The 230686-nt window shown below is 44.2% G+C and carries 206 protein-coding genes, 10 tRNA genes, 8 rRNA genes, 1 pseudogene and 1 riboswitch (2 of these 226 only partly in view); of the genes and pseudogenes, 111 read left to right on the forward strand and 114 right to left on the reverse strand.

Translation table 11 applies throughout. The features are described 5' to 3' along the window. The 8 genes from Q7657_RS08490 to Q7657_RS08525 form a co-directional block, all read right to left on the reverse strand. Positions 1–1988: ribosomal RNA gene (locus Q7657_RS08490) — 23S ribosomal RNA — on the reverse strand (it extends 899 nt beyond the left edge of the window). Between the two features lie 308 nt (positions 1989–2296). Continuing rightward, positions 2297–2372 (reverse strand) — tRNA-Val (locus tag Q7657_RS08495). Positions 2373–2401: 29 nt separating this feature from the next. Continuing rightward, a tRNA-Lys gene (locus tag Q7657_RS08500) sits at positions 2402–2477 on the reverse strand. A gap of 2 nt (positions 2478–2479) precedes the next feature. After that, positions 2480–2555, reverse strand: a tRNA-Glu gene (locus Q7657_RS08505). A gap of 100 nt (positions 2556–2655) precedes the next feature. Further along, a 16S ribosomal RNA gene (locus tag Q7657_RS08510) occupies positions 2656–4202 on the reverse strand. Positions 4203–4579: 377 nt separating this feature from the next. Beyond that, positions 4580–4695, reverse strand: a 5S ribosomal RNA gene (gene rrf, locus Q7657_RS08515). An 86-nt stretch (positions 4696–4781) separates the two neighbouring features. Continuing rightward, positions 4782–7673: ribosomal RNA gene (locus Q7657_RS08520) — 23S ribosomal RNA — on the reverse strand. A gap of 347 nt (positions 7674–8020) precedes the next feature. Next, positions 8021–9567: ribosomal RNA gene (locus tag Q7657_RS08525) — 16S ribosomal RNA — on the reverse strand. Between the two features lie 389 nt (positions 9568–9956). Here Q7657_RS08525 and Q7657_RS08530 point away from each other — a divergent pair. Beyond that, complete coding sequence (locus Q7657_RS08530) at positions 9957–10505, forward strand: gamma carbonic anhydrase family protein (RefSeq protein WP_107167277.1); 549 nt, start codon at positions 9957–9959, stop codon at positions 10503–10505. A gap of 53 nt (positions 10506–10558) precedes the next feature. Here Q7657_RS08530 and Q7657_RS08535 read toward each other — a convergent pair whose 3' ends face one another. The 4 genes from Q7657_RS08535 to tsaC all read right to left on the reverse strand — a co-directional run bounded on the left by Q7657_RS08535 (position 10559) and on the right by tsaC (position 13183). After that, complete coding sequence (locus Q7657_RS08535; protein ID WP_107167278.1) at positions 10559–10822, reverse strand: DUF1488 family protein; 264 nt, start codon at positions 10820–10822, stop codon at positions 10559–10561. A 5-nt stretch (positions 10823–10827) separates the two neighbouring features. After that, positions 10828–11649 carry a shikimate dehydrogenase gene (gene aroE / locus Q7657_RS08540; RefSeq protein WP_107167279.1) on the reverse strand — a complete coding sequence of 274 codons (822 nt, stop codon included), beginning with the start codon at positions 11647–11649 and terminating at the stop codon, positions 10828–10830. 62 nt (positions 11650–11711) lie between these two features. Further along, positions 11712–12620, reverse strand: coding sequence for an oxygen-dependent coproporphyrinogen oxidase (hemF, locus tag Q7657_RS08545; protein WP_107167280.1), 909 nt, complete (start codon positions 12618–12620; stop codon positions 11712–11714). 5 nt (positions 12621–12625) lie between these two features. Continuing rightward, on the reverse strand, positions 12626–13183 hold the full coding sequence (gene tsaC, locus Q7657_RS08550; protein ID WP_107167281.1) for an L-threonylcarbamoyladenylate synthase type 1 TsaC: 558 nt from the start codon (positions 13181–13183) through the stop codon (positions 12626–12628). A gap of 194 nt (positions 13184–13377) precedes the next feature. Here tsaC and purE point away from each other — a divergent pair, with 194 nt between their 5' ends. Both purE and Q7657_RS08560 read left to right on the forward strand, forming a co-directional pair. Further along, a complete protein-coding gene (purE, locus tag Q7657_RS08555) occupies positions 13378–13866 on the forward strand; it encodes a 5-(carboxyamino)imidazole ribonucleotide mutase (protein WP_006647606.1) in 489 nt (162 codons plus the stop codon). Further along, a complete protein-coding gene (locus Q7657_RS08560) occupies positions 13866–14984 on the forward strand; it encodes a 5-(carboxyamino)imidazole ribonucleotide synthase (protein WP_107167282.1) in 1119 nt (372 codons plus the stop codon). Before purE ends, Q7657_RS08560 begins: the two co-directional genes overlap by 1 nt. A 55-nt stretch (positions 14985–15039) precedes the next feature. Here Q7657_RS08560 and Q7657_RS08565 read toward each other — a convergent pair whose 3' ends face one another. The 4 genes from Q7657_RS08565 to Q7657_RS08580 form a co-directional block, all read right to left on the reverse strand. Next, on the reverse strand, positions 15040–15615 hold the full coding sequence (locus Q7657_RS08565; RefSeq protein WP_107167283.1) for a DNA topoisomerase family protein: 576 nt from the start codon (positions 15613–15615) through the stop codon (positions 15040–15042). 64 nt (positions 15616–15679) lie between these two features. Next, complete coding sequence (locus Q7657_RS08570; protein ID WP_043129116.1) at positions 15680–16156, reverse strand: DUF494 family protein; 477 nt, start codon at positions 16154–16156, stop codon at positions 15680–15682. Next, a complete protein-coding gene (gene dprA / locus Q7657_RS08575) occupies positions 16153–17256 on the reverse strand; it encodes a DNA-processing protein DprA (protein WP_053986556.1) in 1104 nt (367 codons plus the stop codon). Before dprA ends, Q7657_RS08570 begins: the two co-directional genes overlap by 4 nt. A 6-nt stretch (positions 17257–17262) precedes the next feature. Next, positions 17263–18324, reverse strand: coding sequence for a LysM peptidoglycan-binding domain-containing protein (locus tag Q7657_RS08580; protein ID WP_107167284.1), 1062 nt, complete (start codon positions 18322–18324; stop codon positions 17263–17265). A gap of 357 nt (positions 18325–18681) precedes the next feature. On the opposite strand from Q7657_RS08580, the gene def reads away from it, so the two are divergent. The 5 genes from def (at position 18682) to Q7657_RS08605 (ending at position 24474) form a co-directional block, all read left to right on the forward strand. Further along, positions 18682–19191 (forward strand): peptide deformylase, encoded by a 510-nt coding sequence (gene def, locus Q7657_RS08585; RefSeq protein ID WP_107167285.1) that lies wholly within the window; start codon positions 18682–18684, stop codon positions 19189–19191. Between the two features lie 16 nt (positions 19192–19207). Further along, positions 19208–20152: a methionyl-tRNA formyltransferase gene (gene fmt / locus Q7657_RS08590; protein WP_107167286.1), complete on the forward strand. Its 945-nt coding sequence runs from the start codon at positions 19208–19210 to the stop codon at positions 20150–20152. 90 nt (positions 20153–20242) lie between these two features. Next, the gene (gene rsmB, locus Q7657_RS08595) at positions 20243–21523 is read left to right on the forward strand and encodes a 16S rRNA (cytosine(967)-C(5))-methyltransferase RsmB (protein ID WP_107167287.1); all 1281 of its coding nucleotides are present in this window, start codon (positions 20243–20245) and stop codon (positions 21521–21523) included. A 123-nt stretch (positions 21524–21646) separates the two neighbouring features. Then, entirely contained in the window at positions 21647–23023 is a 1377-nt protein-coding gene (trkA, locus tag Q7657_RS08600) for a Trk system potassium transporter TrkA (protein ID WP_008988352.1), read from the forward strand. A 5-nt stretch (positions 23024–23028) separates the two neighbouring features. Beyond that, complete coding sequence (locus Q7657_RS08605; protein WP_107167288.1) at positions 23029–24474, forward strand: TrkH family potassium uptake protein; 1446 nt, start codon at positions 23029–23031, stop codon at positions 24472–24474. Between the two features lie 62 nt (positions 24475–24536). Here the strand turns inward: Q7657_RS08605 and trhA are convergent, their stop codons facing one another. Both trhA and Q7657_RS08615 read right to left on the reverse strand, forming a co-directional pair. Then, entirely contained in the window at positions 24537–25199 is a 663-nt protein-coding gene (gene trhA / locus Q7657_RS08610) for a PAQR family membrane homeostasis protein TrhA (RefSeq protein WP_053986551.1), read from the reverse strand. 163 nt (positions 25200–25362) lie between these two features. Next, positions 25363–26043 carry a FadR/GntR family transcriptional regulator gene (locus Q7657_RS08615; RefSeq protein ID WP_008988349.1) on the reverse strand — a complete coding sequence of 227 codons (681 nt, stop codon included), beginning with the start codon at positions 26041–26043 and terminating at the stop codon, positions 25363–25365. A gap of 347 nt (positions 26044–26390) precedes the next feature. Here Q7657_RS08615 and Q7657_RS08620 point away from each other — a divergent pair, with 347 nt between their 5' ends. The 5 genes from Q7657_RS08620 (at position 26391) to Q7657_RS08640 (ending at position 30424) form a co-directional block, all read left to right on the forward strand. After that, on the forward strand, positions 26391–26591 hold the full coding sequence (locus Q7657_RS08620; protein WP_107167289.1) for a hypothetical protein: 201 nt from the start codon (positions 26391–26393) through the stop codon (positions 26589–26591). A 174-nt stretch (positions 26592–26765) separates the two neighbouring features. Next, a complete protein-coding gene (locus Q7657_RS08625) occupies positions 26766–27032 on the forward strand; it encodes a YihD family protein (RefSeq protein ID WP_053986548.1) in 267 nt (88 codons plus the stop codon). 191 nt (positions 27033–27223) lie between these two features. After that, positions 27224–28651 (forward strand): cytochrome c oxidase accessory protein CcoG, encoded by a 1428-nt coding sequence (gene ccoG, locus Q7657_RS08630; protein ID WP_107167290.1) that lies wholly within the window; start codon positions 27224–27226, stop codon positions 28649–28651. Positions 28652–28761: 110 nt separating this feature from the next. Continuing rightward, positions 28762–29748 (forward strand): serine/threonine protein kinase, encoded by a 987-nt coding sequence (locus tag Q7657_RS08635; RefSeq protein WP_107167291.1) that lies wholly within the window; start codon positions 28762–28764, stop codon positions 29746–29748. 73 nt (positions 29749–29821) lie between these two features. Beyond that, complete coding sequence (locus Q7657_RS08640) at positions 29822–30424, forward strand: thiol:disulfide interchange protein DsbA/DsbL (RefSeq protein WP_053986545.1); 603 nt, start codon at positions 29822–29824, stop codon at positions 30422–30424. 67 nt (positions 30425–30491) lie between these two features. Here Q7657_RS08640 and Q7657_RS08645 read toward each other — a convergent pair whose 3' ends face one another. Continuing rightward, complete coding sequence (locus Q7657_RS08645) at positions 30492–32018, reverse strand: YifB family Mg chelatase-like AAA ATPase (protein ID WP_107167316.1); 1527 nt, start codon at positions 32016–32018, stop codon at positions 30492–30494. 394 nt (positions 32019–32412) lie between these two features. On the opposite strand from Q7657_RS08645, the gene ilvG reads away from it, so the two are divergent. From ilvG to ilvA, 5 genes are all read left to right on the forward strand, one after another. Next, on the forward strand, positions 32413–34059 hold the full coding sequence (ilvG, locus tag Q7657_RS08650) for an acetolactate synthase 2 catalytic subunit (protein ID WP_053986544.1): 1647 nt from the start codon (positions 32413–32415) through the stop codon (positions 34057–34059). Continuing rightward, positions 34059–34307 (forward strand): acetolactate synthase 2 small subunit, encoded by a 249-nt coding sequence (gene ilvM / locus Q7657_RS08655; protein ID WP_008988341.1) that lies wholly within the window; start codon positions 34059–34061, stop codon positions 34305–34307. Before ilvG ends, ilvM begins: the two co-directional genes overlap by 1 nt. A gap of 21 nt (positions 34308–34328) precedes the next feature. Then, positions 34329–35261, forward strand: coding sequence for a branched-chain-amino-acid transaminase (ilvE, locus tag Q7657_RS08660; protein WP_107167292.1), 933 nt, complete (start codon positions 34329–34331; stop codon positions 35259–35261). 78 nt (positions 35262–35339) lie between these two features. Then, positions 35340–37181, forward strand: a complete 1842-nt coding sequence (ilvD, locus tag Q7657_RS08665) for a dihydroxy-acid dehydratase (RefSeq protein WP_107167293.1) — start codon at positions 35340–35342, stop codon at positions 37179–37181. Positions 37182–37186: 5 nt separating this feature from the next. Next, a complete protein-coding gene (ilvA, locus tag Q7657_RS08670) occupies positions 37187–38740 on the forward strand; it encodes a threonine ammonia-lyase, biosynthetic (protein WP_107167294.1) in 1554 nt (517 codons plus the stop codon). Between the two features lie 73 nt (positions 38741–38813). Here ilvA and Q7657_RS08675 read toward each other — a convergent pair whose 3' ends face one another. From Q7657_RS08675 to Q7657_RS08780, 22 genes are all read right to left on the reverse strand, one after another. Next, entirely contained in the window at positions 38814–39206 is a 393-nt protein-coding gene (locus tag Q7657_RS08675; protein WP_164488047.1) for a helix-turn-helix transcriptional regulator, read from the reverse strand. Between the two features lie 164 nt (positions 39207–39370). Next, complete coding sequence (locus Q7657_RS08680) at positions 39371–39748, reverse strand: helix-turn-helix transcriptional regulator (protein ID WP_053986540.1); 378 nt, start codon at positions 39746–39748, stop codon at positions 39371–39373. A gap of 245 nt (positions 39749–39993) precedes the next feature. Then, on the reverse strand, positions 39994–41826 hold the full coding sequence (glmS, locus tag Q7657_RS08685) for a glutamine--fructose-6-phosphate transaminase (isomerizing) (protein WP_107167295.1): 1833 nt from the start codon (positions 41824–41826) through the stop codon (positions 39994–39996). A 23-nt stretch (positions 41827–41849) separates the two neighbouring features. Beyond that, entirely contained in the window at positions 41850–42623 is a 774-nt protein-coding gene (locus tag Q7657_RS08690; RefSeq protein ID WP_008988334.1) for a DeoR/GlpR family DNA-binding transcription regulator, read from the reverse strand. Positions 42624–42851: 228 nt separating this feature from the next. Next, positions 42852–44210, reverse strand: coding sequence for a bifunctional UDP-N-acetylglucosamine diphosphorylase/glucosamine-1-phosphate N-acetyltransferase GlmU (gene glmU / locus Q7657_RS08695; protein WP_061014712.1), 1359 nt, complete (start codon positions 44208–44210; stop codon positions 42852–42854). Positions 44211–44459: 249 nt separating this feature from the next. Next, positions 44460–44882, reverse strand: a complete 423-nt coding sequence (locus Q7657_RS08700; RefSeq protein ID WP_008988332.1) for a F0F1 ATP synthase subunit epsilon — start codon at positions 44880–44882, stop codon at positions 44460–44462. Positions 44883–44899: 17 nt separating this feature from the next. Next, positions 44900–46306, reverse strand: a complete 1407-nt coding sequence (gene atpD, locus Q7657_RS08705) for a F0F1 ATP synthase subunit beta (protein ID WP_107167296.1) — start codon at positions 46304–46306, stop codon at positions 44900–44902. A gap of 32 nt (positions 46307–46338) precedes the next feature. Continuing rightward, positions 46339–47205 (reverse strand): F0F1 ATP synthase subunit gamma, encoded by an 867-nt coding sequence (gene atpG, locus Q7657_RS08710; RefSeq protein WP_008988330.1) that lies wholly within the window; start codon positions 47203–47205, stop codon positions 46339–46341. A 44-nt stretch (positions 47206–47249) separates the two neighbouring features. Continuing rightward, entirely contained in the window at positions 47250–48791 is a 1542-nt protein-coding gene (gene atpA, locus Q7657_RS08715; protein ID WP_008988329.1) for a F0F1 ATP synthase subunit alpha, read from the reverse strand. Between the two features lie 16 nt (positions 48792–48807). Further along, positions 48808–49341 (reverse strand): F0F1 ATP synthase subunit delta, encoded by a 534-nt coding sequence (gene atpH / locus Q7657_RS08720; protein ID WP_023933997.1) that lies wholly within the window; start codon positions 49339–49341, stop codon positions 48808–48810. Between the two features lie 16 nt (positions 49342–49357). Continuing rightward, the gene (gene atpF, locus Q7657_RS08725) at positions 49358–49828 is read right to left on the reverse strand and encodes a F0F1 ATP synthase subunit B (RefSeq protein WP_008988327.1); all 471 of its coding nucleotides are present in this window, start codon (positions 49826–49828) and stop codon (positions 49358–49360) included. A gap of 81 nt (positions 49829–49909) precedes the next feature. Further along, positions 49910–50167: a F0F1 ATP synthase subunit C gene (gene atpE, locus Q7657_RS08730; protein ID WP_005372317.1), complete on the reverse strand. Its 258-nt coding sequence runs from the start codon at positions 50165–50167 to the stop codon at positions 49910–49912. 64 nt (positions 50168–50231) lie between these two features. Further along, positions 50232–51035 (reverse strand): F0F1 ATP synthase subunit A, encoded by an 804-nt coding sequence (atpB, locus tag Q7657_RS08735; protein ID WP_008988326.1) that lies wholly within the window; start codon positions 51033–51035, stop codon positions 50232–50234. An 8-nt stretch (positions 51036–51043) separates the two neighbouring features. Further along, on the reverse strand, positions 51044–51433 hold the full coding sequence (locus Q7657_RS08740) for a F0F1 ATP synthase subunit I (protein ID WP_008988325.1): 390 nt from the start codon (positions 51431–51433) through the stop codon (positions 51044–51046). Between the two features lie 177 nt (positions 51434–51610). Then, positions 51611–52510, reverse strand: coding sequence for a ParB/RepB/Spo0J family partition protein (locus Q7657_RS08745; protein WP_107167297.1), 900 nt, complete (start codon positions 52508–52510; stop codon positions 51611–51613). 8 nt (positions 52511–52518) lie between these two features. Next, positions 52519–53316 carry a ParA family protein gene (locus tag Q7657_RS08750; RefSeq protein WP_053986533.1) on the reverse strand — a complete coding sequence of 266 codons (798 nt, stop codon included), beginning with the start codon at positions 53314–53316 and terminating at the stop codon, positions 52519–52521. A gap of 16 nt (positions 53317–53332) precedes the next feature. Next, complete coding sequence (gene rsmG, locus Q7657_RS08755; RefSeq protein ID WP_008988322.1) at positions 53333–53953, reverse strand: 16S rRNA (guanine(527)-N(7))-methyltransferase RsmG; 621 nt, start codon at positions 53951–53953, stop codon at positions 53333–53335. A gap of 10 nt (positions 53954–53963) precedes the next feature. Continuing rightward, on the reverse strand, positions 53964–55853 hold the full coding sequence (mnmG, locus tag Q7657_RS08760) for a tRNA uridine-5-carboxymethylaminomethyl(34) synthesis enzyme MnmG (RefSeq protein WP_107167298.1): 1890 nt from the start codon (positions 55851–55853) through the stop codon (positions 53964–53966). A 427-nt stretch (positions 55854–56280) separates the two neighbouring features. After that, positions 56281–56727 carry an FMN-binding protein MioC gene (mioC, locus tag Q7657_RS08765; protein WP_053986530.1) on the reverse strand — a complete coding sequence of 149 codons (447 nt, stop codon included), beginning with the start codon at positions 56725–56727 and terminating at the stop codon, positions 56281–56283. A gap of 375 nt (positions 56728–57102) precedes the next feature. Next, positions 57103–57864: a heme ABC transporter ATP-binding protein gene (locus Q7657_RS08770; RefSeq protein ID WP_107167299.1), complete on the reverse strand. Its 762-nt coding sequence runs from the start codon at positions 57862–57864 to the stop codon at positions 57103–57105. After that, positions 57861–58895, reverse strand: a complete 1035-nt coding sequence (locus Q7657_RS08775; RefSeq protein ID WP_107167300.1) for a FecCD family ABC transporter permease — start codon at positions 58893–58895, stop codon at positions 57861–57863. The genes Q7657_RS08770 and Q7657_RS08775 overlap by 4 nt, the downstream gene beginning before the upstream one ends. 4 nt (positions 58896–58899) lie before the next feature. Further along, entirely contained in the window at positions 58900–59781 is an 882-nt protein-coding gene (locus tag Q7657_RS08780) for an ABC transporter substrate-binding protein (RefSeq protein WP_258178298.1), read from the reverse strand. A 201-nt stretch (positions 59782–59982) separates the two neighbouring features. Between Q7657_RS08780 and Q7657_RS08785 the strand changes: the two genes are divergently transcribed. Beyond that, a complete protein-coding gene (locus Q7657_RS08785; protein ID WP_107167302.1) occupies positions 59983–60516 on the forward strand; it encodes a cobalamin adenosyltransferase family protein in 534 nt (177 codons plus the stop codon). Between the two features lie 81 nt (positions 60517–60597). Here Q7657_RS08785 and mnmE read toward each other — a convergent pair whose 3' ends face one another. The 6 genes and pseudogenes from mnmE to rpmH all read right to left on the reverse strand — a co-directional run bounded on the left by mnmE (position 60598) and on the right by rpmH (position 65262). After that, entirely contained in the window at positions 60598–61965 is a 1368-nt protein-coding gene (gene mnmE, locus Q7657_RS08790) for a tRNA uridine-5-carboxymethylaminomethyl(34) synthesis GTPase MnmE (protein WP_060990148.1), read from the reverse strand. 113 nt (positions 61966–62078) lie between these two features. Then, a pseudogene (yidC, locus tag Q7657_RS08795) lies at positions 62079–62744 on the reverse strand (membrane protein insertase YidC); the annotation flags it as partial. A 148-nt stretch (positions 62745–62892) separates the two neighbouring features. Beyond that, positions 62893–64527, reverse strand: a complete 1635-nt coding sequence (yidC, locus tag Q7657_RS08800) for a membrane protein insertase YidC (RefSeq protein WP_107167304.1) — start codon at positions 64525–64527, stop codon at positions 62893–62895. A gap of 2 nt (positions 64528–64529) precedes the next feature. Next, positions 64530–64787, reverse strand: a complete 258-nt coding sequence (gene yidD, locus Q7657_RS08805; protein WP_023933982.1) for a membrane protein insertion efficiency factor YidD — start codon at positions 64785–64787, stop codon at positions 64530–64532. After that, positions 64754–65110: a ribonuclease P protein component gene (rnpA, locus tag Q7657_RS08810; protein WP_080562911.1), complete on the reverse strand. Its 357-nt coding sequence runs from the start codon at positions 65108–65110 to the stop codon at positions 64754–64756. The genes yidD and rnpA overlap by 34 nt, the downstream gene beginning before the upstream one ends. Positions 65111–65124: 14 nt before the next feature. Next, positions 65125–65262 carry a 50S ribosomal protein L34 gene (rpmH, locus tag Q7657_RS08815; RefSeq protein ID WP_053986523.1) on the reverse strand — a complete coding sequence of 46 codons (138 nt, stop codon included), beginning with the start codon at positions 65260–65262 and terminating at the stop codon, positions 65125–65127. Positions 65263–66025: 763 nt separating this feature from the next. On the opposite strand from rpmH, the gene dnaA reads away from it, so the two are divergent. Genes dnaA through gyrB form a run of 4 tightly spaced genes read left to right on the forward strand, consistent with a single transcriptional unit; the run spans position 66026 to position 72071 of the window. Then, complete coding sequence (dnaA, locus tag Q7657_RS08820; protein WP_053986522.1) at positions 66026–67447, forward strand: chromosomal replication initiator protein DnaA; 1422 nt, start codon at positions 66026–66028, stop codon at positions 67445–67447. 1 nt (position 67448) lies between these two features. Beyond that, entirely contained in the window at positions 67449–68549 is a 1101-nt protein-coding gene (dnaN, locus tag Q7657_RS08825) for a DNA polymerase III subunit beta (protein WP_107167305.1), read from the forward strand. 2 nt (positions 68550–68551) lie between these two features. After that, positions 68552–69634, forward strand: coding sequence for a DNA replication/repair protein RecF (recF, locus tag Q7657_RS08830; protein WP_045064209.1), 1083 nt, complete (start codon positions 68552–68554; stop codon positions 69632–69634). Positions 69635–69653: 19 nt separating this feature from the next. Beyond that, positions 69654–72071, forward strand: a complete 2418-nt coding sequence (gyrB, locus tag Q7657_RS08835; protein WP_107167306.1) for a DNA topoisomerase (ATP-hydrolyzing) subunit B — start codon at positions 69654–69656, stop codon at positions 72069–72071. Between the two features lie 104 nt (positions 72072–72175). Here gyrB and Q7657_RS08840 read toward each other — a convergent pair whose 3' ends face one another. The 3 genes from Q7657_RS08840 to glyQ all read right to left on the reverse strand — a co-directional run bounded on the left by Q7657_RS08840 (position 72176) and on the right by glyQ (position 76692). Beyond that, the gene (locus tag Q7657_RS08840; RefSeq protein WP_107167307.1) at positions 72176–73423 is read right to left on the reverse strand and encodes a valine--pyruvate transaminase; all 1248 of its coding nucleotides are present in this window, start codon (positions 73421–73423) and stop codon (positions 72176–72178) included. A gap of 278 nt (positions 73424–73701) precedes the next feature. Further along, positions 73702–75771 carry a glycine--tRNA ligase subunit beta gene (gene glyS / locus Q7657_RS08845; RefSeq protein WP_107167308.1) on the reverse strand — a complete coding sequence of 690 codons (2070 nt, stop codon included), beginning with the start codon at positions 75769–75771 and terminating at the stop codon, positions 73702–73704. 9 nt (positions 75772–75780) lie between these two features. Beyond that, on the reverse strand, positions 75781–76692 hold the full coding sequence (gene glyQ, locus Q7657_RS08850; RefSeq protein ID WP_008988303.1) for a glycine--tRNA ligase subunit alpha: 912 nt from the start codon (positions 76690–76692) through the stop codon (positions 75781–75783). Between the two features lie 290 nt (positions 76693–76982). On the opposite strand from glyQ, the gene Q7657_RS08855 reads away from it, so the two are divergent. The 3 genes from Q7657_RS08855 (at position 76983) to Q7657_RS08865 (ending at position 78943) form a co-directional block, all read left to right on the forward strand. Then, positions 76983–77672: an OmpA family lipoprotein gene (locus Q7657_RS08855; protein WP_053986517.1), complete on the forward strand. Its 690-nt coding sequence runs from the start codon at positions 76983–76985 to the stop codon at positions 77670–77672. Between the two features lie 101 nt (positions 77673–77773). After that, positions 77774–77878: riboswitch (yybP-ykoY riboswitch) on the forward strand. Between the two features lie 88 nt (positions 77879–77966). Beyond that, the gene (locus Q7657_RS08860) at positions 77967–78524 is read left to right on the forward strand and encodes a TMEM165/GDT1 family protein (RefSeq protein ID WP_107167309.1); all 558 of its coding nucleotides are present in this window, start codon (positions 77967–77969) and stop codon (positions 78522–78524) included. 173 nt (positions 78525–78697) lie between these two features. Next, a complete protein-coding gene (locus Q7657_RS08865; protein ID WP_053986515.1) occupies positions 78698–78943 on the forward strand; it encodes a hypothetical protein in 246 nt (81 codons plus the stop codon). 83 nt (positions 78944–79026) lie between these two features. Here the strand turns inward: Q7657_RS08865 and tusA are convergent, their stop codons facing one another. Further along, positions 79027–79275, reverse strand: a complete 249-nt coding sequence (gene tusA, locus Q7657_RS08870; RefSeq protein WP_008988299.1) for a sulfurtransferase TusA — start codon at positions 79273–79275, stop codon at positions 79027–79029. 141 nt (positions 79276–79416) lie between these two features. On the opposite strand from tusA, the gene Q7657_RS08875 reads away from it, so the two are divergent. Next, positions 79417–79596 carry a hypothetical protein gene (locus tag Q7657_RS08875; protein ID WP_008988298.1) on the forward strand — a complete coding sequence of 60 codons (180 nt, stop codon included), beginning with the start codon at positions 79417–79419 and terminating at the stop codon, positions 79594–79596. Positions 79597–79714: 118 nt separating this feature from the next. Beyond that, entirely contained in the window at positions 79715–80659 is a 945-nt protein-coding gene (locus Q7657_RS08880) for a LysR family transcriptional regulator (RefSeq protein ID WP_107167310.1), read from the forward strand. A 57-nt stretch (positions 80660–80716) separates the two neighbouring features. On the opposite strand, the gene acuI is transcribed toward Q7657_RS08880, so the two are convergent. The 3 genes from acuI to fadB form a co-directional block, all read right to left on the reverse strand. Continuing rightward, complete coding sequence (gene acuI / locus Q7657_RS08885; RefSeq protein WP_008988296.1) at positions 80717–81697, reverse strand: acrylyl-CoA reductase (NADPH); 981 nt, start codon at positions 81695–81697, stop codon at positions 80717–80719. Between the two features lie 243 nt (positions 81698–81940). Beyond that, positions 81941–83107, reverse strand: coding sequence for an acetyl-CoA C-acyltransferase FadA (gene fadA, locus Q7657_RS08890; protein WP_498827382.1), 1167 nt, complete (start codon positions 83105–83107; stop codon positions 81941–81943). Between the two features lie 16 nt (positions 83108–83123). Further along, the gene (gene fadB / locus Q7657_RS08895) at positions 83124–85292 is read right to left on the reverse strand and encodes a fatty acid oxidation complex subunit alpha FadB (RefSeq protein ID WP_107167312.1); all 2169 of its coding nucleotides are present in this window, start codon (positions 85290–85292) and stop codon (positions 83124–83126) included. A 266-nt stretch (positions 85293–85558) separates the two neighbouring features. Between fadB and Q7657_RS08900 the strand changes: the two genes are divergently transcribed. The 8 genes from Q7657_RS08900 to Q7657_RS08935 all read left to right on the forward strand — a co-directional run bounded on the left by Q7657_RS08900 (position 85559) and on the right by Q7657_RS08935 (position 93951). Next, a complete protein-coding gene (locus Q7657_RS08900) occupies positions 85559–86179 on the forward strand; it encodes a YigZ family protein (protein ID WP_107167313.1) in 621 nt (206 codons plus the stop codon). Positions 86180–86216: 37 nt separating this feature from the next. Then, positions 86217–87674 carry a TrkH family potassium uptake protein gene (locus Q7657_RS08905; protein WP_107167314.1) on the forward strand — a complete coding sequence of 486 codons (1458 nt, stop codon included), beginning with the start codon at positions 86217–86219 and terminating at the stop codon, positions 87672–87674. Positions 87675–87684: 10 nt separating this feature from the next. After that, positions 87685–88221: a menaquinone-dependent protoporphyrinogen IX dehydrogenase gene (gene hemG, locus Q7657_RS08910; protein ID WP_107167315.1), complete on the forward strand. Its 537-nt coding sequence runs from the start codon at positions 87685–87687 to the stop codon at positions 88219–88221. 442 nt (positions 88222–88663) lie between these two features. Further along, positions 88664–90214 (forward strand): 16S ribosomal RNA (locus Q7657_RS08915). Positions 90215–90530: 316 nt separating this feature from the next. Next, positions 90531–93420 (forward strand): 23S ribosomal RNA (locus Q7657_RS08920). Between the two features lie 120 nt (positions 93421–93540). Further along, a 5S ribosomal RNA gene (gene rrf / locus Q7657_RS08925) occupies positions 93541–93656 on the forward strand. Positions 93657–93761: 105 nt separating this feature from the next. Beyond that, positions 93762–93838: transfer RNA gene (locus Q7657_RS08930), tRNA-Asp, on the forward strand. A 36-nt stretch (positions 93839–93874) separates the two neighbouring features. After that, positions 93875–93951 (forward strand) — tRNA-Trp (locus tag Q7657_RS08935). 234 nt (positions 93952–94185) lie between these two features. On the opposite strand, the gene Q7657_RS08940 is transcribed toward Q7657_RS08935, so the two are convergent. Then, entirely contained in the window at positions 94186–95391 is a 1206-nt protein-coding gene (locus Q7657_RS08940) for an NAD(P)-binding domain-containing protein (RefSeq protein ID WP_107166778.1), read from the reverse strand. Between the two features lie 32 nt (positions 95392–95423). After that, the gene (gene ilvY / locus Q7657_RS08945; protein ID WP_107166783.1) at positions 95424–96320 is read right to left on the reverse strand and encodes an HTH-type transcriptional activator IlvY; all 897 of its coding nucleotides are present in this window, start codon (positions 96318–96320) and stop codon (positions 95424–95426) included. 133 nt (positions 96321–96453) lie between these two features. Here ilvY and ilvC point away from each other — a divergent pair, with 133 nt between their 5' ends. After that, the gene (gene ilvC / locus Q7657_RS08950; protein ID WP_107166777.1) at positions 96454–97938 is read left to right on the forward strand and encodes a ketol-acid reductoisomerase; all 1485 of its coding nucleotides are present in this window, start codon (positions 96454–96456) and stop codon (positions 97936–97938) included. 68 nt (positions 97939–98006) lie between these two features. Here the strand turns inward: ilvC and ubiK are convergent, their stop codons facing one another. From ubiK to Q7657_RS08980, 6 genes are all read right to left on the reverse strand, one after another. Next, the gene (gene ubiK, locus Q7657_RS08955) at positions 98007–98276 is read right to left on the reverse strand and encodes a ubiquinone biosynthesis accessory factor UbiK (protein WP_008988286.1); all 270 of its coding nucleotides are present in this window, start codon (positions 98274–98276) and stop codon (positions 98007–98009) included. A 100-nt stretch (positions 98277–98376) separates the two neighbouring features. Next, entirely contained in the window at positions 98377–101454 is a 3078-nt protein-coding gene (locus Q7657_RS08960; RefSeq protein ID WP_053987369.1) for a multidrug efflux RND transporter permease subunit, read from the reverse strand. Positions 101455–101470: 16 nt separating this feature from the next. Next, positions 101471–102574 carry an efflux RND transporter periplasmic adaptor subunit gene (locus tag Q7657_RS08965; protein WP_107166776.1) on the reverse strand — a complete coding sequence of 368 codons (1104 nt, stop codon included), beginning with the start codon at positions 102572–102574 and terminating at the stop codon, positions 101471–101473. Positions 102575–102601: 27 nt separating this feature from the next. Then, the gene (locus Q7657_RS08970) at positions 102602–103213 is read right to left on the reverse strand and encodes a TetR/AcrR family transcriptional regulator (protein ID WP_107166775.1); all 612 of its coding nucleotides are present in this window, start codon (positions 103211–103213) and stop codon (positions 102602–102604) included. A 208-nt stretch (positions 103214–103421) separates the two neighbouring features. Then, on the reverse strand, positions 103422–106562 hold the full coding sequence (locus Q7657_RS08975) for an efflux RND transporter permease subunit (protein WP_107166774.1): 3141 nt from the start codon (positions 106560–106562) through the stop codon (positions 103422–103424). Between the two features lie 9 nt (positions 106563–106571). After that, positions 106572–107720, reverse strand: coding sequence for an efflux RND transporter periplasmic adaptor subunit (locus Q7657_RS08980; protein ID WP_107166773.1), 1149 nt, complete (start codon positions 107718–107720; stop codon positions 106572–106574). Positions 107721–108032: 312 nt separating this feature from the next. Here Q7657_RS08980 and rep point away from each other — a divergent pair, with 312 nt between their 5' ends. Next, positions 108033–110051, forward strand: a complete 2019-nt coding sequence (gene rep / locus Q7657_RS08985) for a DNA helicase Rep (protein WP_008988280.1) — start codon at positions 108033–108035, stop codon at positions 110049–110051. Positions 110052–110135: 84 nt separating this feature from the next. Here rep and Q7657_RS08990 read toward each other — a convergent pair whose 3' ends face one another. Then, a complete protein-coding gene (locus Q7657_RS08990; protein ID WP_053987374.1) occupies positions 110136–110543 on the reverse strand; it encodes a c-type cytochrome in 408 nt (135 codons plus the stop codon). A gap of 279 nt (positions 110544–110822) precedes the next feature. Between Q7657_RS08990 and Q7657_RS08995 the strand changes: the two genes are divergently transcribed. The 9 genes from Q7657_RS08995 to Q7657_RS09035 all read left to right on the forward strand — a co-directional run bounded on the left by Q7657_RS08995 (position 110823) and on the right by Q7657_RS09035 (position 117558). Continuing rightward, positions 110823–110899: transfer RNA gene (locus Q7657_RS08995), tRNA-Arg, on the forward strand. 42 nt (positions 110900–110941) lie between these two features. After that, positions 110942–111017: transfer RNA gene (locus Q7657_RS09000), tRNA-His, on the forward strand. A 73-nt stretch (positions 111018–111090) separates the two neighbouring features. Further along, a tRNA-Pro gene (locus tag Q7657_RS09005) sits at positions 111091–111167 on the forward strand. 9 nt (positions 111168–111176) lie between these two features. Continuing rightward, a tRNA-His gene (locus Q7657_RS09010) sits at positions 111177–111252 on the forward strand. 53 nt (positions 111253–111305) lie between these two features. After that, a tRNA-Pro gene (locus tag Q7657_RS09015) sits at positions 111306–111382 on the forward strand. Between the two features lie 848 nt (positions 111383–112230). After that, positions 112231–113949 (forward strand): dipeptide ABC transporter ATP-binding protein, encoded by a 1719-nt coding sequence (locus tag Q7657_RS09020; protein ID WP_053987525.1) that lies wholly within the window; start codon positions 112231–112233, stop codon positions 113947–113949. 54 nt (positions 113950–114003) lie between these two features. After that, positions 114004–115563, forward strand: coding sequence for an ABC transporter substrate-binding protein (locus Q7657_RS09025; RefSeq protein WP_107166772.1), 1560 nt, complete (start codon positions 114004–114006; stop codon positions 115561–115563). Between the two features lie 75 nt (positions 115564–115638). Then, positions 115639–116616 (forward strand): ABC transporter permease, encoded by a 978-nt coding sequence (locus Q7657_RS09030; protein ID WP_042117391.1) that lies wholly within the window; start codon positions 115639–115641, stop codon positions 116614–116616. Between the two features lie 3 nt (positions 116617–116619). Next, the gene (locus Q7657_RS09035) at positions 116620–117558 is read left to right on the forward strand and encodes an ABC transporter permease (RefSeq protein ID WP_008988274.1); all 939 of its coding nucleotides are present in this window, start codon (positions 116620–116622) and stop codon (positions 117556–117558) included. A gap of 60 nt (positions 117559–117618) precedes the next feature. Here Q7657_RS09035 and Q7657_RS09040 read toward each other — a convergent pair whose 3' ends face one another. Both Q7657_RS09040 and Q7657_RS09045 read right to left on the reverse strand, forming a co-directional pair. Continuing rightward, the gene (locus Q7657_RS09040; RefSeq protein WP_107166771.1) at positions 117619–119007 is read right to left on the reverse strand and encodes a hypothetical protein; all 1389 of its coding nucleotides are present in this window, start codon (positions 119005–119007) and stop codon (positions 117619–117621) included. Positions 119008–119282: 275 nt separating this feature from the next. After that, complete coding sequence (locus tag Q7657_RS09045; protein WP_498827383.1) at positions 119283–120653, reverse strand: YjiH family protein; 1371 nt, start codon at positions 120651–120653, stop codon at positions 119283–119285. Between the two features lie 458 nt (positions 120654–121111). On the opposite strand from Q7657_RS09045, the gene Q7657_RS09050 reads away from it, so the two are divergent. Beyond that, positions 121112–121699 carry a hypothetical protein gene (locus Q7657_RS09050; RefSeq protein WP_107166769.1) on the forward strand — a complete coding sequence of 196 codons (588 nt, stop codon included), beginning with the start codon at positions 121112–121114 and terminating at the stop codon, positions 121697–121699. Positions 121700–121772: 73 nt separating this feature from the next. Here the strand turns inward: Q7657_RS09050 and Q7657_RS09055 are convergent, their stop codons facing one another. After that, positions 121773–122438 (reverse strand): oligogalacturonate-specific porin KdgM family protein, encoded by a 666-nt coding sequence (locus Q7657_RS09055; RefSeq protein ID WP_008988269.1) that lies wholly within the window; start codon positions 122436–122438, stop codon positions 121773–121775. Positions 122439–122937: 499 nt separating this feature from the next. Between Q7657_RS09055 and Q7657_RS09060 the strand changes: the two genes are divergently transcribed. After that, a complete protein-coding gene (locus tag Q7657_RS09060) occupies positions 122938–123288 on the forward strand; it encodes a hypothetical protein (protein ID WP_053987379.1) in 351 nt (116 codons plus the stop codon). Between the two features lie 133 nt (positions 123289–123421). Here the strand turns inward: Q7657_RS09060 and Q7657_RS09065 are convergent, their stop codons facing one another. The 3 genes from Q7657_RS09065 to Q7657_RS09075 form a co-directional block, all read right to left on the reverse strand. Then, positions 123422–123763: a hypothetical protein gene (locus Q7657_RS09065; protein WP_498827384.1), complete on the reverse strand. Its 342-nt coding sequence runs from the start codon at positions 123761–123763 to the stop codon at positions 123422–123424. Positions 123764–123799: 36 nt separating this feature from the next. Further along, positions 123800–125155 carry a glutathione-disulfide reductase gene (gene gorA / locus Q7657_RS09070; protein WP_008988267.1) on the reverse strand — a complete coding sequence of 452 codons (1356 nt, stop codon included), beginning with the start codon at positions 125153–125155 and terminating at the stop codon, positions 123800–123802. A 196-nt stretch (positions 125156–125351) separates the two neighbouring features. Further along, entirely contained in the window at positions 125352–126191 is an 840-nt protein-coding gene (locus Q7657_RS09075) for a 23S rRNA (adenine(2030)-N(6))-methyltransferase RlmJ (protein WP_107166767.1), read from the reverse strand. 216 nt (positions 126192–126407) lie between these two features. Between Q7657_RS09075 and prlC the strand changes: the two genes are divergently transcribed. Together prlC and Q7657_RS09085 are read left to right on the forward strand one after the other, a co-directional pair. Beyond that, a complete protein-coding gene (gene prlC, locus Q7657_RS09080) occupies positions 126408–128450 on the forward strand; it encodes an oligopeptidase A (RefSeq protein ID WP_107166766.1) in 2043 nt (680 codons plus the stop codon). A 69-nt stretch (positions 128451–128519) separates the two neighbouring features. After that, positions 128520–129119 carry a type II secretion system protein gene (locus Q7657_RS09085; RefSeq protein WP_107166765.1) on the forward strand — a complete coding sequence of 200 codons (600 nt, stop codon included), beginning with the start codon at positions 128520–128522 and terminating at the stop codon, positions 129117–129119. A 74-nt stretch (positions 129120–129193) separates the two neighbouring features. On the opposite strand, the gene gppA is transcribed toward Q7657_RS09085, so the two are convergent. After that, on the reverse strand, positions 129194–130684 hold the full coding sequence (gppA, locus tag Q7657_RS09090; protein WP_107166782.1) for a guanosine-5'-triphosphate,3'-diphosphate diphosphatase: 1491 nt from the start codon (positions 130682–130684) through the stop codon (positions 129194–129196). A 21-nt stretch (positions 130685–130705) separates the two neighbouring features. Beyond that, entirely contained in the window at positions 130706–132016 is a 1311-nt protein-coding gene (rhlB, locus tag Q7657_RS09095) for an ATP-dependent RNA helicase RhlB (RefSeq protein WP_107166764.1), read from the reverse strand. A gap of 113 nt (positions 132017–132129) precedes the next feature. Between rhlB and trxA the strand changes: the two genes are divergently transcribed. From trxA to fre, 6 genes are all read left to right on the forward strand, one after another. Further along, positions 132130–132456: a thioredoxin TrxA gene (gene trxA / locus Q7657_RS09100; RefSeq protein ID WP_008988261.1), complete on the forward strand. Its 327-nt coding sequence runs from the start codon at positions 132130–132132 to the stop codon at positions 132454–132456. Between the two features lie 198 nt (positions 132457–132654). Beyond that, positions 132655–133920, forward strand: a complete 1266-nt coding sequence (rho, locus tag Q7657_RS09105; RefSeq protein ID WP_008988260.1) for a transcription termination factor Rho — start codon at positions 132655–132657, stop codon at positions 133918–133920. 126 nt (positions 133921–134046) lie between these two features. Continuing rightward, positions 134047–135060: a hypothetical protein gene (locus Q7657_RS09110; protein WP_107166763.1), complete on the forward strand. Its 1014-nt coding sequence runs from the start codon at positions 134047–134049 to the stop codon at positions 135058–135060. A 167-nt stretch (positions 135061–135227) separates the two neighbouring features. Continuing rightward, a complete protein-coding gene (ubiD, locus tag Q7657_RS09115; RefSeq protein WP_107166762.1) occupies positions 135228–137087 on the forward strand; it encodes a 4-hydroxy-3-polyprenylbenzoate decarboxylase in 1860 nt (619 codons plus the stop codon). A 73-nt stretch (positions 137088–137160) separates the two neighbouring features. Further along, complete coding sequence (locus Q7657_RS09120; RefSeq protein ID WP_181319886.1) at positions 137161–137427, forward strand: 2Fe-2S iron-sulfur cluster-binding protein; 267 nt, start codon at positions 137161–137163, stop codon at positions 137425–137427. Positions 137428–137436: 9 nt separating this feature from the next. Next, a complete protein-coding gene (fre, locus tag Q7657_RS09125) occupies positions 137437–138147 on the forward strand; it encodes an NAD(P)H-flavin reductase (protein ID WP_107166760.1) in 711 nt (236 codons plus the stop codon). Between the two features lie 63 nt (positions 138148–138210). On the opposite strand, the gene Q7657_RS09130 is transcribed toward fre, so the two are convergent. Both Q7657_RS09130 and Q7657_RS09135 read right to left on the reverse strand, forming a co-directional pair. Then, the gene (locus tag Q7657_RS09130) at positions 138211–139080 is read right to left on the reverse strand and encodes a carboxylate/amino acid/amine transporter (protein WP_107166759.1); all 870 of its coding nucleotides are present in this window, start codon (positions 139078–139080) and stop codon (positions 138211–138213) included. A gap of 136 nt (positions 139081–139216) precedes the next feature. Continuing rightward, positions 139217–139639, reverse strand: coding sequence for a universal stress protein (locus Q7657_RS09135; protein ID WP_045068248.1), 423 nt, complete (start codon positions 139637–139639; stop codon positions 139217–139219). A gap of 254 nt (positions 139640–139893) precedes the next feature. On the opposite strand from Q7657_RS09135, the gene ftnA reads away from it, so the two are divergent. The 4 genes from ftnA to Q7657_RS09155 all read left to right on the forward strand — a co-directional run bounded on the left by ftnA (position 139894) and on the right by Q7657_RS09155 (position 143404). Next, a complete protein-coding gene (gene ftnA, locus Q7657_RS09140) occupies positions 139894–140418 on the forward strand; it encodes a non-heme ferritin (RefSeq protein ID WP_045068246.1) in 525 nt (174 codons plus the stop codon). A gap of 72 nt (positions 140419–140490) precedes the next feature. Further along, positions 140491–140826, forward strand: a complete 336-nt coding sequence (uspB, locus tag Q7657_RS09145) for a universal stress protein UspB (RefSeq protein WP_053987395.1) — start codon at positions 140491–140493, stop codon at positions 140824–140826. Between the two features lie 150 nt (positions 140827–140976). After that, positions 140977–142086 carry a mechanosensitive ion channel family protein gene (locus Q7657_RS09150; RefSeq protein WP_107166758.1) on the forward strand — a complete coding sequence of 370 codons (1110 nt, stop codon included), beginning with the start codon at positions 140977–140979 and terminating at the stop codon, positions 142084–142086. Positions 142087–142216: 130 nt separating this feature from the next. Then, positions 142217–143404, forward strand: coding sequence for a BaiN/RdsA family NAD(P)/FAD-dependent oxidoreductase (locus Q7657_RS09155; protein WP_107166757.1), 1188 nt, complete (start codon positions 142217–142219; stop codon positions 143402–143404). Between the two features lie 194 nt (positions 143405–143598). Here the strand turns inward: Q7657_RS09155 and adiA are convergent, their stop codons facing one another. Both adiA and potE read right to left on the reverse strand, forming a co-directional pair. Beyond that, entirely contained in the window at positions 143599–145887 is a 2289-nt protein-coding gene (gene adiA / locus Q7657_RS09160) for an arginine decarboxylase (protein ID WP_107166756.1), read from the reverse strand. Positions 145888–146105: 218 nt separating this feature from the next. After that, entirely contained in the window at positions 146106–147428 is a 1323-nt protein-coding gene (gene potE / locus Q7657_RS09165) for a putrescine-ornithine antiporter (protein ID WP_107166755.1), read from the reverse strand. 755 nt (positions 147429–148183) lie between these two features. Here potE and Q7657_RS09170 point away from each other — a divergent pair. After that, positions 148184–148924: a type II secretion system protein gene (locus tag Q7657_RS09170; protein ID WP_107166754.1), complete on the forward strand. Its 741-nt coding sequence runs from the start codon at positions 148184–148186 to the stop codon at positions 148922–148924. A gap of 54 nt (positions 148925–148978) precedes the next feature. Here the strand turns inward: Q7657_RS09170 and Q7657_RS09175 are convergent, their stop codons facing one another. The 3 genes from Q7657_RS09175 to Q7657_RS09185 all read right to left on the reverse strand — a co-directional run bounded on the left by Q7657_RS09175 (position 148979) and on the right by Q7657_RS09185 (position 150647). After that, a complete protein-coding gene (locus Q7657_RS09175; protein ID WP_008988242.1) occupies positions 148979–149446 on the reverse strand; it encodes an outer membrane lipoprotein in 468 nt (155 codons plus the stop codon). 120 nt (positions 149447–149566) lie between these two features. Next, a complete protein-coding gene (locus tag Q7657_RS09180; protein ID WP_107166753.1) occupies positions 149567–150151 on the reverse strand; it encodes a tRNA-uridine aminocarboxypropyltransferase in 585 nt (194 codons plus the stop codon). Positions 150152–150224: 73 nt separating this feature from the next. Further along, positions 150225–150647, reverse strand: a complete 423-nt coding sequence (locus Q7657_RS09185; protein WP_107166752.1) for a COG3650 family protein — start codon at positions 150645–150647, stop codon at positions 150225–150227. 60 nt (positions 150648–150707) lie between these two features. Here Q7657_RS09185 and Q7657_RS09190 point away from each other — a divergent pair, with 60 nt between their 5' ends. Further along, complete coding sequence (locus tag Q7657_RS09190) at positions 150708–151166, forward strand: EVE domain-containing protein (protein WP_053987402.1); 459 nt, start codon at positions 150708–150710, stop codon at positions 151164–151166. Positions 151167–151233: 67 nt separating this feature from the next. Here the strand turns inward: Q7657_RS09190 and Q7657_RS09195 are convergent, their stop codons facing one another. Continuing rightward, positions 151234–152034, reverse strand: coding sequence for a Cof-type HAD-IIB family hydrolase (locus Q7657_RS09195; RefSeq protein ID WP_107166751.1), 801 nt, complete (start codon positions 152032–152034; stop codon positions 151234–151236). A 156-nt stretch (positions 152035–152190) separates the two neighbouring features. Continuing rightward, the gene (locus Q7657_RS09200; RefSeq protein WP_107166781.1) at positions 152191–153111 is read right to left on the reverse strand and encodes an alpha/beta fold hydrolase; all 921 of its coding nucleotides are present in this window, start codon (positions 153109–153111) and stop codon (positions 152191–152193) included. 262 nt (positions 153112–153373) lie between these two features. Here Q7657_RS09200 and rhtB point away from each other — a divergent pair, with 262 nt between their 5' ends. Both rhtB and Q7657_RS09210 read left to right on the forward strand, forming a co-directional pair. Continuing rightward, positions 153374–153991, forward strand: coding sequence for a homoserine/homoserine lactone efflux protein (gene rhtB, locus Q7657_RS09205; protein ID WP_053987404.1), 618 nt, complete (start codon positions 153374–153376; stop codon positions 153989–153991). Positions 153992–154020: 29 nt separating this feature from the next. After that, on the forward strand, positions 154021–155244 hold the full coding sequence (locus Q7657_RS09210) for an EAL and HDOD domain-containing protein (RefSeq protein ID WP_107166750.1): 1224 nt from the start codon (positions 154021–154023) through the stop codon (positions 155242–155244). Between the two features lie 148 nt (positions 155245–155392). Here Q7657_RS09210 and Q7657_RS09215 read toward each other — a convergent pair whose 3' ends face one another. From Q7657_RS09215 to Q7657_RS09230, 4 genes are all read right to left on the reverse strand, one after another. Beyond that, positions 155393–155869, reverse strand: a complete 477-nt coding sequence (locus tag Q7657_RS09215; protein WP_107166749.1) for a Dps family protein — start codon at positions 155867–155869, stop codon at positions 155393–155395. Positions 155870–156076: 207 nt separating this feature from the next. After that, positions 156077–156961 carry a patatin-like phospholipase family protein gene (locus Q7657_RS09220; protein ID WP_053987407.1) on the reverse strand — a complete coding sequence of 295 codons (885 nt, stop codon included), beginning with the start codon at positions 156959–156961 and terminating at the stop codon, positions 156077–156079. A gap of 101 nt (positions 156962–157062) precedes the next feature. Next, the gene (locus Q7657_RS09225; protein ID WP_107166748.1) at positions 157063–157920 is read right to left on the reverse strand and encodes a LysR family transcriptional regulator; all 858 of its coding nucleotides are present in this window, start codon (positions 157918–157920) and stop codon (positions 157063–157065) included. Between the two features lie 113 nt (positions 157921–158033). Then, positions 158034–159626, reverse strand: a complete 1593-nt coding sequence (locus Q7657_RS09230) for an AbgT family transporter (RefSeq protein ID WP_107166747.1) — start codon at positions 159624–159626, stop codon at positions 158034–158036. A gap of 364 nt (positions 159627–159990) precedes the next feature. Between Q7657_RS09230 and Q7657_RS09235 the strand changes: the two genes are divergently transcribed. Next, a complete protein-coding gene (locus Q7657_RS09235; RefSeq protein WP_053987410.1) occupies positions 159991–160713 on the forward strand; it encodes an SDR family oxidoreductase in 723 nt (240 codons plus the stop codon). A gap of 158 nt (positions 160714–160871) precedes the next feature. Then, positions 160872–161876, forward strand: a complete 1005-nt coding sequence (locus tag Q7657_RS09240) for an acyltransferase (RefSeq protein ID WP_107166746.1) — start codon at positions 160872–160874, stop codon at positions 161874–161876. A 44-nt stretch (positions 161877–161920) separates the two neighbouring features. On the opposite strand, the gene Q7657_RS09245 is transcribed toward Q7657_RS09240, so the two are convergent. Then, a complete protein-coding gene (locus Q7657_RS09245) occupies positions 161921–162253 on the reverse strand; it encodes a DUF2500 domain-containing protein (RefSeq protein WP_053987412.1) in 333 nt (110 codons plus the stop codon). Between the two features lie 190 nt (positions 162254–162443). On the opposite strand from Q7657_RS09245, the gene Q7657_RS09250 reads away from it, so the two are divergent. The 3 genes from Q7657_RS09250 to Q7657_RS09260 all read left to right on the forward strand — a co-directional run bounded on the left by Q7657_RS09250 (position 162444) and on the right by Q7657_RS09260 (position 164769). After that, positions 162444–162800, forward strand: a complete 357-nt coding sequence (locus Q7657_RS09250; RefSeq protein WP_053987413.1) for a hypothetical protein — start codon at positions 162444–162446, stop codon at positions 162798–162800. A gap of 1005 nt (positions 162801–163805) precedes the next feature. Continuing rightward, the gene (locus Q7657_RS09255; protein ID WP_107166744.1) at positions 163806–164426 is read left to right on the forward strand and encodes a lysoplasmalogenase; all 621 of its coding nucleotides are present in this window, start codon (positions 163806–163808) and stop codon (positions 164424–164426) included. Positions 164427–164451: 25 nt separating this feature from the next. Next, positions 164452–164769: a putative signal transducing protein gene (locus tag Q7657_RS09260; protein WP_107166743.1), complete on the forward strand. Its 318-nt coding sequence runs from the start codon at positions 164452–164454 to the stop codon at positions 164767–164769. A gap of 62 nt (positions 164770–164831) precedes the next feature. Here the strand turns inward: Q7657_RS09260 and Q7657_RS09265 are convergent, their stop codons facing one another. After that, the gene (locus tag Q7657_RS09265) at positions 164832–165098 is read right to left on the reverse strand and encodes a DUF1145 domain-containing protein (protein WP_107166742.1); all 267 of its coding nucleotides are present in this window, start codon (positions 165096–165098) and stop codon (positions 164832–164834) included. Continuing rightward, positions 165095–165700 carry a 16S rRNA (guanine(966)-N(2))-methyltransferase RsmD gene (gene rsmD, locus Q7657_RS09270; RefSeq protein ID WP_107166741.1) on the reverse strand — a complete coding sequence of 202 codons (606 nt, stop codon included), beginning with the start codon at positions 165698–165700 and terminating at the stop codon, positions 165095–165097. Before rsmD ends, Q7657_RS09265 begins: the two co-directional genes overlap by 4 nt. Before the next feature lie 84 nt (positions 165701–165784). Between rsmD and ftsY the strand changes: the two genes are divergently transcribed. From ftsY to glpG, 6 genes are all read left to right on the forward strand, one after another. Then, positions 165785–167161, forward strand: coding sequence for a signal recognition particle-docking protein FtsY (gene ftsY / locus Q7657_RS09275; RefSeq protein ID WP_107166740.1), 1377 nt, complete (start codon positions 165785–165787; stop codon positions 167159–167161). Between the two features lie 3 nt (positions 167162–167164). Then, complete coding sequence (gene ftsE / locus Q7657_RS09280; protein ID WP_107166739.1) at positions 167165–167833, forward strand: cell division ATP-binding protein FtsE; 669 nt, start codon at positions 167165–167167, stop codon at positions 167831–167833. After that, entirely contained in the window at positions 167823–168755 is a 933-nt protein-coding gene (gene ftsX, locus Q7657_RS09285) for a permease-like cell division protein FtsX (protein WP_107166738.1), read from the forward strand. The genes ftsE and ftsX overlap by 11 nt, the downstream gene beginning before the upstream one ends. Positions 168756–168942: 187 nt before the next feature. Further along, on the forward strand, positions 168943–169803 hold the full coding sequence (gene rpoH / locus Q7657_RS09290; protein WP_107166737.1) for an RNA polymerase sigma factor RpoH: 861 nt from the start codon (positions 168943–168945) through the stop codon (positions 169801–169803). A gap of 556 nt (positions 169804–170359) precedes the next feature. Beyond that, positions 170360–170686, forward strand: coding sequence for a thiosulfate sulfurtransferase GlpE (glpE, locus tag Q7657_RS09295; RefSeq protein WP_008988219.1), 327 nt, complete (start codon positions 170360–170362; stop codon positions 170684–170686). A gap of 80 nt (positions 170687–170766) precedes the next feature. Then, complete coding sequence (gene glpG, locus Q7657_RS09300; protein WP_107166736.1) at positions 170767–171609, forward strand: rhomboid family intramembrane serine protease GlpG; 843 nt, start codon at positions 170767–170769, stop codon at positions 171607–171609. Positions 171610–171666: 57 nt separating this feature from the next. Here the strand turns inward: glpG and Q7657_RS09305 are convergent, their stop codons facing one another. Then, a complete protein-coding gene (locus Q7657_RS09305; RefSeq protein ID WP_053987422.1) occupies positions 171667–172089 on the reverse strand; it encodes a flagellar basal body-associated protein FliL in 423 nt (140 codons plus the stop codon). 168 nt (positions 172090–172257) lie between these two features. Between Q7657_RS09305 and Q7657_RS09310 the strand changes: the two genes are divergently transcribed. Next, on the forward strand, positions 172258–172791 hold the full coding sequence (locus tag Q7657_RS09310) for a chorismate--pyruvate lyase family protein (protein WP_107166735.1): 534 nt from the start codon (positions 172258–172260) through the stop codon (positions 172789–172791). Between the two features lie 3 nt (positions 172792–172794). After that, positions 172795–173655, forward strand: a complete 861-nt coding sequence (ubiA, locus tag Q7657_RS09315; RefSeq protein WP_107166734.1) for a 4-hydroxybenzoate octaprenyltransferase — start codon at positions 172795–172797, stop codon at positions 173653–173655. 66 nt (positions 173656–173721) lie between these two features. Here the strand turns inward: ubiA and plsB are convergent, their stop codons facing one another. Beyond that, on the reverse strand, positions 173722–176181 hold the full coding sequence (gene plsB / locus Q7657_RS09320; protein WP_498827385.1) for a glycerol-3-phosphate 1-O-acyltransferase PlsB: 2460 nt from the start codon (positions 176179–176181) through the stop codon (positions 173722–173724). Positions 176182–176533: 352 nt separating this feature from the next. Here plsB and lexA point away from each other — a divergent pair, with 352 nt between their 5' ends. From lexA to Q7657_RS09350, 6 genes are all read left to right on the forward strand, one after another. Continuing rightward, entirely contained in the window at positions 176534–177154 is a 621-nt protein-coding gene (gene lexA, locus Q7657_RS09325) for a transcriptional repressor LexA (protein WP_008988213.1), read from the forward strand. A 141-nt stretch (positions 177155–177295) separates the two neighbouring features. Beyond that, complete coding sequence (locus Q7657_RS09330) at positions 177296–178093, forward strand: class I SAM-dependent methyltransferase (protein WP_107166732.1); 798 nt, start codon at positions 177296–177298, stop codon at positions 178091–178093. 353 nt (positions 178094–178446) lie between these two features. Then, positions 178447–179589: a cytochrome c oxidase subunit II gene (gene coxB, locus Q7657_RS09335; RefSeq protein WP_107166731.1), complete on the forward strand. Its 1143-nt coding sequence runs from the start codon at positions 178447–178449 to the stop codon at positions 179587–179589. A gap of 11 nt (positions 179590–179600) precedes the next feature. Continuing rightward, positions 179601–181223 carry a cytochrome c oxidase subunit I gene (gene ctaD, locus Q7657_RS09340; RefSeq protein WP_053987428.1) on the forward strand — a complete coding sequence of 541 codons (1623 nt, stop codon included), beginning with the start codon at positions 179601–179603 and terminating at the stop codon, positions 181221–181223. An 8-nt stretch (positions 181224–181231) separates the two neighbouring features. Next, positions 181232–181801 (forward strand): cytochrome c oxidase assembly protein, encoded by a 570-nt coding sequence (locus tag Q7657_RS09345; protein ID WP_107166730.1) that lies wholly within the window; start codon positions 181232–181234, stop codon positions 181799–181801. Next, positions 181785–182681 (forward strand): cytochrome c oxidase subunit 3, encoded by an 897-nt coding sequence (locus Q7657_RS09350; protein WP_053987429.1) that lies wholly within the window; start codon positions 181785–181787, stop codon positions 182679–182681. The genes Q7657_RS09345 and Q7657_RS09350 overlap by 17 nt, the downstream gene beginning before the upstream one ends. Positions 182682–182687: 6 nt before the next feature. Here Q7657_RS09350 and Q7657_RS09355 read toward each other — a convergent pair whose 3' ends face one another. Further along, positions 182688–182894: a DUF2909 domain-containing protein gene (locus tag Q7657_RS09355; protein WP_053987430.1), complete on the reverse strand. Its 207-nt coding sequence runs from the start codon at positions 182892–182894 to the stop codon at positions 182688–182690. 87 nt (positions 182895–182981) lie between these two features. Between Q7657_RS09355 and Q7657_RS09360 the strand changes: the two genes are divergently transcribed. The 6 genes from Q7657_RS09360 to Q7657_RS09385 all read left to right on the forward strand — a co-directional run bounded on the left by Q7657_RS09360 (position 182982) and on the right by Q7657_RS09385 (position 188159). Beyond that, complete coding sequence (locus Q7657_RS09360) at positions 182982–183662, forward strand: SURF1 family protein (protein WP_107166729.1); 681 nt, start codon at positions 182982–182984, stop codon at positions 183660–183662. After that, the gene (locus tag Q7657_RS09365; protein WP_107166728.1) at positions 183662–184201 is read left to right on the forward strand and encodes a redox-active disulfide-containing membrane protein; all 540 of its coding nucleotides are present in this window, start codon (positions 183662–183664) and stop codon (positions 184199–184201) included. The genes Q7657_RS09360 and Q7657_RS09365 overlap by 1 nt, the downstream gene beginning before the upstream one ends. Positions 184202–184227: 26 nt before the next feature. Next, positions 184228–185301 carry a COX15/CtaA family protein gene (locus Q7657_RS09370; RefSeq protein WP_107166727.1) on the forward strand — a complete coding sequence of 358 codons (1074 nt, stop codon included), beginning with the start codon at positions 184228–184230 and terminating at the stop codon, positions 185299–185301. Then, on the forward strand, positions 185294–186211 hold the full coding sequence (gene cyoE, locus Q7657_RS09375) for a heme o synthase (RefSeq protein ID WP_107166726.1): 918 nt from the start codon (positions 185294–185296) through the stop codon (positions 186209–186211). Before Q7657_RS09370 ends, cyoE begins: the two co-directional genes overlap by 8 nt. Before the next feature lie 112 nt (positions 186212–186323). Beyond that, positions 186324–187670, forward strand: a complete 1347-nt coding sequence (dinF, locus tag Q7657_RS09380; RefSeq protein WP_107166725.1) for an MATE family efflux transporter DinF — start codon at positions 186324–186326, stop codon at positions 187668–187670. Between the two features lie 105 nt (positions 187671–187775). Next, positions 187776–188159: a 3D domain-containing protein gene (locus tag Q7657_RS09385; protein WP_008988201.1), complete on the forward strand. Its 384-nt coding sequence runs from the start codon at positions 187776–187778 to the stop codon at positions 188157–188159. Positions 188160–188236: 77 nt separating this feature from the next. Here the strand turns inward: Q7657_RS09385 and nfuA are convergent, their stop codons facing one another. Together nfuA and Q7657_RS09395 are read right to left on the reverse strand one after the other, a co-directional pair. After that, positions 188237–188815, reverse strand: a complete 579-nt coding sequence (gene nfuA, locus Q7657_RS09390; RefSeq protein ID WP_107166724.1) for a Fe-S biogenesis protein NfuA — start codon at positions 188813–188815, stop codon at positions 188237–188239. Between the two features lie 143 nt (positions 188816–188958). After that, entirely contained in the window at positions 188959–189666 is a 708-nt protein-coding gene (locus tag Q7657_RS09395; protein ID WP_107166723.1) for a ComF family protein, read from the reverse strand. Positions 189667–189701: 35 nt separating this feature from the next. On the opposite strand from Q7657_RS09395, the gene bioH reads away from it, so the two are divergent. Together bioH and Q7657_RS09405 are read left to right on the forward strand one after the other, a co-directional pair. Next, positions 189702–190499: a pimeloyl-ACP methyl ester esterase BioH gene (gene bioH, locus Q7657_RS09400; protein ID WP_107166722.1), complete on the forward strand. Its 798-nt coding sequence runs from the start codon at positions 189702–189704 to the stop codon at positions 190497–190499. 46 nt (positions 190500–190545) lie between these two features. Then, a complete protein-coding gene (locus Q7657_RS09405) occupies positions 190546–191004 on the forward strand; it encodes an ATP-dependent Lon protease (protein ID WP_107166721.1) in 459 nt (152 codons plus the stop codon). A gap of 67 nt (positions 191005–191071) precedes the next feature. On the opposite strand, the gene Q7657_RS09410 is transcribed toward Q7657_RS09405, so the two are convergent. Continuing rightward, positions 191072–193390, reverse strand: coding sequence for a Tex family protein (locus Q7657_RS09410; RefSeq protein ID WP_053987439.1), 2319 nt, complete (start codon positions 193388–193390; stop codon positions 191072–191074). 167 nt (positions 193391–193557) lie between these two features. Beyond that, entirely contained in the window at positions 193558–194040 is a 483-nt protein-coding gene (greB, locus tag Q7657_RS09415; RefSeq protein WP_023933863.1) for a transcription elongation factor GreB, read from the reverse strand. A 364-nt stretch (positions 194041–194404) separates the two neighbouring features. Between greB and ompR the strand changes: the two genes are divergently transcribed. Both ompR and envZ read left to right on the forward strand, forming a co-directional pair. Continuing rightward, positions 194405–195124 (forward strand): osmolarity response regulator transcription factor OmpR, encoded by a 720-nt coding sequence (gene ompR, locus Q7657_RS09420; RefSeq protein WP_008988194.1) that lies wholly within the window; start codon positions 194405–194407, stop codon positions 195122–195124. A 3-nt stretch (positions 195125–195127) separates the two neighbouring features. Continuing rightward, positions 195128–196462 (forward strand): two-component system sensor histidine kinase EnvZ, encoded by a 1335-nt coding sequence (gene envZ, locus Q7657_RS09425; RefSeq protein WP_008988193.1) that lies wholly within the window; start codon positions 195128–195130, stop codon positions 196460–196462. Positions 196463–196532: 70 nt separating this feature from the next. Here the strand turns inward: envZ and recG are convergent, their stop codons facing one another. From recG to Q7657_RS09455, 6 genes are all read right to left on the reverse strand, one after another. Next, positions 196533–198614, reverse strand: a complete 2082-nt coding sequence (recG, locus tag Q7657_RS09430) for an ATP-dependent DNA helicase RecG (protein WP_107166720.1) — start codon at positions 198612–198614, stop codon at positions 196533–196535. Next, a complete protein-coding gene (gene trmH, locus Q7657_RS09435) occupies positions 198614–199339 on the reverse strand; it encodes a tRNA (guanosine(18)-2'-O)-methyltransferase TrmH (RefSeq protein ID WP_107166719.1) in 726 nt (241 codons plus the stop codon). Before trmH ends, recG begins: the two co-directional genes overlap by 1 nt. A 117-nt stretch (positions 199340–199456) precedes the next feature. After that, positions 199457–201559: a bifunctional GTP diphosphokinase/guanosine-3',5'-bis pyrophosphate 3'-pyrophosphohydrolase gene (spoT, locus tag Q7657_RS09440; RefSeq protein WP_107166718.1), complete on the reverse strand. Its 2103-nt coding sequence runs from the start codon at positions 201557–201559 to the stop codon at positions 199457–199459. Between the two features lie 17 nt (positions 201560–201576). Then, positions 201577–201852, reverse strand: coding sequence for a DNA-directed RNA polymerase subunit omega (rpoZ, locus tag Q7657_RS09445; RefSeq protein ID WP_005371960.1), 276 nt, complete (start codon positions 201850–201852; stop codon positions 201577–201579). 51 nt (positions 201853–201903) lie between these two features. Continuing rightward, on the reverse strand, positions 201904–202530 hold the full coding sequence (gmk, locus tag Q7657_RS09450) for a guanylate kinase (RefSeq protein ID WP_053987444.1): 627 nt from the start codon (positions 202528–202530) through the stop codon (positions 201904–201906). 203 nt (positions 202531–202733) lie between these two features. Continuing rightward, positions 202734–203597 carry a YicC/YloC family endoribonuclease gene (locus Q7657_RS09455; protein WP_008988188.1) on the reverse strand — a complete coding sequence of 288 codons (864 nt, stop codon included), beginning with the start codon at positions 203595–203597 and terminating at the stop codon, positions 202734–202736. A gap of 5 nt (positions 203598–203602) precedes the next feature. Between Q7657_RS09455 and Q7657_RS09460 the strand changes: the two genes are divergently transcribed. The 3 genes from Q7657_RS09460 (at position 203603) to pyrE (ending at position 205333) form a co-directional block, all read left to right on the forward strand. Further along, positions 203603–203776 carry a hypothetical protein gene (locus Q7657_RS09460; protein WP_155395145.1) on the forward strand — a complete coding sequence of 58 codons (174 nt, stop codon included), beginning with the start codon at positions 203603–203605 and terminating at the stop codon, positions 203774–203776. A 50-nt stretch (positions 203777–203826) separates the two neighbouring features. Continuing rightward, positions 203827–204543 carry a ribonuclease PH gene (gene rph, locus Q7657_RS09465; RefSeq protein ID WP_107166717.1) on the forward strand — a complete coding sequence of 239 codons (717 nt, stop codon included), beginning with the start codon at positions 203827–203829 and terminating at the stop codon, positions 204541–204543. A gap of 148 nt (positions 204544–204691) precedes the next feature. Continuing rightward, positions 204692–205333, forward strand: a complete 642-nt coding sequence (pyrE, locus tag Q7657_RS09470; RefSeq protein ID WP_053987445.1) for an orotate phosphoribosyltransferase — start codon at positions 204692–204694, stop codon at positions 205331–205333. Between the two features lie 70 nt (positions 205334–205403). On the opposite strand, the gene slmA is transcribed toward pyrE, so the two are convergent. From slmA to coaBC, 3 genes are all read right to left on the reverse strand, one after another. After that, positions 205404–205994 (reverse strand): nucleoid occlusion factor SlmA, encoded by a 591-nt coding sequence (slmA, locus tag Q7657_RS09475; RefSeq protein WP_053987446.1) that lies wholly within the window; start codon positions 205992–205994, stop codon positions 205404–205406. A gap of 234 nt (positions 205995–206228) precedes the next feature. Continuing rightward, positions 206229–206684: a dUTP diphosphatase gene (gene dut, locus Q7657_RS09480; protein WP_053987447.1), complete on the reverse strand. Its 456-nt coding sequence runs from the start codon at positions 206682–206684 to the stop codon at positions 206229–206231. A gap of 8 nt (positions 206685–206692) precedes the next feature. After that, positions 206693–207907, reverse strand: a complete 1215-nt coding sequence (coaBC, locus tag Q7657_RS09485; protein ID WP_107166716.1) for a bifunctional phosphopantothenoylcysteine decarboxylase/phosphopantothenate--cysteine ligase CoaBC — start codon at positions 207905–207907, stop codon at positions 206693–206695. Between the two features lie 234 nt (positions 207908–208141). Here coaBC and radC point away from each other — a divergent pair, with 234 nt between their 5' ends. The 6 genes from radC (at position 208142) to Q7657_RS09515 (ending at position 212067) form a co-directional block, all read left to right on the forward strand. Further along, positions 208142–208816 (forward strand): RadC family protein, encoded by a 675-nt coding sequence (radC, locus tag Q7657_RS09490; protein ID WP_060989446.1) that lies wholly within the window; start codon positions 208142–208144, stop codon positions 208814–208816. Positions 208817–208989: 173 nt separating this feature from the next. Next, on the forward strand, positions 208990–209226 hold the full coding sequence (gene rpmB / locus Q7657_RS09495; protein ID WP_005371944.1) for a 50S ribosomal protein L28: 237 nt from the start codon (positions 208990–208992) through the stop codon (positions 209224–209226). Between the two features lie 13 nt (positions 209227–209239). Beyond that, positions 209240–209407: a 50S ribosomal protein L33 gene (gene rpmG / locus Q7657_RS09500; RefSeq protein WP_005371942.1), complete on the forward strand. Its 168-nt coding sequence runs from the start codon at positions 209240–209242 to the stop codon at positions 209405–209407. 171 nt (positions 209408–209578) lie between these two features. After that, positions 209579–210097 carry a hypothetical protein gene (locus tag Q7657_RS09505; protein WP_107166715.1) on the forward strand — a complete coding sequence of 173 codons (519 nt, stop codon included), beginning with the start codon at positions 209579–209581 and terminating at the stop codon, positions 210095–210097. Positions 210098–210110: 13 nt separating this feature from the next. After that, positions 210111–210920, forward strand: coding sequence for a bifunctional DNA-formamidopyrimidine glycosylase/DNA-(apurinic or apyrimidinic site) lyase (gene mutM / locus Q7657_RS09510; protein WP_107166714.1), 810 nt, complete (start codon positions 210111–210113; stop codon positions 210918–210920). Positions 210921–211062: 142 nt separating this feature from the next. Then, positions 211063–212067, forward strand: a complete 1005-nt coding sequence (locus tag Q7657_RS09515; protein WP_107166713.1) for an NAD-dependent epimerase — start codon at positions 211063–211065, stop codon at positions 212065–212067. 33 nt (positions 212068–212100) lie between these two features. Here Q7657_RS09515 and coaD read toward each other — a convergent pair whose 3' ends face one another. Genes coaD through Q7657_RS09530 form a run of 3 tightly spaced genes read right to left on the reverse strand, consistent with a single transcriptional unit; the run spans position 212101 to position 214434 of the window. Further along, complete coding sequence (coaD, locus tag Q7657_RS09520) at positions 212101–212583, reverse strand: pantetheine-phosphate adenylyltransferase (RefSeq protein ID WP_060989450.1); 483 nt, start codon at positions 212581–212583, stop codon at positions 212101–212103. A gap of 8 nt (positions 212584–212591) precedes the next feature. Then, a complete protein-coding gene (locus Q7657_RS09525) occupies positions 212592–213368 on the reverse strand; it encodes a glycosyltransferase family 2 protein (RefSeq protein WP_107166712.1) in 777 nt (258 codons plus the stop codon). A 7-nt stretch (positions 213369–213375) separates the two neighbouring features. Further along, a complete protein-coding gene (locus Q7657_RS09530) occupies positions 213376–214434 on the reverse strand; it encodes a glycosyltransferase family 9 protein (protein WP_107166711.1) in 1059 nt (352 codons plus the stop codon). Positions 214435–214523: 89 nt separating this feature from the next. Here Q7657_RS09530 and Q7657_RS09535 point away from each other — a divergent pair, with 89 nt between their 5' ends. After that, positions 214524–215231, forward strand: a complete 708-nt coding sequence (locus tag Q7657_RS09535) for a 3-deoxy-D-manno-octulosonic acid kinase (protein ID WP_053987457.1) — start codon at positions 214524–214526, stop codon at positions 215229–215231. A 40-nt stretch (positions 215232–215271) separates the two neighbouring features. Here the strand turns inward: Q7657_RS09535 and waaA are convergent, their stop codons facing one another. Genes waaA through Q7657_RS09550 form a run of 3 tightly spaced genes read right to left on the reverse strand, consistent with a single transcriptional unit; the run spans position 215272 to position 218682 of the window. After that, a complete protein-coding gene (gene waaA / locus Q7657_RS09540) occupies positions 215272–216546 on the reverse strand; it encodes a lipid IV(A) 3-deoxy-D-manno-octulosonic acid transferase (RefSeq protein ID WP_107166710.1) in 1275 nt (424 codons plus the stop codon). Positions 216547–216552: 6 nt separating this feature from the next. After that, positions 216553–217584, reverse strand: a complete 1032-nt coding sequence (gene waaF, locus Q7657_RS09545) for a lipopolysaccharide heptosyltransferase II (protein WP_107166709.1) — start codon at positions 217582–217584, stop codon at positions 216553–216555. A 15-nt stretch (positions 217585–217599) separates the two neighbouring features. Further along, complete coding sequence (locus Q7657_RS09550; protein ID WP_107166708.1) at positions 217600–218682, reverse strand: glycosyltransferase family 4 protein; 1083 nt, start codon at positions 218680–218682, stop codon at positions 217600–217602. A 196-nt stretch (positions 218683–218878) separates the two neighbouring features. Between Q7657_RS09550 and Q7657_RS09555 the strand changes: the two genes are divergently transcribed. From Q7657_RS09555 to Q7657_RS09565, 3 genes are all read left to right on the forward strand, one after another. After that, positions 218879–219610 (forward strand): glycosyltransferase family 25 protein, encoded by a 732-nt coding sequence (locus Q7657_RS09555; RefSeq protein WP_107166707.1) that lies wholly within the window; start codon positions 218879–218881, stop codon positions 219608–219610. 97 nt (positions 219611–219707) lie between these two features. Then, positions 219708–220817 (forward strand): glycosyltransferase family 9 protein, encoded by a 1110-nt coding sequence (locus tag Q7657_RS09560; protein WP_107166706.1) that lies wholly within the window; start codon positions 219708–219710, stop codon positions 220815–220817. Next, positions 220814–221899 (forward strand): glycosyltransferase, encoded by a 1086-nt coding sequence (locus Q7657_RS09565; protein WP_107166705.1) that lies wholly within the window; start codon positions 220814–220816, stop codon positions 221897–221899. The genes Q7657_RS09560 and Q7657_RS09565 overlap by 4 nt, the downstream gene beginning before the upstream one ends. Here Q7657_RS09565 and Q7657_RS09570 read toward each other — a convergent pair. The 3 genes from Q7657_RS09570 to rfaD are packed head-to-tail and all read right to left on the reverse strand — an operon-like array spanning position 221896 to position 224987. Next, positions 221896–223095 carry an O-antigen ligase family protein gene (locus tag Q7657_RS09570; protein WP_181319884.1) on the reverse strand — a complete coding sequence of 400 codons (1200 nt, stop codon included), beginning with the start codon at positions 223093–223095 and terminating at the stop codon, positions 221896–221898. The two genes, Q7657_RS09565 and Q7657_RS09570, sit on opposite strands and share 4 nt — an antisense overlap. After that, on the reverse strand, positions 223085–224035 hold the full coding sequence (gene lpxM / locus Q7657_RS09575) for a lauroyl-Kdo(2)-lipid IV(A) myristoyltransferase (RefSeq protein WP_107166703.1): 951 nt from the start codon (positions 224033–224035) through the stop codon (positions 223085–223087). Before lpxM ends, Q7657_RS09570 begins: the two co-directional genes overlap by 11 nt. A 7-nt stretch (positions 224036–224042) precedes the next feature. Continuing rightward, on the reverse strand, positions 224043–224987 hold the full coding sequence (gene rfaD, locus Q7657_RS09580; protein WP_107166702.1) for an ADP-glyceromanno-heptose 6-epimerase: 945 nt from the start codon (positions 224985–224987) through the stop codon (positions 224043–224045). Between the two features lie 114 nt (positions 224988–225101). On the opposite strand from rfaD, the gene Q7657_RS09585 reads away from it, so the two are divergent. Beyond that, the gene (locus tag Q7657_RS09585) at positions 225102–225746 is read left to right on the forward strand and encodes a TetR/AcrR family transcriptional regulator (RefSeq protein ID WP_053987464.1); all 645 of its coding nucleotides are present in this window, start codon (positions 225102–225104) and stop codon (positions 225744–225746) included. A gap of 80 nt (positions 225747–225826) precedes the next feature. Here Q7657_RS09585 and envC read toward each other — a convergent pair whose 3' ends face one another. After that, complete coding sequence (gene envC, locus Q7657_RS09590) at positions 225827–227122, reverse strand: murein hydrolase activator EnvC (protein ID WP_181319883.1); 1296 nt, start codon at positions 227120–227122, stop codon at positions 225827–225829. Between the two features lie 8 nt (positions 227123–227130). After that, the gene (gene gpmM, locus Q7657_RS09595) at positions 227131–228672 is read right to left on the reverse strand and encodes a 2,3-bisphosphoglycerate-independent phosphoglycerate mutase (protein WP_107166701.1); all 1542 of its coding nucleotides are present in this window, start codon (positions 228670–228672) and stop codon (positions 227131–227133) included. A 418-nt stretch (positions 228673–229090) separates the two neighbouring features. Between gpmM and Q7657_RS09600 the strand changes: the two genes are divergently transcribed. The 3 genes from Q7657_RS09600 to gpsA form a co-directional block, all read left to right on the forward strand. Continuing rightward, complete coding sequence (locus Q7657_RS09600; protein WP_107166700.1) at positions 229091–229531, forward strand: rhodanese-like domain-containing protein; 441 nt, start codon at positions 229091–229093, stop codon at positions 229529–229531. Between the two features lie 121 nt (positions 229532–229652). After that, positions 229653–230114: a protein-export chaperone SecB gene (gene secB / locus Q7657_RS09605; RefSeq protein WP_053987468.1), complete on the forward strand. Its 462-nt coding sequence runs from the start codon at positions 229653–229655 to the stop codon at positions 230112–230114. A 17-nt stretch (positions 230115–230131) separates the two neighbouring features. After that, positions 230132–230686, forward strand: the 5' portion of a protein-coding gene (gpsA, locus tag Q7657_RS09610) for an NAD(P)H-dependent glycerol-3-phosphate dehydrogenase (RefSeq protein ID WP_008988162.1). 462 nt of this gene lie beyond the right edge of the window; only the first 555 of its 1017 coding nucleotides appear in the window; the start codon lies at positions 230132–230134; its stop codon lies off the right edge, out of view.

Raw genomic sequence — 230686 nt, forward strand, 5'->3', positions numbered from 1 at the left:
GTCTCGGGTGGAGACAGCGTGGCCATCATTACGCCATTCGTGCAGGTCGGAACTTACCCGACAAGGAATTTCGCTACCTTAGGACCGTTATAGTTACGGCCGCCGTTTACCGGGGCTTCGATCAAGAGCTTCGACCGAAGTCTAACCCCATCAATTAACCTTCCGGCACCGGGCAGGCGTCACACCGTATACGTCATCTTTCGATTTTGCACAGTGCTGTGTTTTTAATAAACAGTTGCAGCCACCTGGTATCTGCGACTCCCGACAGCTTAGAGAGCAAGTCTCATCACCGCTAGGAGCGTACCTTCTCCCGAAGTTACGGTACCATTTTGCCTAGTTCCTTCACCCGAGTTCTCTCAAGCGCCTTGGTATTCTCTACCTGATCACCTGTGTCGGTTTGGGGTACGATTCCTTATAATCTGAAGCTTAGAAGCTTTTCCCGGAAGCATGGCATCAATGACTTCATCACCGTAGTGACTCGACATCGTATCTCAGCCTTAAGATGGTCCGGATTTGCCTAAACCATCAGCCTACATACTTGGACCTGGACAACCGTCGCCAGGCTCACCTAGCCTTCTCCGTCCCTCCATCGCAATTATAAGAAGTACGGGAATATTAACCCGTTTCCCATCGACTACGCCTTTCGGCCTCGCCTTAGGGGTCGACTTACCCTGCCCCGATTAACGTTGGACAGGAACCCTTGATCTTCCGGCGAGGGAGTTTTTCACTCCCTTTATCGTTACTCATGTCAGCATTCGCACTTCTGATACCTCCAGCAAGCTTTACAACTCACCTTCAACGGCTTACAGAACGCTCCCCTACCCAATACGCTAAATCGCATTGCCGCAGCTTCGGTGTATAGCTTAGCCCCGTTAAATCTTCCGCGCAGGCCGACTCGACCAGTGAGCTATTACGCTTTCTTTAAATGATGGCTGCTTCTAAGCCAACATCCTGGCTGTCTGAGCCTTCCCACATCGTTTCCCACTTAGCTATAACTTTGGGACCTTAGCTGGCGGTCTGGGTTGTTTCCCTCTTCACGACGGACGTTAGCACCCGCCGTGTGTCTCCCGGATAGTACTTACTGGTATTCGGAGTTTGCAAAGGGTTGGTAAGTCGGGATGACCCCCTAGCCTTAACAGTGCTCTACCCCCAGTAGTATTCGTCCGAGGCGCTACCTAAATAGCTTTCGGGGAGAACCAGCTATCTCCGAGTTTGATTGGCCTTTCACCCCTAGCCACAAGTCATCCGCTAATTTTTCAACATTAGTCGGTTCGGTCCTCCAGTAAGTGTTACCTCACCTTCAACCTGCCCATGGCTAGATCACTCGGTTTCGGGTCTAATCCTAGCAACTATGACGCCCAGTTAAGACTCGGTTTCCCTACGGCTCCCCTAAACGGTTAACCTTGCTACTAAAATTAAGTCGCTGACCCATTATACAAAGGTACGCAGTCACCCAACAAGTGGGCTCCTACTGCTTGTACGTACACGGTTTCAGGTTCTATTTCACTCCCCTCACAGGGGTTCTTTTCGCCTTTCCCTCACGGTACTGGTTCACTATCGGTCAGTCAGGAGTATTTAGCCTTGGAGGATGGTCCCCCATATTCAGACAAGATAACACGTGTCCCGTCCTACTCGTTTTCACTGATAAGATGTTGTCGGTTACGGGGCTATCACCCTGTATCGCGGAACTTTCCAGAACCTTCACCTAACATCAAACTAGCTTAAGGGCTAATCCGGTTTCGCTCGCCGCTACTACCGGAATCTCGGTTGATTTCTCTTCCTCGGGGTACTTAGATGTTTCAGTTCCCCGGTTCGCCTCGTGCTGCTATGTATTCACAACACGATACTTACTTATGTAAGTGGGTTTCCCATTCGGAAATCCCAGAGTCACCGGTTTTACTACCTCATCTGGGCTTATCGCAAGTTAATACGTCCTTCATCGCCTCTGACTGCCAAGGCATCCACCGTGTACGCTTAGTCACTTAACCATACAACCCCAAGAGGTTTCGTATGTTCAAACAACCAAGGTTTGTGTCCTTGATAAGAGGACATTGGTTTTCGCCGGACTCGATACAAGACACTTGAATGTGTATTGTTTTGAGAACTCGTTTTCATCTTTCGATGAAAACTATAAATCAATCTATTGATTGAATTTACTAGTCAGCTTTCCAGATTGTTAAAGAGCATTGTGTTTCTTTCGAACCACTTTCTAACGATTTTCGGCGACAAGAATGCGGACTTAATAAAGAGATTCTTCATTAAATCTGCGAAATCCGTGCAGAAAACTTTTAGAGAGTGGTGGGCGATACCGGGCTCGAACCAGTGACCCCCTCCTTGTAAGGGAGGTGCTCTCCCAACTGAGCTAATCGCCCTCCGATGTTTTACATCTTCGAGGAGAAGATGGTGGGTCGTGCAGGATTCGAACCTGCGACCAATTGATTAAAAGTCAACTGCTCTACCAACTGAGCTAACGACCCATTGGCGTCCCGTAGGGGAGTCGAACCCCTGTTACCGCCGTGAAAGGGCGGTGTCCTAGGCCTCTAGACGAACGGGACAATGTTCATACTTACTGTTGTTGGGCAACAATAAGTGGCTCTCTTACATTTTAACCAAGCAATCTGTGTGGACACTGCATTAAACAGTTAAGTCTTTAGGTAAGGAGGTGATCCAGCCCCAGGTTCCCCTAGGGCTACCTTGTTACGACTTCACCCCAGTCATGAACCACACCGTGGTAAACGCCCTCCGAAGGTTAAGCTATCTACTTCTGGTGCAGCCCACTCCCATGGTGTGACGGGCGGTGTGTACAAGGCCCGGGAACGTATTCACCGTGACATTCTGATTCACGATTACTAGCGATTCCGACTTCATGGAGTCGAGTTGCAGACTCAATCCGGACTACGACGTACTTTATGGGATTCGCTCACTCTCGCGAGTTGGCAGCCCTCTGTATACGCCATTGTAGCACGTGTGTAGCCCTACTCGTAAGGGCCATGATGACTTGACGTCGTCCCCACCTTCCTCCGGTTTATCACCGGCAGTCTCCCTGGAGTTCCCACCCGAAGTGCTGGCAAACAAGGATAAGGGTTGCGCTCGTTGCGGGACTTAACCCAACATTTCACAACACGAGCTGACGACAGCCATGCAGCACCTGTCTCAGAGTTCCCGAAGGCACCAAAGCATCTCTGCTAAGTTCTCTGGATGTCAAGAGTAGGTAAGGTTCTTCGCGTTGCATCGAATTAAACCACATGCTCCACCGCTTGTGCGGGCCCCCGTCAATTCATTTGAGTTTTAATCTTGCGACCGTACTCCCCAGGCGGTCTACTTAACGCGTTAGCTCCGAAAGCCACGGCTCAAGGCCACAACCTCCAAGTAGACATCGTTTACGGCGTGGACTACCAGGGTATCTAATCCTGTTTGCTCCCACGCTTTCGCATCTGAGCGTCAGTCTTTGTCCAGGGGCCGCCTTCGCCACCGGTATTCCTTCAGATCTCTACGCATTTCACCGCTACACCTGAAATTCTACCCCCTCTACAAGACTCTAGTCTGCCAGTTCAAAATGCTGTTCCGAGGTTGAGCCCCGGGCTTTCACATCTTGCTTAACAGACCGCCTGCATGCGCTTTACGCCCAGTAATTCCGATTAACGCTCGCACCCTCCGTATTACCGCGGCTGCTGGCACGGAGTTAGCCGGTGCTTCTTCTGTAGGTAACGTCAAACAATGCCGCTATTAACGACACTGCCTTCCTCCCTACTGAAAGTACTTTTACAACCCGAAGGCCTTCTTCATACACGCGGCATGGCTGCATCAGGGTTTCCCCCATTGTGCAATATTCCCCACTGCTGCCTCCCGTAGGAGTCTGGACCGTGTCTCAGTTCCAGTGTGGCTGATCATCCTCTCAGACCAGCTAGGGATCGTTGCCTTGGTGAGCCATTACCTCACCAACAAGCTAATCCCACCTGGGCTAATCCTGACGCGAGAGGCCCGAAGGTCCCCTCTTTGCTCCGAAGAGATTATGCGGTATTAGCTATCGTTTCCAATAGTTATCCCCCACATCAGGGCATATTCCCAGGCATTACTCACCCGTCCGCCGCTCGCCGCCCTTAACGTTCCCCGAAGGTTCAGTTAAGTCGCTGCCGCTCGACTTGCATGTGTTAGGCCTGCCGCCAGCGTTCAATCTGAGCCATGATCAAACTCTTCAATTAAAGTTTTGTTGGTCTTTCGACCGGCTCAATGAATACTGTTAATTCATCATAAATGATGAATGAATTGACTGTGCTGATACCGAAGTATCAAATTGGTCACTAGTATCATTGATAAATCTTTTGACTAATCATTCAACGAGTGCCCACACAGATTGCATGGTCAAATTGTTAAAGAACGTTGACTTTCAATGCCTTAGCAAATTCCGCTTCAGCAAGTCAGGTGGCGTATAATACGCTTTTCTGATATCCAGTCAAGACAAAATTCTCATCTTTTAATTGGTTGGTTAAAAAGTGAAAACCTTCTTTGACCTCGCTCACATTCCAATCAGTGAGAGCGAATAAAAGCCCGTTCTGATGAACGGGCTTTCTAATTTGAAGCCTGGCGATGTCCTACTCTCACATGGGGAGGCCCCACACTACCATCGGCGCTATTACGTTTCACTACTGAGTTCGGCATGGGATCAGGTGGGTCCATAATGCTATGGTCGCCAAGCAAATTCGGTACAATCTTGAAAAGCTGATTCTCAAACACACGTTCAAGTGTTCTTGGAGTCCGTATAAAAACCCCTTGGGTGTTGTATGGTTAAGCCTCACGGGCAATTAGTATCGGTTAGCTCAATGCCTCACAGCACTTACACACCCGACCTATCAACGTTGTAGTCTTCAACAACCCTTTAGAGACCTTAAAGGTCTAGGGATGACTCATCTTGAGGCTCGCTTCCCGCTTAGATGCTTTCAGCGGTTATCGATTCCGAACTTAGCTACCGGGCAATGCGTCTGGCGACACAACCCGAACACCAGCGGTTCGTCCACTCCGGTCCTCTCGTACTAGGAGCAGCCCCTCTCAATCATCCAACGCCCACGGCAGATAGGGACCGAACTGTCTCACGACGTTCTAAACCCAGCTCGCGTACCACTTTAAATGGCGAACAGCCATACCCTTGGGACCGACTTCAGCCCCAGGATGTGATGAGCCGACATCGAGGTGCCAAACACCGCCGTCGATATGAACTCTTGGGCGGTATCAGCCTGTTATCCCCGGAGTACCTTTTATCCGTTGAGCGATGGCCCTTCCATTCAGAACCACCGGATCACTATGACCTGCTTTTCGCACCTGCTCGACTTGTCAGTCTCGCAGTCAAGCGGGCTTATGCCATTGCACTAACCTCACGATGTCCGACCGTGATTAGCCCACCTTCGTGCTCCTCCGTTACTCTTTGGGAGGAGACCGCCCCAGTCAAACTACCCACCAGGCACTGTCCGTAACCCCGATAAGGGGTCGACGTTAGAACATCAAGCATACAAGGGTGGTATTTCAAGGACGACTCCATAACCGCTAGCGCGATTATTTCACAGTCTCCCACCTATCCTACACATGTAGGGTCAATGTTCAGTGCCAAGCTATAGTAAAGGTTCACGGGGTCTTTCCGTCTAGCCGCGGGGACGCAGCATCTTCACTGCGATTTCAATTTCACTGAGTCTCGGGTGGAGACAGCGTGGCCATCATTACGCCATTCGTGCAGGTCGGAACTTACCCGACAAGGAATTTCGCTACCTTAGGACCGTTATAGTTACGGCCGCCGTTTACCGGGGCTTCGATCAAGAGCTTCGACCGAAGTCTAACCCCATCAATTAACCTTCCGGCACCGGGCAGGCGTCACACCGTATACGTCATCTTTCGATTTTGCACAGTGCTGTGTTTTTAATAAACAGTTGCAGCCACCTGGTATCTGCGACTCCCGGCAGCTTAGAGAGCAAGTCTCATCACCGCTAGGAGCGTACCTTCTCCCGAAGTTACGGTACCATTTTGCCTAGTTCCTTCACCCGAGTTCTCTCAAGCGCCTTGGTATTCTCTACCTGATCACCTGTGTCGGTTTGGGGTACGATTCCTTATAATCTGAAGCTTAGAAGCTTTTCCCGGAAGCATGGCATCAATGACTTCACTGCCGTAGCAGCTCGACATCGTATCTCAGCCTTAAGATGGTCCGGATTTGCCTAAACCATCAGCCTACATACTTGGACCTGGACAACCGTCGCCAGGCTCACCTAGCCTTCTCCGTCCCTCCATCGCAATTATAAGAAGTACGGGAATATTAACCCGTTTCCCATCGACTACGCCTTTCGGCCTCGCCTTAGGGGTCGACTTACCCTGCCCCGATTAACGTTGGACAGGAACCCTTGATCTTCCGGCGAGGGAGTTTTTCACTCCCTTTATCGTTACTCATGTCAGCATTCGCACTTCTGATACCTCCAGCGAGCTTTACAACTCACCTTCAACGGCTTACAGAACGCTCCCCTACCCAATATGCAAAAGCACATTGCCGCAGCTTCGGTGTATAGCTTAGCCCCGTTAAATCTTCCGCGCAGGCCGACTCGACCAGTGAGCTATTACGCTTTCTTTAAATGATGGCTGCTTCTAAGCCAACATCCTGGCTGTCTGAGCCTTCCCACATCGTTTCCCACTTAGCTATAACTTTGGGACCTTAGCTGGCGGTCTGGGTTGTTTCCCTCTTCACGACGGACGTTAGCACCCGCCGTGTGTCTCCCGGATAGTACTTACTGGTATTCGGAGTTTGCAAAGGGTTGGTAAGTCGGGATGACCCCCTAGCCTTAACAGTGCTCTACCCCCAGTAGTATTCGTCCGAGGCGCTACCTAAATAGCTTTCGGGGAGAACCAGCTATCTCCGAGTTTGATTGGCCTTTCACCCCTAGCCACAAGTCATCCGCTAATTTTTCAACATTAGTCGGTTCGGTCCTCCAGTAAGTGTTACCTCACCTTCAACCTGCCCATGGCTAGATCACTCGGTTTCGGGTCTAATCCTAGCAACTATATCGCCCAGTTAAGACTCGGTTTCCCTACGGCTCCCCTAAACGGTTAACCTTGCTACTAAAATTAAGTCGCTGACCCATTATACAAAAGGTACGCAGTCACCCAACAAGTGGGCTCCTACTGCTTGTACGTACACGGTTTCAGGTTCTATTTCACTCCCCTCACAGGGGTTCTTTTCGCCTTTCCCTCACGGTACTGGTTCACTATCGGTCAGTCAGGAGTATTTAGCCTTGGAGGATGGTCCCCCCATATTCAGACAAGATAACACGTGTCCCGTCCTACTCGTTTTCACTGATAAGATGTTGTCGGTTACGGGGCTATCACCCTGTATCGCAGAACTTTCCAGAACTTTCACCTAACATCAAACTAGCTTAAGGGCTAATCCGGTTTCGCTCGCCGCTACTGCCGGAATCTCGGTTGATTTCTCTTCCTCGGGGTACTTAGATGTTTCAGTTCCCCCGGTTCGCCTCGTGCTGCTATGTATTCACAACACGATACTTACTTATGTAAGTGGGTTTCCCCATTCGGAAATCCCAGAGTCACCGGTTTTTACTACCTCATCTGGGCTTATCGCAAGTTAATACGTCCTTCATCGCCTCTGACTGCCAAGGCATCCACCGTGTACGCTTAGTCACTTAACCATACAACCCCAAGAGGTTTCGCTCTTAGTCTTCACTTAAAAAGTGAAATAAGTTGGTCAAACAACCAAGGTTTATGTCTCTGATAAGGAGACGTTGGTTTTTCGCCGGACTCGATACAAGACACTTGAATGTGTATTGTTTTGAGAACTCGTTTTCATCTTTCGATGAAAACTATAAATCAATCTATCGATTGAATTTACTAGTCAGCTTTCCAGATTGTTAAAGAGCATAACGCAAAAGCGTTAATCAATAACGGATGTCATTAATTAGCACTTTCGCTATTTTTCTAAAACTATTTCACCAAGCAATCTGTGTGGACACTGCATTTCAACAGTTAAGTCTTTAGGTAAGGAGGTGATCCAGCCCCAGGTTCCCCTAGGGCTACCTTGTTACGACTTCACCCCAGTCATGAACCACACCGTGGTAAACGCCCTCCGAAGGTTAAGCTATCTACTTCTGGTGCAGCCCACTCCCATGGTGTGACGGGCGGTGTGTACAAGGCCCGGGAACGTATTCACCGTGACATTCTGATTCACGATTACTAGCGATTCCGACTTCATGGAGTCGAGTTGCAGACTCAATCCGGACTACGACGTACTTTATGGGATTCGCTCACTCTCGCGAGTTGGCAGCCCTCTGTATACGCCATTGTAGCACGTGTGTAGCCCTACTCGTAAGGGCCATGATGACTTGACGTCGTCCCCACCTTCCTCCGGTTTATCACCGGCAGTCTCCCTGGAGTTCCCACCTTACGTGCTGGCAAACAAGGATAAGGGTTGCGCTCGTTGCGGGACTTAACCCAACATTTCACAACACGAGCTGACGACAGCCATGCAGCACCTGTCTCAGAGTTCCCGAAGGCACCAATCCATCTCTGGAAAGTTCTCTGGATGTCAAGAGTAGGTAAGGTTCTTCGCGTTGCATCGAATTAAACCACATGCTCCACCGCTTGTGCGGGCCCCCGTCAATTCATTTGAGTTTTAATCTTGCGACCGTACTCCCCAGGCGGTCTACTTAACGCGTTAGCTCCGAAAGCCACGGCTCAAGGCCACAACCTCCAAGTAGACATCGTTTACGGCGTGGACTACCAGGGTATCTAATCCTGTTTGCTCCCCACGCTTTCGCATCTGAGCGTCAGTCTTTGTCCAGGGGCCGCCTTCGCCACCGGTATTCCTTCAGATCTCTACGCATTTCACCGCTACACCTGAAATTCTACCCCCCTCTACAAGACTCTAGTCTGCCAGTTCAAAATGCTGTTCCGAGGTTGAGCCCCGGGCTTTCACATCTTGCTTAACAGACCGCCTGCATGCGCTTTACGCCCAGTAATTCCGATTAACGCTCGCACCCTCCGTATTACCGCGGCTGCTGGCACGGAGTTAGCCGGTGCTTCTTCTGTAGGTAACGTCAAACAATGCCGCTATTAACGACACTGCCTTCCTCCCTACTGAAAGTACTTTACAACCCGAAGGCCTTCTTCATACACGCGGCATGGCTGCATCAGGGTTTCCCCATTGTGCAATATTCCCCACTGCTGCCTCCCGTAGGAGTCTGGACCGTGTCTCAGTTCCAGTGTGGCTGATCATCCTCTCAGACCAGCTAGGGATCGTTGCCTTGGTGAGCCATTACCTCACCAACAAGCTAATCCCACCTGGGCTAATCCTGACGCGAGAGGCCCGAAGGTCCCCTCTTTGCTCCGAAGAGATTATGCGGTATTAGCTATCGTTTCCAATAGTTATCCCCCACATCAGGGCATATTCCCAGGCATTACTCACCCGTCCGCCGCTCGCCGCCCTTAACGTCCCCCGAAGGTTCAGTTAAGTCGCTGCCGCTCGACTTGCATGTGTTAGGCCTGCCGCCAGCGTTCAATCTGAGCCATGATCAAACTCTTCAATTAAAGTTTTGTTGGTCTTTCGACCGGCTCAATGAATACTGTTAATTCATCATAAATGATGAATGAATTGACTGTGCTGATACTTACGTATCAATTGGTCACTAGTATCATTGATAAATCTTTTGACTAATCATTCAACGAGTGCCCACACAGATTGCATGGTCAAATTGTTAAAGAACAATACTGATTTCGTTGCTAGCCAGTGGCTTGCTCCGTGTCAGTGAGGTCGCATTATAGAGAGTTCGATCACATTGGCAAGGGCTAAATTGAAATATTTCTGACATATTTAATCGCTCGAGCAAATAACACTCAATGCACCTTACTTTGACTATAATTCACCCATCACATTCGCTACTCTAGGTTAATAAATACGCATTATTATAGGTATAGTTATGCCAAGCCCTTTACGCTCTTATAAAACGATGACTCCAACATTAGGAAATAATGTCTTTATTGACCCTTCTAGTGTGATTATTGGTGATGTTCGCTTAGCTGATGATGCCAGTATTTGGCCTTTAGTCGCTGCGCGTGGTGATGTGAATTACATTACTATTGGTAAACGCACGAATATCCAAGATGGTAGTGTGCTACACGTTAGTCGTGTTAGTGATGCTCATCCCAATGGTTTCCCACTTATTATTGGCGATGATGTGACGGTTGGACATAAAGCTATGCTACATGGCTGCCAAGTCGGCCATCGAGTATTAGTCGGTATAGGTGCGATTATTTTAGATGGTGCGGTCATTGAAGATGATGTGATCATTGGCGCAGGCAGTGTAGTCCCACCCAATAAACGCCTCACCTCTGGTTTTCTTTATGTTGGCAGTCCTGCAAAACAAGCCCGCCCTTTAACAGATAAAGAAAAAGCCTTTTTATCGCAATCTGCAGATAACTATGTGCGACTCAAAAATGAGTATCTTTGTGAAGAACTGCCACTATAAATAGAAAGAGGCCTTATCTAACGATAAGGCCTCTCGATAATCATTTAAGTGACTTAGCCAATAACGACATCACCATTATCATCAAAACATTCATCTTCAATCATTTCTTCAGCTAACTCTTCAAGATCGAAACGATAAGCTGAGAACTGCGCTAAAATTTCCGCTTCATCTTGTAGCGATTTATCACTGCGAGCTTGTAACCATTCAAGGCTTACCCAGCAGGTAATTAATGCGCCGGCTTGCTGGGCGGGAAAGTTAACCGCTTGGCGAACAGCATCCCACGCTTGAATATCTGAAAATAGAATATCTTGGTTCATTACTTTTACTCTTGTAAGGTTCGGCGTAATTCACGCTGTACTTGTTTTGCGCCAGGGCGAAGTCCACGCCATAACATAAAGCTTTCTGCCGCTTGCCCAACGAGCATACCCAGCCCATCTAGTGTTTTGATAGCACCGTGCTCTTTCGCCCAACGATTAAAAGAAGTGATCGCTGAGCCATACACCATGTCATAGCAAGTGGTATTCGCACCAATCACTGATGGTGGTATTGCAGGTACATCCCCTGAAAGACTGGCTGAGGTTGAATTGATGATCACATCAAAGGTTTGATTTTCAAGATCAGCTTGCTCTAATGCCGCTACATTGCCGTAAGTTGAAAATAATTCTGCTAATTGTTGTGCTTTACTCAAGGTACGGTTAGCGATCACCAGTTGCTTAGGCTGCTGTGCTAATAGAGGCAATATCACACCACGGGCTGCACCACCTGCACCTAATAATAAGATGCGTTGATCTTTCAATTCGACATGTTGATTGATCAGATCTTGTACTAGACCTTCGCCATCTGTGTTATCACCTAGCACGCCACCATCATCTAGTTTCTTAAGCGTGTTAACAGCACCAGCTAAACGAGCACGTTCTGTCAGGGTGGTCGCATATTGATAAGCTTGCTCTTTAAATGGTACCGTGATGTTACAACCTTTACCGCCATCATTAAAAAATGCATCTGCCGCTTGTACGAAACCATCAAGCGCTACTAGTTGGCTGGTATATGTCATCTGCTGGCTCGTTTGACGGGCAAACAAGGTATGAATGAACGGAGATTTACTTTGTCCGATCGGGTTACCAAATACGACGTACTTATCCATATACGAATTCTCTCTTTATATAAGCAGGCTCTATCACTCCGTGATCTGAGCTAAATGATTGTTCACCACTCACGCGGCTTTAAGAAATCTTGATACAAACGGGCTTCTGCTGAGTTTGGCTCTGGCTCATAACAGTATTCCCAGCGTGCTAATGGCGGCATCGACATTAAAATCGATTCTGTTCGTCCACCGCTTTGCAAACCAAATAAGGTGCCACGATCGTAAACCAAGTTAAACTCAACATAACGTCCACGACGATATAACTGAAATTCTCGCTCACGTTCACCATAAGGCAAGTGATAACGCTGTTTTACAATTGGCATGTAAGCATTAATGTAGCCATTGCCTACCGCTTGCATGTAAGCAAAGCTCTTTTCAAATCCCCACTGATTGAGATCATCAAAGAACAAACCACCCACACCACGCGTTTCATTGCGATGTGGTAGGTAGAAGTATTGATCGCACCACGCTTTATGCTCTGAATACACCTCATCACCAAACGGGGCACAAAGTTGTTTCGCTGTATCATGCCAATGTTGGCAATCTTCTTCGAATGGGTAAAAAGGGGTGAGATCAAATCCACCACCAAACCACCACACAGGGGCTTCGCCGTCTTTTTCTGCGATGAAGAAACGGACATTGGCATGAGAGGTAGGTACATAAGGATTGCGAGGATGGATAACCAAGGATACGCCCATGGCTTCAAAGCGACGGCCTGCAAGTTCAGGGCGATGCGCAGTAGCAGAAGCTGGCATTTCGGCACCGTAAACATGAGAGAAGTTCACACCTGCTTGCTCGAAGATCTCACCGTTACGTAATACACGGCTACGACCACCACCACCTTCTTCACGTTGCCATTGGTCTTGCTCAAATGACACTGTGGTTTCTTGCTGCTCTAATGCTTGGCAAATGCGATCTTGTAAATCCAACAAGAAGGATTTCACCGCATGTTTGTCGACTTGGTTATCCATACTATTTACCCCTGACGGAAGATATTGCCATTGCGTGCATCACGGATCTCAGAAGGATTGGTACGTCCTCCCGTTTCTCCTTGGAGGATCGCAGCTAGACAATGGCCCAGTTGTTGCTCGACTTCTTGCGCTGTTCGGCCCGGCTCTTGTCCTGTTAGGTTAGCGCTGGTTGAGGTAATTGGCTTACCGAACTCTAAACATAGACGTTGTACTAATGAATGATCGCTCACACGTACCGCAATAGTCGTAAATTGGCCCGTTAAAAATGCAGGCACATTCGCTTTAGTTGGCATAACCCATGTTACAGGACCTGGCCACGTTGCCATCACTGTCGCTTTTTGCTCTGCGGTTAATTGGCTTTCATCTATGTATGGCAATAACTGTTCATAATTAGCAGCGATCAAAATCAACCCTTTTTCGACAGGGCGCTGTTTAATTTCTAATAATTTTTCAACCGCTTGTTGATTATCAGGATCGCAACCAACACCAAACACCGCTTCGGTTGGGTAACCGATCACTTCACCTTGTTTTAAGGCAGCGACAACTTGAGCAAAATTCTCCACAGTATCCTCGTTTCTTCTTTGGCAAATATTGTTGTTTTACTTTCTCAAAATCATTCTACCTACTCCTTAGTCACAACTCCATGCTAGGTTATAAGACAGTCAATATTCATGACGCAAACGTTTTCCTTTGCGATAAATCACCGTATAATGCCGACATCAACACGATGTTAAGTTATGACCTGAAGGAGAATGAGATGAAAGTTGGAATAATCATGGGTTCAAAATCTGACTGGCCAACTATGCAACATGCCGCTGAGATGCTTGATCGTTTCAATGTTCCTTATGAGACAAAGGTCGTTTCAGCTCACCGCACCCCGCATTTACTGGCGGAATACGCAGAAAGTGCACAAGAGCGTGGTATTAAAGTGATCATCGCAGGTGCTGGCGGTGCGGCTCACTTACCAGGTATGACAGCCGCTTTTACTAGCGTGCCTGTATTAGGTGTGCCAGTACAATCTCGCGCCCTAAAAGGTATGGATTCACTGCTTTCGATTGTTCAAATGCCAAAGGGGATTGCAGTAGGTACATTGGCGATTGGTGATGCAGGTGCTGCCAATGCTGGCCTATTAGCCGCACAAATTATCGGTACGCAAGATGAGCAAGTGCTTGCAGCCATTGATACTTTCCGTAAAGAGCAAACAGAAACCGTACTGAGTAATCCAAATCCAGCTGAGGACGCATAATGAATAACGTGCTCGTCCTTGGAGCAGGTCAACTTGCCCGTATGATGGCACTGGCTGGCGCACCGCTTAACATCAATGTGATTGCCTATGATGTGGGTAGCGATAAGGTGGTTCATCCACTGACCCTACAGGTTATGGCGGACTCTTTAGCTCAAGCCATTAATGAAGTTGATGCCATCACCGCTGAATTTGAACACATTCCTCACGATATTTTAGATAGTTGCGCTGCTAGCGGAAAATTCTTCCCAACGCCTGATGCAATTAAAGCAGGTGGCGATCGCCGACTTGAAAAAGCGTTACTGGATAACGCAGGCGTGCGAAATGCGAAATACCATGTGATCCGTGAGCGTGCTGATCTATTAACAGCGATTGAAAAGATCGGCTTACCGCTGGTGCTAAAAAGTGCCTTAGGTGGTTATGACGGTAAAGGGCAGTGGCGCTTAAAAGAAAGCACACAAATTGATGCGATCTGGCTTGAAATGGCACAATGTATTGCCGATTCTGCTAATCAAGCGATTGTGGCAGAGCAATTCATTCCTTTTCAACGTGAAGTATCATTGATTGGTGCGCGTAATCGTAACGGTGATATTCAAGTATTTAACTTAACCGAGAATATTCACACTGATGGCGTATTAAGCCTATCTACCGCAATTGTGGGTGACTCACCACTGCAAGCACAAGCCGATAACATGTTCCGCGCCGTCGCTAATAGCCTTGATTATGTTGGCGTGTTAGCTATCGAGTTTTTTGATCTTGATGGTGAGTTATTGGTAAACGAAATTGCACCACGGGTTCATAACTCAGGCCACTGGACACAACAAGGGGCTGAAACCTGCCAATTTGAAAACCATTTACGTGCGGTATGTGACTTTCCACTTGGCAACACGCAATTAACTCGCCCAAGTGCGATGATCAATATCTTAGGATTAGACAGCGTACCTGATGCGGTTTATGCCCAAGAAGGTTGCCATGTTCATTGGTACGGCAAAGAAAAACGAGCAGGGCGTAAAATGGGGCACATTAACGTGTGTGCTGATACCCCAGAGCAACTGCAGTACCGTTTGATCATGTTATCGAGCTTACTCGATGAGAACGATTTCCCTGCGCTACCTCGTTAAATACACCTATATAAAAACCGACAAAAAAGCCTGCAATCTATGCAGGCTTTGTTTTTTATTCTGTTTTATCTAAGCTTTCAAGCTCTTGGTAAGCATGGCATTTTCTATCAGCACATTGCAGCCTCACACCACTGGCTAATTTCTTTTCGATTAACAAACCAAAGCCACATTGCTGGCAAGTCCCAACAACAGGTTTGTTATTCACCGCAAAACGACAACTTGGATACTGATCACAGGCATAGAATACTTTGCCATAACGGGATTTACGCTCCGTTAAATGGCCTTTGTGACATTCAGGACATTCAACATCCGTATTCTCCGCTTTCTTTTCCGTTGATGCCAAATAATGACAAGCAGGGTATGCCGAACAACCAATAAACATCCCATAACGACCTTGACGTAAAACCAACGGGCTTTCACATTCAGGGCAAGGCATATCTAACTCTTTCACCACATGTCCATCATTGTGATTTAATGGCTGAATGTAATCACACGCTGGGTAGTGATCACAGCCAAGAAACGGACCACGCTTACCAAAGCGCATCACAAGCTCACCACCACACTGTGGACAAGGCGAGTGTGCTAACGCTTGTTCATGGGCTGAAAATAAAGGCGTGTTATTGGTTGTCATTGGGTATGCTCAACAAGAAAAAAATCGCAGATACAATAACGGGCCACTTAATGGCCCGTTGCGTTTAATGAATGGTGCCTTCTTCATCCGCACCATATAGCAGCTCTTCCATTTGGCTATACGCCGTTTCATTGCCCGGCGCATTAAAGAGTACCATTAAGATGATCCATTTCAGATCATCTAACGAAAACTCATTGGTATCGAGCTCCATAATACGATCGATCACCATTTCACGTGTATCAGAACTCAATACATGGATTTGCTCAAGATACATCAAGAAGCCACGGCAAGTCACATCCATGCGGATCATCTCTTGCTCGGTATAAACACGCATTGATGTTGCTGCACAGTTATTCACATAAGGGGTATGCTCAGTTTCTTGCAGCGCTGCCAGTTGTTCTAACCAACTAAGAGCTTTATAAATATCATCTTGATGGAACCCTGCACGAATTAACTCTTCGGAAAGTTCATCTTGATCAAACATCAACTCAGCATCACTTTGGATGTAAGTCTCAAACAGGTACATAAGAATGTCCATCATGACTCGCTCCTCCTCGTTCTGATATAACCACCTGGCACTGCACTGACCAAACCAAGTAACTCCAACTCTAATAGCTGGGTTAATATTTCATGGACAGGCTGTTCACAGCGTTCAGCAACTACATCTACGGGTGTTGCTTCGGTGCCTACGTTAGCCAACAGCGCTGGAAATGGCAATTCTTCATTTTCAGGTTGTGGCAAAGGCAAGCCTATTTGATTATTTATTGCGCACTCAGTAAGGGTTCCTACTTCATTAAAAATATCGAGGGGACTTTCTACCAGTGTAGCACCGGATTTTATCAAGGCATTACAGCCCTTACTTTGCGTGTTATAGATAGAGCCCGGGATAGCAAACACTTCACGCCCTTGCTCTAACGCATAACGTGCGGTGATGAGTGAACCACTTTTTTCAGCTGCTTCTACGACTAATACGCCGGTCGATAAGCCACTGATCACTCGGTTTCGTCGTGGAAAATTTTGTGGCCTTGGTTTTTCATCAGGCCAGAATTCTGAGACTAACGCTCCTTGCTCAACAATATCATTGGCTAACTTTCGATGCCGAGCCGGATAAATTTGATCTAACCCAGAGCCTAGCACTGCAATGGTAGCACCACCGGATTTCAATGCTCCTAAATGCGCTTGTCCATCTATTCCTAAAGCTAAACCGCTGGTCACCACGTAATCCGCTTGCCCTAATGCATAACCAAAATTGAAGGCCGCTTCTCTACCATCAATGGATGCCGAACGACTGCCTATGATCGCAATTTGCGGCTGAGATACATAGGAGGCATCCCCTCGAACAAACAGCAAGGGAGGCGGTGACGAGATTTGTTTGAGTAAATAAGGGTAATGAGGGGAATCGAATGTCAGTACTTGTTGAAATGGTCGTTCATGCCAAGCCAAAACTTGATCGATTCGACGCTGATCTGGTGAAGTGATAGCAGTGGCTTGTTGCTCACTCAGACCTAACTGACGTAATTGTTCAAACGGCAGTGTGATACAGTCAGCAGCAGAAATTTTACTTAATAATTTATTAATGCGATGACCCCCTAATGTTGGAGTCATCGCCAGCACTAACCAAGGGTAGAGTGCGTTAGTCATCAATACTTATCGCGTTGGAGGAACCGCGATAACCCCCGGTTTAAACGGCTCTAAACTTTGCATCACCACCGCTAAACTAAAACGCTCATAAGGACGCAATACCATTAGCTTACCGACCGATATTTCACCTAACTGAGTTGAGCCGGCAAACGGATTATCTTTGTAATGGTAACTGCCTTTTTTTCCTTGCACTTTGGCGCCGGGTTTAAACAGATCAAATACGTAGCCCGACTCCACACCATCTAAATGACCACGATCTAACACCACAACATCAAAACTAGAAATATAACTACGTCCTTCTAGTTGACCAATCACGTTAGCCGTCATAGATTCTGGCGGCGTTGATGGTGAGAACGATAAATTAGGCTCACCACTCACAAGCAGCGGTAACAAAATATCATTTTGACTGATTTCTTGACGGTAAGTATCGACACGTAGCTGACTCGTTGTTTCATCTGCCGCTGTTACCGTTAAATCTGCAATTTCTTTTAGCGTCATCACTTTCGCTTCAACCGCAGGTTGCGTTTCCGTTGCAGCATCGTCACGCTCAAAGGTTTCTTCAATACGGTAAACACGCCATTGGGTAGTTGGTGCTAACGGTTGATCAGCCCAAACAATATCACCGACAGAAAGATAACCACGCTCATCACTGGCACCTAACACCTGTGGCTGAGATTTAGCAGATTCTTGGCTGATCAATTTATTTTCAGCCACGTACTCCAGCATTAAGTATCCCGGTAGTGTCGTAATAGGATCACGGATAACTCGCGCTTTTGGCGAGAGTTTTACATGCTTTTTCAAACTCAGTTTTGGCTGTCCATTAACCCAGATAAGGTGGAGGCGATCACCAGGGTAAATAAGGTGAGGGTTTTTAATGTAGCTATTCTTTTCCCACAATTGTGGCCATGACCATGGATTTTCGAGAAATACCCCAGAAATATCCCATAACGTATCACCTTTCTTAACGATGTAGACTTCTGGTATATCTTTTTTAAGTAATGGGGATGGCGCAGCAAACAGAGAGGGGATAAAAAGCATAAAGCTAAGAATAATGCCCAATTGCTTCATGAGATCGCTTCCTTGGATAACACAACCGAATCGTAAGGCTCCGCCTTACAACAAATAAAATACGTTTATCGTCTCAGACTGGCATTAGCTTGTTGATATGTCGACTGTTTAACGATGAGCAAAAAGCGCTTTTCGGTTCACGTCACTATTTATAGAAAACTGTTGCAGCTCAATAACGTCAAGTTTGCTAACGGCTAACACTAATCCCTTTCATCATAAAATAGTGCCATGCTGCTTTTCATTTCCTTATCCCTAGCCCACAGCAAAAAATTCGGTACTGTTATTTGATCTGTAAAATGACTAGAATTAGACCAACAGCGATTTATTTTTAGTTACCGTTAACGAATTCGAGTCCTTATGTCTGTATTACAAGTTTTAACCTTTCCGGACGAGCGCCTACGTACTGTCGCAAAGCCTGTTGAGGCAATAACACCTGAAATCCAAACAATTATCGATGATATGTTGGAAACCATGTACGACGAAGAAGGCATTGGTCTTGCGGCAACTCAAGTTGATATTCACCGACGTATTGTGGTGATTGATACTTCTGAAACCCGCGATCAACCTATGGTACTGATCAACCCAGAAATCACTGAAAAACGTGGTGAAGATGGGATTGAAGAAGGCTGTCTTTCTGTTCCTGGCGCACGTGCATTAGTACCGCGTGCTGCTGAAGTGAGCGTGACCGCCTTGGATCGTAACGGTGATACCATCAGCTTTGACGCAGACGAGCTGCTGGCTATTTGCATTCAACATGAATTAGATCACCTAGCTGGTAAGCTATTTGTGGACTACTTGTCACCGCTAAAGCGTCAGCGTATCAAACAAAAACTAGAAAAAATTAAACGCCATAACGAAAAAAACTAATTATTTAGAGGTTACCTTGAGCAAACCATTACGCATCGTTTTTGCCGGTACTCCTGACTTCGCCGCCCGTCACTTGGCGGCGTTGTTGTCTTCACAGCACGACGTTGTTGCTGTTTACACTCAACCGGATCGCCCAGCAGGCCGTGGTAAAAAGCTAACGGCAAGTCCTGTAAAAGCCATTGCACTTGAAAATGATATTCCGGTTTACCAGCCTGTTTCACTACGCAATGAAGAAGCACAACAAGAGCTAGCTGCAATTGATGCTGACATCATGGTCGTTGTCGCTTACGGCCTATTATTGCCACAAGAAGTGTTAGGTACACCACGTTTAGGTTGTATTAACGTCCATGGTTCTATTTTACCTCGCTGGCGTGGTGCGGCACCGATCCAACGCTCGATTTGGGCAGGTGACACCGAAACCGGCGTGACCATCATGCAGATGGACATCGGCCTTGATACTGGCGACATGCTAAAAGTGGCAACCTTGCCAATTGAAGCAACAGATACCAGTGCCACTATGTATGAAAAACTGGCTGAACTTGGCCCTAATGCACTTATTGATTGTTTATCTGATATTGCAGACGGCACAGCTGTTGCCGTTAAACAAGACGATGAGCAAGCAAACTACGCCAAAAAGCTAAGTAAAGAAGAAGCTTTGATTGATTGGACAATGGATGCCGCTGCAATTGAGCGTTGTGTGCGTGCATTTAACCCTTGGCCAATGAGCTACTTCACCGTGGCAGAGCAAAACGTCAAAGTATGGCAAACAGCGGTAGAAGCCGATAACCAAGGTAAAGCGCCAGGTACTATTTTATCTGCGGATAAACAAGGTATCTTGGTCGCGACAGGTAATGGCGCACTTCGCCTTATTTCGCTTCAACCCCCAGGCAAAAAAGCCATGTCAGCGGCGGATTTACTAAACTCGCGTCGAGAATGGTTCGAACCTGGCACTCAGCTATAAACACCAAGGCCAGTGTTCAGTCACTGGCTTTTCTTTTTTAAGTTCCAATATTGTTATCGCCAGCACTAACGGCGTGTTCAGGAAACAGCTATGAATGTAAGAGCCACCGCGGCCAAAGTTATTTATCAGGTCGTTGATCAAGGGCAGTCATTATCCGCCGCGCTTCCCGCTGCGCAACAAGATATCAGAGAGCGTGACCACGCTTTATTGCAAGAGATCTGTTATGGCGTTCTTCGCTGGCTTCCACGTTTAGAGTCCATCACTCAAACGTTAATGGATAAGCCGTTAAAAGGTAAGCAACGTGTTTTCCACCACCTTATTTTAGTGGGTTTGTACCAGCTAGGTTACATGCGTATTCCCGCTCACGCGGCAGTTGCTGAAACGGTAAATGCGACGAAAACACTTAAAAAGCCACAACTTCGTGGTCTTATTAACGCGATCTTACGTAATTATCAGCGTCAGCAAGAAGAGCTCGATGCCAAAGCGATCAGCCATGACGCAGGTAAATTAGGTCACCCAAGTTGGCTGCTGAAACTGTTAAAAGAAAGCTACCCTGAGCAATTTGAAGCAATTTGTGAAGCTAACAACACCAAAGCACCAATGTGGCTACGCGTAAACCGTCAGCACAATACCCGTGATGCTTACCGTGCACTGCTCGATGCCGAAGGTATTGCGACAGAGTTGCACCCACAAGCGGCTGACGCACTACGTTTAGTATCACCTTGCGATGTCACCAAACTACCAGGTTTTAGTGATGGTTGGGTATCAGTACAAGATGCCGCTGCACAGTTGGCGGTGGATTACTTACAACCACAAGCAGGTGAGTTAATCCTTGATTGCTGTGCAGCCCCTGGTGGTAAAACAGCTCACATCATGGAACATGTGCCGTCAACTAAAGTGGTAGCCATTGATTGTGATGAAAACCGTCTTAAGCGTGTGCATGAAAACCTAGCGCGTTTAAACCTTGATGCGACAGTACTGTGTGCTGATGCTCGCTACCCAGAGCAATGGTGGAAGGGCGATAAATTTGATCGCATTTTGCTGGATGCACCATGTTCAGCGACCGGTGTTATCCGTCGTCACCCAGATATCAAATGGCTACGTCGTGGTGAAGATATTGCGGCACTGGCAACACTTCAGGCAGAAATCTTTGATGCAATGTGGCTGCAATTAAAACCGGGTGGTACGTTGGTTTACGCTACTTGCTCTATTACGCCACAAGAAAACTGCGATCAGGTAAAAGCTTTCTTAGCACGAACATCAGATGCGACATTAATTGGCAGCGATCCTGCGAAACCGGGTCGACAAATTCTGCCCGGAGAAGAAGCAATGGATGGTTTTTACTACGCAGTACTGACAAAAGCAGAGTAAGCACTCTTTTTTAATAAAAGCGGAACTTGGCGACAAGATTCCGCTTTTTCGTACTTTATAACGCCGATCAGAACGTTGTTATTCAAACACGGAACTCTACAGGCATTACATCAGGCATAGACTATGAAAATTATTATTCTCGGTGCCGGACAAGTTGGCGGTACTCTTGCTGAAAACTTGGTTGGTGAGAATAACGATATCACTATCGTTGATAAGGATCCCGAGCGTCTACGTGAGCTGCAAGACAAATACGATCTTCGTGTTGTACAAGGTTTTGCTAGTCACCCTCGCACCTTGCGTGAAGCAGGAGCACAAGACGCCGATATGTTGGTATCTGTCACGAACTCCGACGAAACTAACATGATCGCATGTCAAATTGCGTTTTCTTTGTTTAATACACCTAACCGTGTTGCACGTATCCGCTCTCCGGAATATTTGCGAGAAAAAGAGCAGTTATTCCAATCCGATGCTGTTCCTGTCGATCACTTAATCGCACCAGAAGAGTTGGTGACCGATTACATTGAAAAACTGATCGAGTACCCGGGAGCATTACAGGTCGTCAGTTTTGCTGAAGACAAAGTCGGCCTGGTTGCAGTAAAAGCCTACTACGGTGGCCCACTGGTCGGTAACGCACTCTCTGCACTACGTGAGCACATGCCGCATATCGATACTCGTGTTGCAGCCATTTTCCGTCAAGGTAAGCCTATTCGCCCACAAGGCACTACGATTATTGAAGCCGACGATGAAGTGTTCTTTGTCGCTGCCAGTAATCATATTCGCTCAGTTATGAGTGAGCTCCAGCGCTTAGAGAAACCTTACAAACGCTTGATGATTGTCGGTGGTGGTAACGTTGGTGCCGGTTTAGCGCGTCGTTTAGAGCAAAACTACAGCATTAAACTGATTGAAAGAAATCAGGAACGTGCTGAGAACTTGTCTGAAATGCTGCAAAACACCATCGTTTTCTGTGGTGATGCATCAGATCAAGAGCTGTTGAGTGAAGAGCATATCGAGCAGATCGATGTCTTCATCGCTGTGACCAACGATGATGAAGCCAATATCATGTCGGCGATGCTAGCCAAACGCATGGGCGCAAAGAAAGTAATGGTGTTGATCCAGCGTGGTGCTTACGTCGATTTAGTGCAAGGAGGTACCATTGATATTGCGATTTCACCACAACAGGCAACCATTTCAGCGCTGTTAACCCATGTTCGTAAAGCCGATATCGTTAACGTATCGTCACTACGTCGTGGTGCGGCAGAAGCCATTGAAGCTATTGCTCACGGTGACTCAACCACATCGAAAGTGGTAGGGCGTGCGATCAGCGATATCAAGCTGCCACCGGGTACTACTATTGGTGCAGTCGTACGCGGCGAAGAAGTATTAATTGCCCACGATCGCACCGTGATTGAGCAAAACGATCACGTAGTGATGTTCCTTGTTGATAAGAAGTACATCCCTGATGTTGAACGCTTATTCCAACCAAGTCCTTTCTTCTTGTAATTGTCATGGTTAATTATCGTCCCATACTGTTTGTTCTAGGGTTAGTGCTATCTAAGCTAGCCCTGTTCATGTACGTGCCGACATTAGTCGCCTTTTTTACGGGTACTGAAGGGTTTATTGATTTCGCTACCGCGGTATTGATCACCCACTCTGTGGCCTTTTTATTTTTAACCCTAGGCAAGACACCTGAATTCAAACTCAGTGTGCGTGATATGTTTTTGATCACCACCTTGGTTTGGACCGTTGCTAGTGCCTTTGCCGCCTTGCCATTTGTATTTATCAACCACATTAGCTTCACTGATGCCTACTTTGAAACCATGTCAGGGATCACTACCACGGGCTCTACAGTGTTAAGTGGTTTAGATGATATGGCACCAAGTATTCTGTTGTGGCGCTCAACATTGCAGTGGTTAGGCGGGGTGGGCTTCATCGTAATGGCGGTAGCTATTCTACCGATGCTGAACGTCGGTGGTATGCGTCTGTTCCAAACTGAATCTTCAGATTGGTCAGATAAAAGCTCACCACGAACCAAAAGCGTAGCGAAGAATATCGTTAATGTTTATCTCACTTTAACCCTGCTTTGTATCATTGCGTTTATGTTTGCAGGGATGAATACCTTTGATGCTATTAACCATGCTTTCACTACCATTTCGACTGGTGGATATTCAACCTCAGACGGCTCAATGAATCACTTCTCGCACAGCGCACAGTGGGTTGCTACTGTCTTTATGTTTGCAGGTGGTTTGCCATTTTTGCTGTTCGTCCAAGCGTTGAAAAAGCGTCATCCCAAAACCTTATTTGGCGATGCACAGGTAAAAGGCTATGCCTTGTTTGTGACCGTCGCGAGTTTGATTGTGGCAGCCTGCTTGATCTTCAATAAAGATTATTCGGTGATGGATGCGCTACGTTTGTCGTTTTTCAACATTATTTCTGTTGTCACAACCACAGGTTTTGGCTTAGGTGATTTCACTGCATGGGGACCACTGCCAAGCATTATTTTTGCTTTCACGCTATTAGTGGGTGCATGCTCAGGCTCAACCAGTGGCGGTATTAAAATCTTCCGTTTCCAGATCGCTTTTGCCTTATTACGTAAGCAAATCATGCAATCGATCCACCCATCAGCGCTGTTTATCCAACGTTACAATGGGCGTCCTGTGACAGAAGAAATTGTCCGCTCAGTAGTCGCTTTAGTACTGACGTTTATAATGACAATCATCTTTATTGCCGCAGTACTTGGTCTGCAAGGACTTGATCCGATCACCAGTATTACTGGTGCTGTAACAGCTGTGGCGAACGTTGGTCCGGGTATGGGTGACATCATTGGTCCTACTGGTAACTTTGCCAGCTTGCCTGATCTGTCTAAGTGGACATTAAGTTTAGGGATGTTGATGGGGCGTTTAGAGATCCTAACTGTATTAGTGGTGTTTTCTCCGGCTTTCTGGCGAGATTAATTTAAACTATAAAAACAAAAGAGAGCGCAGTGCGCTCTCTTTTTTTATCTTAAATATTTAAATCACGACACCGGATTAACGTAAAAATAAATCGCGCAGAAATGGCAAATCGAACCACCTAATACAAACAAATGCCAAATCGCATGGTTGTAAGGGATGCGTTTATTAACGTAAAAAATCACACCCAGCGAGTAGATAACACCACCTAATGCCAGTAGCACCAAACCACCAGTTGAAAGAGATATTGCCAATTGATAAATCACAATCAGCGATAACCATCCCATGGTGAGATAGGTGATCAAAGAGAGCTTTTTAAACCGATACACAAAAGCAATTTTGGCAATAATTCCGATCAACGCCAGAGCCCAAATCACCGTCATTAACCCTATCGCCAAGGGGGTGCGTAAGGCTATTAATAAGAAAGGAGTATAAGTGCCAGCGATCAGCAAATAAATCGCACAATGATCAAAAGTCTTTAATGCCCGTTTAGCTTTCACTGAAGAGACAGAGTGATATAAGGTGGATGCCAGATAGAGCAGTATCATACTCACGGCATAGACAGTATAACTCACAATACTTAACGTATCGGCATTCAGCGCAAATGCTTTCTCTAGCAAGAGATATAAACCAAACAAACCAAACAGTAAGCCAATACCATGACTAATACTGTTTGCTGCTTCTTCGGCAACTGAATACCCTGATTCAGATGCGACTGCTTTACCCATTGATCTTCTTCCTCTACCCGACATGACATCATGACTTTGTTATTATGCTCTCAGCTTACACTTGTAAGCTGAAAATAAGCAAGAGAGGATTGGTGATATTTGTATTACCGATAGTAAAAATTGTAAGCAATAAAAAACGGAGCATTTAGCTCCGTTTCTCTGATCACTTATTTAATAAGGATAATGTGGCTTGTCGTGCAGCATCAGGATCGCGGGCAATAATGCCATCGACGATCTGCTGGTGAGCATCAAGTTTTAAAATACGCTTACGTGTTACGACACGGAAGTAATTTTCAAACACCGCTTTAAATAAGTTACCAAATGGACTGATAAAGTGATTACCAGAAGCAAAATAGATCAACTGATGGAAACGCGTATCCACTTCAATCCAATGCTCTTGATCGAAGTTCTCACCCATTTGGTGCATTTCTGCGAGTAACTCTTGCAACTCTCGACGCTCTTCATCAGTTGCATGAATAGCAGCTAATGCAGCCGCTTCCGGCTCTAACATCAAACGTGCTTGTTGATATTCTGTCAGTAACTCAGAATCTGCATCGAAATCTAACCAAGCTAATAAATCTTGATCAAGGTAATTCCAGTTCTTTTTTGGCATCACGCGCGTACCAATGCGCGGACGAGGCAATACCATTCCCTTGGCAGCCAACATTTTGATTGCCTCACGAACAGCTGTACGGCTCACACCATACATTTCACCTAATTCGACTTCACCCGGCAAAATATCACCTGGTGCCGTTTCGCCCGCCAAAATACGACGACCGATAGATTCGGCTAATCGATAAGATAAGTTTCGGTTGGCAACAATACGTCGCTGCTCCTGCTCCATACATCCTCTCCCAAGGCTTTCTTTTATAATATGGATGTTCCATACAATATGGACTGTGTAACACAAACGGCGTATTACAACATAAACAAATGTGAATACATCGAGCTAAATAACTTTATACCGTTATTTTTTTGCGTTGTGCTGATTCATCCGGCTCAACGCTTCAATATTAGCATTTTACTGGCTACTTTTTGCTCGACTTTTGAAATCGCTATTGTTATTCTCAGCACAAATTGATTAATAGCCAAGCGATATTCTGATGGATGGGGTCAACCCAGTAGGGAATCTTCCCTTCAGTTATCAGCTTACAACTTCCGGCCAAGGATGAGCCTGACAATAGGTGATTTATGCGACCAGCATCTCCCGTCAGGTATGCAAGTACCCATCGTAGTCCTTCACGTTATCGCACTACTGCACATGCGCCGCATTTTAAAACGAAAAAAGCAGCCATGGTTGAGGTTTCATTAACCAATACTAATATCGCATTAAAAAGCGATCAGTTTGATGAACAAACTCTGATATCACCACTTTCTCAACAGACAGCGTGATCATAAATAAAACATTTCTATAAAGCAGCCTCCGCTGCTTTTTTTTACTTTCTTTTGTCATTGCTCTGCATAACAACAGATTGTATCCCTGCCGACTTTGTTATAGTTTATCCCTATTAAAACTATGACAATTAAATCGTGTAACGATTACTCAGCCCGAACCACGGAGTAACTATGAAAACGCATCGCGTTAATGAGCTCATCGAACTTATTCACCCTGAGTGGCAAAAAGATCCTGATCTAAACTTGGTGGAATTTATTCTAAAACTTGCCAAAGAAGCCCAATACGAAGGGCCTTTAGAATCACTTACTGATGATGTACTTATTTACCATCTAAAAATGCGTAACAGTGATAAAGATGCGATGATCCCTGGTATTGCAAAAGATTGCGAAGATGACTTCAAAACAGCGATCTTACGTGCTCGCGGTATCATTAAGTAACTCAATACTTATCGTACGCGCCACCCAATAATTCAAAAAGCCAGTTTTCACACTGGCTTTTTTTGTGTCCAAACCATCAATTTCGGCACTGATTTTAGGTCAACAGAGCACCATACGTTACAATCATTCCATTAACAAAGCACGATAACCATTAACAATTACACTTCGTGCCACGCAAGGAATGCTATGTTATGAGCGCTGATAAAATCAAAATAAAAGACATCACAGCCGAGAAACAACCTACCACAACCGTCATTAATGCAGATCGCTTCAACCCAAGTGAACAACTCTACGTCAGAGCAGTAAAAGGGATTTATCAACGGTTAAGGCAACGAATGGGTAGCCTATTAATGCTGCTCTTTTTAGGCTTACCTTGGCTCACTTTCCATGGTCGCCAAGCGGTATTACTTGATATTAATGATCAACAATTCTACTTCTTTGGCACCACGTTCTGGCCGCAAGATCTCACCTTGCTTGCACTCCTGTTTATGATTGCGGCCTTTGCGTTATTTTTTATCACAACATTCCTTGGCCGTGTCTGGTGCGGCTATTTCTGTCCTCAAACGGTATGGACGTTTATCTATATTTGGTTTGAAGAAAAACTCGAAGGGGCTGCCAATAAACGTCGTCGCCAAGACGCTTTACCCCTGACCTTTAACCTTGCTGTGCGTAAAACCCTTAAACACATTGCATGGGTGGTGATTGCGCTTATTACCGCACTCAGTTTTGTTGGCTATTTCATCCCAATCAAAACCCTGCTTGTAGAGTTCTTCACTTGGCAGTCGTCGGCTTGGATAACATTCTGGGTACTTTTTTTCACCATTTGTACGTACGTGAACGCTGGCTGGATGCGCTCCATTGTGTGTATCCACATGTGCCCTTATGCACGTTTTCAATCCGCCATGTTTGATAAAGACAGCTACATTGTCGGTTATGACACTCGACGAGGAGAGAAACGCGGCCCCCGCTCTCGTAAAACGAACCCTGCCGAGCAAGGGCTTGGTGACTGTATTGACTGTAACCTGTGTGTCCAAGTGTGCCCAACAGGCATCGATATTCGAGAAGGAATGCAATACGAGTGCATTAACTGTGGTGCCTGTGTTGATGCCTGCGATCAAACCATGGATAAAATGGGCTATGAAAAGGGGTTGATCAACTATACTACAGAGCACCAATTAGCAGGGCAGAAAACCGAAGTCCTACGCCCAAAATTAATCGGCTATGGCTCGGTTCTGGTGGCGATGATTGGGCTATTTTTCGTATTACTTAATACTATTCAGCCAATGGGTTTGGATGTGATCCGCGATCGCACCCAGCTGTTTAAAGAAAACGACCAAGGCTTAATTGAAAATACCTATACCCTGAAAATCATCAATAAGTTCCAACAAGACACCACCTTTACCCTAACTGCGGAAGGGATTGATGATATTCAATGGTATGGCCCACAAGTGATCACCGTTGATGCCGGTAATATTGTGAGCTTGCCGATCAGCTTAGGGGTCGATCCTTATGATTTAAAAGAGCCGATCATTAACATTCGCTTTGTGCTCTCAACAGGCCAAGGTGATGAGCAACATTCGTTAAGCACAGAAAGTCGATTTATTGGTAAGCTTCGCTAAACTAATGACTAAACACACTATTTGAAAGGGTCGAGTAACGACCCTTTTGATTTCGCAATACAGAGATTAAGGTACACTAGCGGCTTACTCTCTGTCTTTAGGGCTGCTCCATGGAAAAAAACGATTTTTGTTTTTCAGATCTCACCCCCGAGTTACTACTTGATGCATTAGATAGCATTGATGTTCGTGCAGAATCTGGATTACTTGCACTTAACAGCTATGAAAATAGGGTTTACCAATTTAAAGCGGAAGATGGGGCGCGCTACGTCACCAAATTCTATCGCTCTGGACGTTGGAGCAATGAGCAAATTGCCGAAGAGCATCAATTTACCCAAGAGTTAGTGGAAGCCGACATTCCTGTAGCAGCACCGATTGCGATCAATGGACAAACGCTACATAACTTCAATGGTCACCGCTTTGCGCTATTTCCAAGTGTCGGTGGACGCCAATTTGAAGTTGATAATTTCGATCAACTGGAATGGGTAGGACGCTATTTAGGCCGCATTCACCAAGTCGGGCAACGCCAAGCTTTCAAATATCGTCCCACCATGGGAATGGAAGAGTACGTTTATCAGCCTCGCCAATTATTGGCGAATAGCCCATTTATTCCCGATCACCTAAAAACCACGTTCTTCGCCGATCTTGATACGTTAATTAGTGTTCTTGAGCAACATTGGTCAACGGATTGGCAAGCTATTCGTCTTCACGGTGATTGTCACCCGGGGAATATTCTCTGGCGTGATGAGCCACTGTTTGTCGATCTTGACGATGCCCGTAATGGTCCTGCAATCCAAGATCTTTGGATGCTACTTAACGGTGAGCGTGCCGATCAATTAGCTCAGCTTGATACCTTATTAGAAGCGTATGGTGAATTTGCAGAGTTTGATCAGCGCCAATTGCAACTAATTGAGCCTTTACGCGGTCTTAGAATGGTGCATTATATGGCATGGTTAGCAAAACGCTGGCAAGATCCTGCGTTTCCACGTGCATTCCCATGGTTTGCTGATGCAAAATATTGGGAAGGGCAAGTACTTGCATTTAAAGAACAAATTGCATCACTGAATGAAGCACCATTGCAACTTATGCCTCAGTGGTAATAACAACAATCATTAATATAAAAACTCAGGTTATATCTATAGCCATGACAAGGACAATCAGGGAGTCATACCAATGTTCAAGAAGTTACTTACGTTAGCCAGCGCTGCATTACTGTCGTTTTCTGTACATGCTGCAAAATTCACAGAAGGCGATTACTACCAAGTTCTCGATCAACCTAAGTCTGAAACCCCTATTGTGACCGAGTTCTTCTCATTGTACTGCCCACACTGTTACCAATTTGAGCCAATGATCAAGCAGCTAAAAACGAAGCTACCTGAAAATGCTAAGCTACAAAAAATGCATGTGTCTTTCATGGGTGGTCCAATGGGCAAAGTGATGAGCAAAGCGTTCGCAACGTCTGTAGTACTGGGTGTACAAGATAAAATGGTGCCAGTGTTCTTTAACCGCATTCACACCCTAAACAAACCACCACGCAATGAAGAAGAAGTACGCCAAATCTTCATCGATGAAGGTGTTCCTGCTGCTGAGTTTGATGGCGCATTCAACAGCTTTGCCGTTAACTCTATGGTGAGCCGTTTTGATAAAGCCTTTGAGGATGCAGGTCTAACAGGCGTGCCTGCTGTGGTAGTTAACAACAAATACCTAGTGAAAACCGGTAAGATCAAATCTGCTGATGAGTACTTTGAGCTAGTTAACTACTTACTGAAAAAGTAATCGCACAACCTCAATATTACAAAAAGGGCCGAACGGCCCTTTTTTCTTACCTAATAACTACGCTTAGCTACACCACTTGGCTATTGATCTGCTTTAAGAGCCTATCCATCGAACGATAACCCAATGCTTCAGCAAGATGCCCACGACCAATACTGGTTTCACCAGCTAAATCCGCTATCGTGCGTGCCACTTTAATAATCCGATGATACGCCCTAATCGATAGCCCTAGCTGATGCAGTGCGTTTTCTAAAAAAGCCGCATCTGCTTGCTGTAGTGGACAATGTTGATCGAGCTCTCGGGTTGATAGCAACGCATTCACTTTGCCACTTCTCGCTAACATTCGCTCTCTTGCCTGATCGACCCGAGACTTAATCACGGCAGTCGTATCGCCCCGATCACCACCTTCGGTTAATGTGCCACGAGGCAAGGCTGGGATCTCAATCGACATATCAAACCTATCAAGTAATGGTCCACTCAAACGGCTTAAATAGCGCAATATCGCTTGAGGATTAGTACGTGTTTGATTGCCATCATAATAACCAGACGGACTCGGATTTAATGCGCCAATCAGCTGAAAGCGGGCAGGAAAGGTGGTTTTACTGCTAGCGCGAGAAATCACGATGTGCCCGGACTCAAGCGGCTCCCGTAATGAGTCTAGTACTTTGCGCTCAAACTCGGGCATTTCATCTAAGAACAGTAAGCCGTTGTGAGCAAGTGAAATTTCTCCCGGTTTCGGCACTGAGCCACCACCCACTAAAGCCGCCATCGAACTTGAATGGTGCGGGGTACGAAACGGGCGTTTAAGCCAATTACCTTGATGTAATGATTGCTGAGTAAGAGAAGTAACGGCTGCGGTTTCTAGCGCTTCTTCATGACTCATTGGCGGCAGTAAATCACACAACCTTGAGGCAAGCATGGTTTTACCCGTTCCTGGTGGTCCTAAAAACAGTAAATTATGACCGCCCGCAGCGGCTATTTCTAACGCCCGCTTTCCTTGCTGCTGACCGATAATATCTTGCATGTCTCGATCATTATGCTCATCGGCTTGATTGCGATGCTCGGCAAACTGCAACCCTAATTGTTGTTGCCCACAAAGATAACCACAAACCGCCAGTAAGCTTGCTGCTGATTTATGGATCTCTTTACCCACTAACGCCACTTGATCGCCATTGCGATCAGGCACCACAAAACAACGTTTGGCTTTCAGTGCCGCCAATGCCGCTGGTAAAGCCCCTTTAACAGGGCGCAACTCACCGGAGAGTGCAAGCTCACCAATAAACTCATGATCGCTTAGCTTATCAGACGGAATTTGCCCAGAAGCGGCAAGAATACCGAGGGCGATGGGCAGATCAAACCGTCCGCCTTCTTTCGGTAAATCAGCAGGGGCTAAGTTGACGGTAATACGCCGAGAAGGGAACTCAAAGTTAGCATTAATAATCGCGCTGCGAACCCGATCTTTGGCCTCTTTGACCGTGGTCTCAGGCAACCCCACTAACGTAAAACTTGGCAAACCATTACTTAAATGTACTTCAACCGTAACTGGTGGTGCCTGCACACCTACACAGGCTCGGCTATGAACAATTGCAAGTGTCATCGATGCATCATCCCACAGAGATAAAAAATCATTAGTTAATGAAATATTGCTTTTGGGTTTCATAAGATGCCTGTAAATGCAGCTTGTTTGCTAAAAAAACCACACTTTTTGCTTGTCATGCGATAGATGTCTGTGTTACCACTAACATATAGCAACAAGTAGACAACAAAAGTTGGACAAATACACATGCGTTTAGCAACAACATCCCTAGTACTCATTATTAACGTCATTGTGGTGATTCTGTCACCGCAGCGGGGATTTGCTGGCGTAAAATAGCGCAAAGAATGCAAACAAAAAGCCCCCGCACTGAGAAGTTCGGGGGCTTTTTTCAACAAATGGATTTGAGTGAATTAATCACTTCTACACTATCTATCAAAGCAAGCAAGGAGCTGCGATGACAGGGGCAGAATTAGTTGTACAAGCACTACAACAGCAGGGGATAAAAACCGTTTTTGGTTACCCTGGCGGTGCCATCATGCCAATTTATGACGCACTATATGACGGCGGTGTTGAGCACATTCTTTGTCGCCACGAACAAGGGGCGGCAATGGCAGCCATCGGCATGGCAAGATCAACACAAGATGTCGCAGTCTGCATGGCAACATCAGGTCCTGGCGCAACTAACCTTGTAACCGGTCTTGCAGATGCTTTTATGGATTCTGTACCACTGGTTGCCATCACAGGACAGGTTGCTAGCTCTCATATTGGTACTGATGCTTTCCAAGAAATGGATGTGATCGGTATGTCGCTATCGTGTACCAAACACAGCTATCTAGTGACCGATATCAACGAGCTTGCACCTACATTGGCTGAAGCCTTTGTTGTTGCAAAAGCAGGGCGTCCAGGCCCAGTTATTGTCGATATAGCAAAAGATGTGCAACTTGCACAAGCACCTACCGAATTACTACCAGTTATTGATAGCCCTGCTATTCCGACAACGACAGCAGAAGCCATTCAAGCTGCGCAACAGCTACTTGATCAAAGTCATCGCCCAGTTTTATATGTCGGAGGCGGGGTACAAATTGCTCACGCAACAGACACTGTACGCCAGTTTTTAGCGCTGAACCCAATGCCATCAGTGAGTACGCTCAAAGGCTTAGGCTCAATTGAACGTCATGATCCACACTTTCTAGGTATGCTAGGTATGCACGGCACCAAAGCGGCAAACTTAGTGGTACAAGAGGCAGACTTATTGATCGTGGTGGGTGCGCGTTTTGACGATCGTGTAACTGGAAAACTCGATACTTTCGCTCCACACGCGAAGGTTATTCATATCGATATTGATGCGGCAGAATTTAGCAAATTACGTCATGCTGATGCGCCACTACGTGGTGATATCAATGTCATCTTACCGCAGCTTGAACTAAGCCAAGATATTAGCCGCTGGCTAACCCACAGCGAGCATGTTCGTAAAATAGGCAAATGGCGTTACGACCATCCAGGCGATCTGATCTATGCACCACTAATGCTAAAACAGTTATCCGATATGATGCCTGACAGCAGCATGATCTCGACCGATGTTGGTCAGCATCAAATGTGGGCAGCACAGCATATTCAGCCTCGTGCACCACAAAACTACATCACTTCAGCTGGACTTGGCACCATGGGCTTTGGCTTGCCAGCAGCGATGGGAGCAAGTGTCGCTCGTCCTGATGATCAATCGATTCTGATCACCGGTGATGGCTCTTTCATGATGAACGTACAAGAGCTAGGCACACTGAAACGTCGCAATATTCCGGTGAAAATCGTGCTTATTAATAACCAGCGTTTAGGCATGGTTCGCCAATGGCAATCACTATTTTTCGATGGTCGCCACAGCGAAACTATTTTAGATGACAACCCTGATTTTGTAATGCTGGCGAAAGCTTTTGATATACCGGGTAAAACCATCACCCGTAAAGAAGAAGTCGCACCAGCTCTTGAAGAAATGCTGGCGAGCAAAACAGCCTATTTACTACATGTACTGATTGATGAAGAAGAAAATGTCTGGCCGCTAGTACCGCCGGGGGCGGCAAACCAAGATATGCTGGAGAATACCTAATGGAACGATTTTTACTCAACATTACGGCAAACGATAAGCCAGTATTACTTGAGCGTATCTTACGTGTGATCCGCCACCGTGGTTTTATTATCAAGAAAGTCGATGCCACGCAAAATCATCACAGCAAGATAGCCAGAATCGAAATTATCGTCGATAGTGATCGTCCAATCACAACGCTTATCAACCAAATTGAAAAACTGTGGGATGTTATTGAAGTCGAAACATCAAACCTACAGTTACAGGATTAAATTTTTAGAAGGGAATTCAACATGGCAAATACTGCAGATTATATTTGGTTTAACGGTGAAATCGTGCCTTGGGCAGATGCTAATGTTCACGTTCTAACCCATGCGATGCACTACGGCACCTCGGTTTTTGAAGGGATCCGTTGTTACAACACACCGAAAGGCCCCGCTGTTTTTCGTCATAAAGAGCACATGGATCGCTTGCTAAATTCAGCGAAGATTTACCGTTTCCCTATTCCATATAGCTGTGATGCGCTCATGGAGATCTGTCGTGAAACGATCCGTGTCAACAAGCTAGACTCTGCCTACATTCGCCCACTAGGTTATGTCGGTAATGTAGGTCTAGGTGTGTGTCCTCCTGTTAATACTAAAATGGATCTGATCGTTGCAGCTTTCCCTTGGGGCTCTTACCTTGGTGAAGAAGCACTTGAAAATGGCGTTGATGCCATGATTTCTAGTTGGAATCGTGCCGCGCCAAATACTATTCCAACTGCAGCAAAAGCAGGTGGTAACTACCTATCTTCATTATTGGTTGGTAGTGAAGCTCGTCGCCACGGTTATGCAGAAGGTATTGCGCTAAGTGTAGATGGTTACCTATCTGAAGGTGCTGGCGAGAACATTTTTGTAGTGCGTAATGGCGTTCTTTCAACTCCACCAACGACCAGTGCGATCTTACCGGGGATTACCCGTGACACCATCATGATCTTAGCGAAAGAGCATGGTTATGAAGTGCGTGAAGAAAATATTGCGCGCGAAGCGCTCTACCTTGCCGATGAAATATTCATGACAGGTACAGCTGCTGAAATCGTACCGGTACGCAGTGTGGATCAAATCACAGTCGGCTCTGGTAAACGTGGACCGGTGACGAAAGAGCTACAAGCGGCTTACTTCGGCTTGTTTAATGGTGAAACAGAAGACAAATGGGGCTGGCTAGATTACGTCTACCCAGAGAAATAATCCCCCTTCATCGCCACTCAACATATATCAAAACTGCCGCCGCACCTTGGTGGCAGTGCTCAAAAAGGATTTTTTGTTATGCCTAAATACCGTTCTGCTACCACAACCCATGGTCGAAATATGGCTGGTGCTCGTGCGCTTTGGCGTGCCACTGGCGTAAAAGATGAAGATTTCGGTAAGCCTATCATCGCTGTTGTTAACTCCTTTACCCAATTTGTTCCAGGTCACGTCCACTTAAAAGATTTAGGTCAGCTGGTTGCCAAACAAATTGAAGAAGCGGGCGGTATTGCTAAAGAGTTCAATACCATTGCTGTTGATGACGGCATTGCAATGGGTCATGGCGGTATGCTCTATTCACTGCCATCACGTGAGCTGATCTCAGATTCTGTTGAATACATGGTTAATGCCCACTGTGCCGATGCCATGGTGTGTATTTCGAACTGTGACAAAATCACTCCGGGAATGCTAATGGCGTCAATGCGCCTTAATATTCCTGTGATTTTTGTGTCGGGTGGCCCAATGGAAGCGGGAAAAACCAAGCTGTCAGAGCAGGTGATCAAACTTGATTTGGTTGATGCGATGATCCAAGGTGCCGATCCAACAGTATCGGATGAGCAAAGTGAGCAGATCGAACGTTCAGCATGCCCAACTTGTGGTTCATGTTCTGGGATGTTTACCGCGAACTCCATGAACTGTTTAACCGAGGCGCTTGGTTTGAGCCAACCAGGTAACGGCTCAATGCTGGCAACCCACGCTGATCGTGAGCAGCTATTTATTAATGCGGGTAAACGTATTGTTGATCTCACTAAGCGTTACTATGAGCAAGACGATGAAACCGTCTTACCACGCAATATTGCCAATAAAAAAGCCTTTGAAAATGCGATGGCACTTGATATCGCAATGGGTGGTTCAACGAATACCGTTTTGCATCTATTAGCCGCAGCGCAAGAGGGCGAAGTTGACTTCACCATGGCAGACATCGATCGCATGTCACGCCGTGTGCCACATCTGTGTAAAGTGGCGCCATCTACCCAGAAATACCACATGGAAGATGTGCACCGTGCTGGCGGTGTTTACAGTATTCTTGGTGAGTTGGATCGTGCCGGCTTATTCCATAGCGACTGTCACAACGTGCTTGGTGAAACCTTTGCCGAAAGTTTCCGTCAATACGACATCAAAGTGACTGACTCAGAAGCAGTGAAAACTTTCTTCCGCGCCGGCCCTGCTGGCATTCGAACCACACAAGCATTCTCACAAGATTGCCGCTGGGAAACCCTTGATGATGATCGCGAAAACGGCTGTATTCGTAGTAAAGAATTTGCCTTTAGCCAAGATGGTGGCCTTGCCGTGCTTTCGGGCAACATGGCGCTAGATGGCTGTATCGTTAAAACCGCAGGAGTTGATGAAAGCTGTTTAACCTTTACCGGCCCTGCGATTGTCTTTGAAAGCCAGGAGACGGCGGTAGAAGGGATCCTTGGTGGCAAAGTTAAAGCTGGCGATGTGGTGGTTATTCGTTACGAAGGGCCAAAAGGCGGTCCAGGCATGCAAGAAATGCTCTACCCAACCACTTACTTAAAATCTATGGGCTTAGGTAAAGAATGTGCCTTGATCACTGATGGTCGATTCTCTGGCGGAACGAGCGGTCTTTCCATTGGTCACGTTTCACCAGAAGCGGCAAATGGCGGCACCATCGGCTTAATTGAAAATGGCGATATCATCGCAATTGATATTCCAAACCGTAGCATTGAGCTCAACGTTGATGAAGCAACTCTAGCTGCACGTCGTGAAGCAACAGAGCAACGCGGTTGGAAGCCAGTCGATCGTGAACGTCAGGTATCTTTTGCCCTTAAGGCTTATGCCAACTTAGCGACCAGTGCTGATAAAGGCGCTGTTCGCGATAAGTCTAAACTAGAAGGATAATCATCATGAGCGAAGTGAAACAGGCCACGGATGAAGTGCTACTTAGCGGAGCCGACTATCTTCGCAATATCCTTCGAGCGCCAGTATATGAGGTGGCGCAAGTCACCCCATTGCAAAATATGTCTCGTCTGAGCGCAAGGATAGCGAATCAGATCCAACTAAAACGAGAAGATCGCCAGCCGGTTCACTCATTTAAGTTACGTGGCGCTTATAACATGATGTCGCAACTCACCGAGTCGCAAAAAGCCGCAGGTGTTATTGCTGCATCAGCAGGTAATCATGCACAAGGTTTAGCTTTATCAAGCCAGCAACTTGGCGTTAAAGCGACGATTGTGATGCCACGCACCACACCGGATATCAAAGTTGATGCGGTGCGCAGTTTTGGTGGGCATGTGGTGCTGCATGGCAGTAACTTTGATGAAGCTAAGGGCTATGCCGAACAACTTGCAGAACAACATGGTTATACCTTTATTCCGCCTTTCGATCACCCATCGGTGATTGCAGGACAAGGTACCATTGGTATTGAGTTAGTACAGCAAAATGGTCATCTCGATTATGTTTTTGTACCTGTTGGTGGCGGCGGCTTAGCGGCAGGCGTTGCCGTGCTTTTAAAACAACTCTTACCTGAAATTAAAGTGGTTGGGGTCGAAGCTGAAGATTCAGCCTGTTTAAAAGCAGCGCTTGATGCAGGCCAACCCGTCACATTAGATCAAGTCGGTATGTTTGCTGATGGTGTGGCAGTAAAACGTATTGGTAGCGAAACCTTCCGTTTATGTCAGCAATACCTTGATGATGTGGTGACAGTAAGCAGTGATGAAATCTGCTCGGCGGTTAAAGATATCTTTGAAGATACCCGAGCGATAGCTGAGCCTTCAGGAGCTTTGTCATTAGCAGGGCTTAAAAAGTACGTAGAATTGCATCAACTTAAAGATCAGCAACTGGCTGCGATTTTATCAGGTGCAAACTTAAACTTTCATGGTTTACGTTATGTGTCTGAGCGTTGTGAGCTGGGTGAAAAACGAGAAGGGCTGTTAGCCGTCACCATTCCTGAACGTCCTGGTGCTTTTCTTGATTTCTGCCACCTTATTGGTGGACGTGCTGTTACCGAATTTAACTACCGTTATAACGATGATTCACTGGCAAATGTGTTTGTTGGTGTGCGTTTAATGCAAGGTCAAGAAGAACTTGATGGCATCATCCAAGATCTACGAAAAGGCGGCTATCCGGTAGTCGATCTGTCCGATGATGAAATGGCGAAAGTGCATGTTCGCTATATGATTGGGGGCAGACCATCAAAACCATTAAAAGAGCGTTTATACAGCTTTGAATTCCCAGAATACCCAGGCGCGCTTATTCGCTTCTTAAAGACATTAGGTACCCGCTGGAATATCAGCTTGTTTAACTACCGCAATCACGGTGCTGATTATGGTCGTGTGCTTTGTGGATTTGAATTAGAAGATAAAGATTTACTGTCTTTCACCAGTCATTTGCGAGAGTTGGGCTACCACTGGAAAGATGAAACGGAAAATCCAGCTTATAAGTTTTTCTTAGCACAATAAAAGCTCTTTGAGCCTTTAAATAAAAAAGCAGCGAATGCTGCTTTTTATTTTTTCATTTATAGACACTAAATTATTAATGTTTATCAAGTGCATATTCAAGGCAAGATGAGATCAAATTGATATTTTGCTCTACCATCTTATAACGCAATGGAGAAGGCATTTGCGCATACAGCATCGATAAACGGTTAATATCACCGTACTCGGGATTACCGTCATCATAAAGAAACCAACTCAGCGACCGTCCGGTGATCTTAGCTATATTTAATAACATCAACACTCTTGGCTCAGTTTTACCTGATTCTAGATCTAGGTACGTCTGACGAGCCACACCAAGCTGCTTCGCCATAGCTACTTGGGTGATCCCTTTCCACTCTCGCGCTTCACGAATTTTCAGCGCCAATTGTGCCATTTGCTGGTCGGTATTATTTATCTTATTAGTAGGGGGTACGTCGCTCATAATAGACATCAATACCGTATTAAATCTAAGGAATTTCCTACGTTATTCTTCACCCCAAAATATGTCTATGGTCATCAATGTAAAAGTGTGACCAGCCATCATCAGTGCAAACAAAATAAGGCAATTAAAAACCACAAATGAACAGTAAATAAGACACCAAAATCGATGATAATTTATTTATTTTTATGTGTCAGTGCACGTGTGTACTCCGCCATAAAACTGGCGAGATTAATACATTGCTGCAAAATAATATGGCGAGCAGAGTGAGGCAAGCGGCTGAAAAATTGTAATAGTCGATCAATCTCTTCTTTATATTCGCTTTCTAATATCTCTATTCCTTCATCACCATAAACAAACCATGTCAGTGGACGCTCTGTAATTTCCGATATTTCAGAAAGTAGACGCACCTTAGGCTCGGTTTTTCCCGTTTCCAAATCAAGATAGGTTTGACGCGCAACTTTTAATTGCTGAGCCATATGCACTTGAGTCAAACCTTTCCACTCTCTTGCTTCTTTGATCCGTGCAGCAATTTGGGTCTTAGGCTCTGTCATGCTTCTCCTCCAATCACACTGCGAAGAATATTATGCTTATTGCAGCTTTGCAGATGACGAGCCAATTTGTCAGTTTTTTTTATACTTTAAAAACAAACAGATAAGATAGGAGTAGAAGATTATTCTTAATTTGAATTGCACATCGTATGGAAATACAGACATTTTTGTATTTCGCAACAAAACGATTAGGCGTAAAAAATAGAAAAGACGCATTGCTGCGTCTTTTCAATGATGGTCAATTTTAATTACTCAACAGTCACCGCTTTTGCTAGATTCCGAGGCTGATCAACATCAGTTCCTTTAATTAAAGCAACGTGATAAGCCAGCAATTGCATCGGAATGGTATAGAAAATAGGGGCAATAATTTCATCCACACTTGGCATAGTGATGATTTTCATCCCTTCCGTTGCCTCAAAACCTGCTTCACTATCAGCAAAGACATACAGTAAACCACCGCGAGCCCGCACTTCTTCAATATTGGATTTAAGCTTTTCCAATAAGTCATTGGTTGGCGCAACCACAATTACAGGCATATCGGCATCAATCAGTGCTAATGGGCCGTGTTTTAACTCACCAGCCGCATACGCTTCAGCATGAATGTACGAGATCTCTTTAAGCTTCAATGAGGCTTCCACCGCAATAGGGTAGAACTCACCACGACCTAAAAAGAGCGCATGGTGTTTATCACTAAATTCTTCTGCAAGTAGCTCAATCGGCTTATCAAGGGTTAGCGCTTTTTCAATGCAAACAGGTAATTGCTGCATGGCATGCACAATTTGACGCTCTTTTTGAGAGTCAATTTTCCCTTGCTGTTTACCCAATGCGGTCACAAGCATCAATAAAGAAATCAGTTGAGTTGTGAAAGCTTTGGTCGATGCCACTCCAATTTCAGCCCCTGCACGAGTCATAAAAACTAAATCAGATTCACGCACCAATGATGAGCCAGCTACGTTACAAATCGTCATCGCCGCCATATAGCCTTTCTCTTGCGCTAATCGAAGGGCAGCTAAAGTATCTGCCGTTTCACCAGACTGAGATAAGGTCAGCAATAAGCTGTTTGGTCTGGTAACAAACTTGCGGTATCGAAACTCTGAAGCAATTTCAACATCACAACTAATACCAGCAATGGATTCAAACCAGTAACGCGCGACCATACCCGCGTTATATGAAGTACCACAGGCAATGATCTGGATATGCTCGACTTTATCAAAGATCGTTTTCGCATCGCTGCCAAAACTTTCAATGATCACTTTATCATTGCTGATCCTGCCTTCCATGGTGTTGATCAAAGCACTTGGCTGCTCAAAGATCTCTTTTTGCATATAGTGGCGAAAAGCACCTTTATCAGCCGCATCATGTTGAACATTCGATTCTGTCACCGCACGCTCAATTTGCTCACCGGCTTGATTGAATACCGAAATAGAACGACGGGTAACTTCCGCCACATCACCTTCTTCTAAAAACATAAAGCGTCGCGTCACATTCAATAACGCTAACTGATCGGAAGCAATGAAGTTCTCACCCACGCCCAAACCAATCACTAACGGACTGCCAGAGCGTGCTACTACAATGCGCTCGGGATCGCGGCTATCCATCACCACAGTGCCGTAAGCACCTTCTAATTGTGTTACTGTTTTCTGTACCGCTTCTAGTAACGACGTAGCAGAACGCAGTTCCCATTCAACCAAGTGAGCAATCACTTCAGTATCAGTTTGCGAGCTAAATACGTAACCACGCTGTTGTAATAACTCACGTAATGCTTGGTGATTTTCAATAATACCATTATGAACAATAGCGATATGTTCGCCAGAAGTGTGCGGGTGAGCATTAGATTCTGATGGCTCACCATGGGTTGCCCAACGCGTATGTGCTATACCAGTACCACCAAATAACGGGGTTGCCTCAACGGCTTCAGCCAAGGCTTGTACTTTACCCATTCGTCGCACACGGTGAAGCTGATGATCATCAACAACGGCAATACCTGCTGAATCATAACCACGATATTCTAAACGACGTAAACCTTCGATTAAGATTTCTGCCACATCACGCTGTGCTACCGCACCGACAATCCCACACATAACGGTCTATCCTTTACTACTTGTTATCGTTCACAACAGGCACGGATCACTCGCACGCCTTGTTGCTCAATTGCTGTTGTATCTTCATCACTCATGCCGTCATCAGTGATAAGCGTACTTACTCCTTGCCATGCCAATTCTAAGTTAGGAATTTTTCGTCCAATCTTGCATGACTCAATCATCACCACGACTTCTCGCGATACCTCAGCCATCACCCGGCTTAATCCTGTTAGCTCATTGAAAGTCGTTGTACCACGAGCAATATCAATCCCATCCGCACCAATAAAGAGCTGATCAAAATCGTAAGATCGCAGTACTGATTCTGCGACTTTGCCTTGGAAAGACTCAGAGTGGGGATCCCATGTACCACCAGTCATCAACAGCGTTGGTTCGTTTTCTAATGCATTTAATGCGTTCGCTACTTGCAAAGAGTTAGTCATTACCACCAAGCCTTGCTTAGTGCCTAGCAAATTAATTAATGCTGCTGTTGTACTACCACAATCAACAATGATGCGATTGTGATCGCGAATAAGCTCAGAAGCCGCTAATGCGATCGCTTGCTTTCGTTCTGAAACTTTTTCAGCAGAATCAGTAGAGACAATTTCACTCGGCATTGAAATCGCACCACCATAACGACGCAACAATAAACCTGAGCTTTCTAATGCCGCGAGATCTTTACGGATAGTAACTTCGGAAGTAGAAAAATGGCTGGCCAATACATCAACACTGACTTCACCTTCAGCACTGACCATCGCCGCAATAGCATGACGACGTTGCTGAGTATTACGCTTAGACATAAGTTTTGAAATGATATTTTAAGTTTCGATTTGAAACTTAGTATAGCTTTTTAAAAATTAATCGATCAATAACAAATATGCACATGGCGCATAATTTTTATCTCGAAATAACCATAATGCCCACTTCGGACAGAAGAAAATAGGGAGAAAACTGTCATACATAAAGATATTTAGACAATAAAAAAGCAGGCAAAAGGTGCCTGCTTTTAAAATCAAAAATAGCAATGATTATTTCTTTGTTGGGCGTTTCCAACCTTGAATAGTACGAGCAGGTGCGCGAGTGATCACTAACTCACCTTCGCCAACATTACGATTAATAGTTGCGCCAGCACCGATGGTTGCACCACTTGCAACTTTCACTGGTGCAATAAGTTGTGTGTCAGAGCCAACAAACACATCATCACCAATTTCAGTTTTAAACTTATTTGCGCCATCGTAGTTACAAGTAATGGTACCTGCACCGATATTCACGTTAGCACCAATTTCAGCATCGCCTAAGTAAGTTAAGTGACCCGCTTTTGAGCCTTCGCCTAAACGTGCCTGCTTCATTTCAACGAAGTTACCTACATGCGCTTGTGTTTGCAACTCTGTGCCTGGACGTAGTCGTGCAAATGGACCTACAGTACAAGATTCACCCACCGTTGCACCTTCAATCACAGAATACGGACTGATCACAGTATTGTCGTCAATTTCACAATCTTTTAGTACACAGCCAGCACCGATAACCACGTTATCACCAATGCTCACACTACCTTCAATTACCACGTTGACATCGATTTCAACGTCAGTACCGCATTGAAGTTCACCACGCAAATCAAAACGAGCAGGATCGCGTAACATTACACCTTGCTCAAGTAGGCGTTCAGCCTGCATTGCTTGGAAAGCACGCTCTAAACGCGCAAGCTGTACGCGGTTATTTACCCCTTCCACTTCAATCGCAGCCACAGGATGTACCGCTTCAACGGCACGACCTTCATTGTGGGCAATTTCGATGATGTCCGTTAGGTAGTATTCACCTTGCGCATTGTCATTTTTAAGCGCAGATAACCAGCGCTTCAAATCACCACCGTTAGCAACCATGACACCAGTATTGATTTCTTTGATCAGCTTCTGCTCTTCAGTTGCATCTTTTTGCTCAACAATAGCAACAACAGGACCGTTACGACGAACGATACGACCGTAACCCGTTGGATCATCAAGTACAACCGTTAGCAGCGCAATACCACCGTCAGGCTGTGCATCAAGTAAGTTCTCAAGTGTTTGTGCGCTAATAAGTGGCACATCACCATAAAGAATTAATGCTTTCTCATCATCAGCAAGGTTAGGTACTGCTTGATTAACCGCATGACCAGTACCTAACTGCTCTGCTTGCAGCACCCAGTTAACACTTTCTTGTGCTAACACTTGCTGCATCTTGTCACCACCATGACCGTAAACTAAGTTAATAGTTTGCGCACCAAGATCATTACATGTGTCAATCACATGCTTAACCATCGGCTTACCTGCCAAAGTGTGAAGCACTTTAGGCAAATTAGAATACATGCGGGTACCTTTACCCGCAGCTAAAATCACAGCACTAAAGCTCATGATGGGATATCCCTCTTGATGCATAAATTCATAATCTTTCTCTATTGTACCGCCTACTTAGCACAGTTTTAAGTGCTAGCGCTTATTTCTCACCGACAAATAACATGCTCTCGTCGCAATTTAGTTCATTACTAAAAATAAAATAAGCAGGATACAGTTTCTCGTCTATTCAGAGCATACAAGTAACAATAGAGTAAATATAAAAAAAGCGACCGAAATGGTCGCTTTTTTGCTTTCTTTAGCGTCAGACTAGCGTGCGCGTTTTGTTAACTCAATAACGCGTAGCTGAGCAATGGCTTTCGCCAGATCACTCGCTGCCTGCGCGAAGTCAATATCGCCATGCTGATTATGGATTCGCTCCTCAGCTTGACGTTTCGCTTCTTCTGCTTTCGCGGCATCCAGATCGACACCACGAATAGCAGTATCGGCTAATACCGTCACTGCAGCAGGCTGAACTTCAAGCATACCGCCAGAAAGATAAATCACATCTTCCTCACCACCTTGCTTGGTAATACGTACCATGCCCGGGGTGATAGCAGTCAGTAGTGGGGTGTGACCTGCGTGAATACCCAGTTCACCTTCGCTACCCGTTACCTGAATATTTTCAGCACGACCAGAGAACAGACGTTTCTCAGCACTGACTACTTCCAGATGGAAAGTTATCGCTGCCATGTCGCCTCCTAATTAGCTTACAGCTTCTTCGCGTTTTCTAATACGTCTTCAATCGCACCACAGTACATAAATGCCTGCTCTGGGATATCGTCGTATTCACCCGCTAGTAGGCCCTTGAAGCTACGTAGCGTATCTTTTAGCGATACGTAGATACCTGGGTCACCAGTGAAGACTTCTGCAACGTGGTAAGGCTGAGTTAGGAAACGTTCAATCTTACGTGCACGAGATACAGCTTGCTTATCTTCTTCAGATAGCTCGTCCATACCTAGGATTGCAATGATGTCTTTTAGCTCTTTGTAACGCTGAAGTAGGCTCTGAACGCCACGCGCAATGTCGTAGTGCTCTTGACCAACAACCAATGGATCTAGCATACGAGAAGTAGAGTCCAATGGGTCGATAGCTGGGTATAGACCTAGCGATGCAATTTGACGAGAAAGTACAACTGTTGCGTCAAGGTGCGCGAACGTCGTTGCTGGTGATGGGTCAGTCAAGTCATCGGCAGGTACGTATACCGCCTGAACAGACGTGATAGAACCAGTCTTCGTTGACGTGATACGCTCCTGAAGTACACCCATCTCTTCTGCAAGTGTAGGCTGGTAACCTACGGCAGATGGCATACGACCTAGAAGTGCTGATACTTCTGTACCTGCAAGGGTGTAACGGTAGATGTTATCGATAAATAACAGTACGTCACGACCTTCATCACGGAAGCGCTCTGCCATTGTAAGACCAGTCAGAGCAACACGTAGACGGTTACCTGGTGGCTCGTTCATCTGGCCGTAAACCATTGCTACTTTAGACTCTTCAGGATTTTCGATGTTAACAACACCCGCTTCCTGCATTTCAAAGTAGAAATCGTTACCTTCACGAGTACGCTCACCAACACCTGCAAACACAGATAAACCTGAGTGTTTTAGGGCGATGTTGTTGATAAGTTCCATCATGTTAACGGTCTTACCAACACCTGCACCACCAAACAGACCGATCTTACCACCCTTAGCGAATGGACAGATAAGGTCGATAACCTTAACGCCTGTTTCTAGTAGTTCAGTTACGTTTGATTGTTCTTCGTAGCTAGGTGCTGCGCGGTGAATAGCGTAACGCTCTTGCTCACCGATCTCACCACACTCATCAATTGGTTGACCTAGTACGTTCATGATACGTCCTAGCGTCGCGTTACCAACTGGTACTTCAATAGGGCGGCCTGTGTTTTCAACAGACAAACCACGACGTAAACCATCAGAAGTACCCATTGCGATACCACGAACAACACCACCACCAAGTTGCTGCTGAACTTCAAGTACTAGCGTACCGTTCTCTTTCGCATCAACGTGAAGGGCATCGTATACCTGTGGTACAGAGTCCTGTGGAAACTCTACGTCGACTACCGCACCGATGATCTGTACGATCTTACCTGTAGCCATCGTTAATCCTCTAAACTTATTAATTCTTTGCCTTATACAGCAGATGCGCCAGAAACGATTTCTGACAGTTCTTGTGTGATCGCAGCCTGACGAGCTTTGTTGTACACAAGTTGCAGTTCATCAATCAGATTACCTGCATTATCTGTTGCAGCTTTCATCGCTACCATTCGTGCCGCTTGCTCACTGGCAAGGTTCTCAACCACACCTTGGTACACTTGTGATTCGGCATAGCGAACCAACAGGGTATCAAGTAGGGCTTTCGGCTCGGGCTCATAAATGTAGTCCCAAGAATGGTTGCGCTGCATTTCTTCGTCTTCTGACTTAGGCAAAGGCAACAATTGATCAATCACTGGTTCCTGTACCATGGTGTTTACAAACTTGTTGTAAACCACATACAGGCGATCCAATTGGCCTTCATCATATTTCTTCAGCATGACGCCAACAGTACCAATCAGCTCATCAACGCTTGGTGAATCACCAAGACCTGATACTTGTGCTGACACGTTACCGCCGTAGCTATTAAAGAATGCCGTTGCTTTTGCGCCAATTAACGCTAAATCAACTTCTGCACCTTTGTCTGACCATGTCTTAATGTCAGTGATCGCTTTTTTGAACAAGTTAATATTCAAGCCACCACATAGACCACGGTCAGTTGAAACAATGATGTAACCAACGCGCTTGGCTTCACGCTCTTCGAGATAAGGATGCTTATACTCAAGGCTACCAAGGGCGATATGACCGATCACTTTGCGCATAGTTTGTGCGTACGGACGTGATGACTCCATCGCTTCTTGCGTTTTACGCATTTTAGAAGCAGCCACCATTTCCATCGCTTTAGTGATCTTTTGCGTGTTTTTAACACTACCGATCTTGTTACGAATCTCTTTTGCGCCGGCCATCGTTACTCTCCGTTAGAAGGTGATCGCAAGCGATCACCAACCAATTACCAAGTCTGGGTCGCTTTGAAATCTTCTAGCAGTTTCGCGAACTGCGCAGCGATTTCGTCGTTCCAAGCACCCGTTTCATCGATCTGAGCAACTAGCTCAGCAAACTGACCTTTCGCGTAAGAAAGTAACGCTGCTTCGAAATCAGCAAGCTTAGTCAGCTCAACATCATTCAAGTAGCCTTTTTCAGCTGCAAAAATAACAACCGCTTGCTCAAATACAGACATTGGCGCGTATTGTTTTTGCTTCATCAGTTCAGTTACTTTCTGACCATGATCTAGCTGTTTCTTCGTTGCGTCATCAAGGTCAGACGAGAACTGTGCGAATGCCGCTAGTTCACGGTACTGTGCAAGTGCGGTACGGATACCACCAGACAGTTTCTTGATGATCTTGGTTTGGGCAGCACCACCTACACGAGATACAGAGATACCTGGGTCAACCGCTGGACGAATACCGGCGTTGAACAGTTCTGTTTGTAGGAAGATCTGACCATCAGTGATAGAGATAACGTTAGTCGGTACGAATGCCGATACGTCACCCGCTTGGGTTTCGATGATCGGTAGTGCCGTTAGCGATCCTGTTTGACCTTTCACTTCACCGTTAGTGAATTTCTCAACGTAGTGCTCGCTTACACGAGAAGCACGCTCTAGAAGACGTGAGTGAAGGTAGAAAACATCACCAGGGAATGCTTCACGACCTGGTGGACGCTTAAGCAATAGTGAGATTTGACGGTAAGCAACAGCCTGCTTAGACAGGTCATCGTATACAATCAGTGCATCTTCGCCGCGGTCACGGAAGTATTCGCCCATCGCACAACCAGAGTATGGTGCTAGGTATTGCAATGCAGCAGCTTCAGATGCTGATGCTACAACAACGATGGTGTTTTCCAGTGCGCCGTGCTCTTCAAGCTTACGAACTACGTTAGCGATAGTTGAAGCTTTCTGGCCAATAGCCACATACACAGAGTAGATACCAGAGTTTTTCTGGTTGATGATGGCATCGATAGCCATCGCAGTTTTACCGGTTTGACGGTCACCGATGATCAGCTCACGCTGGCCACGGCCGATTGGGATCATTGAGTCAACTGCTTTGTAACCAGTTTGTACTGGTTGATCAACAGATTTACGATCGATTACACCCGGTGCAATTACTTCAACAGGAGAGAATGTCTCTGTTTCAATTGGACCTTTACCGTCGATTGGCTGACCTAGTGTGTTTACAACACGACCAAGTAGCGCAGGACCTACAGGTACTTCAAGAATACGACCAGTACCGGTTACCTTCATGCCTTCCTGTAGAGAAGCATAAGGGCCCATCACAACTGCACCTACCGAGTCACGCTCAAGGTTAAGTGCCAGTGCGTATAGTCCGCCTGGTAGTTCAATCATTTCACCTTGCATTACGTCAGCAAGGCCATGGATACGAATAATACCGTCGCTTACAGAAACGATAGTACCTTCGTTACGCGCTTCACTTACAACGTTGAAGTTTTCAATACGTTGCTTGATCAGTGCGCTAATTTCCGTGGAATTAAGTTGCATGCTCCAATTCCCCAAATCAAGACTGCAAAGTATCGCTCAGACGGTTCAATTTGCCCCGTACAGAGTTGTCGATAACAAGGTCTCCAGCTCTAATTACAACCCCGGCAATCAGGGTCTCGTCTACACTGCAAGTCAGCATAACTTTACGCGCTAAACGCTGCTCAAGTTTCGCGCTAATGGCGTCTAGTTGAGACTCATCTAAAGCAACGGCAGAAACCACTGTTGCTTGGATGGTGTGTTCATGTTCATTTTTCATAAACATAAACTCTTCACAGACATCCGGTAGCGCCTTAAGGCGTCCATTTTCAGCCATTACCTTTAAAAGGTTTTGACCAAATTCATCGAGTTGCTCACCGCATACTGAAACAAAAATCTCAGTTAGCTTTTCAGCAGCAAAACCGCTATCCAGCACATCCTGCATAGTGTCATTTTTTGCTACTTCACTAGCGAAAGTTAGCATTTCTGCCCACTGTGCTAGTGCGTTCTTCTCGACCGCAAAGTCAAAAGCTGCTTTAGCGTAGGGGCGTGCGATAGTAGTCATTTGTGACATAAGCTTGCCCCTTTAATTACAGTTCTGCAGTGACTTTGTTAAGAATATCTGCTTGAGCGTCCGCATCGATCGAACGTTCAATGATCTTCTCAGCACCAATCACAGCCAGAGTTGCAACTTGTTTTCTTAACTCATCACGAGCACGGTTACGTTCAGCTTCAATTTCCGCCATACCTTGCGCAAGAATCTTCTCACGCTCAGTTTGAGCTTCAGCTTTCGCTTCATCGATAATTTGAGCTTTACGCTTGTTTGCTTGCTCGATCAACTCACTCGCAGCGCGTTTCGCTTCTTTAAGTTGATCTGAAGCATTCGCTTGTGCAAGGTCAAGGTCTTTGGCTGCGCGATCTGCGGCAGCCAAGCCGTCAGCAATCTTTTTCTGACGTTCTTCAATCGCTTCCATAATTGGTGGCCATACATATTTCATGCAGAACACCACGAAGGCGAAGAAAGCGATAGCCTGACCCAGCAAAGTTGCATTCATATTCACAACGCATCTCCTTAAAAAGGGTTGCTAGAGTCCATTTGCTACTTAATGTCAGGTTTTAAGCAAACCTGACACTACGATTTATTAACCAGCTAGCTGACCAACAAATGGGTTTGCGAATGTGAATAGCAGCGCGATTACGATACCGATCATTGGTACCGCATCAAGTAGACCAGCGATGATGAACATCTTAACTTGAAGCATTGGAGCCATTTCAGGTTGACGTGCTGCACCTTCAAGGAACTTACCACCAAGAAGTGCGAAGCCGATCGCTGTACCAAGGGAAGCAAGACCTACAATAATGCCCACGGCAATCGCAGAAAAGCTTAGTAAAGTTTCCATCACTATCTCCAGTTTATAGTTGTCGGCGAAAGCGCCATATAATAAAAATGTTTACAAATAATCGTTAATGATTGTCTTCATGTGCCTGAGACAGGTACACGATAGTTAACATCATGAATACGAATGCTTGAATTGTAATGACCAGGATGTGGAAAATAGCCCACGGTACCGAGCCTAGCCATTGAGCCCACCACGGCATTAGTGCCGCGATTAGGATAAACACCACCTCACCAGCAAACATGTTACCGAATAGACGCATACCTAGTGAAATTGGCTTCGCTAGTAGCGATACCACTTCAAGAAGTAGGTTAAACGGGATCATTACTGGGTGATTGAACGGGTGAAGAGCCAGTTCTTTCGCAAAACCGCTAAGCCCTTTCACTTTGATGCTGTAGTAAATCATCAATGCGAACACGCCTAACGCCATTGCCATGGTGATGTTAACATCAGCACTTGGAACCACTTTCATGTAAGGGATCCCGACGCTTGCTGCTGCATACGGAATGAAATCAATTGGCACTAAGTCCATGATGTTCATTAGCAGTACCCAACAGAAAATCGTCAGTGCTAACGGAGCCACAAGTGGATTGCGCCCATGGAAAGTATCTTTTACGTTGGTATCAACGAATTCAACCACCATTTCAACAAAACATTGTAATTTACCTGGAACTCCTGATGACGCCTTCTTCGCAACTGAACGGAATACCCACAAAAAAGCTAAACCGGTCAAAACAGAGAAGAAAAGGCTGTCAATATGCACCGCCCAGAAACTACCTTCACTCGCTAAACCTAGCTTATCGGTTGATAAGTTGGTTAAGTGGTGAGTAATGTAGCTTGACGGCGTTAGCGCTTCACCTGGCGCAGCCATAACTCATCCTATTTGTTGTTGTTAATGAATAAAACCGGTCCAAAAATATTAATACCAAGGGCCAGCAAATAGGTTAGTTTGAGGGGAACAAGTTCCACCCCTATATACAGGTAAGCAATGGCAAAAAGGATGACTGTGATAAGAATTTTTAGCACTTCTCCGCCATAGAATGACGCCATGACTAATCGTGCTTTCCTAGCACCACTAAACATGAAGGCACACATTGCGAAGACAGCATTGGCGATCACGAAGATGCCGCCACCAATCAATGCAGAGATTCCCCAGTCAACATTGACAGCAAAAACTGCCGTTAATGCCGTTGCTATCACGACGCCAGATTGTAGTAACAGCAACCGTTTTGCCAATTGGCGTCCCGGTTTAGCTAGCGTCGATACCATGTATTCGTTCCTCGAGTCCATTCCTTTACACGATCCGTGCTTGGGAAAACAGCGAAAATTATACGACTCATAAAATTGATTGCAATCAAATAGCAGCAAAAAAAACAGTTAGATTTTACAACACTCTAACTTGATCACGATGATGTTATATTTCTAACAAATTTTACACATTTAACATCACATGTTTTTCTCGAGCATTGCAATAATTTGCTCAAGTTTGTCTTGTTGATCAAAGTTAATAACGAGCTTTCCTTTACCACTTTTGGTTTGATTAATCGCCACCTTGGTGCCAAGTCGCTCAGTTAGTCTATTTTGCAACAATGCCACTTGCTCACTGATAGGCTTAGGTGATTTCGGTACCATAGGGTTTAAAAGTGTTTTAACCAGTTTTTCAGCTTCACGAACAGTTAACAAATTATTGACAATTTTTTGTGCTATAGGTAACTGTTGCGGCTCATCAAGGGATAATAAAGCCCTTGCGTGACCCATTTCGAGCTTTTTTTGCTCAACTAATTGTTTTACAGGCTCACTTAATTGGTTTAAACGCAATAAGTTAGAAACAGCAGCACGTGATTTTCCCACTGCATCAGCAATTTGTTGATGAGTCAGTGAAAATTCTTGCTGAAGTCTTGCAAGCGCAACCGCTTCTTCGATGACATTGAGATCTTCACGCTGAATATTCTCAATCAATGCGATAGCCATAGTAGCACGATCATCAACGGCCTTAACTAAACAAGGCACTTTAGATAAACCAGCAAGCTTAGCTGCTTGCCAACGGCGCTCACCTGCGATGATCTCAAAATCTTGGTTAGCAAGACGGCGAACAACGATTGGCTGAATAATACCTTGAGCACGGATCGATTCTGCCAACTCAGCCAAAGTTTCTTCTGTCATGGATTTGCGAGGTTGATATTGGCCTGATTGCAGCGCATCAATAGCCAGCTCTCGTAACTCACCGTCAGTTTGCCCCTCAACAGATGGAGCAATTTGATTGTTATGTTGCTTTGCTTGTGCAACCGCACTGGTTGACAACAAAGCATCTAGCCCTTTACCGAGGCCACGTTTATTAAAATTCATGAAAAACCTTATGCGTCCACTGGAGTGACAGTTTGTAATGCTAATTCGTCGCGGCGGATCATTTCACCGGCTAAGGCTAAATACGCTTTAGCGCCACTTGAATATTTGTCGTAATACATTGCAGGGCGGCCATGGCTTGGCGCTTCTGCTAAGCGGACATTACGTGGAATAACGGTACGGTAAACCTTATCGCCAAAATGCTTTTTCAACTGCTGTGATACTTCATTGGCAAGACGATTGCGAGGATCAAACATGGTACGGAGTAACCCTTCGATCTTAAGCTCGCTATTGACCACTGCAGTCAGTTTACTGATGGTATCCATTAATGCGGTTAAGCCTTCTAATGCAAAGTATTCACATTGCATCGGTACTAATACGGAATCAGCCGCCGTCATAGCATTAATGGTTAAAAGGTTTAAAGATGGGGGACAATCGATAAAAATATAATCGTAATCATCACGCACGTTTGCTAGCGCTGAGCGCAAACGTACTTCACGGGCAAACACTTCCATCAATTTGATTTCGGCCGCCGTTACATCACCATTAGCGGCTATCAAATGATAACCGCCAGTGGTGTCTTTAATAACAACATCATTAAATGGGCTTTCTTCAACCAGAAGATCATAAGCGGTAGCGTCAACTTGGTATTTATCAACCCCACTGGCCATGGTCGCGTTTCCTTGCGGATCGAGATCAATTACCAACACTTTTCGTTGGGTGGCGGCCAATGATGCTGCCAAATTTACACAAGTGGTTGTTTTACCTACACCACCTTTCTGATTAGCTACTGCTATGATTCTTCCCACAAGAAAACCTCAACAATTAATCCTTTGCCGTTAAGACTACTAGATGACGCTCGCCTTCTAAATCAGGAACCTGTAAAGATTTCACCTCAACAACCGAGCACCACTCTGGCAGATCTGCCGCTTCTTGCTCGTTGTATTGGCCTTTCAATGCTAGGAACTGACCGCCAGACTTTGGTAGATGGTGACACCAGTTCACCATATCAGCCATCGATGCAAACGCACGACTTAACACTGCATCAAAGCCATCTTCAGCTTCAAATTCTTCAACGCGACTTTGTACCGGTGTCACATTGGTAATTTTCAGCTCATGGATCACTTGGCGGATAAAGCGAATGCGTTTACCTAAGCTATCTAGCAAGGTAAATGATTTATCAGGACACATAATAGCCAGCGGGATCCCTGGCAAACCAGGACCAGTACCGACATCAATATAATTTGTGCCACCTAGATACTTGCTGACCACAATACTATCCATAATATGTTTAACTAACATTTCGTTAGGATCACGGACAGAAGTCAGATTATACGCTTTATTCCACTTATGCAGCAGTTCGACATAACCGATCAGCTGGTCAAGTTGCTGTTCTGTGACCTGCAGGTCAGTTTGGGCGATAAGTTGTACCAATCGTTGTTTCATTGTTTACCCCTTATTCACCTTTTTTTAGCAAGCCGTGCTTTTTTAGATACACAAGTAACAGAGAAATAGCAGCCGGTGTGATACCTGAAATACGCGATGCCATACCAATAGATTCTGGTTTTGCATCAGTTAGCTTTGCTACCACTTCGTTCGATAGACCTTTAACTTGGCTGTAGTCTAAATCAAACGGTAGTTTAGTTTTTTCATGGCGAAGTGATTTTTCTACTTCTTCACGTTGGCGATCGATGTAACCTTGGTATTTCACCTGAATTTCAACTTGCTCGCGCGCTTCAACATCTTCATGGGCTGGCGCAAAAGTTTCAATTGCGGTTAATTGCTCGTAGCTTACTTCTGGACGACGCAGAAGATCCTCACCACTTGCTTCACGAGTGATCGGTGCTTTTAGGATCTTATTTAGCTCATCAACATGATCTGATTTTGGATTGATCCAAATATCTTTTAAACGTTGACGCTCAAGCTCCATGTTTTCCAGTTTCTGATTGAAACGCGCCCAGCGCTCATCATCCACTAAACCTAGCTCGCGACCTTTTGGTGTTAAACGTAGATCGGCATTATCTTCGCGCAATAATAGACGGTATTCGGCGCGAGAGGTAAACATTCGGTACGGCTCTTTAGTACCAATGGTTGATAGATCGTCGATCAATACGCCCATGTAAGCTTCGTCACGACGAGGGCTCCAGCCTTCTTTATCTTGTGCTTGAAGCGCTGCGTTCATACCCGCCATCAGACCTTGTGCTGCCGCTTCTTCGTAACCAGTAGTACCGTTGATTTGACCGGCAAAGAATAGACCATCGATGTATTTGTTCTCGAAGGTTTGTTTTAGATCGCGTGGGTCAAAGAAATCGTACTCAATCGCGTAACCAGGACGCACAATCGTTGCGTTCTCGAAGCCTTTCATCGAGCGTACAATTTGCATTTGTACATCAAACGGTAAGCTGGTGGAGATACCATTTGGATATAATTCATTAGTCGTTAAGCCTTCTGGCTCAATGAAGATTTGATGGCTGTTTTTATCGGCAAAACGCATCACTTTATCTTCAATAGACGGACAGTAACGAGGACCGATCCCTTCAATAATACCCGCATACATTGGGCTGCGATCCAAGTTGTTACGGATCACTTCATGAGTACGCTCATTGGTGTAAGTAATGAAACATGGGATCTGACGTGGATGATCCGATTGCTTACCCATAAATGAGAACGTCGGGGTTGGATTATCACCATGTTGGGTTTCAAGCACACTAAAATCAACGCTTCGAGCATCAATACGTGGCGGTGTACCTGTTTTTAGACGATCGACACGTAGTGGTAATTCACGTAAACGATCCGCCAGTGCGATTGATGCAGGATCACCTGTACGACCACCACTGTAATTTTCTAGACCGATATGGATCTTACCGCCAAGGAAAGTACCTACGGTTAGCACAACGGTTTTACTACGGAATTTTAGTCCCATTTCCGTTACAACGCCGGCAGCACGGTCATTTTCAACAATCAGATCAGTTACTGCTTGTTGGAAAATCATTAGGTTTTCTTGGTTTTCCAATACGTTACGTACTGCTGCTTTATATAATGCACGGTCCGCTTGTGCACGTGTTGCACGTACAGCTGGACCTTTTGATGAGTTCAGCGTACGGAATTGAATACCGCCTTTATCAATGGCTTTTGCCATTAAACCGCCCAGGGCATCAACTTCTTTAACCAGGTGTCCTTTCCCGATCCCGCCGATCGCTGGGTTACACGACATTTGGCCCAACGTATCGATATTATGGGTCAACAGTAAGGTTTTTTGTCCCATTCGGGCTGCTGCCAATGCGGCTTCAGTGCCAGCATGACCACCACCCACAACGATGACATCAAATTTTTCCTGGTAAAACATGGAACTTCCTCAGGTATTTAAATAGCCAGTGAGTTAACTCGAGCAAAGGGCGGACATTCTATCCTTTTTCTGTGCAAGAGAGAATCTTTCATCAAGATCATTTGATCAGGGTAATTACGCTCTTTAAATATATATAAGATCTTTTTAAAGAGATCTTCTGTTAGATCTACTATTAAGATCACCTGATCGTGTGGATAACCGTTAAATGATCCTAATGATCATGTGTTTAGCGAGGATCATTTATTGTGGAGGAGCTTGGATCTGATCGGGTATAGGCTGGGATCAAAAATGGTACTTATTCACAGGGAGAGGGCGGTCTATAAGTTATTAAATGGATAACTATGGGTTGATCACCGTTTTGATCTATAGTTATCCACAGAAAAAAGATCGAAATTAGTTATAATTCTGAGTAAAAATTGACGCTTTTTTACGCATCAAGCAGCTTTACCCACGAATTAAACCATTCTTCAGCTGGTTCTTCAGGCACTGGTGTTGATGAAACATCAATATCAAGACGCTCACCAAGCTGATTTGCACCTAATGAAAGCAGTAGCCCTTCAATTTTCTTACCAGCAGCACAGAAAGTATCGTAATTACTGTCACCAAGACCAATAACGGCAAAGGTAACACCGCTAAGATCAGGTTGTTGTTGCTCTAGCTCTTCGGCAAACGGTAAAAAGTTATCTGGATATTCGCCTGCACCGTGGGTTGAGCAGATGATCAGCCAAATATCGTCTTGATTTAGGCTTGAGAATTCAGCTTGGTTGATCACTTCAGCTTGATGGCCATTATCTTCTAATAGTTCAGCCAAATGATCGGCAACATATTCCGCACCACCAAGAGTGCTACCTGTAATTAGGCTAAGCGTGCTCATAGTTATCCTTTGTATAGAGAGAAATCGCTAGTTTGTGCGTGATAAACACGATCTAGCTGATGAACCATTGGGTATTGTTGGTCTTATTGGATCAATGATACCTACGACGGGGCTTAGGTTATCGTCTATTTATACACTTATCTATGGTTTCATGATATCCACCAGCAAATTTACTCGTAATGAGAGGAAAAAGTGTGGGTATTTTTAGCAAATGATCAGTTTTATAAAGGAGATAGACGATCATTGAATGGTGATCTTATTTTTGTGGATGAAATTGATTTGATGATCTTACCCACATGATCTTGATATTTTAATCACAAGCTTGTGATCGTGTATTAATGATGATCCTTGTGGGTAAATAGAGAAGAAAATGATCTATTTTCTTAATGGGGTGAGATAAAGCTTATTGCTATCTGGATGACGTGAAATACGAATATTATCGTGATAAAGCTGGCGTAATTGGGCTGGGGTTAATACCTGCTCTGGGCTGTCGAAAGCGATCAGTTCACCTTGTTGAAGCAGTAATAAGCGATCGCAAAACTCCAGTGCAGTATTGAGATTATGGAGTGCCACCAGCGCAGTCTTTCCTTGCTGGCATTGGGCTGTAATGATGTTCATCAGTTGGGACTCATGGCCGATATCAAGGCTAGCAGTGGGCTCATCAAGCAGCATTATATTGGCATTTTGCAGCAAAATACGGGCGAAATGGACTCGTTGTTGCTCTCCGCCAGATAACTGGTTAAGTGATTGATTTAATAAATCTTCTATGTTTGTTTGTGCAATGACCTTGGCAAGTTCATCGGCGTTATTTGGATTGGGATTATTAAAGGTGCCATAGCTAATTACGTCTTTAACTAAAAAGGAAAAAGCGAGCTCGCTGTGCTGAGGAAGGTAGCTTAAATGCTGAGCGCGACCTTGATGAGAATAACTTGATAGCGGTTTACCGAGGAGTGAAATGCTGCCACTCGAAGGAGAGATATAGCCAGATAGACACTTTAGTAGGGTGCTTTTACCTGCGCCATTTGGGCCGATGATTCCCACCAGCTCGCCAGCATTAAGTGTGAAATCGATTTGATTGAGTAAGATCTTATTACCCTGAGTTAAAGACAATTGTGTCACGTCTAGGATCGTACTCATTGGGTCATTCCTTTGTACTGACTGCGGATCAAGAGAATAATAAAGTAGATACCACCGAGCACGGCAGTGATGATCCCGGTTTTTAATTCATGAGGAGCGATCACGGTTCTGGCAAATAAATCGCAAAGTAATAGAAACAGTGCCCCGAACACGGCTGAAAATGGTAATAATCGGCGGTTATCTGGGCCTAATACCAATCTGACTAAATGCGGTACGATTAAACCAATAAAGCCGATAGGGCCTGCCACGGCAATAGCCATCGCGGTTAATAATGTGGTTAAACCGAGTAATAGTAATTGGGTACGTTTTACGTTGACTCCCATGCCATGGGCGTTCTGCTCACCTAATGCCAATAGGTTTAATATTTGCCCGTGACGAAGCAAGATCACTGCGGCTACTATGATAATAGGGGTTGGCCAGAGTAATTGTTGCCAGATCCGAGAATCTAATCCGCCCATGGTCCAGAACACAAACTCACTGACTTCATACTGCTGAGCGGTAAGTAATACCCCCATGGTTAAGCCACCGAGTAGGCTCGATACGGCGAGTCCTGCCAAGATAATAAACAGGCCTTGTTGGGCTGATTTGGCGGCAAGGAGGTAAACCAAAGCGACACTGGCTAAAGCCCCCATTGTGGTAAATATCGGCAATCCCCCCAAGCTGCTGGCATTGATCCCCATCACGATAGCAAGTACTGCAGCAAAGCTGCTACCGGCACTGATCCCAAGAATATCCGGGCTGGCTAAAGGGTTTTTAAATAACCCTTGGCTACACGCACCCGCTAATGCGAGTGCGCCACCAGCAAGGATAGCTGCACAGGCTCTCGGTAGACGAATATGCGCAATAATGGCATTGGCGAGAGGGTAATGCTCGGCGGCATATTGGCTACCATGAACGAGGTAGGCGTGTAATAAGCCAATAACATCATGCAGCGGTATCGAAACCGAGCCGATACAGAGGTATATCGCTAGTATTACAATGAATAAAATGAAGGTGAGTAACCACTGATACGAGGAGGCGAGTGTCTTCATGGCATTACTTGTTATCACCATAAATCTGATGGTTGAGGTAGATGATCGCATCAACAATGTATTGGCTATCGGTTGAGCGCAGTGATTGCGGTAAACAAACCACCTTGTTGTTTTTGATCGCTTTAAGCTGTTGTAGTGATGGATCATTTAATAGCTGTTGGCGAAACGCATTGCTGTTATCGGTATTGTCTGTATCACAGGTACCAGGAATGATGATCACATCAGGGTTTAAGACTAATAATTGCTCTTTTGCTAAAGGGACTTGACCGTACTGATCACCTTGAACATCGGCAACGACATTGTTTAAGCCTGCACGAGTCATAATGGTGTTAATGGTTGAGGCTTTATTACTTGCTGCACCCCATGGGGTGTATTCCACAGCGGTTAATCTGTGCGTTGGTTTGATAACCTCAGTAGCTAGTTTGGTATTCATGTCATTAACCAGTTGTTGGGCTCGTTCTGGTTGGTTAACGAGTTTGCCTAATAACAGAATATTATTCTCGATATCGTGAATACTATAGACGGTGTTAAAGACAAACACGGTGATACCTGCTTGGCGTAAAACCTCTATTTTTTGTTGATCGCTCCAGTTTGCAGCAATAAGCAGATCCGGTTTATTGGCAATCGTGCGCTCTATATTGAGATCCAATAAAGGGATGGAAGCCGGGATCTTGCTTGCGATCAGGGAATAGGAGGGATCTTTGCTTAATCGACTTAAACTGGTGATCTGGTTGGCTGGTAGTAACTCTATCAGTACTTGATCGCTAAACATGCTTTTTGATGACACACGTAATGGTGCCTGTTTTAAGGTAACGGTTTGGTTCGTGCCATCGGTAACGGTTAATGGATAACGGGTTGCTTGTATTGCATGAGCATGAAAAGACATCACAAAAGCTGTGATAAGTGAAAAGAGATGAAAAAATCGACGCATCATAATCATTAATCGCAAAGCATATAAAGACTGCTTACCGCTCTTCCTTGGGCTAGCAAAAGATGGCGCACATAGTTAGTGATTTTGATCTGACTGTCAATTACAGTTATTTATCGTTTCATTAATACTGCTAACTGTAAAAGAGGACTGATCACGATGACGTTAAAATATTCCGGTGATATTGATGAGTTAGCTTATCCTTTTATTTTTGAAGACTCGCCTTTGTGTGATTTTGAGATCTTAACGGATGAGCTTTGTACCTATACTGGGTTAGCGTTATCGCAATTAGCACAAGGTGAAATACGTCAATCATTAGAGTGGCTACAGCCTCGTATTTTTCACTTAAACGGCTCTATTCGTGGGAAGTGTGGCATTTTTGAAGTGGATATCGAACAGCTTAAAGCTGATTATCATTACTTCCGTGAGCAGGTTAGTGATAGCAATAAACGCTTTGTTCTTCCTCGTGGTGTTGGGCCGGTAATACAACTGCATCAGTGTCGAAGCTTGGCGAAGAAGGTTGTACGTCAACTCGTGTTAGTGGACGCTTCGGGTAAAAAGGTGCCAGAGACCTTACCGCGTTTTACTAACTTGTTAGTTAACTACTATTTTGCTTTGACCCGAGTATTAAATCAGCAAGCGGGCATTGAAGAGCCTGAGTACATCAGTATTAATTACCCAAAACCTGCGTGAATCAAAGATAAAAAATAATAAAAAACGTCATATATCAAAGATATATGACGTTTTATTGTTTCTGTCAAAAAAGGTTAGTATTTACTTACCAATACAGAAGGATGTAAAGATACGACCAAGTAAGTCATCAGAGGTAAACTCACCGGTGATCTCACTTAAGTGCTGCTGGGCAAGACGCAGTTCTTCTGCAAGGATTTCACCCGCCATAAAGCCTTCAAGCTGCTCTTTACCAATATCAAGGTGCTCAGCTGCACGCTCTAGGGCATCTAGGTGACGACGACGCGCCATGAAACCACCTTCTGTAGTACCTGAGAAACCCATACATTGTTTTAGGTGTTCGCGCAGTGCATCAACACCATCACCTGTGCGCGCTGATAGGCGAATTAGGGTTGGGTTGTTAGCATGACAAATACCGGTTTGCTCACCTGTTAATTCGGCTTTGTTACGGATCACCGTTAAGCCCATATCGGCAGGTAGACGCTCAATAAAGTCAGGCCAGATCTCTTTAGGATCGGTCGCATCTGTGGTGGTGCTATCAACCATAAATAGTACGCGATCAGCATGTTCGATTTCATCCCATGCACGCTCAATACCAATACGCTCTACTTCATCAGAAGCTTCGCGAAGACCTGCGGTATCAATAATATGCAGCGGCATGCCATCAATGTGGATGTGCTCACGCAGTACGTCACGAGTCGTACCTGCAATGTCAGTAACGATTGCGCTGTCTTTACCTGATAGCGCGTTCAACAGGCTAGATTTACCCGCATTAGGACGACCAGCAATAACCACCTTCATCCCTTCACGCATAATTGCGCCTTGGTTAGCTTCTTTACGTACATCGTTAAGACGCTCGATGATGCCATTGAGATCGCCACTGACTTTACCGTCAGACAGAAAATCAATTTCTTCTTCAGGGAAATCAATCGCCGCTTCTACGTAGATGCGTAAATGGATCAGTGCTTCAACAAGGTTATTCACCTTAGTAGAAAATGCCCCTTGCAGCGATTTGAACGCACTCTTAGCGGCTTCTTCGGAGCTTGCATCGATTAGGTCGGCAATCGCTTCTGCTTGCGCTAAGTCGAGCTTGTCGTTCATAAAGGCACGCTCAGAGAACTCACCTGGGCGTGCGGCACGAATACCGTCAATTTTTAAGATACGACGGATCATCATATCCATCAGTACCGGGCCACCATGGCCTTGGAGTTCCAACACATCTTCGCCAGTAAAGGAGTTCGGGCCTTTAAAGAATAGCGCGATGCCTTGATCGAGTGCTGTGCCATCTTCATTCTTAAATGGCAGGTATTCAGCGTAGCGAGTTTTCAGTTCGCGACCTGCAACAGCAAGCGCAACCTCTTTGGCTTTAGGACCTGAAACGCGGATGATGCCGACGCCACCACGACCCGGCGGTGTCGCTTGAGCGACAATAGTATCGATGTGTTGATTCATAACCTTGGCTTTGCTTGATAAAAACACGGCAATTGTAAACTAGTGTTGTGTCTAACACCTAATTAGGCAAATAAAAAAGGCGACTAAAAAGCCGCCTTAGTCCAAATGATACGTTACTTCGACTTATCTCGGCTATGTAAGCCTTGTGCTTCGAGCTGACGGAAGATAATAGTTTGCTGAATGAGGGTAACGATATTTGAAGTGAGCCAATACAGCACGAGACCTGCCGGGAAGAACAAAAAGAACACCGTAAAGATAACAGGCATAAAGGTCATGATCTTCTGCTGCATTGGATCGGTAACGGTCGATGGGCTGTTCTTTTGGATAAAGAACATCGAGATCCCCATTAAGATCGGTAGTACATAATATGGGTCTTGTGCTGACAAGTTTTGGATCCAACCAAAGAAAGGCGCATTACGTAGCTCTGTTGATAAATTCAATACAGTATAGAGCGCAATAAAGATCGGCATTTGTAACAGTAAAGGCAAACAGCCACCTAATGGGTTAATTTGCTCTTTCTTGTACAGTGCCATCATTTCTTGGCTCATACGTTGACGGTCATCACCATAGCTTTCACGTAATGCTTGCAGCTTTGGCTGTAGCATACGCATCTTGGCCATTGAAGTATATTGTGCTTTCGTTAGCGGATACATTAAGCCACGGACAATCAGGGTCAGAATAATAATGGCGACACCCCAGTTACCGACAACACCGTGGATGAGTGACAGTAAATCATGGAGAGGGGTGGCGATAAATGATGACCAACCATAATCTGGGGTTGTTGTTGTCGTTAAATCTGGATTCATAATGTCGTGACGAACGCCTCAAGCTAAAGATTAAATTTTAACCAATTATAGTCAGCGCCACGTCCGAGCAATGCAAATAAAAAAGGCGACCCGGAGGTCGCCTTTTGCTAACTAGCGTGGATTACTTCGCTTTTTTACTGCTGTGTAAGCCTTTTTTCTCTAGTTGACGGAAAATAATGGTTTGCTGGATCAGTGTAACGATGTTTGACACTAACCAGTAAAGCACTAGACCTGAAGGGAAGAACAGGAAGAAGAACGTAAACATAACCGGCATAAAGGTCATGATCTTCTGCTGCATTGGGTCAGTCACTGTTGACGGACTCATCTTCTGGATAAAGAACATAGTGATACCCATTAGGATAGGTAGCACGTAGTACGGGTCTTGTGCTGACAAGTCATGGATCCAACCGAAGAATGGCGCGTGACGCAATTCAACTGATTCCATTAGTGCCCAGTACAGTGCAATGAAGATTGGCATCTGTAGCAAGATTGGAAGACAGCCACCTAGTGGGTTTACCTTCTCTTTCTTGTACAGCTCCATCATCTCTTGGCTCATGCGTTGACGGTCATCGCCTAAACGCTCGCGCATTTCTTGGATCTTAGGCTGTAGCATACGCATTTTAGCCATCGACGTGTATTGCGCTTTTGTTAGTGGGTACATTGCACCACGAACAATGAAGGTTAGCACGATGATAGCAATACCCCAGTTACCCACGATGCTGTGAATAAATGAAAGTAGCTTGTGTAGTGGGCTCGCAATGAACCATAACCAACCGTAGTCTACAGTTAGGTTTAGGTTTTTCGCTGTCGCTGCCATTTCGTTTTGCAGCTTAGGGCCTACCCAAAGTGTTGCTTTAATTTCTTTACTCTGACCAGGTGCAACTGTTTCGATTGGCATACGTACGCCAATGTAGCCGTTACCGTTGCTAGTTGTAGAGTAAACTTGAGACGTTTGATCTGCGCCATCGCGTGGGATCCAAGCAGAAACAAAGTAGTGCTGCATGATCGCCGCCCAACCTTCGTTCGCAGCAACATCAAGGTTCTTGTCCTTCATGTCGTCGAAGCTGTATTTCTTGTACTTAGTATCGTTCGCAGAATATGCACCACCTAGGTAAGTAGGCATAGTTAGGCTACCGCCTGAATCACTTAGCTTATGACGAAGCTGTGCATACATTTGTACGCTTGCTGCTTTGTCAGTGTTGTTCGCTACAGTGTAATCAACGTTAACCGCATAATCGTTACGTTTTAGTACGAACGTCTTAGTGTAAGTAATGCCATCTTTAGTAAATGTCATTGGTACACGTAGTTCGTTTTGCTCAGGACCCATTACAAAATCTTTTGCAGTCACGCTGTATTGCGCACGACCGTTTTGTTGTGAGTCAGCACCATTTGGACCAATAAGACCAGATTGCGCAATGTAATCGTGACCGTTGGTATCGCTAAGCAGTACAAACGGGTCTTTTGAACCTAATGTGTTGTTGTATTTTAGAAGTTTTGCATCAACTACATCACCACCAAGCGTATCGACTGTTAATTCCAATACATCCGTTTTAATGGTAATTAAGTTTTGTGAACTAGTTTGGTCTGTTAGAGGCTGACCTTCACCTGAATGTGATGGGATATCACTGTTTTGTGAGGCTTGTTGCGCTACACCTTGGCCTTGTGGCTGAGGGTTTTTGTCAGCATTCCATTGTTGGAAAAGTAAGAATGAGACAAAAAGTAGAGCAATTAACAGAATATTACGTTGGGAACCCATAGTTAATGTTCTCTGTCGTTATGCTTAGTTGGCGGAACGGGGTCGTAACCACCGTTATTTAAAGGGTGACATTTTAATAGACGTTTCGCCGCTAACCAACAACCTTTTAATGCTCCATGCATTTTTACAGCTTCGATCGCATATTGAGAGCAGGTAGGGGTAAAACGACAGCGAGGTCCAAGAAGCGGACTTATTGCCAGTTGGTAAAAGCGGACTAGTCCTACGACTAGCCACGCGAAGGGCGAGACAGGCGATGCCATAACTTATCTAACAACTTAAAGAGTTCTTCGTTGCTCAACTCGTTAGCTGATTTCTTGGCAATGACTACAAAATCTTTTGCTGGAAGCTGATGTTGTTTGAGACGAAAACTTTCACGCACGATACGTTTGAAGCGATTTCGGTCGACAGCATTCTTAATCTGTTTTTTTGGAACAGCCAGACCAAGACGGGGGCAGTTTAGTTCGTTAGAACGAGCAAGAATAGTTAAGTGAGGTGAGCCAGCACGATGAGCTTGCTGGAAGACAGTTTTGTAATGTTCGGGAGTTAACAAGCGTAACTCCCGAGAAAAAGCGAACTTATTCAAAATAATCGTCGAGATTACTTAGAAAGACGCTTACGGCCTTTAGCGCGACGTGCATTGATTACAGCACGACCGTTCTTAGTAGCCATACGTGCACGGAAGCCGTGAGTACGCTTACGCTTAAGAACAGTTGGTTGGAAAGTGCGTTTGGTCATTTTGTTACCTTAAATTAACTGATCAGTTTTTAAGTTCGTTACTAGTGTTTGACAAAAATTAGTCAAATACCGCTAACAAAGAGGCGGAATTGTAATCACTGACCCTCAAAGAGTCAATAAATATACCTACATCTAGCAACGGGCGCTGAATTATACGTTTTGTAGCCATAAGCGCAAGGATCCTTAGATGATCATCTATCAATTTAATCGTTTTTTAGCAAAGGATCGTGCAGTCGGTCGTGATCGGGTGGGGCTTTCTGTGATAAATGCGCATTGATCATTGCTGTTTTGTCTTATTTAATCGGCTCTAGCTTGATCTATCACCTGTCACGGTATGTTTGGGCTTAGATCTTTCCCATATAAAGTGATGAATTGAAAGCGAATATTAAAAAGTGAGTAAATGGAACGATTTCGACAAGATTAGAAGAGTAAAAATACTTGGTTTGGGGGATATTTGAGTAAATAGGTTACCCACAATGGAACATTTTACCTGTGGATGATAATTGAGCGAAAAAATATCGCTAAATTTAGGTAAAAACGCCAATAAATAGGTGATGAGGCGCATTTATTTTACCTAGCTGTGTTAATATAACTGTGAGTAACAACAGGTTAAATTGTGCTGATCTCCACTTTTTTGTGCGATCAGTGTGTATAACTTGGATCTTATTCACTTGATCTGCGATCTCTTTACTGGAGATCCTCTTCTCGCGGGTATAAAATTATATCCCTTTTTGTGTTTTGTTTATTAAGTGTGGAGTCTAACTTGTCATCTTCGCTATGGTTGCAGTGCCTTCAACGCCTTCAGGAAGAACTCCCTGCGACAGAATTCAGCATGTGGGTTCGCCCGCTTCAAGCCGAGTTAAATGATCATACTTTGACATTGTTTGCGCCTAACCGTTTTGTATTGGACTGGGTGCGGGATAAGTATCTTAATAATATCAATCGACTGCTTAACGAGTTTTGCGGCAGTGATGCACCGATCCTACGATTTGAAGTCGGTAGTAAACCGGTGACGGTACCGCCACCATCACAACCAGCTGTTGCGCCAACCTTAGCGCCAGCACCTGCGGTTGAAACGGTGGAATCGCGTTTAGAACAATCCGCGCCAACAAGCTATGAACCTGCACCGTCACCAGTACAACCTGAAGCGCAGCAGGGCGGTTACCGTTCTAATGTTAATCCAAAACACAATTTCAATAATTTCGTTGAAGGTAAATCGAACCAGTTAGGTTTAGCAGCTTGTCGTCAAGTTGCAGATAACCCTGGTGCTGCTTACAACCCACTCTTTTTATATGGCGGTACAGGTTTGGGTAAAACTCACCTGTTACATGCGGTAGGTAACGCGATTGCTAACCGTAAGCCGAATGCCAAAGTGGTGTACATGCACTCTGAACGTTTTGTTCAGGACATGGTCAAAGCCTTACAAAACAATGCGATTGAAGAATTTAAGCGTTACTACCGTAGCGTTGATGCCTTGCTTATCGATGATATTCAATTCTTTGCCAATAAAGAGCGTTCTCAAGAAGAATTCTTCCATACCTTTAACGCACTGCTTGAAGGCAACCAACAAATTATTCTGACGTCAGACCGTTACCCGCGTGAAATTAATGGGGTAGAAGATCGTCTGAAGTCACGTTTCGGCTGGGGTTTAACGGTTGCGATTGAACCGCCTGAGTTAGAAACCCGTGTTGCGATTTTAATGAAGAAAGCAGAAGATCATAATATTCGTCTGGCTGACGAAGTGGCTTTCTTTATTGCTAAACGACTTCGCTCGAATGTACGTGAGCTAGAAGGGGCGTTGAACCGTGTGATCGCCAATGCCAACTTTACTGGTCGGGCTATCACCATTGATTTTGTACGTGAAGCGCTGCGTGACTTATTAGCCCTGCAAGAGAAGCTAGTCACGATTGATAATATTCAGAAGACCGTTGCTGAATACTATAAAATAAAGATGGCAGATATGTTGTCAAAACGTCGCTCTCGTAGTGTAGCCCGTCCACGTCAAATGGCGATGGCACTGGCAAAAGAGCTGACTAACCACAGTCTTCCTGAAATCGGTGATGCATTTGGTGGTCGTGATCATACGACTGTCCTTCACGCTTGTCGTAAAATCGAACAGCTACGTGAAGAAAGCCACGATATTAAAGAAGATTATTCAAACCTAATTAGAACATTGTCGTCTTGATATGAAATTTTCCGTCGAACGCGAACACTTATTAAAGCCTTTACAACAGGTTGCTGCTGCTTTGGGCGGCCGTCCTTCATTACCGATTTTAGGTAATATCTTGTTGAAAGTAGAAGACGGTTGCTTGTCGATGACAGGCACCGACTTGGAAGTTGAACTGATTGCCAAAGTAGCACTTGATGGTGAGTTTGAATCAGGCGCAGTGACAGTCCCTTCTCGTAAGTTTTTAGATATCTGCCGTGGTTTACCAAGTAGCGCAACCATTTCGGTGAGCTATGAAGGTGATCGCGTGCTGATCCGCTCTGGTCGAAGCCGTTATACCTTAACGACACTGCCCGCTGCTGATTTCCCGAATATTGAAGATTGGCAAAGCGAGGTGGAATTCACCTTAGAGCAAGGCCGTATGCGCCAGCTTATCGACAGCACTCAATTTTCAATGGCTAACCAAGATGTGCGTTACTACTTAAACGGCATGTTGTTTGAAACCGATGGTCAGCACTTACGTTCGGTAGCAACTGATGGTCACCGTATGGCAGTATGTGCGATCAACACAGGCCACGAGCTACCAACTAAACAAATCATTGTACCGCGTAAAGGGGTACTTGAGTTGGTGCGCCTGTTTGATAACCCAGAAGCGGAAGTGAACATTCAGATCGGTAACTCGAATATTCGCGCTACCGTGAATAACTTTGTTTTCACTTCAAAGCTGGTGGATGGTCGATTCCCTGATTACCGTCGTGTTATGCCACAAAATAGCACTAAGTTTGTGGAAGCAGGTTGTGAAGAAATGCGTAATGCGTTTGCTCGTGCGGCGATCTTATCGAATGAAAAATTCCGTGGTGTACGTGTTAACTTATCAAACGGTGAAATGCGTATTACTGCTAACAACCCTGAGCAAGAAGAAGCAGAAGAGTTTCTTGATGTTGATTACCAAGGCGATAGCTTAGAGATCGGTTTCAACGTCAGCTATGTGTTGGATGTATTAAACACCCTTAAATGCGATCAAGTCCGTCTTTCATTATCTGATGCCAATGCACCGTCATTAATTGAAGACTCGAATAACGATGAAGCCATGTATGTGGTGATGCCTATCAGACTATAGGTATGGCACTTACTCGTTTAATGGTGCACGATTTTCGAAATATTGAATCGTGCGATTTGGCATTAGCGACTGGATTTAATTTTTTAGTCGGGGCTAACGGCAGTGGCAAAACCAGTGTATTGGAAGCGATCCATTACCTTGGTCATGGACGTTCGTTCCGTAGCCATCTTACTAGCCGAGTGATCCGCCACGAGCAAAGTGAATTGTTTATTCATGGTCGAGTGGTGGATAACCAAACTCAATTGATGTTGCCGATTGGGTTAAATAAAAAACGTGATGGTACGACGGAAGTGAAAATTGCAGGGGAGCCAAACCAGAAGGTGGCACAACTTGCGCAGATTTTACCATTACAGTTAATTACCCCTGAAGGGTTTGATTTATTGATCGGCGGACCTAAATACCGCCGTGCGTTTATTGATTGGGGTGTGTTTCATGTTGAACCTAAGTTCTATCATGCATGGAGCCGCTTAAAACGATTAACGAAACAGCGTAATGCCTTGCTCAAAACCGCGCGTAGTTACCGTGAACTCAGTTACTGGGATCAAGAGTTAGCACTGCTGGCTGAGCAAATTAGTGTATGGCGCCAAGATTATATTTCAGCGGTAAAAGAAAAAGCCGCTGAGATTTTTCAGGTTTTTCTCCCTGAATATGAAATTCAACTTGGTTACTACCGAGGTTGGGAAAAAGAAACACCTTATGCCGAGTTGTTAAAGCGCAATTTTGAGCGTGATTGCCAACTTGGTTATACCGCAAGTGGGCCACATAAGGCCGATTTACGGATAAAGGTTGCCGGTACGCCTGTTGAGGATGTGTTGTCCCGTGGACAACTGAAATTGATGGTGTGTGCCTTGCGATTAGCGCAAGGTTTGCACTTAACAGAAGCGACTGGCAAACAATGTATTTACCTTATTGATGATTTTGCTTCCGAATTGGATAGCCACAGGCGAGCGTTGCTAGCGCAGCGATTAAAGGAAACTAACGCCCAAGTGTTCATCAGTGCCATTAGTGACGATCAAGTTGCTGATATGCTCGATGAAAATGGCAAGCTGTTCCATGTGGAACACGGTAAAATAACCGCAGGATAATTAAAGCGAGAGTAACTCAATGTCCAACAATTACGATTCATCAAGCATTAAGGTGCTTAAAGGCCTCGATGCGGTACGTAAGCGCCCAGGAATGTACATCGGTGATACTGATGATGGTACTGGCTTGCACCACATGGTTTTTGAGGTTGTCGATAACTCTATCGATGAAGCTCTTGCTGGTCACTGTGAAGATATCATTGTTACCATCCACGAAGATGGTTCGGTATCTGTTAGCGATGACGGCCGTGGTATTCCAACAGAGCTACACGAAGAAGAAGGTGTATCTGCTGCTGAAGTTATCATGACGGTACTGCACGCTGGTGGTAAGTTCGATGATAACTCATACAAAGTATCAGGTGGTCTACACGGTGTAGGTGTGTCGGTTGTGAACGCACTGTCTGAAAAAGTAGAACTAACCATTAAACGTGGTGGTCATATTCACCAGCAAGTTTACCGTCACGGTGTACCTGATGCACCACTAGCGGTGATTGGCGATACCGATGAAACTGGTACTCGTATTCGTTTCTGGCCAAGTGAAGAAACGTTTACAAATATCGAATTCCAATACGAAATTCTAGCTAAACGTCTTCGTGAGCTGTCTTTCCTTAACTCTGGCGTTTCTATCAAACTAAATGATGAGCGTGAAGAAGGTAAGCACGATCACTTCATGTACGAAGGCGGTATTCAAGCATTCGTCGAGCACTTAAACCGTAACAAGACACCGATCCATCCAAAAGTATTCCACTTTGATAGTGAGCGTGATGACGGTATTTCGGTTGAAGTTGCAATGCAGTGGAACGACGGTTTCCAAGAAAGCATTTTCTGTTTTACTAACAATATCCCTCAGCGTGATGGTGGTACTCACTTAGCGGGTTTCCGTGGTGCGTTAACACGTACGCTGAACTCGTTCATGGATAAAGAAGGCTACTCGAAGAAAGCGAAAGCGGCGACATCTGGTGATGATGCCCGTGAAGGTTTAACCGCCGTTATCTCTGTGAAAGTGCCGGATCCTAAGTTCTCTAGCCAGACTAAAGACAAGCTAGTTTCAAGCGAAGTGAAAGCTGCAGTTGAATCTGCGATGAACGAAAAGCTTGCTGAGTTCTTATTAGAAAACCCAGCAGATGCGAAAACCGTTTGTACTAAGATCATCGATGCATCACGTGCGCGTGAAGCAGCACGTAAAGCGCGTGAAATGACACGTCGTAAAGGTGCGTTAGATTTAGCGGGTCTTCCAGGTAAACTTGCTGACTGTCAGGAAAAAGATCCTGCCGTGTCTGAACTATACATAGTGGAGGGTGACTCTGCGGGTGGTTCTGCTAAGCAAGGCCGTAACCGCAAGAACCAAGCAATCCTACCGCTTAAAGGTAAGATCCTTAACGTAGAAAAAGCACGTTTCGACAAAATGCTATCTTCACAAGAAGTGGCAACGCTGATCACGGCAATGGGCTGTGGTATTGGTCGTGACGAATACAACCCAGATAAGCTACGCTACCATAACATCATCATCATGACCGATGCCGATGTCGATGGTTCGCACATTCGTACGCTACTGTTGACCTTCTTCTACCGTCAAATGCCAGAGCTTATTGAGCGTGGTCATATCTACATTGCACAGCCACCACTTTACAAAGTGAAGAAGGGTAAGCAAGAGCAATACATCAAAGATGATGAAGATATGAACCAGTACCAAACAACATTGGCACTGGATAACGCATCACTATTTGCGAACGATGGCGCGCCAGCAATTACAGGTGCAGCTCTAGAAGCATTAGTAACGCAATACAATGCGGGCATGAAGCTTATCGATCGTATGAGCCGTCGTTACCCATCATTGATGCTTAATGAGTTTGTTTACCAGCCTCGTTTAACAACGGAAATGATGGCAGATGAAGCGAAAGTTGAAGCATGGTTAGCACCATTGATCACCGCTCTTAACGCTAAGCAATCTGGTGAGAGTCTATACAGCTCTGAGATCATCCGTGATGAAGAAAATAACGTATTCTTGCCGAAAGTGATTGTACGTACTCACGGTGTTGATCACGAATACCTATTAAGCTTCGATTTGCTTAACTCGAAAGAGTACGCGAAGATTGCTGATCTGTCTGAAGCATTAGATGGGTTACTTGAAGATACAGCATTTGTTCAACGTGGTGAGCGTAAGCAAGCGGTTTCAAGCTTTAAAGATGCATTGGAGTGGCTAAACAAAGAATCACGTCGTGGTCTTTCTCTACAGCGCTACAAAGGTCTAGGTGAGATGAACCCAGAGCAACTTTGGGAAACAACAATGGATCCTGAATCACGTCGTATGATGCAAGTAACTATCAATGATGCTGTTGCAGCAGATGAGCTGTTTACCTGTCTAATGGGTGATCAGGTTGAACCTCGTCGTAACTTCATTGAAGAGAACGCACTGAAAGTAGCTAACCTCGACGTATAGTATTGCTGTGTAGCACAAACGTATAGTTTGTCTTTCAAGCTCAATAAAAACGCCGCTATCACTAGCGGCGTTTTTTTATTTATCTATACGAGCTAAAAGGGCGGTTACTCTGCGTAAGCTTTAGCGACTTCTTCAGCAATAATAGTAATACCACGCTGCATTGCTTCATCATCTTGGACATAGTTCATGCGTAAGCATTCATGGCTGTGTGCCCACTCATCTTGTAATCCGATAAAGAAATATTCACCAGGCACGATCAGTACGCCACGTTGTTTTAAGCGTTGATAAAGCACCTTAGTGGTGATCGGCAAACCTTCAAACCATAGCCATAAGAAGATAGCACCTTCAGGTTTGTGAATGTTAAATCGAGGATCGGGAATAGCTTGGCGCAGTAATTCAACGGCACGTTGCACTTTCTGATGATAAAACGGCTTGATCACGTTTTGGCTTAGTGGCAATAGTTCTTGCTGGTGGATCATTTTCGTTGCTACTGCAGGGCCAATACTACCAGGTGCTAAATTGACGATACCATTGATGTTAGACAAAGCAGTAACCATCTCTTCATTAGCAATCACGATGCCACAGCGGACACCGGGTAACCCAAGCTTGGATAAGCTCATGCACAGAATGGTATTGTCATCCCAAAATGGTGTTACCTCTTCAAAGATAATATCAGGGAAGGGTAAGCCGTAAGCATTGTCGATAATTAACGGGATCTGGTGCTCTTTAGCCAGTGCTGCTAAATGTTCGATTTCTTTATCTGTCAGTACATTGCCTGTTGGGTTGGTTGGGCGAGAGGCACAAATGGCTGCGATGCTGTCATCGATAACGAGTTTGCTAAAATCGACATGGTATTTAAAAAAGCCATCTTCCAACATACTGATCGTAGGTTGGTACGAGATAAACATATCAGGGCTTAAACCGGCATCGGCATAACCGATGTATTCTGGTGATAACGGCAGTAATATTTTCTTCTTTTTGCCATTTTCAAATTCACCTGCCAGTAAGTTAAATAAGCTAAAGAACGCACTTTGGCTGCCATTGGTTAAGACAATATTTTTAGCACTAATTTCCCAACCGTATTGTTGCTGTAACAGTGCTGCAAGCGCATCTAGAAAGCGATCCTTACCTTGTGGACCGTCATAGTTAGTCATTGACGCAGTAAGCTCACCTGTGGTTGCCATGTCTTTTAATAGCTCAGTAAAGTAGTGATTCATAGCTGGGATTTGCGCTGGATTTCCGCCTCCGAGCATGATGGCATCGGGATTGGTGAGTCCATCATTGAGATCTTGCATTAATAGGGTGATCCCAGAATCGCCTGCAAACTTATTACCAAAGCGCGAAAAGTCCATTACGTTTACAACCTCAGTGTCGATATTTAGTTTTGATGTAAGAGCTATCAAGATGATGGCTTATTGAGCGTAACATAACGTATTGTCAGGTTAAGAGAAAGTTGTAATCACATTCATTTGTGTTGATCAGAGTGGTGTATTTCTTGGAGCGTAAAGTGGCTATATGTGACGTTATTGAAAGTTAAAAAATGTTCCACATGAAACATACGCAAGAGATAGCAGAAGATAGGCGAAAAAAAACCACGCCGGAGCGTGGTTTTAGATAACGTCAGTTAACCTTATTTTTGAAGTAGAGAGATATCTGCTACTTTCAAGAATTGGTTACGTAGTAGGTTAAGCAGTGCTAGACGGTTAACTTTTAGTTTCTCGTCATCAGCCATTACCATTACGTTATCGAAGAAAGCATCAACAGGCTCACGTAGTGATGCCAGCTCTGTTAGTGCTGTTTGGTAGTCACCAGCAGCAAATACTGGTTCAAGCGCAGCAACAACAGCGGTTACTTTCTCTGCTAGCTCTTTTTCAGCCGCTTCGACAAGTAGGCTGTTATCAACCGTAGTCGGTAGCTCACCGTCGAATTTCGCAAGGATGTTACCAACACGCTTGTTCGCTGCTGCTAGTGATTCTGCTGCATCAAGCTCACGGAAGTGGCTTACTGCTTTCACACGCTTATCAAAGTCAGCCGGTTGTGTTGGGTGCATCGCAAGTACGGCTTGGATAACATCAATGCTAAAGCCAGCATCTTGATACCATGCACGGAAACGACCTAACATGAATTCGATAACGTCAGAATCTACATTGTTGTTAGTTAGCTTATCACCGAATAGTGAGTGCGCTTTAGCAACAAGATCAACAAGGTCTAGATCGTAGCCGTTTTCAACGATAATACGTAGTACACCTAGTGATGCACGACGTAGGGCAAATGGGTCACTGCCTTTTGGCGCTTGACCGATACCGAAGATACCTACAATTGTATCTAGCTTATCAGCCATCGCGACTGCTGATGATACTGGTGTGCTTGGTAGTTGGTCACCTGCGAAACGAGGCATGTATTGCTCGTTTAGCGCTAGTGCTACATCTTCTTGCTCGCCATCGTGACGTGCGTAGTGCATACCCATTACACCTTGCGTATCTGTAAATTCAAATACCATCGATGTCATTAGGTCACATTTCGCCAGTAGACCTGCACGCTTCGCGTTATCAACGTCTGCACCGATCTTGTCAGCAATGTAGCCAGCAAGCTCTGTAATGCGATCAGTTTTATCTTTAATCGTACCTAGTTGCTGTTGGAAAATCGCAGTCTCTAGTTGAGGAAGGCGATCAATCAACTTGCTCTTAAGGTCAGTGTTAAAGAAGAACTCAGCATCTGCTAGACGAGGACGAACAACTTTCTCGTTACCTGAGATGATTTGGCTTGGATCGTTAGAGATGATGTTTGATACGAAGATGAACTTAGGTACAAGCTTGCCTTCAGCATCGTAAACAGGGAAGTACTTCTGATCGCCTTTCATGGTGTAAACCAAAGCTTCAGAAGGCACTTTTAGGAACTTCTCTTCAAATGAAGCTGTTAGTACTACAGGCCATTCAACAAGAGAGGTCACTTCTTCAACTAAATCGTCTTCTAGATCGGCTGTACCGCCAACAGCTTGTGCTGCTTTCTGCGCGTCAGCAACAATGATTGCTTTACGTGCGTCATAGTCAGCCATCACTTTACCGCGCTCTTCTAGGATTGCAGGGTATTGATCAGCATTGTCGATAGTAAATTCAGCTTCACCCATAAAACGGTGACCACGGATAGTACGTGCAGAAGCTACACCTAAGATAGTGCCTTCAACTAGCTCGTCACCCAATAGCATGGTCAGTGTTTTCACTGGACGGATAAATTGCGTTTCTTTGTCACCCCAACGCATTGGACGTGGGATAGGTAGCTTAGCAAGAGCTGCTGCTGCTAGTTCAGGAAGTAGTGTTTGTGCCGGTTGGCCTTTTACTTCTTGCTTGAACAGTAGCCATTCGCCTTTGTCTGTTACCATGCGCTCAGCTTGGTCAACAGTAATACCGTTACCACGAGCCCAGCCTTGTGCTGCCTTGGTTGGGTTACCGTCGGCATCAAATGCTGAAGCGATAGCAGGACCGCGCTTTTCAACTACTTTATCAGGTTGGTTTTCAGCAAGGCCTGTTACTTTAAGTGCTAAACGGCGAGGTGCTGCATACCACTTGATACCATCATGCGGTAGATCTGCCGCTTTTAGCTCTGCTTCAAAGTTAGCAGCAAAAGCTTCAGCTAGAGTACGTAGTGCTTTTGGTGGTAGCTCTTCAGTACCTAGCTCGATTAAGAAATTCTTCTGTGTCATGGCGATCCCTTACTTGTCTTTTTTACACATTGGGAAGCCAAGTGCTTCACGAGATGCGTAGTAAGCTTCAGCAACTTGTTTCGTTAAGTTGCGGATACGCAGAATGTAACGTTGACGTTCAGTTACTGAGATCGCTTTACGTGCATCTAATAGGTTAAATGCGTGTGCTGCTTTCAAAATACGCTCGTAAGCTGGCAATGGTAGAGGTTGCTCTAGCTCTAGTAGTTGCGTTGCTTCTTTTTCACATTGGTCGAAGAATGTGAATAGGAAATCGACGTCGGCGTGTTCGAAGTTGTAAGTTGATTGCTCAACTTCGTTTTGGTGGAAGATATCACCGTAAGTCACTTTACCTAGAGGGCCATCTGTCCACACTAGATCGTACACAGAATCAACGTTCTGGATGTACATAGCAAGACGCTCGATACCGTAAGTGATTTCACCTGTTACAGGTTTACACTCAAGGCCACCAACCTGCTGGAAGTAAGTAAACTGTGTTACTTCCATGCCGTTTAGCCAAACTTCCCAGCCAAGACCCCAAGCACCCAATGTTGGGTTTTCCCAGTTGTCTTCAACGAAACGGATGTCGTGCACTTTAGTGTCGATACCTAGTACTTCTAATGAGCCTAAGTACAGTTCTTGAATGTTGTCAGGTGATGGCTTTAGCATCACTTGGAACTGGTAGTAGTGCTGTAGACGGTTAGGGTTTTCACCGTAACGACCGTCAGTTGGGCGGCGAGATGGTTGTACATACGCTGCTGCAATTGGTTCTGGACCTAGAGCACGTAAACATGTCATTGGGTGAGAAGTACCTGCGCCCACTTCCATGTCTAGTGGTTGCACAATAGTACAACCTTGTTGGCCCCAGTAATCCTGCAGCGCGAGGATCATGCCCTGAAAGGTTTTAATATCGTATTTCTGCATTGTCAGCTTCGCGAGATTAGTGGATTAAAAAGAGTAATAATCCAGTATACCTCGCCAGCCCTGAGGCGAGTAGGGGCAGTGCGTGTTTTTTACACATCTTTAAGGGGATTTACCAAAATTCTTCCACGTTCATGCAGTTTTGTTTTGAATTAAGGGAATTTTTACATTCTCTTGATGCCTCATATAGCGTTGTTGATTACAATATGCGACAAATATTTCTGGCTGTTATTGCCAGTATAATAAATTTCTAATTTATCGATTCTATATCGAGCATACGGATACTTAAAAAGATGGCTCAAAATAAAGCAATGGCATCTAAAAAGTGGGTGCGTGCGGCAGTGATTTCTGTTGTCGCTTCTGTAACTATGGCTGGCTGTTCAACAGTGAACCCATACACTGGTGAATCACAAACAGCGAAAGGCACTGGCGGTTCAATCATTGGTGCACTTGCTGGTGCGGCAATTGGTGTGGCTTCTTCTAGTAAGCACGACCGTGGTAAAGGTGCACTTATCGGTGCCGCAGCGGGTGCTGCACTAGGTGGCGGTATCGGTTACTACATGGATGTGCAAGAAGCGAAACTACGTCAGCAGCTAGCATCTTCTGGTATCAGTGTTACTCGTGACGGTAATAACATCATTCTAAACATGCCAAATGAAATCACTTTTGGTTTCGATCAGGCTAACCTAAATGATCGTGCAATGAACGCGCTACACAACGTAGCGTTAGTTGCTAAAGAGTACGAAAAAACACAATTAAACGTACTAGGTTTCACAGATAGCAAAGGCGCAGAATCTTACAACCTTCGTTTATCTCAAGTACGTGCAGACGCAGTAGCTAACTACCTAATCCGTCAAGGTGTAAATGCTAACCGTGTGGTATCTCAAGGTCGTGGCGAAGCAAATCCAATTGCTTCAAACAGCACTGAGAATGGCCGTGCACAAAACCGTCGTGTAGAGATCATTCTATCTCCACTAGGTTAATATTACGGTTAACGTAAATAAACGGCGAGCTTAGGCTCGCCGTTTTTGTATTTATAAAAGGCTAATTAAAGGTTAAATTTTATCCTTTTCTTTGTTAGACTTATCTTTCCTTTGGGGAGTAGCCTCTCGCACCTTGCGAGATAATTATCAACATAATCGAAGCAAAATCTTCGTGGTAATTATGATTTATCCAACGCGATAAATTTGGCAAGACCAACGGCAAACAACACAAACCGGGGTGGGAGTGTATGTTTTGCTATTGGTATCAATTATTCCCACCCCAGAGAGTATGTTGTGAGTGTTTTAGCTATTTCTATTACGTCTGTCGCTCTAGCCGAAATAGGGGACAAGACTCAATTATTATCCCTACTGCTTGCTAGTCGATATCGCAACCCCATTCCTATTATAAGTGCCATTTTTCTTGCGACCATTGTTAATCATGCTTTAGCTGCGTGGCTTGGTGTTGCCATTGCGGATTACTTAACCCCTGAAGTATTAAAGTGGGTATTGGTGGTGAGTTTTGTGCTGATGGCAGGCTGGATATTGATCCCTGATAAACTCGATGATGATGAAAAGCTATCGAATCGTGGACCATTTATCGCTAGCTTTATCGCATTCTTTATTGCTGAAATTGGTGATAAAACCCAAATCGCGACCACCATGCTAGGGGCGAAATACCACGATGCATTAATGTGGGTGGTACTTGGCACTACTATTGGTATGTTATTGGCGAATGTGCCTGTTGTATTAATTGGTAAATTATCCGCTGAAAAAATGCCGCTGGGTTTGATCCGAAAAGTAACAGCTGCGCTATTTTTATTCCTTGCGGTGGCTGCCGGTTTTGGTATGTAAATACATATAAGCGATTAAGTGTTTCACATGAAACTATCGCTTAGCCATAACGGCTGATGTTGCAGTGATTCATAATGAATTGTGATTGCTACATAAGAACCTTATCGTCAGAAGTGCTAGAGTGAAAGCGAATAAACGTAGTGCGTTTCTTTGTTTAAATTGCAGGAGGGAGTATGGCTCGGTTTCTCGCGATTTCACCTAAAAGCCAATGTTGGTTGTTTCACTTTGCATTGGTGCTGAATGTGTTAGGTATGGCTTTGACCGATATGTGGCTGCCGATGGTCGTAGGCGCAATAGTGACGTTATACCTTGCTATTGATTCCTTGGTACGACTTCGTTACGTCATACCGATGAAAAAAGAAATACGTGATTTACACCATGAGCTTGAAGCAATACGTCAGAAGATGAATGATGTGTAGTGTGCTTTTGTTATTGCAATAAAGGTCATCGATATTAAAAAGGCAGCCAGATGGCTGCCTTTTGCTTTATTCAGTATTAGTGTTTAGTTCGCGCCTTTTTGGATCAAAAAGCGATAAGGGACGCTTTCTGTATCTGCTGCAAGCAGCGTGTGATCCATGAAACGGCAGAAGCTAGGAATATCACGCGTGGTTGACGGATCGTCAGCCAATACCAATAGGGTTTCGCCTTCGGCCATTTTCCTTACCGTTTTACGAACCATCATTACTGGCTCAGGGCAGCGTAGTCCTTGCGCTTCTAGGCTATGAGTTGGATTATCAAAAATAGCAGTCATAACATACACATCTTATTAGTAAGCGTCAGATCATACTTATGGACAAGAATTAATCAATAACACTTGGCAAATCAAGATATACTGTGTAACGTAATTAACATGTTGTTAACGTTTCTTTCTGAAGGATTAGGGGGAAGTAGTATGCTGACATCAACGGATAGACTGACAATTTATGCAGTACTGTGCTTCATTTCATTCTGTGCAATTATGCTGACCACCCCAGAGCAAATGGGTATTTTTGCTATCGGTGGGTTGTTTTCAGCAGCACTTGGGCTTTGGTTTGAACTGACCAATGACACTGAATTTGAAGAAGAAAATTAATTCATTCATAACCAACACACCCATCACTTGGGTTTTCCCGCAATTTAAGCGGGATTTTTTTTATCTATCCCGCCATAATATTTCTCTATTTGATTAATTCTGAGTTCTTGAGAGCCTAATGGAATTAGAAGAAGTTTATCGTCGTGACTTAAATTTATTAGTTGCACTCAAAGTTCTGTTGGATGAAGGCAGTGTGAGTCGCGCTGCGGTTCGGTTAAACCTCAGTCAGTCGGCAATGAGTCGGGTACTGGGGCGTTTAAGAGATTTATTACGTGATCCTTTGTTTACTCGCCAAGGGCAAGCATTGATCCCAACCCAACGTGCGTTGGAAATCAATGAGCAGTTAAACGATCCATTAGAGTCGTTACGCATTTTGCTAACGCCGAATGATTTTCAGCCAAGCCTATGTGATCAGCATTTTAAGATCGCCACAACGGACTATGCGATGCAAACCATCTTGCCGTTTGCATTGCCTCGTGTTTATCAAGAAGCACCGAATATTTCCTTAGAGTTCGCGCCATTGCAGCACGATCACTTATTAGAGCAGTTAACCAGTGATGGTTGTGATATGGCGATTTGCCGACCTGTTGGGCCGGTTGAACCGCTTTGTCATGAGCAGTTAGGTTTAGTGAGTGTATTTTGTTTGCTGGCAGAAGATCATCCATTGGCTGATCAGCCGCTAACGTTGGATGATTACTTAACCTATCCCCATGCGATGATTGCGATCAGTGATGGGGTGAAATCACTGATAGATGATGCGCTACGTGGTTATCCTGAACGTAAGATGGTGCTGCGAGCATACCATTTGGAAGCGGCATTGGCGGTGATCAAACAAATGCCATTGATTATTACCGTTCCTGCGGATTTAGCGTATTTAGTGGCAGAGCGTTATAACTTGGTGGTGAAGCCGTTACCGTTCGAGTTTAAGCCATTTGATTATTCATTAATTTGGCATTCACGGTGTGAGCATTCCGCTTCGCAGATCTGGCTGCGTAACATCATCAAAGAAGAATGTAGCCGGTTAATTGAATCGCGTATTCACGATATGGGATTAATTAAATAGCAGGCAATAAAAAGGTCAGCATGATGCTGACCTTATTTATATCAATCGGTGAGTGGATTATAGCTTGATCACAACACGGCCTGTGATTTGACCATTAGTGATCGCCTCTGCGCACTCTGCTACTTCTTCTAGTGCTACTTCACGACATGCTTGTTCAAAGTAGCTTGCTGGTAGTAGCTCAGATAGACGTTGCCATGCTTGTTGGCGTTTCTCGAATGGACACATTACTGAGTCAACACCTTGTAGGCGAACGTTACGAAGAATAAATGGCATTACTGTGGTTGGTAAATCAAAACCGCCAGCCAGACCACAAATAGCCACTGCGCCATTGTAGTTAATTTGGCTTAGTACTTTTGCTAGTACCTTGCTACCTACGGTATCGATAGCACCAGCCCATAGTTGTTTATCTAGTGGGCGAGCTGGCTCTTCAAATACGCTACGCTCAATGATGGTTGTTGCGCCTAGCTTTTTAAGTAGTTCACCGTTTACTTCTGCACGGCCTGTTACTGCTGCTACTTTATAGCCAAGTTGAGATAGTAAGGTAACGGCTACTGAGCCAACACCGCCGCTCGCACCTGTTACTAGGATTTCACCGTCTTCTGGTTTTACATCGGCATCAACAATAGCTTGAACACATAGCATTGCGGTTAAACCAGCAGTACCGATCATCATCGCTTGCTTGCCATCGAACTTTTGCGGTAGTGGCACTAACCAATCAGCGTTAAGGCGTGCTTTTTCAGCCATGCCACCCCAGTGACCTTCACCCACGCCCCAGCCAGTTAGGACAACTTTGTCACCTGCTTTGTAGCGATCATCTGATGATTCAGCCACAGTACCTGTTAAGTCGATACCTGGAACCATTGGGAACTGACGAACAATACGACCTTTACCAGTAATAGCTAAACCATCTTTGTAGTTTAGTGAAGAATAATCAACATCAATTAACACATCACCTTCAGGGAGATCTGATGTCTCAAGTTGGCGAATACCTGCAAGTGTTTTTTTATCTTCTTGTTCTAGTACTAATGCTTTAAACATAGCGATGCTCCGGTAAATTCATGCTCGACAGTGAATATAGGCTAAGTGTATATCGGTTAAGGGGGATGAATAAAATGAAACTTAATCATGGTATCTATGCACGCTAAACATAGATTTGCTGTATTTCTTTTATCTTTTAGTGAGATAGCTTAGTTGAGAGTCATAAAAGAAGAAAAGATAAAGTGGAAATGAAAAAGCTTACCGTGATGGGTAAGCTTTTTATCTATGAAGCTTTAGACTGGATCAATCAACACGTTCAAATACGGTGGCAATGCCTTGGCCAAGGCCGATACACATGGTAGCAAGGCCAAGTTCAACATCATGATTTTCCATTAAGTTGATCAAGGTTGTTGAGATCCGAGAACCAGAACAACCTAATGGATGACCTAAGGCAATCGCACCGCCGTTAAGATTGACCTTTTCATCCATCTTATCAAGTAGTCCTAAATCTTTAGCACAAGGCAGAGATTGGGCTGCAAAGGCTTCGTTAAGCTCAACCATGCCAATATCATCCATGGTGATACCAGCTCGCTTTAATGCTTTTTGAGTGGCAGGAACTGGTCCGTAACCCATTATTGAGGGATCGCAACCAGCCACTGCCATGGATTTAACACGTGCACGAATACGCAGCCCTAAATCTCGGGCATGTCGCTCACTCATAATAAGCATGGCTGAAGCGCCATCGGAAAGGGCGGAGGATGAACCTGCGGTTACTGTGCCATTAACTGGATCAAACACCGGGCGCAATTGGCTAAGTGCTTCAACCGTGGTTTCAGGACGGATCACTTCATCGGTTTCAAAGCGTCTTAAAATGCCATCTTTATCATGCCCTTCAGTGGCAAAGATTTCGTTATTAAATCGCCCTTCAAGGGTGGCAGCATGAGCACGTTGGTGGGAGCGTGCAGCAAAGGCATCTTGCATTTCTCGGCTGATCCCATGCATACGTCCGAGCATTTCTGCGGTTAAGCCCATCATGCCTGCCGCTTTAGCGACAGATTTTGAAAGACCCGGGTGGAAATCCACGCCATGGTTCATTGGTACATGACCCATGTGTTCAACCCCCCCAATGATGCAGGTTTGTGCATCGCCAACCATGATCGCACGGGTTGCATCATGCAGTGCTTGCATCGATGAGCCACATAAACGGTTGACGGTCGTCGCACCGACCGAATGTGGAATACCTGCCAGTAGTGCGGCATTGCGGGCGATGTTAAAACCTTGCTCTAAGGTTTGTTGCACACAGCCCCAGTAGATATCTTCAATATTATTTGGATCCAGTTGCGGGTTGCGTTCAAGTAAGCCTTTCATTAAATGGGCAGAGAGATCTTCTGCTCGAACATTACGATAAGCACCACCTTTTGAACGCCCCATTGGGGTACGGATGCAATCAACAATTACGACGTTATTCATAGTTATCTCCTCATCCTTAAGCGTTCAGGTTGGCGGTGTGGTTATAGTAGGTTTCGCCTTGGGCGGCTTTTTCTCTTAATCCTTGCGGTACTTCATATAGCGCACCAAGGTGAGCATAGTGATCGGCAAGCGCAACGTAGTTTGCCAGTCCTAAGCTATCAAGGTAGCGGAATACACCACCACGGAAAGGAGGGAAGCCCAAGCCATATACCAATGCCATATCAGCTTCTGCTGGCGTGGCAATAATGTTTTCTTCTAAACAGCGTACAACTTCGTTAATCATAGGGATCATCATACGTGCAATGATGGCGTCACTCTCAAATTCAGTTTGTGGCTTACTGACAGGCGCTAACAGTGCATGCGCATCCTCTGAGAGAGATTTTTTAGGCTTGCCTTTTCTATCGAGCGAATAGCTGAAAAAGCCGATCTCGTTTTTCTGACCAAAACGTTGCGCTTCAAACATTACATCAATGGCATCTTTGCCGTTTTTCCCCATACGATCGGGGAAACCTTCTGCCATCACGGTTTGTGCATGGTGAGCGGTATCAATACCCACTACATCAAGGAGATAAGCAGGACCCATCGGCCAGCCAAATTGCTTTTCCATTACGTTATCGACTTGAACGAAATCAGCACCGTCTTGGAGTAATAAGCTAAAGCCAGCGAAATAAGGGAACAGTACGCGGTTAACAAAGAATCCTGGGCAATCATTGACGACGATAGGGGATTTCCCCATTTTCGCTGCATAAGCGACAATACGATCGATCGTTTGTTGTGATGTTTTTTCACCACGAATGATTTCTACCAATGGCATGCGATGTACAGGGTTGAAAAAGTGCATCCCACAGAAGTTTTCCGGACGTTTGAGTGATTGTGCCAGTAGGTTAATAGGGATGGTGGAGGTATTAGAGGCGATCACGGTATCATCGCTAACCTGTGATTCGACATCTGCTAATACCGCAGCTTTGACTTTCGGGTTTTCAACCACGGCTTCGACGACGACATCGACACTGTCAGCACCAGCATAATGTAGGCTAGGGGTAATAGAGGAAAGCACCGATGCCATGGTTAACCCATCAATACGGCCTCGTTCGAGTTTTTTATTCAGTAATTTTGCCGCTTCCGTCATTCCCAATGTCAGTGATGCTTCGGCAATGTCTTTCATAAGTACAGGCGTGCCTTTTAAGGCAGATTGATAGGCGATACCGCCGCCCATAATACCTGCACCTAATACCATTACATGATCGGTGGGTTTGGCTACTTTCGTCGCCTTTTTTGCTTGACTCTTAATGTATTGATCGTTGAGGAAGATGCTCACTAACGCTTCAGCGACATCGGTTTTGGCCAGTTTCACAAAGTGCTGGTTTTCGATGGCAAGAGCTTCATCGCGTGAGCAACGGGCAGCTTGCTCGATGGCTGTCACAGCAGCCATTGGTGCTGGGTAATGTTTGCCAGCGACTTTCGCTACCATGCCTTTTGCGGTGGTAAAGCTCATGGTGGCTTCGATTTTATTTAAACCTAATGGTGCTTGTTTTTGCTGGCGACGTTGTTGCCAATCAAGTTTGCCGTCAATGGCACTTTTGATCATCGCAAGAGCGGCACATTTTAAATTATCGGGTTCAACAACGGCATCAACGAGCCCTAGCTTTAATGCATCTTGGGCTTTTTTATCTTTGCCTGCGGTAATGATCTCCATGGCAGAATCTGCGCCAATCAAACGTGGTAGCCTTACTGTGCCACCAAAGCCGGGCATGATACCTAATTTCGTTTCAGGCAGCCCAATACGAGCTTGGGTATCAGCAACTCGAAAGTCAGTAGCGAGTACACACTCACAGCCACCACCTAATGCATAGCCATTAATCGCAGAGAGCGTTGGCACGGGCAGATCTTCTAGCTTATTAAAGATATCGTTGGCATGAGAGAGCCATTGAGAGAGCTCGGCTTCGGGTTTAGCAAATAAACCGAGGAACTCAGTAATATCAGCACCGACGATAAAGGCATCTTTGGCTGAGGTAATAATAAGTCCTTTTAAATCTGGTTGTTGGTACAAAGTGTTCAGCGCTTGGTTAAAACTTTCCAATGTCGAAATATTGAATTTGTTCACTGGGCCTTGGGCATTCAGGCTGAGCTCTGCGATACCATCTTCCAGATAGCTTACAGATAGGGTTTCACCTTGGTAAATCATGTTCTATCTCCATATCTTCCAGTCTGCGCTGGATCAGGGTGTGATTTAACTGGTTTGACCTGTTGTAGGTATGGTTTAAGTGTGAACTCTGTTAGAAACAAATTCAAACATTAATTTAAACATTTGTTTAACATTTGTGGTGGGTGACTCAACTTCAATACAGGTTGGAATTTTGTGTGAGTTGAAAATAGTGGCTTTGATGTCATCGATACGAGATAGAAAGGAATGTGGTATCCTGCCACCCCTTTTTCACTAAGGCGTTAATAATGTCGAATTCAGAACCTTATCTTGTTCCTACCGCAGATGTGGTATTTGAAGAAGAGATCAAGAAAAGTCGCTTTATTACTTATTTAGCGCATACCCCTAATATAGAAGCGGCAAAACAGTTCGTTCAGCAGATCAAAGAACGTCATCATGATGCCCGCCATAATTGTTGGGCATTTGTCGCAGGGCGTCCAACAGATTCCATGAAGTGGGGCTTTAGTGATGACGGTGAGCCATCGGGGACGGCAGGTAAGCCTATTCTTGCTCAGCTAACAGGCTCTGGTGTAGGTGAAATCACTGCTGTTGTAACACGTTACTATGGCGGGATCCGTTTAGGGACAGGTGGCTTAGTAAAAGCTTATGGTGGTGGTGTACAACAAGCACTGACACGATTAGAAACAAAACAGAAAGTGATCACGTCAGAACTTCAGCTCAGTTGTGAATATAATCAGGTGTCTTTGGTTGAGTCGCTATTAAGTGAATACAACGGCACACAATTACATGCTGATTATGGTAATCAAGTCACTATGCAGATCGAGCTAGATAGTCGTATAGTGGATGAGTTTTGTGCCAAATTAACCAATCGTAGTGGCGGGCGCATTATTGCAGCCTCAGCGTCGTAGTTATTTCTCTATATTTAAGGTGAGAGCCGTTTAGGCCATGCAATTTCGTTCAATTATTCGAATCGTCGGGCTGTTGCTCGCACTCTTTAGTGTCACCATGCTTATTCCCGCATTGGTGGCATTAATTTATCGTGATGGTGCGGGTTTCCCGTTTGTTGTTACGTTCTTTATTCTTATTGCTGGTGGTGCTTCACTTTGGTTGCCAAATAGACGACATCGTCATGAATTAAAAGCCCGAGACGGCTTTCTGATTGTCGTGTTGTTCTGGGTGGTTATCGGTAGTGCTGGTGCAATCCCTTTCTTGTTATCGAAAACCCCTGATTTGTCTGTTGCCGACTCCTTTTTTGAATCCTTTTCCGCACTGACAACCACAGGGGCCACCGTTATCGTTGGTCTTGATCACCTGCCAAAAGCGATTTTGTTTTACCGCCAGCTACTACAGTGGTTTGGTGGTATGGGTATCATCGTATTAGCAGTGGCTATTTTGCCAGTGCTTGGGATCGGTGGTATGCAGCTTTACCGTGCTGAAATTCCAGGTCCGGTCAAAGACAGTAAGATGACTCCCCGTATTGCGGAAACAGCCAAAACCTTGTGGTACATCTATCTAGCATTAACCGTAAGCTGCGCCTTTGCGTTTTGGCTCGCTGGGATGTCAGGCTTTGATGCGATTTCCCATAGTTTCTCAACCATTGCGATTGGTGGCTTCTCAACCCATGATGCTAGTATGGGGTATTTCAACAGCCCAACTATTAACATGATCACCGTGGTGTTCTTGTTAATCTCAGCCTGTAACTTCTCGTTGCACTTTGCCGCCTTTGGTAATGGTGGCGTGCATTTGAAAACCTATTGGCGTGATCCAGAGTTCAGAGCTTTTCTTGGAGTACAGTTTATTTTGTTTGCCATCTGTTTCGGTCTACTTATTAAACACAGCCCGTACGACTCTTACTTTACAGCGTTTGATCAAGCACTATTCCAAACGGTATCGATATCTACCACCGCAGGATTTACGACCACAGGTTTTTCCGACTGGCCATTGTTTTTGCCAGTACTGCTTTTATTCTCCTCTTTTATAGGTGGATGTGCAGGTTCAACCGGTGGTGGGATGAAAGTGATCCGAATTTTATTACTTTCACTGCAAGGGGTACGTGAACTAAAACGTCTTGTACACCCAAGAGCGGTATACACTATTAAGTTAGGTAATAAAGCACTCCCACAACGTGTTGTTGATGCGGTATGGGGATTCTTCTCTGCTTATGCGCTTGTGTTTGTAATTTGTATGTTGGCACTGATTGCAACAGGGCTTGATGAACTGACCGCATTCTCTGCCGTTGCGGCGACATTGAATAACTTAGGCCCGGGCTTAGGAGAAGTCGCTGTCCATTTTGGCGAAATCAACGATTCTGCAAAGTGGATATTAATCATCTCCATGTTATTTGGACGATTAGAAGTCTTTACACTATTAGTTTTGTTTACGCCGACGTTCTGGCGTAACTAAAGAGGTACTTATGGAAAAGGTCTTATTTCTGTTTTCCAGTTGTGAAGGGCAAACCAAGAAAATTTTTAACCATATCGAGCAAGCGCTAGGTGAACAGTACAGCTGTGAGTATATGAATATCCATGATGAGCCTAACGTGGATTTTAGCGCTTATGATCGTGTACTGGTTGGGGCTTCTATTCGTTATGGTCACTTTAATAAGAAGCTCTACGCTTTTATCAATAAATACCAAGCACAATTATCACAAGATAATGTCGCTTTCTTTTGTGTGAACCTGACAGCGCGCAAAGAAGGTAAAGATACCCCAGAGGGAAGTGCATACATTAAGAAGTTCTTAATCAAGTCACCATGGCAACCTGCACTGATTGGGGTTTTTGCAGGAGCACTGAGATATCCACGTTATAACTTCTTTGATCGCACCATGATTAAGCTCATTATGAAAATTACTGGTGGTGAAACAGATACAACCAAAGAAGTTGAATACACCGATTGGCAAAAAGTGAGCGAATTTACTCAAGTGTTTAAGCAACAAGGATGCAGAAAATAGAAGGTTGATTGCTTTTTGATCTAAAAGTGCCTTTTTTTTAAGAAAAGTGAATTATTACTTGCTAAGCCTTGTTTTGTCCCTATAATGCCGCCTCATCGACACGGCAACGGCTTCCAATAAGGATTTCGGTTTGTGACGATAGGATGAAAGATTTAAGAAAATAAGTTGAAAAAGTGTTTGACACCAAAACTTATTTCGTTAGAATGGCCATCCACTTCAACGAAAGCTTGAAACGGTTTAAAAGTTTTAGTTTCGCTGAAGGTTGTTCTTTAACAATTTGACCATGCAATCTGTGTGGGCACTCGTTGAATGATTAGTCAAAAAGATTTATCAATGATACTAGTGACCAATTTGATACGTAAGTATCAGCACAGTCAATTCATTCATCATTTATGATGAATTAACAGTATTCATTGAGCCGGTCGAAAGACCAACAAAACTTTAATTGAAGAGTTTGATCATGGCTCAGATTGAACGCTGGCGGCAGGCCTAACACATGCAAGTCGAGCGGCAGCGACTTAACTGAACCTTCGGGGGACGTTAAGGGCGGCGAGCGGCGGACGGGTGAGTAATGCCTGGGAATATGCCCTGATGTGGGGGATAACTATTGGAAACGATAGCTAATACCGCATAATCTCTTCGGAGCAAAGAGGGGACCTTCGGGCCTCTCGCGTCAGGATTAGCCCAGGTGGGATTAGCTTGTTGGTGAGGTAATGGCTCACCAAGGCAACGATCCCTAGCTGGTCTGAGAGGATGATCAGCCACACTGGAACTGAGACACGGTCCAGACTCCTACGGGAGGCAGCAGTGGGGAATATTGCACAATGGGGGGAACCCTGATGCAGCCATGCCGCGTGTATGAAGAAGGCCTTCGGGTTGTAAAGTACTTTCAGTAGGGAGGAAGGCAGTGTCGTTAATAACGGCATTGTTTGACGTTACCTACAGAAGAAGCACCGGCTAACTCCGTGCCAGCAGCCGCGGTAATACGGAGGGTGCGAGCGTTAATCGGAATTACTGGGCGTAAAGCGCATGCAGGCGGTCTGTTAAGCAAGATGTGAAAGCCCGGGGCTCAACCTCGGAACAGCATTTTGAACTGGCAGACTAGAGTCTTGTAGAGGGGGGTAGAATTTCAGGTGTAGCGGTGAAATGCGTAGAGATCTGAAGGAATACCGGTGGCGAAGGCGGCCCCCTGGACAAAGACTGACGCTCAGATGCGAAAGCGTGGGGAGCAAACAGGATTAGATACCCTGGTAGTCCACGCCGTAAACGATGTCTACTTGGAGGTTGTGGCCTTGAGCCGTGGCTTTCGGAGCTAACGCGTTAAGTAGACCGCCTGGGGAGTACGGTCGCAAGATTAAAACTCAAATGAATTGACGGGGGCCCGCACAAGCGGTGGAGCATGTGGTTTAATTCGATGCAACGCGAAGAACCTTACCTACTCTTGACATCCAGAGAACTTTCCAGAGATGGATTGGTGCCTTCGGGAACTCTGAGACAGGTGCTGCATGGCTGTCGTCAGCTCGTGTTGTGAAATGTTGGGTTAAGTCCCGCAACGAGCGCAACCCTTATCCTTGTTTGCCAGCACTTCGGGTGGGAACTCCAGGGAGACTGCCGGTGATAAACCGGAGGAAGGTGGGGACGACGTCAAGTCATCATGGCCCTTACGAGTAGGGCTACACACGTGCTACAATGGCGTATACAGAGGGCTGCCAACTCGCGAGAGTGAGCGAATCCCATAAAGTACGTCGTAGTCCGGATTGGAGTCTGCAACTCGACTCCATGAAGTCGGAATCGCTAGTAATCGTGAATCAGAATGTCACGGTGAATACGTTCCCGGGCCTTGTACACACCGCCCGTCACACCATGGGAGTGGGCTGCACCAGAAGTAGATAGCTTAACCTTCGGGAGGGCGTTTACCACGGTGTGGTTCATGACTGGGGTGAAGTCGTAACAAGGTAGCCCTAGGGGAACCTGGGGCTGGATCACCTCCTTACCTAAAGACTTAACTGTTGAATGCAGTGTCCACACAGATTGCTTGGTGAAATGGTTTTAGAAAAATAGCGAAAGTGCTAATTAATGACATCGTTATTGATTAACGCTTTTGCGTTATGCTCTTTAACAATCTGGAAAGCTGACTAGTAAATTCAATCGAATAGATTGATTTATAGTTTTCATCGAAAGATGAAAACGAGTTCTCAAAACAATACACATTCAAGTGTCTTGTATCGAGTCCGGCGAAAAACCAACGTCTCCTTATCAGAGACATAAACCTTGGTTGTTTGAACATACGAAACCTCTTGGGGTTGTATGGTTAAGTGACTAAGCGTACACGGTGGATGCCTTGGCAGTCAGAGGCGATGAAGGACGTATTAACTTGCGATAAGCCCAGATGAGGTAGTAAAAACCGGTGACTCTGGGATTTCCGAATGGGGAAACCCACTTACATAAGTAAGTATCGTGTTGTGAATACATAGCAGCACGAGGCGAACCGGGGGAACTGAAACATCTAAGTACCCCGAGGAAGAGAAATCAACCGAGATTCCGGTAGTAGCGGCGAGCGAAACCGGATTAGCCCTTAAGCTAGTTTGATGTTAGGTGAAGGTTCTGGAAAGTTCCGCGATACAGGGTGATAGCCCCGTAACCGACAACATCTTATCAGTGAAAACGAGTAGGACGGGACACGTGTTATCTTGTCTGAATATGGGGGGACCATCCTCCAAGGCTAAATACTCCTGACTGACCGATAGTGAACCAGTACCGTGAGGGAAAGGCGAAAAGAACCCCTGTGAGGGGAGTGAAATAGAACCTGAAACCGTGTACGTACAAGCAGTAGGAGCCCACTTGTTGGGTGACTGCGTACCTTTTGTATAATGGGTCAGCGACTTAATTTTAGTAGCAAGGTTAACCGTTTAGGGGAGCCGTAGGGAAACCGAGTCTTAACTGGGCGTCATAGTTGCTAGGATTAGACCCGAAACCGAGTGATCTAGCCATGGGCAGGTTGAAGGTGAGGTAACACTTACTGGAGGACCGAACCGACTAATGTTGAAAAATTAGCGGATGACTTGTGGCTAGGGGTGAAAGGCCAATCAAACTCGGAGATAGCTGGTTCTCCCCGAAAGCTATTTAGGTAGCGCCTCGGACGAATACTACTGGGGGTAGAGCACTGTTAAGGCTAGGGGGTCATCCCGACTTACCAACCCTTTGCAAACTCCGAATACCAGTAAGTACTATCCGGGAGACACACGGCGGGTGCTAACGTCCGTCGTGAAGAGGGAAACAACCCAGACCGCCAGCTAAGGTCCCAAAGTTATAGCTAAGTGGGAAACGATGTGGGAAGGCTCAGACAGCCAGGATGTTGGCTTAGAAGCAGCCATCATTTAAAGAAAGCGTAATAGCTCACTGGTCGAGTCGGCCTGCGCGGAAGATTTAACGGGGCTAAGCTATACACCGAAGCTGCGGCAATGCGATTTTCGTATTGGGTAGGGGAGCGTTCTGTAAGCCGTTGAAGGTGAGTTGTAAAGCTTGCTGGAGGTATCAGAAGTGCGAATGCTGACATGAGTAACGATAAAGGGAGTGAAAAACTCCCTCGCCGGAAGATCAAGGGTTCCTGTCCAACGTTAATCGGGGCAGGGTAAGTCGACCCCTAAGGCGAGGCCGAAAGGCGTAGTCGATGGGAAACGGGTTAATATTCCCGTACTTCTTATAATTGCGATGGAGGGACGGAGAAGGCTAGGTGAGCCTGGCGACGGTTGTCCAGGTCCAAGTATGTAGGCTGATGGTTTAGGCAAATCCGGACCATCTTAAGGCTGAGATACGATGTCGAGTCACTACGGTGATGAAGTCATTGATGCCATGCTTCCGGGAAAAGCTTCTAAGCTTCAGATTATAAGGAATCGTACCCCAAACCGACACAGGTGATCAGGTAGAGAATACCAAGGCGCTTGAGAGAACTCGGGTGAAGGAACTAGGCAAAATGGTACCGTAACTTCGGGAGAAGGTACGCTCCTAGCGGTGATGAGACTTGCTCTCTAAGCTGTCGGGAGTCGCAGATACCAGGTGGCTGCAACTGTTTATTAAAAACACAGCACTGTGCAAAATCGAAAGATGACGTATACGGTGTGACGCCTGCCCGGTGCCGGAAGGTTAATTGATGGGGTTAGACTTCGGTCGAAGCTCTTGATCGAAGCCCCGGTAAACGGCGGCCGTAACTATAACGGTCCTAAGGTAGCGAAATTCCTTGTCGGGTAAGTTCCGACCTGCACGAATGGCGTAATGATGGCCACGCTGTCTCCACCCGAGACTCAGTGAAATTGAAATCGCAGTGAAGATGCTGCGTCCCCGCGGCTAGACGGAAAGACCCCGTGAACCTTTACTATAGCTTGGCACTGAACATTGACCCTACATGTGTAGGATAGGTGGGAGACTGTGAAATAATCGCGCTAGCGGTTATGGAGTCGTCCTTGAAATACCACCCTTGTATGCTTGATGTTCTAACGTCGACCCCTTATCGGGGTTACGGACAGTGCCTGGTGGGTAGTTTGACTGGGGCGGTCTCCTCCCAAAGAGTAACGGAGGAGCACGAAGGTGGGCTAATCACGGTCGGACATCGTGAGGTTAGTGCAATGGCATAAGCCCGCTTGACTGCGAGAATGACAATTCGAGCAGGTGCGAAAGCAGGTCATAGTGATCCGGTGGTTCTGAATGGAAGGGCCATCGCTCAACGGATAAAAGGTACTCCGGGGATAACAGGCTGATACCGCCCAAGAGTTCATATCGACGGCGGTGTTTGGCACCTCGATGTCGGCTCATCACATCCTGGGGCTGAAGTCGGTCCCAAGGGTATGGCTGTTCGCCATTTAAAGTGGTACGCGAGCTGGGTTTAGAACGTCGTGAGACAGTTCGGTCCCTATCTGCCGTGGGCGTTGGATGATTGAGAGGGGCTGCTCCTAGTACGAGAGGACCGGAGTGGACGAACCGCTGGTGTTCGGGTTGTGTCGCCAGACGCATTGCCCGGTAGCTAAGTTCGGAATCGATAACCGCTGAAAGCATCTAAGCGGGAAGCGAGCCTCAAGATGAGTCATCCCTAGACCTTTAAGGTCTCTAAAGGGTTGTTGAAGACTACAACGTTGATAGGTCGGGTGTGTAAGTGCTGTGAGGCATTGAGCTAACCGATACTAATTGCCCGTGAGGCTTAACCATACAACACCCAAGGGGTTTTATACGGACTCCAAGAACACTTGAACGTGTGTTTGAGAATCAGCTTTCTAAGATTACTTTTGCCTTCAGTTTTTTAAAAACTGAAAGTAAATAAAGAATTTGCTTGGCGACCATAGCATTATGGACCCACCTGATCCCATGCCGAACTCAGTAGTGAAACGTAATAGCGCCGATGGTAGTGTGGGGCCTCCCCATGTGAGAGTAGGACATCGCCAGGCTTCCTATTCGTTTTCATCTTTTTAAGAAAAAGATGAAAGCAAAAAAGATAAGATGCTTGTTCTGAACGACAGGTATCGGATAAAACGAACGTTTTATCTCCGTGTGGAGCGGTAGTTCAGTTGGTTAGAATACCGGCCTGTCACGCCGGGGGTCGCGGGTTCGAGTCCCGTCCGCTCCGCCACTTTATTTGAGCGTCGTCTCGTTAAACACGAACTACAGGGGTGTAGCTCCAATTGGCAGAGCAGCGGATTCCAAATCCGCGTGTTGGGAGTTCGAATCTCTCCACCCCTGCCATCTTCAAAAGCCTCGTCAGAAATGACGAGGCTTTTTTTGCGTTTGTGTTTTAGCAATAGCAACTGATTTCACTGTATCAATAATTGAGTGTATTAAGCTTGAAACCTAAGCCTTATCCATGTCTATCATTTTAAAGCCTCGTCAGAAATGTCGGGGCTTTTTTCTATTTAGTGGTGATGTAAAAAAAGCCTCATAACTGCGATGAGGCTTGATTCGAGTTAACGTGATAGATAATTAGATGTAGTGATAAAAATGCCTTAACCACTGCTCTGCAATCATCATCTCGTCTTTTTCTGAGAGTGCTTGTATACCACGCTTAAACTGATGGGGATTATCAAGCAGTTTTAAACCTGCAAGCATATGGGCGGCTTCAAATAAATAGAGAGTAGGATCGCCCATGCCTGTTTTAAAAGGGGTATTCGCTGACTCTCCACCTGCCAGTAGATACACACTATGACCTTGTTTGTTTTTATATTCTTTGGTGAGTGCATTCGAGTGTACTTCTCTCAGTACACCATTTGCTAATAGATCGGGTAAGTGAAGCTCGTCATCTGCGGAGGTAACAGTACTAATAAACATGGGTTGCGATAGGTTATCTATCATTTCAGGGGTAATAGATTGATTACCAGTGCAGCAGAACAACATATTACAGTGTTCAACGAGATGGTTGATTGAGCATGCGTGAATACCATCTCTGGGAAATTGGGTAAGTTTACGGGGATCGAAATCGGCTACATGAATATTGGTAATGCCTTTTGCTTTTAAGTGTTTGATCACTCCTCGACCGAGGTTACCTGCGCCAATCACTCCCACTTTTAGAAATCCTGAGTTATTGATTTTTAGACCAAACTCTTCACGTAAGATTTGATCGGAATAATGAACGATACACTCTGATGCTTCAAAGTCAGCCGGCATTTTAATACTAAGATGAGAGACGGAAACTAACGGTTTAGAGAGTGGTTTATCGAGGTATTTTTGTAGTCCATTAGCGGTTAGCTCGGTAATGCCAATACATTGCTCTTGGAAAGTTTCACAAATATGCGAAATAGCATAAGAGAAGTAGCCACCGTGATCGAGGATCAGAAAAGGGGTATCTGCATCAACGTATTGACGGATAAGAGCTTCACAGTGTGCGGGATCTCTTAAGTAGGCTTTATTGTTTTGAGTCGAGACAACGTGGCAATGGGGGATCGTGCTGATGGTGGTTAGTAGGTCGGGAGTAGCACCAAGCGTGGCATCTTTGGGAATAAATACTAGCTTGTCAGCGAGCTCTGCTAGCACGTTGATATAAGGCAGTGAGCCTTCGTAGCTGTGCATGACAGAAAAAATGACGAGGTTATCTGGAATAGAATGCGCTTGAGCTAATGTTTTTAAAAATTGGTAACCATGATCTGCATAGAAATCAGCGCAATATGAATGCGTTAAGATTGGTTTTGGCACTACTGTTGTTCCTTGAAAAATGTACAAGAGAGCTAAAGTAAGCTCTCTGAATAACTGTCATGAAAAAGTTGTAGCAAAGCATGTAATAGAGGTTCTTGTTCGCGAGATTGTTTACAACACAAACCTAAACTCATAGGTTCGATTGATTCGGTACTAAATCGTTGAACCTTGTCGCTGACAGGACTGTTATTTATTACCACATCTGGCGCAATTCCAACACCACATCCTAGCGCAACCATACTGACAATGGCCTCATGTCCTGATATTTGGGCATAAATAGAGGGGGTTATTTTCTTTTTCTTAAACCATTTATCAGCACGAGTTCGCGCTGGCCCCGATTCTGGCAGTATAAAGGGTAAAGATTTCCAATCTGGATCATGGTTTAAGCTTTTTTGTAGCGTAGGGGACGAAATTATTGGGCTGATCAGCGACATTTGGATTTGATCAACTTCGATGTAAGTTAATTTAGGCGGTAAATTGTCGGGCTTAGCAGCAATGGCGATATCAACTTCATCAGAAAGCACTTTATCAATAGCCAATGCCGGATCGCCTGTTTGCAGTTGGATTTCGATATGTGGATAGATGACACGAAACTTATTAAGAATGGTTGGCAAGTGGCTATAACTGGCGGTAACTGAGCAAAACAGGGTTAACTTTCCTTGTAGCTGAGAATGCTCTTCCTGCAATTCACTTTTCACTTCAAACCAATTACTCACAATTAAAGAGGCGACAGGAAGGAGCTTTTTTCCTGCGAGGGTGAGCTCGACACTACGATTATCACGAATAAACAAGGTTTGCCCTAAGTCTTCCTCTAAGCGTTGAATGACACGACTTAAAGCGGAAGGGCTGATGTGCATGGCCTGTGCAGTTTGGCTGAAGTTATGGGATTCACAAAGGTGAAGAAATAGTTGCAGATTTTTAATATTCATCGTCCATGTTGCATAATTTGCAATTAGTTGTTGTGAATATAGCACTTTGCGCAACAAATTACCTGATCTACTATCAGGTTATTCGACAGTAAAGATGTCGACCCAAGGATATATTTTCACGGAGTTTGTTGTTATGGCTAATTATTTTAATACCCTGAACCTACGTCAGCAGTTAGATCAACTAGGTCGTTGTCGTTTTATGGATCGTGCTGAGTTTGCAACTGAAGCTGATTACCTAAAAGGTAAAAAAGTGGTGATCGTAGGTTGTGGTGCGCAAGGTCTAAACCAAGGTCTGAATATGCGTGATTCAGGTCTGGATGTATCTTATGCATTGCGCCAAGCGGCGATTGATGAGCAACGTCAATCATTTAAAAACGCGAAAGAGAATGGGTTTGAAGTAGGTAGCTACGAGCAACTGATCCCACAAGCAGATCTAGTGGTAAACCTTACCCCTGATAAGCAGCACACCAATGTGGTTGAAACAGTAATGCCACTGATGAAGCAAGGTGCAGCTCTTGGTTACTCTCACGGTTTCAACATCGTTGAAGAGGGCATGCAAATCCGTAAAGACTTAACCGTTGTTATGGTAGCACCTAAGTGTCCGGGTACTGAAGTACGTGAAGAGTACAAGCGTGGCTTCGGTGTTCCAACACTGATCGCCGTTCACCCTGAAAATGATCCACAAGGCGATGGTCTTGAAATTGCTAAAGCATGGGCGGCAGCAACGGGCGGTCATCGTGCAGGCGTACTAGAGTCGTCATTTGTTGCTGAAGTTAAATCTGATCTAATGGGTGAGCAAACTATTCTTTGTGGTATGCTACAAGCTGGCTCTATCGTATGTTACGAGAAGATGATTGCTGATGGTATTGCACCTGAGTACGCGGGCAAACTGCTACAGTATGGTTGGGAAACGATCACTGAAGCACTGAAGTTTGGTGGTGTATCTCACATGATGGATCGTTTATCAAACCCTGCAAAAGTAAAAGCGTTTGATCTGTCTGAAGAGCTAAAAGATCTGATGCGTCCACTTTACAACAAGCACATGGATGACATTATCTCTGGTCACTTCTCTAGTACCATGATGGCTGATTGGGCAAATGATGATGCGGATCTACTTAGTTGGCGTGGCGAAACCGCTGAAACGCAATTTGAAAACTACCCAGCATCTGATCTTCAAATTAGCGAGCAAGAGTACTTTGATAACGGTATCTTGATGGTTGCTATGGTACGTGCGGGTGTTGAACTAGCATTTGAAGCAATGACTGCATCAGGCATCATTGATGAGTCTGCATACTACGAATCACTACACGAACTACCGCTTATCGCGAACACCATTGCACGTAAGCGTTTGTACGAAATGAACGTGGTTATCTCTGATACCGCAGAGTACGGTAACTACCTATTTGCAAACGTAGCAACGCCATTACTGCGTGATCAGTTTATGCCTAAAGTTGGTACAGATGTGATTGGTAAAGGATTAGGTGAAACATCTAACTTTGCTGATAACCAGAAGCTAATTGAGGTGAACGAAGCACTACGTAATCACCCAGTTGAAGTGATTGGTAAAGAGCTACGTGGTTACATGAAAGACATGAAGAAAATCGCAGTAGGCGGTTAATGTCAGCGTAAGCGAATAAATAGAAAAGCCCGGTGAATACCGGGCTTTTTAGTATCTGGAATAACCGATTATGCGTTGTCGCTTTTGTCTTCAGCAGACAGTTTCGCTTCAAGCTCTGCCATTTTGTGCTCTAGCTCGTTTAGCTTTTGACGTGTGCGTAGTAGCACTTGAGTTTGTACTTCAAACTCTTCACGGTTAACAACATCTAGTTTACCCAACTGTGATTGGATCACCTGACGTACTTTTTGCTCAACGTCGTTGCCTAGATCTTTAACTGGCTGTGGCATCGCGTCTTGAATTTGCTTAGCTACTTGCTCAAGCTTTTTTGGATCAAACATGATTCGCTTACTCCGTTGCGAGAATCTTTATTCTGTTATTGTAATCGTAAAATAAAAGGGCGCGGAAATTCCAGCGCCCTTTTTACATTTCTCTATTTACTTAGAAATGGCTATCTGTCGCATCGTCATCTTCAACGAAAACAGGTAGCGGTTTGTGTTCGCTTGCTAGGAATGTATAGATAACTGGCAGAACAAACAAGGTAAATAGCGTACCAATTGAAAGACCTGCAACGATAACAATACCAATACTAAAGCGAGAGGCAGCACCTGCGCCTGATGCGTAAAGTAGTGGGATCAGACCTGCAATCATCGCACATGTGGTCATTAGGATTGGACGAAGACGGATCTTCGCGGCTTCCATGACCGCTTCTAAGCGATTCTTACCGTGGAATAGCTGCTCTTCTTTTGCCACCTCACAAATCAAGATACCGTGTTTAGTGATCAAGCCTATCAGGGTGATAAGACCTATCTGCGAGTAGATATTCAAGGTCGTTGCACCCCATGCCAGTGCGATCAACGCACCACAAATAGCCAGAGGAACCGACACTAGAATAACCAGTGGATCACGTAGCGATTCAAACTGAATAGCCAATACGAGGAAGATAACAGCCAATGCTAAACCAAAGGTTGCGTATAGTGCATTACCTTCTGTTACGTACTGACGGCTCTCGCCTAGGTAGTTGTAGCTATAACCTTTAGGCAGTACTTTCGCCGCTTCCGTATTTAACCAACTCACCGCATCACCAATTGATGTACCAGGGGCTAATACGCCACTGATGGTTGCTGCGTTTTGTTGGTTAAAGCTTGGTAACGTTGGTGGTGTTGATGTCACCTTGATGGTTACTAAGCTACCTAGTGGGATCAGATCGCCTGTATTGGTTTTCACGTAGTAGTTGTTTAAATCGTTTGGATTGAAACGGTTCTTACGTTCAACTTGTGGGATCACCTTGTATGAACGACCTAAGATATCAACGCGGTTAATGTCACCGCCTGCCAACATGGTACTTAGTGTGTTACCGATAGATTGCATCGTCACACCGTAAGCGCCTGCTTTGTCTTTGTTGATATTGATCTTCATGTCAGCTGAGTCGTACTTCAAGTTCAGATCCGAGTAAACAAACATCGGGTTATCTTTCACTTTCGTTAGCATCTCAGAAGCCACTTGGAACAAGCTCTTAAAGTTGTTCGGAGTGGTGATCACGAACTGAACAGGGAAGCCGCCGCCCGCACCTGGCAAGCTTGGCATTTGGAACGCAGCAACCGACATTTGAGGAATGTCTTTGATTTTCTTCGCTACGTCATTAGCCACTTCTGCTTGGCTTTCAGTACGCTCACTCCAAGGTTTCAAGGTCGCTAGACCAAACGCTTGGTTGGCAGCAGGAATACCTGAGAATACCTGCGCGTATTCCACGCTCTTTTGCTCTGTTAGTACCTTGTTGACTTGGTTCATAGTGTCTTCAATGAAGTCCAAGTTTGCGTTTGATGGCGCATTACCTTGGAATACCACTACGCCATTATCTTCAGCAGGAGCCAGTTCACTTGGAATAAATTTGAACAAGAATGGCAGACTTGCGAATGCACATACCGCAAACACGATAACCACAGGGCGCATGTTCATGATGCCGCCTAGCATTTTCTCGTAACGTAGCGTTAGGCGATCTAAGAAGCGGTGTACGGCTTGTTCGAATTTATTTGGAGCAGCATTTTCTTTTAGGAAGTGCGCACACATCATCGGTGATAATGTCAGTGCGATGATCCCTGAGATAAATACGGCACCCGCTAGTGTTAATGCAAACTCTTTAAATAGCGAGCCAGTTAAGCCGCCCATTAATGCGATTGGCGCGTATACTGCACCTAGCGCGATAGTCATGGAGATAACTGGAATCGCGATTTCACGAGTACCAATAATGGCAGCACGGAAAGGGCTTTCTCCCATCTTCATATGACGCTCAACGTTTTCAAGTACCACGATGGCGTCATCTACTACCAGACCGATGGCAAGTACCATCGCCAGTAGCGTCATCAAGTTCCACGAGAAGCCAAATAGCTGCATCACCAGCGCCACACCAACAAGTGATAGTGGAATAGTGATGATAGGGATCAGCACAGAACGTAGTGAGCCGATAAATAGCGCGATCACCACCAATACAATCACCGCTGCTTCAAGGATAGTTTTAATTACCTCATGAATAGAGTCGTTGATCGCAATCGTTGAGTCGTACATCACCGTCATCTTGATGGTGCTTGGCATGTTACGCTCAATGGTTGGGAGCAGTTTAATAACATCGGCTGCGATGTTAATTGGGTTCGCACTTGGTGCTGCTTGAATTGCAGCTACCACGGCTTCTTGACCATTTGCTGTTGCGCGGTAGCTATCACTACTTTTTGATAGTGTGACTTTCGCGATATCACCAAGACGGGTCACTTGACCATCTTTACTGGTTACAACCAGCTTTTCTAGTGTTTCAGGGCTGTTTGACTGGGTATCTGCACTACCGTTGTAGAGTACAAAGTCATTGTTCACCTGACCTACCGCAGATTGGTAGTTATTCGCCTTTAGGACTTGAATAACATCGCTTGCTGATAGGTTAAATGCCGCCATTTTCTGTGGATCTAACCAAACACGTAGCGCGTAAGGAACACCACCGTACATATCAACTTTCGATACGCCGTTAACCGTAAATAGCTGCGGCTTAACCACACGCTCGATGTAGTCAGTGATCTGACTAGAGTTCAAGCTCTTACTGGTGAAACCTAAGTAAAGCACACCCGTATCACCACCGGTTGATAGGGTGATGGTTGGATCTTGGGTTTCTGTTGGTAACTGCGAACGAACCGAGTTTACCTTCGCCAAAACGTCAGCCAAGGCTGCGTTCGGATTGGTATTCAGTTTCATTTGTACCGTGATTGTCGACATCCCCAGCGTACTTTGTGCGGTGATGTAGTCAATATTATCGGCTTGGGCAATGGCCTGTTCTAAGGGCTGAGTAATAAAGCCCTGCATCAGATCTGCACTGGCACCATAGTATGCGGTACTGACCGTTACTACGGTGTTGGTCATTTCTGGATACTGTCGAACCTGCATTTTGAATATCGCCTGAAAGCCAAGCAATGCGATCAGTAAGCTGATCGAAATTGCGAGGACGGGGCGTCTGATAAAAATATCAGTAAAGCGCATAACGAGAGTTCTCCAATTACAGCAGTGGTGTTACTGCTGGAGCTTTAAGTGCATCATTTTCAACAACATGCACTAGCGATTTGTTACTTAGACGAATTTGACCTGTGGTAACGATTTGCTCGCCAGCTTTAATGCCTGAAAGAATGCGCACTTTGTTACCGTGGTTTTGACCTGTGGTCACCACTGTTTGAATAGCACGTAATTTGCCATCAACTTCTTTTAGTACGTAAACCGTGTCACCGTATAGGGTGTAGGTGATCGCTGTTTGTGGCACGATAATTTGATCGCTAATGGTTGGCAGGATCACACGTGCACGAGCAAACATACCGCTACGTAGCTTACCGCCACTGTTAGGGATATCGGCTTGAACTTGTACTAAACCCGTTTGCGCGTTAACCGCAGGCTCGATTGCTGTGATTTGGCCTTTGAAATCGATGTCTTGGTAAGCGTCAACATTGATATCTACCGTTTGACCGATTTGGATCTTAGAAATATCGGTTTGCGGTACGGTGAAACGAAAACGCATGGTACGGGTATCTTCTAGGCGTACGATTTGTGTACCTGGTTGAATGTATTGACCAAGGTAAACGTTACGTAGACCTACTTCACCATCAAACGGTGCAACGATATCACGACGTTGAATTGACTCTTCTAACGATTTAATTTGAGCAACAAGGGCACGGTAGTTTGCTTGTGCTTCATCAAGGTTAGATTTAGACACTGAGCCTTTACGGTAAAGATCTTGGTAGCGTTTGTACGTCGCTTCAACCGCAGGCAGTTTAGCTTTGGTACTTTGCAGGCTTGCGACTTCAACATTGGAGTTGATCGATACCAACTCTTGACCCGCTTTAACACGTTGACCTGATTCAAAAGCGATTTTGCTGATAACACCTGATGCTTCAGACGTTAGCGTCACACCTTGAACGGGCTCGATGAAACCAATGGCTTGGATCGCAGGGTACCAGTTCTCGCCCTTCGTCGTAACCGAAGTTACTGGGTAGTTTGGCTCTGGCATGTTTGCCATGTATTCAGCAATTTTCTTCTGTTTGAATAAGTTGAAACCAATGACACTCCCAAATAACAGGAGGACGAGAAGTAACACTACTATCCACTTTTTCATTGTTAGGTTTGCTCCGGTTTAGCGATATTAATGCAGAGTGATAGCGTCCCAAGAGGCATTGATAACGGCTTCAATTTCGTCATCACTGATCTCTAACCTACGATTAATTTGCCGACGAGCTAAATTACAACTCGTTTCAAGACTTAATACGCTTAGTACCTCGTTATCGAGATCCTTAAATAAGCCACACGCTTTTCCATCATTAAACATAGTTGCAACGGGAGAAAAGAGTTTCTGGCTTAAGCGCTTTTGATCTTGTTTATTTCGGCATGGCAGGCTTTGGAACTGTCCCCGAATGATTAACGGGGCATCACCATTGATTGTCATGTGCCATAAGTTAAGCCACATGGTGCGATAACGTTGCTTGATCGGCATGCTATCAACAATGTTGTGACTTATCTGTGCTGCGATATAACTTAAAATGTGATCATGTAATTGGTTGAGTAGGTCTTCTTTATCGTTAAAGTAACGGTAAATCGTACCTGCGGCGACGTTGGCTTCTTTTGCGACCATTTGCATCGAAAGACCATGAAAGCCGAATTCTGCGAGAAGCTTTTCTGCTGCTGCCAATATACGTTGTTTTTTCTCATTCATAATGGCAATTATATTTGGATGTGAAATGAATGAACGATCGTTCATTATTGTAGATTGTCATCCTTGATGCGCAAGTTTTAAATTAGACTTTTGAACTATATTTTTTATTTTATTGTGGTTGTTTATGCTTTTAGCAAATAAGTGCTTTTTGTTTATTGCCTTAATGTTATAAGTATAGAAGTCGTGCTAAATAACTAAGCAAAAAAAAGCGCATACCTGAGGTATGCGCTTATTAATTGTTTCACTTCACTTATTAGTGTTGTTCAGTTAATGACTCTTTATTTTCTTCTGCATTTTTCTTCTTTTTGCGACTGAAAATACGTTCAACCACGACGAAGAAAATCGGAATAAAGAAGATACCTAAGAAGGTAGAACTTAACATACCACCGAGTACTGCAGTACCAATGGCATTCTTACCACCTGAACCTACACCAGAGCTTATTGCCAATGGCACAACACCTAAACCGAAGGCAAGGGATGTCATGATGATCGGACGTAAACGCACACGCACAGCATGCAGTGTTGCTTCTACTAGTCCTGCGCCTTTTTCGTAGTATTCTTTGGCAAATTCTACAATCAAGATGGCGTTCTTAGTTGCTAAGCCAACGGTGGTTAATAGACCTACTTGGAAGAATACGTCGTTAGGCATACCACGACCGTTCATTGCCAGTAGAGCACCGATAATACCTAGCGGTACAACCAGCACGACAGCAAATGGTACAGACCAGCTTTCATAAAGGGCTGCAAGTACCAGGAATACCACCAAGATAGACAATGCATACAGCATTGGTGCTTGGTTACCTGATAGTCGTTCTTCATAAGATAAGCCGTTCCATTCGATACCAAAGCCCGGTGGTAATTGTTTTACCATCTCTTCAATATCAAGCATTGCCTGACCTGTACTGTAACCTGGCACTACGCCACCTTGGATGTTAACCGCAGGTGTGGCGTTGAAACGCTCTAGACGAGGTGATGCGTATTTCCATTCACCGGTTGCAAAGGCAGAGAAGGGTACCATTTCACCTTGGTTATTACGTACATACCAAGTATCTAAGTCGGTAGGCTTCATACGGTATTCTGCATCACCTTGAACGAAGACTTTCTTAACACGTCCACGGTCGATGAAGTCATTAACGTACGAACTACCCCAAGCAGTCCCTAGCACTTGGTTTACTGATTGAATATCAATACCCAGTGCGCGGATCTTCGCTTGGTCAACATTGATTTGGTACATCGGCGCATCTTCCTGACCATTCGGACGTACACCGACAAGGTTCGGATTTTGTGCTGTCATGCCGAGTAACTGGTTACGAGCGGCGATCAGTTTATCGTGGCCTTGACCACTTCTATCTTGGAGATAGAAATCAAAACCACTTGCCGTACCTAGCTCAACAACCGCTGGTGGGGCAAACGAGAACACCATGGCATTTTTGATCTGCTGGAAGTATGCCATCGAACGAGCTACGACCGATTTCACATCCATGCCCGGTAATTGGCGATCTGACCAATCTTTTAAGCTGATAAATGCCATACCCATGTTCTGACCACTACCAGCGAAACTAAAGCCAGATACGCTAAACACACTTGCTACGGTGTCTTTTTCATCATTGAGGTAGAAATCAGAGACTTTATCCATCACTTCTTGGGTTTGCTCTTGGGTAGAGTTTACCGGCAAGATAGCTTGGCTAAACAAGATCCCCTGATCTTCATCTGGTAGGAATGACGTTGGCATTTTGTTGAACATCCAACCTACAGCAACGGTTAGGCCAAGGAAGATCAACATGACGCGAATAGAGCGTTTGATCATTGCCGCAACGCTTGCTTCATAACGTGAGGTTAAGTTATCAAACGTGCGGTTAAACCAACCGAAGAAACCTTTCTTCTCACCATGTTCAACCGGTTTTAGCATGGTCGCACAAAGGGCTGGCGTTAAGATCACCGCAACCAATACTGACAGTGACATTGCCGTTACAATGGTTATCGAGAACTGACGGTAGATCACACCGGTAGAGCCCGACATAAATGCCATTGGTACGAATACCGCAGATAGCGTTAAGGCGATACCGACCAGTGCACCAGTGATTTGATCCATTGATTTTCGTGTTGCTTCAACGGCACTTAAGCCTTCTTCATGCATGACACGTTCAACGTTCTCTACCACCACGATGGCATCATCAACTAGCAAGCCGATGGCAAGTACCATTGCAAACATGGTTAGGGTGTTGATAGAAAACCCTGCCATCGAAAGCACCGCAAAGGTACCTAATAAAACAACAGGGACTGCAATGGTTGGGATCAAGGTTGCACGGAAGTTCTGTAAGAACAGGTACATGATAAGAAATACCAGTATTACAGCTTCAAACAGCGTATGAACAACCCCTTCAATTGATTTTTCAACGAATGGCGTCGTGTCGTACGGGTAAACAGCAGTTAGCCCTTCTGGGAAGAAAGGTTTTAATTCTTCTACTTTGGCTTTTACTGCTTCTGCTGTCGCAAGGGCGTTAGCACCTGTTGCTAGCTTAATACCTAAACCACTGGCAGGTTTGCCGTTGTAGAACACTTGTACGGAGTAATCTTCTGCACCTAGTTCAACGCGCGCCACATCACCTAGACGTACGGTTGCACCTGCTGAGTCTGATTTAACAATGATGTTTTTAAACTCTTCAGGGGTTTGCAAGCGGCTTTGCGCTGATACTGTGGCGTTAAGCTCTTGGCCTGGCATTGATGGTGAAGCACCCAGTTGGCCTGCTGAGATCTGGGCATTTTGCTCTTTGATTGCTGCAATCACATCAATACTGGTCAGGTTGTATTTGGTCAGTTTTAGCGGATCTAACCATATACGCATTGCGTACTGAGCACCAAAGGTGGTGATTTCACCCACGCCTGCTACACGGCTCATTGGATCGGCAACGTTCGAACTGATGTAGTCCGAAATATCGTTCTTATCCATTGAGCCATCTTCAGAATAGAAGCCGACAACCATTAAGAATGATGAGCTAGCTTTGTTAACCTTTACACCTTGCTGCTGCACTTCCATTGGTAGCAATGGTAGAGCGGCTTGCAGTTTATTCTGCACCTGAACCTGAGCAATATCAGGATCTGCTTCCGCGTTAAAGGTTAGGGTAATTTGGGTATTACCAAAGCTATCACTGGTGGATGATAAGTAACGCAGGTGGTCGATACCTGTCATGCGCTGCTCGATCACCTGTGTCACTGTGTCTTCCATGGTTTTTGCGTTTGCGCCAGGGTAGTTAGCGCTGATCACCACGGTCGGCGGTGCGATACTTGGATACTGAGACACTGGCAATTTGATAATTGACAGTACCCCGGCAAGCATCACGATTATCGCGATCACCCAAGCAAAAATAGGGCGATCGATAAAGAAACGAGCCATATCTTATCTCTACTTTTGAGGTTGCGAATTGTTAGCTAGGGTTGGCTTCACTAAAGCACCCGGACGCACTTTTTGTAGGCCATCGACAATCACTTGGTCGCCATCTTTTAAGCCATCAGTAATACGCCATTGGTTATCAATCACCTGCGCAGTTGTCACAGTGCGAGACTCTACTTTGTTCTCAGCGTTAACGACCATGACGGTTGCTTGACCTTTACTATTACGCGTTACCGCTTTTTGCGGCACCATGATGGCTTTTGGATCGGTACCTGTATTTAGTACTGCGCGTACGTACATACCCGGCAGTAAGATCCCTTCTGGGTTTGGAAATTCTGCACGTAACGTGACAGAGCCAGTGTTTGGATCGACGTTCACTTCCGCAAATTGCAGCACACCGTGGTGTTGATAAACCGTACCGTCTTCTAAGATCAATTCAACATCAGCATTCTGACTTGCTTGAAGCTGACCTTGCTTTAATGCTGCTTTTAAACGTAGAAGTTGTGCACTCGATTGGGCGATATCAATGTTGATAGGATCTAGCTGTTGAATAGTAGCTAATACTTGCGATTGCCCCGCATTGACCAATGCACCAGGCGTTACAGAAGATTGACCAATACGACCTGAAATTGGCGCTTTAACTTTGGTATAATCGAGATCAATCTTAGCTTTATTGACGTTCGCTTTAGCTACTTCAAGGCTAGCGATAGCCACTTTGTAAGCTGCTTGGTTATCATCGTAGGTTTGCTTGCTGATCGCACCGCGTTCTACTAGTTTTTTACTACGGATAGCCAGTGCTTTCGCTGAATCTAATGTTGCTTGTGCTTTCGCTAATTCCGCTTTTGCGCTTAAGTAAGCAGCGTTGTAACTGGCAGAGTCGATATTATAAAGAGACTGACCTTTTTTAACGTCACGACCTTCAGTAAAGCCACGATCGGTAATGATGCCTGAAACCTGAGGACGTACTTCTGCCTCAAGGTAAGCTTTGCTTCGACCAGGTAGCTCCACGCGGATTTCTTGTGGGTGCGATGTGATAGCAATGGTACCAACAGGAATACTTTTTGCTGCTTGTTGAGCAGAGGGATCTGCTGCATTTTGATCACAAGCTGATACCCATAGTGCCATACTGACAACCATGGCCAATTTTGCGATTTTCCGCATGAAAACTCCTAAATTTTAAGCGATATAACTTAACGTGAAATATTCAAATTATTGAATTTACAATAGAGTAACCACTAATTACATATTTTGTAACCTATGATAGCCGTTTAAAGATAAAACGGTTATTTTTCGCATAAAAACCCCACCTTTTATTTAAAAGGTACGGTGAACGGAATTATGCTTAAAAAGAATTGTTAACCAATTGATATGATTATTAGTGATTGGTTTGGGTTTTATTATTCATATATTGAATAACCCTATATATAAAATGCATTAACATGCACTTTTTACAAATGAGTGTCAGGATAACGAATGAAACTGAACCCAAGGCAAACAGAAGCAGTAAAATACGTCTCTGGACCCTGCTTGGTGCTAGCTGGTGCTGGCTCGGGTAAAACCCGTGTGATCACGAATAAGATTGCGTATCTTGTACAAAAGTGTGATTACAAAGCACGAAATATTGCAGCGTTGACCTTTACCAATAAAGCCGCACGTGAAATGAAAGAGCGTGTAGGGCAAACCTTAGGTCGCCAAGAAGCCAAAGGATTAATGGTATCGACCTTCCACACCTTAGGTCTCAACATCATTCGTCGTGAATATAAGCATCTGGGTTTAAAAGCCAGTTTTTCGTTGTTTGATGATCAAGACCAAATGGCACTGCTTAAAGAGCTGACGGAAGACGAACTGGAAGGCGATAAAGATTTACTCAAGCTTCTGCTGTCATCGATTTCTAATTGGAAAAATGACATGTTGTCGCCAGCAGACGCTGCTGCTCGTGCTCGTAGTGAACGCGATCAGTTATTTGCCCATTGCTATGAGATGTATCAGCGACAAATGAAGGCGTATAACGCGCTGGATTTTGATGATTTGATTTTGATGCCAGTATTGCTGCTACGTGATAACGAAGAAGTACGTAAGCATTGGCAAAACCGTATTCGTTACTTGCTGGTGGATGAGTATCAAGATACCAACACCAGCCAGTACTTGTTTGTGAAATTGCTAGTGGGTGAGCGTTCTCGCTTTACTGTGGTGGGTGATGATGATCAGTCGATTTATTCATGGCGTGGTGCACAGCCTGAAAACTTGGCCTTGCTCAACAAAGACTTTCCAAGCTTAAAAGTGATCAAGCTGGAGCAAAATTATCGCTCAACCAGTCGTATACTGCGTACTGCGAATATCTTGATTGCCAACAACCCGCACTTGTTTGAAAAAGCGTTGTTTTCTGAAATTCCTGACGGTGCGATGTTAAAAGTCATTACCGCTAAGAATGAAGAGCATGAAGCTGAGAAAGTTGTCGGTGAATTGATTGCGCATCGCTTCATGAATAACACCGCTTATAAAGACTATGCGATCTTATACCGTGGTAACCATCAGTCACGCTTATTTGAAAAGTCGCTGATGCAAAACCGTATTCCTTATAAGATCTCAGGCGGTACGTCGTTCTTCTCTCGCTCAGAGATCAAAGACATCATGGCGTACTTACGTCTTTTGACAAACCTTGATGATGACAATGCGTTCTTACGTATCGTGAATACTCCACGCCGTGAGATAGGCCCTGTGACACTAGAAAAGCTCGGTACTTACGCCAACATGCGCGGTAAGAGCTTGTTTGCTGCCAGTTTTGAAATGGGATTAGAGCAGCATCTTTCTGGGCGTGGTTTAGAATCACTGCAGCGCTTTACCCACTGGATCAACCAGCTCGCAGATAATGCAGAGCGTGGTGATACGGTTTCAGCGGTACGCCAGCTGGTGCGCGATATTCATTACGAAGATTGGTTATACGAAACCTCTGCTAGCCCTAAAGCGGCTGAAATGCGAATGAAGAACGTTTCTGACTTATATAGTTGGATCACGGCTGATTTAGAGGGTGATAACTATGATAAAGAAGAGAAAACCTTAAAAGAGGTGGTTCAACGTCTGACTCTGCGTGACATGATGGAGCGTGGTGAAGATGATGATGATGCCGATCAAGTTCAGCTCATGACATTGCATGCATCAAAAGGTCTGGAGTTTCCTTATGTATTCTTAGTGGGTACTGAAGAAGGGATCTTGCCACACCAAACTAGCATTGATGAAGACAATGTTGATGAAGAGCGTCGCTTAGCTTATGTAGGTATCACTCGCGCCCAACGTGAGTTAACGTTTACCTTATGTAAAGAGCGTCGTCAGTTTGGTGAGTTAATCAAACCTGAACCAAGCCGCTTCTTATATGAATTACCACAAGATGATTTGGAGTGGGAGAGTGAGCGTAAGCCAGTGACTGCAGAAGAGCGCATGCACAAAGGCCAAGCGCACATCGCTAATATTCGTGCAATGTTCAATAAGAAGTAACGCAGCGTAAATAGAGCGAATTAAATAGAAGAGGGAGTATCAATGATGCTCCCTCTTCTTTATATAATGTTTGGAGGTGTTGTTTTATAGACCTGCAATCATGTGATCAATAGCAGCAACGATCTCTTCATCGCTACAGTCCATACAAGAGCCTTTCGCTGGCATAGCGTTAAAACCATTAATCGCATGATCAGCTAACACGTCTTTACCTTTAGCTAGACGCTCTGTCCAATCACCAGCAACACCTTTTTTCGGTGCGCCCATCACACCAGAGGTATGACATGCTGTACAAAAGGTGTTGTAAACAGCATCACCGCTACGAGGACCCGCCGCGACTTCAACTGCTGGGGCTTCGCCTTCAAGGTATAAAGCGCCAACCGGTTTGATACGCTCAGCAATTGCTTCATCAGACATGTCTGTGGCTACTGCAGTACCAGCAACGGCGAATGCAGCTACAGCAGCGAATAAATAGTGTCGAAAAGAAAAATCCATGGTGCTCACCTTATACTTCCAAATTGTATTTTTAGTTGCTGTTATCTTCACTCGTGGCTAATGTTGAAATAGTACGGCGAATGTTTTTAAAATGATCAAATTGTTATTTCTTGGTTAGTATATCGAGTTGTGACATAGGATCAAACTAGTGAGCTGTATTTGTATGATACGAATCAATAGTTATTTGGACATAAAATCAGCGAGTAAAATAAAAATGAAAAAAAACACTTGCCGAGAGGCGCTCTGATCCGTAATATTCACCCCCGTCGATAGGGCAAGGCGCCCGTAGCTCAGCTGGATAGAGCGTTGGCCTCCGGAGCCAAAGGCCGAAGGTTCGAATCCTTTCGGGCGCACCATTACCAAATGGTCGTATTGGCGGAAGGTAGTAAAAAACAATGGTGGCTATAGCTCAGTTGGTAGAGTCCCGGATTGTGATTCCGGTTGTCGCGAGTTCAAGTCTCGTTAGCCACCCCATATTATAGAGAGTTGATGTTATCAGCTTTCTGGCTTTAAAAGCCCGCTTGTTTACAAGCACACAGAATTAAGTCGGTGAATAGCGCAGTTTGGTAGCGCATCTGGTTTGGGACCAGAGGGTCGGGGGTTCGAATCCCTCTTCACCGACCACTTACAATGGTGGCTATAGCTCAGTTGGTAGAGTCCCGGATTGTGATTCCGGTTGTCGCGAGTTCAAGCCTCGTTAGCCACCCCATTATTTAGGTTATCTTATTAAGAGACCTTGGCATTAAAAGCCTAAAACATTGTCGGTGAATAGCGCAGTTTGGTAGCGCATCTGGTTTGGGACCAGAGGGTCGGGGGTTCGAATCCCTCTTCACCGACCACCATTAAGAAAACCGTATCGAAAGATACGGTTTTTTTTCGCCTGTAGAAAAGTACATGCAGATCAGGCTTATTGTGCATAGCTCAGAGGGTCGGGGGTTCCCAGCTATTAGAATCTCGCTCTTCGCCGACGACTATTAAGAACCGTATCGAAAGATACGGTTTTTTTTCGTCTGTAGAAAACCTTGCCATCTTAATCCTTCTTTAGAACTTTTTGGTATTCCTTTTAGTAATGAAAATGGCTGTGTATTAAATACGTGTTTTACCTTTATTCTGCTATCTCATTGCTTTTTTATATCACTAATAAGTAGATATTTTCTTTATCCTCTACCGCTACTTGTTTAGCTCTATTTATCTTTTGCGCTTCCTGTCGCTGTTAAATTTTTTTACTTCTTCTTAGTGTTACATTTTGCATCTTATCGCTATGTATAGTTTTAAAAACTGCTCTATTGATTATTTATTGGTTTTTTAGGTTAAAAATTAAAGTTTAATTAGATTATGTTGTATTTATGTAAAATAACAAAGATGAGTTAAGTGATATTTTATTCATTTATATATTTTATTTTGTTTAATGAAACTTATGTTTATTACTAAATATTATTGAATTTACTTATTAAAAAGACTGTTAGTGTAGCTTTTTATTGATAGTGGGATGTTATTTTTGATCTAAATCAAAATGAATAGTTATTCGATTAATTGGGTTGGTTATAGTTTTTTACTTTGCTATGTTGCTTTTGTGTAAAATTTTTGACAGATTGATAGGCGAGCATGCTGATAGCTGATTATGCTGGCATGGAAAGGATTCAAGTTTTTATATTGGCAGGAGCCTGCCAAGCAATTGGGGTCGGTCATGGCTTTACTAGAAGTAAAAAACCTTCGGATAGAATATCCATCCCGTCACGGTATACATGCTGCGGTTAAATCACTGTCGTTCTCTATTGAGCGTGGTGAGATTGTGGGTGTGGTGGGTGAATCTGGTGCAGGTAAGTCGACGGTAGGTAATGCCGTTATTGATCTGCTAAGTCCTCCAGGGCAAATCGCCAGTGGTGATGTGTATCTTGATGGAACCAAAATTTCTGGGCTAACGCCGGAGCAAATGCGTCAGGTACGTGGTGCCAAAATTGGATTTATTTTCCAAGATCCAATGACGTCGCTAAACCCACTCTTTACGGTGGAACAACAGCTTACAGAAACTATCGTAACCAACTTAAAAGTTACTCAGCAAGAAGCGTACAAGCGTGCGTTAACCTTGATGGAGCAGGTAGGTATCCCACAACCTGAGCTGCGTATTAAACAGTATCCACATCAATTTTCTGGTGGTATGCGCCAACGTGTGGTGATTGCGATTGCACTTGCTGGAGAGCCGGATCTCATCATTGCCGATGAGCCAACCACGGCACTGGATGTGTCGATTCAAGATCAGATCTTAACCCTTATCCGTGATTTATGTGTGCAGAAGAACGTCGGCTGTATGTTGGTGACGCACGATATGGGCGTGGTGTCGAATGTGACTGATCGTGTAGCGGTGATGTATCGCGGCGATCTGGTGGAGTTTGGTACAACCGAGCAAGTACTTCACCGTCCAGAGCATCCATATACTCAAAGTTTGATCTCAGCAGTGCCGCGCTCTGATATCAAATTAAAGCGTTTTCCACTTGTTAGTTACATCGAAAAAGCAGAAGAAACACCACCGCTGGATGTGAAAAATCACTGGTTAGGTCAACGCCAAGAGCAACGTGATTATTCAGGTGCGTTGTTAAATGTAGAAAACGTAAGCCTGCGTTTTATCACTAAAGATTCACTGTTTGAAAGCCGTCGTGAATATGTGCAAGCCAACAATGATGTGAGCTTTCAAGTTTTTGAAGGGGAAACTTTTGGTCTGGTAGGTGAATCCGGTTCAGGTAAATCGACCATTGCCCGCGTGATCGCAGGTTTATATCCACCGAATGAAGGCAAAGTGACATTTGAAGGCATTGATTTAACGTCGCTGAAGAGTGAGTCCGAGCGTCGTCCGTTGCGTCGTCAAATGCAGATGGTATTCCAAAATCCGTATACGTCGATGAACCCAAGGATGCGTATTTTCGACATCATTGCTGAGCCTATTCGTTTCCACAAACTGACCGAGAACGAAGCGCAGACACGCCAAATCGTACATGACTTATTGGATCATGTCGGCTTAGGACGTGCCGCTGGGGTGAAGTATCCACACGAGTTTTCAGGCGGTCAGCGTCAACGTATTTCCATTGCTCGCGCGTTGGCTACACGTCCTCGTCTGCTGATTTGTGATGAGCCAACTTCTGCACTCGATGTATCAGTACAGGCTCAGATCCTGAACTTGTTAAAAGATCTGCAAGATGAGCTCAACCTTACCATGTTGTTTATTAGCCACGATTTGCCAGTGATCCGCCAGATGTGTGATCGCATTGGGGTGATGCAAAAGGGCACCTTGTTAGAAGTGGCGCCAACCGAGCAGTTATTTACCTCGCCACAACATGCGTACAGCCAACACTTAATTTCACTAATGCCTGAGTTTAAGGGAATTAGTCAAAATGGATTAAAAAGCGCTTAATCCGTCTTCACAAACAACTCGCGGGAGAGGTCCCGTGCATAAAGGAGTTATGCAATGAAAACCATCAAGAGTAAATTAGCCGTAGCATTAATGGCCGCGGGTTTAAGTTTTAGTGCAACAGCGGCTGAGATCAAATTAGGTTATGCATCAGATCCTGTTTCACTTGACCCTCATGAGCAACTATCAGGCGGTACGCTACAGCTTTCTCATATGGTCTTCGATCCTCTTGTGCGTTTTACACAAGACATGGAATTTGAGCCACGCCTAGCACAAAGCTGGGAGCGTCTTGATGATCACACCTTCCGTTTCAAATTGCGCCAAGGGGTGAAATTCCATTCTGGTAATCCTCTCACTGCCGACGATGTGGTGTGGACGTTTAATCGTCTGCAAGACTCTGCTGACTTTAAAAAGATCTTCGACCCGTATGCGGAAATGAAGAAAGTGGACGACTACACGGTTGATCTGATCTCAAAAGGGACTTATCCACTGGTGCTGCAAACTGCGACTTACATTTTCCCTATGGACAGCAAATTCTACAGCGGTAAAACAGCAGACGGTAAAGATAAGGCAGAAATTGCGAAACACGGTAACTCATTTGCATCGACCAACCTTTCTGGTACTGGTCCGTTTATCGTCACCGAGCGTGAGCAAGGGGTAAAGGTTGAGTTTACTCGTAACGCTGATTACTGGGACAAAGCATCAAAAGGTAACGTTGATAAGTTAACACTGCTGCCAATTAAAGAAGATGCGACACGTCTAGCTGCCTTGCTATCAGGCGGTGTCGATATGATTGACCATGTCGCACCAAATGATCACAACCGTTTGAAAGAAGCCGATGGTGTTGAGCTGGTGACGCAACCGGGTACCCGTATCATTACCTTCCAAATGAACCAAAACAGCAATGAGGCACTGAAAGATGTACGCGTGCGCCAAGCGATTGTTCATGCAATTAATAACGAAGGTATCGTGAAGAAAATCATGAAAGGTTTTGCAACCACTGCGGGTCAACAAAGCCCTGCGGGTTACCAAGGTCATGATGAAAGCCTAGTGCCACGTTATGACGTGAAGAAAGCGAAAGCCTTAATGAAAGAAGCGGGTTATGCCGATGGCTTTACCCTAACCATGCTAGCGCCAAACAACCGTTATGTGAACGATGCCAAAGTGGCACAAGCTGTAGCGGCAATGCTATCGAAGATCGGTATTAAGGTTGATCTTAAGACCATGCCAAAAGCGCAATACTGGCCTGAGTTTGATAAGTGTGCGGCAGATATGCTGATGATTGGTTGGCACGCTGATACCGAAGATTCTGCCAACATGACTGAGTTCTTAACCATGACGCGTAACGAAGAAACGGGTCAAGGCCAGTACAACTGTGGTTTTTACTCAAACCCAGAAGTCGATAAGTTAGTGGAGGCAGCGAACGTAGAAACGGATCCTGCGAAACGTAAAGCAATGCTACAAAAAGTGGAAGCGACGCTTTATAACGAAGCAGCATTTGTTCCGCTACATTGGCAGAGTCTGTCATGGGGTGCACGTTCCAACGTTCACGCTGCTGATATTGTAAACCCAATGGAAATGCCTTACTTCGGCGATCTTGTGGTTGATGAGAAGTAAGTAAAATAGCAATGAAAGCAACAGTGCCGGAGCTTGCTCCGGCACTTTTTCAGGAAGAAAGAGAAGGGGTAGGGAATGTTTACGTTTCTGGTCAAGCGCCTGTATCAGGCACTGATAGTGATGTTTGTGATCAGTTTGGTGGCATTTGCCATCCAAGATAACCTTGGCGACCCATTACGTGAGTTGGTGGGGCAATCTGTATCAGAAGCTGAACGACAACAATTACGTGATGATTTAGGACTTAACGATCCGTTTATCACCAAATATAGCCGATTTTTATCTAACGCTGTGCAAGGCGACTTAGGTACGTCTTACACATTTAAAAAGCCCGCCACTGAGGTGATTTTAGACAAACTGGTGGCAACGCTTGAGCTGGTATTTGGCGCCACTATGATCATTATTGTGGTCTCAATTCCGCTTGGGGTTTATTCCGCCATCCATCCTAATAGTGTGTTCACTAAAGCCATTATGGCGTTCAGTAGTATCGGTATATCTATTCCTGTTTTCCTCACCGCGATCATGCTGATGTACATCTTCTCTATTGAGCTGGGCTGGTTACCGTCGTTTGGGCGTGGTGAAACTGCCAATTACTTCGGTTGGGATTCAGGTTATTTCACTGTTGATGGTTTGAAACACTTAGTTCTGCCATGTGTGGCGTTAGCGTCTATTATGCTGCCGCTATTTATTCGTTTAGTGCGTTCAGAAATGCTGGAAGTATTGAGCTCTGAATACATCAAGTTTGCCAAAGCCAAAGGCTTACCGATGAAAAAGGTTTACTACCAACACGCATTGAAGAACACCATGCTGCCTGTACTAACGGTTGGCGGGGTGCAGATCGGTACCATGATTGCCTATACCATTTTGACCGAAAGTGTTTTCCAATGGCCGGGGACTGGACTGCTATTTTTAGATGCGATTAACCGTGTCGATACCCCATTAATTACGGCTTACGTGATTTTTGTAGGACTGATTTTCGTTGTAACTAATACCATTGTTGATTTGCTCTATGGATTGGTTAACCCGACTGTAAACCTGACTGGCAAGGGAGAGTAAATCATGAGTAATACACTAGCTGCGCCAAGCCGTTGGGAGCGCTTTAAAAACTCGGATTTTCTGTATTATTTTAAGAAAGACAAGGTAGCGATGGTTTGTTTCGCGGTCTTTCTAAGTTTTGCTACGGCGGCATTATTTGCGCCATTTATTGCACCGACTAACCCTTATGATCTGTCATCTATCGACATTATGGATTCAGAATTGCCGCCTTCTTGGATGGAAGACGGTGATGAAAACTTCCTGCTCGGTACTGACGATCAAGGGCGTGATATTTTCTCCACTATTCTTTACGGCGCTCGCTTATCATTAACCATTGGTTTGCTGGCAGTTGCACTGCAGATGACGTTAGGTATCGTGATTGGTTTGACGGCTGGTTACTTCGGTGGACGCGTTGATAGCTTCTTAATGCGTGTGGCTGATGTGCAGTTATCGTTCTCAACCATGATGGTGGCGATCATTGTTTCTGCGATTTTCAGAACGGCGCTAGGAGCTGAAACCTATGCTCAATATGCTGTGATCATGCTGGTGGTGATCATTGGTATTGCTGAGTGGCCACAGTATGCGCGTACCGTACGTGCATCAGTACTGGCTGAGAAGAAGAAAGAGTATGTTGAAGCGGCAAAAGTCATGGGCTTTAGAGCGCCACGTATTATGTTCCGTCATATTCTGCCAAACTGTTTATCACCTATTCTCGTTATTTCAACGGTGCAGGTGGCGAATGCCATTATGTCAGAAGCGGCACTGTCATTCTTAGGTTTAGGTTTACCAGTAGATCAGCCATCACTGGGCTCGCTTATCAGCATTGGCTTTAAATACATTTTCTCAGGCCAATGGTGGATCACCGCATTCCCTGGCATTGTGCTGGTGGTATTGGTGCTGGTGATTAACTTATTAGGTGATTGGCTACGTGATGTGTTTAACCCGAAAATCTATAAAGGTTAATAGCTGATATAGAGAGTAAAAAGGCGACCGATGGTCGCCTTTTTTGATTTTCTATTGCTGTTAGTTGCTTGATGCTTTCCACTTTGTAAGTAGATCTTTTGCTAGTGCTTCGTTAGCGACAAACATACCAAACATGTTTTTAACTGTGCTGTCTTCTGTGATCAGTAAGTTGCGATCTTTAGCGATAATCTTAAAGTTCATATCGTTGTCGCCTTCAGGGAAGTCGATAAATAGATTTTCACCTTGGATTGCCCAGCTAAGCTCCATTGATTCACCAGCTTCTTCAATCGTCACTTTATCAGCATTAAAGTGCATTTTTGCCATCATTGGATCTGGATTATAGCTTGTTGAATCGTCAGCAATGTAGAAGAACGTCTTATTGGCAAATGTTTCAGCGTAAACGGCTTCTTTATCGCGCAGATCTTTCTTACTCCACAGGATTAAATCACCGTCATTTTGTGGTACGGCTAATGATACGTCATGAGTCATGTAGATGAAGGTATCTGCTTCACCATCAGAGACAATAGCATCACCATTGATAGTAAATTCACCTGTCGATGTTTCATTTGTATTGTAGCGTGTCATTTCTAGTGTGTTAGCAAAAATAACTTTTGCGTAATCAATACCTTCTTCGGTAGCGTATGCTTTATTTAAGCTTACTGCCCACATTTCTTCGCCAACAGCAAAGTAACTTGCCGTGGTGTAAATTTCTTTACTTACCGCTTGGCCTTTTTCATCAAACTCAATGTTGATGTTGTTCAGATCTTCTTTGTTATTAATTTTATCATCTAAGATCTTGCTGATGTCTGCAGTTGTTTTAACGAGTTTATCAGCATTGATAGCAGCGATGGTGGTTGGGAGTGTTGTTGTAATTGAACGTGCGATCGCATGCACTTTTTGTGCATTTTCGTCATTTTCTTTTTGTGCAACATAATCACCAGCAATGGTGTTGAGTGGCAGATTTAGCTCGCTAGCCAGTGCTTCTAATGTGATGTTTTTTGTGTGTGCCATTGTAGTAAAAGGCGTTACAGAAATCGTTTTATTTTCAGCGTTATCGCTTGCAGAAACGATGTATTGGAAGTCGTTGCCTAACTTACCACTCTTATCTGAGTCACTTGTAACCGATGCTTTTGCAGATACGATGATGTTGAATTTAGCGTCTGCTTTGCTAATTTTTGCTTCACCGTTTTTGTCTGTTTTAACCGTTAACTTTTCATCTGTATCACAAGCATTATTGTTGTTGCGATCAATACAAATTTCAGCATTTGCTAGGTAACCGTCGATAGCTTTGATGGTGATTGCGCTATTATCCGGTGTAGGAGTACCCGTCTCTGGAGATGGTTTTTCAATTTCTGGTTGTGTAGTTGTCGAAGATGAATCGTCGTTACAGCCAGTAAGAGTTAGCGTAGCAAGAAGGGATGCTGCAACAAGAGACAGTTTAAATTGCATTTTTTAATATCCTTAAACAATATGCATATTAAGTTTGTGCCTAATCACACCTATAAAAAACAAGTGGTTAGGTGGTGTTTGGCGGCATATTATCGAGAGGAAAGATAAAAGCAATTGCAATAATCTGCTTATACTTTGGGTGAATATTAAATTTTATAAAATGTGATAGTGCTAACGAAAATCAGCTATACGGTATAATTCAAAAGTTTGATCTTTATTCAATATTTAGACGAAAAAAAGGCGACCATTGGTCGCCTTTTTGTTTGTACCTTTGCTTAAAACAGTAGGTGTGCCATGCCTGCAATCACAGGTAAAGTCACCAGTGTACGTAGGATGAAAATTACAAATAGCTCCCACGCTTTAACAGGTACTTTACTACCGATAAGCAGTGCACCAATTTCAGACATGTAAATAAGCTGAGTGACTGACATTGCTGCGATGATGAAACGGGTCATGTCACTTTCAATGGTTGATGCCAAAATAGATGGCAAGAACATATCTGCAAAACCAACCACAATCGTCTTTGACGCTGCTTCCGCTTCAGGAATGTGCAGCAATTCTAAGAACGGAATAAATGGCATGCCAAGGTAATCAAACAGTGGTGTGTTCTCTGCAATTACCAGCGCAATAGTACCAATTGCCATGACAACAGGTAGTACACCAAACACCATGTCGACTGCGTTTTTCACGCCATCTAACGCAATCGCAGGAATGCTTTTCACTTCAGCAGCTTTCTTCAGTGCTTGTTCTAAACCGTAAGAAATAACGTTGTGACCTTGCGGTACGCTTTCATCGTGTTTGCTCTCTTTTGTGCCATCAATGTAGATATCTTTCTTACGTGATAACGGCGGCAGACGAGGCACAATAACAGCTGCGACTAAACCTGCTAAACACACCGTTAAGTAGAACGGTACAAACATGTGTTCTAGGTTAACTTGCGCAATCACAACCAAGCTAAATGTGATAGAGACAGCTGAGAAAGTAGTACCAATGATCGCTGCTTCACGTTGAGTGTACATACCTGATTCGTACTGTTTACTGGTCAGTAGTACACCTACCGAGCCATCACCTAACCATGATGCAATACAGTTAACTGATGAGCGCCCTGGAAGACCAAAAATAGGGCGCATGATGCGAGTAAACAGAGTGCCGAAAAATTCCAGCAAACCAAAATTCAGCAGTAGTGGCAGCAGTAAGCCTGCAAAAATAAAGACGGAGAACAGAACAGGTAGCAGATCGTTTAATACCAAACCACCGGTAGCGTCAGTGCGGAACATCTCAGGGCCGACATTAAAGTAAGCCATTACAGCAAAAATAGCACCAAGCTGTTGCACGATAAACCACATTGGTGATGGGTTGAGTAAGCCATTTAAAAAACCGTTACGAGTAATAAAACCTGGCTTAAACACTTTAGTGATGATCGACATAATCGCAGTAAAGCTGATCACGCCCGTCACAATAGATGTCAGTGAATTTTCGAACTGAGCTTGAATGGTTTTCGCTAAAACAGCGATAGGGATTGTAATGTCACCATTGAAATTAATCGGTGCCATAAATAGGAACACACCAATTAAGGATGGGATCAGGAACATAAGCCAATTGTTAATTGGGCTTTTTGGTGGTGGTGCTGCTGCTTGTTCTTGCATCTCGATTTACAACCTACTGATAGAAACTGCCGAATAAATGGGGGAATCCCATAGGTATGATAAGAATAACTATTCACTAGTTTTTCATATTTAAGGAGAGAGAGATTACATTTTTTGATCTAAACATGGAATAGATAGCTAGTAAAAAATGGTTACTTATGTAGATATTTTTTGTTTTTATTCGTTATCGAGTGTTAATAAATAGATTTACTGTCGGTTAAGGTTATAAATATCATAGTGTTACTCCATTTTTTGTTATAGCTAGTGGTTGCGTTTTTATTCTCACTATTTTTTAACGCGCTTTCATATCTGCAATATTATTACCAATAAGTAATAGTGTTTTTGTTTTTAATGCCATTATATTTCTATTTGTAATGGTTATAATGAATTCATTACATGACATGTTGTATTTTCCGCCTAAGCTGAATTATGACTTTATCGAACTATTGAGGTTTGCCATGACAGAACAACATCATAATCATTTTCACGTTGGTCAAATTATTGAAAACCACCCATTTGCAGCGGGAGATGGTGCTGTTCTGGAAATGTTCCGCAATGATATGACGAACGTTGTATTCATCGGTTTAGAAAACATCACTGAAGATGAGCAACAATTACTATCTCAATCAGGTGCTGAGTTTGGTGTATTAAGTACTGAAAATGGCGGCTGTTTAGTAGTACTGAAATTAGGTGAGCTTGCTTTTGATATTCAGTTTAATGCAGCCGTGATCCCTGATGAATTTTTTGCGCAACCTGCAGAAGATACAACAACACTGACATTAAATATGATGGCGGTAGATACTCGCAGTAATGAAATGAAAGTGATCCGTGAGTTTTCATTACCAGCTGAGATCAGCCAAAAAATGATTGCAGTTGTTAGCAAGCAGCGTGAAATTAACGATGCGATGGCAGTAAATGCAGAGAATATGCACTTACTTAATACCATCAGCACTGAAGAGTTGCTAAAACAAATTACCTTAACGCAGATCCAAAGTGTCGTCGCACCAAGTTGTAGCTGTGGTCACGATCATCACCACCATCACTAAGCTTTGAAAGATTTTAAAAACACCGCCTTTGTGCGGTGTTTTTTTTCGTCTGAATAAAACGATGTCGTTATGATCAGAAAACGTAAGATGCACCGAAGACAAAAGCATTATTAGTATTATCGGTACCATTTCCTTGATTGCGATACTCAAAGTAAGGCTGAACACCTAGACGAGTCCAAGTGGCACGAAGCTCGTGATCCATTGAGTTATCAGCATCCCCATCATTTCGTACATAGACATTGTTATAACTCAGTGCGAGCTGTTCTGTTGCACTATAGCTAATGCGGTTATCAAAACGAATTTGATCTTCACCGTCTTTCACAAAGTGATAGCGCGTTCGGTTACTGATTGAAATGCCATTATCGAAGTTATAACCAATTTTCACTAAAGGGCGCTCCTGTACCGTTTCACCGTTATTGATTAAATGGTGATAACCAATCGCCACCCATAGATGATCATTAAACGCGTAGCTTTGCTCAATGCCTAATGTGATGTAAGGGGAATAACCTTCACGCGCGTCTTGAATCGTATCGTCGTCGTATTTACCTAAAGAGATGCCATCAAACTCAGTCAAAATGGTGGTGCCTGTATCAAAGGTATGTCCAGCCTCAAGGGTAGATGTAGCATTAGGTTGTGCATCGGTATGGAACTGCACATTACCTGTGACATAGGAAGAGCCGGCAAATGCACTTGATGCGAATACGATAGGTAGGATGCTTAGAGTTAGAATCTTTTTCATGCTTAATTTCCTTTGTTAAATAAAGCGCACTATGCGTTCAGGCTGGGGCTGATTTGTGGCTTAAAAATTAAATTGTTTAGGCTTGTAATCATCTTGCGAGAATTATTTGGCTTAGAAAATCGCAGTGAAAAAGAGTGAGATCTTGAGCAAAAATAAAGCAGATAAAAGAACTTAAATGTTTTTAATCAGTTGGTTATAAAAAGTAAAAAAAGCTAATAGATGTAAAAAGGTGACGTTGATCACCTTTATTGATGAGAAATCACCTATAAAAAGTATGGAGATCACGCTAGTTTTAGCTTTTAGTTAATTTTAGGGGTGAAATAAGTGATCTGACTCACGAATAAATAGCACTATATTCACTTGTTTTATGTGTATGACGGCTAGCGAATAATTGTGATCTCATTCGATAAACAAGAAAACAATGTTTTTTATTTGTTTTCTTTCGTGCTGACTTACTATAAAAATAAACTCAAGAGTTTACTTTTTGTTGAGGTTTACCATGAAAAAAGCGGTTGTTGGCGTGTTACTGGGGTTAATGGCGATGACATCTCTTCCTGCACAAGCAGATAAGTGGGGAGATTGGGGTGAATGGGGCGCTCGACAAAAAGGACGCGTTGAACGTGCAGCTATTTGCGGTCGCGATGGTTATATCTTTAGAGTAAGAGATGCTTTCTATGTGGCGAAGTACCAATCAGGTAAACGCTTTGCGGTAGGCGTTCCTGTAAAGGCACGATTTGGTCGTAATAAATGGGTCAAAATCGAAGGGATCAAAAATGATGGTCACTACATTCTAAAAGGAAAGTACTACAGCATTGCCAATGCAAAGGCACAAGCCTGTAATTTATGGTAAGTCTCGCCACTTAGCCTACAGATATTGAAAGTGGTATAGAGACAATCAATCTAGCTATTGCAAAAAGGGCTTTGAACAACTGCTGTTCAAAGCCCTTTTCTAAATTCATTTCTTCAGTAAGAAGTGTAATGTCTTACTTGTTGTTGCCGCTTTTGTATAGAGAAGAAAAAGCTGGAGTGTATAGAGCAACAATTTTATTTACGATGCGAGTCATGGAATTACCTATAAAGTTTAAGCTGTTTTTTACTGTACAACCTTCGCCCAACCCTGAGATATATAGGCATTCGGTCGTGTTTCGATGCGCGCCATTATAGGTATTTTTATTAGCGTGAAAAATGAAAAAAACTAGTGTTTTGATATTAGTTTTTCTAATGATTTGGCGGTGTATGTTGATAAGTAAAAATACGCTTTTAAGCTGAGCTATTCCGGTATCGTTGATAAAAGTAAGACCATAAAAAAAGGCGATGTATTTCACTACATCGCCTTATCTATATTAGGTTCGTTTTAATGCTTAGCGCATGGTAACGAATTCCTCTGAGCCTGTTGGGTGAATAGCCACAACGCTATCAAAATCAGCTTTCGTTGCGCCCATCTTCATCGCGACACCAAAGCCTTGGATCATTTCGTCAACCGCGAAACCAATACCGTGTAGACCGACTACTTTCTCGTCATCGCCGGCACAGATCAGCTTCATCTTACATGGTTGACGGTGCGCAGTAACCGCTGTGTACATTGCTGTGAAGCCTGACTTGTACACTTTCACGTTTTCTTCGCCGTATTGCTCAATCGCTTCCGCTTCAGTAAGACCGATAGTACCGATTGGTGGGTGACTAAATACCACTGTTGGAACTAATTTGTAGTCCATCTTCGCATCAGGTTTGTTGTTAAATAGACGCTCAGAAAGCTGGCGACCTGCTTTAACAGCAACAGGTGTTAGCTCGATACCACCTTCCATGATATCGCCGACACAGTAGATACCAGGAACGTTAGTTTGTTGGTATTCATCGACTTTGATGAAACCACGGTTATTGGTTTCCACACCCGCAGCGGCTAGGTTAATAGCATCAGTGGTTGGCTCACGACCGATAGCCCAGATCAGTACGTCAGTGTTGTGTGATTCACCGTTTTCAAAGTACAGCGTGATTGAGCCGTCTTTTTCTTTCACTACTTCTTTTGGCACAGAGTGCGTATGTAGTGATGGACCTTCAGCTGCCATCACTTCAACTAGCGTATCTACAATCATTGGATCGAAGCTACGTAATGGTGATTCTTTACGTACGAACAGATGAGTATCTGTACCTAGTGCATTTAATACACCTGCGATTTCAACTGCGATATAACCTGCACCAATGATAGCGGCACGTTTTGGTTGTTCTTTTAGTTCAAAGAAACCGTTAGAGTCGATACCGTAGTGTGCGCCTTGGATGGCAGGAATGGATGGACGACCACCAACAGCAATAAGAATGTGATCAGCCGTGTAGTGCTCACCGTTAACTTCTACTGTTTTCTCGTCAACGAAATGGGCAAAACCGTTGATCACTTCAACTTTGTTATTGCCTAGTACGTTGTCGTAAGAAGTGTGGATACGGCTGATGTATGCTTCACGGCTTTCAACCAATTTGCTCCAGTCAAACCCTTTCACATCGACATTGAAGCCGTAATCTTTTGCGTAAAGGTGCATAGCTTCAGCGATTTGAGCGCCGTGCCACATGACTTTTTTAGGCACACAACCCACGTTTACACATGTACCGCCCAGTGCTTTTGCTTCGATAAGCGCTACTTTCGCACCATACATTGCAGCACGGTTTGCCGATGCAATACCGCCGCTACCACCGCCGATACAGATGTAATCAAAATGCTTTGCCATGACTTTACTCCGTTAATTCTTTTTGATGTTCAATACGAGCTATTGACCTAGTGTAATAAAGATTGGGGTGTCTGACGAGGTTTTAAAATCGAAAAATACGATTGATTTGCTATAAATTCATCGAGAATTGGGATTGTGGCACGAATTATTTGATACAGGCGGAGGGCTCCGCCTATATTTTGCTGGGGTGAACGGCTTACTCTGGCACAATCCATTCAACGGTGTGATGACCATGATTGGGTGCAATCGCTTGTTGTAACCAAGGCAGAATTTCACGCATTTGGCTTTCCAGCTTCCATGGTGGGTTGATCACAATCATGCCTGATGCTGTCATGCCACGCTCTTCACTATCAGGTTCGACACCTAATTCGATTTGCAGGATTTTACGGATCTCTAGATCTTTTAAACCTTGGAGCATCTTATCGATGGTCTCGCGATAAACCACAGGGTACCAAATCGCATAGGTACCCGTTGCCCAACGCTGGTGGCTTTGCTTGATCGCTTTTACTACATCTTGGTATTCGTGCTTTAGCTCGTAAGGGGGATCAATAAGTACCACACCACGACGCTCTTTTGGCGGCAAGCTGGCTTTTAGGCGAGCAAACGCATCTTCTTTGTAGATTTTTACTTGGCGATCGCCACGGAACTCTTGCAGTAACAGTGGGAAATCACTTGGGTGTAGCTCAGTTAACACCATGCGGTCTTGGTCGCGGATTTGCGCTCGTGCCACTTTTGGTGAACCTGGGTAGTAACGTAACTCTTCACCGTCGTTTAGGGCTTTGATTGCCTCAATGTAGCTAGCAATTTCTGCTGGCATATCATCACGAGACCAAATACGGGCGATACCTTGCTTAAACTCACCGGTTTTTTCGCTGCGCTCATCTTGTAGATCGTAACGACCAACACCAGAGTGGGTATCGTGATAGACGAAAGGTTTATCTTTTTGCTTGAGTGCATCCAGAATTAAGCTTTGAACAATGTGTTTAACCACATCGGCATGGTTGCCTGCGTGGAAGCTGTGACGATAACTCAGCATGAAATCAGTCTCTATCAGTATATAAAGGAAGGGTTATAGCGCCGTATTATCGTTAATTCTCAACTATTATCCAACTATGGTGCGACGCTTTCGGTTTTTCATTGGATGTGAAATGCCGTATTGCTAATAATTTTCACTCCGTAAATAGCGCTAAGGATTGAAATTTACCCATGGTGGGCGCATGTTAAGAATAAGATAAAAATAAAGGAAACGCTTATGTCCAACCCATTATTGACGATGACAGATTTGCCACCGTTTGCTCACATCAAACCTGAGCACATTAAACCTGCGGTAGAAAAAGCCATTGCAGATTGCCGTGAAAACGTTGAATCCGTATTGATGGAAATGGCAGAGCCGACGTGGGAAACCATTTGTGCGCCATTAGCTGAAACGGATGATCGCTTAAGTCGTATCTGGTCACCGGTTGGACACCTGAACGGGGTGAAAAACAGCCCTGAGCTGCGTGAAGCGTATGAAAGTTGCCTACCATTACTGTCTGATTACAGCACTTGGCTAGGTCAGCACAAAGGCTTATACGAAGCGTATAAAGCACTAAAAGCAAGCGACAAATTTGCTGAGCTTAGCAAAGCACAGCAAAAATCAATCAAAGATGCCTTAAAAGAATTTGAGCTATCAGGTATTGGTTTGCCAGCTCAAGAGCAAGCTCGCTACGGTGAGATCAGCAAGCGTTTATCTGAGCTATCTTCTAAGTTCAGCAACAATGTACTTGATGCCACCATGGCGTGGAGCAAAGTGATCACAGATGTTGAGCAGCTAAGCGGTCTACCTGAGTCAGTATTGCTCGCAGCAAAAGCTAACGCAGAAGCGAAAGGCGAAGAGGGCTATTTATTTACCCTAGATATGCCATCTTACCTGCCAGTTATGACCTACTGTGATAATCGTGAGCTACGTGCTGAAATGTATGAAGCGTTCGGTACCCGTGCATCAGATCGTGGTCCTAATGCTGGTGAGTTCGATAATACCGAAGTGATTGCTGAGAAGTTAAAACTAAGCCATGAGCTTGCACGTATGCTTGGTTTTAATAGCTACAGTGAAAAATCACTGGCAACAAAAATGGCGGAATCCACAGAGCAAGTACTTGGCTTTTTAAATGATTTAGCTGATCGCGCGAAACCACAAGGTGAGCGTGAAGTGGCTGAGCTTCGTGACTATGCTCGTAACGAGTTCGGTGTTGAAACATTAGAGCCGTGGGATTTTGCATACTACTCAGAGAAGTTAAAACAACACCGTTACAGCATTTCGGATGAAGAGCTTCGCCCATATTTTCCTGAGAAGAAAGTGGTAGCTGGTCTATTTGAAGTGCTTAAGCGTGTATTTGGTCTTGAGATCAAACAGCGTGATGGTGTGGAAGTGTGGCATGAGTCGGTGAAGTTTTACGATATCTTCGACAATAAAGGCACACTACGTGGCAGTTTCTACCTTGATCTCTACGCTCGTGAGCACAAGCGTGGCGGTGCATGGATGGATGAATGTGTGGTACGTCGTACACGTATTGACGGTAGCTTACAAACGCCAGTCGCTTACCTAACCTGTAACTTTAACCGTCCTGTGGGTGATAAGCCTGCGCTATTTACCCATAATGAGGTGGTAACCTTATTCCACGAAACAGGTCACGGTATCCACCACATGTTAACGCAAGTGGATGTTGCAGCCGTTTCGGGTATCAACGGTGTGCCATGGGATGCGGTAGAGCTACCAAGCCAGTTCTTAGAAAATTGGTGTTGGGAAGAGGAAGCGCTAGCGTTTATTTCTGGTCATTATGAAACAGGCGAGCCACTGCCAAAAGCAATGCTGGATAAGATGCTGGCGGCGAAGAACTTCCAATCAGCGATGTTTATTCTACGTCAGCTTGAGTTTGGTCTGTTCGATTTCACGCTATACACCGAATACGATCCAGAAGTGGGTGCACAGGTGTTAGATACCTTATTTAAAGTGAAATCTCGTGTATCTGTAGTACCAAGCCCAGAATGGGGACGCTTCCCACACAGCTTTAGTCATATTTTTGCTGGTGGCTACAGCGCAGGCTATTACAGCTACTTGTGGGCGGAATTATTGTCTTCTGATGCGTTCTCACGCTTTGAAGAGGAAGGAATTTTCAATCCGCTAACAGGACAAGACTTCTTAACTTGTATCCTTGAGCAAGGTGGTAGTGAAGAGCCAATGGCGCTATTCAAACGCTTCCGTGGTCGAGAGCCAGAGCTAGATGCAATGCTGCGTCATAGCGGTATTACAGGTTAATGTAACACGTGCAGTGAGTGACTGAGGATGGTCACTTGCTGCATGCAATTAGTGTAGAGAGCAGTATTCATGGATAGATACGGGGTGATAACTCGCCAGTCAAAAGGATTTAGCCTCATCGAATTGGTTATCGTGATTGTCATTTTAGGCATTCTCGCCGTCACTGCAGCCCCGCGATTTTTATCTATTTCATCAGATGCAACCAAAGCGTCGCTAAACGGCATTGCTGGTAGTTTGCGTACCGTGATTGATTTGGTGGAATACAAAGCCATTATGCAAGGCAAAGAGCACCAATACGGTGTAGAAGTCGATGTGGATGGTAATAAAATCTTTAGCTACTTTGGTGTGCCGCGTGCTAAGTGGACAGCAGGTGATGATCATGATGGATTGATGACGATCATGACGCAGGATTTTAAGTACTTAGGTACCGCAAAAGGTTCTAGTCAAGATAAGGTTGAGACAACACCTTGTACTGATGCTGAGTTCTGTGTGATTGATCAAATTCGCCCTGGTAAGGTGTTTCCTGAGACGGATGGCTGGTCGTTGGCAATCATACCGCAAGGTAAAACCCTGCAAGATAAGTGCTTTGCATATTATTCTGCCAAAATGGATGAAGGCACTCAGCAAGTGCTATCTAAGAAAATTTCTACTCAAGAAGATGGTTGTTAACGCTGATATTTTCTAACACTAATTGAGATAAAGAAAAGGCTCCTAACGGAGCCTTTTTTGATCGTATTTGATACTTAGTCTTGTGACGTTACTACCATTGGCCAACCCATGTCAGTTTGACGGGTCGCTTCTTGGTGCAGTTCACTGCGGGTCAGTGGGTTGTTGATCAACCATTTGGCAGGCAATAGCAGGGTGATTTTTTCCCCGTCAACTTGCAGGCTAAATGGCGGTAAACAGCAGGTATCACGACGATGACAAACAATCACCGCAATACGTAATAGACGCAGTAAACGGGCTGCACTTTGCGCTGATAACGCATGTTGTTCAGGTAAGCTGGTAAGCGGCCCTGTGTAACGACGCAAGATCTCAGCCAGCAAGTTACGCTGCGCACGGGTAAAACCAGGTAAATCAAGGTGCTTGATTAGATAAGCCGCATGCTCTGCGCTTTTCTTAAACTCAATGCTGGCGCCGATTTCGTGCAGTTTTACTGCCGCTTCCAAGATGTTTTGTGCTTGTGGTTCAAGTTGCCAATTAGGGCATTGGCTTAACATCGACATTGCCATGTCGTTGACAATATCGGCATGTTCGGTATCAATTTGGAAGCGTTGTTGGACACTCTCAATGGTACGGGTACAGACATCATGATGACGCATTTGATCCATCATTTCATACACCATACCTTCACGCAGTGCGCCACCGGCTAAGGTCATAGATTCGATTTTTAATGACTCAAATAGTGCGATTAAAATCGACAAACCACTAGGGAATACCAAGGCACGTTCAAGGGTGAGACCTTCAATATCAAGATCTTCTAGACGTTCATATTGCATCGCTTGACGTTGTAAACGCTTTAGCTTTTGCAGGGTGATAATTTCATCCATCCCTTGTGCAAGCATGATTTCTTGTAGTGCTTGAACGGTACCACTGGCACCCACACAGCTTTCCCAGCCCAGCGCAGTGTAACGGTTGATGATAGGTTCAATGGCTTCTTTTGCACCATTGATCGCTGCATCGAAGTTTGCAGAGGTCAAGCTGCGATCTTTAAAGTAGCGCTCCAGCCAAGTGACACAGCCAATTTTAAGGCTAGTAAGGGCACTTGAATCAAACCCTTCACCGATGATCACTTCGGTACTGGCGCCACCAATATCGACCACTAAGCGTTTATCACTACCACCAGAGGTATGCGCTACACCTTGATAGATAATGCGGGCTTCTTCTTCACCGGGAATAATGTTGACCGGATAACCAAGGATCGTTTTCGCCTTGGAAAGAAATTCTTCTGCGTTCACCGCTGTGCGTAGCGCAGCTGTACCGACGATACGGATATGATCTGCTTTGATATCTTGTAAGCGTTCGGCAAATAGCGCTAAGCAGTCTAGACCGCGCTGCATCGCTTCTTCACTGAGTACGTTCTGGCTGTTAAGACCGGCAGCTAAACGCACTTTACGTTTAATTTTTGCCAACGTCTGAACACTGCCATTCACTTCGCGCACGATCCACATGTGGAAACTGTTTGAGCCTAAATCGATAGCGGCATAAAGCGGTGATACTGAATTTCTTTCCATAGACATAGTTACTTCTAATTATTATGCAGGCTTATTGTTTTGGGGACGACGGCGATTATTACGCGAACGTTGTTGCCCCTGACCTTGGCCTTGGCGTTGAGTATTACGGCGACTACCTTGGCGCGGATTACGCTGTAAGCGGATCGGAGCTGGTAGATCTTCTAGCAATGCATCGGAATCATATTTTGATTGTGGAATACCGTGTTCGATGTAGGTTTCGATCGCCGGTAAGTTAATCGCATATTCTTCACAAGCAAAGCTGATAGAGTGACCGCTTGCGCCTGCACGACCAGTACGACCTATGCGGTGTACGTAATCTTCTGCATCGTCTGGCAGATCGTAGTTAAATACATGCGTTACTGCAGGAATATGTAGACCACGGGCTGCAACGTCAGTCGCCACTAAGATATCAATATCACCTTTTGTGAATTGATCAAGGATACGCTCACGTTTTTTCTGTGGTACATCGCCAGTCAAAAGACCAACACGGTGACCGTCAGCAGCAAGGTGACCCCAAATATCTTCACAGCGGTGCTTAGTGTTAGCGAAGATAATTGCACGTTCTGGCCATTCTTCTTCGATTAACGTTTGTAGCAAACGCATTTTTTCTTGGTTTGAAGGGTAGAACAGCTCTTCTTGAATGCGGTGACCTGTTTTTTGCTCAGGCTCAACAATCACGCTTTCAGGGCTATTCATGTGTTCAAACGCAAGCTCTTTCACTCGGTATGATAGAGTTGCTGAGAACAATAAGCTTAAACGCTCAGTTGGTGCTGGCATACGGCGGAACAAGAAGCGGATGTCTTTAATAAAGCCAAGATCGAACATGCGATCAGCTTCATCAAGCACAACAACTTGAATGCTATTTAGCTCAATAACGCGCTGTTTGTAGAAATCAATAATACGGCCACACGTACCGATCAAGATATCTACGCCTTCATCAAGGATCGCTTTTTGCTTCTCGTAAGGTTCGCCGCCGTAAGCAAGACCAGCCTTAAGACCTGTGCTCGCAATCAGAGAAGATGCGTCGTTATAAATTTGGATCGCCAATTCACGCGTTGGCGCCATGATAATGGCACGCGGTTGATTGGTTTTGCGATGCGCAGGCGCTGCAGTCTCCAGTAAGTGGTTAAAAGTAGCGGTTAGGAAGGCAATGGTTTTACCCGTACCTGTTTGAGCCTGTCCCGCAATGTCGTGGCCAGAGAGCATAACTGGCAATGCCAAGGCTTGGATCGGGGTACAATTATGGAACCCTTTATCTTCCAATCCTTTTAAAACTAGAGGGTTTAACCCTAGCTCGGCAAATTTCTGCTCTGTGATGTGAGTCGTCTTCATTGCTATAGAATATCAGCTTAGGGTTGCAATACGAAACGTATTCCATTCAAATAGGAGATCGATTTGCTGGTCAAAATAAGATCGGCTAACAAAATCAACTGTTGGAGTGGAAGATGAGCGACAAGATTGTGCAGCTTACAGATGCGAGTTTTGACACTGATGTTATCAATGCTGCTGGCCCTGTATTAGTCGATTTTTGGGCTGAATGGTGTGGTCCATGTAAAATGATTGCCCCGATTCTTGACGAAATCGCTGATGAATACGAAGGCAAACTGACTATCGGTAAATTAAATATCGATCAGAATGCGGGTACCCCACCAAAATTTGGTATTCGTGGTATCCCGACATTACTACTGTTCAAAGACGGTGGTGTAGCGGCAACGAAAGTTGGTGCATTGTCGAAAACTCAGCTTAAAGAATTCCTAGACGCGAACCTTTAAGTGCAATTATTACAAACCATGGACAATTTCTAAGTTGTGCATGGTTTGTCTAACGTCTATGCTAGACGGATAGAACGTTTAGTGTTACCTTAGCGCACAGAAATTACATTTTCGTTCATTTCTTGACCAAGCCCTAATGGTCATCTTTATCTCAACTAATATAGAACCCCGATTTTGACAGACAAGAAACCCACCACTATGAACCTTACAGAACTGAAGAGCCAACCGATTTCTAAGTTGGTTGCACTTGGCGAAAGTTTAGGATTAGAAAACCTTGCCCGCTTGAGAAAGCAAGACATCATCTTCTCCATCCTCAAGCAACATGCGAAAAGTGGTGAGGATATTTTTGGCGATGGTGTTCTAGAAATTTTACAAGATGGCTTCGGCTTCCTACGTAGCGCAGATAGTTCTTACCTTGCAGGCCCAGATGATATTTACGTATCTCCGAGTCAAATCCGTCGTTTTAACCTTCGTACTGGCGATACTATTGCCGGAAAAATCCGTCCACCGAAAGACGGCGAACGTTACTTCGCACTGCTGAAAGTTAACGAAGTAAACTACGACAAGCCAGACAACGCCCGCAACAAGATCCTATTTGAAAACCTTACACCGCTACATGCAAACTCTCGTATGCGTATGGAGCGTGGTAACGGCTCTACAGAAGACATCACCGCACGTGTTCTTGATTTAGCATCACCAATCGGTAAAGGCCAACGTGGTCTGATCGTTGCTCCGCCAAAAGCGGGTAAAACTATGCTACTTCAAAACATTGCGCAAAGTATTGCCCACAACCACCCTGAGTGTGAGTTGATGGTATTGCTTATCGACGAACGTCCTGAAGAAGTAACAGAGATGCAGCGCCTAGTTAAAGGTGAAGTGATTGCATCAACGTTCGATGAGCCAGCATCTCGTCACGTACAAGTGGCAGAAATGGTAATTGAAAAAGCAAAACGTCTGGTTGAGCACAAGAAAGATGTGGTTATCCTACTTGACTCAATTACACGTCTAGCACGTGCATACAACACCGTTATTCCTTCATCTGGTAAGGTACTAACCGGTGGTGTTGATGCTAATGCGCTACACCGTCCTAAGCGTTTCTTCGGTGCTGCACGTAACGTAGAAGAAGGCGGTAGCTTAACTATCATCGCAACAGCGCTAGTAGATACTGGCTCTAAGATGGATGAAGTTATCTACGAAGAATTCAAAGGTACAGGTAACATGGAACTTCACCTTTCTCGCAAGATCGCTGAGAAACGTGTATTCCCTGCTATCGATATCAACCGCTCTGGTACTCGTCGTGAAGAGCTATTGGCGAAAGCTGATGAGCTACAGAAGATGTGGATCCTACGTAAGATCGTTCACCCAATGAGCGAAACTGACAGCATGGAATTCTTAATTGATAAACTATCAATGACGAAGACTAACGATGAATTCTTTGATGCGATGCGTCGTCAGAAATCATAATTCGCTGTACTGAGTCACAGATTTTGAAAACGTCGCCTACGGGCGGCGTTTTTTATTGACACAAATCACCTTGTACTGCGATGGTATGGGCAAGGAAGCAGCGTGTTATTTCGCTAGGGAGGCGTTATGTTACGACATTGGTGTGCGTTAGGCTTGCTGATCGCCACGGCATTACAGCCTGTTGCAGCAACAGAAATAACTGAAGCGAAAATCCAGCATATTAAGCAAATGCCACAATTTGTCGCTCACATTGAAGCGCTCAAACCTTATTATGATCACAGTGATTTTCAGTCATTGGAAATTTTGCTTGATCAGCTCCCGCCATTAACTCAAGAAGTTGCTCGTAGCCAATTGATCAAATACGCTAGCGAAGTTGGCAGTTTTAACACCGCTCGTATTGCATGGCTGAAAATTCAAGCGAAGCGACAATCACCGTTTACTATTACCGAGCAAGGGGATGGTTATACCGTTAGCCGCATGGCTTTCTTTTATAGTAATCAAGCTAACGGACTGCTGCGTGAATGGAAAAAAGACTTAGTGAGCCAGCGTGCTGTGATTAACTTAGAGCGTGGAAAACTGACGTTATCTGAATGGCTAAAAGGTGATTTAGAGCAGCAGCAGAAGCGTAGCCAAGTGATAGCACGTGCGATCCCGCAATTATCTCCGCCAGCGATTAATGCGCTAGTTGAGCAATTTCATTCTGATCCTCAGCTGATTTGGTTGCCAGATAACAGCATCTTAGCCACCTTAGCGGCACACTCTAATGATGCGAAGTTATATGATGTGTTATGGCGTCGCCGTACCGATCAATACAGCTTGGCGGAATTAAACCGTTTATCTCAAAATACGGCTTCTGATTTTGTGGTAAACCAATTAATTGCAGCCACGGCTAACCCTTCTTTAAAAGAGCCTGCATACCGTGCTTTAACCAGTTTTAAGCCATTGCCAGATACAGCCAAAACCTTTTTACAGAACCAGTTAGGTAATGAAATAGAACGTTTGTTGATCACGCCTCACTTGCTTAAGCAAGGTCATAGTCACTGGTTACAGCAACTCTTAACTGTCAGCAGTGATCCCGAGCTGAGTGCTCATATCGAAGAGTTGTTATCGATGGGCTCTGTGTCTGCAATTAAACCTTAACCCTTTTATTTACTAGGGTTATAGCCAGCTTAATTGAAACATCTTGTGGCGAAATTAGACCGCAGAACGGGTGTTTTAGCCTCTACAACTGGTTATACTAGCGAAAATCATTCTCATCACTACGCTGTTATTTTCGGTTATGGCGTAGCTCAATCGTGGTATCAGATATGAAATTCAAGGATCTGCGAGACTTCATTGCTTATTTAGAGCAGAACGGGCAATTGAAGCGAATTAAGCAAGCAGTCGATCCCGATCAAGAAATAACAGAAATTAGCGATCGCACTTTACGTGCTGGTGGCCCTGCGCTTTTGTTTGAAAATCCTATTGGTTACAACATGCCAGTGCTTGCCAACTTGTTTGGTACGCCACAGCGTGTGGCGATGGGAATGGGGCGCACAGAAGTTAAAGAGCTGCGCGAAGTTGGTAAATTATTAGCGTATTTAAAAGAGCCCGAGCCACCTCGTGGTTTTCGTGAAGCGTTAGATAAGATCCCTGCATTTAAGCAAGTGCTGAACATGCCAGTAAAACGCCTGCGTAATGCTCCGTGCCAAGAAATTGTGTGGCAAGGTGATGAGGTTGATTTAGATAAAATCCCAGTGATGAGCTGTTGGCCTGATGATGTGGCACCATTGCTAACATGGGGCTTAACTATTACGAAAGGCCCACATAAAAAACGCCAAAACTTAGGAATTTATCGTCAGCAAAAAATTGCGAAAAACAAAGTGATCATGCGTTGGCTTGCTCACCGTGGTGGTGCGCTTGATTTACGTGAATGGATGGAAACTCATCCGGGTGAGAGATTCCCAATTACGGTCGCCTTTGGTGCCGATCCTGCTACGATTTTAGGCGCAGTAACGCCAATTCCAGATACCTTATCTGAATATGCTTTTGCAGGCTTACTGCGTGGGCGTCGTACTGAAGTGGTGAAAAGTTTAACCAATGACTTAGATGTGCCAGCAAGCGCTGAAATTGTCATGGAAGGCTATATCGATCCTGAAGAGTTTGCTGATGAAGGTCCTTATGGCGATCACACGGGTTACTATAACGAGAAAGAGCGTCATCACGTCTTTACCATCACGCATATCACCATGCGTAACGATCCGATTTATCACAGTACTTACACTGGTCGTCCGCCCGATGAGCCTGCGGTATTAGGTGTGGCACTCAATGAAGTTTTTGTGCCGATTTTGCAAAAGCAATTTCCTGAGATCGTTGATTTCTACCTGCCACCAGAAGGTTGTTCATACCGCATGGCGGTGGTGACGATGAAAAAGCAATATCCGGGTCATGCAAAGCGTGTGATGATGGGTGTGTGGTCTTTCTTGCGTCAGTTCATGTACACCAAGTATGTGGTTGTGTGTGATGAAAGTGTCGATGCTCGTAATTGGGATAGTGTGGTGTCTGCGATGACAACTCACATGGAGCCAGTACGTGATACCTTGTTCATTGATAACACCCCAATTGACTCGTTAGATTTTGCTTCGCCTGTGGTTGGACTTGGCTCTAAAATGGGCTTAGATGCAACAGTGAAATGGGACGCTGAGCTTGCTAGTACACCATTGATTGCAGCCAAATATGATGAGCAATTTGATGTTGAAGCGGGCATTGCTGCTTTGCGTGACGCTTACCCTGAGATCATTGATATTGAATTACCGACGGCAAGTAAGCAGCAGATGGCGATTGTAAGTATTACCAATACCGAAGCAGATCAAGCGCAACGTGTGATGCAAGGTGTTTGGGACTTCATGGCGCAGTTTAGTGATGCAAAATTTGTCATCTTGTGTGATCAAGACGTCAACGTGCGTGATTGGAACGATGTTATTTGGGCGATCACTACACGTATGGATCCTAGCCGTGATACGGTACAGCTAGCGTCAACATTAGACCAAAGTAGTAAGCTAGGATTAGATGCGACTAATAAATGGCCTGATGCTGTGGCACGCGAATGGGGCAACCCAATCGTTAAGAATCCACAAGTTGTCGCGAGAATAGATGCGATCTGGGACCAACTTGGGATCGAGAAGTAACGGTTTATCGCTATACTGAGCGGTAGAGTGAGTATTATTTATTGCTGCTTCAAATAGTCAGTAGTAAGAGAAAATTATGTATCAAGTACGCCTGTTGCCAAACAACATCACCTTTACTGCGTCAACGCAGCAAACGGTATTACAAGCAGCGCTCGACGCAGGCATTACTTTTCCCAATCGCTGTCAGGTAGGGGCATGTGCAATGTGTATGTGCCGTAAAACATCCGGTGAAGTGAGTTATCAGTTAGCGCCAATGCTCACTGAAAAAGAACAAGCGGAAGGATGGATTTTTACCTGCCAAGCGGTAGCGGAAAGTGACTTGGTGTTAACGTTAGACTAGAGGAAAACCATGTCTATCCAGTGCGAAGTAAAGTCAGTACAACCCTTAGCCGCGAACACGTATCGCATTTTGTTAAAGCCTGAGCAGGCGATTGATTTCAAAGCGGGACAATACCTGCTTGCGGTAATGGGCGAGAAAGATAAACGTCCATTTTCAATTGCTAGTAGCCCATGCCGTGAAGGCGAGCTTGAGCTACATATTGGTGCGGCAGAGCAAAATGCGTATGCATTAGAAGTCGTAGAAGCGATGAAAGCAGCATTAGATTGCAATGAGCCTGTCGTGGTTGATGCAGCCCACGGTGAAGCATGGCTGCGCCATGAAAGTGAGCGTCCACTACTGATGATCGCAGGTGGTACTGGTTTTTCTTATATCCGTAGCATGCTTGATAACGGCATTAGTCGTGGTTTAACTCAGCCTATCTTCGTTTACTGGGGCGGTCGTGGTATCGATCAGCTGTATGCGAATGAAGAGATGCAGGCCTTAGCAGCAAAACACGGCAACATTACCTATGTGCCAGTGGTTGAAAATGCTCCTGCAAATTGGTCAGGCAAAGTCGGTAACGTATTGGATGCGGTAGCAGAAGATTTTGTTTGCCTATCAGCGTACGACATCTATGTGTGTGGTCGTTTTGAAATGGCAGGTGCGGCGCGTGAGCGTTTCTGCAATGAGAAAGGTGCCCAGCGCGAACACATGTTTGCTGATGCGTTTGCTTTTATCTAAGTAATAAATATTCATTAAAAAGCCAGTGTTGATGCTGGCTTTTTTGTCTCTGAAGTAGGGGGATTAAGCGGTAGCTTGTGCTTTGCGTTTAACCCAAGTTTCGTTGATCCACAGTGACAACATGATAATGATACCGCCGATAAGTAAGCGCGGGTAATCCACATCTCGATTCCAAATCACAATGTTCACAATCAATCCTGCAGGGACTAATGCGTTATTCATGATTGCCAGTGCGCCCGCATTGACTTGGGTAGCCCCTTTATTCCAAATGAAATAACCGACGCCTGATGCAATGACTCCAAGATAAATCAACACGCCCCATTGCACGTCTGTGGTTGGCAATTTTGCGGTATTACCAAATAGTAGAAACATCGGCAGTGCGACACAAATTGCGCCGATGTAGAACCAACCGAACACCGTATGCTGCGGTAGATCTGCGCTCTCTTGTTCCATAATACGTTTATAGCCAACTTGTCCGATGGCAAAACACAGGTTAGCGCCTTGAACGATGAAAAAGCCAATGATGAAGTCTTGGTTAATGCCTTCAAACTTAATAACGGCGGCACCCAGTACGGCAATGGCAGCCGTTAATAGATACCAAGGTGAGAACTGCTTGTGCAGCGCATCATAAATCAAGGTGACGTAAATCGGCGTGAAAATGGTAAATAGCAGCACTTCAGGTACGGTGAGATACAAGAAAGATTGGTAATAAAAGCAGTACATAATGCCAAGTTGGAACGCGCCAATGACCATGAGTTTGAGGGCTAATTTGGGCTGAATATGTTTAAAGCGCAGAAATGGCAAAAAGACGAGTGCGGCAAGGCTGACACGGGTGAGAACGGAGAACCAAGGATCAACCTGACCAGCAAGGTAGACGCCAATTAAGCTAAAAGAAAACGCCCACAACAGGGTGATAGCAGATAAATATCCCATTCGTTACAACATCCGTTCAATCAATTAAGGATGCTCAGTGTAACCAAAGATAATGTTATCGCCTACGGCAGTGACAGCGGAAAGTAACAGGTATGAGCAGCAGCCAAAGGATCTGGCTGCTGGATGACAAGTCGGATTATTTTAGCGGTACCATCAGTAAGTCGACAGGAGTGCGGCTTAATAGCTGACGGGTAGAAGATAGGATTTTGCTCCAGAAATCTTGATGGTGACCACAGATCACTAAGTCGATATCTAGGTTTTTAATCGCATTGCAAATTTCTTCACTCAGATCGCCACTGCCAACCAAAGTATGGGCAACAGGATAATGGGCTTCTTGTGCTAAACGATGAAGTTGCACTTGAGCATCACTTTCAGCACGTTCGTGCATTTCTGCTAAATTAATATCAATCAGCCCAGTGTAGAGATCGGCATAATCTACATCGATGTGGATCAGCGATAATTTGGCATCCAAGGCTTGCGCAAGTTGTGCGGCTTTCTGGACTAAGATTTCACTATCTTCTGATAAATCAATGGCGGCAAGGATATGTTTGTAGACCATTAGCTGACACTCCATCTTCATTGGTTTGATTCATAGTAGCACTGAGTATGGAGCAAAAATATCGGTTTGGTCGCATCTTGTTGCGTATTTTGCGGTAAATTATTTTTCACAAACAACAAAGCGTTTTTGTTGTTATTTTCGTATCTTATGAAAATTAAAGATAATTATCTCAGTATTTTTTTTACGTTAGTTGCATTCTAAACAATGCGCAGTGACAATGTCTTGATTACACTTAAACAAACAGGAGTAGTGCAATGTTAGCCAAGGCTATGGTGGATAACCTAAACGAGCAAATCAATTTGGAATTTTTCTCTTCAAACCTGTACCTGCAAATGAGCGCATGGTGTGAAGATAAAGGTTTTGAAGGTGCTGCGGAGTTTCTACGTGCCCATGCCGCTGAAGAAATGGAGCACATGCAGCGTTTGTTTACTTATGTAAGTGAAACTGGTGCCATGCCAATTTTAGGTACAATTGAAGCGCCTAAACATGAGTTTGCTTCGTTAGGTGATGTGTTCCGTGAAACTTATGAACATGAGCAGTTAATCACCAAGAAAATTAACGAGTTAGCACATGTTGCATTCACGACGCAAGATTACTCAACTTTTAACTTCTTGCAGTGGTATGTGGCAGAGCAACACGAAGAAGAAAAGCTATTCAAAGGCGTGTTAGACAAAATTGAATTAGTCGGTGAAGACGGTAAAGCACTATTCTTTATTGATAAAGATTTAGCAGCAATGGCAAAAGCAGAGTCTACATCTGTTATGGATTCACAAGCCTAATATTGATAGGGAGCCAATTTGGCTCCCTTGTCTCCCGGTGAGTGAATCATCAAATTTTTGGGAGAGTAAAAGATGAGTAGTGATGCATTTCTTTTCGCGCTATTTTTAGTGGCGGTGGTTAATACTTCTCGTTATATCAGTACATTACGTACTTTGCTGGCAGTGATGAGAGAGTGCGATCCTTTGCTTTATCAACAAGTTGATGGACGCGGTTTTTTTTCTTCTCAAGGTAATGTCAGCAAGCAAATCCGCTTATTTCACTATATTCGTAGTGAGCAATATAAAAAGCATCATGATCCGGTCTTCATGGCTAAATGCATTAAAGTGCGCAAACTTTTCATCCTTGCCAGTACCTTTGTGATTGCTTTCTTTATCTCGATTTTTGCTGTGGCTTTCCTCGGTTACTGATCTCTCTTCGACTGATACCTAAAAACCTACCTTTTAGGCTGGCTTTGCGCTGTGCCTGATGTTTAGTATGATCTCGATATATAATGACTGATAGGCTATGCACATAGCCTATTTTTATGCATTGCGCTAACTATAGAGAAACAGAAAGGTATGGAAAAATTCATGCATTGGTGGGCGTCTTTAGAGAAAGGCGCATCTGTCGATTGGATGTATAACATCGGCTTATTGTTACTATTAAGCTCGGTGTTATGGGGTGGATGGATCCTATTATCACGTCGTTTGTCTTCCGTGGCAGAAAAGAGCCAGTTTATTTGGGATGACGCGCTGATCAGTGCTATTCGTGCGCCAATCACCTTATGTATTTGGGTATGGCCTGGCTTACTGTCACTGGGCATTCTGGTCGATAATTTAACCACGTATTCCAGCAGTTCATTATCAACAATCCGCCATTTATTGATCATCTGGACGATTGTTTGGACCCTGTTTCGCCTAATTGCCAATATGGAGCACACCATATTGGAAAACCGTCCGCAGCGTGATGCGACCACGGTGAATGCGATTTCCAAGATATTACGCCTGATCGTAATGGTGTTTGGTGGCTTAATTGCCATGCAAAACCTCGGCTTGAGCTTATCGGGTTTATTAACCTTTGGTGGTGTCGGTGGTTTAGTGGTCGGTATGGCAGCCAAAGATCTACTGGCTAATTTCTTCGGTGGCATGATGCTGTATTTTGATCGCCCATTTAAAGTCGGTGATTGGATCCGAAGCCCAGATCGCCAAATAGAAGGCACGGTAGAGAAAATTGGTTTTCGTATGACCATTATCCGCACCTTTGATAAGCGTCCTTTGTATGTGCCGAACTCGGTATTTAGCTCAGTGGTGGTAGAAAACGCCTCTCGTATGCTCAATCGCCGTATTAAGCAAAGTGTCGGTCTACGTTACTGTGACGCAGCGGTAGTTGGAGATGTTGTGCGTGATATTAAATCCATGCTGCAAAATCACCCTGATATTGATACCCGTCAGACCTTGATCGTGAGCTTTGATACTTATGGTGCTTCATCGCTGAATATCTTGGTGTATACCTTCACTAAAACCGTGGAATGGATCCGCTATAAAGATGTACAACAAGATGTGATGTTGAAAATTGTGGAGATCGTTCACTCACACGGTGCGGACTTTGCGTTCCCAACCACTACCTTGGATATTCCACAAGCGGCAGCCACAGCCATGGCGTCGATTGAGCGGGTTCAGCAAGCGTAAGGATAAATTATTACGGTTGGTATTACGCCATTAGGTAGGTAAAATAGCCGCCGCAAGAGAGAAAGGATGCTAGCGTTTAGCATCCTTTTTTCGTTTTTCCTTGGTGTTTTTGAAAGGCAGAGAGTAATTCATGGCAAATAAATACGATGTCGTCATTATTGGCGCTGGCGCGGCTGGGCTGATGTGTGCAGCAGAAGCTGGCAAGCGTGGTCGCTCTGTATTAGTGGTCGATCACGGTAAGAAGCCAGGGCGTAAAATCCTGATCTCAGGTGGCGGTCGTTGTAACTTTACCAATATGGATGTGGCTGCGAACAACTATGTTTGCCGTAATCCGCATTTTGTGAAATCTGCGCTATCTCAATACACCCAATGGGATTTTATTGGCATGGTATGCCAGCATGGGATTGATTATGAAGAGCGCGATCATGGCCAGCTATTTTGCTTAGATTCCGCCAAAGACATTGTCCAAATGCTGTTGGCTGAATGCGATATGCCAAATATTGCTCAGCGTTACCAAGTGGATGTTCATAGTATTGAAAAGACTGAATCTGGATTTACTCTAGGGTTTAATACTGACACCGTCAGTTGTGAATCGCTGGTGGTAGCAACCGGTGGTTTATCCATGCCGAAACTGGGTGCAACCCCATTTGGTTATCAAATTGCTGAGCAGTTTGGCTTGAAAATGATCCCAACGACTGCTGGTCTTGTGCCGTTTACGTTGCATGTTGAAGATAAAGAAGCGTTAGCAGATTTATCTGGTATTGCAGTGCCAGCCGTGGTGGAAACTGAAGATGGCACCTCGTTTAAAGAAAATTTACTGTTTACCCACCGTGGTTTGTCAGGCCCTGTGATCTTACAGGTATCGTCATACTGGAAGCCGGGACAAAAGATCACTGCAGACTTACTGCCACATTTAACCTTGGCAGATACACTCAATGAGATGCGTGAAGCACATCCAAACCAAAGCTTAAAGAACTCGCTGTCTCGCTTATTGCCAAAGCGTTTAATTGAAGCCTTGATTGAACGTGGTGATGTAGAAGATAAGCCGTTAAAGCAGCTTAATCATAAAGAGCTTGCGTTATTGAGTGAATATTTCCACCAATGGCAAATTGCCCCTAATGGTACTGAAGGCTACCGCACCGCAGAGGTGACACTGGGTGGTGTTGATACTGATGAGTTGTCATCGAAAACCATGGAAGCGAAGAAAGTAAAAGGTTTGTTCTTTGCTGGTGAAGTGATGGATGTCAGTGGCTGGCTTGGTGGCTATAACTTCCAATGGGCATGGAGCTCAGGTTATGTAGCAGGGCAGTATGCTTAAGCATTAAGGTAGTGAAGAGGTCGATAGTGATATCGGCCTTTTTTATTGCCTGTGATTTCTATCGGTAGGGGGTTATCTGTTTGAAGGATAGGATAGGTGAAAAGTGTATGGGTCGTCGTAAGTAATAAAAAAATCCCCACTCAAAGAGCGGGGATTTAGGGTAGTCACGTTATCGAATTATTCGATTCGAGTGCTTATTTTTTGATACATAGAACGTGGTATTTACCGTTCTCGATCTCTGCACCTTCTGTTTCGTGTTCGAAACCAGGGAATTCAGCATCCCAAGCTTCTAGTGCTTTCAAGTACTGGATTTGAGGACTTGTTTCGTCACCGAAGTTCTCACCACCCATTAGCATTGGGATGCCTGGTGGGTAAGGGATCACTGAGTGCGCTGCAACACGACCTTCTAGTTTATCCGATGGTACTAGCTCTACTTCGTTAGACACGATGTGCTGGTAAGCAGTACGTGGTTTCATGTCCATTTCTGGAAGAGTAGAGTAAGCTTTGTTTAGTACTTGGCTTGGGTTGTGACGTACTAGGTATTCAAACATCTTGTTACCTAGATCTTTCAGACCAAGACCTTTGTAAACTTCTGGAGCAGATTCAACTAGCTCTGGAAGAATGGTTTCTAGTGATGCGTTCGCATCGTAGTGACGCTTGAATGACAACAGTGTGTTGATCAATGTGTCACGTTTACCTTTAGTAATACCCATTGAGAATAGGAACATTACTTGGAAGTCAGTAGTACGAGTAGGTACGATACCGAAACGGCTTAGGTATGCAGTAACTAGTGCTGCAGGTACACCTGTTTCTAGGAAGTTACCTTTGTCGTCAAGTCCTGGAGTTAGTAGGCTAACCTTGATTGGATCAAGCATACACCAGTCATTGTCGATCTCGTCGAAACCGTGCCATTTGTCGCCTGGGTTTAGTTTCCAGTTTTCTTGGATAGTCATTAGCGCTTCAACAGAAGCATCTTCAAACTTCACTTTGTCACCGTTAGTTTCAGTAACAGTTTCTGCGTTCCAAGGCTTGAAGAACCAGTCGTTTTCGCTTGTGTAGTCGTTGAATAGCTGACGCATGTTTTGACGGAAGATGATCGCTTCGCGGTTTACTTCGTCAGTTAGTGTCTTACCACTCTCGCCCTTCATCATGTTCGCCGCAATGTCGTTAGACGCACAGATTGCGTATAGAGGCGATGTAGATGTGTGCATCATGTATGCTTGGTTGAAGCGATCGAAGTCGATTGCATCTTCACCGTTACGTACGTGGATGTATGAAGCTTGAGATAGTGCGTTCAATAACTTGTGAGTTGAGTGAGTCGCAAATACTGTTGGACCTTCGTGGTCTTTCGCATCGCCACGCATCGCAAAGTGACCCTTGTAGATAGGGTTGAAGCGAGCGTAACCGAACCATGCTTCGTCCATGTGAATACGGCTAGAGCTATCAGCTAGTAGCGATTCAGTCACTTCTGAGTGGTAACATAGACCGTCGTAAGTACAGTTAGTTACTACAGCGTAGCTTGCTTTCTTCTCATCAGCGTTGAATGCGATTTCAGCAGCGTCAGCTTTCTTAGCAATGCCTTCTTTGCTCATTTGAGCTTGGCTGATTGGACCGATGATACCGTAGCAGTTACGGCTAGGAACCATGTAGATTGGTCGTGCGCCAGTTAGGATCAGACCTTGCTCGATTGATTTGTGACAGTTACGGTCAATGATCGCGATGTCGTCATCTTTCAAACATGCTTGCATGATTGTACGGTTAGAACCTGAAGTACCAACGATACCTGAGTAAGATTGGTGTGCACCGAAGATCTTAGATGCTTCAACTTCTGAATCTTTGAATGCGCCGCTGTGGTCAAGTAGTGAACCTAGAGAAGCACGTTCGATACCCATATCTGTACGGAATAGGTTCTCACCGAAGAACTTGTAGAACTGGTTACCAGCAGGTGTCTTAGTGAAACCGATACCACCTTGGTGACCAGGCGCAGACCATGAGTACTCGTGGATGTCGTTGTAGTGCATCATCGCTTTCATGAAAGGAGGTAGCACTTGTGAGCGGTAACGACGCATTGCTGCAACGATACGGCCTGCAACGAAGTCTGCAGTGTCTTCTAGTACTGAGTAACACTCATCAACACGTTCCATTAGCTGGCGGTTGTTTAGGATAGAAGTACGTGCGCGTTCTGCTAGTAGGAATACTGGCACTTCTGGTTGACGTGCTTGTAGTGCTGCTAACAGATCAACTTCTTCGTGAGATTGAACAATCTGCTCTTCAGTTTTGTCTAGTGCAAGTACAAGGCTGTCGATTTGAGAAGCCATGATTACTGCACGTGCATCTTCGTATGAAGTTGCTGTTACGATTTCGATAGTGCGGTCAGAAAGCTCTTTAATAAGAGATTTAGTCGCGCGGTCAGCGTAGCTGTTTGGAATAATGTTTTGGTGCTCGATAACGAGTGCACGCATTTTATTAGTACTATTGTTCATAATAACGCCTGAATAAAATGATTGGTTGGCAGGTACGAAAGTCCGCAACATAAAAATTATGTAGTGATTAAACGTCGTGCCGAATATTTCAGGAGGGGAATAAATAATGTCGGTTATTAATTTTGAATTTTAATAAGAGACGTATTTTTATTTATTCCCGTATCCCTTTAGGTTGTTATTAATAAATTTCTTTAATATCGAATTTATTAAATCTTTAATTATTTAGCTTCTACTTCTTTTACATCACGAGCAGCAATGAAGCCGTAGAAGATGTAACCGAATAGAGTCAAGATAGTGCCGCCGAATACTGCTGTTGCACCACAAGCGTATACACCGTAGATACTGTAGATAACTGCTAACGTACCCACAACAGCGCCTAAGCGGTATTGCTTTGGTGTAACCATGTTTTTGCGTAGCATTACTTCCAGACCTGTCATAGATAGGATGTAAGGCACCATGTTGATAAATACTGCTAGGTTTAGTAGCGCATTGAACTGGTTAATCAAGTCTGGAGAAATTGTCATCATCGCTAGTGCAAGTTCAGCAACTAACATGATTAACATACCAGCGATTGGCGCACCTGCTTTGTTTGTTTTAGCGAAGATTTTAGGGAATAGACCTTCATCTGCCGCAGCTTTAGATACTTGAGCGTTGGTGAACTGCCAACCTAGTAGCGAACCGATACATGCGATTACTGCTGCTAGTGTAACGATGTTACCTACTGTTGGGTTAAACATGTGGCTAAATACTAGGCCAAATGGTGCAGTAGATGCTGCTAGTTCTGCGTTAGGAATAATACCTTGGATAACACCAGTAGAAGCAATGTAGATAACCGCTGCGAAACCTGTACCGAATAGAACGGCTAGTGGTACGTTACGCTCTGGGTTTTCAACTGCATCAGAGTTAGCACCCGCAGATTCAATACCTAGGAATGCCCATAAAGTCAGTGCGATACCTGAAGATACAGAGTGCATTGTAGTGTCGTGGTGTGGGTTCCATGCGCTCATGAAAGTTTGTGGATCGAACCACCACCAACCGATGATTGATAGACCTAGTACAGGTAGGATGATACCCCAAACAGTGAATGCTGAGATTTGACCTGTGATCTTAGGACCACCGAAGTTAGCAACCATAGTTAGAATAAGGATTGCACACACACCGAAGAAAGTGTGCATTGGTGTATCTAACCAAGGCATGAATGGTTTGATGTAACCAACAGCTGATACGGCGATTGCTACACAACTAATTACAAGACATACGTAGTATGTGTAAGAAGAGATAAAGAAAGATGATTTGCCGTGAGCTTCTTCCGCGTAAGCTGACATGCCGCCAGAACGTTTACAGAAAGCACCACATTTAGCGAACGTGTAAGCAATACACATTGCACCTAATGCTGTAACTACCCAAGATAGCATTGAGATTGCACCAACTTGAGCCAAGCTCGCTGGTAGCATAATAATACCTGAACCCATCATATTAACTGCTACAAGAACAGTTAATCCGACTAGACCCATTTTTTTAGTGCTAGTATCTGATGACATATATTCACCTATGATTAAAAGATAATAACAATTAATAAAGATTTAATTGTTATCGTGATATTCAATTAATATGTTCAAAGGTGATTTCAATAATAACGTTAAACTTATTACTTATTATTTTCTAATTGGGGGAAGTAATTAAAAAATAACTCATATATAAATCTTAACGTTTAAGAGTTATATATGAGGGCGAAATCATTTGCCCCTTGAACGAGGTGTATAATGCGACTGTTTTGATGAAAAAAAAACGTTAATTTCGGAATGAAACGTTCCATTTTTAGTGCTAAATATGGAAAACAGTATCGTTATTCGATCAGTCATTTTCGACAATAAGTCGACTGCATAACTCATTAGAGTTCTATGCATTATTATAATGACTCGTAATAACAATAGCTTGCGGATATCACTGGGTAAGATTTATCACATAAAAACTGCTTAAAAAGTGAATATGGAAAATATAATTATGCATAATTAGTGCAGTTAAATGCCTTTTGTATGATATTTATTTTTTTCTACATGGGGGTTAAGTTTTGCTTAAAAGCGAAAATCAGCTGTTTTTGAGTAAAAAAACGCTTTTATTTTGACCGATGTGGTTTGTAGTTAAATAAGGTGTTCATTTTTCATTAAGTTTAAATGGAATATGAATGATTTTTTTAATCATTTTTTGTAATAAAAATAATCAAATATTTTCATATCACCGCTAAAATATAATATTATTCCCATAAGGTATATTTGTATTTTGGTAGACGTTGAGTGTGAAAAACAAATTAGGCTTTACACTGATTGAACTCGTAGTTGTGATTGTGATTTTAGGTATTCTCGCGGTAGTCGCAGTGCCTAAATTTATGCAAATACAATCAGATGCGCGTAAAGCTGATTTACATCAACTGGCAGGTACATTGCAATCAACAGCTGCAACCGTTAATGCTAAAGCCATGGTTGAAGGTAAAGAGACAGCACTCACTGCTACGGTTGATGGTATTTCAATTGCTAATGGCTACCCCACTGCAACTGAAAAGGGCATTGTGAGTGCGTTATCGTCACCAGAATCTTGGTATCGCTACCCAATAGATATGAAAAAGCTGGCGTTAGGCAATCATTTTTGGAGTGATTGGGCTGGCAGTAAATTACAACTCAATATGGGCATGATGGTCTTTTCACTTAAAGATCTATCAGGTTTATCGCAAAAGCAGATCTTAGATAGCCATTGTTATGTCATATATACGGATTTAGCCGCTGGCGCAGAAAAGTCAGTCCCGGACAAGGGGTCTGCCGACAATAATGATAATGCGGCGGGTGGATGGCGACATAAGCTGTATCAATTACATAAGCGAATTTGGCAAAAAGGGATTTGCCCTTATGTCTTAAAGCCGGTGAAGCTTGATGGCTACTTTACTATTTGTCATAGCGAAGATAACCATAAAGAAGCAGACACACCTGACAATATGAATTTGATCAACGCGCCCACGATCACTGTGGTTGATGATAAGTGTTGATATAAAGAGACAATAAAAAAGGCGCTATTGAGCGCCTTTTTCTATTTCTTTGCTTTATGCTGGGGTGACGCGGGAAGTACCATCCGCTGAGATGTTGATTTGTACGCGCTCACCAGCGTGGAATAGCACGTTAGGGTTCACCTGCTGAACAATAGAAACGGTACGACCACTATCTAGCTTAATGGTTAGGTTGACGCCATTACGCTTAGTCACTTCATTACCTGCTTCGTTACCTAGGTAACCGCCTAATAGTGCGCCACCGATGGCCGCGATTTGTGAGCCAGTACCACCGCCTACACCAGAGCCAAGGATGCCACCAATCGCACCGCCAGCAAGGGTACCAATACCGTTACCATTACCATTTAGTGTCACACCCTGAGTACGTAGCACTGTGCCGTAATACACTTCTTGCATTTGGCGTGCATCGTTAACATTGTAAGCATTACCGTAAGGGTTGGCTGCACAGCCTGCTAGACCTAAAGTAGACAGGATCACTGTCAGAGCAAGGATCTTCGTTTTCATCTTATTTCTTCACTAAAAATACAGTGTTTAAATATTGAGTGTAATTTGAGCTTATTCGATAAGAAAAGAAAGCACGAAAACTCATATTACAAAAACAGTGAACGTAAGCTGCTGAATGTATTACAAGCTTTTGATGTGACCACTTTTATCTGCATGGAAAGTCGTAATGAATGCATCGAAATAATGCTGTAATTGGGTCGCTTCATCGGCTAATTGCAGTGCATCAAGTAAGCTGATGCCGACCTCACAAGTACAAAGATTCCCCGTTTGCTGATTGCGTCTCAGCGCGTAATTAGATGCTTGCTGCGGGGTTAATGCTAAGCGTGGTAGCGCACTGAGCCACGGGCTTTTTCGTACTATTTTCTTTGCTTCTTGCCATGTCGCATCAAGAATAATAAACAGGGGAATGGTGCCCTTGGATGTTGAAGCGAGTGTCACACTGGGATGCTCATCATCGCTTGGGAAAACTAAATAAGCGTGATAACGGGGATCGCGCAGTTGCTCAATTAGCTGTGCTGGCGGCTCGGTGCGCTGCCATACATCTACACGGCAATGAGGCAAACTATTGACCATCAGTTTGCCGGTATTGGTGTCTTTATTGAGTTCGCGAGGATGGGTTAATAAAACAAAGTGAGCCGAGCATTGTAGTGTTGGCTCATACTCGCAGATACAGTTGTGTTGAAAGCCACAGCGAGGGCATGACATGGGTATTTCTCCTAACCTCAAAGACATGCGAAGTGTGGCATACATTTTACCGTTAAGTCACGGTTGTGAGCCGTTAATCTTGCTTAGTCAGTACCAAACCGTTGGTACCTAAATGGTATTTCTGACCATTGACGGTTTCTTCTGTTGCCGTTAGCTGTTGCTTGCTTGGATCAAAGGTATAAATACGCTCACTATTAAGCCCATGGTGTGAGGTCATATCTACTTGCAACTGGGTATTATTCACTGCTTGCCAGCTGCCTTTTTCTTCTAAACTTGGATCGCCATTGGTGTATTGATAGGTGGTGGTGGCACTGTGATCACCTTTTAAACTTAAATGGGTAATTAAGCCCATTTCTGGCGCACTTTGATATTCACCGACCCAATTTGCATTGCTGTCATCACTGCCAAAACTCAAGCTGCTTGGTAACCAGCTGGCACAGCCTGTTAAGGTGGTGGCTGCAAAAATAAGGGCAAGGGGTAACCGTGAAACTGTCATTTTATTCTCTCTATGGTAGGCTCAAATTCATGAGGAAGTTGGCAATCGTGGTATAACAAAATGGCCTATTGGTTATTCAAAACAGAACCAGACACATTTTCTATAGACACCCTAAAGCAGATGAAAGTTTCACCTTGGGAAGGGGTGAGAAACTATCAAGCCCGTAATATGTTACGTGATGACGTTAAATTGGGAGATCAGATCTTCATTTATCACTCATCATGTAAGGATGTTGGGGTGGTGGGCATTGCAACGGTAACGAAAGCATCGTATCCGGATCATTTTCAGTTTGATCCCGAAAGCCCGTATTTTGACCCAAAATCCGATCCTAACAACCCTCGTTGGTTTATGGTCGATATTGAGTATCAACGTCATTTACGCTTAGTCAGCTTAAAGCGCATGAAAGCCAATCCGGCGTTAGCTGAAATGCCATTAGTGCAAAAAGGCAGTCGCTTAAGTGTGATGCCTGTAACTGAAGCGCAATGGCAGGAAATTCTGACTATGACAGGGCAATTTTAAGACGCTAAAAAATCATAAAAAGCCTAAAAAAAGCTGCGCGAGGCAGCTTTTTTTGATCGATGAGCACTTATGCTAATAAATGTGCTTCAAGGTAGTGAGCAACTGCTTCATCGGCACTAGAGCCAATGATTTCATTGTTAGGAAGTGCTTGCTTCACTTTGTCGTGAGATGTGCCCATGATCAGACCTTTACCTGCCATTGACAGCATCTCTACATCATTCATACCATCACCAAAAGCAATGCAGTCTGCCAGCGTCATGTTAAGCGCTTTCGCGACGGCTGCCAGTGCATCCCCTTTGGATACACCTGCATCCATCACTTCTAAACACCAAGGGGTTGAGAATGCAATGTTCGCTTTATCACCAAAGCTTTCGTTAAACGCTTGTTCCCATTTTACGAGCTTGTCGTGATCTTGGTCGTCACGGGTTAGGAATACCTTTAACACATTCTCTGTGGGTGGGTTTTCGACATCGTAAAGGTGGTAGCTAAAGCTATCGTGGAAATCACGCAATGCTTCATTTTCATGGTTTAGCATCCAGCGATCGCCTTGATACATGTGAATGTGCAGATCAGGATCGTGTTTTGCCATTGCAACCACACTGCGGATCACCTCTGGGCTTAACGATTGTTGGAACACAAGGTTGCCCTCAGCATCATGCACACAAGCACCATTTGAGGTGATCATATAAGCAGGAATACCTAATTTTTCACGCATTTCAGCGACATCAATATGATGACGACCGGTGGCAAATACAAAGTGTTTATCTTGCTGATGGAGACGCTGAAGCACGTCTTGGGTGTAAGGGGCAATTTTGTGAGCAGGGGTAAGCAGGGTGCCATCTAGATCTGAAGCAACAATTTTAAACATGTGAACTCTCGATAGTAAAACAGGCGAAACGGGTATAGTGAATGCCAGAGGGAGTACTCATTCTAGATCAGCTTTATGACGAAAAAAGAGGCTAAAGTAGGATATTTAGACTTCCGCTTTTATCTGACTTGATAAAAGCGGCAAGCTTTTAACAGACTAAGCGAAATGGTGCATGATGGCGGCTAATGCTTGGTTACGCATTGGATCGCTTTCAAATAAGATCTCGTGGCGAGAGCCTTGAATGATGTGAAAATTACACTGACCTTGCCCTTGATTAACCGCTTGGCTAAAGCGAACTTGGCAAGCATTATCAACGATTTTATCTTCACTACCTTGCAGTAACAGCACAGGGATCGTGATATTGCTTGCTTGTTTTATTGCCTGACGTGAAGCTTTGATGCTTTCCCATACCCAGTGATTGGTGGCGCCACCGATACGTAATGCGGGCTTTTGATCATACAGTTCACGAAACCATTGATAGCGCACTTCACTGTGGGTGAGTAAGTTGCCATCAAACGGTTTGACATAATAAGGCTTTTGCCCAATGGCATATCGTGGGGTACGAGAAAAGAGCTCGGTGATCCCAATGAGTGCTTCAGCGAATGGCTTGAGATAAGGCTTAACATAAATGCCGTGCATAGGGGCACTGAGGACGGCGCGATCAAAGAGTTGAGGGTAACGGGCAAGCAATAAACTGGTAATGGCGCCTCCCATGGAGTGACCTAAAATGAAATGTTGCTTATACCCTTGGGGCTTGACGATGTTCTCCACGAACAAATTGAGATCGTCAACATAATCATCAAACTGCTCGACATAGCCCATCTCTTTATCTTCGACTAAGCGATCTGACACCCCTTGACCACGGTGATCGAGTGAGTACACATGGTAGCCTTGCTGGATCAGATCATAAAACAGCTCTTGGTATTTCCAGTAGGTTTCAACTCGGCCATTGACCACCACAATCACTTTATCACTGTGTCCAGGCGTTAAACTGACCCAACCTAACTCACATTGCTTAACCCCAGTAAAGCGTCCTTCGTGACGTTGTTGCCACATTTCATTGATAGCGGTAGTCATTGTGTGGGGGAAGTGTTCTTCTTGTGAGAAGGTGGTACAAGTTGAAGGTTGGCAAGTCATTAAAGCGTGTCCGGCATTATCTGTTTGGGCAAGCATCACAGTAAATGATGACGTAGTGATTCTGTTGAATAGGTAAGCGTGTTACTTTGCACAGTATACCTTATTTCTCCTTATCAGAATAAGTATTGCCATATTGCTTTACATACTCAGATCAGGTTATAAACGCAATTTATAAATGTCATAAATACTTCACAGAGATCAAATGAGCATTGATGTTTGGTTGGCTTACTTGTTAGCCGCAATTGTGTTTAGTTTTGCCCCTGGCTCTGGTACCGTTAATTCGATCAGTAATGGCATGGTTTACGGCTGGCGTAAGTCATTAGCATCCATTATCGGCTTACAGCTTGGCATGGCTGTCCATATTATTTTAGTCGGTGTTGGGCTCGGTGCGATTGTTGCTGGCTCAGAATTAGCATTTACCGTGATCAAGTGGCTGGGTGCGATATATTTAGTTTGGTTAGGTATTCAAAAATGGCGTGAGAAATCTGCACTGTCACTGGCTGATCGTGATATCACGGTATCGGCGACGACATTGTTTAAACGGGCGATTTTTGTCAATTTAACTAATCCTAAAACGATTGTATTTTTAGTGGCGTTATTTCCTCAATTTATCAATCCGTTAGCACCTCAGTTACCTCAATTATTGATCTTAGGTATCACGACATTAGTGGTTGATGGTTGTGTAATGTTATTTTACGTGCTGTTAGCATCGCGTTTTACTCGCTATATTCGCTCAACCACGGTGATGACACGCTTAAATCGCTTGTTTGGTTCCATGTTTATTGGTTGTGGTGCGTTATTGGCCTTGGCTAGGGCTTAATATGTGATGAAGAATAAAGGAAGAGTTTGATGTATTCCTATGTTGCTCGTCAGCCAATTTTTAATCGCAAACAGCAGACGATTGGCTACGAACTGTTATTTCGAGATGGTGAAAGTAATGCTTTCCCTGATATCGATGCGAATGAAGCGACATGCCGTTTAGTCATGGAAAATTACATGGCTATCGGGGATAACCGTTCCTGCAAAGGTCAGCGCAACTTCATTAATTTTCCTCAACACTGCTTAATTGAGTTGATGCCACTGTTACTGCCTAAAGATAAGGTAGTGATTGAAATTCTTGAAAGCTGTAGTCCTAGTGATGAGTTATTAAGCGCCGTCAAACACCTTCATCAAAAAGGCTATGTCTTTGCCCTTGATGATTTTGATTGCTGCCCAGAGTGGCAGCGATTCCTGCCTTATATTTCGGTAATTAAATTAGATTTACTGGCGTTGGGCGTTGAAGCATCATGCCAATACGTGCGTGATAATCAGCATTTAAAAGCCAAATTCTTAGCTGAAAAAGTAGAGACTTACGATGATTACGCCCAAGCGCAAGCGGCGGGTTTTCATCTGTTCCAAGGCTATTTCTTTAGTAAACCTGAAGTGCTGAAAAGCCGTAAAGTCGCACCATCAGAACTCACAACAGTGCAGCTATTGCATGAAATTGCCCATGATCCGGTGGATTTTGCTCGAATAGAGAAAATCATCAGCAGTGACGTGTCTTTATCGTATTTATTGCTGCGCTATGTGAATACCGTAACGAAACGTCTCCGCACGCCGATAAGCTCTTTTCGCCAAGCATTAGTCTATCTAGGTGAGGATAACTTACGCTTATTTATTGGTGTGGTGGCAACAGCCCATGCGGCATTAGATAAGCCTAAAGAGCTGTATTCGCTGTCATTACTCCGTGCCAAAATGTGCGAATTAATGGTGACCAAAGGGGGCATTGGATTACGCTCCGAGCAGGCGTTCTTAGCCGGCATGTTCTCACTGTTAGATGCACTGCTTGATAACTCGTTAGATAGCTTGCTTGATATGATCCAATTACAACCGGAAATTAAATCGGCACTGTTACAGCGCAATGGGCGTTTAGGTTTATTACTGGATGTGGTTGATGCATTTTGCACTGCGGATTGGACACGAGTATCAATCTGTTGTCAGGTGTTAGGGATCAAAGAAGAAGTGGTGCGTGAAAGTTATTTAGCTGCGGTCGATTGGGCGGATAAGTGCACGGCAGTGAACTTAAAACGTTAAAAAAAGGGGGCTATGTAGTCTCACCCCCAAATAGGAATCGTAATGTTATAAGTGTGAGTCAGAGGGCTTCGCACCGAGGCTACGATGCGAAAAGAGCAAGGTATGAGCTGACTAAATTCATACCCGCTTTAGGATTTGTTATTGCAACTTATTGACGGTAAGCATTAAGCATCCATAGCAATTTTTCTTGCTCACGAATGTAATCACCCATCAATGCAGCGGTACCTTCATCGTTAGCATCACCCGCTTCTGCCAAGATTTGGCGCTCTAAGCGAAGTAGAATACTAAAACCATTCACTAAGCCTTCAACACATTCAGTCCCTTCTGTTGCATTGCGATGCTCTTTAATATCGCTTGCGGCTAAGTAACTGCTAAAGCTGTGATCTGGGGTATAGCCTAAGGTTAAGATACGCTCTGCTAATTCATCGATTTTTAGCTGAAGATCGGTGTAGATCTCTTCAAACTTCACATGAAGTTCAAAAAATTGTTGGCCTTTAATGTTCCAGTGGTAACCACGGGTATTCATGTAAAGCACTTGGTAATCAGCTAAGAGTTTATTAAGGTCTGCAGCCAAAGCTTGTGCTTTTTGGGTATCAAGACCAATTAAATTCATTTCGCTCGTCATACTGCTTTCCTCACTCATTCGATAAATTTGTTAGGTAAAGGACCCTGCCTTTACGTTGATGGAGCTAGTATAGGTAATCTTTGGTGATAGGTATAACTGTTAGGTTCTATCAAACCAATAGGCTTTTGCTATTGGTTTGAATGAGCGAAAAAAAAGCCACCTGACAGGATTCGGCAATTGTCAGATGGCTTTAATAAGTCTTTATTATTAGGCTGCGATTAAATCACCATGGCAGTTTTTACCGTAGCAAGGGGTGATCCCACATAGGCGATTACCCGCATCTTTCCCCATCGCATAACCATGCTCAAGTTTATCGAGGTTGCGAGTAAGGCGTCCCACTTGAAAATCGCTATTAGGCGCAACCACGGTGATTTTACAATCTCTAGGAGGATGATTAATAAAATCAAGTGCAGCGTTATAACGCTTTGCTCGTTTTAGCACCGCTTCTGCAAATGCAGGATGGTCGTGGAACATGGATTTAATTAACCACGGCATTTTAGTTTCAGGTTTATGGAAACCTAAAGGTTTTGATAGCACGACAGTAATATCACGGGCGCCACGGCGATAGGCTTCAATCACAGGGATCGAATCTGCGACACCACCATCACTCATTGCTACGCCATTAATAGTAGGGTTATGGCGATAAGCGATGGGTAAGGCACAGGTTGCTTCCATCACCGGTGTCAGATTATTGCGTGTCACTTCAATGTATTCAGCATCACCTGTTTCCAGATTTGTTGTAGTGGCAAATAAAGGAATTTGGCGTTGCTCATATTTGTACAAATTAAGTGGTAAATGACGAGTGCTGGTGCGCCATAGCCAATCAATATCGGTCAGGTGACCACCATGAGTAAAGCGTGAGAAGTTAATAAACTCAGGATCACGAGAGTACTCGGTAATGATTTTATGGCTGCGGCCATAGTGCCCACATAAAAAGCCAATTAAGTTAGTGGCTCCGGCTGAAACACCAATGGCGAAGTCGAAATCCAAGTAGTTATTTTCTAAAAAGGCATCAAGTACACCGCTAGCAAAAATACCGCGCATGGCGCCGCCTTCAACGACAAGTGCTCGAGAATTTGCTGCTGTACTCATAAAACTACCTATAACTAGAACTAAGTGACCGATGTCACAAGAATAAAACTAGCAAGGCAACAGTTACAGTCGGTTTTTCTTATCAGTGTGATAGGAAAAATTTAACCTTTTTCTGCTTGGTTTGCGGTCACGCTTTGGCTCAGCACTTTAATACATTCAGAAAGGGCTGGGTTTAAGGTTTTGCTGGCGGGATAACACAGCCCTAAACGGCGGAACATGCGTGGCCCCTCTAACGGTACTGTCACCAGTTGATTGGCACTTTCTAGCACGCCTGTTGGGAGAAACGAAATGCCGAGTCCTGCTTGTACCAAGTGCATGACTTGGGTTTTATGCTCAGCCTTTGCCATGAGATTAACGGATAAACCGTCACAAGCGAGTAAACCTATGGTTTGCTGGTGGGCTTCGCAAGGTGGGCATTCAATAAAATCATGCTGGTGCAATTGCTCGGGCGAGACAGATGTTAAGCTCGCAAGAGGGTGATCGGGCAACATGCATAACACATAGTCTTCATCCCATAGCGGTAAGAAGATCTCATCTTCAGCCTTGAACATATCAAGGGTTAAGCGTGCATCTGCTGGTTTGTCATGATCAACCAATTCGAGCGATAAGTTGGCAATGTTGTGGTGTAGGGTCGCAAACACCTTCGCCAGCTGGCTTTGGCTGAGATCGGGGAAGTTCGCCAAGGTTAACGGTAATCGCTCAGTACGCTGTTGGAACAATTGCGGCAGAGTATTCACATCATTGAGTAAACGGATCGCTAATGGATATAAGTAGTGGGCTTCATCGGTAACATCGACCCCTTTTTTATGGCGTAGGAACAGTACCGTATTCAGCTCTTGCTCTAGTTGCTTAATACCGTTGGAAATCGACGGTTGAGACACAAAACAGCGCTCTGCTGCAAGGGTAATGTTTTTCTCTTCATAAACTGCAATGAAAAAGCGTAGTAGTCGTAAATCCATCGTAAGTAACCTTCTATGATGCTAAGCAGGCAGGTTATCACAGCAATAGGATTTAGCGGGAAATGGGGATAAAAAAAGCCGGACATCATGTCCGGCTAAAAAAGGATAGGTGGTTAACCAGCGATGTTGTAGTAAGTATTAGCGCCGGGACCGACTGGGATACCCAATACGAACACCCATACGTAGAACATGATGCTCCAGCCAATGATAAAGACAATTGAGTATGGCAGCATGGTTGAGATCAGCGTACCTAGACCAAGGTTCTTCTGGTAACGGGTTGCTACGGCTAGGATCATACCGAAGTAGCTCATCATTGGTGTGATGATATTGGTTACTGAATCACCGATACGGTATGCCGCTTGGATCGTTTCAGGCGCATAACCTACCAGCATTAGCATTGGAATAAAGATAGGTGCGGTTACTGCCCACTGTGCAGATGCTGAACCAATCATCAGGTTGATAAAGCCACACATTAGAATGAACGCAAAGAATAGCGCAGGACCGGTTAAACCAATCGATTGGAGGAAATCTGCACCACCAACTGCGAATACTTGACCAAAGTTCGTCCACTTAAAGAAGGCTACGAATTGTGCTGCGAAGAACACCAGTACAATGTACATACCCATTGATGACATCGATAGTGACATCGCGTTGATCACATCACGGTCGTTCTTCATCGTGCCAACCACTTTACCGTAAACAAAGCCTGGAATTGCGAAGAACACGAAGATAAATGCCACGATACCTTTAAGGAACGGAGAGCCTGCCACTAAACCAGTTTGTGGGTTACGTAGAATACCGTCAGCAGGCACAATCGTCAGTGCTAGCAGTGCTGCAACAGCTAGTGCTGCAAGACCCGCCGCTTTCAAACCTTTCTTTTCAAGCGCAGTCAGTTTGCCCATTTTATCTTGGCTTAAATCATCGCTAGCTTCTGCTGCATCGTATTTGCCTAGTTTTGGCTCAACGATTTTCTCAGTAACGAATGCACCCATGATGGTGATCGCAAAGGTAGAAGCAAACATGAAGTACCAGTTCACTTCTGGGCCAACAATGTAATTAGGATCGATCATTTGTGCTGCAGTCTGGGTAATACCCGATAGCAGTGGATCAACTGTACCTAGTAGTAAGTTGGCGCTGTAACCACCAGATACACCAGCAAAAGCGGCGGCAAGACCGGCTAATGGGTGACGGCCTAGTGAGTGGAATAGCATGGCTGCAAGAGGAATAAGAACCACGTAACCAAGCTCAGAAGCGGTGTTAGAGATGATACCTGCAAATACTACGACCAGCGTTACCATACGACGAGATGCGCCCATTACCAAACCACGCATCGCAGAAGATAATAGACCAGAATGTTCTGCAATCGCCACACCTAGCATGGCAACCAGTACAGTACCTAATGGTGCAAAGCCAGTGAAGTTTTTCACTAGGTTTGCCACGATAAGTTGTAGACCTTCAGCATTAAGTAGGCTGACCACATGGATCATCCCGTCAGCGGCACGACCGGGTGCACCTTCAGGGCGAGGATCGATAACAGAAACGCCAAAGTAACCGGCAATACCTGAAGCGACTAAGATCGCAACACAGAAAATAGCAAAAAGGGTAATTGGGTGGGGTAATAGGTTACCTAACCATTCCACCGTATCGAGAAAACGCGTAAAAAACGTCTTTTTAGGTTGCTGTTGTTGTGAAGCCGATGAGTGCATCACTACCTCCGTTGTAGTTTTTATCCCGTCAATGGGTACTGCTTTGTAGTCAAGATGTTATCCTGTTGTTTCATGTAAAATCAATGTTAAAGTGTGTCCAAATGTAAATGTACGATTTTTATCACTTTTAAAATTCAAATAAACAAAATTATTAAATGATTGTTAAATATTGGTTGGGTGAATAATCAGTGGGATGAAGGTGATTAGATAAACCAATGACATTTGCCCGTTATCCATAGTTTTTTTTAATGATAAGCCTAAGAAAACGATATTTTTCAGTTAGCGTAATTGCGCCTATAGTGAATCCATCAACAACATGCCGGCCTGTTGAATCTTTTTCGCATTACCAAAGTAGGAAAGTCTTATGTCTAAATCTTTAGTTGTTATTACAGGTGCAAGTTCAGGTATTGGTGAAGCGACAGCGCGTCAACTGTCAGCTGAAGGCTACCCATTATTATTACTTGCGCGTCGTGTAGAACGCATGGAAGCAATGAACTTACCTAATACCTTATGTCGTCAAGTGGATATCACTGATGTTGCAGCGGTAAAAGCAGCGATCGAAGAAGCAGAAGCGAAGTTTGGTCCTGTGGATTGTTTGATTAACAACGCAGGTGTCATGCTACTTGGTTTAGCTGATGAGCAAGATCCAGCAGAATGGCAGAGTATGTTCAACGTTAACGTGATGGGGATGTTGAACGGTATTCACGCTGTGCTATCTGGTATGAAGTCACGTAAACACGGTACTGTGATTAACATTAGCTCCATTGCAGGTCGTAAGACATTCCCTAACCATGCTGCTTACTGCGGTACTAAATTTGCGGTACATGCGATCACTGAAAATATTCGTGAAGAAGTGGCGGATGATAATGTTCGCTTTATCACTATCGCACCGGGTGCAGTAGAAACAGAGCTACTTAGCCACACTACCAGCGATGCGATTAAAGCAGGTTATGAAGAGTGGAAAGAAGGCATGGGCGGTGTGATTGCACCTCAAGATATCGCTAATGCGATTAGCTATGCTTACAACCAGCCACAAAACTTATGTATCCGTGAAATCGTATTGGCGGCAACTCGTCAACAACCATAAGTTTATTAACGAGGGTTAGCATATCAGTGTGCTGTCAGTAATATTAAAAGCACCACGCTTACTCAATACATGTTATTGATCCCCTGTTATATTTAAAGAGGAGTTATTGATATCAATGATGTCGATAATTCCTCTTTTTTGTATCAGAGGGAAAGGTGATGAGAGAAAAGGTTTGGTATTTTGATCTGCTGCGGGTAGTTGCTGCCGTTGCTGTCGTGGTGATCCATGTTTTAGGTCCTTATCGGGAACAATTAGGACAAATACCTGATTGGGAGTGGATCACAGCGATCACCTTTAACAGTTTTAGCCGTTGGGCGGTACCGGTATTTATTATGATCACTGGGGCCTTAATGCTCAGTGATGAGCGTCCTTTTGAAGGACGTTACTATTTAAAACGTCGAGTTGGTAAAGTGCTGATCCCGTTTGTGGTGTGGTCAGTGTTTTATGCGTTCTTCTCTGCGTTTTCCGCTTCAGGCACCAACTTTGCGACCAGTTGGAAGCTACTAACAGACATGCCTTTTCATGAAACTTATTATCACCTGGGTTTCTTCTATTATTTTATTCCGTTGTATTTAATTGTGCCTTTCTATCAATGGGCAATTCAGCGTATGGAGCCGGGGCAAGTGAAAGGTGTGGTCATGGTATGGCTGGTGATCACCGCCTCGTACCTATTCCATATTGATGGGCTGTGGAGTGAAACTTACCTGCTTTACAGTGGCTATTTGATCTTGGGTTATTGCTTGTATAAGTATCACTGGCCGCCAATGGTATTGCTGATCCCATTAGCGGTAGTAGCACTGTTGATCACAGATTATATGGTGGTGAGTCATAGCTTAACCGCTGGCGAATATAAAATTGGGCGCTGGCTATCTTATAAGACAATCAATACCGCGATTGCTGCTGCTGGCGTGTTTGTTTTATGTCGTTATATAAGTGATAAATTGGGTGATACAAGCCGTGAAAGGTTGTCGGTTATTAGCCGTCATAGCTTGGGGATCTATCTGCTCCATCCGATCTTTTTATGGCCTGTGCGCAATTACGATTGGTACTTTGCTAATCCACTTATCGCCATTCCTTTCTGGACGCTGGTGGCGGGTGGGTTAGCCTTTGCGACCAGTTGGCTATTAAGCCGCAGTACCAAAACTGCATGGCTGGTGCCATAAATAGAAAAAGCCTGACACTGTCAGGCTTTTTTATTATTTAATGTTTAATCACGCTGTAGCGCAAAATGCATGAACTGGTGACCACGATAAGTCATGGTGCCTTTATCGCCTGGGTTTAGGGCGTGGTAATAATGGATACCGACCATAAATTCACGTTTTGGACCTCCGGCAACGGGCTCAACGTAAATCCAATATTCTTCATCTTCTTCACCTGGGTGAGCGCCGATAACCTTATTACTTTGCTTATCAAGGATCATGACATCCAGTTTTCGCTCTGGTGCATCAAGTCCTAATGTATGGCGGCGATAGCTAAAAATGAAATAGCCAAATGAGAAGATAAATAGAATGCAAATTGCCACAATGATCCCTGTTGGCATAAGGCTTACTCCTTGAAAGATGAAAGACAGTCTTGCTGGTTATTATTCACAATCAGGGAGATATCACTAATCAATGGGTAGAAAAGCGTGATCTAACCGTAACAAAAATAAGATAACTTTACGTAAGCTATCTTGCATATTGGCACTTTAGTTGTAAGGTAAATATAAGGCATCAACAAGGAGTGGGCTCATGGTCGATATTGAGCAAGTAATTGATCGTTCACGACGTATTGAAGATTTATTACGTCACCATTATCACGCCAAAGGTTCTGATCTTCAGCAATTGATTGGCAGTTGTGAAGATCGTTTACCCCATGATGTGTTAATGACACTAGAAAAGATCGCTGAACTGAATCAACGCTTTACGTCATCGGATGAATCCGTTGATTCAAGTGATGAATTTATTCAACTGTGTGATTGGTGTGAAAAGGAGTTAGCACCACGCAGCAGTCGCTTGGTATGGGGTGTTGCCATTACCTTGCTTTGTGGTTTTACATTAGCCGCAATATGGTTTTATACCGTAAATTGGCACCATATTAAGCTCTAAGCACTAAATTCCCCTGTTTTTATTCAAGCCCGGTGTAGAAATACATCGGGTTTTATTTTGCGCTAAAACGGAGAAGTTGTTGTTATTTGGTGCAATTAAGGAAGGTGGGTGTGAAGCAGATAAAAAAATGGCGCCAAAAGGCGCTATTTTTTTGAATTGAGTAATTCTTTTAGTAGAGAATTGGTAGTGTCATTAGGCCAACGACTACAGCAATCATCATAAGTCCTTGTTTTTGAGAAGATGTGAACATATTGTCATCCTTTTTTTTGTTAACAGTTTAGCTTGACAAAAAGAATAACATTTTTTTTACCGCTTAAGCAATATGATGGCGTCAAAATCAAGATAAAAACATTTTTATATCATGATAAAGGCTTCAAACAGTCAAATAAACAGTGTTTTTCTTACCTTTTAAAACTGTTTAACGTTGTCTTTGTGGTTTTTTATCGATTTTAAGTTGCTGTTTTTATTGGTTTTGGTGTTTTTTTTCTTGTTCTTTTCTTATCTGTTGGGAATTTTAGCTGTTAAAACATGGCTTATTTGTTCAATGTTTTGAGTATGGCAACTTATTAGTAATTAATTTGTTTATTAAAGCTTTGCTATATAACCAAATCTAATGAATTTCTTACTTAATATTTCCAATAGCTCTATTGAGTGGTGTTTTTTATTGGAAATATCGCATACTCAAAGCGTATATTTTACATTTTAACGGCTATTGATATTATCTTTTTGTTTTTAAAGTGTTGTTTTTCAAAGCAGTGTTTGGTTTTTTTGATGACGATTCTTAAATGAAGAAGGTTATGGTTTTTAGGTATCTTTATTAAAATGGCAGGAAAACGCTACACAAGAAAAGTAAACGTTTGCTTTGTATTGTTTAGTTGTTCGTGATGTTAGCTTTTGTAGGCTTTGTGATCTCGGAGTGAAGAATTTCCGATTATTGAGATGGCAAAAGCCGTGATATTTAGTCACTGTTACAAGAGCTACGAAAAGGAACGTGAATCGTCACTTATGTGGTTATGTATTATTTTATTAGCAGTGCTCCATATCATGGCTGCTTATCGGGGCCCTCGTTGGCTGTTCTATGTCAGTAAGCCGCTCACGGTCGTGTTGATGGTGATCGCTTGTTTATGGAGTGGTGCGCCAAGTTTTTATTATTGGGCAATTGTTGTTGGGTTATGTTTCTCGGTGCTGGGGGACATTTATCTGATGTTGCCACAAGATCGATTTATGGCGGGGTTAATCAGTTTTTTTCTCGCTCATGTCGTTTACACTGCAGCGTTTGCGAGTCAATGGCAAGGGCATGTGGGCTGGTGGCTACTGGCATTGTGTATAGCGATTGGTATTGTGGTGTTTCTACTCTTGTTACCTTATTTAGGGAAGCTACAAGCGCCCGTTGCGCTATACATGAGCGTGATCATGTTGATGGCTTTTGCCGCTGGGCAATTTTGGTTGTTATCTCACAGCCAAGCAGCATTGTTAGCTGTGGTAGGGGCGGTGTTGTTTGTGCTATCGGATCTGACATTGGCGATTAATCGTTTCAAACAAGAATTTACCGCTTCAACTGCGATCATTATGTCGACGTATTTTATTGCTCAAGGGCTGTTTGTGGGATCAGTGCTTGCGCTGTAGCGAAAGTGTCATTTGAGGAGTTCCCATGTCTGAGCAATGGCAATGTATATATAGCGCGAGTAATAGTCTTGAAGCACACAGTGTAAAAGGCTTATTAGAAAGCGAAGGGGTACAAACACGCTTAACGGGAGAAGCTTTAGGTGCTGCAATAGGTGAGCTTCCGGCTAATGTGGTCGAAGTGAAGGTGTGGGTTTCACCGTGGCAATGGCAACGAGCGCAAGTGATTGTGAGTGATTACCAACGTAATGATTATCACGATTGGTGTTGTAGTCAGTGTGGTGAAGTCAATCAAGGGCAATTTGAATTGTGCTGGAATTGCCAATGCGATCGCGACCAGCATTAATCATTGGTTACAAGACAATAAAAAAGCGAACTTGTGAGTTCGCTTTTTTGTTCTATTCTATGTCACATCATGTGCTTGCGGCGGATATCGAGTAGGGCGAAGATACCAAAGATAAGTATCGACCACTTCTCCCAACCGGACATATTAATTTTATCGCCAAATGCGCCGATAAAAATCAGCATTTGCAGGCCGTGCATCATAAACAAGAATGCGGTCATGATATATAACGCCATGGCTGCCACGCCAGGGAATGGGTGAACAATATTGACCAATAGTACTAGCCAAACAAAAGCGATGGCGAGTTTAGCGATAAGTATTAATGCCTTCATGGTTCCTCTCTAGCAAATAAGCGATAGCAAACCTGTCCTGCTGTTTTTTCACGGTGCAGGTGCCAATGGCTTGGCGTTATCAGGTTGCCTAATTCCTTTTCGGCTTCAATATAGATCATTGCATGGGGAGCAAGCCAGCCGTTGTTTTCCAATGCGGTGATCACATCTTGAATAAGATCTTTTCTAAAAGGAGGATCAATAAAGATTAAATCATGTGCACTGCCTGGTTGTGACAGAAACGCTAAGCTGTCACCATTAACCACTGTCGCATTTGTTGCACCAACGGTTTTTAAATTTTGCTCCAATTGATTGGCCGCTTTTTTGTCCAGTTCAAGCATCGTGACGCTTTCTGCACCACGAGAAAGAGCTTCAAAACTTAAACCGCCGCTACCAGCGAACAGATCAAGGCATTTAGATTGATAAATGTCTTGCGCTAACCAGTTGAAAAGTGTTTCTTTTACACGGTCTGTGGTCGGACGTAGTCCTTCGACATCATGAACGGGTAATTTGCGTCCACGCCATTGTCCGCTAATGATGCGAACGAACCCGCCAGGACGATTATTTTGTGGTTTGCGAGTTGTTTGTTGTCTACGCTGCGTCATAGATTTTTTTGACCGTTGAGAAAATGATAGTATACACCTGTTTTTAGGCTGCAAATTGTACCAATCAAGCGCTAGGATTCGCCAATGGCAGAAAAAAAGAAACGCGGATTATTTTCATGGCTCGGATTTGGCTCTGAAGATAACGATGCTCAAAAGGAACAAACTACTGAACAATCAGTAGTCGATGGGGCTACAGAAAGCCCTGAATCAACACATTCCTCTGACGAGGCAACAGCGAAAGTTGAGCATAATGAAGATGTTCAAACTGACGACTTAGCTGCAGCAGAGCAAGAGAAGATTGCTAAGACTGATGATGTCGAATTGGCAGAGACGTTGCAAGTAAATGACGCTGAAAAAACGCACGTTGTTGAAGAAACGGTAACGGAAGCGCCAGAAGTTTCATCAGAGCTTGAGCCATCAGCACCAAGTAAAGATGCAAAAGAAGACGAGGCAGAGCTAACTGCGCAAACAGAGGCTGAAAATGAAACTGCCCCTGAGGTAGTAGAAGTTAAGCCAGTTGAGCAAGAAAAGCCAAAATCTGAAGGCTTCTTTGCCCGCCTAATGCGTGGTTTAAAGAAAACCAAGACCAATTTTGGTGCAGGTTTCTTCGGCCTATTTAGCGGTAAGAAAATCGATGACGAACTGTTTGAAGAGCTGGAAGAGCAGCTATTGATTGCAGATGTCGGCATGGATACCACGCTGAAAATTATCGAAAATCTGACCGATAAAGCATCTCGAAAGGAACTTAAAGATGGCGAAGCCCTCTATGGTTTACTAAAAGATGAATTGGCAGACATGCTAAGCAAAGTCGAGCAGCCTTTGGTTGTTGATACGAGCAAGAAGCCGTATGTCATCTTAATGGTAGGCGTTAATGGTGTTGGTAAAACCACCACTATCGGTAAGCTAGCGAAGCAATTCCAATCTGAAGGTAAATCCGTCATGTTGGCGGCAGGTGATACGTTCCGTGCGGCGGCTGTTGAACAGCTGCAAGTATGGGGTGAGCGTAACCACGTCCCTGTAGTGGCACAGCATACTGGTGCTGACAGTGCTTCAGTGATCTTCGATGCCATTGAATCGGCAAAAGCGAAGAACATTGATGTGGTGATTGCCGATACAGCAGGTCGCTTGCAAAACAAAGGCAACCTAATGGAAGAGCTGCGTAAGATTGTTCGCGTAATGAAGAAGGTGGATATCGATGCCCCTCATGAAATTATGCTAACAGTGGATGCGGGCACCGGCCAAAATGCGATCAGCCAAGCTAAGTTGTTCAGTGATGTGGCTCCGGTATCGGGGATCACCATCACCAAATTGGACGGCACAGCAAAAGGTGGCGTAATTTTCGCTATTGCAGATCAGTTTAATATTCCTATTCGTTACATCGGTATCGGTGAGGGCATTGACGATCTCCGTCCATTTGCAGCAGATGAGTTTATTGAAGCGTTATTTAGCGATGAGGAATAAAGCGTGATTCGATTTCAGCAGGTAAGTAAAGCTTATCGTGGCGGTAGGCAAGCCCTACAGAAAGTAGATTTCCATCTACGTCCAGCAGACATGGCTTTTTTAACCGGTCACTCAGGTGCCGGTAAAAGTACCCTGCTGAAATTAATTTGTGCTTTAGAACGCCCAAGTGATGGTCAGATCTGGTTTAACGGCCATGACATCACGCGTTTACCTAATAAGCAGATCCCGTTTCTGCGCCGCAATATCGGCATTATTTTCCAAGATCACAAGCTACTGATGGATCGCAGTGTGTACGACAACGTTGCATTGCCATTACGTGTTGAGCAAGTGCCGGAAAATGACATCAAGCGTCGCGTGTGTGCGGCGCTTGATAAAGTCGGACTGTTGGATAAAGCCAAGTGTTTGCCAATCCAGCTGTCTGGTGGTGAGCAACAGCGTGTGGGTATTGCTCGCGCTGTTGTGAACAAACCTATGTTACTGCTTGCCGATGAGCCAACCGGTAACCTAGACCCTGAACTATCACAACAAGTATTGCGCTTGTTTGAAGAATTTAATCGTGTTGGGGTAACCGTATTAATGGCAACCCACGATACATCATTACTAGCGAGCCGAGATTATCGTCGCTTAGATCTACAAAAAGGAAACCTAAGGGAGTTGAGTCATGGCGCGTAAATCGACCGGTTTCTTTGCGATTCATCGCCAGCAAGGTGGAGCAGCTTTAAGAGACATGTTCCGTCGCCCATTAGGTAACTTTTTAACCCTAGCGGTATTGGCTTTTGCCCTTACGCTACCGTGTACCTTCTACCTAATGGCAAAGAACATCACTGTAGTGGCTGATTCTTGGCAAAACCCAAGTCAAATCACCGTTTACCTGAATAACAAGGTCAGTGATAGTGACGGTGAAGCCTTTGCTGACAGCATTAAAAAGTGGCCAGAAACCGAAAGTGTTCAATATATTTCAGCCGCACAAGGGTTAGAAGAGTTTCGTGCTCATGGCGGTTTTGAAAAAGCACTGAGCTTGTTTGATGCTAAAGATAACCCACTGCCAGCGGTGATCATTGTTAAACCTGCGCCTGATTGGCAAAGTGATGTTCAAGCCCGTGCTCTTGCTGACAAGCTAGGCAAAGAGCCAATGGTGAACGAAGTACGATTAGACAGTGATTGGCTACAGCGTTTAGCCGCAATTCAAGATTTAGCGATCACACTGGCAATGCTAATGTCTGGCTTGATGCTATTTGCGGTCTTTTTGATTGTGGGTAATACCCTGCGCCTACAAGTACTGAGTCATAAAGATGAAATCCAAGTGATGAAGATGGTGGGCGCAACAGACAGCTACATCCTACGTCCTTATCTTTATGTTGGTGTTTGGTATGGCTTAATTGCCGCTGTGATTGCGTGGATCTTAACAGCAGTGGTAACGCTATTGCTTGATGAAGCGGTTGCAAAGCTGGCTAACCTCTATGGCAGCAATTTTAGAATGATCGGATTGAGCTGGGATGAGAGCTTAATTATGGTTATGCTAGCAGCGTTTTTAGGCTTACTAGCAGCAAGATTATCTGCTGGACGTCACCTAAAGGAGATCGAGCCGGTGTAAATTGTCGTTTATATCAGTTTCGATACAGCTTTATTGATTAATGATGCCTGTAATTCATATTCATTTGCGCTTCGGCTTGCAATTGGACTATGTTTACAGGCATTATTGCAGGTTCACGTAACGTAAGTTGGCGTTTATTTATCGTTACGATAGAACAAAAATAGTACAAAACACGCGAGGTCTTTGAATGTCAAAAGAGATGTCTGCAATGGCTCTGGTATCAACGGACAGTTTGGATAGTTATATTCAGACCGTAAACCGTTATCCCATGCTCACGCCAGAACGTGAGAAAGAGTTAGCTGAACGTCTGCATTACGATGATGATATTAACGCTGCGAAAGCATTGGTAATGTCGCATCTGCGCTTCGTTGTGCATATTGCTCGAGGTTATTCTGGTTACGGCCTGCCGATTGCTGATCTTATTCAAGAAGGCAATATTGGTTTAATGAAAGCGGTGAAACGTTTTAACCCTGAAGTTGGGGTTCGCTTAGTTTCATTTGCAGTGCATTGGATCAAAGCAGAAATTCACGAATACGTTTTGCGTAACTGGCGTATTGTGAAAGTGGCAACCACCAAATCTCAGCGCAAATTATTCTTCAACCTACGTAAGTCGAAAAAACGTTTAGGTTGGTTCAACAACGAAGAAGTTAACATGGTTGCTGAGCAACTGGGTGTTGAGCCTGAAGAAGTACGAGAAATGGAATCGCGCTTAGCGGCGCAAGATCCGACCTTTGAAATGCAGAACGATGATGACGATCGTGATTCAGCACCGATGGCACCAGCATATTTCCTTGAAGATAAAAGCTCTGATGTGGCACTGACCTACGAAGAGAATAACTGGGAAAACCATGCTAATAACCGTTTATCACAGGCATTAGCCAGCCTTGATGAGCGTAGCCAACACATTGTTCGCTCACGCTGGTTAGATGATGATAAGTCGACCTTACAGGATTTAGCGGATAATTATGGTGTGTCTGCTGAGCGTATTCGTCAGCTAGAAAAAAATGCGATGAAAAAGCTAAAAGATGCCGTGGGCGATTTTTATTGATCCATGATCGCAGTTTAGCAATGAGAAAAGCCGACCTGAGTGTCGGTTTTTTTGTGCCTGAAGATCCGGCTAATCAGTGAGTAACTAAGTCTTGTGAGATGCGAGTAATAACAGCTCGCTAGGGTATTGAAAATAATGAGATAACCGTCACTATTGTGAGTATCTCTGTGTATTAAAGAATATCTTATCCACAACTTATGATCGGATCCGATCTACATATAGTGGATCCTTTTTTAGCAAAACACATTATCAACGCAATTCACAGATTTTTCCACAGATGAACACTTTGTGTTCATGTTGTGGGTAAGATCGACGGCAAGCCCTTGTCTTCACTTGAAAGTTGTTTTGTTATTGGCTTCGGAAAATGTGGATAAACCGTAATTTTCTGATGGAATATATTCATCATAAGCTGAGGTATAATGGCTCGGTTAGCGCGAAAGCGTGATTCAAGCGTCAGGATCGTGTTAAAAGGATCCTATGTTTAACCCTGTCGATCTGATAATAACAACAGTAAGGATCGATAGAGAGATAACCTAAAGTCAGTCAAAGGAAATTCATGGAACAGTTTCAGCACATTTCAGTAGAGCAAGCTTACGAATTACTACAGCAGGCAGACAGCCAAGCGGTGTTAGTTGATATTCGTGATCCCCAGTCGTTCGCCTTAGCGCATCCCGAGCAAGCCTTTCATTTAACAAATGACACTATGGTGAGCTGGATGGATGAGGTGGAGTTTGAACAACCTGTGATCGTGATGTGTTATCACGGTATTAGCAGTCAAGGTGCAGCGCAGTATTTGATCAATCAAGGCTATGAGAATGTTTATAGCTTAGATGGTGGCTTTGAAGCATGGCGTCGTGCGGCATTGCCGATGATCCAAGCATAAACTGCTTTATAGTGGTATCTCGTATGAGATAATGATAGATCTTGGTTTAGACATTTTTTCTGACAGATAAGGTCATCATTATGTATCGCTTAGCGGGATTCTATAACCCTCGACAAGCCCAGGCTTTTATCGACTATATGGCCTATCGGGGGATTGAGATCTCCATGGCGCCAGAGCCAGAGGGTAAATTTGCATTATGGCTGGCAGATGAGCAGTATCTGGTGGAAGCCGAAGCTGAGCTGAATGCCTTTTTGCAAGATCCTACCAATAAAAAGTACCAAGCCGCATCATGGCAGGTTGCGGAAAGCCGCACTGCCAAATTTCATTACAACAATCCCAGTTTGATCAAGATGGTTAAAGCACAAGCGGGGCCTTTTACCTTACTGGTCATGGTCGCTTCGCTAGTGATTTATGGCTTATGGTTGTTAGGGTTTGAAAGTACCTTATTTGAATGGCTTCATTTTCCCTTTATGAATGGCGATCAATGGGAACTATGGCGTTACTTCTCCCATGCACTTCTGCATTTCTCACCAATTCATGTCATTTTTAACTGCCTATGGTGGTGGTTACTAGGTGGACAAATTGAGCGCCACAGTGGCTCTGCTAAACTGGTGCAGATCTTCTTATTGTCTTCATTAGTTTCAGGTTTTGGTCAGTTCTGGCTAGATGGCCCTAATTTTGGTGGTTTGTCTGGCGTGGTATACGCATTAATGGGCTATATCTGGTGGATGGGCTGGTTAGCACCTCAACGAGGTTTGGTGATTGCGCGCTCTTATGTGATCTTCATGCTGGTATGGTTGGTGATTGGTTTTGCTGAGCCGATGGGAACATCTATTGCGAATATGGCGCACCTATTTGGCTTATTGACTGGCTGTGTGATTGCGTTTTTTGACGCAAAAATTAATCCGCCACGTCAGGCTTAATACTAGAAATATCGTTAAAGCGGCAATGTTCGCTTTAACGATATCACCAAAGTGATGTTACTGGTAAAGGAACTTGGTAAAGAGTAATTCAGCAACAGGCTGTTGACGGGTCTCTGCCAGCAGCAGTCGATTGACTTGATCTTGGCAAGCTCTACGAATTTCTTCACGACCTGCGAGCGATTTAATTTTCGCTTCTGGCTGCTTGCTCACAATTTCTATGATGGCGTCACGGATCAATGGAGTATGGTATTCAATTTCCGCTAAGTGCTTTTGATCTCTGATCATTAGATCAATTTGCAAACGAATATAACCGAGTCGTTTACCTTGAGTCACATAGTTGGTGGTGATATCAGGCTCTAAGGTGTAGTAGGTGATCTGAGGCTGGCTTGCGACTTCTTCACTGGGGGATGCCACTGCAATGGGGCTTTGAAGCAAGCCAACAAGCGTTAGTGCTGTCGCAAAAGCAGATAATTTCATCATTATACTTATGTTGTCCACGTAGTTTGTGAGAAACAGGTGTAATCTTTTCACAGTAACGATATTCGTACTGGTTACAGCTTGCTACAATAGCAGATCATTATGTTAATAAATTAACCGCATTCAACCAAGTGTTATCGATCACGAGTTCGTTGATTAAGTAGTGAGAACATGTCGGAATTCAAGCAGTTATATAGTCCGTTACTTGAAGGTGCTGTATGGTATCCCGCCGTTGAATGGGCATTAGAAGGAAGCTCTGTCGGGCATTGGTTATTAGAGTCTGACTCTCTATCTCGCCGTTTTGCTGCTCACTGCCGTGTTTTCTCGGTCACAGTTTTAGAGCAAAAAATAGTGAACAATGGTGAGTTGTCACTATCAGAGCGAACACTGCTTGGCATGAGTGATTGCCTTGAGCGTACGGTTATGTTGCAAGGTGATCAACAATCTTGGGTTTATGCGCGCACGTTAATTCCAACCTCGACGTTATGTGGTGAGGAAAGTGATCTCGCAGAGCTTGGCACCAATCCCCTTGGATATCGTGTTTTTAATGGTTCGAATGCACGTCGTGATGCATTGGAAATCGCAAAGTTAGGTATGCCCGAGCGACCGATTTGGGCGCGTCGTTCACGATTATGGATCAATGAAAAACCCCTGCTGGTGGCGGAATTGTTTTTAGATGGCTCACCAGTTTATGCAAGGAAATAACCCATGTTAGAAATGACCAAGGCCAGAGCGTTTTGGCAATTAGCACGTTTTGACCGCCCAATAGGCAGTCTTTTATTGTTATGGCCAACCTTATGGGCGCTGTTTTTGGCTGCAGATGGGATGCCAAATATCAATGTCTTAGTGGTGTTTGTGCTTGGTGTGATTTTTATGCGTGCAGCAGGGTGTGTGATCAACGATTTTGCTGATCGTAATTTTGATGGCCATGTTAAACGTACTAAGCATCGCCCAATGCCGTCGGGAAAAGTATCGGAGCGTGAAGCGTTAGGGCTGTTTTTCTTATTAGTACTGGTCTCGTTTTTACTGGTTCTGACGATGAACACATTAACCATCATGTTGTCTGTGGTGGGGCTGCTATTAGCATCAAGTTATCCGTTTATGAAGCGTTACACTCACTTACCGCAGTTGGTATTAGGTGTGGCATTTGGTTGGTCAATCCCAATGGCCTACGCTGCGCAAGCAGGCAATTTATCGGTGAGTGCATGGTTGTTGTTTGCAGCAAATATTTTGTGGACGATTGCTTACGACACTCAGTATGCGATGGTTGATCGTGATGATGATTTAAAAGTTGGCATTAAATCCACGGCGATTTTATTTGGTCGCTTCGATAAATTAATCATTGGTGTGCTGCAACTGGCAACGCTTGGGTTATTGATCGCTGTGGGCATGGTGTTGCAATTAGGGCAGGTGTTCTATTGGTGCTTATTATTAGCATCATGTTTGTTTGTTTATCAGCAAATGTTGATCAAAGAGCGTCAACGAGAAAGCTGTTTCCGTGCCTTTTTGAATAACAATTACTTCGGCATGATTGTCTGCTTAGGTATTGTATTGAGTGTTTGCTTATAACACTGAAAATGAGCAAGAAAAAAGCGCCTTCAAGGCGCTTTTTTTATATCAGAACACTAGGGTTAATTACGCTTGTGTCTCTGCTGTTAGTTCTTCTTCTTTACCGTCATCTGGCTGCATTACCGCTTGAATGGTGAGGTTCACTTCTGGTGATACTAGCGATGTAAGAAGATTTGCCAGATTCTCAACCGGGCGAGAGACTGCGTGACATTCACTGTTCAAGTAGCCTTCACTGCGTAATGTTTTCACTAAGCTACTGAATACACCTTTGTCGAAGAACTCAGGCGCATTAATACCGTGTAGACGGCTTAGACGCTGTGCTAATACTTGGCTGTGTTGCTCTAAGTCATCTTTCGCCATTTCAGGCTCTGCGCGCAGTAGCGTTAAAGTGATCGCATAGCGTTGCAGGGTTTCTGAAATCGTACGTGCAAGTAGCTGTAATGAGCGAATACGGGTGCTATTGATTGAGATATTAATGCCATCGTTAAGAAGTAGACGCTGACGTACTAGCTCATCAATGATCTTATCAATTTCAGTATTCAGTTGCTCTTCATCAAAACGTAAGAATAACTCTGCTTTCAAGAATGGGTAGAGTAACTCTACCTGCTCATGGATCTCATCGTTCGTCAGGCTTTGCTGCTGTACGACGATGTGGGCAATCAATGATGGCAACGCAAACAAGTGAATGATGTTATTGCGGTAGTAGGTCATCAAAATCGATTGCTGACGATCAAGCGAGATAATATCGCCTAACTTATCACGCTCTACCACGAATTTATCCATCGCAATGGCGTGATCAACCATTTGCTCAGCACTTTCTTTGGGGGTCGTACATTCGCTTGAGTATGGCGTATTACGCAGTAGCTCAAGGTAGCATTCGATCTGCTGCTCTAGTACTTCACGACTTAATGCACGTTGGCGAGATGAGAGCAACGCAAGGGCGCAAAGTGTCATGGCGTTAGTGGCTGCCGCATCGTTAATATGCGTCATCATTTTAACGGCTAGGTCATTAACCACAGGGTTTAACCATGTCGGCTTTTGTGGCTCGATAGGGTTAATCTCTTTGTGCCACTCTGGTACGTTATCGTTGAGGTATTGGTTAAGTGGAATTGGCTCACCAAAGTTCACGTAACCTTCGCCTAAATTGCGTAATTTACGTAAAGTTCGTAGCACTTGGCCGGCATTTTCTTTTTCTTTGCGCTTACCTTGTAGCTCTTTGGCATAGGTACCTACTTCCATTACATGCTCATAACCGATGTACACAGGCACAAGCGTAACCGGGCGGTTAAGGCCACGTAGCATCGCTTGAATCGTCATTGAAAGCATACCTGTTTTGGCAGGAAGCAGACGACCTGTACGAGAGCGACCACCTTCACTGAAGTACTCAACGGAATAACCTTTAGTAAATAGCTCTGATAAGTATTCACGGAATACTGTTGAGTACAGGCGATCACCACGGAAGCTACGACGAATAAAGAATGCACCACCACGGCGGAAAATAGGGCCTGCAGGGAAGAAGTTTAAGTTAATACCTGCGGCAATGTGCGGTGGCACTAAACCTTCGTTATATAGCACGTAAGAAAGCAGCAGGTAGTCCATGTGGCTACGGTGACAAGGCACATATACGATTTCATGACCATCTTGTGCTAAGCGACGTACGCGTTGCGCCCCTTTGATGTTTAAGCCTTGGTATAGCTTAGTCCATAACCAACGTAGGAAACGTTCACCGTTTTTGATCAATGGGTATGAGAAATCCGCAGCAATTTCTTCCATCATACCAATGGCTTCTTTGCGTACTTTCTCGACTGGTACTTGGCGGCTGATCGCTTCTTCTTGTACGACTTTATCAATCGCTTTTGATTCAAGTAAGCGTTTGAATAGCTGTTGACGATCAGGTAAACGAGGACCTGATGCCGCAATTTGTTGGCGAGAGAAATGGATCTTAGCTACACGTGCTAATTTCTGCGCGATAGCATCATCAGTACCGTGATGATCGGCCATGTAACGCAGTGATACCGGCGTGCTTAAGCGAATTAAGCAGTCACGACCATGGCTGAGAATTGCCCAGAATTTTGCTGGACCATTAAGCGGACGTAATGCTGGTTTGCGCTTGGATTCTTTTCCTGGTGCGCGTCCCCATAAGATAGAAGCAGGAATAAGCTGAATATTTAACTCAGGATCTTGTTTGTGTTGCTCAAGTAACTCAGTAAAGAGTTCGATTGACTCTTGAGGCAGCGCACTCGTTGAGCCAAACACACTTGGACCTTCAGCAACAAAGACAAAACGTGGAAAACTTTGACCGTTAATTTCTAGCTTAGATAGCGGATCAGGCAAACCTAGTGCCTTAGCGCTATTGCGTAGCGTTAACAAGTCGGTGTTTGAACAGTACGGTAAGATGTAGACGATAGGTCGTTCTAAATCTAACTCCAAATCCGCCACGGGATCAGAGGGAATAGTTGCAGGTTTTACAAGGATAGAAAGTGGCAACTTTAATAACTGTTGATAAAATTTCTGCCAACGTGACATATTTATAACGAGCCTCAGAATCTTAATGCGCCGCAAGGATAGCAGAAAATGCTTGATTTCATGCTGCTAAAATACGGCAGATAACATTTAAATTATCATTATTTATGGTCTTTTATGGTCTATTTTTTGCCAATTTTCGGTGCAAAAAACAATCTGGCACGACCAGTGCGTCAAATCTAATTGATTATGCTTGAATTATTATTTTTTGCGATAGTGTTGAGATAATTTAGTTCGGCAAAGTTAAATTGCTTTGAATAACTGATCAAATTGGTGTTTTCGTAAACAATTGCCTTTTAATGTGGGGTAACACTGGATATACTCACAGTGAACTGTATAAAAAGACAGGTGACTCATGAAGCCGTTGACATTACGCCAACAACAAGTCTTTGATTTGATCAAAGCAAAGATAGATGAAACAGGTATGCCACCAACACGTGCCGAAATTGCACGTGAATTGGGTTTTCGCTCAGCGAATGCGGCAGAAGAACATTTAAAAGCGTTAGCACGTAAAGAAGTTCTGGAAATTATTCCGGGTGCATCACGTGGTATTCGCCTATTGGTAACAGAGGAAGAGCCAGAAGAGCAAGGGCTGCCATTGATTGGTCGTGTTGCCGCTGGTGAGCCGATTTTAGCGCAAGAGCATGTTGAAGCGCATTACGAAGTCGATCCTATGTTATTTAAACCTCGTGCTGATTTTTTACTGCGTGTAAATGGCATGAGTATGAAGAACATCGGTATTATGGATGGCGATTTATTAGCTGTGCATAAAACCCAAGATGTGCATAACGGTCAGGTTGTGGTTGCTCGTGTTGACGACGACGTGACAGTAAAGCGTCTTGATAAAAAAGGCTCAAAAGTCTTACTTCATGCGGAAAACGAAGAGTTTTCACCAATTGAAGTTGATTTAGAACATCAAAGCTTAACCATTGAAGGTATTGCCGTTGGCGTGATCCGCAACGCCGATTGGATGTGATGGGTTAAGAACGACGGATTGAGTGAAACAGAAAAGCGTGGCGCAAGCTGCGCTTTTTTATTATCTAAAAACCGCGAAGGTAACTTTGCAAATCTAACTGATAACTATTATCATCTGATTAATTGTAAGGAGAGGATGATAATGACGAAAGTAGATCGCTACATAATACCTGCTGATTTGCTTCAACCGCTATGGTATCGCAGCCGTGAAAGCTTAGCCGATGATGGATTGATTTATGATCCTGTGGCGGCTGCAGCGTGTCGTCAGTGTTATCTCGTGCCTGATTGTGTCAATCAAGACGTTCCTCAACGTCAATTATTGCATGCCACATTGACTCTGCAATGTGATCATCAAGTTCGACATTTTCTTACTCGTCATCCCCAAGGATTAATCATCAATGTAGGTGCAGGGCTAGATACCCGATTTTACCGTCTTGATAACGGACGTTGCCGTTGGTTTGAGTTAGATACTGATGAAAACCTGTTGTGGCGAGAAAAACTATTTCATCGCAGCGATCGCTACACCTTAAAAACTGGCTCAGCGTTAGAGTTTGATTGGCTAAAGCGACTGCCTAAAATGACTAATGTACCCATGATGCTATTGTGCGATCACGCTTTATTAAATTGTAATTCGCAGCAGTTAGCGGCATTTTTACAAAAAATAGGCTGTCGTTTTAGCAATATCGAGATATGTATCGTCGTTGCAGGCGATCTTTGCCATAGTCCGCTAGCGAAAAAAATGGGCTGTAGTGAATATCAACATGGTTACCGTGATCCCGCTCAGCAGGTGCTAAATTGGCTACCTTGGGCGGAATTAGTTCGTTGTTATAGTCCGTTAGATACGACCTGTCCTCGCTGGCGTGTTTGGCAGCGTTGGCTCGCAAAAATGCCGAGTATGAAATACCGTCTAACCCCTGTACTTGTTCATTTGAAACTATAAAAACACTAAAAAAACAGCTGTTATTACTGCTTGTTATCCATTCTTAAGCGGATCTATAGATATTAAAAAAACGTGTGTTGATGGGGTTGTTTGTATCTATATTTCAATGTGTTATCTACTTTTTTGTTAGTTGTTTTTTTGACGTTGATTCTTTGCGTTATTTACAAATCCTGCCTACGTTAAATATATCGAGACATTTTTATGTGTTGGTATGTGCTATTTGAAAATGCTTCAAATCATAAAAATAAAGCCACACCTGATGGCAAAGAGAAATAACTAGATTAGCCGAAGCATCTGAGCCACATAGAAATCGTTCATTTTTGTATATTTGAATGACAGGGGAGGTCAGGGCGATGATTCGTTCATTGATCGCAGGAAGTGCGGGTGTATTTTTCTCACTGCCTTTGATGGCAGAAACCATGCAACTGAACATGACACCGGGTGTGACGGCGGTAAGTCAGGAAGTTTATGGTCTTCATATGACCATTCTCTATATCTGTATCGCTATTGGTGTCGTGGTGTTCGGTGCGATGTTTTGGGCAATTTTCCATCACCGAAAATCCAAAGGGGCAAAACCTGCTTCGTTTCATGAAAGTACTAAAGTCGAAATTATCTGGACGGTGATCCCTTTCATTATTCTCATTGCAATGGCGGTACCTGCCACTAAGACCTTAATCGCAATGGAAGATACCACTAAATCTGATGTCACCATTTTGGTTACTGGCTCGCAATGGAAATGGCATTACAGCTATTTCGATCAAGACGTTGAATATTATTCCCACCTTGCCACCAGTGCTGAGCAGATCAGTAACCAGCGTCAAAAGCGTGATAACTACTTACTTGAAGTGGATTACCCGTTAGTCCTTCCTGTCGGACAAAAAGTAAGATTTCTTATTACCTCGCAAGATGTGATCCATTCATGGTGGGTACCTGCGTTCGCGGTGAAAAAAGATGCTAATCCCGGCTTTATCAATGAAGCGTGGACTCGGATAGATGAGCCCGGAATTTATCGTGGTCAGTGTGCCGAATTGTGCGGAAAAGATCATGGCTTTATGCCGATTGTGGTGATTGCTAAACCGCAAGCCGAATATGAGGAATGGCTACAACAAACGAAGATCACCCAACGTAAAGCTAAGGAAGAAGAGCAACGGCTACTGGATATGGAAATGACCATGGATGAGTTAATGAGTTTAGGTGAGAAAACCTATACCGCTCGTTGCGCTATGTGTCATCAAGCCAATGGTCAAGGTATTCCGGGGGCATTCCCTGCATTAGCTGGAGAGGGGGTATCGGTCGATCCAAAACGTAAGTTAGAGCATATCAGTGTTGTGGTACATGGCAAAAATGGTACCGCAATGCAGGCGTTTGGACCTCAGCTGAGTTTGAAAGAGCTCGCAGCTGTTATCACTTACGAGCGTAATGCGTGGGGTAATGATACTGGTGAAGTGATTCAAGCTGCGGAAGTACAAGCAATTAAAAATGGCCAGCAATTATAAGGAGTAGGAGCATGACGGATATGATGCGACAAGAAGCCGAAATAGATACTGCTGGCCATACAGAAACCGAGCATGAACATCATGAGCATCACCCAGCAAAGGGCTTAAAACGCTGGCTGTTTACCACTAATCATAAAGACATTGGCACACTGTATCTGTTGTTCAGCTTAACCATGTTCTTTGTTGGTGGCGCAATGGCGATGGTGATCCGTGCTGAATTATTCCAGCCTGGATTACAGCTTGTTGAGCCTAATTTCTTTAATCAAATGACCACTGTACATGGTTTGATCATGGTGTTTGGGGCGGTGATGCCAGCCTTTACTGGGCTTGCGAACTGGATGATCCCAATGATGATTGGAGCGCCTGATATGGCACTGCCAAGGATGAATAACTGGAGCTTTTGGATCTTACCTTTCGCATTTTCTTTATTGTTGGCATCTCTTTTTATGGAAGGAGGCGGTCCTAACTTTGGTTGGACTTTCTACGCGCCGCTTTCAACCACGTATAGCCCAGCCAGTACAGGTTTATTCGTCTTTGCTATTCATATTATGGGGATCAGCTCCATCATGGGGGCGATTAACGTGGTGGTGACCATTGTAAATATGCGCGCACCGGGTATGACGTATATGAAAATGCCACTGTTTGTTTGGACATGGTTGATTACAGCATTTTTATTGATTGCGGTGATGCCAGTACTTGCAGGGGCCGTAACCATGGTACTGACTGATAAATACTTTGGTACCAGCTTTTTTGATGCTGCTGGTGGTGGCGATCCGGTCATGTTCCAGCATATTTTCTGGTTCTTTGGTCACCCTGAAGTCTACATCATGATTTTACCGAGTTTCGGTATCATTTCAGCCATTATCCCTGCATTTTCACGCAAAAAGCTGTTTGGTTATAGCTCAATGGTGTACGCCACTGCATCCATTGCTGGGCTTAGCTTTTTGGTGTGGGCACACCATATGTTTACCACTGGGATGCCGGTCGCTGCTGAGCTGTTTTTCATGTATTGCACCATGTTGATCTCGGTGCCCACCGGGGTAAAAGTCTTTAACTGGGTCGCGACCATGTGGCGAGGCTCGTTAACCTTTGAAGTGCCGATGTTATTTGCACTGGCCTTTATCGTTCTATTCACCATCGGTGGTTTTTCTGGGCTGATGCTGGCGATCACACCTGCGGATTTCCAATACCACGATACCTATTTTGTGGTGGCACATTTCCATTATGTGCTGGTATCGGGAGCGATTTTCTCGATTATGGCAGCTGCCTATTACTGGCTACCTAAATGGACAGGGCATATGTTCGATGAGCGTCTAGCCAAATGGCATTTTTGGTGCTCACTGATTTCGGTCAACATTCTTTTCTTCCCAATGCACTTCTTAGGGCTGGCGGGTATGCCACGCCGTATTCCTGATTATGCGCTGCAATTTGCTGATATTAATGCAGTGGTGAGTATTGGTGGGTTCTTATTTGGCGCATCCCAACTTATTTTCTTAGCAGTATTGTTCAAGTGTATTCGAGGTGGTGAGAAAGCGGCTGCAAAACCTTGGGAAGGGGCTGAAGGGTTGGAGTGGACAGTACCGTCTCCAGCGCCATACCACACCTTCTCGACACCACCCAAGATTGATCCTTAGGAGGCACTATGAGCGAGCCGAAAAAGCGTCGGTCATTGTTAGGACTCATCTTTGCATCTATTGGCATGTTTGGCTTTGCATTTGCATTGGTGCCTCTCTATGACGTGTTTTGCGATATTACTGGGATCAACGGAAAGACAGCGACAACCCCAACAGAAACCAGTGATCGGATTGATACCAGTCGAGAAGTCACAGTGGAATTTGTTGCTTACATCAATCCGGGGGTGAAGTGGCAATTCACCCCACAGGTAAAGCAAATCACAGTGCATCCTGGTGAGACGAAAATCATCAAATATGATGCGAAAAATTTAAATAAAGTCGCGACTATCGGACAAGCTGTGCCTTCGGTAACACCGGGCGTGGCGGCGAAATACTTCAATAAAATCGAATGTTTTTGTTTTAACCATCAGCCTTTAGAGGGTGGTGAAAATGCAGAATTGCCGTTGGTGTTCTATATCGATCCTGACTTGCCGAAAGAGATAGAAACACTGACGTTAGCTTACACCCTGTTTAACGTTGCCATGGATAACCCAACGGCTGAGCAACACAGTGAGGTGGATAATGTCAAAGCCCTATAGTGAAACCGATAACTTACCGCCAACAACGAAATATTATGTGCCCGATGAAAGCGCATGGCCCATAGTAGGGGCAATTGCCTTATTTCTTATAGCTTTAGGTGCTGGTGCGACTGTCGGGGATCTGTTTGGCGGTCAAGGCCCTTGGATCTTACTGGCAGGTGTAGGGCTCATTTTATTTATGCTGATTGGTTGGTTTCGGGATGTGATCCGAGAGTCCATGGGCGGGCTTTATAGTGCACAAATGGATCGCTCGTTTCGTCAAGGGATGAGCTGGTTTATTTTCTCTGAAGTGATGTTCTTCGCGGCTTTCTTTGGTGCGTTATTTTATGCCCGAATGATTGCGGTGCCATGGCTTGGTGGTGCAAGTAATAACGCCATGACCAATGCCGTGTTATGGCCAGACTTTGTTGCTATGTGGCCGTTGCTTAAAACGCCTGATGGTACGGAAACTCAAGCCATGGGACCGATTGGTTTGCCACTGTATAACACCATTTTATTGCTGACATCATCGGTTACTCTACATTTTGCTCATACCGCATTAGAGCAAAATAATCGTCCTCGACTGAAGTTGCTGCTATTGCTTACGGTATTGTTGGGCGCGGTGTTTGTGTACTTACAAGGGGTGGAATATGTCCATGCTTATGAAGACATGAACTTGCGTTTAGATGCGGGGATTTACGGTAATACTTTCTTTATGTTGACGGGATTTCATGGAGTTCACGTCACCTTAGGAGCGATCATCTTATTTATCGTTTGGTGTCGTATTTTAAAAGGACATTTTACCCCTAAACATCATTTTGCATTTCAAGCGGGTGCTTGGTACTGGCACTTTGTTGATGTGGTATGGCTAGGGCTATTTATCTTCGTTTATATCATTTAATGCGAGTTAATATGGGCGAGGATTTGGGGTGATAACACCCGTTAAGAGCGCAATAACAATCAACATAAAAGCAAGCACAGAGAGTCCGATACGCCAACCTAAATAGTGGGACATAGGACGAGAAGATTGACCTTTTAACATGACAGGGAGAGCCTTAAACAGGCTAATGATGATCACCAGTAATAAGCTAATAAGCAGTATTTTTATCAACATAAAACATCCTTTTAAGGTGGGTTTGATAAGAAATTAAACGCTTATTTAAGGATAGCGGTTTCAGCCAATAAGGATGGAGGAAAATCAATGCGAAAAATGGCTTTTGTTGTTTTTACCTTCGTCATTGTCGCTATGTTGGGAAAATTAGGTTTTTGGCAATTAAGCCGAGGGGCTGAAAAACTCAAATTACAGCAACAGGTTGAAGAAACCGCTGAAAGTACGGCTATCTCCGATCTTACGTTATTACCCACAGCACCACTATGGCACAGGGTGTCATTGGTCGGGGTGTTTGATAATAGTCGTCCTATTTTATTGGATAACCAACTCAATAATGGGCGAGTGGGCTATCACCTTTACTTGCCTTTTAGAAGCCAAGAACGTTGGTTATTGGTCAACCTTGGTTGGCTTGCTGCACCTCCGTATCGTGAAATGTTGCCAGTGCTCCCCACTTTTCATGGGGAGCAAACCATTACTGGCATCATTGCTCCAGCCTCATCATTGTTAACACTCAAGCAAGAGGTCGCACCAACACAGTGGCCACTGCGTGTACAAAATATTGAGTTAACTGAACTCGCAACAGTATTAGATCGCCATTTACCGACTTGGGTGATTCAGATCTCAGCAACAAATCCTGTTGCACTTCAGCAAAATTGGCAACCCGTAGTGATGAAAGCAGACAAGCATTATGGCTATGCCATGCAATGGTTTGTGATGGCATTTGCGGTACTTGGGATGGCGGGATGGTGGTTATTAAGGGAGAGCGACTAATGAAAAAATATCAGGTATTGGTGTTATTAGGCGTGATGTTTCTACTGCCTGTGGTGCTGGCGAAAGTCATATTAAATCAAAACTGGTACACCGGAGGGGTGACCAATAGAGGGGAGTTGATAACTCCGCCGATCAGCGCACAGTGGTTAGCAAAACCCGATACGTGGCAGTTGGTTTATTGGTTACCTCAGCTGTGTGATGAAGGATGTGAAGGGGCACTGTTTCACCTACAGCAGATCCCGATAGCGGTGGGGGCCTATCAAGATCGAGTTAAAAGTGTGTTGTTAGTGGCACCACAAAATCAGACTTTACCGACACCGCCATCATTAACTGGTATTGAGCGTTATAACAGCGATGATAGCGAGCTTCATCAATTTGAAAACTCAGAGTATGGCTTTAATGCGGTTTATATTGCCGACCCTAATGGCAATGTGATGATGGCTTATCCATTGGTAACTGAACAACAAGCAATTCTTACGCAAGGTAAAGATATTCTAAAAGATCTAAAAAGACTGCTAAAAGTCTCGAAGATTGGCTAACTAACAAGATATGACGGGGAATGATTATGCATAAAGCGCAAAAAGATAAACCGTTTTATTTCTTAGTTTCTGGTGCCTTTATTCTGTCATTGTTGGTCGTCGGGCTAGGCGCTTATACCCGATTAACCGACGCTGGATTAGGTTGTCCTGATTGGCCTGGGTGCTACGGTTTTATGTCTGTGCCACAAACGCAAGCTGAGTTACAAACTGCGCAGGCGGCTTTTCCTGAGACCCCAGTTGAACCAACTAAAGCATGGAATGAGATGATCCATCGCTACATTGCAGGAAGTCTTGGTTTATTGATCCTTGCTATAGCGGTAATGGCGTGGTGTCGAAAAGGTCGCCCGAAACTCTTGCCTAGCCTGTTATTGATGGTGGTGTGCTTTCAAGCGCTGTTAGGGATGTGGACGGTTACTATGCAACTAATGCCAGTGGTGGTGATGGGGCATTTGCTCGGCGGATTTACGACGGTGTCGCTACTGTGGCTTCTAAGGCTGCGTATTCAACCTAAGCCTTTATTTTACCACCATGGCTTAACCCTCAATTTATCGCTATCGGCTAAGTATTTAACTAGCTTAAGAACATTAGCTATTGCTGCATTATTCATCGTGATCGGGCAAATCGCTTTAGGAGGATGGACCGCCGCCAACTATGCGGCTGTGGTTTGTACTCAATTACCGATTTGTGAGGGCGATTGGCAAGGGAATTTCCAAGCCAGTGCGTTTGAATTGATCCAGCCACCGCACAGCAGTTATGAATACGGGGTATTGGATTATGCGCAGCGAGTGTCTATTCATGTTGCGCATCGTATCGGAGCGATGATTGCGACAGCCGTCGTCTTGATGTTAGTGGTATTACTTTGGTTTAAGCCACCATTGCGACGTTATAGTTTATGGCTCATCGCTTTTCTATCGCTACAAGTGACATTAGGTGTCACCAATGTGGTGGCTAGTTTACCGTTATCGGTCGCAGTGACACATAACCTGGTTGGATTGCTATTACTGATAGCGTTAGTAACGACCTGCTATCGCCTTGTTTGCGATTGTCGTTGCTCGTTAGAAATGAAGTATTTTGCATCGGAGGGCAGTACTCATGGCTAAATCAGAACTCCTTCATACTCGTCGAGCCCGAACACCAGCAGTTGCACTGTGGCGTGATTATCTCACCATGACTAAACCTAAAGTGGTGGCGATGTTACTGCTCACGGCATTAGTGGGAATGTGTCTTGCTGTACAAGGTATTCCACCTGCGGATGCGGTGATTTTGGGGCTTGCCGGGATCGGCTTACAGTCAGCGGCAGCGGCTGCGTTTAACCATGTATTAGATCGCCGTTTTGATGCTCAAATGGCACGTACCTATCATCGACCATTGGCGAAAGGACGGATTGAAACATGGAAAGCCGTGGTTTTTGCGACCAGTTTAATGCTAATCGGCTTTGCTTTATTGCTGATGCTTAACGCTTTAACGGCGTGGCTGACAATGGCAAGTTTAGTCGGTTATGCACTGATTTATACTGTGTGGTTAAAACATGCAACGCCACAAAACATCGTGATTGGTGGCTTAGCAGGAGCAGCACCGCCACTGTTGGGCTGGACTGCGGTGACGGGGCAGCTCGATCCTCATGCATTTCTCTTAGTGATGTTAGTCTTTGCGTGGACGCCTCCGCATTTTTGGGCATTAGCGATCCATCGTCGTGATGACTACGCTAAAGCGGGCATTCCAATGCTGCCTGTTACCCATGGTATCGAATACACCAAAACCATGGTGTTGCTCTATACCCTGATCTTATTTGCGGTTGGACTGCTACCTTGGTTAACCAGTATGAGTGGTTGGCTGTATTTAGTCGGTAGTAGCGTACTCAACCTTGGCTTTATTGCTTATGCATTGAAGCTAAAATTTGCTGATAGTGAAGGCCATGCTTGGGCAACCTTTAAATATTCTATCTGGCACTTACTTGCTTTGTTTGTGGTGCTATTAGCTGATCATTGGTTATTACCTTTATATGGTTAATGCATCTTAGTCATAGCTCTTTAGTTTTTAAAAACATAAGGCTGTTGCCGCCTCTATCATCTGGTTAAACTATCACGCTGTTTAACCCGTTTTATTGCGATAGAGGTAGTACGTGCTAACAGCGTTAAAAGACAAATCATTACATTATCAGGTGTTTGCACTGGCGTTGCCGATGGTGCTTTCCAATATCACCGTACCGTTATTAGGGCTGGTGGATGCTGCGGTGATCGGGCACCTTGATAAGTCATGGTATCTCGGTGGCGTTGCTGTCGGTGGCACCATGATCAACGTAACGTTTTGGCTGTTAGGCTTTCTACGTATGGCGACTACTGGGATCACCGCCCAAGCTTTTGGTCGTAAAGATAAACATGCGCAAGCGGCGATTTTTGTCCAAGGGATCGCGCTGGCATGGTTATTTGCCTTCCTTCTTATTGCACTGCATCAGCCTGTTAGCAGTATGATTTTCCATTTCAGTGATGCTAGCAGCGAAGTCAAAGTTTACGCCGAGCAATATTTCTCTATTCGTATTTGGGGTGCACCTGCGGCGCTGGCGAACTTCGTTATTATGGGGTGGTTGCTGGGGGCACAAAACGCCAAGTTGCCAATGTGGCTGCTTATTGTCACCAACCTTGTCAATATCGTTTTAGATGTGTTGTTTGTGTTGGGTTTTGGCTGGAAAGTTCAAGGTGCTGCTGCGGCTTCTGTTCTTGCGGACTACAGTGGTATGTTGCTGGGTTTATGGTTTGTTTCTCGCCAATGGTTAGCACATGCGTTGCCCCCATTAAAAGAAAAGATCAGTACAGTTCGTCATGGCATGGGACGATTACTTAAACTGAATCGCGATATCTTTCTGCGTAGTTTATGTTTGCAAGCCACTTTTACTTTCATGACATTCCAAGGGGCAACGTTAGGCGATAACGTGGTGGCAGCGAATGCGGTGTTGATGAGTTTTCTAATGTTAGTGTCTTATGCAATGGATGGTTTTGCTTATGCGATGGAAGCGCTCGTTGGTAAAGCTGTAGGGGCAAACAATCGCGATCAGCTTGAACGCTATTTAATTACCACTACGTTTTGGAGTTTTATCATCTCGGTGATACTAACATTGGTATTTTCTTTAGCAGGAGATCGTATTGTCAGTTTGATTTCCGATCTGCCCGCAGTGCAAGCTGAAGCTGATATTTATTTGCCATGGCTTGCTGCTGTACCGTTAGTGGCGATGTGGTGTTTCTTGCTTGATGGGATCTTTGTTGGTGCAACACGTGGGCGCGCGATGCGTAATAGCATGTTTGTCGCGACTTGTGGTTTTTTTGCCATTTGGTGGTTACTAGATAGTTATGGCAACCACGCATTATGGGCTGCGATGTTAGGATTTATGGCACTACGTTGCATCACGTTAGCGGTGGTTTTCGGTTATCAGTGGAGAAAAAATATTTTTTTATCTCCTGCTATAAAACAGTAAGTTAGATTGAAAATGTCAGATTTGTATTAAATTTAAGCAAAAAATGCTGTTAAATTGATATCTGTTTTGGTTAAAATGCGAGCACTTTTTAGCCGGGTGATGGATATGAAAAAGAATATTCTTGCTTATTTCTTACTGACTATTGCGTTGATGTTTAGCGTGAGCAGTTATGCTGCAAAACCTAAAAAAATGCATGTGACAGCCACAGCGTATAACTCTGTTAGGGCACAGACAAACTCAAACCCTAGCATTGCTGCGTGGGGAGATAGGTTAAAACCAGGGATGAAAGCGATCGCAGTATCACGTGATTTACTGCGTAAAGGATTAAAACGAGGAAGCAAAGTAAAGATATCGGGTTTACCTGGCGAATATGTGGTGTTAGATAAAATGCATCACCGTTGGCGCAACAAGATTGATATTTACATGGGTAAAGATATCCGCGCTGCTAAGCGTTGGGGACGTCGAAAAGTGACGTTAACTTTATTGTAAAATCCTCATGCTTCTTCGCAGAGACTAAAAAGCCGCACTAAGATGCGGCTTTTTGATGTCTACTATTCAGGGCTGAATTAGTAGTAAGAGTGCTCACCACGGGCGTGATCGGTAATATCACGCACACCTGTTAGCTCACCTTCAAATTGTGCTAGTAGCTCTTTCTCAATGCCTTCTTTCAGCGTGACATCTACCATTGAACAACCGTTACAACCACCACCGAATTGTAAGATAGCAATACCATCTTCAGTGATTTCAGACAGTGATACGTGACCACCATGACCTGCAAGTTGTGGGTTAACCTGAGTTTGGATCACGTAATCTACGCGCTCCATTAGTGGTGCATCGTCAGCCACTTTACGCACTTTTGCATTTGGTGCTTTAAGCGTAAGTTGAGAGCCCATTTTGTCAGTAACAAAATCGATTTCTGCATCTGCTAGAAATGGCAGGCTTAGCTCATCAATAAAGGCAGAAAATAGTTCTAGTTTAATTTCAGTGTCACTTGCTTCAACCGCTTCTGGTGGGCAGTAGGATACGCCACACTCAGCACTTTGTGTGCCTGGGTTTACAACAAAAACACGGATATTAGTGCCCTCAGGCTGTTGGGCAAGAAGCTTGCCGAAGTGCTGTTGAGCGCTTTCAGAAATAGTGATCATTGACACGACGTAATACCTGACCTATTTAGTAAGTTTTCTCTATTCTACTCTTAGAGAGACGTTCTATCATCCCTTAATATTAGCATTTTTAATTTGACCACGTTTTGCATCAGAATGCGCGACTTTTTTGTTATAAGTGATGGCTACATAGGCTTTTCTGTATGGCAGACAGCAATGATATCGACTTTCTTGACGCCTTTACGTAACAGTAATTGGGTCAGTAAGCTGACGGTTGTGCCTGTTGTTACTACATCATCAACAATCGCAACATGCTCGGGTAGTGCGATATCTTGAATTGAAAACGCATTGGCAAGATTGGTTTTTCGTTGCTGTTTGGTCAGCGCTTTTTGTGCTGGTGTATGACGGCGTCGCTTTAGTACATGATGGTTAACCTCACTGCCAAGCTCTTTGGCAAGTACGAGAGCAAGATAGTGGCTTTGATTGAAACCGCGTTGCCAGTAACGTCTGCGGTGAAGTGGAACGGGTAATAATAACGGGGCAGGCTCTGCGATCTGTTTAGCGAGTTGCCGCGCTAATGGTTTTGCCAGCCAAAACTTTTTTCCGAATTTATATTGGCTAATGAGCTGTTGTAGTGGCGGTTGATATTCACCTAGACGGTAAAGTCGATGCCAAGGAGGTGGCTCGGCTAAACATAAACCACAGTACTCCACATTTTTAAACGTGCTGGTGCCACAGCGATGGCAATAAGGTGATGATGGGAAATGGTTGAGGCAATGCTGGCACCAATAGTCATCATTGGGCTCAAGTGGTAACTGGCATAAGCTACAGTGGCGAAATAACAGTTTACGACTGGTGCGAGATAGCCAAGCTGTGATGTTTTTTGGCATCATAAACAAAACCTCAAAAAACCGAATAAGGAAGTGTAATGGCGGTAATGCTTGATTGGCACAGTAAAGGTCAAGGCTCGGATCTGGTTCTCATTCATGGCTGGGGAATGAATGGTGCGGTATGGCAAGATGTGATCCCAGCCTTAGCTGAGCACTTCACGGTGCATTGGTGTGACTTACCGGGCTATGGTAACAGTGGGGAGGTAAGTGCTGAGTCATTGGTTGAGATTACTCAAACGGTATTGACGCAAGCCCCTTTGCAAGCAACGTGGTTAGGTTGGTCTCTCGGTGGTTTAGTGGCAACCCAAGCGGCACTGATGGCACCTGAGCGTGTAACGCAATTAATAACCTTAGCCAGCTCGCCGAGCTTTATGGAGCGAGAAAAGTGGCGAGGGATCAAATCAGATGTTCTTATTAATTTCCAGTCACAGTTAGCGTCTGATTTTACCTTAACGGTTGAACGCTTTTTGGCACTGCAAGCGATGGGAAGCCCAACCGCACGCCAAGATATAAAGAACTTAAAGCAAGCAGTACTGGAACGCCCTATGCCAGATCCAACAGCGTTAGCACTAGGATTACGGTTATTAGAAACCGTTGATCAGCGTGAACAGTTGTCACAACTGACGCAACCTTGGCTTCGTATGTACGGGCGTTTAGATGGGTTAGTGCCCGTTAAAACAGAGGCTGTGATAACTAAGCTGTGCCCACAGTCATCAAGCTATATCTTTCAGTCTGCGTCACATGCGCCGTTTATTTCTCACCCTGAGGAATTTATTTCGGTGGTGCAGCAATTTATTTGTAAAGAGTCTGTTGGATCAGCCGAATTATCGTTATGATTAAATTATAACCACTTAGTGATTACGTTGATGATGTAACGGCATAATGAATATTTCTCCTCTACAAGCTGGTGGCGTGCCATTAGCAACCACGGTCAATCCGCCAACAGATCAAGTTGCGTGGGATAACCGAGTGCGAGAAAAAATTGTGCCGTTAACCCAAAGCAGTGCTGCCGCAGGTGAAAAGCCGCTGTCGAGTGAAGAGAAGCAACTTAAAAAGCCAAGTTGGGATCCTAGTGAGCACCCCACTTACGAACAGCAAGAAGATGAGATATTAAAGGGCTATCAAGACGATATAGCCCGCTTTATTGAGGTGTTATCTGCTAGTAACTATCTCGATAAAGACAGTGCGCTTGGCTATAGCATGCACATTAAATTGCCGCGAGAGTTGCTTGAGCAGTTAGATAGAATTAATCAAAATGAGCGCACTAAAGGTGTCGTCGCGTTTAAGTATGCCCAAGCTAGTGTGCCGAACCCACCGACGGAATATTTGCAGGTGATTTGATTTTCCGCCAGATAAAACAAAGCCAGACATCAGGTCTGGCTTTTTCGTTTATAAATAAGGCGTCTACTTATTTTTTCTTAGCATTAGCAAAGGCTGCTGCAAACGCACCGCCCATTGCAGCATTACCGTTATCACGTTGACGTGTTGGTTGTGATTGGCGAGCAGGGCGTGGCGCATTATCACGAGGTTGACGCGCTGGCTTTTCTTGACCCGGTTCATCAGACAGACGCATCGACATACCAATACGCTTGCGCTGTAAATCCACTTCCATCACTTTGACTTTAACAATATCACCCGCTTTAACCACTTCACGTGGGTCAGAAACAAACTTATCCGATAGCGCAGAAATATGGACTAAGCCATCTTGGTGCACACCGACATCGACAAAAGCACCGAAGTTCGTCACGTTAGTGATCACACCTTCTAGCACCATGCCCGGGATCAGATCTTTGACTTCATTTACGCCTTCAGCAAAGGTCGCGGTTTTAAACTCAGGACGAGGGTCACGACCTGGCTTATCAAGCTCGCTAATGATGTCGGTCACGGTTGGTAAACCGAAGTCTGCATCGGTGTAGTCAGCCGCTTTCAGGCTACGCAGAAAGTCGGTGTTACCAATGATGGCATCCACAGGCTTGTTGTTTGCCGCAGAAATCGCTTTAACCACCGCATAAGATTCAGGGTGAACCGCAGAGCTATCAAGTGGGTTTTTGCCGTTCATGATACGTAAGAAACCAGCACATTGCTCAAAGGCTTTAGGCCCTAAGCGCGCCACTTTTTTCAGTGCCGTACGCGCATCAAAGCGACCATTTTCATCACGGTAGTTCACGATGTTCTGTGCAATGGTTGCGTTTAAACCTGCGACCCGTGTCAGTAGTGCAGCTGATGCGGTATTTACATCCACACCCACGGCGTTTACACAGTCTTCAACTACCGCATCTAGACGTTTAGCGAGCATGCTTTGGCTAACATCGTGCTGGTATTGGCCAACACCGATAGACTTAGGATCAATCTTCACGAGCTCTGCTAGTGGATCTTGGAGACGACGACCGATAGATACCGCACCACGAATAGATACGTCTAGGTTAGGGAACTCGTTAGCCGCAAGCTCTGATGCTGAGTATACCGAAGCACCCGCTTCGCTCACCATGACGCTTTGTACTTTAAGGTTATTATCTTTAAGTAGCTTGGCGACAAACGCATCTGTTTCACGTGAAGCAGTACCGTTACCAATCGCAATTAAGCTGACGTTGTATTTCGCAATGAAGGCTAAAACCACTTTGCTTGATTCAGCAATTTTGTTGTGTGGTTGGTGTGGGTAGATAGTTGCGGTATCAAGTAACTTACCGGTTTCATCGACAACAGCAATCTTGCTACCTGTACGTAAACCGGGGTCAAGGGCAAGAGTGACGCGAGGACCTGCTGGCGCTGCCATTAACAGATCTTTTAAGTTATCAGCGAAAACCTGCATTGCGCCATCTTCGGCTTTTTCACGCAGGGCACTCATTAGCTCGGTTTCCATGTGCATTAAGATCTTAATGCGCCATGCCCAGCTAATGACTTGTTTGCGCCATAGATCGGCTGCAGCCGTACCCAGTTTCACACCGTAATGATCGGCGATAATGACTTCACAGTAAGAGCCACGCACACCTTCTTCTTGGCTTGGGTCGGCATTAAGGGCTAATTGTAAGAAGCCTTCGTTACGACCACGGAACAGTGCGAGGGCACGGTGCGATGGAATGTTTTTTAGTGGCTCGTTGTATTCAAAGTAATCTTTAAATTTCGCGCCGTCATGCTCTTTGCCTTCAACCACACGAGACGTTAGCTCTGCTTGGCTTGTTAAATGGCGACGGATTTTCTCAAGTAGTGCAGCGTCTTCAGCAAAGCGCTCCATTAAAATGGCACGTGCACCATCTAGTACCGCTTTGGTATCTGCAAAGCCTTGTTCTGGATTTAAGAATTGTTCGGCAGCTTGCTCTGGATTGTTATCTGGTTGGCTCCAAAGTAGATCAGCCAGTGGTTCAATACCGGCTTCAATGGCAATTTGACCTTTAGTGCGGCGCTTAGGCTTGTAAGGCAAGTACAGATCTTCAAGGCGCGTTTTGCTGTCTGCGCTCTTGATTTCAGCTTCTAGCGCTGGGGTCATTTTACCTTGTTCGGTAATGGATTTTAGGATCACTTGACGACGGTCATCGAGTTCACGAAGGTAACCAAGGCGTGATTCTAAAGTACGAAGTTGGGTGTCATCCAATCCGCCTGTAACTTCTTTACGGTAACGGGCAATAAAAGGCACGGTGTTACCATCATCGAGCAGTGTGACTGCTGCATTGATTTGTTCGTTACGAACATTCAGTTCGCTGGCAATCAGCTGATTGATAGAGTTGCTCATCCGTAGATATCTCTTGTTTATCGTTAAGCTTACATTCTACGTCTCCCGGTGAGGGTAGCAAGTTTGCAGGTGTTAAGAGTGTGTCAGTGAGCAGAAAAAACAGCATAAAAGAAAGAAGCTGCGAGCATCGCTGGCAGCTTCTATAAATGGAGTAAGAGTATTGTTAATTACTCAGCATGGGTGTCATAGCGAATGTCATTAATAAACCATTCTTTTTTACCAAGCGGTGTGGTCACAACAATATCGTCATCTACTTCTTTGCTAAGCAGTGCACGTGCCATAGGGGAATCAATCGAGATATAGTCGTTACGACCGTAAATTTCGTCAGGGCCAACGATGCGAAATGTTTTCTGATCGCCGTCGTCGTTTTCAATTTCTACCCATGCACCAAAGAACACTTTGCCATCTTGTTGCGGCGAGTAATCAATCACTTTTAATACATCAAGACGTTTACGTAAAAAGCGCACTCGTCGGTCGATTTCACGTAAGCGTTTCTTATTGTATTGATAATCAGCGTTCTCTGATCTATCACCTAGGCTCGCGGCCCATGTGACTTTCTTGGTGACTTCTGGGCGCTCTTCACGCCATAAGAAGTCGAGCTCTTGTTTTAATTTATTGTAACCTTCACGTGTCACTAGGTTGGTTCTCATGGCTATCCTTATAACATGGCGTGAATGAGAAATAGGGCGATGATCTAACGCTTATCCTTATGGGTCAATAAGCGCAATAATAAATTGTCGCGGTAGGTTTCAATATATGAAGATATTAAAATAAGATGTAACAAGCACTTGAGGCTTTTAGGTGATATTTATCTATGATGCAACCCTAGTTTTCACATCATTTTAGCGATTTTATGATTACTTAATTGACTCAAACGCGTATCTAGCGCATAAAGCGCATATACATACTCTGTTACATATTTGCCTGAAAAAAACGCAGGAAATTCTGAGTCTGTTCAGTGAGCTGACGTACACTACGGCAAAAGCTCAAGACCTCGACCGCTGAAGGTGGATTATGCAAGAAAATTACAAAGTTCTGGTTGTTGATGATGACATGCGTTTACGCGCACTATTGGAACGTTATTTATCTGAGCAAGGATTTCAGGTTCGAAGTGTAGCGAATGGCGAACAAATGGATCGCTTATTAGCTCGCGAAACTTTTCACTTAATGGTATTGGATTTAATGCTACCAGGTGAAGATGGTTTATCAATTTGTCGCCGCTTACGTAATGCGAACAACATGTTGCCTATTTTGATGCTAACAGCAAAAGGCGATGAGGTTGATCGTATTGTGGGTCTTGAAGTGGGTGCAGATGATTATCTGCCAAAACCATTTAATCCTCGTGAGCTGCTAGCACGTATTCGTGCTGTATTACGTCGTCAAACCATTGAAGCACCGGGCGCACCGAGTGTTGATAGTAAGATGATTGAGTTTGGCGAGTTCCGCCTAAACTTAGGCACTCGCGAAATGTTCCGTGGTGATGTTCCAATGCCACTGACATCCGGCGAGTTTGCAGTATTGAAAGCACTGGTTACCAATGCCCGTGAGCCAATGTCTCGTGACAAGCTAATGAATATGGCGCGCGGTCGTGAGTACTCTGCAATGGAACGTTCTATCGACGTACAGATCTCACGTCTACGTCGTATGGTGGAAGAAGATCCAAGCCGTCCTCGCTACATTCAAACCGTGTGGGGCTTAGGTTACGTATTTGTTCCTGACGGTCGTGAGGCGTAAGCCATGCGTTTATCGCCAAAAAGTACCTTTGGTCGAACGTTAATTCTTCTAGCTGGCTTGCTTATCGCAAGCCAGATTTTTTCGTATCTGACCATCGTCAATTACGCCTTATTGCCAAGCATCCAGCAATTCAACCGTATCTTATCTTATGAAGTGAAGTTGATGCTTAATGATGAATTGGCAATGCCTGATGATCAATGTGTTCATCTTGACCGTCCTCTACGTCGCAAATTATTAGAAGAGTTAGGGTTAACCTTAATTGCCCCTAATAGTGAAGCCGCCAAACCTTTCGATGATGCGATGCATATCGGTTATCTCAGTGAGCAGATGACCAAAGATCTTGGTTCGCCAACCGATGTTCGTTTGCTGCTCGGTGCTGACAGCTATGTCTTGTGGCTTAAAACCGATGCAATGCCGAATTTCTTAATGCGAGTACCGCTATCAGAATTACAAGAAGAAGACTTTGCTCCGCTATTTCGCTATAGCCTGATCATTGCCTTTCTTGTGATTGCTGGCGGCTGGTTATTTATTCGGATCCAAAACCGCCCGTTGATGGAGCTTGAGCAAGCAGCATTAATGGTAGGGCGTGGGGAAACACCACCACAACTTCCGGAGCAAGGCGCATCGGAAATTCGCTCGGTAACGAAAGCATTTAATCAGATGTCGCAGGGCATTAAGCAGCTAGAAGAAGATCGCGCATTGTTAATGGCAGGTGTTAGTCATGATTTACGAACGCCATTAACCCGTATTCGCTTGGCAACAGAAATGATGTCTCCTGAAGATAGTTATTTAGCGGAATCGATGATCACTGATACTGAAGAGTGTAATGCGATCATCAGTCAGTTTATGGATTATCTAAAGTCGACCAAGAAGCAGGAAGAAGAAGAGTTAGATCTCAATACCTTGCTGCTTGATGTTGCGCATACTGAAGGTGGATATAGCAAAACCATAGAGCAACAATTAGGTGAGATCCCAGGTACGGTGTCAGCAAACGCAGTTGCGCTAAAACGTGCCGTCGCGAACCTTGTGGTGAACGCGCAACGCTATGGTAATGGTTGGGTGAAAATCTCAAGTGGTGCGTCTGTAGATCGCAAATCCGCATGGTTCTGTGTCGAAGATGATGGTCCGGGTATTGCGCCTGATCAGGTGACGAAAATGTTCCAGCCATTAACTCGCGGTGATTCAGCTCGAGGCAGTGAAGCGGAAGGAACAGGTTTAGGTTTAGCGATTGTGAAGCGAATTGTGGATCAACATGATGGGGTGATTTTAGTCCGTAACCGTAGTGAAGGCGGTCTACGTGTTGAAGTGACCTTACCGCTACATAAGCTAAAGCTGTAAACCTGCACAGCATAGAATAGAAAAAGCCCACAGTGAGTTGCTCGCTGTGGGCTTTTTGTTGTACTGGTAATTAGGCGTTGGAGTAGTTTTCTCGCTGACCTAGCCAGCGGTCAATAATTGCTTTGGCGTTATCAGGGTAGTTATCGTGAATATAACGCGCCAGTTTTTGTACTTGGGGAATTAAGTATTGGTCGCGGATAAGATCGGCAACTTTAAATTCAGCAATACCGGTTTGTTTTGTGCCAAGTAACTCACCGGGGCCACGAATTTCTAAGTCACGTTGAGCAATCACAAAACCATCGCTACTTTCACGTAGTACGCCTAAACGCTTTTGTGCGGTTTTCGATAGCGGTGCGTGATAAAGCAGGACACAGTGACTCGCCACTTTGCCTCGACCAACACGCCCACGAAGCTGATGCAGCTGTGCTAAACCTAAACGCTCAGGATTTTCAATGACCATCAAGCTTGCATTGGGCACATCAACGCCCACTTCAATTACCGTTGTCGCAACCAGCAAATCAAGCTCGCCAGCTTTAAAACTTGCCATCACAGCTTGCTTTTCTTGTGCCTTCATTCGCCCGTGTACCAAGCCAATTTTCAGATCTGGCAGTAAGCCTGTCAGTTCATCAGCGGTATCAGAAGCGGCTTGTGCTTCTAGGACTTCAGATTCATCAATTAACGTACAGACCCAATAAGCTTGGCGACCTTCGTTAAGACAAGCTGAGCGAATACGCTCAATGATTTCTGCACGACGAGCATCAGGCAACGCCACAGTTTGGATCGGTGTTCGCCCAGGAGGCAGTTCATCAATGATCGAGGTGTCCATATCAGCATAAGCTGTCATGGCTAATGTGCGAGGGATCGGTGTTGCCGTCATCACCAGTTGGTGTGGATAGCGTCCGTCATTGGCGCCTTTTTCACGTAGCTCTAAACGTTGATGGACACCAAAGCGGTGTTGTTCATCAATGATGACTAAAGCTAAGTTGTCGAACTTTACGTGATCTTGGAACAGCGCATGGGTGCCGACCACCATTTTTACTTCGCCGCTAGCAATACGAGTTAGCTCGGTTTCACGGGCTTTCCCTTTTAGCTTACCTGCCAGCCAACCAACCTGGATTCCCATCGGATTAAGCCAATTGGCAAAGTTGATCGCATGTTGCTCTGCCAGCAATTCAGTGGGGGCCATTAATGCCACTTGATAGCCATGCTCAATGGCACGTAGCGCTGCAAGTGCGGCGACCAAGGTTTTACCTGAGCCCACATCACCTTGCACTAAACGCATCATAGGTTGGGCTTTGGCAAGATCGGTTTCAATATCTGCCACCACGCGCTGCTGAGCACCTGTTGGTGAGAAAGGCAGACTATCGAGTAGTTGTTGCTTTAAGGTATCTTTCGCGGCAAGCGGCCAAGCATTATGTTGTTGCCCTTTGCTACGCAGTGCCAGCATTGATAAATTTTGCGCTAGTAGCTCTTCTAAAATCAAACGATGTTGAGCAGGGTGTTTACCTGCGTCCAGTTGATCGAGAGAAATATCAGGCGTTGGACGATGCATTAAACGCAGTGCTTGGGCGAGGGTCATTTGACGGTCGTATAAACCTTCTGGCAGTAGCTCAGTGACAGCGGCTTTATCAAGCAAGTTGAGCGCTTGATCAGTCAAGTTACGTAGCGTCAGTTGGCGTAAGCCATCAGTGGTTGGATACACAGGCGTTAAGGTTTCTTCAACGCTGAGCTCGGTCGGCTCTGAGAAAATACGGTAATCAGGGTGAATGATTTCAAGACCGAATTTACTGCCTTTAATTTCGCCATAGGCTTTAACTTGTTTACCTTCAGCGAAGCTATTTTTCATCGCCGCATTGAAGTTAAAAAAGCGCAGGGTTACCGAACCAGTACCATCACCGATTTTTACCGCCAGCATTTTACGCTTACCGAAAGTAATACTGGTATGGTGGACTTCACCTTGAACGGTGAGATGTTGCCCCGGCATGGCACGGTTAATTGGCCAAATACGAGTGCGATCCTCATAGCGCAGTGGCAAATGAAACAGCAAATCTTGGACGTTGTTAAGCCCAATCTTTTCCAGCTTTTCTGCCATTTTTGCTCCAACGCCAGAGAGTTCACCTAGCGATATGGTATTGAGGAGTTGTCCACTCATTACTCGTCCTTATCTGTTACAAGTTGGCGTGTTTTCACCTTTTTCGCTTGCATTGCAGCCCACCATGTTTCATCTGCCACAATCTGACCTTCATCATCTAATTGTGGATATGGTAAGCCTTTTTGCTTCGCAACTTTTGCGAGCACAGGGTGGCCTCGTTCAAACAAAATACGGTTGACGACATCATCAGGCAGCAAGGTTTTCTCACGCTCATACATACCTGCATTTTGGCGTTGGCGTTGTGCTTCATACAAAATCAGTGCACTGGCTACCGATACATTTAATGACTGTACCATGCCAACCATTGGGATAATGATATCTTGATCTGCCAGTGAAAGCGCTTCGGCAGTGATCCCGTTTTTCTCGCCACCTAAAATGATCGCTGTCGGTTTGGTGTAATCCACTTCACGAAAATCAATGGCGGTGTCTGACAGGTTAGTTGCAAGTACTTGCATGCCTTGATCTTTTAACGTTTGAACAGCTTCCACCATCGAATCGTGAGTGTCTAATTCAACCCAGTTTCGAGCACCAGCTGAGGTGTGGCTTAGTACACGCATGCCTTCTTTAGGCCAAACCGCATGGACTTTGTGAACACCAACCGCATCAGCAGTGCGAATGATAGCTGAGACATTATTCGGCTTATGGACTTCTTCCATACATACCGTCAGATCGGGCTGACGTGTTGCCAATACTTCATGGATACGTTGAAAACGATCTGGGGTCATGGAGATTACCTAAGAAAATAAATAATAGAGATAGGTGGATGATAATAAGGCTTTATTGCCAAATACACAAAACGCCCAATAAAGGGCGTTTTGATGATGAAAACTGAGCGTTAAAAGCTAGTTTTTCTGGCGAGCGACACGCACAACATTAGGCATAATTCGAATGCGACGCATAATGTTAGCCAAGTGAATTCGGCTACGTGTGGTGAGCTTCACTGTGATGGTGTACAAGCGACCGTCTTTTTCTTCCGTTGCTAAGCCTTGGATATTAGAGCCTGTAGCTGCAATGGTATTCGTTAGATCGGCTAAGGCACCTTGGTGGTTTTGCATATCGACTTTCAAACAAGTGACAAATTCTTGATCGAAATCTTCACTCCACTCCACCGCCATGTACTTATCGGGTTCTTTTCGATAACCACGAACATTGGCACATTCTTCACGGTGAATAACCAAACCTTTACCCGGGCTCACATGGGCAATAATTGGATCGCCATGGATTGGGTGACAACAGTTAGCAAAGGTGAGCAGAATACCATCAGCACCTTGGATCGGTAGGCGACGGTCATTTTCTTTTGGTGTTAGCTCATCAGCATTACCTAAGAAACGACGGGCGATCACCACACTCATTACTTCACCCAAACCAATTTCAGCGAGAAGATCTTCTATTGAATTGAGTTTAAGATCAGTTAGCACCTTAGTGACGTTTTCACTGGCGATACTATCAAGGCTAGCGCCACCAAGTGCATGATTGAGTAGACGACGACCGAGAGTGATCGATTCATCACGACGCATGGTTTTCAGTACTTGACGGATCTTAGTGCGCGCACGAGAAGTCACAACATAGTTTAACCATGCCGCATTCGGACGTGCCCCAGGAGCACTGATAATTTCAATGGTTTGACCGTTTTTCAGCGGCTTACTTAATGGGTAAGGCTGGCGATCTACGCGAGAGCCGACACAAGCATTACCGACATCGGTATGTACTGCGTAAGCGAAATCTACCGCCGTTGCGCCAACAGGCAATTCAACGATACGGCCTTTCGGGGTGAAAACGTAAATCTCATCTGGGAAGAGATCGGATTTTACGTTCTCAATAAATTCAAATGAGCTACCTGCACTTTGTTGAAGTTCAAGTAAGCTTTGCATCCAACGCTGGGCTTTTACTTGCGCGGTAGTACCTGAGCTTTCGCCATCTTTGTAGGTCCAGTGCGCAGCAACACCTTTGTCTGCCATTTGATCCATGTCTTCGGTACGAATTTGTACTTCAACAGGAACACCATGAGGGCCAACAAGCGAGGTATGCAGTGATTGATAGCCATTGGCTTTCGGGATTGCAATATAGTCTTTCATGCGGCTAGGACGCGGTTTGTACAGGTTATGTACTTGTCCTAATACGCGGTAGCAGGTATCTAAATCACTCACAAGCACACGGAATGCATAGATATCCATGATGGAGTGGAAACGCTGCTCTTTGTTCTTCATCTTGTTATAGATGGAGTACAAATTTTTCTCGCGACCTAATACGGTAGCATTAATTCCCGCATCACTGAGGCGACCCTCAATTTCAGCGTGAATTTTATTGATCATCTCTTTACGGTTACCACGTGCCGCTGCTACAACTTGTTTTAATACACGGTAGCGATTTGGGTATAACGCTTCAAAGCCAAGCTCTTCAAGTTCAGATTTGATGTTATGAATACCCAGACGGTGGGCAAGAGGAGAGAATATTTCAAGGGTTTCGCGGGCAATACGACGACGCTTATCTGGACGCAGTGCGCCAAGGGTTCGCATATTGTGGGTACGGTCAGCTAGCTTAATTAAAATTACGCGAATGTCATGCGCCATGGCCATGATCATTTTGCGGAAGTTTTCAGCTTGTGCTTCCTTACGATCGCGAAACTTTAATTTATCAAGTTTCGATACGCCATCGACCAGTTCAGCAACAGTGTCGCCAAAACGGCTGGCAAGATCTTCCTTGGTGACCTCGGTATCTTCGATAACGTCATGAAGCAATGCCGCCATGAGCGTTTCAATATCGAGACGCATTTCCGCCAAGATGCGAGCAACCGCAACGGGGTGGATAATATAAGGCTCGCCAGTGGAGCGAGTTTGCCCTTCGTGTGCGTCGCGAGCAACGAGAAAAGCCTGCCGAAGAGCCTCTAGTTGAGGCTCTGGCAGGTACTCGATTGCGACTTCTTTCAGGCTATCAAAAAGATACAATTCGCCCGGTTCCCTGATTAACGGTGGTCGCCAGCAATAGCACTAACTGCTGCTAGTTCTGCAGCTTCTTGCTCTTGCAGTTCCTGACGCTCGCGAGCATCTAGGATATCTTTAGTAATTAGACCTTCTTCGATTTCACGAAGTGCAATTACTGTGTACTTGTCGTTTTCTTCAGGAACCAGTGGATCCTTACCGCCTGTTTGCATTTGACGTGCGCGGCGAGCAGCAATTTGGATCAGATCGAAACGGTTGCCAATTTTATCAACAGCGTCTTGAACGGTTACGCGTGCCATGGAGGACTCCAGTGGTTATATAAATTAGGATTGAAAATTGTACAAAATAACTTACTGATCTGCTAGTAGTGCAGACAACATGCTTTTATATTTAGCAGCTTGCTTGTCTTGCTTCAATCGTTCTGCACGAATAATTGCCTTAAAATCAATTAAAGCAACATCGAAATCGTCATTAACGATAACGTAATCGTATTCATCGAAATGAGAGATCTCAGAACGTGCTTCTTGCATACGGCGGGCAATAACAGTTTCGCTGTCTTGACCGCGTGTATTTAGACGACGCTCTAGTTCTTCTTTTGATGGTGGTAGGATGAAGATGCTCTTAGCCGCTGGCATCAGTTTGCGAATTTGACGCGCACCTTGCCAATCGATATCAAGGAATACGTCGATACCTTTTGCTAATTGCGCTTCGATCCATGGACGTGAAGTGCCATAGTAGTTGCCGAATACTTCCGCATGTTCAAGGAATGCACCTTGTTCTACCAAGTCAGTAAATTCTTCTACGCTAACGAAATTGTAATGAACACCGTGCTCTTCGCCCGGGCGCATGCCGCGAGTGGTATGGGACACGGATACTTTCATGTCATAGGTCGGGTTAGTTTCAAGAAGGGCATTAATCAGACTTGATTTACCAGCACCGCTTGGGGCCGACACGATGTATAGAGTACCTTTGCTCATTGCCTATTTTCACTCAGTGATAGAAGGGCGCGAAGATTATCATGATCTGCGCATAATTGAAATTAGCTAGTTGTTGGAAAATTCATCTTTTTGCTGAATATAGCTTAAGCCTAGTTGGCTTTGATGGGATTTTCATAACGGAAGCTATTTATATATAAATCATCAAGGAAGCCTAAGCTCCCTTGATGTTAAAACGATGACAGTTATTCGATGTTCTGAATTTGTTCGCGCATCTGTTCAATCAATACTTTTAGCTCTACAGCAGAAGCAGTCACTTCGGTATTGATCGATTTAGATGCAAGGGTGTTCGATTCACGGTTGAACTCTTGCATCATAAAGTCTAAACGACGGCCACAAGCGCCACCTTTAGCCAAGATTTTCTGGGTTTCTTTGACGTGAGAATCTAGGCGATCTAGCTCTTCTGCGACATCGCTCTTTTGCGCTAGCATGATCAGCTCTTGTTCAATACGGTTAGCATCAAGGTCAACTTTGGCTTCTTCTAGGCGAGACATAATGCGCTCACGCTGCCAGTTGATGATCTCTGGCATCATGCTGCGAACTTTGGTCGCTTCTGCAGAAATCGCATCAAGACGTTGGTCGATCAGCTGCTTCATGTTTTCACCTTCGCTAGCACGTGCCGCGATGAAATCATCAATAGCTAATTCAAACCCAGCCAGTAGATCTTTGTTGATTGTATCGAGATCTTGCTCTGGTGCTTCCATCACACCCGGCCAGTTAAGTACTTGGAATGGGCCGATGTTACCTTCACCAGCAGTCTCTTTTACCCATTTCGCAGCGTGAATCACTTGTTTTGCTAACTCTTCATTGATGGTTAGCTCAGTGTTTGCTGCAATGTTGGCTTCAAAACGTAGGTTACACTCAACCTTACCGCGAGCAAGACGTTTACGGAAACGCTCACGTAATACGGGCTCTAAGCTACGGAATTGCTCAGGCATACGAATGTAAGTTTCAAGATAACGCTGGTTTACTGAGCGGATTTCCCACACAGCTGTACCCCAATCGCCTTTAATTTCGCGACGGGCATACGCAGTCATACTATGGATCATGGCTTGTGAACCTTAAAGTTGTGAATGGTGCGACGACTAACTTACCGTTACCCACGATAAGTCTTGATAATAAAGAACGAGGTGCGTCGTTACCGGGTGTAGAGATTATATGCGATATTGGCATCGAGGGGCTACTGTTTGTCGGTTTACGTAATCGTTTTCTCGTGCACTGGGATTGAGTTATCGCTATAATCGCCGGTTAATATCATCCAGCCAAAGGGAAATCCCGATGCGTCCAAGCGGAAGAAGTGCGAATCAAGTTCGTCCAATCACTATTACTCGTCAATACACGGCTCATGCTGAAGGTTCAGTACTGGTCGAGTTTGGCAATACCAAAGTTATTTGTACGGCGAGTGTAGAAGAAAATGTTCCGCGTTGGCTAAAAGGTAAAGGCCAAGGTTGGGTGACAGCTGAATACGGCATGTTGCCACGTGCTACTCACACTCGTAATCGTCGTGAAGCAGCGAACGGTAAGCAAGGTGGCCGTACGATGGAGATCCAACGTCTAATCGCACGTAGCTTACGAGCAGCGGTTGATCTGGAAGTGCTAGGTGAGCAGATGATCACGGTTGACTGTGATGTGATCCAAGCCGATGGTGGCACACGCACGGCATCTATTACTGGTGCGATGGTGGCACTGGTTGATGCTATCAACTACATGCTAGAAAAAGGCATGATCAAAAAGAATCCACTAAAAGGGATGGTTGCTGCGGTTTCTGTTGGTATTTACAACGGTGAGCCAATTTGCGATTTGGAATACCTTGAAGATTCAGCGGCTGAAACCGACATGAACGTGGTGATGACTGAAGAAGGTAAGATGATTGAAATCCAAGGCACTGCCGAGGGTGAAGCTTTCAGTCACGAAGAATTACTAGCAATGCTGGCGTTAGCGAAAGACGGCATTAACGACATTATTTCAATGCAGAAACAAGCGTTGGAAAATTAATTTTTAAGCGGTTCCTATTGGGAACCGCTTTTTTTTGCCTAAAGCAGAGTTCCGTGCGGAGTGCATGTCTGTTTTGGTGGTTACCAAAGCATAAGTTTAGGTAACAGGTACATTGTTAAAACACAGAGAAGTAGTTTAAGGAGACACAATGAAAGCATATCAGCGTCAGTTCATCGAATTTGCCCTAGAGAAAGGCGTATTGAAATTTGGTGAGTTCACACTGAAATCCGGTCGTAAGAGCCCGTATTTCTTTAATGCTGGCTTATTTAATACCGGTCGCGACTTAGCGCGTCTTGGTCGTTTTTATGCTGAAGCTTTGGTTGATGCCAAGATTGAATTTGATGTGTTATTTGGCCCTGCCTACAAAGGTATTCCAATTGCAACAACAACGGCGGTTGCGCTGGCTGATCATCACGATGTAGACACGCCATACTGTTTTAACCGTAAAGAGGCTAAAAACCATGGTGAAGGTGGCAACTTAGTCGGTAGTGCGCTAGAAGGCCGTATCATGTTAGTCGATGACGTGATCACTGCTGGTACAGCAATTCGTGAATCCATGGAAATCATTAAAGCGAATGGCGCAGATTTAGCGGGTGTGCTGGTTGCTATTGATCGTCAAGAAAAAGGTCAAGGTGAGCTATCAGCAATTCAAGAAGTTGAGCGTGATTTTGGTTGTGCGGTGATTTCGATTGTCTCGCTAGGCGATGTGGTGACATACCTTTCTGAGCAAGCGGGTATGGAGCAACACCTTGAAGCGGTAAAAGCGTACCGTGCAGAGTTCGGTGTGTAACAACATTTGTAATGAATAATAAAAAAGCGAGGGCTAAGGCTCTCGCTTTTTTGTTTGTTGCTAGGCTTGATTAGTTTAGCTGTGCGCTTAATAGCGTCCAGTAATCATCAAAGTTTGCTGTTGGCTTGTACTTAAAGCTTGAGCGAACGTAGCGGTTTAAGCTGCCTTCTACTTGACCTAGAAGCTGTGCTGCTAAAACTGACTCATCAATTGGAAAGCCTTTACCTTCACGTAATTTACGCTCTTTTAAGATCTGGCGAAGCTGAGATTCAACACGTTCGAACAGTTGATTAATACGAGATTGAAGACGATCTTGTTCAAACATCAGAGCATGGCCCGTCATGATACGAGTCAGGCCTGGGTTACGCTCAGCAAACATTAGAATGAACTGCATCACCATACGTAAGCGATTCAGCGTATCTTTTTCGTCATCTAAAATGCGGTTAATGCGCGTGGTAATTGAATCTTCGATAAATTCAATTAAGCCTTCAAACATACGCGCTTTGCTTGGGAAATGGCGGTAGAGTGCGGCTTCTGAGACTCCAACATTCGCGGCTAGCATTTTAGTGGTGATACGTTGACTGCCTTGATTCGACTCCAGCATGTGCGCTAAGCACTGAAGTATTTCTTCGCGGCGATTGTTCTTTTTGGTGCCTGCCATGAATTTATCGTTCCTTTACAAAATGAGACTGTCCATGGACAGTGTGAAACCCGCCTATCTTAGCGATGCCTTGGCGTTGTGAAAAGTAGCGCAATAGAAATGTATGAACTTTTATCCGCAAAAAAAGCGCAGGCGAAAATGCTTGCGCTTTTGCTGTCATACGTGGTGCTCATCTTATCATCAAAATGGATAATACAAGACTTACCAGATCACGCTTTTTTAACATCAATAGGACTAGCTACGGCCTGAATGACCAAAGCCACCTTCACCACGCTCGGTGCTATTAAAATCTTCAACGATATTAAATTGCGCTTGTACTACAGGGAGGAATACCAGCTGAGCTATGCGATCGCCAGGCTCAATGGTAAATGTAGTATCACCACGGTTCCACACTGATACCATAAGTTGACCTTGGTAATCAGAGTCAATTAAGCCAACAAGGTTCCCTAATACGATGCCGTGTTTATGACCTAAACCTGAACGTGGCAAAATGGTTGCTGCAAGGTTTGGATCGCCAATGTGAATAGCAAGGCCCGTCGGAACAAGGTGAGTTTCACCCGGTGCGACTGTTAGGGCTTCATCTAGACATGCACGTAAATCAAGGCCAGCAGAGCCTTCAGTCGCGTAAGCGGGTAGTGGAAATTCGTTACCGACACGAGGGTCAAGAATTTTAAGATCGATACTATTCATAGTTAGCTCTAGTGGTTCGCTTGTTGGTAAAGATTAACAATTTCATTGATTAATTGCAGCCCAAGCTCGGATTTTGCCGCCAGTGGTAAGGCTTTATCTCCGTTAGGCCAATACAGATGTAGGGCGTTGCTATCGCTGTTAAAGCCTTGTCCTTGAACTGATACATCGTTAGCACAAATCACATCAAGATTTTTATTTGCCAGTTTGCCACGGGCATATTGCTCCACATTTTGGGTTTCAGCGGCAAAGCCAACCGTAAATGGACGACTGTCTGTGAGAGCGGCAACGCTTGCCACGATGTCAGGATTCTTCACAAGTTGAATTACCATCTCATCATGACCATCTTGCTTTTTCATTTTCTGCTCAGCAACGTGAGCTGGACGAAAATCAGCAACAGCCGCACAAGCAATAAAAATGTGGTTGTCTACCGCATGTTCTAATGCGGCTTGGTGCATCTCTTGTGCGCTTTTAACATCAACGCGACTAACCCCATTGGGTGTCGTTAGGTTAACAGGGCCACTGATCAGCGTGACATTTGCACCACGTTTAGCGGCAGCTTGAGCTATGGCATAACCCATCTTCCCTGAGCTGTAGTTACTTAAATAACGTACCGGATCAATCGCTTCTCGGGTTGGACCTGCCGTCACCACAATGTTTAGATCACTAAGGTCTTGCGGCAGGAAGAAGTCTTCACATAAGTGAACGAGTTGCATTGGCTCTAACATGCGACCAGGACCAACATCGCCACAGGCTTGCTCACCGCTTGCAGGTCCCCAAATATGAAAACCTCGGCGCTTTAACGTAGCGATATTCTCTTGGGTAGCAATGTTTCGGTACATCTGTTGATTCATCGCAGGTGCTACCGCAATAGGGGCATCAGTAGCAAGACATAGGGTTGAGAGTAAATCGTTACCCATGCCAGCGCTCACGCGAGCAATTAAGTCAGCAGTCGCAGGAGCCAGTAAGACAAGATCAGCCCATTTTGCCAACTCAATGTGCCCCATAGAGGCTTCTGCTGATGGATCAAGTAAGCTATCAGCGACAGGGTGGCCTGATACGGCTTGCATTGTGAGTGGGGTAATAAACTCTTTGGCTGCCTTGGTCATTACCACATGAACTTGTGCGCCACGCTCGATTAAGCGTCGAGTGAGCTCTGCACATTTGTAAGCAGCGATACCGCCGCTAATGCCGAGAAGGATTTTTTTTCCTGCCAGTGTTTGCATCAGTCTGCCTGTCTCTTGGGGCTATAAAATTGGCAACAAGATACCATCAAAGTGGTTTGTGATCATCGCTTGGGATCAACTCTTGCGGCGATAGAATACTGTGTTTCTCGCAATTTGAGCACTGTGATTTTTGTCGATTACGTTAGTGTTGTGAAGATTTTCTCAAACCTCATTTATCTTGGTTGTGAAATTAGTCGTAGCTGTTTTGCTTATGGCATACCAAAGGGAGAGGTTATGTCACTTAAGCAATTGCCAGAAGCGTCACGACCACGAGAGAAATTATTATCTCATGGTTCAGATGCATTAACTGATGCTGAATTATTAGCCATTTTTTTACGCACCGGCACCCAAGGGATGAATGCTTTGGAATTAGCCACCCATTTGCTCGATGAGTTTGGCTCGTTGCGTTCGCTGCTAGGGGCTGAAAAACAGATATTTTGCCAGATGAAAGGATTGGGACCTGCAAAATTTGCACTTTTACAGGCCGTTTTGGCGTTAGGCGAACGATATTTAGAAGAAACTTTAAAAAAAGATGATGTGCTCACTAGTCCGCAAAATACCCGTCGATATTTGGCGCAAAAATTGCGAGATAAACACCGAGAAGCCTTTTATATCCTGTTTCTAGACAACCAACATCGGGTGATCAACGGAGAGACATTATTTGAAGGAACTATCGATTGCGCGAGCGTTTATCCACGTGAAGTTGTAAAAAGATCGCTAGAACTTAATGCAGCGGCGCTCATTTTAGCGCATAATCACCCGTCAGGCGTCGCTGAACCTAGTCAGGCAGACCGTCGAATAACCCGCAAAATCAGCGATTCGCTGGCTTTGGTCGATATTCGTGTTCTTGATCATTTTGTTATTGGTGACGGGGAGATTGTCTCTTTCGCTGAGCGTGGTTGGCTATAAAATAGCCAAAGTTTCGTTAAAAAAGTGAGAAAGAATCTGCTCGGGACTTGAGCAACTGGTTTTGACTTAGTATAATGCGCGACCTTTGATAGCTGTGGTTATCTGTGAAATATTTTTTTGCAGTGAATTTTCCACAGTAGATATCGAGCTGAAACGATTTGGAGAAGACAGTAATGTCCCGAGTATGCCAAGTAACTGGTAAGCGTCCTGTAACGGGTAACAACCGTTCACACGCACGTAATGCCACCAAGCGTCGTTTTCTGCCGAACCTGCAAACTCATCGTTTCTGGGTAGAAAGCGAAAAACGCTTCGTTAAACTACGCCTTTCTGCGAAAGGCATGCGTATCATCGATAAGAAAGGCATTGATGTCGTTCTTGGTGAAATGCGTGCTCGCGGTGAGAACGTTTAAGAGGATTTGAAGAATGGCTAAAGGCATTCGTGAGAAGATCCGTCTAGTATCATCTGCTGGTACAGGCCACTTCTACACTACCGACAAGAACAAGCGCAACATGCCAGGCAAATTTGAGATCAAGAAATTTGATCCAGTAGTTCGCCAGCACGTGCTTTACAAAGAAGCTAAAATCAAGTAATTGGTTTTATCACTCTTTGATAAAAACCCAGCCTCGCTGGGTTTTTTTATATCTGCTACTTTCCAATTTCCCTTCACTAACGACTTTTCTGTTCGTTATTTATCAGCCAATGGTGCAACGACTTAACCAGTGTTATCTTTATTCTCATTAAGATAAGACAGGAATGGATGAATGCGCTTAACTCGACGTGGCTGGAATAACATTATCATCATTGGTGTGCTGTGTTTTATCGCGATAATTAAATTGCCAGATTTACTTCGCGAACGATTTGCACCTAAAGAAGCGGTGACACAGGTTGTTACCGAGCAAGCTAGCCAGATTCCTAATACTGTTTTTGTCCTCTCGCCTGATCTTGTGATTCAGCGTGTTGTTTTCCCTTCTTTCACGCTTAAGCAAAGTAACGGGCAGTGGCAAAGCTCGTCTAGCTTATCGATTTCAGCCAGTGAATTAGTACAACGTTGGCAACATCTACAAGGCACTGTGGTGGATGAAGCAACAATATCAAAGCTGAGTTTACAGCTACCACCACCGCAAACCGTGGAAGTGTGGGGGGAGCAGCAAGCAGAGCCTATTCGATTAACCGTGTATGCCTTGCCCAAATTTTGGCTGTTTAATAATGGTCAACATTGGGTCGCTGTGTCGGTTGCTGCCGATTATCTGTTCCCGACATCTTTATCAAATAACAAATAAAACGAGATGAGTCATGCCTGAATTACCAGAAGTAGAAGTAAGTCGAATGGGGATCAGTCCTCATGTCGTTGATCAAACTGTAAAAGAAATCGTTATTCGTAACCCTCGACTGCGCTGGCCTATTCCTGACACCATCAAAGCGATTGAGGGACAAGTGATCCGCAGGGTAACTCGAAGAGCTAAATACTTGCTGTTAGAAACCGATGCTGGCTATGCCATAGTGCATTTAGGCATGTCTGGCAGTTTACGTGTTTTGCCCGTAGGAACCCCGGTAGAAAAACATGATCATGTTGATTTGGTGCTAACGAGTGGCGAAGTACTGCGTTATAACGATCCTAGGCGCTTTGGTGCGTGGTTATGGGAAGAGAAAGGGGTAACACACCCTGTGCTTGAGAAAATGGGTCCAGAGCCGTTGAGCGACGAATTTAACGTGGAATATTTGTATCAAAAGGCCCAAGGGAAACGTACCGCAATAAAACAATTTATTATGGATAATCATGTGGTTGTTGGTGTTGGTAATATTTATGCCAATGAATCTTTGTTTGCCGCAGGTATTCACCCTAAACGTGCCGCTGGAAAAATCTCACTTGCTCGTATGACTAAGCTGGTGGCAGAGATCAAATCGGTATTAGCCTTTGCCATTAAACAGGGCGGCACGACATTAAAAGATTTTAAAAATGCAGACGGAAAACCTGGCTATTTTGCACAAGAGCTGCAGGTGTATGGTAAGGCCGGTAAACCTTGTCCAAAGTGTGGCAAGCCGTTAAGTGAGGCTAAAATCGGTCAACGAGCGACAGTATTTTGTGTTGATTGCCAGAAGTAGGTTCGATTTTAGTTAACCTAACCATCATATTTATTGAGTCGGTTTGCTTAGGATTTCCCTTCGTTGATTGAGCTAAAATGTTATTATGCTCGCAGTTTTCAGGTTGAGTAACGCTGCATGATGCGTTATTGAGGATAAAAGTATGAAATATCTTGTTACCGGCGTGGCTGGTTTTATTGGTAGCGCAGTGACAGAGCGTTTATGTGCCCAAGGCCATCAAGTAGTCGGTATCGATAATCTTAACGATTACTATGACGTCTCACTCAAGCAAGCACGTTTATCCCGTATTGCTCATTCTAACTTTACCTTCATTGAATTAGATTTAGCCGATCGTGATGGTATTGCGGATCTCTTTGCTGAGCAGCAATTTAACCGTGTGATCCATCTCGCAGCACAAGCGGGGGTGCGTTACTCAATTGATAATCCACTGGCGTACGCTGATAGTAATTTGGTTGGACATCTAACGATTTTAGAAGGTTGCCGTCATAACAAGGTTGAGCATCTTGTTTATGCCTCTTCAAGCTCAGTATATGGCTTAAATCATAAGACGCCATTTAATACGGCAGATAGCGTTGATCACCCAATATCTTTGTATGCAGCGACGAAGAAATCCAATGAGTTAATGGCACATACCTATTCGCACCTTTATGGCGTACCAACCACAGGCCTACGTTTCTTTACCGTTTATGGTCCATGGGGACGTCCAGACATGGCATTGTTTAAATTCACCAATGCAATCATGGAAGGGAAAGAGATTGATGTGTACAACCATGGCGATATGCGTCGTGATTTTACTTACATCGATGATATCGTTGAAGGTGTGATGCGTATTCAAGATGTGATCCCGCAGCCTAATGCTGATTGGACGGTAGAAGCGGGCTCACCAGCAACCAGCTCTGCACCTTATCGAGTGTATAACATCGGTCATGGCAGCCCTGTAAAGCTGATGGATTACATTGAAGCGTTAGAAGAAGCGCTAGGTATGGAAGCGAAGAAAAACTTCATGGACATGCAACCGGGTGATGTTTACATGACGTACGCTGATACTGAAGATTTATTTAAAGCGACGGGCTATAAGCCTCAAGTGAAAGTCAAAGAAGGTGTAAAAGCCTTTGTTGATTGGTATCGCGAGTATTATCAAAAGTAATAAAAAAGGCGCACTCAGCGCCTTTTTTAATGTCTATTTAGCGAACTTTTCCAATAATGCAGTGGTGATCAGTGGATCAACAAACTGACTAACATCACCTTTATGTAGTGCAACTTCTTTAACTATGGTTGAAGAAATGAATGAGTTCTCTTCAGCTGGGGTCAAGAAGACGGTTTCTAACTCTGGCATCAAGCGACGATTCATATTGGCTAACTGAAACTCGTACTCAAAATCGGATACCGCACGAAGACCACGCACTAGAATGTTAGCGTTGTGCTCTTTGGCGAAATCGACCAATAGTCCAGAGAAGCCAACAATTTCTACATTATTCAAATGCGCTGTAATTTTACTCGCTAGCTCTACACGTTCATTAAGATCAAACAGCGGTTTTTTACTGGGATTGAAAGCAACGCCAACAATCACATGATCAAACATTGCCGCTGCTCGTTCAATTAAGTCTAAATGACCGTTAGTAATAGGATCGAAAGTACCAGGGTAAATTACTCGAGTTGTCATAATAGTCGTTACTTCTTGTGCTTAAGGTGAAGGCCTAAGTATTTATTTAGGACGTATTGGGCATTTATACAAGCAATGATGAACCCATGCTTACCATCTAAAAATCCCGCTTTAAGAATGTAAGTTCGAATAAAGCTAAATATTGAGTGAATAACAGCAGAGGCAATCGATGACTTTTTGCCTTTTAAATACTTTTCTTCAGCCCAAAGCTCAGCATACTTTTGTTGTTTGCGTTGAAATTCAAAGAAATCTTCAAAAGTGTAATGTTCTAAATTACCACTTAGCTTTTCAACTTTGCCATTAGCAGGGATCACAATAGATTCATGTACTTTGACGTCATTATATTGGGTTTCATTACGGCGATGTAAGCGAGAAATCCAATCAGGATGCCAACCAGAGTGATGAATAAATTTGCCAAATGCGGTGCTAAGACGATTGACTTGATAAACCGTATTATGCTGGTTCTTTGCAATAGCCTGTTGAATAGACTGACGTAGCTCTGGCGTTACTCGTTCGTCAGCATCAAGCCATAATATGTAATCACTTTCGACAAAGGTTTGTGCTTGTTGACGTTGCAGCCCAAAGCCAGGCCAACCATTACTGATAAAAAATTTATCGGTATATTGACGGGCAATGGTTTCGGTTTCATCGTTACTGCCCGAATCAAGGATCACGATTTCATCAACCCAATCTTTTACTGAGTCTAAACATGCTGCCAGATGCTTGGCTTCATTTTTAACAATCAGTGCCACAGCAAGGCTTGGTGTGGTGTTTTGCTGGTTCATTGTCTTCTCACTGTGATTGAGTCAAAGTTGCTGAGTCGATGATGGTATCAAGTTGCGTGATCACATCATCAACGGAAATCGCAGTCATAATATCACTGCCTTTTATTCGAGCACCCCAAGGAAGCTCTGAGACGGGTTTACCGTAATGTTTTTCTGCAAATTGTTGATACACACTCACCACATTTTGTTGGCTAAGGTAAGGTCCTGTGCGTGTTGGATTACTGTGCCCGTATAAACCGATCACTGGTGTGCCTTGTGTTGTGGCTAAATGGGCTGGGCCTGAGTCAGGTGCAATAACTACGGTTGCGTATTTTAGCAGTGCAGTTAATTGGATCAGGCTTGTTTTACCAATAAGGTTAGTAATAGGGTGATGACAATGTTGTATGATCGATTCACCCAAGGCTTGCTCTCGTTGCGTCGGTGAGCCACATAGGATCACCTTTAATCCCTTCTCAACAGCATGATCGGCAACGGCAGCATAGCGTTCAGTCAGCCAGTTTCGCTCATCCTTACTTGCTGCTGGTGAGATGATTAATGTCGGTTTATTGATATGTTGCTGTGCAAAGGCAATGTCTTCACTCGATAGTGGGATATGCCAATGTGGCTCAGTAAACGGTACGCCAAGATAGCGTGCAAACTCAGCAAAATTATCAAGAACATGGGGAGCATTGGTTTGCGGTAGTTTTTTATTGGTAAATAGCCATTGACCTTCTTTGGCTCTTTGACGTGAAAAACCCACTTTATAGCGAGCTTTAATACCTAAAGATAACAGGCTAGCACGCAGTGCGACTTGCATATCGAGTAGGGCATCAAACTTTTGATCTTTCAAAGTATGCCATACCGTTTTGATCCCTTGCCAGCCTGCTTTTTTATCAAAACTAACCACCTTGATATTAGGCAGTGTACTTACAAGCTGAGCTTCTGTTTTGCCTACCACCCATGTAATACTGGTTTCGGGCCAATGTTTTTGGATGGCTTGTACTACAGCGATCGCATGACAAACATCGCCAATGGCTGATAGGCGTAAAATACAGATGGATTGAGGCGCAGTAGTAAACAAAGCCATAGTGATACCTAATAAAAAGTGGTCAGCGAATTATGCAGTTAGTGCTGGTAATTGTAAAATAAACCAAAATAGACAGGAGAAAGACAGCAGTGCAGAAAATTAGCCATGAACAGCAAATGATATGGTTTGATGACAACTATTTAACTGTCGATCCGCATTGTTGCTTCGATATTGATTTTTGGCGTCAACAAAATGCAATTGTCGGCTCGGCACAAGGGCGAGGCACCACTTGGTTTGTTGCTGGCGATAAGATGGAAATGGCATTACGTCATTACCGTCGTGGTGGCTTGTTTGGTAAGCTGGTGAGTGATAGCTATTGGTTTACTGGTTGGGAGAAGACCCGCAGTTATGCTGAATTAATGCTGTTAAAAGTATTACGAGAAGAGGGAGTCAACGTTCCTCGTCCTGTTGCTGCAAAAGCAGAAAAGAAAGGCTGTGTTTATCGTGCCGATATTTTGGTTGAGAAAATTCCTCATAGTCGCGATCTCGTTGCGTTACTTATCGAATCCTCTTTGCCAAGTTCGGTTTGGCATCAAATTGGCGTCATGATCCGTAAAATGCATGACTTGCAGGTTTGTCACACAGACTTAAATGCCCATAACATCTTGCTTGATATGGATCAGCAAGTTTGGCTGATTGATTTTGATAAGTGTTACCAGCAACCGGGAGATAGTTGGAAAAAAGACAATCTCGCCCGCTTAGAGCGCTCATTTATCAAAGAAGTAAAGAAGCGCAATATTCAATGGCAGCCACAAGACTGGCAAGCGCTATGCGATGGCTATCAAGGTGATAGTTAGTGATAAACGAGCGATGAGAATTGACCTCATCGCTACGTATTTAATGTAGGTAGTTGGTAATACTATCAATGGTGCGTTGTACAGCGCCTTGATTTTGTTCTACCACTTTTTTACCGTTTTCTCCCATCACTTGCTGACGTTCTGGGTTATCAAACAGGGCTATTACTTGCTTGGCTAACTCAGCGCTATCTTGGCAGATCTCAATGGCATTCGCTTGAAGTAGTTGCTCTGTAATATCGATAAAGTTGTAGTAGCTAGGCCCTGTTATAGCTGGTTTAGCAACGGCTGCAGGTTCTAGTAGGTTATGTCCACCGACTTTATTTCCGATCAAACTGCCTCCCATAAACGTTACATCACTGCTAGCCAACAGTAATAGCATTTCACCCATAGTATCGGCCAAATAGACTTGGCTCTGTGGTGCAAATGGCTCTTTATCTGTACGTCGATGAACGGATAACAGGAACTGCTCTTTTGCCATTATTTCAACATCATTGAAGCGTTCAGGGTGGCGAGGAACGATGATGAGTAATGCATTTTCGTTGTGCTGCAATATGGTTTTAAACGCACTAAAGACTTGCTCATCTTCACCTTTATGAGTGCTCGCTGCGATCAACACTGGGCGCGTTTGACCTAGTTGAGATCGCAGTTGTGTCGCATGCTCGAAAACCGTAGGTGCGATAGTAAGATCGTATTTAATCGATCCAGTTACCGTAACCTTCTCTTTGGTCGCACCAATATCGATAAAACGCTGTGCATCGTCCTGATGAAGACAAAGAATGCTATCAACGTTTTTGAGCAGAGGCTTGGTAAAAAATGTCGCTGATTGGTAACGCTTTGCCGAGCGCTCAGATAAGCGAGCATTGGCGATCACAATTGGAATGTGCTGTTTTTTAACGGTTGCTAGCGTGTTGAGCCATAGCTCTTTTTCAACAATCAACATCAGCTTGGGGTTTACTGCGTTTAGAAAACCTTGTACACACCAAGCAAAATCAATTGGCATGTAGCGGTGCTCGACCAAATCGCCTAACTTAGCTATTTGCTCTGCACCTGTGCTGGTGGTGGTCGTAACCACGATGGCTTGTGTTGGATATTGCTCTTTTAGCGCTTTGATAAGAGGGGTGATCGCAATAGATTCTCCAACCGATGCGGCATGGATCCAAATAGGACTTTTACCATTAATGGCTGGCGTAAAACCAAAATGCTCTTTCCAACGTTCGCCAAAACGAGGCTTCCCCGGCTTGTGTTTGTATAGCCCAAACAGAAGTAACGGGGAAACGAAAGCAAGCAGTAGGGTGTAAACGATTCTAAGTAACATATTCACTTACGCTTGTTGTAACTTATTGATCGCATTAACCACTAAATCGGGAGTCAGCTCGGTTAAACACTTCAAATGACCTAATGGGCACTCTCGTTTAAAGCACGGACGACAGCTGATATCGGTATGCAAGACTTCAACATGCTCTGCCAATGGTGGCGTATAACCTGGTGATGTTGAACCGTATAATGCTACGATATTACAGCCAACAGCGGCTGAAATGTGCATCAGACCAGAGTCATTACTAACGACGGTTGTACAGGCAGCAAGTAAATCAATCGCCTCGATTAAAGACGTATTACCAGCAAGATTTTGGCAATGCGCTTGCATTTCCTGTGGCAGGCTCGCTTTGATTTTATCGGTCACTTCACGATCTTTGGCGGAGCCAAATAACCATACTTGGTTACCTTGTTCTATCAGCGTTGCGGCAGCTTTTGCAAAATGTTGCTCAGGCCAACGTTTTGCTGGACCAAATTCAGCACCGGGACATAAGCCAATTACCGTTCTTTCTCGGTTTAAACCGAACTTAGTTAACGCATCATTTTGTGCTGTGGCATCAATGGTGAGCTTAGGATATGGCATGTCTGTTAAACAGCCAGAGCCTGTCATTTCATTTGCCGGATGGGCCAGCGCAATATAACGCTCAATCATCAAATTGAATGCTTTTTTGTTGTTGCGTAGATCATTGAGTAAGCCATAACGCATCTCGCCTTTCCAGCCGGTACGAACTGGGATTTTTGCAAACAGCGGTACTAATGCGGATTTGGCAGAGTTAGGTAAAACATACGCATGATCATAGTTGTCATCACGCAGAATTTTCCCTAATTGGTAGCGAGCAAATAGATTGAGATCGCCATGTCCAAGCGGCATTTCAATCGCTTGATTGATTTCCGGCATACGTTCAAGTACAGGCTTACACCAGCCCGGTGCCATGACATCTATGATGGCTTCAGGGTGAAGCTTTTTAAGCTCGGTATAAAGGCATTGCGACATCACCATGTCGCCAACCCAAGATGGGCCAATAATTAATATTTTCACATTACAACCGTTGATTTATACGTTTTGAAAGAAGTTCAGCTGTTGCTTGGTTGTTTCTTGAATTGAAAAATGTGTTTGTAAGCGTTGTTGTGCATTTTTTCCCATTTCAATTCGGGTTTCTTTTGAGTGCGCTAATAGCTTAATTTTATCAGCTAATGCTTGAGGATCATTGGTTTCAACCACAAATCCAGTTTTACCTTCTTCTACCAGCTCTTTACTGCCACCAGTGGTCGTCACAACCGACGGTTTTGCCATCGCCATCGCTTCAATAATGGTTTTAGGGAGACCTTCACCGCTAATTGATGGTTGTACTTGGATATCGGATGTCGCCATGATTTCAGGCACATCAGAACGATAACCTAAAAAGTGAATACGATCTTGCATACCACTCGCCGCTGCCAATTGGTCATTTTCTTCTGTATCCATATCACGGCCTACAAGTACCAGATGCAGATTTTCGATATCGGCTAATTGCTTAGCCGCATCTAGTAGAACATGAACGCCTTTGGATTTACGTGCGTTGGCAACACAGGTAACAATAATATCATCATCGGTTAAGCCTAGTTGCTCTCGCGGCAGAGCATCTGCTTGATACCAAGCTAAGTCGTGACCTTTATAAATGGTTTGGACTTTTTCAGGTGCTAACTTAACAACGCTTCTCACGGATTCTGCAACCGCTTCTGCGACACAAGAAATCCCATTCACGCGAGGATGAAGATGGGTTAAGTATGATGAAGGATCATGACGATAAATACCGCCAACCGTGCCACGGTAGCTGATAAGTTTTGTATCAGGGAAACCAATACAAGCAAATGCTGCATTCGGAATAGTCTTGGAATTTAGCGCATACACCACATCATAATGGTGTTGACGCAGTTCATGACGAATGGTCTTGATGGTTTTAAAGCAAATTTTACGACTTGGGTAGCAATCAATAACCGTAATACCTGCTTCACGAAAGCGCTCGACATAAGGTGCATCACCTTGGGTGATAATAGTGACGTCATGGCCTTGCTTGACCATTTCGATACACATTTCGGCTTCGGGTCTAACGCTGTTCCAAGCATCCTGATAGGAGCTTATTATCATGATTTTCATTGGTGAACTCAGTGAATAAAAATGGCATTAAAGTACGTGAATATAGAGATAAGTGATCGACCATATATTTATCGGTTACAATACACAATAAAATAGATGTTCTGAAGAGATATCTGTATAAGTATTTTCACCATATTGGTACGTCCTGACAAGGATATATATGGCTTGGGCAGTTGAGAAAATGGAACCATAATTGATGAGTTCAGGAACAATGAAAGTGTTGCTTATAAGTCTAGCAACATCAACAGAAAGAAGAAGAAAAGCGATGCAGGTATTGGAGCAAAACAATATCGAGTATGAGATTTTAGATGCTGTTGATGGGCGATTAGGTGAGCATCCGTTACTTCGTCGTTACAATGAAGCTAAATTTATCTTGCACAGAGGTCGTAGTGCTTTACCAGGTGAATTAGGCTGTTATGCAAGCCACCTTCTAGCATGGGAGAAAGCTGTTGAGCTAGATCAGCCAATTGTTGTTTTAGAGGATGATTTTATCTTAAGTGATAAATTTACCTTCTTGATCCAACAGGCGTATCAGTGGATTGAGAAATATGGATTTATTCGAATTGAGCCTTGGCGAACTCGACGCTTTTTTACCGTTGAGAATAATCAAGGGATTAAGTTAGTCAAATTTTTAAAAGTTCCTCAATGTACAACCGGTTATATCATATCACCACGGTGTGCACAGAGATTTATAGACACAAGTCAGGAGATGATTTTACCTGTTGATGTGTTTATTAGAAATTCCTATTTGCATAAGCAAGCGATTTACGGTCTAGAGCCATCTCCGGTAAAGCCGGGGAATGCAAAAACATCGACTATCGGTAATAGAAAAAATAAAATTAATGATATCAATGTGAGAGTTAAAAAGACTTTTTTTCGTGTTTATACTTTGTTTATGACGGGTATTACAAATCTTATTTCACGTTAGTCATGTGATAGTTGGTAATATTTAAGTTAAGTATATTATTTTTTAACTTGAATTGTTTGAAAGTAAGAGAAATTGTAATGCTATTTTGGATTTTGATATGAAATTAAAAAAGAAAGTAAAAGCAAAGTGGCGATTAGTAAGAAATAGTATTAAATTGTTAAAACTTAATTTTTATAAGAAAAAGTATGATAAGAGATTAAGTGATGATAATTTTGATGCAAAAAAAATAAAAAGAATTTTGCTATTGCGTTGGGATAACAAACTCGGTGATGCCATCATGTGTGGTGGTTTTATTTCTTTGTTAAAGAAATATCGCCCTGATATTCATATTTCTGTATTAACAGGGAATACTACAAAAGAGTGGTTGGAAAAGTCTTCTCCTGCAGATGAATATATTATTTATAATAAATCAAATTTAAATAATATAATTAAAGAATATGCAGGTAAGTTTGATCTTTTTGTCGATCTTGGTACTCATTATAGTCATAAAGATTTATATGTTTCATCAAGGCTACAAGCTTCTCATTATATGGGGTTTAATAAAGAGAAATATAATTTATTTGATGTGAATATTGATGCTAGATTTAATCATTTCAAAGAACGGTATTCTGCAGCGGCACAATTACTGATTTCTAAAGAGATTGATTTTCCGAAATTGTTACCAGTGCCTGATTTTAGTAAAGAGCTGAAATGTATACGTGATTTAATAGATAAAATTCCGCATGAGAATGTTGTAGCTATCAACTTATTCGGCTCGGGTAAATACAGAAAATTCTCATTTAATGAAGCTAAACATTTGCTTGAAAAATGGCGTAAGGAATATCCTGAGGATTTATTGGTAATTATCCCGACACCTAATGAAGAAAAATTTATATCTTCACTATTGCGTGATATGAATGATCCACGAGTGATTTCACCCGCATATAAAGCTTGTTTTGAGATGTCACTAGCAATTATTGATATTGCTGATTTTACTTTTACACCTGATACCGCTGTAGTGCATATGGGAACAGCGATTGATAAACCTATTATTGGGGTGTATCGTTATAATATGCAGAATTATGAAGAATGGAAACCTTTAGCTAAATATTCACAAAGTATCATAAATCGGAAGCCATATTTCGATAATGATAGTGTTTATGTTCATGAGTTTAAATGGAAAGATCTTGAGCAAGCTCGAGAGTATATCTTAAAGGCATTGATATGAGGATTGGTTTTTTCCTTAGAGATCTTAAAGTAGAAGGTGTTCAAGTTGTCACGTTACGCCTAGCAGAGACACTAGCATTGATGGGGCATCGTTGTGAGTTGATCACATTGAATGGTGATCAGGAATTAGTGCTACCTAAAAATGTGATTCATCATAATATTGGTTTCGAAAAAAATATTTCTTATCGTGAAGCCAGTAAATATGTTCAACCATTTTTATCATATTTAAATAGACTAGAAAGCGATGAGCCATTTAACACTATTTTTTCCGTGCATGGTGAGACGAATGATATTATTTCTTTTATTGATGATAGAAGGTTAATTCATTGTATTCATAACTCTGATGAGTATTCATATAATAATAAAAATTGGTTTAAAAAATTAAAATTTAAAAGACGTTTTACCAATAAGATTAAGGGGAAACACATTGTTTGTGTTTCTCATGGGATCAAAAATTTCGTAGAAAAGCATGCGATAGGTAGTTATTTATCCGTTTCTACTATTTATAACCCTTTTAATGTGGATAAGATAATTGAACAAGCTGAACAAGAGCCTGTTTATTATTTACCTGATAATTATATTGTTTTTGTTGGACGTCTTGAGAAGCAAAAAAATGTATTTTTATTGCTAGAAACAATAGCTAGATTAAAAAGTGATATTTCTCTTGTAATTATAGGGCAAGGTAAATTAAAAGATAAAATCACTGAAAGTGCAAAAGAATTAGGTATTAACCATAAAGTTATTATATATCCATTTTGTCAAAATCCGTATCCAATAATAAAAAGAGCAAAACTTCTGATATTAACATCAATTTACGAAGGCTTGCCGACTGTATTGATCGAGGCTTTGATTCTGGGTACTCATGTAATGAGTACTAATTGTCCAACAGGGCCTTCAGAAATACTGGTAAATCATTTAAATAAATACTTAATTGATAGTTATGATGCAGATAAAATTGCATCAAGAGTTGATGATATTTTATTAGATACTACTGAGATTGATAGCTCTGCAATAAAAAATACATTTTGCTCTGAAGCGATAGGAAAAAAATATATTAAATTTATTGAAGAAAAGGGGCTCTAAAGCCCCTTTTTTATTTTATTACAACGATCTTTTCCTATTAAAATCCCAATTGATATAAAAAAGATTATGAATATTTGTTTATGGAAGAAAGGAACATCAGTTAGTCCTGATAGTATTAATATGGAAATTAAGGAATAGGTTATTAGTGCATCATTAGATGATTTGTTATTTATTAATTTGATAGGCACTAATACGATAAATAGCAAAGTTGTTAATCCAATGAGTCCACATTTAACCGTTATATCGATGAACTGATTATGAAAGTGTGGTGGCTTATAGCTAGCGGCTGCTGGGATAATAACTTTTTCTTTTGCAAGAAGATCTAATTGAGAAAAATAATTCTCACCATACCCAATAAATGGTGATTTCTCAATTAGATGAACACCCGCTTTCCAAAAGTTTAATCTTAAGCCGATAGACGTATCTGTATTACCATCATCGATTTGAGTGATTTCCTGATGTGTTTGAATAATTCTTTCTTTTACGATTGGATATAGTGCAACAGAAGTTAGGCCAACAATGAAAATACTAATGATTATATTTCGTTTAAGTGTTTTTCTTTGGTGTGAAAAGTAGAAATAAATGGCAAGTAAAGTTGGCAATAATGCCACTAAAGCACCTCGAGTTTCAGTTAAAGCTATACTAATGATGGAAATAGCTAGCGTTAAAACAAGTATGGTTTTCTCTTTAATGGTACGGCTGGTGAGTAATAAAACAAAAGTGATAGCAGCAATAAAACAAATATAAGTTGCAAATGGGATAGCATTTATAGGCCAATAATATCGTGCTACAGGAGTTAGATAGGTGAACTTGCAGACAAAGAATAAACTATTAATACAACCTAAAAAAATGGCAAGGATTAATGTTTTTCTTGTGACTAATTGATATGGAAAAAATGTTAATAAAACACAAATTATAGCAATTGCTCTTAAGTTTATTGGATTATATAAGTGTAATGCATCAGCCATGACTGATATTAATAAAAGGCCATACATTATCCAAATATAGCGACTCTTTAAGTTATCAATAATAATTGCTTTATTGTACTTAATTGCTGAAGCTAAAGCTGAAATAAGAGTTAGTATAACCAGAATTTTATCACCGTTATCAAAGTGAAATAACCCTGTAAAAATCCAAAGTATCGGAAGTAAAATTAGAAAATTGGCTAAATTAGCCATTAATTTATTATCGTTCATACGGATTCTCATCACTATTCGGACGTGTTTTCAATAAACGCAGAATCCACATATATTGTTCTGGACGTTCACCAACGTATTGCTCAATACATTCGTTCATCATGCGGGCATCTTGCTCTTCTGTTTCACTAGGAAAAGGCAGAGCGGGGTAAAAATCTAATTCATATTTGCCCGTCTCGCTGTTGTACATCGCAAACAGTGGAACAATCTTTGAACGGCTGAGTTTCGACAGTCGGCCAAGACCGGACATCGTTGCTTTAGTGGTACCGAAGAAATCAACAAAGACACTGTGCTCAGGGCCAAGATCTTCATCGGGTAGGTAATAACCTAAGTATCCTTCACGAATTGATTTGATAAATGGCTTGATGCCACCGCTTCGTTCATAAACACGACCACCGTATTGCACGCGTTGACGATGCATCAACCAGTCTGAGACCGGGTTTTTCTGCTTTTTCGCCATAGCAGAAACAGGCAAACCACGTGATGCGAGCAGTACTGCTGGAATATCAATTGCCCACGTATGCGGAACCAATAAGATCACACTTTGCTGTTGATCGGTCAGTGTGGTGAGGTTCTCCATTCCACGGATCACAGTATTGTTTTCTAACCAGAATTTGCTGCGCACACTTAATGAGGCAAAGCCCAGTAAAAACGTACCTGCAGTGGTGATGCTTTGCAGCAAAATAGCTTCACGCTCAGCCTCTGTTTTTTCTGGAAAGCACATTTGCAAATTTACACGTGCGCGGTGATTCGCTTTACTATTAAGCTTGATCGCTTGTTTAGCAAAGGTACTAGCAATAGCGTGACGTATCTTATGTGGCAATAAGCAAAAAAATGATGCCAGCAATACTGCAAGCCACGTTCCCCAGTATTTAGGATGTAAAAACGACCACTCAAACTGTGGGTTATAGGCTTGTTTGTCGTAATGGTTATCAATCATATCGTTATTATTTATTTAAAATAGCCATGTATTCAGCAACGCCTTCGGCTACTGATTTAAACGGTTCAGGGTAACCTGCTGCACGTACTTTGGTGAGATCGGCTTGTGTATAAGCTTGGTAGCGCCCTTTTAAGTGCTCAGGGAATGGAACCGACTCTACCTCACCTTTACCGTGGAATTTTACGACAGCATCAGCGACAGCTTGGAAAGACTCAGCGTTGCCTGTACCGCAGTTAAAAATGCCTGATACGCCATTTTCTAGGAACCATAGGTTCATTTTGCAAACGTCACCAACATAGACGAAATCACGTTTGAAGCCCTCAGATCCTTCAAACAGTTTAGGGTTACTGCCAGCGTTGATTTGGCTGTTGAGATGGAAAGCGACAGAAGCCATGCTGCCTTTGTGTTGCTCACGAGGACCATATACGTTGAAGTAACGGAAACCAGTGATCTGAGAGAGTTTCTCGCCATGTGCTTCAGCATCTTGCCAAATACGGCGTACGTAGTTATCAAATTGCTGTTTTGAGTAACCGTAGACGTTTAGCGCACCTTCATAAGGCTTTTCTTCAATGAAGTCATGATCTCGGCCACCATAGGTTGCGGCAGAAGAGGCGTAGAGGAATGGAATTTCACGCTCTAAACAATAATGTAATAGCTCTTTTGAGTATTCATAGTTGTTTAGCATCATGTATTTACCGTCCCATTCAGTGGTTGCAGAGCAAGCACCTTCATGGAAGATAGCATCAATGTGACCAAACTCATCACCTGCCATGATTTGGGTGATAAAGTCTTCTTTATCCATGTAATCAGCAATATCTAAATCGACAAGATTAGCAAACTTAGTGCCGTCTTTGAGGTTATCCACCACTAAAATATCGTTACAACCTTGCTCGTTGAGGGCTTTTACGATGTTGCTGCCGATCATACCGGCGCCGCCAGTCACAATTATCATGGGAGAAATCCTTCATTGATGAAATAACGGCTTGTAGTTATAGAGCGACAAGCCAAAAAAACGTTAACTTATGATAACATTATATGCAGCAGAAGGGCGAAGGAAGTCAATGAAATGAAAACCCGAGACAGAATTATTCATGCGGCATTAGCGTTATTTAACGACAATGGTGAGCCAAACGTAACAACCAACCATATTGCTGCTGATTTAGCGATAAGTCCGGGTAACCTTTACTATCACTTTCGCAATAAAGAGCAAATTATTCATAGCATTTTCGATTTGTATGCAACGGATTTGCAAGTGAGTTTTCAACCTCGCAGTGAAGCAGAAAGTACAGAAAGCTTGTTGAGTTACTTAGATGCGATGTTTTTACTGATGTGGCGTTATCGCTTCTTTTACGCCAACTTACCGGATATTTTGCGTCGTGATCCCGAGTTGCAACAGAAGTACCTTGCTGCACAGGTACAGTTACGCAGTAATATTGCGGTGTTGATGCAGAGCTTAAAAGAAGGTGGTCTGGTTGATATTGATGATGACGATCTAAAAACCTTAGCCGATACTTTATTGATGGTGGCATCGAGTTGGATCAGTTATCAAACCACGCAGGTTGTTGGTGCGAAAATTACGCCAACCGTGATTTATAAAGGCGTGATCCAAATATTGAATATTGTGAGGCCGTTAGCGACACCAATGGGACGTGAGCGTGTTGAAGGACTAAAGCAGTACTATAAGCAAAAAGAGCAGCAAGCAGATCGTTAAGGTTGCCCGAAAATAACCGTTAATAAAAAAGGTTGGGATAGTGATATCGCCAACCTTTTTTGTTTATGTTGATATTGCGCTTAGTTCAGCCAAGGTTTTGGATTGATTGGCTGACCTTTCCGGCGGATTTCAAAGTAGAGGCTAGGCTGCTCCTGACCACCACTGTCACCCACAAGGGCAATAGGCTCACCGGCTTGAACCGTATCACCGACTTTTTTCAGTAGGGTTTGGTTGTAGCCATAGAAACTCATGTCACCTTTACCGTGATCGATACCGATCATCAAACCGTAGCCTCGTAGCCAATCCGCAAAGATGATCCGACCTGAGTATATTGCTCGAACCTGACTGCCGAGTGGCTTACTAAATACCATGCCTTTCCAATGCAACTGCCCACGCTGCAGTGAGCCATAGTTATGCAGGATAGGTCCTTTAACTGGCCAATACAGTTTGCCTTTATGACGAGCAAGGCCATCCATCGGCACACGTGCATTTTGGCTGGCATATTGGCGATCAATCTCACGGGCTTCAGCTTCTGCTGCTGCGCGCTCTTTGGCTTCTTTCGCCGCTTTAATTCGAGCTTCTGCTGCTGCTTTTTCACGGGCAATACGTGCCGCTTCTTCACGGGCACGGCGCTCTGCTTCTGCTTTGGCTTTGGCAATTGCCGTAATCATGCGTTTTTCGTTGGCTTGTAGCTCAGCAAGATCTTCATTATCACTGGCGATCTGCTTTTTGATCGTTGTCAGCGTTTGCTGACGTGATTGCTGTTGTTGATCGAGCGTTTGTTTTTGCTGTTTAAGCGTATTGAGTGCTTGTTGTTGCTCTGTTTTTTGCTCTTTAAGCTCATGCACTTTCATTTGAATTTCAGTTTGCGTGGCATCGAGGGCGTCAATGGCTTCGACACGAGCTTTACTGATGTGCTCTGCATAGGTGGTCATGCGATCAAGACGAGTTGAATCTTCACCGCTAAGGAGGCTGGCGATATCACTGTCTTGGCCTTGACGATACTGAGCATTGAGTAGGGAAGCGACAACTGCCTTTTGTTGCTGTTGCTTTTGCTCTAGTGCTGCTTGTTCCTTGTTTAATTTATCAATCGAACGCTTAATGGTGGCTAATTGATTGTTAGTCGCATGAATATTATTTGCTGCTTTGGCAATGTTCAGTTCGTGTTTTTTTAACTCTTGTTGCAAGCCATCGAATTTCTTTTGCTTGCTTGCCAGTTGACTTTTTTGACGTGAGATTTCCTGTTTTACGCCGTCGAGCTGGTTTTGACTGGACGCTGCACATGGAACGGCAAATGCCATGCATAGTAAAGCGCCAGTGCATAATGCACTGGCGCGGATTTTTTTGTTTAGATGTTTTCTAATCATATCTCGCATGGAGATAATTATTTCAGATTGTATAGCACCTGACCAGACATCTCTGCAGGGATTTCCATATCTGTTAGTGAAAGCATCGTTGGTGCAAGATCTGACAGCTTACCACCAGACTTAAGCTCTAAGTCTTTACCACCTACGTAAATCAGTGGTACTGGTAGGTTAGTGTGCGCAGTGTGGATACCGCCGGTTGCCGGATCAACCATCATTTCTGCGTTACCGTGGTCAGCCGTGATTAATAGTTGACCGTCAGCTTCTTTGATTGCAGCGACTACTTTACCTAGGCAAGTATCTAGTGCTTCACAAGCTTTTACTGCTGCATCGTAAACACCTGTGTGACCAACCATATCACCGTTAGGGTAGTTACAGATGATCATGTCAAATTCACCGCCTTTGATTGCTGCAACAAGCTTTTCAGTTAGCTCTGGTGCGCTCATTTCAGGTTGTAGATCGTAAGTTGCTACTTTTGGTGAAGCAACAAGCTGGCGTGATTCACCGTCAAACTCATTTTCAACACCACCGTTGAAGAAGAAAGTAACGTGTGCGTATTTCTCTGTTTCAGAGATACGTAGCTGCTTTTTGCCTTTCTTCGATAGCCACTCACCTAGCGTGTTATCTAGGCTTGCAGGTGGGAATGCTGTTGTTAGCTCAATGTCTGCAGCGTATTGCGTTAGCATTACGAAATCAGATAGTTGAGGGAACTGTGCACGCTCAAATGCAGTGAAGCTTGGCTCGAATGCACGGGTGATTTCACGAGCACGGTCAGCACGGTAGTTCATGAAAATAACGCTATCGCCATCTTCCATGATTGCTGCTTCTTGGCCTTCAGCACGGATTTCTGTTGCTTTAACGAATTCATCGTTTTCGTCACGCTCGTAAGCTGCCGCTAGACCATCAACCGCGTTTGCTACTGTGTATTCAGCTTTAGCTGCAGTTAGTAGGTTGTATGCTTGTTCAACGCGATCCCAGTTGTTATCGCGGTCCATAGCGTAGTAACGACCGATAAGAGAAGCAGTACGACCTTTACCTAGTTTTTCAAATAGCTCATTGAAACGAACTAGTGAATTTTTCGCGCTACGAGGTGGAGTATCACGACCATCTAGGAATGCGTGAAGGTAGATCTTCTCTGCACCACGTTTTGCTGCCATTTCAATGGCTGCAGCAATGTGATCTTCGTGGCTGTGTACGCCACCTGGAGATAGAAGACCTAAGATATGAACCGCTTTACCTGCGTTTACTGCTTTATCGATAGCAGAAACCAGTGCCGCGTTTTCGAAGAATTCACCGTCGCTGATCGCTTTAGTGATACGAGTAAGATCTTGGTATACCACACGACCAGCACCAATGTTGGTGTGACCTACTTCAGAGTTACCCATTTGACCATCTGGTAGGCCAACATCGATACCTGAAGCTGAAATTAGGGTATTAGGACTATGAGCTAGTAGCTCATCCATTACTGGCGTATTAGCGTTAGCAATAGCGTTATCCGCATTATCTTCGCGGTAGCCCCAACCATCTAGAATAACAAGTGCAAGTGGTTTCTTCGCAGACATGTCCTGTCCCTCTTCGAATAAAATAAATCTATATCAATTGCCTTAAATGCCTAATTCAGAGGCAGATCTAAGGTAATTGCAATATCCTTTGACGTAATTTTACTACAGAACTTAGGTGAAACTGTAGGAGAAGATCAAACTAAGCGTCGAACGTATTGTGACCTATTCGACAAAATATATGCATTTATTGTCTCGAGTGTAAGTCCTAGATCACAGTTTTTTTCTATTTCATTAATAGGTAAGGCTGTGATTAGCTTTTATACTGAGGCGTGCGCTGACTTATTTACGTCAACAAGTGAGTTGAAGCGCGGAATCAATACCGTGTGCTGTACATGACAGGTAACAACGGTATACTCAAAATCTTTTAAAAATCCCGTTAATCTTGGTTGCGAGTCAGCCATGAAGCAGAGCGAAGCAAATGCAACAATATATTGATTTTTTTACAAGTAATCCGATTTTATCTTTAGTGTGGGTGGGTTTAGTTGTTGCCATCATTGGTTCAATGGTGAAAGAAAAAACAGCAACTTACAAAGTCATTGGCATTAATGATGCGACAGTATTAGTAAACCGTGAAGAGGGTGTATTTGTTGATATTCGCTCTCGTGATGAATACCGTAAAGGTCATATTGCGGGCTCACTTCACGCTTTACCAAGCCAAATTAAAGAACAAAACCTTGGTGAGCTTGAAAAACATAAATCAGCCCCAATTATAGTGGTATGTAAGACAGGTCAAACTGCACAAACAGCGGCAGATGACCTAAGTAAAGCAGGCTTTACTAACGTTAACGTTCTAAAAGATGGCTTAATTGCATGGAACGAAGCGAATTTACCGCTAGTAAAAAGCAAAGGTAAAAAGTAAGTCGCACATATTTTGCGGTAGGGTAAACACGCTGCCGCTATTTATTTAATACAGCCTGTGGTTAGCACGATGGCTGGCGTATTCAATCTCGTATTGACGAGTATAAAAAAGGACTCCGGAAATGGCTGAAGCAGCAAATACAGAAGCACAACAAAACTTCCAAATTCAACGTATCTTCCTAAAAGACGTTTCTTTTGAAGCGCCAAACTCACCTGACATGTTCCAAAAAGAATGGAACCCAGATGTGAAATTAGATCTTGATACTCAAAGCCGTGAACTAGCTGAAGGTGTTTACGAAGTTGTGCTTCGTCTAACTGTGACAGTTAAGAACGCAGAAGAAAATGCATTCCTATGTGAAGTACAACAAGGTGGTATTTTCACTGTTGCAGGTATGGAAGCGCCACAACTAGCACATTGTCTAGGTGCGTTCTGTCCAAATATCCTATTCCCATACGCTCGTGAAACTATCTCAAGCTTAGTGGTTAAAGGTACGTTCCCACAATTGAACCTAGCACCAGTTAACTTTGATGCGTTGTTCATGAACTACCTACAAAACCAAGCTGAAGCAAACGCAGAAGCTTAATAAGCAAAGTAACAATTATGACTAAGAACGCGAATAATACGATTTCAATGGCCGTGCTGGGTGCAGGATCCTACGGTACCGCACTGGCGATTGCACTATCTCGAAATGGCGCAAACGTCATTTTGTGGGGCCATGAGCCTGAGCACATGGCACAGTTGGAAATTGATCGTGCCAATGAAGCGTTTCTTCCTGGTGTGCGCTTTCCTGATTCATTGATTGTAACGTCAAACTTACAAGATGCAGTGGAAGGCAGTCGTGACATCCTTGTTGTAGTACCAAGTCATGTTTTTGGTATGGTGTTATCGCAAGTTAAACCGTTCCTACGTTCTGATTCTCGTATCTGTTGGGCAACCAAAGGGCTTGAACCTGAAACTGGGCGTTTACTAAAAGATGTTGCGGTTGATGCGTTAGGCAGTGATGTACCGCTTGCGGTGTTATCAGGGCCAACATTTGCGCAAGAGTTGGCTGCGGGTTTACCAACTGCGATTTCAGTTGCCTCTCCTGATGCTGAATTTGTTGCCGATCTTCAAGAAAAAATTCATTGTGATAAAACCTTTAGGGTGTATAGCAAC

Source organism: Candidatus Photobacterium acropomis (assembly GCF_030685555.1).
Classification (GTDB): domain Bacteria; phylum Pseudomonadota; class Gammaproteobacteria; order Enterobacterales; family Vibrionaceae; genus Photobacterium; species Photobacterium lucens.

Coding starts and splice junctions, on each gene's coding strand:
- Q7657_RS08530 (WP_107167277.1), top strand. CDS start 9,957: ATGCCAAGCCCTTTACGCTCTTATAAAACGATGACTCCAACATTAGGA.
- Q7657_RS08535 (WP_107167278.1), bottom strand. CDS start 10,822: ATGAACCAAGATATTCTATTTTCAGATATTCAAGCGTGGGATGCTGTT.
- aroE (WP_107167279.1), bottom strand. CDS start 11,649: ATGGATAAGTACGTCGTATTTGGTAACCCGATCGGACAAAGTAAATCT.
- hemF (WP_107167280.1), bottom strand. CDS start 12,620: ATGGATAACCAAGTCGACAAACATGCGGTGAAATCCTTCTTGTTGGAT.
- purE (WP_006647606.1), top strand. CDS start 13,378: ATGAAAGTTGGAATAATCATGGGTTCAAAATCTGACTGGCCAACTATG.
- Q7657_RS08560 (WP_107167282.1), top strand. CDS start 13,866: ATGAATAACGTGCTCGTCCTTGGAGCAGGTCAACTTGCCCGTATGATG.
- Q7657_RS08565 (WP_107167283.1), bottom strand. CDS start 15,615: ATGACAACCAATAACACGCCTTTATTTTCAGCCCATGAACAAGCGTTA.
- Q7657_RS08570 (WP_043129116.1), bottom strand. CDS start 16,156: ATGATGGACATTCTTATGTACCTGTTTGAGACTTACATCCAAAGTGAT.
- dprA (WP_053986556.1), bottom strand. CDS start 17,256: ATGACTAACGCACTCTACCCTTGGTTAGTGCTGGCGATGACTCCAACA.
- Q7657_RS08580 (WP_107167284.1), bottom strand. CDS start 18,324: ATGAAGCAATTGGGCATTATTCTTAGCTTTATGCTTTTTATCCCCTCT.
- def (WP_107167285.1), top strand. CDS start 18,682: ATGTCTGTATTACAAGTTTTAACCTTTCCGGACGAGCGCCTACGTACT.
- rsmB (WP_107167287.1), top strand. CDS start 20,243: ATGAATGTAAGAGCCACCGCGGCCAAAGTTATTTATCAGGTCGTTGAT.
- trkA (WP_008988352.1), top strand. CDS start 21,647: ATGAAAATTATTATTCTCGGTGCCGGACAAGTTGGCGGTACTCTTGCT.
- Q7657_RS08605 (WP_107167288.1), top strand. CDS start 23,029: ATGGTTAATTATCGTCCCATACTGTTTGTTCTAGGGTTAGTGCTATCT.
- trhA (WP_053986551.1), bottom strand. CDS start 25,199: ATGGGTAAAGCAGTCGCATCTGAATCAGGGTATTCAGTTGCCGAAGAA.
- Q7657_RS08615 (WP_008988349.1), bottom strand. CDS start 26,043: ATGGAGCAGGAGCAGCGACGTATTGTTGCCAACCGAAACTTATCTTAT.
- Q7657_RS08620 (WP_107167289.1), top strand. CDS start 26,391: ATGCGACCAGCATCTCCCGTCAGGTATGCAAGTACCCATCGTAGTCCT.
- Q7657_RS08625 (WP_053986548.1), top strand. CDS start 26,766: ATGAAAACGCATCGCGTTAATGAGCTCATCGAACTTATTCACCCTGAG.
- ccoG (WP_107167290.1), top strand. CDS start 27,224: ATGAGCGCTGATAAAATCAAAATAAAAGACATCACAGCCGAGAAACAA.
- Q7657_RS08635 (WP_107167291.1), top strand. CDS start 28,762: ATGGAAAAAAACGATTTTTGTTTTTCAGATCTCACCCCCGAGTTACTA.
- Q7657_RS08640 (WP_053986545.1), top strand. CDS start 29,822: ATGTTCAAGAAGTTACTTACGTTAGCCAGCGCTGCATTACTGTCGTTT.
- Q7657_RS08645 (WP_107167316.1), bottom strand. CDS start 32,018: ATGACACTTGCAATTGTTCATAGCCGAGCCTGTGTAGGTGTGCAGGCA.
- ilvG (WP_053986544.1), top strand. CDS start 32,413: ATGACAGGGGCAGAATTAGTTGTACAAGCACTACAACAGCAGGGGATA.
- ilvM (WP_008988341.1), top strand. CDS start 34,059: ATGGAACGATTTTTACTCAACATTACGGCAAACGATAAGCCAGTATTA.
- ilvE (WP_107167292.1), top strand. CDS start 34,329: ATGGCAAATACTGCAGATTATATTTGGTTTAACGGTGAAATCGTGCCT.
- ilvD (WP_107167293.1), top strand. CDS start 35,340: ATGCCTAAATACCGTTCTGCTACCACAACCCATGGTCGAAATATGGCT.
- ilvA (WP_107167294.1), top strand. CDS start 37,187: ATGAGCGAAGTGAAACAGGCCACGGATGAAGTGCTACTTAGCGGAGCC.
- Q7657_RS08675 (WP_164488047.1), bottom strand. CDS start 39,206: ATGTCTATTATGAGCGACGTACCCCCTACTAATAAGATAAATAATACC.
- Q7657_RS08680 (WP_053986540.1), bottom strand. CDS start 39,748: ATGACAGAGCCTAAGACCCAAATTGCTGCACGGATCAAAGAAGCAAGA.
- glmS (WP_107167295.1), bottom strand. CDS start 41,826: ATGTGTGGGATTGTCGGTGCGGTAGCACAGCGTGATGTGGCAGAAATC.
- Q7657_RS08690 (WP_008988334.1), bottom strand. CDS start 42,623: ATGTCTAAGCGTAATACTCAGCAACGTCGTCATGCTATTGCGGCGATG.
- glmU (WP_061014712.1), bottom strand. CDS start 44,210: ATGAGCTTTAGTGCTGTGATTTTAGCTGCGGGTAAAGGTACCCGCATG.
- Q7657_RS08700 (WP_008988332.1), bottom strand. CDS start 44,882: ATGGCAGCGATAACTTTCCATCTGGAAGTAGTCAGTGCTGAGAAACGT.
- atpD (WP_107167296.1), bottom strand. CDS start 46,306: ATGGCTACAGGTAAGATCGTACAGATCATCGGTGCGGTAGTCGACGTA.
- atpG (WP_008988330.1), bottom strand. CDS start 47,205: ATGGCCGGCGCAAAAGAGATTCGTAACAAGATCGGTAGTGTTAAAAAC.
- atpA (WP_008988329.1), bottom strand. CDS start 48,791: ATGCAACTTAATTCCACGGAAATTAGCGCACTGATCAAGCAACGTATT.
- atpH (WP_023933997.1), bottom strand. CDS start 49,341: ATGTCACAAATGACTACTATCGCACGCCCCTACGCTAAAGCAGCTTTT.
- atpE (WP_005372317.1), bottom strand. CDS start 50,167: ATGGAAACTTTACTAAGCTTTTCTGCGATTGCCGTGGGCATTATTGTA.
- atpB (WP_008988326.1), bottom strand. CDS start 51,035: ATGGCTGCGCCAGGTGAAGCGCTAACGCCGTCAAGCTACATTACTCAC.
- Q7657_RS08740 (WP_008988325.1), bottom strand. CDS start 51,433: ATGGTATCGACGCTAGCTAAACCGGGACGCCAATTGGCAAAACGGTTG.
- Q7657_RS08745 (WP_107167297.1), bottom strand. CDS start 52,510: ATGAATTTTAATAAACGTGGCCTCGGTAAAGGGCTAGATGCTTTGTTG.
- rsmG (WP_008988322.1), bottom strand. CDS start 53,953: ATGAAACAACGATTGGTACAACTTATCGCCCAAACTGACCTGCAGGTC.
- mnmG (WP_107167298.1), bottom strand. CDS start 55,853: ATGTTTTACCAGGAAAAATTTGATGTCATCGTTGTGGGTGGTGGTCAT.
- mioC (WP_053986530.1), bottom strand. CDS start 56,727: ATGAGCACGCTTAGCCTAATTACAGGTAGCACTCTTGGTGGTGCGGAA.
- Q7657_RS08770 (WP_107167299.1), bottom strand. CDS start 57,864: ATGAGTACGATCCTAGACGTGACACAATTGTCTTTAACTCAGGGTAAT.
- Q7657_RS08775 (WP_107167300.1), bottom strand. CDS start 58,895: ATGAAGACACTCGCCTCCTCGTATCAGTGGTTACTCACCTTCATTTTA.
- Q7657_RS08780 (WP_258178298.1), bottom strand. CDS start 59,781: ATGTCTTTTCATGCTCATGCAATACAAGCAACCCGTTATCCATTAACC.
- Q7657_RS08785 (WP_107167302.1), top strand. CDS start 59,983: ATGACGTTAAAATATTCCGGTGATATTGATGAGTTAGCTTATCCTTTT.
- mnmE (WP_060990148.1), bottom strand. CDS start 61,965: ATGAATCAACACATCGATACTATTGTCGCTCAAGCGACACCGCCGGGT.
- yidC (WP_107167304.1), bottom strand. CDS start 64,527: ATGGGTTCCCAACGTAATATTCTGTTAATTGCTCTACTTTTTGTCTCA.
- yidD (WP_023933982.1), bottom strand. CDS start 64,787: ATGGCATCGCCTGTCTCGCCCTTCGCGTGGCTAGTCGTAGGACTAGTC.
- rpmH (WP_053986523.1), bottom strand. CDS start 65,262: ATGACCAAACGCACTTTCCAACCAACTGTTCTTAAGCGTAAGCGTACT.
- dnaN (WP_107167305.1), top strand. CDS start 67,449: ATGAAATTTTCCGTCGAACGCGAACACTTATTAAAGCCTTTACAACAG.
- recF (WP_045064209.1), top strand. CDS start 68,552: ATGGCACTTACTCGTTTAATGGTGCACGATTTTCGAAATATTGAATCG.
- gyrB (WP_107167306.1), top strand. CDS start 69,654: ATGTCCAACAATTACGATTCATCAAGCATTAAGGTGCTTAAAGGCCTC.
- Q7657_RS08840 (WP_107167307.1), bottom strand. CDS start 73,423: ATGGACTTTTCGCGCTTTGGTAATAAGTTTGCAGGCGATTCTGGGATC.
- glyS (WP_107167308.1), bottom strand. CDS start 75,771: ATGACACAGAAGAATTTCTTAATCGAGCTAGGTACTGAAGAGCTACCA.
- glyQ (WP_008988303.1), bottom strand. CDS start 76,692: ATGCAGAAATACGATATTAAAACCTTTCAGGGCATGATCCTCGCGCTG.
- Q7657_RS08855 (WP_053986517.1), top strand. CDS start 76,983: ATGGCTCAAAATAAAGCAATGGCATCTAAAAAGTGGGTGCGTGCGGCA.
- Q7657_RS08865 (WP_053986515.1), top strand. CDS start 78,698: ATGGCTCGGTTTCTCGCGATTTCACCTAAAAGCCAATGTTGGTTGTTT.
- tusA (WP_008988299.1), bottom strand. CDS start 79,275: ATGACTGCTATTTTTGATAATCCAACTCATAGCCTAGAAGCGCAAGGA.
- Q7657_RS08875 (WP_008988298.1), top strand. CDS start 79,417: ATGCTGACATCAACGGATAGACTGACAATTTATGCAGTACTGTGCTTC.
- Q7657_RS08880 (WP_107167310.1), top strand. CDS start 79,715: ATGGAATTAGAAGAAGTTTATCGTCGTGACTTAAATTTATTAGTTGCA.
- acuI (WP_008988296.1), bottom strand. CDS start 81,697: ATGTTTAAAGCATTAGTACTAGAACAAGAAGATAAAAAAACACTTGCA.
- fadA (WP_498827382.1), bottom strand. CDS start 83,107: ATGAATAACGTCGTAATTGTTGATTGCATCCGTACCCCAATGGGGCGT.
- fadB (WP_107167312.1), bottom strand. CDS start 85,292: ATGATTTACCAAGGTGAAACCCTATCTGTAAGCTATCTGGAAGATGGT.
- Q7657_RS08900 (WP_107167313.1), top strand. CDS start 85,559: ATGTCGAATTCAGAACCTTATCTTGTTCCTACCGCAGATGTGGTATTT.
- Q7657_RS08905 (WP_107167314.1), top strand. CDS start 86,217: ATGCAATTTCGTTCAATTATTCGAATCGTCGGGCTGTTGCTCGCACTC.
- hemG (WP_107167315.1), top strand. CDS start 87,685: ATGGAAAAGGTCTTATTTCTGTTTTCCAGTTGTGAAGGGCAAACCAAG.
- ilvY (WP_107166783.1), bottom strand. CDS start 96,320: ATGAATATTAAAAATCTGCAACTATTTCTTCACCTTTGTGAATCCCAT.
- ilvC (WP_107166777.1), top strand. CDS start 96,454: ATGGCTAATTATTTTAATACCCTGAACCTACGTCAGCAGTTAGATCAA.
- ubiK (WP_008988286.1), bottom strand. CDS start 98,276: ATGTTTGATCCAAAAAAGCTTGAGCAAGTAGCTAAGCAAATTCAAGAC.
- Q7657_RS08960 (WP_053987369.1), bottom strand. CDS start 101,454: ATGCGCTTTACTGATATTTTTATCAGACGCCCCGTCCTCGCAATTTCG.
- Q7657_RS08965 (WP_107166776.1), bottom strand. CDS start 102,574: ATGAAAAAGTGGATAGTAGTGTTACTTCTCGTCCTCCTGTTATTTGGG.
- Q7657_RS08970 (WP_107166775.1), bottom strand. CDS start 103,213: ATGAACGATCGTTCATTCATTTCACATCCAAATATAATTGCCATTATG.
- Q7657_RS08975 (WP_107166774.1), bottom strand. CDS start 106,562: ATGGCTCGTTTCTTTATCGATCGCCCTATTTTTGCTTGGGTGATCGCG.
- Q7657_RS08980 (WP_107166773.1), bottom strand. CDS start 107,720: ATGCGGAAAATCGCAAAATTGGCCATGGTTGTCAGTATGGCACTATGG.
- rep (WP_008988280.1), top strand. CDS start 108,033: ATGAAACTGAACCCAAGGCAAACAGAAGCAGTAAAATACGTCTCTGGA.
- Q7657_RS08990 (WP_053987374.1), bottom strand. CDS start 110,543: ATGGATTTTTCTTTTCGACACTATTTATTCGCTGCTGTAGCTGCATTC.
- Q7657_RS09020 (WP_053987525.1), top strand. CDS start 112,231: ATGGCTTTACTAGAAGTAAAAAACCTTCGGATAGAATATCCATCCCGT.
- Q7657_RS09025 (WP_107166772.1), top strand. CDS start 114,004: ATGAAAACCATCAAGAGTAAATTAGCCGTAGCATTAATGGCCGCGGGT.
- Q7657_RS09030 (WP_042117391.1), top strand. CDS start 115,639: ATGTTTACGTTTCTGGTCAAGCGCCTGTATCAGGCACTGATAGTGATG.
- Q7657_RS09035 (WP_008988274.1), top strand. CDS start 116,620: ATGAGTAATACACTAGCTGCGCCAAGCCGTTGGGAGCGCTTTAAAAAC.
- Q7657_RS09040 (WP_107166771.1), bottom strand. CDS start 119,007: ATGCAATTTAAACTGTCTCTTGTTGCAGCATCCCTTCTTGCTACGCTA.
- Q7657_RS09045 (WP_498827383.1), bottom strand. CDS start 120,653: ATGCAAGAACAAGCAGCAGCACCACCACCAAAAAGCCCAATTAACAAT.
- Q7657_RS09050 (WP_107166769.1), top strand. CDS start 121,112: ATGACAGAACAACATCATAATCATTTTCACGTTGGTCAAATTATTGAA.
- Q7657_RS09055 (WP_008988269.1), bottom strand. CDS start 122,438: ATGAAAAAGATTCTAACTCTAAGCATCCTACCTATCGTATTCGCATCA.
- Q7657_RS09060 (WP_053987379.1), top strand. CDS start 122,938: ATGAAAAAAGCGGTTGTTGGCGTGTTACTGGGGTTAATGGCGATGACA.
- gorA (WP_008988267.1), bottom strand. CDS start 125,155: ATGGCAAAGCATTTTGATTACATCTGTATCGGCGGTGGTAGCGGCGGT.
- Q7657_RS09075 (WP_107166767.1), bottom strand. CDS start 126,191: ATGCTGAGTTATCGTCACAGCTTCCACGCAGGCAACCATGCCGATGTG.
- prlC (WP_107166766.1), top strand. CDS start 126,408: ATGTCCAACCCATTATTGACGATGACAGATTTGCCACCGTTTGCTCAC.
- Q7657_RS09085 (WP_107166765.1), top strand. CDS start 128,520: ATGGATAGATACGGGGTGATAACTCGCCAGTCAAAAGGATTTAGCCTC.
- gppA (WP_107166782.1), bottom strand. CDS start 130,684: ATGGAAAGAAATTCAGTATCACCGCTTTATGCCGCTATCGATTTAGGC.
- rhlB (WP_107166764.1), bottom strand. CDS start 132,016: ATGAAGACGACTCACATCACAGAGCAGAAATTTGCCGAGCTAGGGTTA.
- trxA (WP_008988261.1), top strand. CDS start 132,130: ATGAGCGACAAGATTGTGCAGCTTACAGATGCGAGTTTTGACACTGAT.
- rho (WP_008988260.1), top strand. CDS start 132,655: ATGAACCTTACAGAACTGAAGAGCCAACCGATTTCTAAGTTGGTTGCA.
- Q7657_RS09110 (WP_107166763.1), top strand. CDS start 134,047: ATGTTACGACATTGGTGTGCGTTAGGCTTGCTGATCGCCACGGCATTA.
- ubiD (WP_107166762.1), top strand. CDS start 135,228: ATGAAATTCAAGGATCTGCGAGACTTCATTGCTTATTTAGAGCAGAAC.
- fre (WP_107166760.1), top strand. CDS start 137,437: ATGTCTATCCAGTGCGAAGTAAAGTCAGTACAACCCTTAGCCGCGAAC.
- Q7657_RS09130 (WP_107166759.1), bottom strand. CDS start 139,080: ATGGGATATTTATCTGCTATCACCCTGTTGTGGGCGTTTTCTTTTAGC.
- Q7657_RS09135 (WP_045068248.1), bottom strand. CDS start 139,639: ATGGTCTACAAACATATCCTTGCCGCCATTGATTTATCAGAAGATAGT.
- ftnA (WP_045068246.1), top strand. CDS start 139,894: ATGTTAGCCAAGGCTATGGTGGATAACCTAAACGAGCAAATCAATTTG.
- uspB (WP_053987395.1), top strand. CDS start 140,491: ATGAGTAGTGATGCATTTCTTTTCGCGCTATTTTTAGTGGCGGTGGTT.
- Q7657_RS09150 (WP_107166758.1), top strand. CDS start 140,977: ATGGAAAAATTCATGCATTGGTGGGCGTCTTTAGAGAAAGGCGCATCT.
- Q7657_RS09155 (WP_107166757.1), top strand. CDS start 142,217: ATGGCAAATAAATACGATGTCGTCATTATTGGCGCTGGCGCGGCTGGG.
- adiA (WP_107166756.1), bottom strand. CDS start 145,887: ATGAACAATAGTACTAATAAAATGCGTGCACTCGTTATCGAGCACCAA.
- potE (WP_107166755.1), bottom strand. CDS start 147,428: ATGTCATCAGATACTAGCACTAAAAAAATGGGTCTAGTCGGATTAACT.
- Q7657_RS09175 (WP_008988242.1), bottom strand. CDS start 149,446: ATGAAAACGAAGATCCTTGCTCTGACAGTGATCCTGTCTACTTTAGGT.
- Q7657_RS09180 (WP_107166753.1), bottom strand. CDS start 150,151: ATGTCATGCCCTCGCTGTGGCTTTCAACACAACTGTATCTGCGAGTAT.
- Q7657_RS09185 (WP_107166752.1), bottom strand. CDS start 150,647: ATGACAGTTTCACGGTTACCCCTTGCCCTTATTTTTGCAGCCACCACC.
- Q7657_RS09190 (WP_053987402.1), top strand. CDS start 150,708: ATGGCCTATTGGTTATTCAAAACAGAACCAGACACATTTTCTATAGAC.
- Q7657_RS09195 (WP_107166751.1), bottom strand. CDS start 152,034: ATGTTTAAAATTGTTGCTTCAGATCTAGATGGCACCCTGCTTACCCCT.
- Q7657_RS09200 (WP_107166781.1), bottom strand. CDS start 153,111: ATGACTACCGCTATCAATGAAATGTGGCAACAACGTCACGAAGGACGC.
- rhtB (WP_053987404.1), top strand. CDS start 153,374: ATGAGCATTGATGTTTGGTTGGCTTACTTGTTAGCCGCAATTGTGTTT.
- Q7657_RS09210 (WP_107166750.1), top strand. CDS start 154,021: ATGTATTCCTATGTTGCTCGTCAGCCAATTTTTAATCGCAAACAGCAG.
- Q7657_RS09215 (WP_107166749.1), bottom strand. CDS start 155,869: ATGACGAGCGAAATGAATTTAATTGGTCTTGATACCCAAAAAGCACAA.
- Q7657_RS09220 (WP_053987407.1), bottom strand. CDS start 156,961: ATGAGTACAGCAGCAAATTCTCGAGCACTTGTCGTTGAAGGCGGCGCC.
- Q7657_RS09225 (WP_107166748.1), bottom strand. CDS start 157,920: ATGGATTTACGACTACTACGCTTTTTCATTGCAGTTTATGAAGAGAAA.
- Q7657_RS09230 (WP_107166747.1), bottom strand. CDS start 159,626: ATGCACTCATCGGCTTCACAACAACAGCAACCTAAAAAGACGTTTTTT.
- Q7657_RS09235 (WP_053987410.1), top strand. CDS start 159,991: ATGTCTAAATCTTTAGTTGTTATTACAGGTGCAAGTTCAGGTATTGGT.
- Q7657_RS09240 (WP_107166746.1), top strand. CDS start 160,872: ATGAGAGAAAAGGTTTGGTATTTTGATCTGCTGCGGGTAGTTGCTGCC.
- Q7657_RS09245 (WP_053987412.1), bottom strand. CDS start 162,253: ATGCCAACAGGGATCATTGTGGCAATTTGCATTCTATTTATCTTCTCA.
- Q7657_RS09250 (WP_053987413.1), top strand. CDS start 162,444: ATGGTCGATATTGAGCAAGTAATTGATCGTTCACGACGTATTGAAGAT.
- Q7657_RS09255 (WP_107166744.1), top strand. CDS start 163,806: ATGTGGTTATGTATTATTTTATTAGCAGTGCTCCATATCATGGCTGCT.
- Q7657_RS09260 (WP_107166743.1), top strand. CDS start 164,452: ATGTCTGAGCAATGGCAATGTATATATAGCGCGAGTAATAGTCTTGAA.
- Q7657_RS09265 (WP_107166742.1), bottom strand. CDS start 165,098: ATGAAGGCATTAATACTTATCGCTAAACTCGCCATCGCTTTTGTTTGG.
- rsmD (WP_107166741.1), bottom strand. CDS start 165,700: ATGACGCAGCGTAGACAACAAACAACTCGCAAACCACAAAATAATCGT.
- ftsY (WP_107166740.1), top strand. CDS start 165,785: ATGGCAGAAAAAAAGAAACGCGGATTATTTTCATGGCTCGGATTTGGC.
- ftsX (WP_107166738.1), top strand. CDS start 167,823: ATGGCGCGTAAATCGACCGGTTTCTTTGCGATTCATCGCCAGCAAGGT.
- rpoH (WP_107166737.1), top strand. CDS start 168,943: ATGTCAAAAGAGATGTCTGCAATGGCTCTGGTATCAACGGACAGTTTG.
- glpE (WP_008988219.1), top strand. CDS start 170,360: ATGGAACAGTTTCAGCACATTTCAGTAGAGCAAGCTTACGAATTACTA.
- glpG (WP_107166736.1), top strand. CDS start 170,767: ATGTATCGCTTAGCGGGATTCTATAACCCTCGACAAGCCCAGGCTTTT.
- Q7657_RS09305 (WP_053987422.1), bottom strand. CDS start 172,089: ATGATGAAATTATCTGCTTTTGCGACAGCACTAACGCTTGTTGGCTTG.
- Q7657_RS09310 (WP_107166735.1), top strand. CDS start 172,258: ATGTCGGAATTCAAGCAGTTATATAGTCCGTTACTTGAAGGTGCTGTA.
- ubiA (WP_107166734.1), top strand. CDS start 172,795: ATGTTAGAAATGACCAAGGCCAGAGCGTTTTGGCAATTAGCACGTTTT.
- plsB (WP_498827385.1), bottom strand. CDS start 176,181: ATGTCACGTTGGCAGAAATTTTATCAACAGTTATTAAAGTTGCCACTT.
- lexA (WP_008988213.1), top strand. CDS start 176,534: ATGAAGCCGTTGACATTACGCCAACAACAAGTCTTTGATTTGATCAAA.
- Q7657_RS09330 (WP_107166732.1), top strand. CDS start 177,296: ATGACGAAAGTAGATCGCTACATAATACCTGCTGATTTGCTTCAACCG.
- coxB (WP_107166731.1), top strand. CDS start 178,447: ATGATTCGTTCATTGATCGCAGGAAGTGCGGGTGTATTTTTCTCACTG.
- ctaD (WP_053987428.1), top strand. CDS start 179,601: ATGACGGATATGATGCGACAAGAAGCCGAAATAGATACTGCTGGCCAT.
- Q7657_RS09345 (WP_107166730.1), top strand. CDS start 181,232: ATGAGCGAGCCGAAAAAGCGTCGGTCATTGTTAGGACTCATCTTTGCA.
- Q7657_RS09350 (WP_053987429.1), top strand. CDS start 181,785: ATGTCAAAGCCCTATAGTGAAACCGATAACTTACCGCCAACAACGAAA.
- Q7657_RS09355 (WP_053987430.1), bottom strand. CDS start 182,894: ATGTTGATAAAAATACTGCTTATTAGCTTATTACTGGTGATCATCATT.
- Q7657_RS09360 (WP_107166729.1), top strand. CDS start 182,982: ATGCGAAAAATGGCTTTTGTTGTTTTTACCTTCGTCATTGTCGCTATG.
- Q7657_RS09365 (WP_107166728.1), top strand. CDS start 183,662: ATGAAAAAATATCAGGTATTGGTGTTATTAGGCGTGATGTTTCTACTG.
- Q7657_RS09370 (WP_107166727.1), top strand. CDS start 184,228: ATGCATAAAGCGCAAAAAGATAAACCGTTTTATTTCTTAGTTTCTGGT.
- cyoE (WP_107166726.1), top strand. CDS start 185,294: ATGGCTAAATCAGAACTCCTTCATACTCGTCGAGCCCGAACACCAGCA.
- Q7657_RS09385 (WP_008988201.1), top strand. CDS start 187,776: ATGAAAAAGAATATTCTTGCTTATTTCTTACTGACTATTGCGTTGATG.
- nfuA (WP_107166724.1), bottom strand. CDS start 188,815: ATGATCACTATTTCTGAAAGCGCTCAACAGCACTTCGGCAAGCTTCTT.
- Q7657_RS09395 (WP_107166723.1), bottom strand. CDS start 189,666: ATGATGCCAAAAAACATCACAGCTTGGCTATCTCGCACCAGTCGTAAA.
- bioH (WP_107166722.1), top strand. CDS start 189,702: ATGGCGGTAATGCTTGATTGGCACAGTAAAGGTCAAGGCTCGGATCTG.
- Q7657_RS09405 (WP_107166721.1), top strand. CDS start 190,546: ATGAATATTTCTCCTCTACAAGCTGGTGGCGTGCCATTAGCAACCACG.
- Q7657_RS09410 (WP_053987439.1), bottom strand. CDS start 193,390: ATGAGCAACTCTATCAATCAGCTGATTGCCAGCGAACTGAATGTTCGT.
- greB (WP_023933863.1), bottom strand. CDS start 194,040: ATGAGAACCAACCTAGTGACACGTGAAGGTTACAATAAATTAAAACAA.
- ompR (WP_008988194.1), top strand. CDS start 194,405: ATGCAAGAAAATTACAAAGTTCTGGTTGTTGATGATGACATGCGTTTA.
- envZ (WP_008988193.1), top strand. CDS start 195,128: ATGCGTTTATCGCCAAAAAGTACCTTTGGTCGAACGTTAATTCTTCTA.
- recG (WP_107166720.1), bottom strand. CDS start 198,614: ATGAGTGGACAACTCCTCAATACCATATCGCTAGGTGAACTCTCTGGC.
- trmH (WP_107166719.1), bottom strand. CDS start 199,339: ATGACCCCAGATCGTTTTCAACGTATCCATGAAGTATTGGCAACACGT.
- rpoZ (WP_005371960.1), bottom strand. CDS start 201,852: ATGGCACGCGTAACCGTTCAAGACGCTGTTGATAAAATTGGCAACCGT.
- gmk (WP_053987444.1), bottom strand. CDS start 202,530: ATGAGCAAAGGTACTCTATACATCGTGTCGGCCCCAAGCGGTGCTGGT.
- Q7657_RS09455 (WP_008988188.1), bottom strand. CDS start 203,597: ATGATCCATAGTATGACTGCGTATGCCCGTCGCGAAATTAAAGGCGAT.
- rph (WP_107166717.1), top strand. CDS start 203,827: ATGCGTCCAAGCGGAAGAAGTGCGAATCAAGTTCGTCCAATCACTATT.
- pyrE (WP_053987445.1), top strand. CDS start 204,692: ATGAAAGCATATCAGCGTCAGTTCATCGAATTTGCCCTAGAGAAAGGC.
- slmA (WP_053987446.1), bottom strand. CDS start 205,994: ATGGCAGGCACCAAAAAGAACAATCGCCGCGAAGAAATACTTCAGTGC.
- dut (WP_053987447.1), bottom strand. CDS start 206,684: ATGAATAGTATCGATCTTAAAATTCTTGACCCTCGTGTCGGTAACGAA.
- coaBC (WP_107166716.1), bottom strand. CDS start 207,907: ATGCAAACACTGGCAGGAAAAAAAATCCTTCTCGGCATTAGCGGCGGT.
- radC (WP_060989446.1), top strand. CDS start 208,142: ATGTCACTTAAGCAATTGCCAGAAGCGTCACGACCACGAGAGAAATTA.
- rpmB (WP_005371944.1), top strand. CDS start 208,990: ATGTCCCGAGTATGCCAAGTAACTGGTAAGCGTCCTGTAACGGGTAAC.
- rpmG (WP_005371942.1), top strand. CDS start 209,240: ATGGCTAAAGGCATTCGTGAGAAGATCCGTCTAGTATCATCTGCTGGT.
- Q7657_RS09505 (WP_107166715.1), top strand. CDS start 209,579: ATGCGCTTAACTCGACGTGGCTGGAATAACATTATCATCATTGGTGTG.
- mutM (WP_107166714.1), top strand. CDS start 210,111: ATGCCTGAATTACCAGAAGTAGAAGTAAGTCGAATGGGGATCAGTCCT.
- Q7657_RS09515 (WP_107166713.1), top strand. CDS start 211,063: ATGAAATATCTTGTTACCGGCGTGGCTGGTTTTATTGGTAGCGCAGTG.
- coaD (WP_060989450.1), bottom strand. CDS start 212,583: ATGACAACTCGAGTAATTTACCCTGGTACTTTCGATCCTATTACTAAC.
- Q7657_RS09525 (WP_107166712.1), bottom strand. CDS start 213,368: ATGAACCAGCAAAACACCACACCAAGCCTTGCTGTGGCACTGATTGTT.
- Q7657_RS09530 (WP_107166711.1), bottom strand. CDS start 214,434: ATGGCTTTGTTTACTACTGCGCCTCAATCCATCTGTATTTTACGCCTA.
- waaA (WP_107166710.1), bottom strand. CDS start 216,546: ATGTTACTTAGAATCGTTTACACCCTACTGCTTGCTTTCGTTTCCCCG.
- Q7657_RS09550 (WP_107166708.1), bottom strand. CDS start 218,682: ATGAAAATCATGATAATAAGCTCCTATCAGGATGCTTGGAACAGCGTT.
- Q7657_RS09555 (WP_107166707.1), top strand. CDS start 218,879: ATGAGTTCAGGAACAATGAAAGTGTTGCTTATAAGTCTAGCAACATCA.
- Q7657_RS09560 (WP_107166706.1), top strand. CDS start 219,708: ATGAAATTAAAAAAGAAAGTAAAAGCAAAGTGGCGATTAGTAAGAAAT.
- Q7657_RS09565 (WP_107166705.1), top strand. CDS start 220,814: ATGAGGATTGGTTTTTTCCTTAGAGATCTTAAAGTAGAAGGTGTTCAA.
- Q7657_RS09570 (WP_181319884.1), bottom strand. CDS start 223,095: ATGAACGATAATAAATTAATGGCTAATTTAGCCAATTTTCTAATTTTA.
- lpxM (WP_107166703.1), bottom strand. CDS start 224,035: ATGATTGATAACCATTACGACAAACAAGCCTATAACCCACAGTTTGAG.
- rfaD (WP_107166702.1), bottom strand. CDS start 224,987: ATGATAATTGTGACTGGCGGCGCCGGTATGATCGGCAGCAACATCGTA.
- Q7657_RS09585 (WP_053987464.1), top strand. CDS start 225,102: ATGAAAACCCGAGACAGAATTATTCATGCGGCATTAGCGTTATTTAAC.
- envC (WP_181319883.1), bottom strand. CDS start 227,122: ATGCGAGATATGATTAGAAAACATCTAAACAAAAAAATCCGCGCCAGT.
- gpmM (WP_107166701.1), bottom strand. CDS start 228,672: ATGTCTGCGAAGAAACCACTTGCACTTGTTATTCTAGATGGTTGGGGC.
- Q7657_RS09600 (WP_107166700.1), top strand. CDS start 229,091: ATGCAACAATATATTGATTTTTTTACAAGTAATCCGATTTTATCTTTA.
- secB (WP_053987468.1), top strand. CDS start 229,653: ATGGCTGAAGCAGCAAATACAGAAGCACAACAAAACTTCCAAATTCAA.